The organism is Marinobacter alexandrii (assembly GCA_039984955.1).
In the GTDB taxonomy this organism is placed as follows: domain Bacteria; phylum Bacteroidota; class Bacteroidia; order Cytophagales; family Cyclobacteriaceae; genus Ekhidna.
This window is the reverse complement of sequence record JBDWTN010000005.1, coordinates 1-230686: the sequence shown is the minus strand read 5'-3', so window position 1 is coordinate 230686 and position 230686 is coordinate 1. Positions and strand designations below refer to the sequence as shown.

Here is a 230686-nt window from a genome sequence, read left to right as displayed (position 1 = left end):
AACGATTGCATGCTGATCGGCATGTACAGCAGTATAGTCGTCCTGACCACTCCAGTTGGTCATTTGAACCCAGGTAGTTCCTCCGTCAGTAGTTCTGAGAAGATCAATTCCACCGATATAAACGACATCTTCATCATTAGGATCTACAGCAAGAGTTAGATCATACCACGCTTGATTTCGCGTGAAGTCATTTGATAATGCGGCACAGTTTTGATCACACCAGTCAGGAGTAGATAAGGTGGACCAGGAGGTGCCACCATTAGTAGACCGCATGATTTTCTTGATTGTATTATCATCTTCTTGAACTAGTGCATAGATATACTCGGAGTTACTTGGCGCTGTAGCTAGCTCAATTCTTTGCTCGTCTGCAGCAGAAGTATAGATTTCACTGGCTCCCCATGTCGCACCATCATCTGTAGATTTCCAGATACTATTGTTCTGAAAAATACCGAAACTAGCATAAAGGTCTCCATCAGCTCCAATTTCAATATCGGAGGCCCATTGATTTTGACCAGCCAGTCCTGTCAATACTTTTGTCCAGGTAGTGCCACCATCATCAGAGCGCATGATGCCTCCTCGAATGGCAAAGTTCCCGCCCCTTGTTGCTGCTAATACAGCACCAGAAGAAGTAACAACTATCTTGTTGACATAAAGAAAGTTACAATCACCAGAACCTGCACAGGTAGAGAAATTAGTGGTTATTGTACTGGTCAGCTGTGTCCAGTTGTCACCACCATCAGTACTTTTCCAGATGCCATTTCCTTGCACTGCATCTACATTGAAAAATCCTTCGCCTGTACCAAAATACATGGTAGTGGTACTTGTTGGATCATATGCGATTGTCGTAATGGCCATGTTTTCAAAGAAATCATTCACAGAACTCCAGTTGGGATTAACCTTGGTAATGTCAGTCGTCTTCCATAGCCCTCCAGATATACTGGCAGCCCAAATGGTATTATTAGTGACATCATTTGGATCAACTAGTATTGTTCTGGTACGACCTCCCAGGTTATTTGGCCCTCTTTCTTTCCACGATACACCTGGAATCGCATCTAATAGCATTTCACCACTTTGCTGCGACTTCATTTGTTGCTTCAGTTCGTATGCTTCATACAACCTGTTCCTTGGCACGATTCCAAGTGCGGGATCCTTGGTACGCTCAAATTCTTGTTGAATGGCCAGGTCCATCCGTGTACGTTTATCTAACTCTTTGAATTCAGCATTTTTTACAGCAAGAGAATTGATTGATGAAGGCTGTAAATAGTAGATAAGTAGAAAACCAGAAATAAGGGTGAGGAGGATTGATAGAACAATCCTTTTTGACATTGACTTCATAACTAGGCTGGTTTATATTATGAGTTACTCAATAGATACTCAAATCATCTTTAAAAATACTGATTTTGGAGATGTTAATACATTAATCGAAGAAAGTTTATTCGTATTCTAAGAAGTATTGTCCGATTCAGTAATAGGTAGGACGCTGATTAAATCAAGAAAGATTCACTTATGATTTAATGATTTTTTCTATTAGTTAGAAGGTTATGCCTTCTTTACAAATTCCGACTTGAGTGCCATAGAACCAAATCCATCAATCTTACAATCAATGTTGTGATCGCTATCTGTGAGGCGAATATTTTTCACTTTGGTGCCAGCTTTGACAGGCTTGGGGGCACCCTTGACTGGTAAATCCTTCACCACCACGACAGAGTCACCATCCTTCAGTACATTTCCATTGGCATCCTTGATCACCGTTTCTTCAATCTCATCTTCCTCAGGATTCCACTCATGACCACACTCAGGACACATGAGTAAATTATCAGTAGGGTAGGCGTATGGCGATTTACAGTTGGGGCAAGGAGGTATTTTCGACATGGGACAAAGGTAGCCAACTAGAATAAAGTGAATCACTTACGGTTCTTGCAAAAAGAAAAATAGATAACAGTCTTAAAATTGAGCATATAGATTCTAGACATAAAAAAACCACTTCAACATTTGTCAAAGTGGTCTCTGATTTAACTACCTAAAGTAAGTTTTAACCTAATATACTTGAGAGATAGTTATAGTTATCGTCAGACTATTCGTTGATATTCAACACAAAGTCAAGATCAATATCTGAATCTCCTGTTAGGGAAGTGGATGTAGCTGTTTTCTGAGGGGTACCTCCTTCTTCAAGTGGTGGTTGATGTTTTAGAATAACAGTGAATGTTGAGCCTGAAGCTGCAGCACCTGTTTCCCAAGAAGTCAACAAACCCAGAGGTAAAGTCCCATCATCATCACCATAATTCATTTCATCATTTCTACTAGAAGCACCTATATTTCCATCACCAGTCGGACTAGTGAAGACATCAGATGTAAAACCGAAAAAGAACATATGTTCGTCATCTTCTCCTTGAATTTCAGCCGTAACATTTTGTTCTTCGACCTCATCAGTTAAAGTATTTAGCAGCGCAATGGAAAGATCATAAGCAGTATTAGCTGCCAAATTTATTTCTGTCTGTTCCGCTTCAATTGGTCCTTCTTCTCCATCTATATCAAACCAAGTTGCTACAACAGGAGTACCACCACCATCAGGTGTGAAGGTAAGTGTTACAGATGTGATTTCTTCTTCCTCATTCTCCGCTGCAGGTGCGTCATCATCACTACAGCTAGATAATAAAACAACACTTCCTAAAAGTGCTACGCTCATTAGATTGTTAAGTCTATTCTTCATTTTGTTAATTGATTAATGCAATACTATTGCAAGTATAATAAGGAATATTATAAATGCAACAGTGTTGTAAGAACTAAAATGAATAACTTATGTGAGCGGTCAAATTAATGCCCGGATCATCTGCATAGTATCTGAGGAAATCCGTATACCTACGGTAGGAAGTATTTAGAAGATTTTGACCTCTTATAGCAAATTGCAAATTTTTCTTCTTGTATTCAATACTACCATTCAAAAGAAAGAAACCATTAGGAGCTTGCACCAAATCAAATATTTCATCTTGTTCAAAAGGTATTTCTTGAGCATCGATAATTTGATCAGGTGTAATGACAGGAGGTTCATTGAATTGCCTTGCTGTCCATTCAGGATTTATTTTAAAGCTGAAATTTCTGTATTTCCTGACGAATTCTATTTGCACATTCAAAGGAGGGATGCCGACAAAAGATCCATCATTATTTAGGTCTTCAGCATAAACATAAGAAGCCTTTATTCCTGTTTGAAAAAATTCACTCCAATACTTCTTAATATCTAGATCAATTCCGGAATAGAAAGCATCTGTTTGGTCAAATATGAAATAGGGTAATGTCCCCCTTCTCGAACCTCTTAAACCGAAAGGTCTTGAGAAGAAATAGTTACGGATGTAATTGACATATGGCGTTACCTCCAAATCGAATGATTCTGTCCTTAATTCTACAGAACTAATCCATTTCAGGCCTTGCTCATTTTTAATGGAACGATCTTCTTCAGTTAAGACACGGTCAAATTCAATTTCATTGGCACTTGTGAATTCATGTCTCCAAATACCATATTGAAGTATGTTTTGATGTCTTCCAAAACTATAGAGTTCCCCAATATTTGGTGGTCTCCAGGCCGTTCCAATATTTGTTCTAACAGAAATGATTTTGCTTAGCTGTTTTACCATTCCAATGGTAAAACTGAAGTTTTGATAGTTTTGATTGTTTCTAAAAATGTTTTGAAAAAGATCTCTTCCCCTTACATCCTGGTTCATGAAATCATATCGGATTCCTGCCTCATATACCGTATTTCCAACGGTATATGATTCAATCCCAAATATTCCTATATTATAAGTGTTGTAATTGGGGATGAAAGGAGTAGTTCCTGTTCCAAAAATGTTGTCATTGTTTTGTGTGAACAATTGGATTCCATATGTGCCTGACCAAACACCTTCGCTGGGATGATCCCAATCTATGTCTAACGAGTGAGAGATAAGTTTTAAATCAATTGATGGCTGTGAATTTAAGTTTCCGCGCCTTACATCAAATTCTTTTCTTAGGTTATTCTGAAAAGCATATTGAATATCAAACTGTTGCTTGCCTAAGAAAAGCGATGCTTTTAGGCGTATCAGATCATGTTTAACCTCCTGTTTTGGATTATTGATGTCGTATGAAAAAGGAAAAGTCTCATTAGGTATTTCGGCTTGAAAAGCAAATAGTAAGTCTTCAAAGTTTCCATTTACAGAACCTCTTAGTATTCCAAGCTCCTGATTAAACCTACTAGCGTAAATGTTTATGTCTATGATTGGAAAATGGAATTTTCCCGCCAGTGAGAATCCTAACTCTCGTTTCCCTGTGTTTGTTAACTGATAGTTTGGTGCACTTAAATCACCTTGTCTTATTCCAGAGATAGAAGCTCGCCAAGCAGCTCTTTCAAAACCTTGTGTCAGACTTAACTCTCCGTTGTAAGCACGCCCATTGGTTTGAAAACCTCCATTTACTTCACCACTCAGTTTAGTATTGTAAGTAGGGGATGGGGCATCAAATAGAATCACTCCACCGAGTGCTTCAGAACCATACCTGACAGTAGATGCTCCTTTAACCAGTTGAATTCTATCAACTTGCGTAGGGTCTATCTCAGGGCCATGTTCCGTTCCCCAAGCTTGATAGGCATGTCTTACACCATTGTTGATGATTAAAACTCTATTGGAATGCAAGCCATGAACGATAGGCTTGGAAATGTTCTGGCCGGTTTTAAGCAAACTCACACCTGAGGTTTGAGCAAAGATTTCTCCTGCTGATTGGCCAGCTGCATCAAGAACATCTAACTGAATTTCTTTAGAACTGAGTGTTTTAAGGTCATGGACATTCAACTTTTCTTCTACAACAACACTTTCTAGCAGTGTTTCATCTGCAGCCATATAAATGATCGGATCAGCATGATGAAAATCATGATGGTGTACGACAGTCTTGTAACCTAGAAAACGAACTTCCAGATCCACTTCATCATCACATATATTTTCGATAATAAAATCCCCATTTTCACCTGCAACAGCACCCTTTGAAGAATCTAAAACTTTAATGGTGGCAAAAGGTAAAGGCTCCTTGGAGTCTATATCTAAGATTTTACCTTCTATAGTTCTGGTACATGGATTTGTTTGTGCAAATGCAAACACTCCAATGAGATAAAAAAAAGTAAGCAGAATGATCCTCATAGTTTACGCACATTTAGCGCAAACGCCATCTACAATCATGTTTACGGCACCTATCTGATATCCAATAGGAACAGTCACCTTAGGAACTTCCTTGTCATCCAGACATTCAATTTGACCGCAGGTATTGCATTTAAAATGGATATGATTATGATCATGATGTTCCGGAGAACATGTTTCATGGCAGAGGCCATAGGTGGCAACTCCAGTAGCATTAGGAATTTTATGAAGAATACCTGAATCTAAAAAGCTATTCAATGTGCGATAAAGAGTCACTCTGTCGTATTGAGTGAACTTATTTTCTAAGCTTCCTTGAGAAAGCGCACTCTTCTCATCGAGAAAGTACTGCACTACATCCAGCCTGCAATCTGTAATTCGAAGATTATGATTTTTTAAAATGGATTTTAGGTTATCCTTTGACATATCGCAAATATAGTTTATGCAACTCATTTGCATTTACTAAATAAACACTTTCCTACCTTTGCAGGTTTAATAGAAGGATATGGATAATAAAAATTCAAATAAAGAGAAGGTTAATTACTTTGATTTCAGTGAGGTTTTGACCTACTTCTTTCGAAAGAAGGACCCTAATCGTCCAAAAAGCTTCAATCTGAAAGCAATGCATACCATCAATAAGATCTCAATGCTGATGTTTTTGGGAGCAGTGATCGTGATGATTGTGAGAGCTATTTCCAGAGCTTAGAGATATTAATTCTTTTATTCAGAAAACATCTAACAATTATACCAGATGATCAATTTGGTATATTTTAGGAAAATGAAACATCTCCTCACTTTACTATTTGTTTTGTCTGTCTTAGGTATATCAGCTCAAGAGTCTGGTCCAATAGTGACCGATCGACCGACACAATCTGCAGCATCAAACGTGGTTCCAAAAGGGTCTGCTCTTATTGAGTACGGCTTTATTCACGAAAGCGTGGGAGATGTAACAAACATTACTTTCGCTAATTTTTTGGCTAGGGTGGGATTGTTGGATGGTCTGGAGTTTAGAATAACACAGAATTATCTACAAGTAAAGGACGATGCTTCTGATTTTGACGTTAGTGGATTGTCACCAATAACTCTTGGAACGAAAGTTCATTTGATAGAAGAGCGAGGGGCAATTCCTCAAGTTAGTATTATAGGACAGGTAACATTTGCTAACGGGAATGAGGCCTTTAAGCCAAGTCAAAGTATTCCCGAAGTGCGTCTAAGTTTTTCTAATTCTTTAACTGAGTCTCTCTCATTAGGATACAATATTGGAATGACTTTCCCTGAAGAAAGTACTCAAACATTATATACACTCGTTTTAGGCTATTCTTTTGCTCCAGGTTGGACAGTCTTTGCTGAACCTTATGGCTTCTTTTACGATGGAGAATCAGATCAACGATTCAATACTGGATTGATTTACCTCTGCAGTGATAAAGTTCAGTTTGATATATCTGGAGGATTTGGACTTTCAGATATATCACCGGATTCTTTTATTGGTTTCGGAGCAGCAATTGGATTCTAATTTCTTGCAAGATTCCAACTAATTCCTAAGTAAAATTCCCTTCCGTGTATGGGGGCATAGGCATACGCTGTATCGAAGCTATCGCTAAACCCAAAATTAGCATTTGGATCATTGGTCCCAACAACTGGAGACCATGGTTGCTTATAATCAAATATATTCTGCAAGCCTCCGTATATAGACCACCCCTTATTCAAATTCTTTGAAACCTGAAGGTTGTGAATACCAAATGTAGGAGAAGAAGTGGGTCTTGATGAAAGCATTGGATTGCTATTTTCATCTAAATCAAATACTACAGGAAGTGCCATGGGCCCAGTCAAACGAGCTGTATATCCTAGTGTCATCTTTGCAGACTTGATAGTATAGTTTGCAGTTAAAATACCTGTCCATTGCGGTGCAAACTCAATATCCTTGGTTTCGTCATTCTCTGTTTCAGTAACCTCTTGTAGATTCAATCCAATATTGAACGCTAGAGGAAATGACATTTCCTGTTGGATGTTAATTCCGATTCCTCTACTGATAGCAAAACCATCCGTATTTGAATAAGTGATTTGGCCTTCCGTTTCATAATCAGGAGTAATTTTATTGGTGAAATACGTATAAAATGCGTCCACGTCTATCATGCCCTGACTAGCTCCTATGGTGTACACATGATTCGCATTGAGAGAGAAGTTGTAGGATTCTTCTGGTTGTAGCTCTTCTTCAATAATGACTTCTCGTTGACCAGTCACAAAGGCATGATCTTCAGTAAAAAGATTGACAATTCGGAATCCTGTTCCAAAGTTGGATCGAAGTGTAGTCCATTCACTTGGCTTAAATTTCAAGTTTAGCCTCGGTGCAGCAATCACTCCATGATCGGAGTAATGATCTAGCCTAACTCCAGATAAGGCTGTGAATTTTTTAGAGATCTCCCACTCATCTTGAACAAACAAGCCAGGTATGTATTGATCATCAGGTTGGTTAGTGCCATTATTCTCTGTCGCCACAGTATTGTCATCATAGCTTTGATAGCGAGAGGTGATACCAGTTGTCAAATCATGATTACTCAGTGGCTTATTCCAGATGAAATTGGTGAAAGCGATATCCTGTGAAGCTTTGTAGTAATCGGCACCATAGTAGCTATCCTGATCATGTGTACTGAATGAATAGTCAATTTTAATATTTTCTGATAACGCCAATTCGTAAGTTCCAAAAAGCTCAAAGCGATTGGTGTAGATACTTTCTCCGTAAATTTCATCACTTCCACGGAGGGTTCGATAATTGCGATCTTTTAAGAAATCTTCCACACCGTTTCTTCGGTCTTCATAATAGTACTTCCCAGAAATGGTAAACCGTTTTCCGGAAGCTCGATTGATGTTCCACTTGGTGAACAAAGAAATACGGTCCAAGTTGATATTATCCCCAAACCCATCTTCATTTTCATCATCAAAATCGTTTATATAGGCATAATTCAATCCAATGTAACCGGAAGATTTTCCAATCATGGGCGCCAAAGAAAAATTCCCAAAGGACTCACCATGAGAGGTGCCCATGGCATCTGCGGAGAACCTTGGCTGAGAAGAAGGATCTTTGGTAATGATGTTGATTACACCAGCAACGGCCTCTGATCCATACAAGGTAGAACTAGGTCCTTTAATTACTTCAAATCGGTCGATAATCATGCTGGGAATTCCATTCAATCCATAGACTGAAGCCAGATTACCATAAATAGGAGAGCCATCCATCAGAATGGCCGTGTATGGACCAGGCAAGCCATTGATTGAGATGCTATTTGTAAAGCAAACACCACATGCAGTCACTTCCTGTACGCCGTTAACGAGGGAGATACCTTCAACAATACTTGTAGCAGCAGTTGGAATATAGGTGCTTAAGTGTTTGGCTGTCACTACTTCGACCTTTACAGGAGATTGTGAAACAAACGTGGGGTTCATAGTTCCCGTAACGATTACTTCATCCATGGCTAACGTGCTTTCTTCAAGTTCTATGTTGATATTCTCAGATGTGGGAACTGTGATTGATCTTTTTGAAATTTTAAAACCTACTGAACGTACCTCTAATTGATAATCTCCACTAGGTATATCTGTTATTTTAAAGCTACCATCAACCAATGTGATTGTTCCGTATTCTGTGTTTAGTAATCTGACAGTTGCTCCCGGAAACCCTTCATCATCTGAAGTTATTTTTCCTGAAATAGAATGCTGTCCTATGAGAAAAGTTGGGGTGAACAGAAAAGAAAATAGTAGATACTTCATATCACCACTTTAATGATGTGATTATGCAAAACTAAATATTAGGCTTAACATATCAAAAATTTAGATTAGTCTAAAAATAATTGATTATAATTATTTTAATAAAATGGTAGATCATCAAATACCGCTCTACATAAAATCATTAACTTCATATCATGAACATCGAAGAATTCAGAGATTACTGCTTAACAAAGCCAGGAACTACCGAAGAGACTCCCTTTGGCCCTGATACGCTTGTATTCAAAGTGATGGGGAAGGTTTATGCGATTACCGGCATTGATATATTTGATTTCATCAACTTGAAGTGCGATCCTGAGTACGCTATAGAGCTAAGGGAAAAATACGATGGATCAATAAGGCCGGGCTATCACATGAATAAGAAGCAATGGAACTCTGTAGATACGGATGGTAGTGTGCCCGACGACCTAATGAAATCCTTGATCAATCATAGTTATGATTTGATTGTAGAGAAACTCACCTTAAAAGTCAAAGAAGAGTTAGGTAAGCTTAGCTGACTTAAGTCTTATGCCATAGATAGATCACTGACGGCATAAATCTTAAGGTTTTTGCTTTTGCCCTTCAGTTGAATATCCCCCATCAGTTCGTACTCACTATCTGTGATTTCGCTTAAGGCGTTTTCTAAATTTTCAGAGATTAATACTTTTCTATTGAATTCATTGCAACAAGCCTGAATTCTTGCAGCGGTATTTAACACATCTCCGTGGTAGGCAATTTCTCTTTTTATTTCTCCGACTTCAGCTACCATTACTCGACCCATTTCAAGGCCTGCTTTGAATTGAGGTACTACCCCAAATTTGGACTCATAATAGTTTCTTTTGCTCTCAAGTAAGTCTCGATATTTGAAGTAAAACCGAATGCAGTTTAGATCTTTTAAGCCTTCTTCAATAGACCAACTCAACACGATCTCATCACCTACATATTGATAGATATGCGCTTTGTGCTCTATGACAAGATCAGAAACATCATAAAAGCAACTTTGGATCAATCGGCTGTATTTATGATGGCCAAGCTGTTCTGCAATGGTAGTTGAGCTCTTTAAATCCAAAAACATGAATATTCTGTGCTCCTCTTTTGGGTGGTAAAATTCACCTCTTAGCATCTTCCACAAATTACCTGGACCAAACTTTTTATCAACTTCCTTAAAAAAATCAATGAGGAACCCAACGATAAAAATGTAAACAATCAAAAGTATCATCTGCCTAGAAAAAACAAACTCTTGATAAAGCTCCCAATCAAAATCAATTTGGGTAATCTTTGAAAAGGCCCTAAATCCAAATGTGACTAACAAGAAAATGGAAATCAACGAGCTAACGGAACCAATAATTATTGTCTTGCCAAAGGAGACTCTTTTGTAAATATATTTTTCAAAAAAAAACTGAAGCGATCCAAAAATAAGTCCAGCCATTAACCCCAGGGCCAAATGAAACCTGATTTGTTGAGTAAAGGTGAGTGGTTCAAGTCCTCCAGGACGAATGATCTCTTGCCCAAACTCTCTCATGAGTGTCCAGAATACAATAGCAGGAGTCCAAAATATAAACTGACGTATAAGTGACTTTATATAGTTGGATTTGATAGATAGATTCAAGCTGATAGTAGGTAAGGTATTACGTGTTTATCATAACAAACGCAATTTCAAACATTTAGGATTAACGACAGGTAATAATATTCTAGAGCCTTATTTGAGGGATAAAATTGTAAAGTTTTTACATACAGATGAAATCACTCACTATCTTTCTGTCATGAGTTACGAAGTGAAAAATCAAGAATCCGATACAAAAGGGTCATACTATGTAGAAATTGATGGTAAAAGAGTGGCTGAAATGACCTACTCTGTAGCCGGAACAGATAGGATCATTATAGATCACACAGACGTGAGTGATGAATATCGTGGTTCAGGAATGGGAGAGAAACTAGTGATAAAAGCAGTTGAAGATGCAAGAAAAAAAGGAATTAGTATTGTGCCTCTTTGCCCATTTGCCAGATCTGTCTTTAGTAAACATGAAGAGTTGAGGGACGTCTTATGATTCCTAAGCGACTTTGAAACCATACTATGTTTAAGTAGTAACTAAATTGAACAGATAAATAAAACCATGACGGAATCTATAAACTCTCCATTACTCCAAGACAACCCTTCTTTGTATAGTTTCTTTCCACTTTTTTATATGGCGTGGGCTGATGCTATTCTTCTTCCTTCTGAGATTTCGTCAATTGATTCTTATATCAAAAAGCAGGTTTGGCTTTCAGAAAAAGAAAATGTCTTTCTCAGATCATTTCTGAATCCAATGAATCCTCCAAGTCCTAAAGAACTTAAGACCTGGAAACAGAAAATCAATGAATTAGAACTCGAATTAAATGATAGCTTAGTTGATATTGGCATTAAGCTTTCGAAATTAAAAGGTACAGATATAAGTTCTGAACTTAAGAATTCATTGAAAGAGATTGAAGAAATACTGGGGATTGTATCTGATGAATCATCTTACCATCTTCAATCGAAGAAACCGAAGACCTTAATTGAAGGTCTGAAAACAAACCCGTCTTTTGAAGTCGATAAAATGACTCATATTTTAGATGGAGATAATCATGAGATCATTGAGCGGGTAAAGAAAGTTCTGGCAGATCCAACTTTTAATTATCTGGAAACGAATGATCTCCCTACATACCGTGAAAAAGTATTCACTTGGTGCAAGCTTTTAGCAGATCAAGGTTTTGGATCAATGGCTTTTCCTGAAGAATTTGGAGGAGAAGGTAATATGAAAAAATACTTTGCTATCATGGAAACACTTTCATATCATGATTTAAGCACGGTAATTAAATTCGGTGTACAATTTGGACTATGGGGGATGAGTGTGTTTTTTCTTGGTACGAAGAAACATCATAAAAAGTACTTAAAAGCTATTGGTTCTATGGCTCTGCCTGGCTGTTTTGCAATGACAGAAACAGGACACGGGTCGAATGTAAAAGGACTTGAGACCACAGCTACTTACCATCATGAAAAGAGGTCTTTCACTATTCATACACCTAATCATAAGGCAGGCAAAGAGTATATAGGAAACGCGGCACTACATGGTCAGATGGCTACCGTTTTTGCAAAGTTAATCATTGATGGGACTGACTATGGAGTGAATGCATTCATTGTGCCATTGAGAGAGGAATCATCCAAATTCGTAGAAGGAGTGAAAATTGAAGATTGTGGAAGAAAGATGGGCTTGAATGGAGTAGATAATGGACGGATATGGTTTGATCAAGTCGAAATACCATATGATAGTATGCTAGATAGATATGCCAGCATAGATGAAGATGGACAATTTCAAAGCCCGATAGCCAGTGATAATCGTCGTTTTTTTACAATGCTGGGGACATTGGTAGGGGGTAGAATAGGGATTCCACGTTCGGGGCTAAGTGCTTCAAAATCCGGATTGACAATTGCAATTAAACATGGAGATAGACGGAGACAATTTGGCCCTGAAAATGGAAGCGAAGTACCTGTATTGAACTATCGATCCCATCAAAGGAGATTAATGCCCTTACTCGCAAACAGCTATGCTTCCCATTTTGCTTTGCAATATGTGACCAATCGATTTCTCAATCGGAAGGAAGAAGAAATGCAAGAGATCGAAGCAATGGCTGCAGGATTAAAAGCCTGGTCAACCTGGAACACGACACATACACTTCAGGAATGCAGAGAAGCTTGTGGCGGAAAAGGATATCTTTCTGAGAATCGAATTGATCGTTTGAAGAACGATACAGATGTGTATACCACATTCGAAGGTGACAATACAGTATTGATGCAGTTAGTTGCCAAAGGAAGGTTGTCTGAGTTCAAAAAAGAATTCAGTTACATCAATTTCTTTGGGATGCTTAATTATGTAGCAGAAAAAGCTAAAACTGGGATTACAGAAATGAATCCAATCATTGTAAGAAATACGGACGCTGAGCATTTACTTGATTCGGATTTTCACCTGAGTGCTTTTGAGTATCGAGAAAAAGACATATTAACTTCGGCTGCTAAACGCTTTAAAAAGCATCTGGACTTGGGGATGGACTCATTTGATGCATTCAATCAAACACAATTTCATATGGTTAATGTTGGATATGCGTACGTTGAGCGACTTATACTCGAAAAATTCATAGAACAGGTTGATCAAACTTCTGATGAAGATTGCAAAAACACATTGAATAGACTTTGTCAGCTTTTTGCATTGAGTCAGATAGAAAAAAATAAAGGATGGTACCTCGAGCATGATTACATGTCTGGCACCAAAACAAAGGCCATTAGAAAGATGATCAATCAGCTATGTTGGGAAGTAAGGCAAGATGCTGTTGCTTTAGTTGATGCATTCAATATTCCTGATAACTGCTTAAGTGCACCTATAGCTTTGGATTGATTCTCATAAAATAAGTACCTTGCATGAAATCCCTAATCATGCGTTTTTTATTCATTTTTACCCTATATATTTTAGCTTCTTGCGCTACGAAAAAATCAGATCCTATGACAAATGAAGGATTCATCCATTTGGCTTTGGGTGACTCTTACACAATTGGAGAAGCCGTAAATGTAGATGAGCGCTGGCCAGTTCAGTTAGCTAAACGATTAAGGAAAGACTCTATCAAAATCGATCCTGTAATTGTCGCAACAACAGGCTGGACAACCGATGAGCTTAAATCAGGAATCGTGAAAGCTGATGTTGAAGGTACCTATGATATCGTCTCCTTACTTATTGGAGTCAATAATCAATACAGAGGATATCCTGCTGATGAGTATGAAAGAGAGTTTAAAGATCTATTGGATCAGGCAATTAAGTTAGCTGGAGGTAATCCACATAATGTTTTTGTGATTTCAATTCCAGATTATGGAGTGACACCATTTGCAAAAAAGAAATTGCTTGATGCCGAAAAAATTTCTCGTGAATTAGATAGCTTCAATGCGATAGCTGAAAAGATCACTACACTAAGAGATGTGAAATATATTAACATAACTGTTGGGTCACGAAAAGCCAAAGATGATCCATCATTGATCGCTTCTGACGGGCTACATCCTTCAGGTAAAATGTACGAAATGTGGATTGATCAGATGTATGATCATGTGTTTAACAATCTTTCATCCAGATAAATCTACTAAAAGTTCAATTTCGTCGTTCATTTACCATGATATGAGAAATTACACCTATTTTTGATCCAAATCCCTGCTTGTCACAATCATCTCTATGAAGAGACTGTTCGTCGTTTTGTGTTATGCCTCACTAATGTCTTGTCAAGACAGAGTGATATGTCCTGCCTTTCAGAGTACCTACATACTTGATGATTCCACAAGAAATGCATATTTCTCATACGTCTGGCAGTTAGACGAAAATACGCGAACTCAATTTTTAGCTAAGCAAAGAGGAGAGAGTCCATCAGTAGAAGATACATTAGGCGTTACCGTAGCACAAGGATTAGTAGAGCAACCAAAGACTGATTATTATGCCTATGCAGGAGAGAAAGTGGTTCCATGGAGAGTTCAAAAGCGAACGAAGTATGGAATTATTAAAAACACACCGTATCCAATTAAAAAATATCAGATGCGTACCGCCCCAATGGAGAATGTTCTAGGACCGGAACCTGTCTCCAATGACTTTGTGGCGTCCGACTTTGCAGACTCCCTTGGTGTAGATTCTTTATCTGTCGCTATGGATTCTTTATCTTCAGATTCCTTAGCTACCCAGCCTGTAGCTGCTAAAGAAGAAACCAAATATCTTTATGGATATGATCCCAGCGATAATTTCAATGTAGAACAAGAGTATTACAATAAATACTATTCGTATTTATTCATTGATAACCGTCCTAAACCTCAGCCAGCACCCTTAGATACATTAGGAGGACAGGTTCTTCCAGATTCTTTACAAACTACAAAAGAGCCATTTTTCAAACGCCTTTTCAAAAAGAAAAAGAAGCCCGAAATGCCTCCTGTTGAAGAAACCCCTGAGGAGGCCCCTGCTCCAGAGGAAGCAACAACTGAAGAAGAGAGCGAAGAAGAAAATGGAGGAGGCTAATCCATTAGTTTCTGTCATTCTTCCTTTTTACAATGCTTCATTTTTAGAAGCAGCTATTCAAAGCATACTCAATCAAACATTTAGGGATTTTGAATTGATTTTGATTGATAATGAATCAACGGATGATTCTCTTACAGTAGCCCAAGCATACTGCTCTCATGCCAATGTGAGGCTTATTCAAGAACCTAAAAGAGGAGTTGTTTATGCTGCAAATGCAGGCATAGAACAATGCAAAGGAGAGTTTATCGCGAGGATGGATGCAGATGATATTTCATATTCGAGTCGATTGGAGCATCAGTTGAACAAATTCAAGTCACGGCCACACCTCGATGTTGTTTCAGGACTGATATCATATAAAGGAGATGCTAAAAATGAAGGATTCAAGTATTATGTTTCTTGGCTCAACACCATTCAATCCGAAAAGGACATTTCGCTAAATCAATTCGTTGAATTTCCATTGGCAAACCCTTCAATAATGTTTAGAAAAGAGGTATTCACAAAATACGGAATATACTCAAATGGCTCTTTTCCTGAAGATTACGAACTATTTCTTCGTTTTCAAGAAAATAGTGTGTTAATGGAGAAAGTAGATCATTTAGTACTTGAATGGAGGGATAGTGATACTAGGCTTACTCGTACCAATCCTATTTACAGACCAGACGCTTTTTTCAGTATTAAGGCGAAATATTTAGCAAAATGGTTGAAGAAAAATAATGTTCATCATCCCGAAATAATTGTTTGGGGTGCCGGAAGGTTATCTAGAAGAAGAAGTGACCTTTTACTATCTGAAGGAATCGTCATTTCTGATTACATAGATGTAAAGAAACAACCTGGTATTCTTCATTTTAGTAACATTCCAACACCTGATAAATGCTTCATTGTTTCTTACGTTTCTAATAGAGGCGCTAGAGATGAAATACGAGCCTTTCTTAATGAGCAAGGCTATGTAGAGGGAAAGAACTACATACTTGCTGCATAATAAATCTAAAAATTTTAGTATTTAATTTTTTTTACTAAATTTAAGATCAAATTAGATTGATATGGAAATAGCAAGGAATCTGATATTTGATGATTATTATAAGCTTAGAATTACTTCTAAGAAGCTGAAGTCTGGTAGATATCAAGTAAAGTTTTTTGCTACTGTGAAGGGTAATAAGCAATTGTATGGCTATGTTTTGGTAGAGGCTGAAGAAACTTTAAAAGCTGTCATTGGCAGGATTAGAAGAAGACTTCAAGAATTAGAACAGGCTGTATCACACAAGAATCTTCACTTATGCAATATCAATCAAACATCTCATCCTAATAACTTGATGATTTTTAGATAATGGCATCAATACCAAATAACATAAAGTACATGCGTAAGAAGAAGGGTTACACGCAAGAAACCTTCGCAAATGCATTAGATATTAATCGACCATCAGTAGGTGCATATGAAGAGGGTCGGGCAGATCCTCGTTTAACGACTCTTTCCAAGATGGCGAGATTGTTTGATGTCTCTGTAGATGAATTAATTAATGAAGACCTTACGAATGAGAATAGGGTGCCAAAGCAAAATGTCAAAGTTCTTGCGGTTACGGTCGACGAAAATGCAGATGAAGAATATATACAGTTGGTTCCGACGAAGGCAGCAGCAGGTTACACAAATGGATATGCAGATCCGGAATACTTGACAGACCTTCCAAGGTTTCATTTACCGGTCCTTCCAAAAGGAGGCACCTATCGCGCATTCGAAATATCCGGTGACTCAATGCTTCCATTGCTTTCTGGCAGTATCGTCATAGGAAAATACATAGAGCAACTTAATGAAATAAAGAACGGCAATACATACGTGCTAGTCACTCAATCTGAAGGAGTAGTATATAAGAGAGTCTTTAATTATGTAGAAGAAAAAGGGAAACTGTTTTTGGTTTCTGACAACAAGTCTTTTAGTGCCTATGAACTTGATCCTTCAGAGGTGGTAGAAATTTGGGAAGCTAAAGCATATATATCCGTTGAATTTCCGGACCCCAACTCTTCCAATGATTTATCCATGGACCAATTGATGGATGCAATTGGAAATCTCAAAAAAGATGTAGAACAATTAAAGAAGCATTCCTGAATTAATGGCTAATCCATAAGTTTCAAACTAACTTTGACTCTTTGAATGAGAAGAGTTGTCTTTATTACATTATTAACCTTTTTTGGATGTTCCAGATCTCAGGACGACAGGATTGTTGTGCCTAAGCTACATGCTGGGTTTTATGCAAAAGCATTGAACCAAATCAATGATAAGTTAGATGCAGACCCAAAAAATGAATTACTGGTAGATCAGAAACTTTTCTATTGTGAGCAATTAGATTGGCCAGCAACCTGCATTTCAGCTTTAGAAAAGTATAAAGATCAGCATGGAATGACAAACCAGTTAGTTGATCAATACATCGCTTATTATATCCGTCAAGATGAAAATCAACTTTTGATTGAAGTGATGGATCAATGGAATAATGAGTATGATCTAAAGAAAAAGTACAACTATATTTATATCAATGGTTTAACGCGACTAGGCAAAACCGGAAGAGCGACAGTTGAGTTGCGTAACTATCTAATAGATCATCATTCACTTGAAGATCTTGTTTTTGCTTCAGAGCAATATTTAATAATGAATGATACGCTAATGTCTGCATACAATTTATCTAAAGTGAGAAAGTTAGATATTGATCATGAATTGATGTGGGAATATGGCAACATCCTTTTTAAGCTCAATTATCCTAATAAAGCAATTGAAGTATTGGATGATTTTACTATAAAGAATAAGACGAACAGCAAGAAGCAATTGGCATATGCTAAAATGTTGAATGCGGTAGGTCGTAAGAACCATGCAAGAGGCATTATAAAGCCCTTTGTTCACAATAAAGATTCTATCGCATACTTACTTTCAGATTGGTACAGGGATGATCTCTTGTGGGATTCGGCAACCTTCGTTTTGAAGCAGGTAATAAACAAGGATTCATCTAATAATCAAGCATTTTGGAAGCTAGGTAGGCTGTATGAAGATAGAGGGTGGCTTTTGACTGCATTACCATACTTCGAACATTTAAAAGAAAAGAATCCTAGAGATACTTTAGCCGAACAAAGAATTATCCTTATAGAGCGAAAAATTGCATATTTGCAGCGCTTAAAATTTGAGGAAAATAAAATTCCTACAATAGAATTAGAACCTAAAACAATTAGAAATTAATGAGTGATCAAATCACCATTACATTGCCTGATGGATCAAAACGATCCTATGATAAAGGCGCTACAGCTTTGGATGTGGCCATGAGCATTAGTGAAGGATTAGCTCGTAATGTACTAGCAGCAAAAGTCAATGGAGAGGTGCGCGATTCCTTCAGATCTATAGAGGAGGACGCTGAGCTTCAATTGCTGACGTGGAATGATGATGAAGGTAAATCTACGATGTGGCATTCTTCAGCCCATCTTTTGGCAGAAGCATTAGAAGCTCTATATCCTGGGATTAAACTAGGAATAGGACCTCCAATTGAAAATGGATTTTATTATGATATCGATTTTGGAGACATTGAATTTGATGCTGACAATCTTGAAGCTATAGAGCATAAAATGCTCGAACTTGCTAGAGAGAAGAATTCGTTTACCCGTAAAGAAGTATCTAAAGCGGATGCGATAGCTTATTATAAGGAAAAGGGTGACGAATATAAACTTGAGTTAATTGATGGCTTGGAAGATGGTCAGATTACATTCTATAATCAGGGCAACTTCACTGACCTTTGCCGTGGGCCACATATTCCAAATACGGGATATATAAAAGCTGTAAAAATTCTTAGTGTAGCAGGAGCCTATTGGAGAGGAGATGAAAAAAGAAAACAATTAACCAGACTGTACGCAATCTCTTTCCCTAAGCAAAAGGAACTCAAAGAGCACCTTGAGCTTTTGGAGCAAGCCAAACTCAGAGATCATCGCAAAATAGGTAAGGAATTGGAGCTTTTTACCTTTTCTGAAAAAGTAGGGAAAGGGCTCCCATTATGGTTGCCAAAGGGAGCCGTATTGCGTGAGCGTTTGGAGAGTTTCATGCGTAAAGCTCAATTGAAAGCAGGCTATGATCAGGTAGTTTCTCCGCATATCGGAAGCAAAGAGCTTTATGTGACTTCAGGACATTATGCGAAGTATGGAGAAGATTCTTTTCAGCCAATAAAGACACCTGCTGAAGATGAAGAGTTTTTACTCAAGCCGATGAACTGTCCTCATCATTGCGAAATATACAAATCAAAGCCAAGGTCATACAAGGATCTTCCCATTCGCTATGCAGAATTCGGAACAGTTTACAGATATGAGCAAAGTGGAGAACTTCATGGACTTACACGTGTTAGAGGGTTTACTCAAGACGATGCTCATATTTTTTGTCGTCAGGATCAGGTAAAAGAGGAATTCGCCAAAGTAATTGACTTGGTATTGTATGTTTTTGGAGCCTTGGGCTTTGGTGACTTCACCGCACAAGTTTCTTTGAGAGATCCCGAAAACCCTGATAAGTATATTGGTAAAGATGATGACTGGGAGAGAGCAGAAAGAGAGATTCAGGAGGTAGCTGATGAAAAAGGACTTTCGACAGTAGTAGAGCATGGTGAAGCAGCCTTCTATGGACCGAAGCTTGATTTCATGGTAAAAGATGCTTTAGGAAGAAAGTGGCAACTAGGTACCATCCAAGTTGATTACAGTTTGCCTAACCGGTTTGAGCTTGAATATGTTGGCAGTGATAACCAAAAGCATCGACCTGTCATGATTCATCGTGCACCCTTTGGGTCTATGGAACGATTCATTGCAATCTTGATTGAAAACTGTGCTGGAGACTTTCCGTTATGGTTAGCTCCCGAGCAAATTGCCATTCTTCCCATTTCTGAAAAGTATCATGATTATGCAAAGCAGATATATCAAGATATGCAAGAGCATGATATTCGAGGGTTTGTGGATGAACGTGATGAGAAAATAGGAAAGAAAATAAGAGATGCTGAAGTGAAGAAGATTCCATACATGTTAATTGTAGGGGAAAAAGAGACTGCAGAAGGGGCTGTATCAGTTAGACAGCATGGAGAAGGAGATATCGGATCGATGAAAAAAGAAGAATTTGTTCAACTTTTCAATAATAAAGTGTCCGAACTTATCAAATGAGTTTTTATAAGAGCAAATAATCACGATATTTGCGTTTTGTTTTTAATGTTCAACTTAAACAAAGGAGTACAATCGCTAAACTAAGAAGAAGAGGCCCTTCCAGAATCAGAAAAGAAGAGCCTTACAAGGTAAATGACAAGATCACTGCACGCCAGGTAAGAGTGGTTGGAGAAAACGTGAAGGTTGATGTTTACCCTACAGAACAGGCCATTAAAATTGCTCAAGAGCAAAATTTGGATTTGGTAGAAATTTCACCAAATGCTGACCCGCCCGTTTGCAAAGTGATTGATTATTCTAAGTTCAAATACGAACAGAAGAAGAAGCAAAAGGAAATTAAGGCCAAAGCCCAAAAAACTGTCATAAAGGAAATACGGTTTGGTCCTAATACGGATGATCATGATTTCAATTTTAAATTGAATCATGCAATCAAATTTTTGAAGGAAGGAGCTAAAGTAAAAGCGTATGTTCATTTCTACGGAAGAACAATCGTTTTTAAGGACAGAGGAGAAATTTTGCTACTGAAGTTTGCGCAAGCACTTGAGGAGTATGGTAAGGTGGAGCAGCTTCCTAAAATGGAGGGTAAGCGAATGATCTTGTTTATGGCTCCTAAGCAATTGAAGAAATAAATTAAATTAGAATAAGTAGAAATGCCGAAACTTAAAACAAACTCTAGTGCTAAAAAGCGATTTAAGCTTACAGGTACTGGGAAACTTAAAAGAAAGCATGCATTCAAAAATCACATCTTGACAAAGAAGGAGACGAAGCAAAAGCGAAATCTTCGATACATGTCAGTTGTGGATAAGGCGGATGAGCCAAACATCAAACGTCTTTTGAATCTGTAATTTCAATTAAGTAGATCCGTCAGGTGGCGGATGGTTAAATGTAAAACCCGGTTATTGGTTGAAAGATACAGACGATAAAATGTCAGTACACCAATCGCCAAAACAAAACAAAAATGAGATCAGTAAATCATGTAGCTTCAAGAGCTCGTCGGAAGAAGATGATGAAGCACGCCAAAGGATACTTTGGTAGAAGAAAAAATGTTTGGACAGTGTCCAAGAACGCTATTGAAAAAGGATGGCAATATGCTTATCGTGATAGAAAAGCAAAGAAAAGAGAATTTAGAGCTCTTTGGATTCAACGTATCAATGCTGGAGCAAGAGAGCACGGAATGTCTTACTCTGTATTCATGGGTAAATTGAGTGCAGCAGGTATAGAAATCAACAGAAAGGCGCTTGCTGACTTAGCAATGAATGAGCCTAAAGCTTTCAAAGCTGTCGTTGATGCTGTGAAGAAGTAAGAAATTTCTTAGATAATATTGAACCCTAGCAAAAAATTGTTAGGGTTTTTTTATGCTCTTTCAATAATACTTATTGATTTAAACCTCTAGTTTATTGTTTTCAGGCCGGTAATTGAATATCAAAAACGAGTAGGAGTAAACAATAAAAAAGCCTGACTATAAAAATCATCAGGCTTAGGCTTATCCTTTGTATCTTAAAACTATCTAACGACCAACCTCTTAATAGATGAAAGCTCCGGACCACTTACTCGGATGAGATACATCCCAGACTTAAGGCTACTTACATCGAAGGTATGCTCAGTCGTTCCTCCTTCATATTGTACTGATTTCAATATGGTTCCACTAAGAGTTACTAGTTCGATACGAGTAGCTGCACCTGAATTTAATTTTACCGTTGCATGATCAGTAGATGGGTTAGGATAAACGCTTACGGATATATCTTCAAAAGCCCCAACGCTTACACGCTTGATTTCAGAGTATTCAAATGCTCCATCAAAATCTACTTGCTTCAGTCGATAGAAATTGAATCCAGCGTTTAAATCTCTATGTGTAAATGCATAATCAGAAACTGAACTCACCGTACCATTTCCTTCAACCTCACCAACCTTTAAAAAGTCTATTCCATCATTGGAGTATTCTATATCAAAGTGATCATTGTTTATTTCTTGGGCAGTAACCCATTCCAGAACGGCATTTCTTTCATCCAAAGACACTTTGAAACTTATCAGTTCAACAGGAAGTGGTGAGACAGAATTGTACAGGTAATCTGGCACATTAGCAAACTGTCCACTCTGTCCTTCGGTAAAATCATTGAAGTAATTTCCATCGCCATTTGTATCCTCAGAGATTGTAGGGTTTCCATCATTATCATCATCATCATCTCTGAAATTTGACAATCCGTCACCATCTGCATTGGGTAGTGCAGCACCAATACCACCTTGATCAGGATCAAAAGCATCCAAAATGCCGTCACCGTCAAGATCAATGTTTCCTTCATTGGTATCCAGGATCAAGTCGTTATCATCGTCCCAAGATGGTGTTCCATCAAAGTTAGAATCATGACCTTCAAATAGATCCCCCAATCCTGGGTTTCCGGCACTATCTCCGTCAGAATCCAAATCAAGGTAATCAGGATTTGCATCACCATCTGTATTTAAAATAACTAGGGGAGTGCCACCATTATCTGGATCAACTGTGTCATTTAGTCCATCTCCATCTGTATCAACGAAGTTGTCCAATATCCCGTCTCTATTATTGTCAACGCCATTGTTTTCTGCGGCATCTGTAATACCATCATTATCTGAATCCCTATCTAAGAAATCAGGGAGACCATCATCATAGCCCGTTCCATTGTCTGAGTCTGGATTCGACAATGCTACACCACCATCATCCGTATCAACATCATTAGCGTGACCATCTCCATCCGTATCATTCGCATTGATGTATGACCAAAGGTATGCACCTTCAGACGTCATGTTTGCTGGCAATGAACCTCCGTTAGCTTCTATTGCATCTGGAATACCATCGTTATCTGAATCTAAATCCTGATGATTTGGTACGCCATCTAAATCCTGATCAAAATTATCATTGATACCATCGGAATTTATGTCGGTAAACCCAGCAAAGTCATTATCTTGAAAATTCAATATTCCATCTCCATCCGCATCTGCAGAAGGGTCTGTTCCATTACCTTCTTCCATATCTGTCAATCCATCATTATCACTATCATTATCAGCAGAATCCTGAACTCCATCATTGTCGGAATCATCTGCACAACTATTAAATGTTAAGGCATCTACATATGGTACACCAGAAACAAAAGAGAATCGAATATACCTTGCTCCACCAGCAGGGACTGTGTAATCGTTAGTTTCAAAACCTGTTCTTTGGGTTATATTAGAAAAGGTAACATCGCCCGAGAAAGTAACATTATCGGTTGAAGCAGAAACTGTTTGAGCAGATGCAGCCTCATTTGCACTCATCACAATAGAAATGTTAGAACCTGCTGCTACAGTTTCTCCAAGGTCAAGAGTATAATTTTGACCGGCTCCATCCATAAATGCCAGGGTGAAGCGATTATCACCACTTCCTGCATAGTCGGGAGCTCCAATTGCAGATCCTGTTCTGGATCCTCCATTGTTTGTAGCTACAGCAAAGGCATTGGCAGTACCATTGTTTGTCTTACCTGGTCCACAAGTGTTACCATTTGATTCTAGGTAATCAGGTGTTCCATTAGCTGGGCTAGTGTCCACACTTTCATCAGATGTAGGCCTCCCGTCACCATCATCATCACTATCTCTCCAGTCAGACTCACTATCACTGTCCGTATTTTGAAGTACAACAGGTGTTGCATCAAAGTCGTCATCAATTCCATTATCATTTAAGTCAGCACCAGAAGGAGTATTATCAGCCACCCCATCAGCATTGTTATCATTGGCTTCAATTAGATCGGAAATGCCATCATTATCACTGTCATCATCCTGAAAGTCAGGTGTACCATCTCCGTCATGATCATTACCAATGATTGGAATACCTGTAACTCCTCCACAATTTGCACCAGTACAATCACCATCGAACGAGTCATCTATTCCGTCTCCGTCAGTGTCCACTCCAGATGGAGTTCCTATGTAACCAGCAGTAGACTGTCCCTCTCTAAGATCAAAGACGCCATCTCCATCTGAGTCTCCATCTCTATAATCTGGATTTCCGTCACCATCAGAATCTGTGAATAGATCAGGAATGCCATTTGCATTTGTATCTATTCCTACAGACTCTATCGAGTCTGGAATACCGTCACCATCACCATCAGCATCTTCAAAATCACTTAGCCCATCACCATCAAAATCATTATTAGGAAGAGGAGTGCCACTTGTGACAGCCCCATCTGTATTATCAATATCGTCAACCAACCCATCTCCATCTATATCATTAGCAGCAGCATAAGTGGTAGGATATTGTCCATTTTCATTCATATTGGCAGGCAATACTCCGTCATTTGCTTCTATCGCATTTGGAATACCATCACCATCAATATCTAAGTCGTATCTATCTACAATGCCATCTCCATCCGTATCTACTACATCAGACTGTTGTGAGTCTGGAACTCCATCATTGTTGTCATCTAAGTCTGTTGCATTATCTACTCCGTCTCCATCAGGATCATTGGTAAAAAATAGGTAATCTGGAGTAGGAGACCCGCCTTGTGTAAAATCGTCAGCAAAGTTTCCATTGGAATTAAAATCTTCGGCAGAGGTTGCTACTCCATCTCCATCATCATCAATATCTCTAAAATCAACTGTGAGATCTGTGTCTGTATCTTGATTAGGAGCAGTGATGCCAGTGATAGATCCACATGGCGCACAATCAGCATCATAGGCGTCATCGAGACCATCATTGTCAGTATCAGTCCCTGAAGCTAGTTGATCAGCTACACCATCTGCGTTTGTGTCTCTACTTTCAACACTATCGGATATGCCATCATCGTCAGAATCTGTATCTCGATAGTCCGCATTGCTATCGCTATCCGTATTGACAGGAACAATAGCCACTCCTGTTACACCTCCGCATGGAGCACAATCAGTGTCATAAGAATCATCAATCCCATCTCCATCAGTATCTACATTCGAAAGAGCTATATACCCAGCGATCGATTGAGCCTCAACGTCATCCGTAATTCCATCTTCATCGGTATCTATATCCAGGTAGTCAGGAAGTGAATCTCCATCTGTATTTCTTGCGAATTTCCCAATACTACCGTTTAGGAGTGTTGTCCCAAAAAGATCTGGATCAAATGCGTCATGAAGACCATCATTAGTAGCATCTACAAAATTGTCAATTTGACCATTACCATCGGTATCCTCACCACCAGCTTCTACCAGGTCCATAATTCCATCATTGTCACTATCCAAATCTCTAAAATCATTTGCTGTGTCACCATCCGTGTTTGGATTAGTAAATGCAGTGCCTCCGGTAGATGTGTCTACATCATTAACGATTCCGTCTCCATCAGAGTCGTTTGCTAGAGCATATGATGGGGGGTATGCTCCGTCTTCATCCATATTAGCTGGAAGAAATCCTCCATTAGCTTCGATAGCATCAGGTATGCCATCATTATCTGTGTCTTTATCTATGTGATCTGGTACACCATCTAAATCTAAATCTCTTCGGTCATCAATTCCATCCGCATTGGTGTCTGTAAAACCAGCAAAGTCTGTGTCGAGATAGTCAGGAATCTTATCTCCATCAGTATCAAGTGAAGGATCTACACCACCACCTTCTATAATATCCGGAATACCATTGTTGTTGTCATCAGGATCATTAATATCAAGTACTTCATCGTAATCATGGTCAATACCACACCAGGTAAAATCATTGATACCTATTTTTTGAAATCCATCAGGAACAATGTGATCTGCATATTTGATGACTAAAGAATCGACTGTTTGGTTTAGACAGATTCTGACATTCGCTAAATACTCATCATCTTCTGAGATTGTTCTACCCACAATAAAGTTGTTGTCTTTAAGGATGTTGGAACTGCCATTGATGATATTATCACTATCCAAAACAACCAAATCTCCATCTCTGAAAATATTGACAGCCATTGAATCGAGCCAGTTGCCAGCACCAAAGTCAATATCAAGTAGGTCGAAGCAGAAGCCTTCTAAAGGACGGTCAAATTTGATAGACAATTCGGAGAAATTTGTATTGGTAGCTAGCGTTTGACCAACAAGAACATAATTCTCTCCATGAATATCATTATCTATTTCATAATTAACTGCAGATCCTGAAGGATCAGTGAAGTCAAATGTGATGTTTGAGGCTTCTACGGTGAAAACAGGCCCTGGCGTATCTCCAACAGTAAAATCTTCAAAATCTAATATAGACCCATCTTCACATGCTGAAATATAATCAGGGATCCCGTCACCATTAGTATCAGGTATTTCAGCAGACGTAAGTATGCCATCTCCATCATCATCTGTATCTCTATAATCTGGTGTTGTATCGTCATCCACAAGATTCGCAGCTACTATAGCTGCAGAACCTGTCAAGTTTCCTACTTCATAGATTCCATTAACGATATCCAGATTATCGTCTATCCCGTCTCCATCCGCATCAGTTCCAGCTAGGGCTAAATCTGCAACTCCATTAAAATCAATGTCATTCCCCTCAATCAAATCGCTAACACCATCATTATCCGAGTCATTATCTAAATAATCCCTTTGATCTATCCCATCGGTATTAGCCGGTAAACCTCCTGAGGTTGGTAAGTTTTCAATTGAATCTAAGATCCCGTCATCATCAGAATCCAGGTCTAAGGCATCTGGTGCGCCATCTAAGTCACTATCGAAGTTATCGTCTGTATTATCTCCATTTGCATCTACTCTTCCTGCAAAGTCAGCATCGTAAACGTTAGGAATTCCATCAGAATCTGCATCTCCTGGAGTGTATCCTTCCACTGTGTTAAGTATTCCATCACCATCAGAGTCTGTTTCAGCATCATCTTTAATACCGTCATTGTCAAAGTCCTGAGAACAATAATCAAAATCGCCAATTCCAAAAAACTGACCATTGGTGCCGGCATTGCTATCGTAAATAATTTCTAATCGCTGAATTGCTCCGGGAAAACAAATGATAACATTCGATCTTGGATTATTTCCAAAAAATGTAGGAGAGGCACCAATTCCCTCAAAAACATTTGCGCCATTGTACTGAATTCTATCACCCTGATCCGATAAATTTCCTGCAACAAGCGTTATAAGAACATTATTATGATCATATGCATTGACAGTTACAAAATCGGCACTTCCTTCACCGGTATCTATATCCAATAATTGGAAGCAGAAGTCGTAAAGCAGATCTCCGCTAAAATCAATAACATATGTATTTATCTCATTATCGCCTTGAGCGATACCCCAAACGGTGTTGAATACTCCAAAAGCTGTAGGAAGTTCTGCGAATGCACCTACGTCATTAAAAGTGATTCCGCCAGATCCGGAAACTGAATAGGCAAAATCCACTGTTTTGTCCGTGTACGTATTGCCAGTAGGCGTGCCAGTATGATCATCCCAGTCAAAATCTGCTCGGGCAGCACAATTGTCTTGAGCATATAGGTAGACTGAAGCAAAAATGAACGCTATTAAAAATGCAAAGAATGACTTTACGATCTTGATCATGGGCTTTAAGTAATTTCAGTTGACTGGTTAACTATTTATATAAGTACGTAATCAAATTCACTAACAGATTGCATACCGATACAATAATCTCAATTACAAAATTATCTAAGCCATTTGGTCCTCTGAGGTAATTTCGATGAACGAGTCCTCTCAGCAGTCTTCAAGCATTATTTTACGATAAACCGAAATTTGGAATATGATTTTATGATCATTTTCGAGGTATTAGGTCATATTTTAAAGACTAGAACTCAAAGTTGAAGCGCTATAAAAATCAACAAAAATCCATTTTTTAAGCTGATAAATTCGATCATTAAAGAGGAATGTTCTAGGAATATTTTGAATAATAAGACTCCATTAATGCCCTTTTTACTATGATTTTTAAACTGAATTTTCCACGACATTTCGACTAATGGGTTGATTATTACATACATTATCAAATGACAATATATTATCTTTGAATCATTAACCGTCATTTTAAATCTTAGAGGATGAGAAGCAATAGTTTGAAGAGAAATCTTTTTTTACTGTCTTTGTTGACTGCAGTTACTTTTTTTGAAACAAAAGGTCAAGATTGTAACTGTGTAGCCTCCGCTACGGATCTAACTGTCACAAGTGGCCAAACAGTCGTTGTAAATGCCTATTATTCAGGAAGTGCTAATGCTGTGGCTGGAAGTACTAGTATTACCATTGGGGCAAAAAGAACAATTCCAGGAGCTTTTATAGACAATGCAGGTACGATAGCAAGTGGAGATCTTTTAATGATCATTCAAATGCAAGGGGCTGAAATAGACCCTACTATTTCAGATATTACGGTAACCTTCGTAGCAGGAGCAGACGACTACACCACTTCTGATTATGGGGATGGCCCTGGGGGGTTGGATCACGAAGGGTTTGTAGATAACGGAAATTACATCGCCGGTCAATATGAATTTGTGATGGCAACAAATGCTATCGGAGCTGGGGGAGGTACACTTACAATCGAAGATCCTTTAACTAATTCATACATAGCAAACACAACTCCTATTGCTACAATAGGAAAAAGATCTTTTCAGGTAATCAAAGTAGGTAATTACAATGATTTGACGGTTGACACAGGAGGAGAAATCACAACGGTTCCTTGGAATGGAGAGACTGGAGGCATTATTAGCATAGATGCTTTGGGTACAATGAACTTAAATGGAACAATAGATGCAGATTTTGCCGGCTTTAGAGGGGGACACCTGGACTTATCAGGAGGAGATAATTCTGACCCAGATAATGGATTCCGAGGTGAAGGTATTGCAGGTTCTCCTACCCAAGTTTTTGGGTATAACGATGATTTTACGACGATAGCTGGTAATACTGGATTAGCTCAAGGGTATCCGGGAGGAACTGAAAATATAGATTGTGATATTGACTTTAATGGCAATGTATTTAATAATATTAATATTGTTTGGACTGCAGATAGAGGACAAGGTGCAGCAGGTAACGCCGGTGGTGGAGGCTTACTCAACAATGGTGGTGGTGGTGGAAGTAATGGTAGTGGTGGTGGAAATGGCGCCAACGAAGGTACCATAAGCTCTGGTGGAGGTGCCGTTATTGATCTAGAAAATGGAAATCGACTCATTCTTGGTGGAGGCGGAGGGTCCGGTGGTCAGACTGATGTGTTGAACGATGGGTTTCCTGAAGATGTAAATAGTGGTAGACCTGGTGCTGGTTCAGTGCTTATACGGGCAGGTGTACTTGAGAGTACAGGAGCGACTGGAGTAATCAATGCGAATGGCGATGATGGGAATACCTTTGCCGCAGCAAACCAAGTGGCTGATGACGATGGTTCCGCGGGAGGCGGAGGAGCAGGAGGAACAGTAATTGTTATTACCAGTTCTGAAGATATTTCTGACTTAACCATAAACTCTACAGGAGGTGATGGTGCCGGTCTTACTGGTGTTCAGGTTTTTGCATCTCCCGATGGAGGAGGTGGAGGTGGAAGCGGAGGAAACGTGATGTTGGTCCGTAGAGGAGGTGAGTTCACAGCTACCCCTACAATTGATGTAACTGGAGGTGCTCTGGGTGCTACGCAAGGTACACCGGATGATACCTCAACAGGAGGAGATGGAGCTGTTACGTTACTTACTACACCGCCAGTTGCAAGCCTGGATTGCCCTTTGATTGCCACCGCTCCAGCAGCACCAGGAGGTGTTGATAATGCGATTATATGGTTCAATCCTGAGCAAAATGTCACATATAATGGCAGTAATCAAGTAAGTGCTTGGAACGATTTTAGCGCAAGTAATTTTACAGCTACTACAACGGCTGTTACCGGTATTACCGGTACTACACCAGACTATATTGCGGGATCTTTTACAGATACTGAAACAAGTTCCAATCCTAATTTTAATTTCAACTCTTCTATTTCTTTTAATGAAGGAGCTGATAACGATGACTATTTGGCTTTTACTGCTTTCAATAATTTAAGTACAGGAGAGATAACCTCATTTTCCGTTGTGAATTTCCCTGCTGCTAGTCCAAATGATCAGACTATTTACTCCTATCTTCCCAATGACAGTCAGGATGATGAACTAGATTTGGGCATTACAAATGATGGTGGTTCTGACGGAATTAGGAAGCGTGTACTAGATAATTCAATAGATCGTACAGGGGATTTAAGAAATGATGAGACCCGAATTATAGCGACAGATTATGATAACGTAGATGCAAACATTTATTTAAACAATGGATCGGGAACAAACGCAGCTTTAGTAGCCGGAACGCTTGATGTAGCAGGGACCTTTGTGATAGGACAAGACCTAGATGACTTTACTACACCTGCTTTCGATAATACAAGAGAACTTCGAGGGCAGATTGGAGAGGTTATTTACTTTAGTAGAATCCTCACAGATACAGAAAGACAAAAAGTATCCTCCTATTTAGGAATTAAATATGGCATTACCATAGATCAAACGACCGATCAAGACTATCTGAATTCAGTAGCTGATCCAATTTATCCGGTTGTTACGGAAACGGCCAGTTATGCAGCCTTTGATAATGATATAGCCGGTATTGGAAGAGATGATGGATCTGGACTAAGTCAGCTAAGATCAAAAAGTATCAACACAGATGCCATTCTTACCGGAAGTCGAGCGGAAGGATTTGCTATTGATCGACAGTTTTTGGTTTGGGGTAATAACGATGGTGGGACAACATTCAATACCACAGAGATTAGTACAGGGATAACAAATCGTATACAGCGAGAATGGAGAGTAGCCACAACCAATTCTCCTGATCCCGTAGATTTTTCGTTTGATTTAAGCGGGACCACCAGTACCCCTGCAGTTTCGGATAATGTTGCTCTGATCATAGATGACGATGGCGATTTCAGCAATGGATTTTTACGTACAATTTCTGCAAATACCTGGGATGGATCTACAGCTACATTCGAGAATGTAGTTTTAAATGACGATGAGGTAATGACTGTAGCTACAGTGCCTTCCACTCCTGGAGGAGCTCCTGATCTAGAACTATGGTTAAAAGCCGATGCAGGAACGACAGGCACAAACCCAGTAACAGTTTGGACGGATCAGAGTGGAAATAGCAATGGAGCTACGGCAGTAGCCAACGGTCCTGAATTACAAACAAATGTTATCAATTTTAATCCAGCTTTAGATTTTGATGATACAAATACCGAGTCTTTAAGAGGCGCTAATGGTGGGGCAAATACACCAAGTTATTACATTGTTTTTCAGCCTGATGATCAAATAACAGATGCTTCTGGAGGACAAGCTCCTTTCGGATTTGATACGCCAAGTGCAAATGACAACTTTGGAGGTTTAGTACTCGGATCGGTAACAGGTGCATTTGCAGGTGAAGTTATTACCCATGTTGTTGGTGGTTCTGGAGCTAGATATAGAACCGGAGTATCAGGAATTACACTTGGAGCTGGAGTTCCACTGCTAGTTGCAGTGAGAGATAATGCTCCAACTGCAACCATATCTGATATTTTCTTAGGAGGTACAGATGTAGATAACTTACTGGACGCAACAATTATTACTGAGCTAGATGAAAATTATGATATAGGAAGATCTAATACAGGTAATGCTTTTAGTGTAAATCAGTTTGACGGAAAAGTTGCAGAACTTCTTACATACAATAGCCAGACAAGTGATACAGACCACCAAAAGATTCAATCTTATTTGGCTGTTAAATATGGAATTACACTCGATGGAAGTGAGGCAGACTATATTGCTTCTGATGGCGATTTTATCTATGAAACGGTTGTGGTACCTGCTGACTATAATAATGATATAGCAGGGATAGGAAGAGATGACATTAGCGAATTGGATCAGAGAAAATCGCTTAGTATAAATACGGGAGCTATCGTAACCATGGCGGTTACAGATAATGGAGGAACATTTGCAAGTCCTAATGCTTTTACAAACAATCTTTCTTATTTGGCTTGGGGTAATGATAACGATGATGATGGTACGATTGAAGATGTAACCACTGAGGTGCCTTCTAATATTGTTACTAGGTTAGACAGGGAATGGAGGGTTCAAGAAAAGGGAACTGTTGGGAATGCTACTCTTGAATTTGATATCAGTGGAGTTACTGCTAATGGAGGTGGGGACTTTACGGGAAGAACAGCTACTAGCTTTTTATTAATGGTTGATGATGGAGGAGATTTTAGCAATGGTATTTCAAGAAGCATAGCTGCCACAGCTTATGATGCAGTAAATGAAATTGTCACATTTGATGTGGATTTCGAGGATGGAGATATCTTCTCTTTAGCAACATCACTTGTAGCACCTTCGCCTGGAGGAGTTTCAACAAGCTTGCAATTATGGTTAAAAGCGAATGTGGGAGTTACCGGATCAGCCCCAATTACTGCCTGGACTGATCAATCGGGTAATGGGAATGATGCAACTGCAAGCGGAGACCCTCAATTGACAAGCGAGGGACTTAATTTTAATAATACAATAACATTGGACGGGACAGGAGATGAATTGATAACCGCGCTAAGTATCAATGAATCAGTTTCTCCGGATCTTGCAGTGATTGCAGTTTATGTTCCGCGTATAGACAATGCAGGCGCTGTATGGGGAGAAGATGATGGAGGTTTTGATAGATTCTTAAGTGATGTCACAACAGATGGCTGTACCGATGCAGTATCTAACGGTACGGATTGTAGTGATAATAACATTACAGACCTATTTGTAACAGGCTCTCCAAGTTTAACATCAGTCGTTTTTGATGAAGGTGCTGCAGCTGGTTCGACCGTATTTGTTAACGGCACAAGCCAGACTACATTTACATCGAATCATGGAACTGAAGCTTCTGATAATTTCACTATAGGAGGAATTGGTTCAAGTGCGTCACTTTTTGATGGAGATATTGCAGAGGTAATTGTATATGATCAATTACTTTCTACTGGTACAGATCGTGCGCAAATCGAATCTTATCTAGCAACCAAGTATGGTATTACGTTAAACAATGGTGACTTTGATTATGTCAGTGCCGTAGGAACAGTCTTTTTCCCTGGAAACTCTGATGCTGATTTCGCTTCGTTTAGAACAGATGTGGCTGGAATTGGAAGAGATGATAATGCAAATTATGAGCAGTTATCATCTGGATCAGTAAACACTACAGCAATTCTTTCTGTAACTAAGAATGAAGTGTTTGATGGAAGTGATCAGTATATAATGTGGGCACATAATGGTTCAGTTGTCGGTTCATCTGGAGCGACTGATTTTCCTTCCGGTACTGAAAGTAGATTAGACCGAGAATGGAGAATTAAACTGACTAGCTCACCTAGTGGAACGATAGATATGACATTTGATCTGTCCGAGGCAACAGTTGATCAAGCGTCTGATTTGAGATTACTCGTTGATTCTGATGGCGATTTTAGCAATGCTACAGTACTGAGTCCGGCTGTGTCACAGAATGGAAGTAACTATACTTTTTCATCAGTCGATATTTCAAATTTTTCTAACAAAGACTTCTTTACCCTTGCAACAATCGATAGAGCCAGTACACCTCTTCCTCTGGATTTCTTATCATTTGTTGTAGAAGAGAGTGGAGGCAATTCTTTACTTAGCTGGACAACTACAAATGAAGTAAGTGTTGATCGTTTTGAAATCGAACGAAGTGGAAATGGAATTGATTTCGAAACAATTGGCCAGTTTAAGGCAAATAATATATCCGACGCAATTAATTCATACGAATTTTCTGATAATAATCCATTGAATCAGATCAATTACTATAGAATAAAGCAAGTAGATTTTGATGGAGTCTTTGAGTATACAAGAATCGAATTTGTAATTATTACGAATGATGCATGGGAGGTTAGTGTTTACCCTAATCCTACGACCAACTCTTTAAATATTGCAACGACTTTACCTACATCTGGTAGAATGAAAGTCATAGACATGTCTGGTAAGATCATCATGGATTATCCTGCAGTTAATGATCGAATTAATACATTGAATGTGTCTAGCTTGGTTAAAGGTATTTATCATTTGGAGTTTGATTCAATCTTAGGAATCCAACGAGTGAGGTTTATAAAGAATTAAGACAAGACAGAAATAAAACAAAAAAGCAAGATGCAAGTCTTGCTTTTTTTGTTTGTGATCATTCTAATAAAAACGAAATTATGTCTAGAAGATTGATTTTATCAATCCAAATAAAAAACCCAGCAAATTTACATTTACTGGGTTTTCACTTTAAGCGGTCCGGACGGGACTCGAACCCGCGACCTCCTGCGTGACAGGCAGGCATTCTAACCAGCTGAACTACCGGACCGTGCTGTAAAGCGTTGCAAAAGTAAGAGCTTATATTTTTCTAAACAATAGCTAAATGGTTATTTTCTTAAGAATATTTTAAATCTGTTTAATGCTTTCACAGTAAGTTTGTTATTGCAAACTCAATCTTATGCTATTAGACTTTGAAAAACAGATTTTTGAACTAGAATCTAAACTTACTGACATGAAGGATCTGGCGAAAACCAGTGATGTTGATGTGTCTGATGCAGTAAGTCAACTAGAGAAGAAAATATTGAAATTAAAGAAAGAGACGTTCAGTAACCTAACCAGATGGCAAAGAGTCCAGCTGTCTCGTCATCCGGAGAGACCTTACACGCTTGATTATATATATGAGATCACCAATGACTTTATTGAGTTACACGGGGATAGAACGGTAAAAGATGATAAAGCGATGGTCGGAGGGTTTGGCACGCTAGGAGACCAATCGGTTATGTTTATCGGCCAGCAAAAAGGAAGATCTACAAAACAACGCCAAATGCGAAATTTTGGCATGGCCAATCCTGAAGGATATAGAAAAGCTTTGCGACTGATGAAGATGGCTGAAAAGTTCAATAAGCCTGTTGTTACACTAATTGATACTCCTGGGGCTTTTCCTGGGCTAGAAGCTGAAGAACGTGGGCAAGGTGAAGCCATTGCGAGAAACCTCAAAGAGATGGCTGTATTAAAAGTTCCAGTGATCTGTATTATAATAGGAGAGGGAGCTTCTGGAGGAGCTCTAGGTATAGCCATTGGAGACAAAGTATTTATGATGGAGAATACCTGGTATTCAGTAATATCACCTGAATCCTGTTCTTCAATCCTATGGAGAAGTTGGGATTACAAAGAACAAGCAGCCGAAGCTCTTAAATTGACAGCTGATGATATGCTTAAAAACAAATTGATTGATGGAATCATTAAAGAACCGCTTGGTGGAGCACACAATGATTTATCTGCAGCATCGAAAGAACTGAAAAAGATAATCCTAAAAGAGCTTAAAGAACTTTCAGCGAAAAAACCTGATGAAAGAATCAAAGAACGTATAGAGAAATTCTCTGCTATGGGTTCGTATAGTTAATATGAAAAAGATCAACTGGGCTGATCACCTAATGGGCTTTTTCTCCGTTATTCTGGGAGTTTCATTGGCATTTATTATTTCCAATGAATCGGAAAGAGCTAAGGAGAAAAAGGATTTTCAGCTCAATGTTGTAGCCATTCTTGAAGAGGTAGAATCAGATATACACACTTTTGAGTCCTATCAGATTCCAGACAACAAGGAGAAACTGGCACTCATGCAAGAGGCTATTCAATTGTTGACATTGAAAAAGGGAGGAGATAGCTTAAGTGAAAAAATGGCTGTCTTTTTTGATATTAACAATTATGCTCCAACAAATATTACAATCAACAGTCTTATATCATCAGGAAAACTTGATTTGATAAGTGATTTCGAACTCAAAAAAAAGATATTATCCTACCAGAATTCTTCAGAAGAATTAGTAGCACAAGGAGATTTTCAAGTATCTTTTTTAATGGATCAGGTAATTCCATGGTTTGTAAGTAAAAGTGAGTATTTCACTGGAGAAAAAAGCATTGGTGAACAAGGCGGGGATGAAAATTCTGATGCTATCATGATTTTTTCACTGTATACTGCGTTTATTCAAAGTAAGGTTAGCAAGTATGAAGCTGCCTTAGAGGATGCTAAAGAACTTGAAAGTATGTTGAGAAAATACCAATTGGATAAATAGTATTTATGATAAGCGCAATACTAGGAGGTTTATACAAATTGTCTGGATGGAAGGTCGATGGAAGTAAACCATCTGATGTTAAGAAATATGTCATCATCGTAGCTCCTCATACAAGTAATTGGGACTTTTTTGTTGGGTGGGGGGCGAGAAATGTAATCGGCTTTAAACCCAACTTCCTTGCTAAGCGTGAACTTTTCAAAATACCCTTAATAGGTTGGTTCTTATCGTTTATAGGAGGTGTGCCTGTTGACAGAAGAAGCAAGAAGAAAAGTACCCAGTTGGTTCAGCAGGTTGTAGATCTTTTCAACGAACGAGAAGAATTCATTATGACCATAACACCGGAAGGAACCAGAAGCCATGCTCCGCGGTGGAAGACTGGTTTCTACCGGATAGCAAATGAAGCCAATGTTCCTATTGTTAAAATTGGGTTTGATTACGCAACTAAAACAGTATTCGTAGATAAACCATTTTATACTAAGGGTGATATGAATAAAGAAATTGAAGAAATAAAAGATTATTTCCGACAATTCAAAGGGAAGAATCCTGAAAACGGAGTGACTTAAAGTATTTAGCAAATAAAAAAGGCTTCCATTTGGAAGCCTTTTTTATTTCATTTTCAACGATCTATTTCGTCTCTGCCTTTTTGCGAGTGGTTCTTCTTTTTGGTTTTACTTCCTCTTCAATGACGTCTTCTACATCAGAAAGAATCCTTCCGCAGTGCTCACAAACTATAATTTTCTTCTTTTCTCTTATTTCTGCTTGCTTCTGAGGAGGTACAACATTGAAACATCCGCCACAAGCTCCTCTTTTAACAGGAACAACAGCTAGACCATTTCTCATATTTATTCTTACCTTATCGTAAGATTTAATGAGTCTGTCATCAACATTTTTAGCGGCTTTTGTTCGATCTTTCTCCATCTTCTGCTCATCAGCTTCAGACTCCTTCACAATATTATCAAGCTCCTCTTTCTTGCTTTTGAGATCCTTTTCTCTCTCACTTAGAGTAGATTTTGTTTCTCCTATCTCTTCCTTTTTAGAATCGATTTTTTCGTGAGCCTCTTTGATTCGTTTTTCAAGAATTTGAATCTCAAGCTGTTGCAATTCAACCTCCTTAGTAATCGCATCATATTCACGATTATTTCGAACATTCATCTGCTGCTCTTCATACTTTTTAATCAGCTTTTCAGCATCTTTTATAGCAGTCTTGTTAGCAGATATTGCTTCTTCTAAATCTTTTTGATCTTGATCTTGCTTATCAATTCTGGTTTGGTATCCGGCTATTTCATCTTCCAGATCCTGAACCTCCTCAGGGAGTGCTCCCCTAATTTTCTTTATTTCGTCAATTTTTGAGTCTAACGCTTGAAGTTTTTCTAAAGCCTCTAGCTTTTTAGCTACTGTATTTTCCATTCAGTTTTCTATAGATATTTGATCGGGTTCGTGTCTACCTTCGACAAACAGAACGCAAACTTAGTGAAATTTTTAGTTAAAGCATCCTGTAGTAACTCTTTAGTGAATACCTCACTTTCATAGTGACCAATGTCAGCAATAATTATCTGATTATTCGCTTCAAAAAAGTCATGGTATTTGAAGTCTGCAGTAATCAATATGTCTGCTTGCTTAGAAATAGCTTGATCTAATAAAAAGCTTCCCGATCCCCCACAAATTGCTACTTTCTTGATTTTACCCTTGACAGTCTTCGTATGACGGATGGTATTTAAATTCATAGCAGATTTCAATTCCAATAGAAACTGTTCTGGATTTACCTCCCTGTCCAATTCGCCTATCATACCTGATCCAACTTCTTGATTCAGATTATTCAAAACATTGATATAATGCGCTACCTCTTCATATGGATGGCTACTTTTAGCTGCAGACAAAACACTATTCAACTTATGGTTTGGTACGATTACTTCGATTCTGGTTTCTTCTGTTTGTTCATTCATGCCCTGTGTACCTATTGTGGGGTTGCTCGCTTCATTCCCACGGTAGGTTCCAGTCCCATCAATCTGAAAGCTACAATGATCATAATTCCCAATCATACCAGCTCCAGCGGTATACATTGCCGCTAGAACATCCTCTTTATTATCTTTTGGAACGAAAACCGTAAGCTTGGATAGTGTGTTCTTTTTGGGGGATAAAATGGACAGATTAGTGAGTCCTATTTTTTCTCCTATTTTTCTATTCACCCCCGTGTGAACATTGTCTAGATTAGTATGGATAGCATAGATAGCTATATCATTCTTTATTGCTTTCCTTATACATTTATCAATCCAATGTGAGTTTCCGATACGCTTGATTCCCTTAAATATGAATGGGTGATGAGCAATAATGAGATTTGATTGAGAATTAATAGCCTCATCAACAACTTCTTCTGTCACATCAAGTGTAATAAGAGCTTGATTAACTGTATCATTCTTTTCGCCGAGCAATAGACCGGAGTTATCATAATTTTCTTGAAGTGAGGGGTGAGCCCAAGAATCTAGAAATTCAGTAATATCTTTTATCTGCATAAAATTCTTTATTCGCACTCTACAATTATAGTTTATCCTAGATGGATTTTTGATTTCACCTTAAGCAAATAACAATGAAATGGAATGCTTTTTGTAAATGTCTGCAAAATGCATTCAATCCATCCAAACCAATCATTAGATTTGTGCGTGCGTCAAATTTTATCACTAGTAGCAGTTTGTTTTCTTATAAACCTTTCAGCCCAGATTGTAGATGATTCTACCAAGCAGGTTTATGGACCAAGTACAACTGAGTATACGTTTCAAAATAATCTCCTTAATAATATTGATCTCTATCAAAAAGTAGATACTTCAATCTATCTTTTCGAAAGGCAATCCTTTGTAAATCGATCTGGAAGGAAATATCAAAATCTGGGAAACTTAGGAACAGCTTTATTTCCGATATTCTATACTCCACAGAAAATGTTTGGAAGGACATCAGGATTTAATGCTTATGATCAGTATGCTTTCCAACCATCTGAGATCAAATATTATGATACTAAATCCCCATTTATAGAGTTATTTGTGCTATTGGGTGGGGGCAACCGAAACATCGTAGATATTGGCTTTTCCAGAAATGTAAATGAAAACTGGAACCTTGGCTTTGATGTTCGTAAGATTACTGCAAACAAGCAACTAGCACCAACAAATCAAACAGATCGGCAAGTTTTAGGAACTTCTTTCGTCGCTTATACCCATTATAAGCATTCAACAGCTCCTTATCAAATGACCGCTAACTACTCCAGTATGAGCCACAAGGTGGCTGAGGTAGGAGGTGCACGACCAACTTCGGAAAACTTAAGAAGTGATTTTTTTCTTTTTAACAATTCTCTCGTCCGATTAGAAGAGGCACAAAGTGTTGTAAAGACTTCTAGATGGCATCTTTACCAGGATTATCAAATCGCAGAGCAATTTCAGCTGTATCACACCTTTGACTATCGGAAAGAAACGAATATCTATCAGGATGTTGCTGATGGATCAGCAGCTGATGGATATAATCCGTACTTAGATTTTTATGATGAATTTCTATTAGGAACTGACTCGACAAATGAGAGAGCGGTGTTTACGTCTTTATCTAATGAGGCAGGAATAAAAGGGGATCTTTCGTCAGTATTCTATCGGTTTTATGCTCGTTTGCGCTCCATTGACTGGCAATACCTTCTTTACGATCCAAGAGAAGCAACAGTTGAAAAATACCTAGGAGCATATGCTCGATTTAATTGGAAGGAAAAATTTAAAATCTCTACCAATGCTGAATATTTAGGAGGAGGAGAATATCAATTTGGAGGTAATCTATCCAGCGATTTTATTGATATTAGTTACAATTCCATGAAATTTAATGTTCCCTTTATCTATACAGACTACTTTGGAAATCATCACGAATGGCACAATTCGTTTGACCCGGTCTTCACCAATAAATTAGAAGGAACAATAAAATTGAATTTTAATTCTTTCGAATTGAGGCCTAAAGCAAGTTTTACAGCCTACAATAATTTTGTGTATTTCGATGAGGAAATAAACCCACAACAATCCAGTGATGGTGTTCTTATCTCTTCGTTTGGCGGAGATTTTAACCTTCGATTATACAATGATAAAAAGGAGGGATGGCATCTTGAAAATGAAATTATAGCAACTAATATTTCTGGAGGTTCATCTGATTTTATTAGAATTCCTGACCTTTATTTCAATGGACGTTATTTTTGGAGAGGAAATTGGTTTAAAGACCTTGTACCTGTAGAATTTGGAATAGATGCACACGCACGTTCTTCTTATTTAGGTAATGCATATGCTCCTGAGATTCAGCAATTTTATCTTCAAAATGATCAAGAGATATTCGGATATATGGCTACCGACCTTTTCTTGAATATGAAGATTGATAAATTCTTTTTTATGCTGAAGTGGACTCATTTTAATGAGCCAAGAAATGATGGATACTTTGTTACTCCAAATTACCCTGGCCAGCAGAAAGTAATTGATTTAGCTATTAGATGGATGTTTTTTGACTAATGAATCCTGCTAAAACGACTTTAGGACTTGAGTTACCCACAGACCCAAGATGGGTAAACATTGCTGAAAAAAATATTGAGGATATCTTGGTTGATCATGCCTATTGTGAGCAAAAAGCTGCTTCCTCTTGTATTTCACTTATCATCATGTTTCCTGAACGCGAAAAACTTGTGGATGTACTTACACCAGTAGTGGCTGAGGAGTGGGCACATTTTGAGTTGGTAATTTCACATTTGAAGAAGCGAGGATTTGGCCTGGGGAAGCCCAGAAAAGATGAATATGTCTCTCGATTGAATGGAATTATAAAGAAGGGAGGTGCCAGAGAAGAACAATTAGTTGAACGGCTATTGATGAATGCGCTAATAGAAGCTAGAAGCTGTGAACGATTTAAACTACTTTGGAAAAACCTGGACGATCAGGAGCTTCAACGATTTTACTATGATTTAATGATTTCTGAAGCTGGTCATTATCACAATTTTATTGATTTGGCTAAAGAATATATGGACGAAGAGAGGGTTGAGAAGCGTTGGAAAGAATTCCTCACCGGAGAAGCAGACATCATGAGAGATCTTGTGCCACGTCCAGATCGAATGCACTAGAAGAAATACTTATTCTTATCTGTGGGTTGATTTTAATGATTTCTGCTATCAATTCATTTTCTTCTGTAAGAGATATAGGTATATCGTCATTTGGTCATAGTACTTGTTTCTGAGTAATATCGTTTCACTAGGTCTTTTGTTTCTTCTTTTTTGCTGCTGGAAATAGAATGTTATTTAATATCAATCGATACCCAGCAGAATTTGGATGTAAGTTTAGATCAGTAGGGGGTTCATTGACAAAATGTTGATAATCTTCCGGATCATGCCCACCATAAAACGTCCAAAATCCTCGTCCCATTATTCCATGAATATACTTCGCTTCATTGATACTTGGCGTTTGCCCCATCACGATTACATCTCCTTTGACCAGTTGCTTTTTGAAACCAGTAGTTTGCCCCATAAAGCCATGGATGATCTGCTGATGATTCTGAGTTAGCATAGTTGGTATTGGATCCCATTTTGCGGAGAATTCAAATAAAGTGAAGTAATCATTCCTCTCAATCAAGCCTCGCTCATTTGCTTGATTATCTATGTTGGAGTACTCATAACGCATTGGGTCTCGCTCAATAGTGAAATTTTCAAATGCCATAGTCTTAGAGAAGTCAAGCTTCGATTGCGCTCGTGGATCAGCTGGGTCTCCGTCATAGATATTTTCTACAATATCCAATCCCTCGGCAGCAAGAGCAATGTCGTATGTATCCGTAGCTGAACACATGGCAAACAAAAATCCTCCGCTAGCTACGTAAGATTTAATTCGTTGGACAGTAGCTAACTTAAGTTGTGAAACTTTACTAAATCCATGCTTTTTAGCAGATTCCTCATATTCACGCTGTTGCTGTTGATACCAGGGAAAGTGATGATATGCTCTATAAAATTTGCCATACTGTCCGGTAAAGTCCTCATGGTGTAAATGAAGCCAATCATACTTGGGAAGTTCGTCACCCATGATTTCGTCATCAAAGATTACATCATAAGGTATTTCAGCGTACGTCAGTACCAATGTAACAGCATCGTCCCAGGGCTGCTTACTTTTTGGAGAATAGACCGCAATTTTTGGAAATTTCTCAAGTTTCATCACATCCATGTTGGAAGATGGACTAGCAATCAGATTGAGAACATCATTGGCCTCCGCATCTGAAATGACTTGATAAGAAACTCCTCTTATAATGCATTCATTTTCAAAGGCTTGCAGATGTTTAATCATAAAACTTCCACCCTTATAATTAAGCATCCAATCAACTTCCACTTCTTTTTCAAGAATCCAATAAGCTATTCCATAAGCTTTCAGGTGATTAGACTGACCCTCATCCATTGGGATAAGGATATATGCCGCCTGACTGGATATAAATACATTTAAGAAAATTAGTAACAATATTCCCCGCATATGCATCACTTTTGTATATACAACGTTAATCAAAATCATGTGTTTTACTAAAGCCAAACGATGAACATTCGCGAAAACATTAAAGAAGGAATTAAATCCATTAAGGCTAATAAGCTTAGAACATTCCTGACTGCAGCCATTATTTCCATTGGTATCACATCTTTGGTTGGTATTTTAACTGCCATAGATGGAATTCAGAATTCAATTAATAATAGCTTCTCTAGTCTTGGCGCAAACACATTTGATATTGAAGATAAGCGGAGAGATAGAGGATCTTCAGATGGAAAAAAGGCGAAGAGGTATCCTAAGGTCACTTATAATGAACTATTAACTTTCAAAGAGAAGTATGAAGGACCTGGAGTTGTCTCAATATATACGGTAATTACAGGGCAAGCTGAAGTGAAGTATGAATCGAAGGTTACTAACCCAAATCAAATTGTTAGGGGTGGGGATGAAAATTACCTCACAGTAGATGGATATGATGTAGATCAAGGTCGGCCATTCTCAGCCAATGAAAGCTTAAATGGTAGTTATGTGGCTCTTGTTGGGAGTGATGTAATCGATGAACTGTTTGATGACAATGAGAGTCCTGTGGGTAAGAAAATTAGCTTGATGGGGAATAAGTTCAGAATTGTGGGGACAATTGCAGAACAGGGAGGAGCAAGTGGTAATTCGAATATAGACAGGACCATAATTATTCCGATGCAAACGGCTAGGATAATAGCACCAGAAAGAAATTTTGGATATGAAATAGCAGTTTCTGTTACTGATCCTACGCAGATGGAAAATGCGATGGGAATCGCCCGCGGTTTAATGCGAGCGATTCGTCAAGATAGACTTGGAGATGAAGATTCATTTGAACTCTCCGCTAGTAAATCGCTTGCTGAGCGTATGGGAGAAATCACGGGCTACCTTAGAGCAGGTGGATTTACAATAGGTTTCGTTACTCTTATAGGAGCTTCAATTGGCTTGATGAATATCATGCTTGTTTCTGTTACAGAGAGGACAAGAGAGATTGGGGTTCGAAAAGCTTTGGGTGCCACACCATTAAAAATTCGTCAGCAGTTCTTAATTGAAGCAATTGTAATCTGTCAAATGGGGGGTATAGGAGGTATTGTACTGGGAATGACCATAGGAAACCTGACATCATCATTGATATTTAATTCCGGTTTTGTAGTTCCATGGCTATGGATGTTCATCGCAGTACTAATTGGTGTTGCAGTAGGATTAATATCTGGTTATATCCCAGCCTACAAAGCGTCTAAGCTTGACCCTATCGACTCATTGAGGTTTGAATAATTAGAATAAAAGCTTCTAGAGAGCGATACTTACTCCAAAATAAGGCATCACGTATTTTGTAGCTTGGAATTCACCTTCTGCTGTTGGGGTAAATAACCAGTAGTAATCTACACCTGTTGCCAAGAATTTATTCATGTGGTAGATAAAGCGCATTTTGGCTAATGAGCGTTCGTCGAAACTGAACGCATCTCCTAAATCATCCAGATCTCCTTTTACATAATTCCCATGAAATGAAAATTTATCAGCTAATCTTTCCATATCTGCAGATAATTCTACGAACGCAGGTGATGCAACTGAAATATCATCTGGTATCATCAAGCTACCACCAAGAGAGACCTTCTTCAATACATGGCCTCTTAGTGATCCATAAATACCATTTTTCCCTTCTGTAGTGATCAAAGAAGCGATTCTGGCATCTTTATTTATTTCATATGTCGCATTGAAGAACTGAGGAATATAATGGTCTGAGTTGTTGAGTCGTTCGATACGTATATCTGTGCTAAAAACATCTGCGATAAAATGCATTCTGAAGTTCATTCCCACAGATACTCCTGAACCTGTTTTAAAATCATTTTCACCAAAAGCATTCGCTAGTTGAGTCAAGGTATCACTCTCAATATTTAGCCTAGAATAAGAAGCAAACATGTCAATCTGTATAAAAGGGGAGCTTAACAACGTTAGGCCCATATCTATTCCTAATCCCTTTGCTCCAGATTTTGTGAACGTATAAGTCGTGCTGGTAGAATCACTGGTAATGATATCCGTCTGATCCTTATCTACGATGTATGAGGCTCCCACTTCAAGTGTATTGATAATCTTCAATGGGAATGCAGAAAGAGGTCTGATATATGGTCGTGCACCAAAAAGATTGAATGATTGAGGGTTCAAGTCGCTATATAATAATTCCAGGCCTACAAATCGATCGTAATTAAAATCAGCATGAATCCCGACTTTGCGTTTTTCGTAACTGGTAGAATTAGTATAGTTATTCATTAACCCTCCATAGCCAAGCATTAAACCTGAAATTTCTCCTGCCTTTACATACACAGGATCCTTTTTTTGAGCTCCATACCTTATGTATCTGAATAACCTAGCAACACCGACACCATCTTCGAATATTTCCGTGCGTATAGACTTGTCGTCCAACCCATAGAGAATTGGAACATTCAGTCCGACACCAACCTTCCCAAGTTTAAACTCAGGAGATAACACCAATCCTACATAATCTTTTCCATCGATCTGTGTGTAAGTCATTCCTCCATTTATACTGCCATTATCGTTTGGGAGCACCATTGGTTCTCTGAAATCACTGATGGAAGGACGCTCTACTCGTTCCCTTTTAGGTTTAGGCTTTTCTATTGTTTCCTTGTTTTCTAAGGAATCAATCTTGCTGACAATAGTGGAATCTGGTTTTAGTGTATCAGATGAAACTAGTAATGCTTGTTGTTTAAGACTATCCAGAAGCAAACTATCAGATGGAATTTGTAATGAATCTATTTTGACTATTTGATCTTTTTTCTTTCGCTTCTTTTTTTTCTTTTTTGCCGTTTCTTCCCATAAATAAGAATAATCAGAATACTCACTGGAAGTTTCTTGAGAATAGCCAGAAAAGGCTAATGAAAATAAGATTAATGAGAATGTAGCTAGCTTAATGTTCATAGTCTTTAATAGTCGATGACTACTGTGTAGTCATTGATAATGAAAAAAGCCCCTAAAAAGGGGCTGAATTATTTCAAATAGACTTTTTCTTTTTTATTGTATTTGTTCCGATAAGAAAGTCGAAAACCATTTTTCCCCCACTTCTTGATCTTATATACATAAGGAATCCTTCTTCTTTCTTCAGTGAAAGAATCATATGTTAGGATTAAATCCTTGCCATTCAGACTCCAGTCTCCACCTAGCTTTGCATAGTTATTTCTATCGTGATAGAATTTACGGTCTATCCGAATGGTAAATGTTTCTCCAATTTCGAAATAAGGACGCCTGCTTTTAACATCCATTACATTCCACTTTTGCTTTGATTGAAGTAATTCTTCAATTTTAGAAAGCTTCTGTGCTTGAGTTGCAGTAACTAAACACAGAAAAAATAATATTGAGTATAGATTTTTCATGTCGATAATTATTTTAAGTTGGGACTTTGAATATGCAAGTTGATGGGTTTGAATAGAAAGTTCAAATGACCTTATCTTGCCGTTTTCATAGTCACAGAGTTTTTTGTGATTATGTTTTCAAATATGATGCCTCAATTTTAAAACCTATTTTTTTTCTTATTCATGAATCTACAAGAAAGAATTATTAATTCAATTAGAGATGTACCTGATTTTCCAAAACCAGGAATTGTTTTTAAAGATATTACACCACTTCTGAAAGATGTTAGCCTCAGCTCAGATATTACAAAAGCCCTAGCTGACTATTGGAGTAGGATAGACATTGATGCAATAGTTGGAATCGAATCACGTGGATTCATTTGGGGGAATTCCCTTGCACAAAAATTGGGAATCCCATTTATTCCTATTCGAAAGAAAGGAAAACTGCCAGCAGATACCTTTTCTTATAAGTATGATCTAGAGTATGGATCCGCTGAGATGGAAATACATCGCGATGGTATCCTCCAAAATCAAAAAGTGTTAGTTCATGATGACTTGCTTGCTACCGGGGGAACAGCAATGGCGGCCGCAGAGTTGATCAAGGTATCTGGTGGAGAAGTGGCGGGATTTTCCTTTTTAGTTGAATTAGGCTTTTTAAAAGGCGTTAATTCCCTTAAGCCTTACGATTGCGATGTGCATTCCTTAATAACCTACTGAGGCTCACGGAGCATTACCTGGACTAAGTTTGCTCTTCCTATTGCGTTAAATCTTACCGAAAGGAATTTGATTGTCTTCTGATCTCCACAACTATTTGGAGGAGTTAGACGATAATGAAAAAATTTCTGATTTCTATTATAGAGCTCATGTTCCTCAGCTTTGCCTAATAAACTCTCCACTTCATTCTGAGTCCCTTTCAATAGAATGTCTTGTTTTTCTATTATCAAACTAGCTACATCCAGCCGATATGTGCTGCAATCTTCTTTGGAATTGATCCATAGCTCTTCGTCAAAACCTTCCATAGATAACCTATCATAACAGGAAGATGTTAAGAGTAAAGTGAATAGAACGTAAAGAATATTCTTCATTTTTTAAATCTTGTAATTATGTAACAGCATGCGAAAATAGCTCCGGAAACAGTCACCATAGCACCTGCAATTGATCCATCTAAAATATAGCTTAACCAATAGCCTAAGAAAGAACTAAAAACTCCAAAAACGGAACTTAGTATTAACATAGACTTCAATTGGTTTGTTACTAAATAAGCTGAAGCTGCGGGAGTAATTAAGAGAGCAACAACCAAGATCGCTCCCACTGATTCAAAAGAAGCGACTGTTGTAAGTGAAACCAGACTCATTAAAGCATAATGCCATTTAGATGTGGATATACCTATAGCAGTAGCAAAAGACGAGTCAAATGTTGTAATGAATAGTTCCTTATAGAATAAGAAGATAAAAAGAAGAATAAGAATTAGTACTACCGTGAGGATTATGACGGCCTTCGGCGCAATAGGATTACCAGAGTTTGTATAGATAAGATCTATTGGCACATAGGCGATTTCACCATGAAGAATACAGTCTTGATCTATATGGGCATTGCCCGCATAATAGGTTACGAGTATAACACCTAAAGCAAACAGCCAGGTAAATGTTACACCAATGGAGGCATCAGCTTGTAATTTTCCTTTCTGGTGAAAGAACTCAATCAAGAAGGTGGTCAGTATTCCTAGAATTCCTGCACCTAATAGCATCCAGACTGACTGCATGCTTCCGGCAATGAAGAAAGCGATAACAATTCCCGGTAATACTGAGTGTGAAATAGCATCACCTACCATTGACATTTTTCTTAAAACGAGAAACGTGCCAAGCATGGAGCAGCTAACTGCAACTAAGGAACCTGTCAATATAATCCAGAAAGCATCCATTATTTTGGTATCTCGGAAGAGTGGGGGTCTGAAGTAGGATACTCTAGTAGCTTCTCTAGTCGTGCTTCAAGTTCCGGAGTTATTACATGCTCTATAGTGTCAGCATCCTCATGAACGTGATCAGGAGCAATTCGTAAATATTTGGTTAGGTAAAGTTCCCAAAGCCTGTGAAGTCTTGTTATCCGTTTGCCTTTTTCAAAACCTTCTTTAGTCAACAACCAGTTTTGGCTTGTTTTCTTAACATACCCATGTGTTTTTAACTTTCTTAAGCCCTTAACTAATTGAGCTGAAGAGAAATTTCTAATAAGTCGAATATCATCTACTGCTACGACACTGTAATGTTCGCCGCTATTCTCCCCAATCCTGTAAAATGCTTTTAATAGATTCTCTTCCAGTAGTTGTCTTCGAATGGAAAACCTTCTCCATTGCCTTACCACGATCCCTTTTCTTGGAGCGAAGAAAAAAGAGAATAACGCGATTATTGATAAGATCATAACCATCCATGGTCCGGTAGGCATAGAAGGAGCACTGTATGAAATGTAGGCTCCACTAACTCCTGAAAAAGCTCCAAATACGGAGGCTAGTAAAATCATTTTGGATAACCTGTTTGTCCAAAACCTAGCTGCAGCTGCAGGAGTAATAAGCATAGCTGCCATTAAAACAACACCTACAGCTTGTATGCCAGTTACAACAGCTAAAACCGTGACAGATGTCAAAACCATTTCCAATTTCTTAATAGGAAGTCCAATTACACGCGCAAAATTTGGATCAAAACTGATGAGTTTAAATTCTTTATAGAATGCAAAAACTGTGATTAATACGATAAAAGCAATAATGCTGAATGCAACTAAATCTTTACCTACAAGTGCAGCTGCTTTGCCAAAAAGAAATGTATCCAGACCACTTTGTGAAGCATTACCGGAATGCTGTATGTACGTCATCAACAAAATACCAATGCCAAAGAATACAGAGAGGGATAGGCCTGTAGCTGCGTCTTCTTTAATTTTTGTGTTTTGAATAATTGCATCCATTACAATAATCGATATCCAACCGGAGATAAATGCTCCAATAATTAGTAGGAATGGATCTTTACTTCCTGAGATCATGAAAGAGATACAAATTCCGGGTAGAACTGCATGAGAGATCACATCTCCCACAAGGGATTTTTTCTTTATGAATGTAAAACAACCCACTACGGCTGAACTAATAGAAAGCAGAACTGCACCGAATACTACGTATTTGATGTTTGGATATTTGAAAGAAAAGAATTCAATTAAGGTTTCCATTATTGCTTTTCTCTCGCTTGAAATTCCCCTTTTTGGACGAGCTCTCCAACTTCTGTTAAAAGGGTTAGCTTTCCACCATACGTTTCTTCCAGAAGTTGCGGGCTAAACACTTCCTTGGTGGGTCCTGACGCAACTAAGCGAAGATTTAGAAGGATAACCCAATCAAAATAAGTTTCTACAGATTGTAAATCATGGTGAACAACTATGATAGTCTTACTTTCCCTTGAGAGCTCTTGAAGTATTTTAAAGATAGCTTTTTCTGTTGCCGCATCTACTCCAGCAAATGGTTCATCTAAAAAATAGATGTCGGCATTTTGAGTTAGAGCCCTTGCCAGAAATACACGTTGTTGTTGACCGCCTGAGAGCTGGGATATTTGACGCTTATGGTATTTGTCCATACCGACCAGTTCCAAAGCTTTCATTGCAGCTTCCTTATCTGCTTTTCTCGGATTTCTGAATAACCCAAGTTTTGAATATCTTCCCATTAATACTACATCGAGTACAGATGCTGGAAAGTCCCAATCCACAGATTCTCTTTGTGGAACATAACTTACTTGCTTTCTTACTTCTTTTAGAGATTGATCAAAAAGTTTTACGTATCCAGAGTTCATGTCCACTAGATCCATTACAGCCTTAATAAGCGTTGATTTACCTGCTCCATTAGGACCGATGATACCACAAAGAGCACCTTTAGGTACAGATAAGTCAATACCCCATAGGACTGGTTTTTTATCATAACTTACCGTGAGATCATGGATCTCAAGTGCCGGATTTTCAACTTGTTTTACAAAGCTATTAGACATTGACTTTTAGTTTTTGGATAAGCGCGTTTAGTCTCTTCCTCAATGTGATTAACTCATTATTAATTTCATTGTAATCAGGCTTACTAATTAGGTCTATTTCGCTGCTGAAATAGAGCAAATACTCAACCTCTGCAGCAGATCCCATAGCTATTTCGCAGAATCGTTTGAACTCTAATTGACCACTCCTTCCGCAACCTTCCGCAATATTTGTTGGAATTGAAAGAGCACTTCTTCTAAGTTGACTTGTAATACCAAACTTTTCTTCGTTAGGAAAACTTTTAGATATATGATAGCACTTCAAAGCTATTTGATGTGCTTCCTGCCATACCTCTAGATTTCTAAAATCTCTCATATTCCAATGGCCAAATTACCAATTGCTAGAAGCTATTTCAAAGCCTCCACAATTGTTTCAATATTTTTTTTAAACATCCCAATGTAGGTTCCTTCTTCTGTGCCAAATTCACCCATTGCATCAGAATATAGATACCCACCAATCCTTATATCATGCCCTCTTTCTCTGCATCCTGTCACAACGGCATTGATGGACTTCTCAGACACACTAGTTTCAACAAAAATTGCTTTTATGTTATTGTCAATAATCAAGTCTGTAATCTGAGCAATGTCTTTTAAACCAAAATCGGCTACAGTAGAAATACCCTGAAGCGCTTCTACTTGAATGTTGTAGGCATCTCCAAAATAGACAAAGGCATCATGAGCAGTGACAAGAATCCGCTGATCTTTGGGGATTTCTTTGAGTCTTTGTATTACATATTCTTCAAGGCTATCTAGTTGAAGTAAATACTCAGTAGTGTTCTTTTGGTAGAATGCTTGATTGGTAGAATCTAAGCTGACTAAGGATTTGCTAATAGATTTAACAGCATACTTCCATCTGTTAATATCAAACCAGACATGAGGATCATATGCATCCTTATATCCAATAGCAGATTTAAGCATATGCTTTGGGATTGACTCAGCAGCTGCTACAACTAGTTTCTGCCTACCCAACTTCGCCAAGATTTCACTCATTTTGCCTTCCAGAAGAATTCCATTATAAACAACTAGATCTGCCTTATTAAATTTTGATAAATCTCCTTGTGTAGCTTTATAAAGGTGGGGGTCAACTCCTGGGCCCATAATTGCTTCCGCAGTAACCTTGTCTTTTGCAATATTGATGACAGCATCATATAGCATTCCTGTTGTGGCTACTACATGAGGAGTGCTAGTTGTCTGCTCATTTTTCGTAGAACAACCGAAACCAAAAAGAGCTATGCATATTGAAAAAGTAGCAATATTTTTCATTTCTTTTCTATTATGGTGATCATCAAGTTATTCGCGACTGTTTGAGATAGAAACTGTCTTTCATTATCATCGATGGTAATAGATAAAGACCCATCAAAATCCATACGCTCAAGAACATGAACTTTAGATCCAATTTTAAGTCCTAATGAATCAAGATGCTGAAGTAGCGATGCGTTATCATTGTTTACGGCGACTAAAATACCCATTGTGTTTACATCTACTTCTGATATGCATGCTCTTATAGTCTTGGTCATTATTCCGTCGGCGTTCGGAATAGGATCACCATGAGGATCCATAGTTGGATGTCCTAAAAATTGATCAAGACGTTCGATTAGTGCAGGTGATTTTATATGCTCAAGCTGCTCTGCGATCTCGTGAACCTCATCCCACTTGAATTCCAGTTTATCAACAAGAAAGACCTCCCATAGCCTATGTTTCCGTACAATAGTCAATGCGATCTTCTTGCCTTGAGGTAAAAGTTTTGCTCCTTTATATTTTTGATATCCGATGAGTTTTTTCTGTGAAAGCCTTTTCACCATGTCGTTTGCTGAAGCTGGTGTGGTATTCATGCTTTCAGCAAGCGCGTTTGTGTTTACATTTTCATTCCCACCATCAGAAAGGTGATAGATTGCTTTCAAATAGTTTTCTTCAGTAAAACTCAGTTTAGAAACCATGTGACAAAGCTAATTAATATTTAGATTAATCTAAATATTAATTTAGAAGTACTTATTTTAAAATAATTAAAGCGCTAATAATCAAGCTATTTAACCACTTTTATTAAATGATCAAGTGATGATGTTAGTTTAAGTGATTCATACTCCCATGTTGCGCTCTCCGGATAAAGTCCAGTAAACAATTCATCCTTTTTAGATAATGATTTTAAAATTTCTTGTGCATTAATTGTGGTATAATTCACAGGAATTGCGCCTCCCAATTCTTCACCTTTGCTCATCCAATTGGTATTTTCTGAAACTAAATAAGGTAGCCTATATCTGGAGTATTCATAAAGTTTAGTCGGTACTTTATTACGATTGACAGTATTTGTTTCATAACCAATTACTCCAAGATTTGCTTTTGAAATAGCATCAAGAATTTCAGGATAAGGTATTGGACTATAGGAGATGGTTAATAGAATATTAGAGTGATTCTTTTGCTGCTCCAAAAGCCATTTCTTTATATCAATACTATGAACTTGTCCAATAATATGAATTAATGTTTCTGGTTCTACTTTTTGAATAGCAAGAAATACATTGATTGCATTCTTTATCCCTCCATATGTAGAAATTGTCCCAGAAAAAATCAGATTTGTTTGATTCCAATTCCTGCTGGATTCTGCAGTGGATATAGCTTTGTTTTCTAAGATTACATTCTTATTTCTAACAAAATACAGTTCTTCATCGTAGCACTTTTCTGCCAGCCAAAATTCATTGATAAACTTCTTTGATAGATTTTCCTTAAAGCGAATAATTTCCGCATAAATCGTTTTTATGATTGATCGACTCAAATGCTTAAGATTACTCGAATAGTTTTCTTGCACATCATAAACCACTTTGCAACGAGTTAAGACTCTTGCAATTAATGCTGTGACGATTAACTCATGTGTCGTAATGATTAGCAAAGAAGGTCTAATTGACAGAATTTTGAATAAAATTTTAGGTCTGATAAAAAGTCTTACTAACCAATTTGTTCGTGTTAATAGATGAGGATGTAAATAAATTCCTGGGGTATCTATTTCTTTTTTCGTGCTATTTCCTATGATATTAACTTCATATTTATTTGTTTTCGCCATTGATTGAGAAAACTTCCAAAAAGCCCGTACATCGTCTACAGGTTTAAGTACGGAAGCTATCACAATCTTTTTCTTCATATAACTGTAAATATTGAATATTAGATGGAATTAAAAAACCTCATAGAGGAAGCTTGGAAAGATAGATCTCTGGTAAATAAGAAAGATGTCTCTGTTGCGATTAAAACAGTCATTGAAGATTTAGATAACGGCAAGCGTAGAATTGCGGAACCTGATGATGATGATTGGAAAGTAAATGAATGGCTCAAAAAAGCAGTAATCCTTTATTTTCCATTAATGAAAATGCAATTAATTGAAGTTGGCCCATTTCAATTTCATGATAAGATTAAACTTAAGTCTGGATATGATCAGCTTGGAGTGAGGGTAGTACCGCATGCCATAGCCAGATACGGTGCGTTTATTCAAAAAAATACAATTCTGATGCCTTCATATGTCAATATTGGAGCTTATGTTGATGAAGGGACAATGGTCGACACTTGGGCTACAGTAGGAAGTTGTGCTCAGATCGGCAAAAATGTACATTTAAGTGGAGGAGTTGGGATAGGAGGGGTATTAGAGCCTGTTCAGGCAGCTCCTGTAGTCATTGAGGATAATGCTTTTATAGGATCCAGATGCATCGTTGTTGAAGGGGTACGAGTAGGTAAAGAAGCTGTTTTAGGTGCTAATGTGGTATTAACAGCAAGTTCTAAAATTATTGATGTAACTGGAGCTGAGCCAAAAGAATACAAGGGATACGTTCCTCCTAGATCTGTAGTAATTCCCGGAACCATACCTAAAAAATTCCCTGCTGGTGAATTTCAAGTCCCATGTGCCTTAATCATCGGGACGAGAAAGGAAAGTACCGATAAAAAGACTTCATTGAACGAAGCTTTAAGAGAAAACAACGTCTCAGTTTAATACTGGCATCTAAGTTGCAATGATGAGAAGTGTACCAACATTGAAGATCATGAAGACTTTCACATTGATATTACTAGGGCTATTCACAAGTGCTCAAACAATGGTTGATAGTAGGCCAGTGAGCAACGGTGAAGAATTACAGTTTAAATTATCGTACGGATGGTTTACAATTGGTAGAGGCACATTCAAGATCTCCGATGAAAATGTAATTAAAGATGGCAAAGAATGCATTGAAATAAATGTAGCAGGAAGAACAGCCGGTTTAGTAGGAGTTTTTTCAAAAGTCGATGATAAGTGGGGAGCAGTTGTCGATAAAAATACCTTTATGCCATATTATTCATATAGGGATCTTTCAGAAGGAGATCAAGATTTAAAAGAGAAATCGTATTTTGATTACGATTCAATGCGTGTGCGCGTAGAAAGTTCTTCGATTTCAAAACCAACTACCAGACCAATAAAGTACTTTGATATTGAAAAAGACAATGTTTTAGATATGATGGGAGGTCTTATGTATGCACGAAGTGTTGACTTCAAGTCCCTGGAAAAAGGTGATACAATAAGATTGGATGCTTTTTTTGATGAAAAATTCTATGATTTTGAAATGATCTATCACGGTATTGAAAAAGTTAAAACTAAGGTTGGTAAAATCTACTGCTTTAAGATTGTTCCTATCATGCAAAAGAATAATGTATTTAAAGGAGATAACGCTGTAACATTCTGGATTTCAGCGGATGCCAATCGACTTCCTTTAAAAGTAAAAGCAAATATGAACTTTGGGACAGCTTATTGCGAGCTTACTTCGTATAAAAATGTTAAAAGCGGGATTGATTCCCAATAATCCGCCTACTTTTGCCGACTTTATCTAATTATATGAAATACTTCGTAGTAACATTTATCTTGCTGTCAGTGGCTAGTTGTAAGAATGAAGCCTCCATAAATGGAGATGACCTTTTCGACAATGAAAAATATGCTGATGCTATTCAAGCCTATACTTCTTATCTAGAAACACATCCTGACAATGTGAAAAGTCTTTATAATAGAGGTAGATCTTACGAGGAAATAGGACAAGTGCAAAAAGCTGTTTCTGATTTTGAAAAGATCGTAGAATTAGACCCGAAGAATATTTCTGCTTACCTCAGTTTAGCCAAGATTTCATATAATAAACATGAATATAACAAGGTATTGATCCATACTGGGAATGCAATTGATCTAAATGAAAACTCAGCTCAGGCGCATTTTTTTGCTGGAAGAGCTGAGCATCAACTAGGGTATCTAGATCAAGCTGTTGAATCATATAATAATGCAATAAGAATAAATCGTGATTTTGGAGAAGCGTACCTCTACAGGGGTGCAGTTAAGGTAGGAAAAGACCAAATGAAATCTGCATGTGAAGATTTCAAATTTGCCAAATCGTTGAATATCCCTGAAGCAGCAAAAGCAATTAAAGATTATTGTAAGTAATGATTATAGGATAAATCCTGTAATCAAATAGCAAATGACTGCCAATCCTCCAGTAAAAAGTGCATATGGCAATTGAGTTCTGACATGATCTATGTGATCACATCCAGATGCTACTGAGGCAATCAATGTTGTATCAGAAATAGGAGAGCAGTGATCTCCAAAAACCCCTCCTCCGAGTATAGCGGCAATGACAAGGTGCAGGTTAGCATCTACAGCAAAAGATAGAGGAACTCCAATGGAAATCATGATTGCAAAGGTTCCCCATGATGTGCCCGTTGCAAAGGCAATGAAACTACTAATAATAAAAATTAACGCTGGAGCAATTTCTGGAATTAACCAGGAAGATGTTACTCTGGATACATAGATACCAGTCCCCAGCTCATTGCATAAGTTTCCTATGGCGAAGGCTAATACCATCAATACTGCCATAATCACCATATCATTCATTCCTTTGAAAGACTGATCAATAAAGGTTTTTATTGTAAGCATTTTTTGAAATCCGTACATTACAGCAGCAGTGAGAAACCCGCTAAAACATGCATTTAGTACTGCTTCAGAACCAGAACCGGTACCAATACTGTTCCAAACTTTATCAAAAAAATCACCTTCAAACGCACCATCCCAACCACCATAAATAAGAAACAAAGGCATAGTAAGAACCATTACAGCTATCGGAATTACCATATTGAGGGGAGAAGAGGTTCTTTCTGAACCGGGATCTTCTTGCCTTATTTCAGGGGCCTTCCTTTCAGCTATTTTCTTCATTTCTCCATATTCTTTACCAGAAAGCGAAAGCCAGAATACAAAGACTAATGTCAATATGGCATAAAAGTTAAAAGGAATAGAATAAACCAGTGTTTTGAAAGGATCAATATTTGGAAATGCTAATAATAATCCCATTACGTAAGCTCCCCATGCATTCAAAGGAAACAAAACACATGACGGAGCTGAACTTGAATCTGCGAGGTAAGCTAATTTTTCTCTGGGCAATTTATGCTTATCAAAAAGAGGTCTGAAAATAGTACCTACAGTGAGAATGGAGATATTAGATTCTACAAAGATTAGAAACCCTGTCAGGGCCGAAGCAGCTTGAATTTTACCCTTGAAGTTTTTTTGCCCCGATAGTCTTTTTTGAACCCAGTTGATAAATCCATTTATACCTCCCGAATATTTAATTAGTTGTATCAGTGCACCAATGATTAAGGTCAAGATAATGGTTCTTGTATTCCCTTTGCTTTGAAAGACTTCAACAAATGCCCCAATAGTTGCTAAGGATCCCTCCAAGATATTTCCTTGCTGAATAATTAAATAGCCAACAAGTATTCCTAGTGAAAGAGAAAAAACGACTTGTTTAGTCTTTATAGCTAGTCCAATTGCCAATAGGGGTGGTATCAAAGACCAAAATCCATAGTCTGTCATTATTTTTTCTTTTTCTTTACAACAATTTTCAAGGCTTCATCTTGCTGACTTGATAGTGCATTATAAGGATATGATGTGAAAGTATAGGCCACTGCTTTTTCGATGGCTCGAGTAGCTTTTTTTTCCTTTCTTTCCTGTTTTAGATCATAGCTGCCTTGCCAAACTAATTTCTTTTTTTGATCGAAGAGCTCCAATAAGAGAACTGATTCGTAGATCGTTCTGCTGGAAAACTGATTTCTTGAAAAATACGGACTTGTCTGATTACTAGATTCTACTCTTGTGGAAGAGGAAATTTCATATCTTAAAGTAAGATCAGGGGAAACACTGGATTTTTGGTAGTTACGTTTCGACATTTGATTATGAATATTCTCCTTGATTTGATCAAGTAGCAAAGTGCTTTCTGGAGTGACGTTTTTCGATTCCAGTTTAGCACTTACAAGCCGGTATGTTTCAAAATTCTTGAAATCAGCTTTAGAATTGACGTACGAAACTATTTTAGGACTACAAGCACCTACGGCTAGGAGAATTAAAAACCACTTTTTCATCGAAGGCTAAATTATCAATTTACCCCGACTATAAATTGAGAGTTCTAGAATATGTGTGAGCTTTATTAAGGGAAGATAAAATTTTATCAACTAGGCGTACAGTCTCTTCGGTAAATTCATACAATACTTCGAATCGGTCACTATTTTGACTGTTTCTAGTGATTGATTTGTAATCCCCATAAAAACCAGACTCATAAAATCTTGAATCGGGATTGAACCATATGAGCTTTGTATTTGACATCATTGGGTAATTCTCATACAAAGATTGAAGATTTGAATATGAAAACTATTTCTTCGATTAATTCTATTAACGAAATATTTTAGGGGGTTATTACGTATACTCATCGAAATAATTGATACTTTTCATTGTTATAGCATCATGTTTGAAGAGACAAAGACAAATTTTTGAAAATGATAAAGCGAGAGCTTTCCTTTACTCTTACTATAATGATTGCCTATCTGACTTTTTCTCAGGTTGCAACAAAAGCTGAAACCAATCTCGCAGGTGTTTATCAAGGTAATACACTCTTCATCCAAAATCCATTAGATCAATCAGATCGCAAATTTTGTATTGAAAGTATATATATCAATGAAGAACTGCTTAATATAAATTATAAGCTGAGTGCCATTAAAATTGATTTTAAGGAATATGATTTGTTCACGCCTGTGAAAATCCGTGTTGTTCATAGGGATACATTGTGTACTCCGACTATAATCAATCCGGAGGCTATATTATTCCATACTATTTTTCGATTTACTTCTGTTTCATTAACAGACAGTGCTTTAGTCTGGTCAACTAAAGGAGAAACTGGAATGGGGGAGTTTGAAGTTGAGAAATTGATGAATGGAGTGTGGGTAGATCAAGAAGTCCAAGAAGCATCAGGTTTGTATAAGGTTGCTAATTATACGCACTTTCCCAATTTAGAAGAAGGAGCAAACCAGTACAGAATCAAATATAACTTCCCAAGAGGCAGCAGAACTAGATACTTGTATTCATGGGAAGTGGATTTTGATCACTACCCAGAACCCGTTGACTTCAAGCCAAAATCAGCTAAAACACGATTGTACTTGTCCAGATCTACACATTATGAGATTTATGATGCAGGGAGTAAGCTAGTATTGGAGGGTCAAGGAATAGAAATAGATGTTACTGTCCTTAGACAAGGACAGTATGTTATCTACTTCAATGGAAAAGACCCGGGTACTTTTATAAAAGAATAATTAACCTAGAAGATCTATTCCAAAGAAGTTATTCAACACTACCATTACAAATAAGATCGCTAATAATACCGGACATAAGTAGGAGATGCAAAAGTTAAGAATCTTCTTAATGATGCTTTCATTGAATCCTTCATAACCCTGAGAGATCTCTGCAGCGAGGTTCTCCTTCTTCCAAATATATGCAGCGAATGTAACTATCAAGAATCCGCCAAACATGAGGAGTACATCAGTGATGTAACCAACCAAAGTCATGAAATCTGACGATCCACCAGGCAGAGAGAAAGCAGTCGAAAAGAATTCACTATACCCATTGCCAATAAGAGATGGGATTCCTATAATGAATATAATCACGGACATAATGACCACAGCTCTGGTTCTTCTTACTTTATATTCGTCAACTACATATGAAACAGGGACTTCTAGTAAGGATACTGTTGAGGTAAGTGCAGCGAATGAAAGTAAGAGAAAGAAGAAACCACCAACTATAACACCGAGTGTGGAGCCTAATGTTTCAAAGACTCCTGGTAGCGTCACAAAAATCAAACCAGCACCGCCTTGTACATTACTCATTTCACCACCGAGGTTATATGCAACTAATGGAAACATCATTAGACCAGCTATAAAAGCTATTCCTACATCAAAAAGGGTAATTAAAGCTGATGAACTAACTATATTCTCCTTTTTGGAAAGATAAGAACCGTATGTTATGAGTGCACCCATGCCTAGTGAAAGAGAGAAAAATGCTTGTCTTAGAGCTCCACCTATTGTGTTAATATTGGTCAATTTAGAAAGGTCTGGAACTAGATAGTATTTCACACCTTCCATAGCGTTCGGAAGAGTAAATGAATAAATAACTAGCGACAATATCATTATTATCAATGTGGGCATCAAAATACGGGCTAATCTCTCTATGCCTCCAGAGACTCCTTTTGAAACAAAAAAAGCTGTGGTAAGCATGAAAATAATAGCATAACCTCCGACTTTTACAATATCTGAAGTAAAAGCTCCAAATGATTCTCCAACTCCGAAATTCCCCATGATCATTTCTAAGAAATAGCCAAATGCCCAGCCAGCAACAACATTATAAAAAGATAGAATGAGGACCCCACAAAGTATTCCAAACTTTCCAATGATGTTCCACCTTTTGAATCCTAGAGAATTGAAAGCACCAATGGGGTTTTTCTCTGTTTTTCTGCCAATAGCAACCTCAGTCACCATCACAGGAAAGCAAAGAATAAATGCGAAAATCAAATAAATCAATACGAATGCGGCACCACCACCGTCGGCCACCTCAAAAGGAAATTTCCAAATATTTCCTAGACCAACTGCTGATCCAGCTGCTGCTAAAATAAATCCTAGTCTGCTGGAAAAGTTTCCGCGTGCACTCATATATACTATATTTTGATTTGGGTTAAAACGTCAAATATAGCAAAAGGAGGGTAGCCTCAAAGGGCAATTTTATAACTGGTTAAATCAAATCTTCTTCGTCGACTTCAACCTTGTAGGGATAGTTGAATAAATGATTCTCTTTTATGGATTCAGCTACTCTGTTTGGAACCATTTCTTCCCAACCATCTTGGTCTGTCTCGATCAATTCAAGTACATGATCAGATATGATATGTAGGTTTTCAGTTTTAGCGTCAGGAATACTCAAAACCTTATGATTTTCAACAAAATAATGGAAGAGGCTTTGTAAATGCCGATCAGGTGAAAAGTCATTTCCTGTCTTGATTTCTCCCGATTTTGAATCAAGGATAGGGTATATGAAGAGTTTTACATTACTCCCAAATAACCTAGCGAAAGATTCAAGTATTCCGCCATCCAGGTTTTTATAATATTTTTCATCAAAAATCTGAGTGAGGTTATTGAATCCTATGATCATACCAAGCATCTTATCTTTGATATACTGGGATAGGTATCCGGCAAGCTTGTAATGTTCTTGATAATTGGAAATCATTACATTTTGACCTAGAGAACAAAGTAGATCTACTCTGTCTAGGTAATCCTGCTCATCTAATTCGCCTTCTAGCGTCAAATCCTTAAGCGTAATTTCAACTACAGGTACAATATCCTCTGAATGACCCAATTTCTTTTTGAATGAACGCATTCCGGTAATCATCATGTCCACATTGACATGTGTGACCGGGCGAAATCTACCTCTAAGGACGATGGCGTTTTTACGATAAAGGATGTCAGAAGGAAGTCTCACTTCTTTATCTGGCCCAAACATTGCCACCTTGGTCAAGCCATTCTTAACCAGCTTTAATGTCATTAGACGATTATCAACATGGTGGAAGTCCGGACCTGAAATACTAAACATATCAATCTCCAAACGATCCTTTCTCACATTATCTACGAGAGAGTCTATGATTTCCTCAGGAGTATTATATGTGTAGCAAGAGTGGATCAGGTTAACACCAACAATTCCCAAGACCTGTTGCTGCCATTCTGCATCTCTATCCTTCAAGGATACATGAATAATACACTCATTGGGTTCAGATTGAGAGTGTCGCTGAAAACGCAACCCCATCCAACCATGACCAACATTACTTCTATCGTAATTAATCGTTTCAACGGTATTGGCAAAAGCGAAAAAAGTAGTTTTTTTAGATCTTTGAGTTAGTCTTTGATCTAAAAGAGAATACTCACGATCGAGCATTCTGTGAAGCTTTTCCTTGGAAACATACCGATCACATTTACCATAGATTGCATCACTAAATGTCATGTCGTATGCAGACATAGTTTTTGCAATGGTGCCAGATGCAGCTCCTGCTTTAAAGAAATATGATGCTACTTCTTGTCCTCCACCGATTTCAGCAACTGTGCCATAAATCCTTGTATCAAGATTAAGCTGTAACGCTTTCTCTTTTGTGGTTAATTTCTTGTTGAATTCTTCCATTATGGATGCAATTGCTGCAGATGCAAAGCTATTTTGAATTATACCCAAAACAAACTTGTATACAAAAAAACCGACTTTAAGTCGGTTTTGTTTTTTACGTAAATGAGTAGGCCTTAGTTGTATAGTGAATAAGGGAATTTGTTTTCCTTAATCATTACATCGGCTACAGATTGTCTTAGTTCTTTTGTATTGATGGGATCCATTTTGGTAAATCGTTTCATTCCCATCAACATCACTCTTAATTCATCTCCTTCAGCAAAACAAGCGACAGCTTCATCTCCTGAATTTTTGATTTTAGTCAGTGCTTCGTTCAAATAAAGTGTTGCCATATTTTGATAAAGCTTACTTCCTTCTTCGCCGTAAACACCTATAAGTTTTTCAGTTCTTAGTATAGTCGATTCGGCAACATATACCTCTATAAGCATATCGGCAAGATTTAGCAATACCTCTTGCTCATGATCCAACTTAGGGCCAAACTTTTCTGCTGCTTTTCCAGCAGCCATTAATACAGCTTTCTTTAAGTTTTTTATTACTTCTTTCTCTTTTGCTAAAGGTGTAGATAGGTCTGGAGATTCAAATGATGGAACACCAGTAAGTTCTTTACCAACGGCCATTGCAGGTCCAAGCAAATCAATCTCTCCTTTCATAGCCTTTTTAAACATCATACCTACCAGAAGCATTCTATTTATTTCATTAGTTCCTTCATAGATACGTGTAATCCTAGCGTCTCTATAAGCTCTGGCCATAGGTGCTTCCTCCGAAAAACCCATGCCACCATATACTTGTACACCTTCGTCTACACAAAAATCTAGGACTTCCGATCCGTGAATTTTGATGATCGCGCACTCAATAGCGTACTGCTCAACGCCTTTCATCTTAGCATCACTTTGACTAAGGCCATCACTCTCAAGCTTAGCTATTAAATCTTCGATGTTTTGTCCTGCTCTATAAGAAGCGGATTCAGTGGCATAAGTCTTAGTAGCCATTTTAGCAAGTTTTTGCTTAATAGCACCAAAACTGGAGATTGAAACACCGAATTGCTTTCTTTCATTGGCATATGCTGTAGATTTTGTGGCTACATCTTTGCAGCCGTTAATACACCCAGCTCCCAGTTTGATACGTCCTACATTAAGAACATTCACTGCTATTTTAAATCCATTTTCCCTTTCAGAGAGTAAATTTTCAACAGGAACTTTAAGGTCATTGAAAAATACCTGACGAGTGGAAGAGCCTTTGATACCAAGCTTTTTCTCTTCATCGTTCATAGTGATTCCATCCCATGTTCTTTCTGCGATGAAAGCTGACAGTTTTTTGTCGTCATCAATTTTCGCGAAAATGATTAATAGATCAGCAAAACCTGCATTGGAGATCCACATTTTTTGGCCGGTGATCAGATAATGCTTTCCATCATCCGATAGCTTTGCTTTCGTTTTTCCTGAATTAGCATCAGATCCGGCATCAGGTTCCGTTAAGCAGTAGCATGCTTTCCACTCACCACTTGCAAGCTTAGGAAGGTACTGACTCTTTTGATCTTCAGTTCCATAATAGAGGATTGGAAGTGTACCTATGCCTGTATGAGCACCATAAGCTGTAGAAAATGATCCTGCAACTGCCATTATATCGGCGATCAACATACCTGTATTAAAGCTCATTCCTAAGCCCCCGTATTCTTCAGGAATATTAACTCCTAATAAGCCTAGTTCCCCGGCTTTATCCATCAGACCTGACATTACACCTTCTTCCATGCTTTCAATACGATCGGTGATGGGGTTGATCTCCATATCAATAAAGTCCTGAGTGGCTGCCGCCATCATTTTCTGTTCTTCAGAAAACTCTTCAGGTATAAAGACATCTTGAGAGTTTGTCTCTTTTACCAAGAATTCTCCACCTTTTACCGATACTGATTCGACTACTGATTCCATTTTATAATATTGTTTCTGATTCTTTTAAATTTAAAATACTCTGCATGCATAACAAATATACGTGTATTTACTCTGCATGCATAACAAATTAGAAATATTTTTGATTCTTTCATTGGCTATTATTGCCTTATCTAAAGAAATCAACAATTCAGGCAACAGAATTAACAGTTGAGTAACGTCAAATTGATATTGGTGTACATATGATTGCATTTTTGAGAAAAAGTTAATTGATGAAAAAAATCATTCTAAGCATATTGATCATTGCGATATCGCAACTGACTTTTTCACAGGAGAACTGTGAGCTAGTCGTCAAAGTGGAAAACATTAAAAAAATCCAGGGGTCTTTAAAAATTGCTGTTTACGATCATCATGATCATTTTCTGAGCAAGGAGATTTTTGGTGATGATAAGCTTATAAAATCCGATAGCGTACAATTTTCTTTTAAAGGACTAGGAGAGGGCACGTATGCTGTATCGATTTTTCATGATGTAAACGATAATGGAAAACTCGATTCAAATTTTATGGGGATTCCATCAGAGCCCTATGCATTTTCCAACAATGCTAAAGGAATGTTCGGACCTCCAAGTTTTGAAGATTGCCAATTCGAAATTAAGGATGGATTGCAGAAAATAGTGATATCACTATGAGCAAGTACGCGAGATACCACCTTATTGGCACAGTCCTTATTTTCTTTTTGGGCGGAATCGTAAACATGACTGTTTTCTGCCCGAATTGTCTAAAAGAGCCATTTTTCCTTTCTCGAAATTTTAATATTAGTTTTTGCTACAGTGGAGCGGCATGGGCCGCATATTGGAAGGGGAGTGAGTTCTTAGTTGAGTTATGGGATAAACATATTCCTTGGATAGTAGCTCCGTTAAAACGATTTTTCGTAAGCCTGGTTTCCATCACTATTTATGTATTTCTGGTAGTATGGGCTCTTGATATATATTTTGATTTGGTGTTTTTTGAAAAATCATTTTCGGAAGTCTTTGAAGATTCAAACTCTTCATTTACGACTTCACTAATGATTACTCTGGGTATAAATGTTTTCATGCATGGGAGAGGTTTTTTGATTTCCTGGAGACAAGCTTCGATTGATGTGGAAAAACTGAAGACTGAACAGGTATCTACCCAATATGAAAGCCTTAAAAATCAAGTAAATCCTCATTTTCTATTTAACTCATTTAATGCACTAAGCTCTTTGGTTTATGAGGATCAGGATAAGGCAGTTGAATTTATCAGAAAGTTGTCTAATGTCTACAGATATGTTCTGGAGTGCAAAGATGAAGAAGTGGTTGAACTTAGTAAGGAAATGGATTTCGCTAAAAATTTTATTTTTCTACAAAAAATACGGTTTGGTGACAATCTGAGTTTTGACATAAACACATCAAATCCAAGCGCATATGTGCCTCCGCTCGCAATTCAAATACTCATTGAGAATGCAGTAAAACACAATGTTGTAAGTGAGCAGTACCCCCTTAATGTGAAATTGGATATAGATGATGAGTACTGTACAATAACCAATAACTTAAAAGAAAAGAAAACAAAAGATTCGACAGGAATAGGTCTGGATAATTTGATCTCCAGGTATCGATATTTGACAGATAAGGAAGTCAAAGTTGAAAAGACAGAGAATACATTTGTTGTGAAATTGCCATTGCTTAAAATTGAAAAATGAAATACATAATTATAGAGGACGAACAGCTAGCTGCTAAGCGATTAAGGTCTTTGATAGAGGGAATTCGTACAAATTATGAGTTTGTTGCAAAGTTTGATTCAATTGAATCAGCAACTATTTCATTACCTGCTTTAAAGTATGATATTCTATTCATGGACATTCAGCTAGCTGACGGTATTTCATTTGATATCTTCGATCAAATTCGTATCAATAAGCCCATCATATTTACCACAGCGTATGACGAGTTTGCTTTAAAAGCATTTAAAACTAATAGTGTGGATTACCTACTCAAACCAATTGGGGATGAAGATCTTAGAACAGCGATCGTGAAGTTTGAAACCAATTTTGCTCAAAAGGAAGAGAAATCAAGTGAAAATCCAGATATTGATAAACTGATAAAATCACTTCAACCATCTGGAAAAGAGCGATTTGTGGTGAAAGTAGGAGATCATCTCAAAACTGTCGATACAGCAGATATTCAATTGGTATACAGTCAGGATAAAGCAACTTATCTTTTTACAAACAAAGGGAAGAGATTTCTAGTTGACTATACTTTGGATAAAACAGAAGAGTTATTAAGTCAATCTGAATTCTATCGAATATCGAGAAAGTTTATTGTTAGCATAAATTATATCAAGGATATTATTGCGTTTACGAACTCAAGATTGGAAATAGTAGTTGAATCATTTGATGAAGAACAAATCATAGTAGCAAGAGAAAGAGTTGGTGAGTTCAAAGAGTGGCTAGATCGATAATTTAACCCATTGATTAAAATCATATCTGTATTACCACGTTTCTTAATTACTTTTGAAGGATAGAAATTTACAATTAGCGTATGTCAGTAGCAATGATGAGCCGAAAGGTTGTCAGATTTAAAAACAATTTACACGAAGAATTTAACAAGACATTAAACCAACGTGTCAATCAATACTTCAAGAATTCTAAATATGGTAGGTATGCGAATATGGAGATGGTTATCAAATCCATCTTTATGTTTAGTCTATACTTAGTGCCTTATTTTATGTTTCTTTTTGGTGTAGTTCAGAACTTATGGATATTCTATTTAATGGCTTTTTTAATGGGATTAGGAAAAGCAGGAATAGGTCTTTCTGTTATGCATGATGCGAATCATGGAGCTTATTCAAGAAAAAAATGGATTAATAGTGTTGTTGGATATTCATTGAATTTGGTTGGAGCCAATGCTACCAACTGGAAAATTCAACATAACGTTAAGCATCACACATATACCAATGTTTCTGGTATGGATGAGGACATATCTCCAAAAGGAGGCATGTTAAGATTTGATCCAAATTCACCTGTCAAAGCCCATCATAAATGGCAATATATATATGCATGGTTTCTTTACGGACTTATGACGATGAGCTGGATCATTGTAAAAGACTTCAGCCAATTGGCAGAATACACCAAAGATGGAATGCTGAAGAAACAGACAAAAAGTGTGACTAGAGCATGGGCTTGGTTAATACTTACAAAAGTTTTTTACTACTCATATATCCTTGCCTTACCTATTCTTTTTTCTTCATTGCCTTGGTACCATATTGTACTTGGTTTCTTTTTAATGCATTATGTAGCTGGTTTCATCTTAGCTATCATTTTTCAACCAGCTCATGTTATGGAAGATCATTCCTTTGAGAACGTTGAAAATACAGATGTTGTAGAAGAAAATTGGGCAGTTCATCAATTGAAAACGACCTGCAATTTTGCACAAAGAAATAAGGTGCTTTCATGGTTTGCTGGCGGTCTTAACTATCAGGTAGAGCATCATTTGTTCCCCAATATTTGTCATGTGCACTACAAGCAAATTTCTAAGATTGTTAAGAAAACAGCTGAAGAATATAACGTTCCATATAAGTCTCATCCAACATTTATGTCTGCTCTTGTTTCGCATGGAAAAATGCTTTATTCATTAGGTAGATAGATCACAAAGCCTTTAAAGGAGAAAGGAGCTGTACATTGTGTGTAGCTCCTTTTTTATGACTTGAAGTTAACTACTTGATGTGCCGCTTTTAAAAAACTAACATGTTTTGGTTAGAAAAAATACCCTAAAAATGGTATTGATATTGATGTATTTGACTTTCATCTTAGCCAAATACAATTGACACTGCTACATGAACAAGAATATCGAATCACACCAATTGAATAATTCTAGATCTTCTTCAGCTAAGAAGCTAACTAGAGTATTGGTAGAATTAGCTGAAGCACAGTTACAGTCAGCTGAGAATAAAGATGTTATTTCTGAACATGGCCTTAAAAAACTCAGGAGTAGATTAGTATAAAGCCCAATTGCTAAATTGGGCCTTTAAATTGAGTTTTAGTATCAACCCGGAAAACCTTCACTTTCCATTATTTCCTTTATTTGGTCTGCATGACGTTGTGTATGTCCCGATATGAACATGATTCCTTGATATGAATCGATTAGCCCAAAAGGAAATTGTATGTAATGATTTCTAAGATCCATATCTGTTGATTTCACAAACTTCATATTTTCCTTTCGTCTTTCTTTAAAGGTTTTGATTGTACTGGAAAAACCTCCAAAGCTGTTTGTGGGCTCAAACTCTTTTCTTGTTTTTACTTTTTGTTCACGGCTCGTAATTATTCCAATTAGTTGATTGTCACTCATAGCTACCTCCGCTCTTTTAGAAGGGTCTGCTTGCTCTTTTAGGCTCATTTTCACCATTCCCATAAGGTTCTCTTCTGAGATAGCAATGTGCTCCATACAGTTTGCAATAGACCATGATTCTTCATTTACTTTGAAGTTAAGTTGATCTTCGTTTAGTCCTCCAACAAGAGACATCAAGTTAGATTGAGAATCTTTTAAATGGCTCAATGCTTTCTTTCTCTCTTCTTTGGAAATTGTTGTTTGTGAGATTGCAATGGTTACTAGTAAAAAACCAAGTAGACTTAATGATAATTTTTTCATAATAGTATGTGTTAATGTTTAGTTCAAAGACGAACCAACCAATTTATACTGGACATATTATTGATTCAGTCCTACTAAATACCCAATTGAGAAGTTTGATTGAGTGTCAAAGATGTATGAGTAAGTAGGTTCTAAATGCAAGGCATTATAAATCACTTTACCTGCCTTAAGTTTCTCATTGTCAGAAGTGTATAAATCAGGAGATTTTAATACATGGTATCTTTCGCTCGAATTTTCAATATCAACTTTGGCCATCTCATAAATTATACCTCCTAGCATGAAGCATAGATTTCTTTTTCTTTTAGGTATTTCAAGAATGGCATCCCTTACTTGTCTAAATACAGTTGTGTCTTGGATGTCATTTAGGAAGTATTTAGAACCGTGGGTTTCAATGCTAAGAGTATCTTGGTTTTCAACCCAAGAAAATTTTGTGTTACCAGACCCAATGTCAACGAGAAAAGACTCTTCTAAAAATTCTTTTGGGATGGTAGCGGCCATAGCTAATTGAGCCTCTTTTTCAAGACTTACCGAGACTAATGGGAGATTATTTTTAGTCATCTTTGTTTCCAAACCTGTTATGTCTTCCGTCTTGACTACACTTGAACTAACTATTAGGTAAATGTTTTCAAGCTCAACACCATAATCTATGATTTCAGTTTGAAAACTTATGATGTTGCTTATTACTTCTTTCGAAGTATTAGCTCCGTAGATAATATTACTCCTACCATAATTTGATTTTTTCAATTCCCACCTTCCATTATCATCGATGTTGACGATAAAATAGTTGAGTCCCAAAGAGCCCAATTCAATAACTGCTTTTAATTGACCATTTACGGGTTTTTGAGGTTGATAGTCAAAAGATTTCTTTACTTCTTTGGCAAGAGGTAATGAACTTTTATTTTCTGACTTTTTCGACTCAGGATTACACCCAATAATCGAAAGAGAAATGAAACACATAAAGGCAAATAGTTTCATCTTGCTATTCTAATTAGGTTAAGCTAATTCTCGTAAATCTACAGGAACTACCTTAGAAACACCTTGTTCCTGCATGGTTACTCCGTAAATCACATCTGTACTAGCCATTGTGCGCTTATTATGCGTTACAATGATAAACTGAGATTCTTTTGAAAACTTTCTAATAATCTCGTTGAATTTATCAATGTTAGCATCATCCAAAGGTGCATCAACTTCATCAAAAATGCAGAAGGGTGCGGGCTTAATCAGATAAATGGAAAACAGAAGTGAGGTTGCTGTGAGTGTTTTTTCTCCCCCAGAAAGTTGATTGATCGTCAATGGTCTTTTTCCTTTAGGTTTCGCTATAATATCAATGGTACTTTCTAGAGGTTGATCAGGATTTGTAAGGATTAAATCACAATCATCTTCCTCGGTGAAAAGTGTTCTAAATACTTTGATGAAGTTGTCTTTGATATTCTGAAAAGCTTCCATGAATGTCTCTTTTGCTACTTCGTCTATTTCACTAATTGTAGTTAGAAGCGATTCCTTGGCTTTTAGGAGGTCTTCTTTTTGATCAATAATAAAGGTATGTCGTTCTTTTATTTCTTCAAAAGCCTCCATGGCCATTGGGTTGATAGGACCAATATTATCAAGTCTATTTCTCAGTTTCTCTACCTTCGTCTTTAGCTCTTCTTCGGTAAACTTTTTGTAGTCTTCAATATTTTCTTCTTTAACATCTTCCAAGCTAATATTGAATTCTACTGAAAGCCTGTCCTTTACTGAATTTAAGCCAATCTTCGCATCATTTAGCTTATTCTGCCATTCCATTAAAGCGTGATCTATTCCTTCACGCTTACGCTGAGTTTCGCGTAGATTTTTCTCTTCTTCATCGATCAAGCCTCTGGCTTCATAGTATTCTTTTTCAGCCTCATTTACTCCACCTTCCAGCGATTTCTTTTCTTCATACATAGCGATGAGTTCATCGTCGCTGGCCGTACTTTTCTTGACTAGTTCATTGAGGTTTGAACCTGCTGAATCAAGTTCTTCTTTGTTTTTTTCTATTCTACCCAGAGACGCTTCATACGACTCTTCTTTAAAAGAAATTTCCTGTAGAATGCTGTGAAGTTTATTTTGTCTCTGGTGAAAAACTACGTTTTCTTCATTATAGACTACCGACTTTACATCAAGCGCTTCTTGAAGCGAGATTGCTTCTTCTTTCTTTGCCTCCAAACTATTTTCCAGGTCGGACAGATCACTTTGTTCTTTCTCAGCTTTTGGTCTTAAGATTTCCAGCGCTTTTTCCAGTTCGATTATTTGTTGCTGGATATCTTCTCTGCGATTCTTGTTAGAAGTAAGGAGTTCTATAAACTGCTCTTGTTTAGTTTTTACAGATACTTCAATTTCTTTAATTCTTGAGAGCTCGTCTTTCACCTCTTCAAGGATAGAAGTTTTGGAAGACAACTTTAATTCCTCCAATTGAGATTTAAATCTATTGGATGCTTGTTCAGTAGCTGATTGTTGCTTTTTTAAGTCTTTTATTTCTGTCTCAAGCTTTTCAAGGTTCTTAGCTCTACCAATTCGTTTACCTTCAAAAAGGCCAATAGAACCGCCTGATATGCTATAACGTCTGAAAGTGATCTTGCCCTCTTTATCTAGAAGGATAACTTTTTCACTTTCGGGAGCAGAGGGGTTTGTGGTGATGAAAACATTCCAAAGTAAATGTTTTATAAGGCTTTCATATTTTTCATCGAATTCAATAACGTCCAATGCAGGTAGGCTTCCTTTGGGAACGTCAATGCTTTCAGAACTGTAATTATCAAGGTAGCTTAGAATGAAAAAATGAGCCTTTCCTCGAGTAGATTCACTTAAAAGATTCACTGCATTGAGCGCATCATCTTTTGAATCCACGATGTAATAATTCATATAGGGCTCCAAGAAATTTTCTATTGAAACACGATATTCCTCAGGACAACTTATAATGTCAGAGAGGAGTGGGGCATCCTTCCACTGAGAATTCTTTTTCAAGAATTTAATCGCTTCAGGAAATCCTTCTAAATTATCTACCAGGGATTTGGTAAGGCTAAACTCATTTTGTTTAGCATCCAGGGTACGATTAATTTTTGTTAACTCTTCTCTTTTTTTACTTATCGTTTCTTCAACACTTTCAATTTGATCTTTGAGACTTTCTTCAGCGCTTTTTAGTTGATCATAATTTTCCTGTTTTCCACCTCTTTCTTGTTCAATTTCTGCAAGTCGATTTTTGAATTCCTCAAGATTGGCACTCTTCTCACTAGAATCTTCACTTGTTTTACTCAGCTCACTCATCATAGATCGAAGCTGAATATCCTTAATTTCAATGTCCTTATTTATCTGGAATTGATTATCCTTCTTTTCTGAGAAATATTGATTAAGCGAGCTAAGTTTTTCTTGAGCCTCTGTTGTAAGTTCTTTTTGAGACTCATAGTCTGCTTTAAATTTCTCTACTTTGGAAAGAAGCTCCGTTACTTCTTTTTCAGCATCTTTTGCTTCTGACCTCAACCCTTCTAAAGAAACAGCTGCTCTTTCGCTACTCTGTTTATCATGGCTTATTTGTTCTTTTAAAGTCTCTATTTTATCGTTTAAAAACTTCTGGCGTTCATTTTTAATCTTTTTATCAGACTCGTACTGTCTAATACTACTTACATGCTCATTTAACGTTTTTTGACGTGAGGAGAGAAGTTTCTCTTTATTAATTAGCTCTGATTTAGCCTTCTCAATTGCCGCTTCTTTTTCACTGACTAGGGTGTTTAGTGACGTTCTTTTATCGTTTTCCTCCTGAATCTGTTGTTGAATAGTATCAAAGTTCTCTTGCTGGTTATTCATCGCCTTCTTTGCTAAGGCTATACTTGAGTTCTTGTATTCATCTTTAAGCTCGTAGTATCTCTTAGCTTGACCGGCTTGACGTTCTAACGACTTAAGATTTTTTTCTATTTCAAATAGTAAATCCTCAACTCTTTCGAGATCAGCATCTGTATCGCCTAACTTTTTAAGCGTTTCTTTTTTTCGAACTTTGAATTTTGATATTCCAGCTGCTTCTTCAAAAAGTGATCTTCTTGAGTTATCCTTATCATTTAGAATATCATCAACCATTTTTAGTTCGATGATAGCATAGCTATTTGTTGCAATTCCTGTATCTAAAAAGAGATTGGTTATATCCTTAAGTCTACATGTAACACCATTCAATAAATATTCACTTTCACCGGAGCGGTAATACCTTCTGGTAATTGTTATCTGCGAATACTCTGTCGGAATCAGATTCTTAGTATTGTCAAATGTCAGTGAAACTTCGGCTAGCTGGGTTGCTTTTCTTGCTTTGGTTCCATTGAAAATTACATTCTCCATTTTGTCAGATCTCAGCACTCTTGATCTTTGCTCACCAAGTACCCATCTGATTGAATCAACTACATTTGATTTTCCGCACCCATTGGGGCCAACAATGCCTGTTATGCCTTCATCAAAATTGATAACAACACGGTCAGCAAAACTCTTAAAACCCTTTATTTCTAACTTCGTTAACTGCATGCAAGAGAAATCGATAAATAATGGTGAAGCCGACAAAAATATAAGATTCAGGCCCAACTCGTTAATTCATCAGGTAATTTGTTTACCCTATTTATCCACCATTTTTCCCCAGTGCCTAGCATTTGATGAATAGATGAAAAATTCATGTAATTATTTGAAAGATTTATCGAATGATAGAGGAGTATTTCAAATGTTCGTTGCATTATTGTAAAATAGCTTATTGCTATTCGTAGAATAACATAACATTTTGATAAAAGTCACTTATTTTTATTTGACTTAGGCAGCAGCAAGTAAACCAATATGACAAAGCCAACCATTCTGTACGTAGATGATGATCAGTTCAATATCACTTTATTTGAATTTACATTTAAGAACGAATTTGAAATTCTTAATGCTACTTCAGGTACAGAAGCATTAGACCTTATTAAAGGACATGATGAAATTGCAGCTGTGGTAAGTGACGTGAGAATGCCTGAAATGGATGGTATTCAATTTATTACCAAGGTGAAAGAAACACGTGAGAATCTACCCTGCTTTTTATTGACAGGGTATGGTGGGGCTCAAGAAGTAGTGGATGCAATAGATCAGAACCTTATTGTGGGTTATTTCAGTAAGCCTTTTGATAAGGAGAACATCATTACTACGCTGAAGTCGACTATCAACGATTAGTTTAGGCACTTTTATCCTTTCTTCTTTCTAACTTAGCTATATGGATGATTTTAATTTCTGGTGGTATATCATAGCAGCTGTTATTTACTTCTTCACTCGTAAAAAGAAGAAAAAGGATCAACCTAACTCAAGGCCTGGTTCTGAAAAAAATCCTCCATCAACTCAGCCAAAATCATTTGAAGATTTATTAAAAGAAATAACTGAAGGTCGTTCTGTTGAAGATGAAGAGGATCTAATCATAAAACAAGAGCCTGTTGTTATAGAGGATACTCAAGAAGCGGAAAGTATTAGCTTAGAAGGAGAAAGAAGATCTTTTGCTGATGCTGAAAGTAGAAAGGTCTACGAGGATTCGATTAAAATGGCAGAAGGAGCTGACTTAACTTTTGAAAGAGACGAGCATTTTGCTACTTCTAGTCTTTTTAAAGGTTCAAAAGATGGAGAGGAAGAGGAGTGGTCAATTGCTGATGAAATTCGAGATGGACTTAATTCGTCCGAAGCTAAAAAAGCAGTAATCTACAGCGAAATACTTACCAGAAAATATTAGCTTTCTTTTAGCTTAAAGGCATGGGGGAGTAAATCATCAGATTGATAAATACTGAAATCGCCACCTTCACAATAGCTCCTTATTTCCGGATTTCCAAACTCGTTAATTACTTGTCGGCAAGCTCCACATGGTGGAGTTGGGGTAGGTGTGGGAGTAAATACTATGATCTTGTCAATCTCAATCGTTCCTTCTGCATTTATCGCGTTAGATATTGCATTTCGTTCCGCGCAGGTAGTTAGTCCATATGAAGCGTTTTCCACATTACAACCGGTGTAAATATTTCCAGTAGAGGTAATTAGCACACAACCAACTTTGAATTTGCTGTAGGGTGCATAGGCATTTGCAGAAGCTTTAATTGCCTTTTCCTTCAATTCTTCTAATGACATTCTCAACATTAATCAATTTACCAGAATAGATTACAAAAATTCCTTTTTTAAAACTTGTTTAATGCTAATTTTAGTGGAATGAAACACTTACCGATTATCACACTTTTCTTATTTGCATGGGGTTGTACCTCAGGAGTCAAGCAAAATATTGTTGATGCGAATGATTTAGAAGTATTGACTGACATACAAAAGACTCAATGGGTCAAAGCATATTTGGAACAAGATACGGTTTTGCTTGACAAACTACTTCATGAGCATTTTCAGCTGATCGATGATAATGGAGATCGCTATACAAAGCAAGATGAATTGAGCTATGTTGGAAAGTATGGGCCTTCATACAACTCATTAGAATTTCAAATTCTTGAGGTAGATATCGTTGAGATTGGTTCTGCTGTAGTACTTGCTAAAGGAACAATGAAGGGTTTAGAGGGGGATGAGGCATATATTACAACCTATACATCTAGTACATCATTTGTTAAAATAGATAAACAGTGGAAAGCTCTGAATAGTCATGTTAGCGGTGTGAAGGAAGAAAGGTTCCCAATGGCTCCTTCTGATTAATACTGTAGCGTTAAGAGTAAATTTATTTTTCCTAATCTCTTGATTAAATTGTTATTACCTAATCACGACAAGTAGCATGTTTGATCCAGAAAATCTCGACGTTAATTCTCAAATGATCCTTGAATATTTATTGAAAGAGAAAGACCTAAGTGTTTTTTGTAAAGATGTCAACTCAAGATTTTTTAATTGCAATAATTCTTTTTTAAGAGATTGTGGAGTTGAGTCTTTGACACAATTGATTGGGAAGACAGATTATGATCTTTCATGGACAAAAGAGGAAGCCGCTTCTTTTCGTCTGGCTGATATAGAGGTTATCTCCAACGATATTTTTAAAATTGGAATAGTAGAGGAACAGACCGATTCTAGTATGAAAAAAAGATGGATTGAGACTTGTAAGTTTCCTCTAAAGGGAGAGCACGGTAAGGTAGTTGGATTAATAGGTTTTTATACGGAACGATTTTATTAATCACTATTCTTGTTAATCCACTATTTCTTAAGCATAAAAAAAGCCATAAATGAATTATGGCTTTTTTATATATCGAGGTTTCTTATCTGTTTTTTAGATCTGTGTAATCTCTCTCGTTTTTTCCAATGTAGACTTGTCTAGGACGACCGATAGGCTCTGCCATCTCACGCATCTCTTTCCACTGAGCAATCCATCCTGGAAGCCTTCCTAGTGCAAACATTACAGTAAACATATCGGTAGGAATACCTAAAGCCCGGTAAATAATACCTGAGTAGAAGTCCACATTTGGATATAGCTTTCTTTCAACGAAATAGTCATCTCGTAGTGCTTCTTCCTCAAGACCTTTTGCTATGTCTAATATTGGATCTACAACTCCAAGTTTTTCTAATACATCGTCCGCGGCTTTTTTAATAATCTTAGCTCTTGGATCAAAGTTCTTGTATACTCTGTGACCAAATCCCATCAACCTGAAAGGATCATCCTTATCTTTTGCCTTAGCCATCCATTTTTTAGTGTCTCCGCCATCAGCTTTGATGTTTTCCAGCATTTCTATGACGGCCTGATTGGCACCACCATGCAGTGGCCCCCAAAGTGCATTGATACCGGCAGAAATTGAAGCCCAAAGGCTTGCTTGACTGGAGCCCACAATTCTTACAGTAGAAGCTGAGCAGTTTTGCTCGTGATCAGCATGAAGAATTAGCAGTTTGTCAAGTGCTTTAGCAACAACTGGATCTACTTCATAATCATCAGCAGGTAGAGCAAACATCATATTGAGGAAGTTTCCACAATAATCCTTTTTGTTATTAGGATAGATTACAGGATGACCTACTTTTTTCTTATATGCCCAAGCAGCAAACGTTGGCATTTTGGCAAGTAGTCGAATGATTCCTAACTCTGTCTCTTCTTTTGATCTATTCGGATCGAGGCTATTCGGATAAAAAGCAGTTTGTGCAGTGATCAATGAGGAAAGTACTCCCATTGGATGGGCAGCAGAGGGGAAGCCATCCAAGATCTTTTTAATATCCTCATTAACCAAAGTGTGATGTGTAATATCACCAGCAAAATTATCTAATGTCGCTTTGGAAGGTAGGTCACCATAAATCAACAAATAGGCAACTTCGAGGAATGTAGAGTTATCGGCCAACTGCTCTATTGGATACCCACGATATCTTAAGATTCCTTTCTCTCCATCAAGGAATGTAATGGCACTTTCACAAGAACCAGTATTCTTAAAACCTCTATCTAAAGTAATTACACCAGATTGACCTCTGAAAGCGCTGATATCAATCGCTTTTTCCTGTTCCGTACCTTCAGTTACAGGAAGCTCATAAGTCTGTCCATCAATGATAATTTGGGCCGTTTTTGACATGCTTTTAATTCTTGTTTGCTGATTTTAAAATTTCCACGAAAATAACGATTTAAATCCAGATTTTGAAGGTTTAGTTACCATTCAAAATCAAAGGAAGTCCATCATCTCCGCCACCAATTACAATAACTTTTGAATTAGGGGAATTAGCAATTTCCATTGTTGCTTCAATTCCTCTCATTCTTAATAACTCAGGAGTCAAGCTACTGTTTATAATTTTATTTGCTGTAGCCTCACCTTCAGCCGCGATTCGTTTTCTTTCGGCTTCACTTTTTTCTTTATCTAACCTGAATTGGTAGGCAAGTGCCTCTTGTTCTTGTTTCAATTTATTTTCAATAGCAGTTTTGATTTGCTCAGGAAGTTTAATTGATCTGATAAGCAAGCTTTTCATCTCAACTTCATTTCCAGCAGCTCCCAATACGACCCGAGTTTCTTCTTTTATGGATGCCTCTACTTCTGGTCTTTTGGTTGAATAAATTTCCTCTGCGGTGTAACGACCCATCACTTGACGCACGGTAGATCTTGCCTCTGGTATAACCAGACGTTGAATATAGTCTCCTCTGAAATTCTCCTGAATAGTACCTATGGCATCATACTTAGGATGGAATCGGATGGTAATATCCACACTAATACTCAAGCCATTCTTGTCCAATACGTCCATTGTCTCTTCAATCTTACTTTCAGAAACTTCATACTTATAAATATCATTCCAAGGTGCTTTCATGTGCCAACCAGGACCAATGATATTTTCTTTTTCAAGTGTTCCACTCAAAGCTTTGAATAGTACGGCTCTTTCTGACGCTTCTATTCTATAAAAAATACGATTAAACGCTGAAATTAATACAATGAAAGCAATGATCCCGATAATCACAAACGGGAGGTATCTTCTATTATCCATATCTTCTTTTTAGGATTGGTTAAAACACAAATGTAACGCCCTAAACCTGCATGTGGTTCAGTCTTTTGGTTTGAGTACGATTTTATCTGAAGAATTCTTTATTAGACTATGATTCATAATCATTTTTCTAAACTGACCATTTGCATACATCTTAGCCTGGTCTGCATAATATGGGCTAAAATAATTGCCCGATTGGCCCGTAGGCAGAATGCTCCAGCTATTGTTTCTAATATTTGAGAAATCTACAATCCTCCGAGTTGAAGGGCCGAAAAGGATTGTTTGCTCTGAGCCTTCATCATAGGTGTAACCTAGATTGTTAAGCACTTCATTTGCCCCAGAAATTGAAAAGTCACCCACATTTAAAAAAGATAATACATCTCCTGTTGCATGTTTATGTTTCAGTTTGTGAGCATCTCCCCATTTCCATTGAGTAAAATCTTGCCCCCAAAAGCTGGATAAATCTTTAATGGTTTGTTCAAAAGCTACTTGTATGATTTCAGTTCTGCTTTCAATCTGCTCTGTACTCACATCATCCCACCATTTTGATGAATTATTTTTTATCAGAAGCTCAGCTGATACTTTGTAGGTATGCGTTTTCTTATACATAGGCCATAGTTCTTCCCCAATCTCATCTTTCTTAGCTGCTTTTAGTATTTCATTGACCCATCTTTGAAAGATTAGCGGTCTAAAATCATCTTTGTGAAAGGTGAATCTCCACTTCAAAAGTTCTCTTAGTAAATCACCTCTTTCTGTATCCTTAATGGCTTGAAGCAGTATTCCTTTAATAGCTTCTTGCATCATGGATTTATCATCCAAAAGCATCCCTTGAATTTCTTTGACATCAATCTCTGAAGACTGATCAAGGATTTCTTTAATTCGCTCTCCTCGATCATCTGGTAAATAATAGCCGGAATAGGCAATGCCATTAACTGAGTCTGGTTGATTATTCGCACTATGAACATATCCCCATGTAGGATTAATGGCATGAGGGTTTTCGGTAAAAGAATACGCGCTATCCGGGTCATCCAAACCAGAAGACCCGTCATAAAAGGTCTTACTTGTTTGTTCATCTCGTCGTTTTATTAGTTTACCTACTGCCCACCAAGCTACATTTCCACTTGAGTCTCCATACATAATGTTCAATCCAGGACCATGAATAATAGATGAGGCATCTTCTACTTGATCAATGCTACGAGCAGTTACTAGTCCATAGGTAGCTTCGACCATATAGTTTGAGTGGTTAGAGGTTACCCAATACATAGTCACTAAATCATCCAATGGATCTTCTTTTATGATATCTGAGACAACTGGTCCATGTGTTGTAGACCGAATGGAAAAAGTAATTGGCTCTTCGTCTTTTACTTTGATGACTTCTTCATATGTGTTGATTTCTTTCCATTGATCTTTGTGTCGATACATCATTGAATCATCTGGATGAATTTCTTCAACGTAAAAATCCATATCATCATTTTCAAACATGGTAATTCCGATTGCCTGACTTTCTGAATGCATGAGTAGGGGAAAAGGCGCTCCTGGAATATGATAGCCATAATATTCGTTCTCTGAAGAGATAAGGTGCGCTTCGTACCACACTGATGGCTGGGAGAAGGCAATATGAGGATCATTGGAAAGAATGACTTCTCCGCTTTTAGTCTTACTTCCTGATAGGACCCAGCTATTACTTCCTATAAACTCCGGAACATTAAATTTTTCAAGCATAGCTATGGTGTTTTTAGCGTGCTTGCTGTAGCGATCATCATGTGAACGAAGGACGGATTCTCCTTCATAGTGATAAATGTTCAGGTCATTCAAGTAGCTAGAGTCTAGTTTGCTGGATAGTTCTGTGAGAACAGGATCAGTGATGTAAGCATTTGAGAAGCTGAAAGACATGTAGGTTAGCGTTTCAAATACATTTTGAATCTCGAAAGGATCTATGTCCAAACCTAGAATGATGTATTCGAGTGGTTTTGGATTATTTCCGATGTAGTTATTGATACCTTCTATATAGGCTTTTACTAATGGTAAGCTTTGATGGTTTCTTTTAATATAGGTTTCTGCAGATTCTTTTGAGTATCGACTCAATCCCATGGTTCTGAGGAACTTGTCGGTTTCTATCATATCAGACCCAAAGAGTTCGGATAGTCGACCACTACCTACATGCCTTAGTAAGTCCATTTGCCAGAGCCTTTCTTTGGCATGAATGTATCCAAGGGATCTATAAGCATCTGATTCATTTTGAGCATAGATATGTGGAATACCATATTCTGTGAAAAATACTTCCGTATCTTTTGTTAAACCAGCAAGGGAATTCTCTCCACTGTAAGAAGGAGTGAGGCTTGATTTTATGTAAAAAACATATGATACGATACCAATGACGGCAAGGAGTAGAATAGCGCCGATTATCTTAATAATTTTCATTGACTGAATTTTGAAGCAAAATGAAAAAGCCATCTCAAATTGAGATGGCTTTTGTGTTACTCTTTTATTTCCTCGTAATCCTTGAAAGGAGAGGTGTCTAAATCCTCAACCGCTGACCTAAACTCAGGCCAATTTTCGGTATAGTATCCATTTACCGTTTTCATAGCTTCTGCTAGATCCTCTTCAAATTTTTTGATCAATTTGTTCTCAGTTATACCAGGTGAATGGAGAGCATTAGCAGTGTATCTTCTAGCTCCAAAATATGAATTATTCACACTATTTGGAGTTCCTCTAGTGATCCCTTGTCTATCGTCTTCCTCACCTAAGAATATATTTAACATACTATTAAGTGTGTCAATTGTAGACTTGCAAAGTTCAAGTTGCTCTTTGTACCCCTCTTTGTCTTTCTTCTTTAAATCACCCTGGACACCCTGGACTATTTTCAAACTCTCTTTAAGCCTATCTACTGCCTGTACACCGGTTGAGTATTTAGACTCTAAGTTTTTCATCGCATCATACTGAGCTTTGATTGCTGCATTAGACATTTCGATTCTTGGATCGTACTTGACTCGAACCTCTGTTGAATCTTTTTGATCCCCAAAAGTGAAGCGTACTTTATATATTCCTGGAAGAACAGTAACTCCACCAGGTTCTCTATTTCCACTTCTGTCTCTGCGACTCATGAAATTTGTTCCTTTCTCATTCATGTACCAGAAAGTTCTATGGAGACCATTCTCTTTAGGAGCTTTCGATTTCAACGTTCTAATGAGTTCTGAACCATCAAACACTTCAATAGTGAGTGAATCATATGACACTTTCTCTTCTTCATCACTTTCGTCTTTCATCGGCTCCTCCTTCTTCTTACCCTTCTTACTTTTTTTAGTATCATCCATCTCCTCTTTCTTTTCGTCTTCAGGTCTGTTGATGGAATAAGAAAGCATTGATCCATAAGGTCTATTTTCTCCATTATAGAGAGCATCACCACCAAATCTTGAGCCCTTTGGCTGTTGGTTTGAGGCTGCATAAGCAACTGGAGCAGAATAAACCTTTAGTGTTTTGTTAAGAGTAGATATACCCTCTTTGGCAATTTCTCTTAAAGGCCTGATATCATCCATTACCCATATGGCGCGACCAAAAGTTCCAATAACCAAATCATGTTCTTCAGGATGGATAACCAAATCGTACGCATTCGTAGTAGGAAAACCTTCGGTCCATTTTGTCCAGTTACTTCCTGCATCAACAGATACATAAAGACCATCATCTGTTCCTAAAAAGAGTAGTCTAGACTCTTCTGGATCTTCTACGATTGATAATGCATAACTCACAACATCGTTACCGTCAACAATTCTTTCCCAGGTTTGTCCATAATCTCTTGTTCTGTATGCATATGGAGTATAGTTAAACCTTCGATAATCATTAGCAACCAGTAATGCTTCTCCTGCATTCTTATTGGATGCTTTTATTTGAGTGATCCATGTACCACTAGGAAGCCCTGGAAGGTTACCACCAACATTTGTCCAACTATCACCTCCATTTCTTGAGATTTGTACATTTCCATCATCGGTACCAACCCATAACAAATCAGAGTTTAACGACGATGTTTCAATTACAATTACAGTACAATAGTTTTCAGCACCTGTTGCGTCCATTGTTAAACCACCGCTTTCTCCTTGCTTCTGCTTTTCGGGATCATTGGTTGTCAAGTCAGGAGAAATAACCTCCCAATTTTGACCTCCATCGGTGCTTTTATGTACAAATTGACTTCCAAAGTAGACAGTAGAAGGGCTTTGAGGATCTCTCGCCATACCAACATTCCAGTTGAAACGAAGCTCGTCATCTCCATCTGGATATGTAGGCCTTACGGTTTCATTGTAGCCAGTTTTACGATCATAAATGGAAGCAAAACCTTGCTGAGAAGTTGATATACCATACCTGCTATTGGTAGGATCTGGTAAAACATCAAATCCATCTCCAAAAGATATCTCTTGCCAATAGTGATTTCTAATACCTTGTGCTTTCCAAACATATGCAGGTCCAGCCCAAGAGCCATTATCTTGCATTCCACCATATACATTGTATGGAGTTTCATTGTCTACATTTATATGATAGAATTGTCCTACGGGTAGGTTTTCTACAAACCTCCAAGTCTGTCCTCTATCTCTAGTGATATTTAATCCTCCATCGTTTCCATCCATCATGAAATTTGGATCGTATGGATGAATATACCAGGCGTGATGATCGGGGTGAATTCCATTATTCGCTCCATATGCTGGCATTAGCTGAGAAAATGATTTACCTCCGTCCACTGAAACGTTCACATACGTGAATATGCTATATACTCTGTTCTCATTAACTGGATCTACATAAATCTCTGAGTAATAAAATGGTCTATTCCCAATATCACTTTTATCATTAATTTTTCTCCACTTAAAACCACCGTCATCTGAGCGATACAGTGCATTCTTTTTAGATTCGACCAACGCATATATCACATTTGGCATTGATGGTGCAATAGCTAGACCAATTCGACCCAAGTCCCCTTTTGGTAAGCCGTCCTCATCTGTTCGCTGCTCCCAAGTATCTCCACCATCGTGAGTTATGAAGATACCTGAACCAGGACCTCCCGAATTAAAAAACCAAGGATCACGTTTGTGTTCCCACATTGCAGCTATTAATTTATTAGGATTTTCAGGATCCATTATTAGATCTGCAGCTCCCGTTCTGATATTGTTAAATAAAATACGACTCCAGGTTTTACCACCATCAGTAGTTCTATAAACACCCCGTTCTTCATGCTCTCCCCAAGGAGAGCCAATCGCCGCTACATAAACAGTGTTTGGATCGTTCGGGTGGATAATGATTCGATGAATATGTCGGGTTTTTGCCAGGCCCATTTTTTGCCAGTTCTTACCTCCATCTAAAGTTCGATAGATTCCATCGCCACCATTGAGTGAGTTTCTAGGGTTTCCTTCGCCCGTTCCAACCCACACAACAGATGGATTAGATTGCTGTATCGTTACTGCTCCAATGGATGCTGTTGTCTGATCATTGAATATAGGTTCCCAATCAATTCCTCCGCTGGTAGACTTCCATACTCCACCAGATGCAGATCCAACATACATTACATCAGGTTGATCAGCAACTACATCAATTGAAGTGATTCTGCCAGACATACCAGCTGGGCCGATACTCCTAGGAGCCATGTTTTTTAGTGCTTCCATATCAAGCTTTTGTGCCAATGACACGGAGCTTACAACAAGAAGCATAGTGAGTAATTTGTACTTCATATCTTTTAGGTTTCTGTTTTTATAGATTCAGTAATTTAAAAAGGATCATGCAGAAGGAAAGTCTGAAATTGATGAGTGGTAGATTCATCATATAAATTACTCGAAACAACACGAGTTGATCGTCGTTAATGATATACAGTGCGATACCTGATTATTATACTTTTAGTTTCTCTAACCACAATCTCTTATGCACAAGATCAACCGCAGGGCTATATTCTTAAGAGTATTTATTTCGGGGGAGGTAGCTATTATATAGATGAATATCAATTGGAGGAGTTAAAGCACCTGATTGATTCAGTTTCGGATATTCGTGATTATACCATTACAATTCATAGTCATACTGATAATATTGGTGGAGCAGAATACAACGAATGGTTGTCTGAGATGCGTGGTGATGCAGTTATCCAACGACTGCTATTTTTTGATTTTAAATCAAATCAAATAGAAAAAAGAGATTTCGGACAATTCAATCCAGTGTTTAACAATGATACATGGGAGGGGAGGCGTAAAAATCGGAGAGTTGATATCATTTTTTGGCCCGTAGTTATGTGATTAATTCTTGGGAGGATTTATCATAATATGAGCTCTGTGAGTTCCTGGGTTCATAATCCATGGAGCTCCGGGAGCTGGAGGACTTAGTGGCATACCTGTACTTTCTTCAGTTGCGTAGGGTATATAGATAACATATCTGGTATATAGATTATCAATTTCCCCCGTTTCTGTATTTGGTTCTCCTGTGCTAACATATAAAGTAGCTTTATCAGGCATTTCTAAATTACCTGCTTTAACTTCTTCTTCACGTTTGTCAAATACCTCTTTCGCATTTAAACCTTGTGCTTTTAGTTCTCTTCCTCTAGCCATGAATGGTTCTAAATTTTTGTGATAAGCAGCCACACTAAAACCATCTTTGGAAGGATCGTCGCTGATGCAGATAAAATCGTTCGTTCCTTCTCGGAGAATTATCATATCTCCATTTGCATTAAACCCAATTACAGTAGCGTTTTCTCGTTGATGTTCAGGGGCAGCAAGTACTGCGGTGCTTAGTTGATATTCCTTGTTTGGGATTTCTTGTCCGGTGCAACTCAAAAGAAGTACGAATAACAATGAGAGAAGTGTTAGATTTTTCATGACATTTGATTTTTGAATCTTAATAAAGTTAGTCGTTTCCTACATTAATTCAATTATTTTGCGATTATGATAGAACAATCACCAATGGAGCGATCACTGGGTCAAATAAAATTGATCCTTGCTGTTTTCTTAGGAATTGCCCTTTTGTACCTAATGCGCGAATTATCTAATCTATTTGTGCCTCTGTTTTTTGCTCTATTTTTTGCTGTTTTATTTCAGCCATTGGTTCATCTGTTCATGAGGTTTCTTTCTCTGAATATTAGTATAGCCCTGACTACCGTGGTTACCATGACAATCTTCTTCTTCATAGGTTTTGGCCTTTTCAATGTGGTTCAAGCCCTAGTGGAAAATAGTGAAGTTATTTTAGATAGTATTTCGACAGATTTAAGACCTTTTATTAATGATTATACCTCATACATAGGCGTAACTTTTAGAGAAGGAGAATTGAGAGATGCTGTAGCTGAATTGCTACAATCAGGATCTTTCTGGTCGGCATCAGGTTCGTTTATTTCAAGCTTAAGCGGTATATCAGCATCACTGCTACTGACGATACTATACTTTGCCGGGCTGCTGGGTGCTATTACTCAGTTTGATAAAACAATCTCATACATAATTGGAGATTCTCGAAATAAAGAAAAAACGCTAGTGACTTTTAATCGCATTAAAGACTCTATTAGCTCTTACATTAAAGTAAAAACCTTTGTAAGTCTTATCACAGGTTTAGCTACTGGTCTGATGTGCTGGTTTTTTGGTATTGAATACTCCTTGCTCTGGGGCTTTCTTGCTTTCGTCTTAAACTATATCCCTTACATAGGATCTTTAATTGCGATTGTTCCTCCTTTGGTTTTGACTATTATTGATAGTAGTAGTGTGTCTCAGGTACTCGTTGTTTTCGTCTGTTTAGAAGGCATCCAATTAGTTATGGGGAATGTAATTGAGCCCAAGTGGATGGGAGATACTTTTTCCATTAACACCGTATCAGTTCTTTTCGGATTTGTTTTTTGGGCATTTATGTGGGGAACAGCCGGGATGTTACTAGCCGTCCCATTAACCTTTATGTGTAAGGTGGCCTTGGAAAATATGAGTCAGGCACAAGTTTTTGTAAGACTTATGGATAAGAAAGGATTGAATAAGAGTAGCTAGTTTACTTTAATCAAATAGTAATTCTTCTTGCCTTTCTGTGCTAGTAAATACTTATCCTGAAGGAGTTTATAATCTACCTGTTGATCAGGTACTTCTACCTTAGTTTTGTTGATACTTACTCCACCACCTTGAATCATTTTTCTTGCTTCACCCTTGGACTTGAAGATTATGTTTTTGGTTGTCTCACTCAAGAATGTTGTAACATCATTGCCAAGTTCATTTTTATTGACTTCTGTTTGAGGTACTCCTTCAAAGACCTGTAAAAGTGTATTTTCATCTAAACTTTCCAGATCCGCGGTGGTAGACTTTCCAAACAAAATCGAACTAGCTTTTATGGCAATATCTAAATCCTTTTTTGAATGCACACGCTCTGTCAATTCTTCGGCGAGTGTTCTTTGAAGTAATCTTTGATGAGGAGCTTCTTGATGCTCAGTTATTAAAGACTCAATTTCCTGACGCCCATTTAGACTAAATATTTTGATATATTTTTCAACATCCTCATCAGAGGAGTTTATCCAATATTGATAGAACTTGTATGGCGATGTTTTTTCTGGGTCAAGCCAAATATTTCCTCCTTCAGATTTCCCAAATTTAGATCCATCCGCTTTTGTTATTAAGGGAGTGGTCATTGCGTAAGCTTCCCCTTGCTCTTTTCTTCTTATTAATTCTGTACCGGTTACAATATTCCCCCATTGATCTGATCCGCCCAATTGAAGTTTGGCTTTCTTGTGTTTCCATAGATAATAGAAATCATAACCTTGGACTAACTGATAGGAGAATTCTGTAAATGAGAGACCTGTTTCAAGTCTAGACTTCACAGAATCTTTAGACATCATATAATTAACGGTTATATGCTTGCCTACATCTCTTATAAACTCAAGAAAGCCGAACTCTTTGAACCAGTCATAATTGTTGACCACTTCAGCAGAGTTTTCGCCTTCAAACGAAAGGAATCGTTCAAGCTGTTTTTGTACACACTCTAGGTTATGATTTAATATTTCTTCATCTAGCAAGTTTCTCTCAGAAGATTTTCCAGAAGGATCTCCAACCATTCCGGTGGCCCCACCGACAAGGGCCATTGGCTTATGTCCACATTTTTGGAAATGCACCAATGTCATGATTTGAACCATGTTGCCAATATGTAAAGAATCCGCTGTTGGATCAAAGCCAATATAAGCGACAGTCATGCCTTTATTTAGCTCTTCTTGTGTACCTGGCATGATATCATGGACCATTCCTCGCCACTTCAACTCTTCAACAAAATCTTTCATGAAATAATATTAAAAATCAGGTCGCAAAAATAGGTGGGATATGTCTTACGTTCAACTTATTATTTGCTTTACATTCGATGACTAAAGATTTATACTGAAAGTAGGTATCTTAACTCTCTCTAGCAGTATACTAACCTTACTTAACTAAGCAATGAGATATATTTTTTATAAAATCATCGCAGTGATTTTAATCATTGAGATTTTGTTTTTCTTTTTTTGGAAGCCTGGCCTTTGGACTCTATTAATAGTATTTCCTGTCTCAATCATCGGGATTACTGATGTATTTAGTAGAAAAAAGGCTATCCGAAGAAACTTCCCCGTATTCGGAAACCTTCGGTATCTATTTGAAAGTATTCGCCCGGAGATCATGCAATACTTTGTTGAGACTGATACAGAGGGTCGCCCGATTAACAGAATATATCGTTCGCTAGTCTATCGTAGAGCAAAAAAGGTAAATGATACGACTCCCTTCGGTACTCAAGAAGTAGTTTATCGTTCAGGGTATGAATGGTTAGGTCATTCTATGTATGCATTGGACCACAAAGATCTCGATCACAGTCAACGTGTGACAGTAGGAGGACCAGATTGTAAGCAACCATATGAAGCTGCATTGCTAAATATTTCTGCAATGAGTTATGGTTCATTGAGTCAAAATGCTATTCTCGCACTGAATCGTGGGGCTAAAGAGGGGCACTTTTTCCATAACACAGGAGAAGGAGCCATTAGCCCATTTCACTTAAGGCATGGAGGTGACCTGTGTTGGCAAATAGGAACAGGTTATTTCGGATGCAGGGATGTAAATGGAAATTTTGACCCTGAAGCCTTTGCAGAAAAAGCCAAATTACCTAGTGTCAAACTGATTGACATCAAACTATCGCAAGGTGCTAAACCTGGTCATGGAGGCATTCTTCCTGCATCGAAAAATACGAAAGAAATAGCTAAAATAAGAGGCGTGAAACCTCATACCATGGTTTTTTCACCGCCCACCCATTCTGCTTTTAGTGGAGAAATTGGGTTATTGGAGTTTGTCAAGCGGTTGCGTGATTTATCTGGAGGAAAGCCCATTGGATTTAAGTTGTGCGTTGGCTCAAAAGATGAATTTATAAGTCTTTGCGAAGCAATGATTTCCACAGGAATAAAACCCGACTTTATCACAATAGATGGAGGAGAAGGAGGAACTGGAGCAGCACCTGTGGAATTTTCAAATTCATTAGGGGCTCCACTACGTGACGGACTCTCTTTCGTTCATGATACATTGAGAGGGTTTGATTTACGTAAGGACATAAAACTTGTAGCCTCTGGTAAAATAATTTCCTCTTTCCATATGGTAAGGGCGATGGCTCTCGGCGCTGATTTATGCAATTCTGCAAGAGCAATGATGTTGGCCCTTGGTTGTATTCAAGCACTGCAATGTAACTCCAATTCTTGTCCAACAGGAGTTGCTACTCAGAACAAGATGTTGATGCGAGGGCTTGATCCCAATGATAAAGCCGAACGTGTGGCAAACTTCCAAGAAGAAACCGTAAAGGCTTTTTATGAATTAATAGGGGCAGCAGGCATGAGGTCACCAGCAGAAATCAGAAGAGCTCATATTAATCGTAGGATATCTTTATCAGAAGTTAGATCTTACGAAGATTTGTATCCTTCTTTCGAAGAAGGATCTTTATTAAAAAACAAAAAAGCAATATAGATTATGAATATAGCAGTACTCTCCCGAAATCCTAAATTGTATTCAACTAGTAGACTATTAGAAGCTGGTGAGGCCAGAGGCCATGTAATGAGAGTTCTGGACCATTCCAGATGTAATATTGAAATAGAAAAAAAGAAACCGAAAATTTATCATAAGGGAGAGAATATAACGGAGCTTCATGCTATTATACCTCGTATTGGGGCATCTGTGACCTTTTACGGTACAGCTGTGGTTCGTCAATTTGAAATGATGAACGTATTCTCGACTACTGAATCCGTTGCTCTTGTAAGATCAAGAGATAAATTGAGGAGTTTGCAGATACTTTCGAGATCGGGATTGGGGCTTCCTAAGACTGTTTTCACCAACTATTCTAAAGATGTTACGACTCCAATAAATGCCGTAGGAGGAGCGCCGTGTGTTATTAAACTGCTGGAAGGAACACAAGGACTGGGAGTAGTATTAGCAGAAACACAGAAAGCGGCAGAGTCAGTGCTAGAAGCTTTTAATGGGCTTCAAGCAAGAGTTATTGTACAGGAATTTATTAAAGAAGCAGGTGGTGCAGATGTACGAGTATTTGTCATTGGAGATAGAGTTGTAGGAGCTATGAAGAGGCAAGGGAAGGAAGGAGAATTCCGTTCCAATTTGCATCGAGGAGGTACTGCAGAGATCATTGAATTGTCTGATGCAGAAGAGCGCGCTGCTTTAAAGGCTGCTAAAGCTATGGGACTTGGTGTTGCAGGAGTCGATTTACTTCAATCATCAAAAGGACCACTTATTCTTGAAGTTAATTCATCGCCGGGCTTAGAAGGAATAGAAGCAGCTACTGGAAAAAATATTGCAGGAGAGATCATAAAATACATCGAGCGCAACACTGATTACGATGAATGAGCAAATACATAAATAACTATAAATCAATAACTTAAAATACTTTACTTGGATTAAAAGTTAAAGATTTTTAATTTACTGGCTAAATCAGTAAATTGATACATATGAGGGCTATCTGGAAAGGTCATATTCGATTTTCAATGGTAACAATCCCAATAAGGATATATAATGCCATAGATACTGCCCAAAAGGTTCAATTCAATTTACTCTCGAAAGAGACTAACAATCCTGTTAAATACGAAAAACGAGATAAAGTTACTGGTGATGTTTTGCGTCAGGAAGATATCGTAAAAGGATATCAATATGAGCCAGGTCAGTTTGTGATAGTAGAGTCTGATGATTTTGAAAAAGTCAAGTTAAAAAGCACAAAAGTCATTGAGATAGAGGGATTTGTGGATGTTAATGAAATTCATGAAACACTGTATGATTCACCTTACTTTGCTGGGCCTGATGGAGATGTGGCAAGTAAAACGTATGCTCTATTAAGTCAAGCCCTAAGAGAATCAGGTAAAGTAGGTGTTGGAAAAGTTGTCTTGCGAGATCGAGAGAGTATGGTTTTATTAACGTCTCATGATCGTGGAATTATGATCCATAAACTTCGCTACCCAAGTGAAGTAAGAAATATCAAAGATGTTCCTAATTTGAGAATTGAGGAAGATGCAGATGAGGAGCAGTTGAAACTTGCCAATATGCTGATCAAGTCTATGACCAAGAAATTCAAGAAAATAGAGCTTGAGGATACGTATAATGACGCATTGAGAGAAATGATTGATAGCAAGATTAAGGGTAATGAAGTTGTATCATTCGTAGAAGAAGAACCCGAAGTAGTTGATATCATGACAGCTTTGAAGGCAAGCATAGATGAAGCCAAAAAGTCTAAAAAGCCAATGAAGAAAGTTGATAAAAGCGATAAAGTAGAAGAGAAAGAAGTGAAGCGAAAAGCAAGCTAAGAGAATGACAAAAGTTGTCCAATTTCCGGTTAATCCTCCAGAAAAATTAGGTCCCAAGAAGGCACGAAGGAGGAGAAAGCCTAATCTTGAAGATTATGGGCAGTTAAATATGTTTGATCAGCTTCCTGATAATACACCTTTACTTTCATTACCAAAAGCCGGGTCCTTCTTTGAAGAGGCATTGAGTCTTGATGAAAATAACAATCCTGAGGCTGAAAAATATTATCTATTGGCTATTGAAAATGGGCAGTCAATAGAAGATGCATATTGCAATCTTGGAATTCTTAAATCAAGTCAAGGAGATTTAAGTAAAGCCATTGATTATCTTACTCTATGTCTAAAGAAGAACCCAAGGCATTTTGAGGCTCATTATAATTTGGGTAATGTCTACTCAGACTTAGGTAATCTAGAATTAGCAAAAGTGCATTATGAACTTTCCACTCAAATCGAAACAGAGTATCCAAATAGCTATTACAACCTTGGTTTGGTTCTGATTTCTCTTAGGAGATACGATGAGGCCATCCTAAGTATTAATAAATATGTTGAGTTAGCTCCAAGTAGTGAACATCATACAGCAACCGAACTTATTAAAACATTAAACTCCATAGCCAAATGACAAAAGACAAGCATCCTGTACTAAACGAACATTTCGAACGCTTGAAGGAGTTGATGCCTGAAGTCTATGCTAAACACTTTCGAGAGGAACGTGAGACTAAAAATCAAAAACTTTTCAGAATGCTGAAGCATTCATTAGGAGTGATAGAAGCAGTTTACCTTCAGAATTCTGATAATTTTTCTCTTTCTAAGGCTGAGGAATATGGCAAAATAATTGAAGAATTGAAAGAACTGGGTTATTCTTATTCTGGCCAGCCCGAGTTGTTGAATATGGCTGCTAAATTCATGATTATGAAAGCCAAGAAGCCTATGGAAAAAGCAAAAGGCTCATTTCAAATGCAAGATCATGATAAGAAGGCGATGTAAATAGTAGTTAGTTTGAAGCCAACTTCTTTTTTTTCTTCGTAAATAGCTATAAAATCACTTGCAAGTGTTTATTAGCATAATCATTCCTACGTTAAATGAGGAACAGCAAATTGGCTCTCTCCTCAAATTTTTATCTAACCATCCGGATAAAAATGAATTTGAAGTCATCATTGTCGATGGTGGAAGTACAGATAAAACGCGAACGCTCGTATCACAATTTCCAGTAAAGGTCGAATCATCAAAAGAGTGCTCCAGAGCTTGTCAGATGAATTTGGGAGCTAAACATGCAAAAGGAAACATCCTGTATTTTGTGCATGCTGATGTTCAACTTGTAGATAGTTTTGTCTATGATATCAAAGAATCCGTCAACCAGGGTTATGGAAGTGGTTGTTACAGATTCAAATTTGATAACCCCCCAAACCCTCTTCTTCATGTTAATGGCTTCTTTACACGTTTTCCTTTTAAGTGGTGTAGAGGTGGAGATCAAACACTCTTTGTTACGAAAGAATGTTTTGAGAAGCTAGGAGGTTTTGATGAAGAGTATGTTATCATGGAGGACTATGACTTTCTGGATAGGATGGAAGAGGTCTCTGTTTCCTTCAAGATAATCCCTAAAAGCGTAAAGGTTTCCGCGCGCAAATACGAGAATAATTCATATTTTAAAGTCCAAAAAGCCAATTATAAAGCGATGAAGATGTATAAAAGTGGAGAGATGCCAGCTGAAATTAAGAAGTTCTACAAACTAGAACTGTTATAAGGACATTTCCGATAGCTAGTAGTTTAGATGATACAAAAAGATAGCAATGAGTAATATTTCGGAAGATCAGATAGAAGAATGGTTAAAGAAGTTGGAGCGCGAAAGTTGGCAACTTGAGCTTCTAGTATCTGCTTTTACCATTTTCTTACTTATCGGGGCAAATTCTGCCTTTCGTGAGTTCCTTTATGGATTAAATTTTAAATACAATTTATCAACTGGAGCCCTGAGTATTTTCAGCATTTTCTTAATTATCATTAAGAACTCCATTCAAGCATTGGCCATTTCTCTGATCATTCATTTGATGTTGCGTGGGTTCTGGATCGGCACAATTGGCCTACGCTCTGTTCAGGCTACAGTAGATTTTGAAAAACTCAACTACAATAAGTTTTTCACAGAAAAACTTAAAAAAAATGGCGTAATAAGTCTCGATAAAATGGTCGTGCAATTGGATGAAATTTGCAGTGTCATTTTTGCTTTTTCTTTCTTAATCATCTCTGTTTTGATCGCATTTGGGATGTACTTGGTTGGGCTTGGAGTCATGGGTTTTATATTTTCTCAATTAGTTGTAATTTCTCCTGATGCCATTTCCAGTATTGTGTTAATTGTTTCGATAGTAGTTGCTGTCAGCTACATGGTCATGGGATTTATTTATATGATTGATTACTTGACTCTTGGTTTTTTTAAGCGTATAAAGTGGTTTGCTAGAATATATTATCCCTTTTACCGTCTCTTCAATTTCATTACGTTATCGAGGCTGAGTAAAAGCATTTATTATTATTTAATAAGCAAATTTTCAAAAGGGAAGATTCGATTGGTATTTTCTCTTCTAGGAGGAGTCGTATTACTCATGCTCTTAGTAGAGTTTGATCAGCATCAATACTTTCCCGATTCACAGAGTAAGTTTGTTGTTCAAACGAATGCATATGATGATACAAGGCCTGAAAAAGAATATGTTTCTGATGTTAGCATTCCGTCAAAGTTTATAAACGAACCATTCTTTCCTCTTTTTTTAAGATATAATCCTTCGGATAATTCAGTCATTCAATCAAGTTGTCCTGATTTTGTGCCTCTCAAAGATGATGGTTTAAATTCCAGGTTGGGAATTGGTACCAATAATGGGGGTTTTCAGATTACCAATAAGGATTATTCAGGTGAAGATTTTGAGCAATTACTCTCTTGTCATGCATCTATTTATCAAATAGCCATTAACGACTCGATTTATAGTGACCTGAAATTCAGGTTCTACATACATCCGCATAAAGACCAAAAAGGTCTTATTACGGTCATTCCTACTGTGGCTTTTAACAAAGGCGAGAATGTCCTAGCTATAAAAAAGGTTGAAATTGATACCTTAGAATCATCTACATTTAGTGACTTTGTACAGATACCCTTTTGGTTTAAAGACTAAAGATTGGTCCGTATCCAATTGATAGATTCTGTTGCAAGCAGAAGTAATATTTCTTCTTTTGTCTTTCCACTTCTTTTGGGGACATGGAAAGAATGATCAGCATCTTCTATGACTCTTATCTCAGCTTTGTGCAGACTTTTCATCACTTCTTTCATAAGGTCAAGGTTTGCTAGCTTGTCTTTTGACCCTTGCAAGAATAGTTGCGGAAGCGTGATTTCGCATAAATGCTGTGCACGATCTTTTGAATCCTTACCAGGAGCATGAAGTGGAAACCCAAAATAAATGATACCCTTTACTCTTTCGAAGTTATGCTCTGCAAGTAGGTGAGAAGCCATTCTACCTCCATATGATTTACCAGAGACAACTATTGGCATTTCCGGATACATTGTTAAGATATGTTCGATGACAATATTCCATGTTTCTATATTGGATTTTGGAGAGCCTGGTGACTTTCTCCCTTGTTCCATATATGGGAAATTAAACCGGACAACTGTAATTCCTTCATTGGAGATTAGTTGTGCAATTTCTTTCATGAAGAAGTGATGCATTCCAGCACCAGCACCATGAGCTACAATCAATATACTTGATGCTTTCGGTGATTCATCCATCTCAATAGTGATTTTTCCAAGTTTATCATTGAGGTATAACTCCATTACACAATCAGTTTATTCATTTACTTAGCACATTGATTTCATGCATTACATCGAATTCAAAAAAGCTAAAATCATCTTCTAATAAAGAGATTGTTTAGCTTAAAACATCAGTTTGTTACTAATAAATTATCATTTATCTCATAATTATCACCTGAATTATTCAGGCTAAATTTAGCCGATGGAATTAACAGTACTTGGCTGTGGTGATGCATTTGGGAATGCGGGAAGAAATAACACTGCTTTTCTCATATCAGAAGGAGAGGAGCACGTACTAATGGATTGTGGGGCAAGTACGCTTATCAGGTTAAAGCATGAAAAAGTGGACCTTGAAAAAATATCCACGATTATTATTACTCACTTCCACGGAGACCATTTTGGAGGTATTCCCTTTTTGCTAATCTGCTGTTTATTTGAACAACGAAGAAAGAAACCTCTCAAAATTATAGGGCCAAGAGGTGTAAGAGATCAAGTTTACAAATTACAGGAAGCTATGTATCCTGGAACAGCGGAGCAGCTTAAAGAGTTAGACTTGACATTCCATGAGTATGCACAAGATGAACCTGTAGATTTGGATGATAAATTGCTTCGCGTATGGGAAGTAGATCACAGTCCCGTCTCAGTTCCTCATGCGATAAGATTGGAATGGAGGAATAAAAAAATTGCTTTTTCAGGAGATACTTCCTGGACAGAGAATCTCATTCCTTTAGCGAAAGGTGCAGATGTTTTTATTTGTGAATGTAATTTTATTGAAAAAGTAAGTTTTGGGCATTTGAGCTACCACGAACTATTGGAAAAAAGAGCACTACTCAATTGCAAACAACTTTGGTTGAGTCATATGGCTCAAGAGGTCATAGAAGCTGAAAATTTTGAATTAAATCGACTTTATGATGGAAAACGAATGGAATTTTAATGACAAATAGATATCTGTGGTTTATCCCACCAATCGCAGTTGCGATTGGAATCTTCTTACTTTCTACATTCTTATCCTTTCCAGTTCAAGTAGAAGGGGTTAGTTACCTAGATAAAATTGAGCACTGCTTTGCTTATCTGGTTTTGACAATTGGTTTTCTGATTGCATTCAAGAAAGCGCAACTTCTAAATCATAGAATTGCTCTTGCAATTTTAATAAGCGCAAGTACCTATGGCTTCTCGCTTGAGCTTGCGCAGTATATATTTTTTCCAAATCGCTTCTTTGAATGGATTGATGCTTGTGCTAACGTGCTTGGGTCTTTAATCGGTTTTGGTCTGTTTAAATTGATTTTTCGTGGCTAAAAGAAAACTATATTTCATTATACATAAGCCATTTAAAGTGCTTAGCCAATTCTCTAATGAAGGACAGAACATAGGATTAGGTTCAATCTTTAAGGATATACCCAAAGATGTGTATCCAGTAGGAAGGCTAGACTTAGATAGCGAAGGGTTGCTTATTTTAACTAATGATAAATCACTTAATAATAGGCTTCTGAATCCTAAGAATGAACATGTCAGAACATATGTTGTCGAGGTAGATGGTACACCAGATCAACAAGCTATTGCGATGCTTGAAAAAGGAATTGAAATCAATGTAAACGGGAAAAAACATAACACCAAACCTGCAAAGGTGGAAGTTTTTACACCAAAGGTTGAAGAAAGAAATCCTCCGGTAAACTATAAAAAACATCCACTCAGGACTTGGCTTCAGATTAGTTTAACTGAAGGTAAAAATAGGCAGGTAAGAAAGATGACAGCAAAAGTTGGACATCCAACATTGAGGCTAATACGAGTGGCTGTTGAAGATTTAGATTTATCACCTTTGAAGTCCGGAGAAATATCGCAGATTAGTGAAAAAGTACTTTACAAGAAACTAAACCTTCTTCAATCGCCAGTCAAGTGAATACTTTCCACTGCCGAGAAGATATATGGCAACAAATCCAAAGAAGTACAATAACGGAAACTCCTGCTTTCCCCAAGGATCTTGTGCATGAATGATAAAAGCCGCTACAAGCATCGTAATTGTGGGAGGTATTGTGGCCAGTCTTGTTTTAAAACCTATAATCAGAAGAATAGGGCATAGAAACTCGCCAATTACAGCCAGAAATAAGCTTAGACCTTCACCAATACCAATGGGATTGGCAAAAGACATATCTCCATTAATCAATCGATTGAACTTACCCCATCCATGACCGAGCATCATACTGCTGAAACTTAACCGAAGAATAAGGGATGCCAGATGAGGATGCAACATTAGTTATTCGTTGATTTTTTCAATTTCCGGGCTCTCTTATATACTCTAGGAGAGCTGATGATTATCTGGAATGTATCCCAGAGGCGCACCCATGAATTAGGCCTTCCTTCATCTTTATTTCTAGATTCAAAGAATCTAATAATCTTTTTGAGCGTGTTGTCTAAGAGAGATAGGTATAAAACAATTGTCATAAACCAGATGAAGGCAATGTTGAAATAAAACGTAGGCACTTTCCAATTCCCCAAAACCTTGAAAGGAGCATAGAAGTGAGCTCTACCAATAGCGGAATAAGGATGCATAAATATGGGATCTTTCTTTTGAATGAGTTGATCCTCACCGCGATAGACCATGTCCAGATGCGCTCTATTCATCAATAGGTCAGCTAAAAATTCGTTATGATACTTCTTTTCTAATATGATAAACCCATCACGACCTAAGTCACTGACAACACTATCGTAAAGCTGATCTCTATTTTTTTGTGATTCCAGGTACCCATTGGCGAAGTGATCTCGAGCGTATAACAAGTAGTTATGAAGTCTATCTGAAATGGATCGACTGAAATATTCAGGATTTAGTTGATCCACGTAAGAAAAAGCTCGTAAACCATGAATTTCGCTTAAACTCTTGACCTCATTTTTTAAGATCCTAAACGATTGTTCCTTTGATTCCCAGTTGGAAGTGTCTCGCATAACTTCTTTATTGATGCTCACCATTTCTGGTACCATAAAAGACCTGTAAACTGAGTTTCTACTTATTTCTTTATTGACTTCAAAGAAATACCTCTCATAATCGTTATAACGAAATTGAGCGACTGCCAGTGCTTCATACGCCCAACGAGAAGCCATCATGTCACCTACAATTGGTACATTTTTTTGGTTATTTATAGAGTGGTGGAGCTCATCAAATTTTATCATGGCGCCCCCTAATAAAAGCTGTGGGACTAGAATAAACGGAATGAGAATGTAAATATTGATAACAGAATTTAGTGCCGATGAAATATTTAGCCCTACCAAATTGGCAAAACAAGAAATGGAAAATAGTACCGCCCAATAGTAAAGTGTCATTCCGTGAATCTCAAGTATATAATTTCCAATAAGGACGAATGACAATGTTTGTATAGCTGAAAGAACAAATAAGAAGACAATCTTAGAGTTTATATAACTCATCCTCGAGAGGTTCAGAAATGACTCACGTTCCAGTATTTGTCGGTCCTTGTAAATCTCTTGAGCACTCACAGTTAGGCCCATGAATAAGGAAACTACGATGGACATAAAAAGATATACTGGGAGGTTAATATTTTCAGAAAAAGCATACACTTTTTCTGGTGAATATTTTGAGAAGTAACCTAGAATAAAAGCTAAGAGTGGAGCTTCAAGTACATTAATTAGAATGTATTGCTTGTTGGAAATCTTAGATAAAAGATTTCTCTGGCTAAATATTTTGAATTGATGCCAGCTGTCAGGAATTCGAAAATTAGTAGGTGGGAGTACCGAATCGTACTTCAGGCGAACAAGTTTCGGTTGAATGTTTTCTTTATACTTAGAATACCAAATAGATGGGTTTACCCGTCTTTTCTTGGTGGACCTTCCTCGCTCATCAATCTCTCTGGCCTCAATTATTTGTAAGATCTGTTCAGGTATCACATTTCCACACCTAGGACATTCGCTTTCGGCCGCATTTACTTGTGTATTCATCGTCTTGAAATACACTACAGCATCAATAGGATTTCCATTGTAGATTGGATACCCCCCTCTATCCATTATCCACAGCTTATCAAATAACTTGAAAATCTCAGACGAAGGTTGATGAATAATAGCAACGACTAATTTTCCTTTTCGGGTCAAATCCTTAAGCAACATCATCATCTTTTCAGAATCCATTGAGGATAATCCGGAAGTAGGCTCGTCTACAAATAACACAGAAGGCTCACGCATGAGCTCTAGTGCAATATTCAGACGTTTTCTTTGACCTCCTGAAATAGTTTTGTTAAGGGGATCTCCGACTTTTAAATCTTTAATATCCTCGAGATCTAGATCGTCAAGAACTTTAAGAACTGTTCGTTCAATTAGATCTTCAGAAAAATCACTAAAGCATGTCTTAGCATTGAAGTATAGGTTTTGAAATACAGTGAGTTCTTCAAATAAGAGGTCATCCTGCGGCACATAGCCAATTACCCCTTCAGTACTTGCTTGTTCCAGAGAGAATCCATTGATATGAATTCGTCCACCATCTAAATGGAGCTTTCCATTCAGAATATTCATTAGAGTGGTCTTACCAGTGCCACTTCCTCCCATGATTCCAATGAGTCTTCCAGAATCTTCAGAGAAAGAGAAAGCCTTTAGCCCATTACTGCTATTTTTAAACTTAAACTCTATCTTATCTCCAGCTAAGACTACTCGAGTACTGGTCTCATCTTGGATAAATTTCTTAGTGACTTCAGATTCATAAATGGATGAAATATTTGGTCCTTTAATGATGGATCCCGGTTTCAAGATGTATGATTTGGAAGGGATGATTTTGACACCTTCAAGAAAAAGGTTTAATGGACCATCATATCGAAAAACAAAAGTGTCAACACTTTTTAAATAAAGGACGGTAATCTTCCCGAAGAGATTCTGAACAAACAAATGCCTAATTTGATTTTCTTTCTTCTTTTTCCGAATGATCCAAGCCATTTCTTCTGGCCATTCGGTCTGTTTATTGTCAACAATTAATATTCGGTCCTTATTTATTTCCCCCTCATCATGTTTAAGGATGAAGTTTTTAAGATTAATTACGTCTTCTTGATCAAGATTAAAGTTTAAAGCTACCAAAGCAGCAAACTCTTCTTCCTTTGCCGTAACTTTTTCATCTGCCCTGATGAGCTCCATCAATTGCATGAATACAATGAGTCTCTCTGATCGAAGTAACTCCTTGTTAAGCTGATTACAAATTTTAGCTATCTGAAGAATACTAGTACTATCAATATTAATTTCTTCATCACTCTTTGCAGTGGGCTGATCTTTGTAAAAGTTCAAATAATCATAAAAGAGCTTGATATACTCCGTAGTGAGCGTTTCATTATTGAGTGTTTTTTGAAGATAGGGTCTGATAACCAGCTCTCCTGAATCCACAGCATCTGTATCCTCCTTTGCGCTTTCAATGATGGCAAGTAGGTGAACTAGTGCATTTATTATGGATTCGGTCATAGTTTGGATTAAATATAAAAAAAGCCTCAACTAAATGGTTGAGGCTTCCAAATATTGTTAAAAAAGATTAGCCAACTATCTCATCTCGAATAATTTTAACATTATTTGAAATGTCATCAAACTGTCCGGAAGTCATCTCCACTCCCTCGCCAAGCTGATCATAAGTAAGACTAATAAATCGTAAACTTGGAAGCATACGCTTTACATTTTCATCATCTTGGAAGTTATCCATTAATTCAAGAAGCTTAGTAACCTGAGATTTCTGATTGGCAAGTACAGCCATCAATTCTCCTCTATTTTCACTCATCTTAACCAATTCGCAGGTGATGTGTAGTCCCTCTACAACGCTTCCTGCTACTACCAAAATTGAAGTCTTTTCTTCTCCATTTTGATTGAGGTAGTTGTATGTATCATAGAATGACTCAGTCACTATGAAAATAAGTGAATCAATGTTATCCATGTTATTCTCGATTCTTTGAGCCATGGAAGAATTAAAAGCAGAAGTGATGTTTAAATCATCAATTAGCTTTTTGGAAACATCTAAATAATCTATTGTCTCCTGTGTTTTATCAAAGGTTGCCGCATAGCTAAGGTCGGCACCATAAACCCCCAAATTCACTGCTTTCTGCCATGTGGCAACATATTGATCTACTTTAGTTGGATCATTTACAATATTCTCAGAGTATGATGTATTTGCATTACCAAGCATTTGCGATACCTCGAACGCAGTTGGCAAGGGATATGTGAATTCTTTCTCAACGAAATCTTCAATTTCTTCTTTCTTTTCGGCAGTAGACTCTCCAGAAGAGCTTGATCCACTACTACATGAGATTAAGAAGAATGCGGAGACTAAAAATAAAAGGGTTATAAAATTCTTTTTCATGTGTATTGTCTGTTTTTCAATCGCCACATGGAATTCGCCTGATACTATTCATTCACCAAATAAATGGTGATTGTTTAATCATGCTCATTTCATGAGATTGGTTTGTTTATCATCAATTCAAATTCAAGATTAATCTATTAATTACTTTCTTCAAACACTTATTGCGGCTATTTCCCGTATGCTCACTATTTAAGCCCAAATTTTGAAGTGTGCCATGCTCTTTCGTGTAAATAATAGAAAATCATTTTCAAAATGCTTTCTACCAAAGCTATGCCAGTAGCTTTTTCCATAGCCTGTGGATCTTCTTTGAAAATAAATAATGCAATAACAAAAGTGGTGATAGAAGCGGTGATTCGCCAAGTGATAGTTTTAATAAAATGTCGGATTTTACTTTTAAGTTTTATCGTGTTGATAAACCATATTCTTTCATGATAATAATACAAAATCATTTTAATAGATGTTTCAATCAACGCTACCCATGAAGCCTTCTCAGTGGCATTTGGATCTTCTCTGAAAAAAAATATTGTCAAAATGAATGTTGTACTCGTGGCTATCAGCCTCCAAGTAATCGTTTTAGCGATATGTCTTTTTCTACTGTTCATCTATTCGTTAAATCGATTCAAAAATACATGCTGAACGCGCTAGTTCTCTTCCGAATTTCAATTTTATCTTTTCGATTAGTCCATGAAGATAATTGACTATACATATTGGTGTTCTAATTCGTTCCAGTAGCTTTGCGATTCATTTTTAAAATATGCTCTTTGAATAATTTCCAAAAACTTGGACTCTCAGAATCTATAGCGAAAGTCCTTGACCAAATGGGGTTTACGACCCCCACTCCAGTACAAGAAAAAGCCATTCCAATATTACTTACTGAAGATCCTACAGATTTTATTGGTTTGGCTCAAACGGGAACAGGTAAAACTGCAGCTTTCGGGCTCCCTCTCATTGATTTAATCGATTCCAACAGCAATAGCACTCAGGCATTGGTAATGGCTCCTACACGTGAGCTCGGGCAACAGACTGCAAAGCAATTAAAAGATTTCTCAAAAAGTAACAAAAACTTAAATGTTGAGGTAGTCTACGGAGGAGCTGCAATAGTAAATCAAATTAAGGCCCTCAGGAGACCAACTCAAATCGTTGTTGCTACACCAGGAAGACTTTTAGACCTTATTAAAAGAAAGGCGATAAAGCTTGATCAGGTCAGGTATGTTGTACTAGATGAAGCTGATGAGATGCTAAACATGGGCTTTCAGGAGCCTATAGATGAAATATTATCGCACACCAAAGAAGAAAGAGTTACATGGCTTTTTTCGGCTACTATGCCCCCTGAGATTAGAAGGATTGTGAAAAATTATATGTCACAGCCTAAGGAGGTGGCAATCAACTCAGGTGAAAAGAGTAACAAAGATATTTCTCACAAATACGTAACAACCAAGGTTAAAAACAAAATCCCAGCTTTGCGTCGTTTCATGGATAAGCAACCAGAGATGCGAGGAATCATGTTTTGCAGAACCAAGAGAGAGACTCAAGAAATTGCTGATGAACTTGGCAATATGGGGTATGGAGTAGAAGCGCTGCACGGAGATTTATCGCAATCTCAAAGAGATGCAGTTATGAAGCGTTTTAAAACTCGCTCTATGCAGTTATTGATTGCAACAGATGTTGCAGCAAGAGGGATAGATGTCAATGACCTGACTCATGTGATTCATCATACCTTGCCAGATCAATTAGAGAGCTACACACACAGAAGTGGTCGAACAGGGAGAGCCGGTAATAAAGGAGTATCATTGGCTTTTATAAACCCTAGAGAATCACGAAAAATCTCGGAACTTGAAAGAAAAATAAACGTCAAGTTTGAACGAATAGAAGTACCAAGTATTGATGAAATGCAAGCTTCCCGAGTGTCAAATTGGGCGGAGCAACTTTTAGCTCTTGAAATCAAATCTGATGTTGACTCTCTCTACGAGGAAGTAAAAAGCAAGTTTGAAGAGCTCAGTAAAGAAGACATACTTAAAAAATTGATTGGGACTCATCTTGAAGCTACTTCATCTCAAGCAGGAGAAGAGGCCAATTTAAATGAAACGGCTGGTGGATCACCTGAGCGAAGAGATAACAGTCAGTTCAGAAAGTATTTCATCAATGTTGGTTCCGTTGACGGATTTATAAAAGGAGACATGCTTCATTTACTGTCTGACTTATCAGGAGTAGATAAAAAGTTTTTTGGAACGATAAGAATCTTGAATAACCGTTCTTATTTTGAAGTAGATAGAGGGTATGATCAGGGGTTTAGTGAAAAGTTTGAAGGAGTAGAATTAGAAGGGAGAAACGTAAGAGTAAATCCTGATAACGAATCCAGAAGTGATGAAAGAAAATCCAATAATCAATACAAGAAGAAATCCAAATTCAATCGATCAAGTGGTGGTAGTGGTGGTAGACGAAACGGATCTGGCCCTTCTAAAAGAAGAAGAAGATAATCATTTTGTCTAATTTTAAGGTAAAAAACAGGTATCTGGTTATCTGTTAATTTTTAATACTAAATTTAATACATGTCAAATTCGCAGAATAAATTCATAAAAAGTCAAAAAGAAAAACGTAAGCAGCAAAAAAAGAAGGAAAAAGAAGAGAGAAAGAAGGAGCGTCAGGAGAATAATGCTAAAGGCGGAGAGCTATCAGATATGATTGCTTATGTGGATGAGTTTGGAAATATTGTTGATGAAAAGCCTGAAGAAACTCCAGTAGATAAGGAAAAAAAGAAAAAAGATCAAGCTGGTAACTAATCATTTTGCTCATATACAGTTAAGGGAAAATCAATCAAATTTAATCTCTTAGATATACCATTTTTACATCTCACTGCATATTAATGGCTCTAGGTAAAAATCTTAAAAAAACAGAACAAGATGTAGCATCTACATCTGAAGAAAAGGAGAGTGCGTCAAACGCCACTGATCACTCCAATGTACAAATTGTTGAAAATTCTTCTGATGAAAAATCCGAAGTAAAACAGTTTTGTGTTTTCAAGTCAGGAGCAGAGAAATATGCCATTCCTATACATTTTGTAAAGGAAGTAGTGAAAATACCACCAATTGCGCCTGTTCCTCAAATGCCGAAGTACATTATTGGGATGTCTAATATTCGTGGAAATATTTATGGGGTTTTAGACATTAAAATATTCTTTAATAATGAATCAAGTAAAATAGATGGTACCAACTATTTACTTGTTATAGAGCATGAGGAATTCAAAATGGCTATCATTATTCCTGAGGTACCCGACACCTTATTAATTGCTGAGGACATGATCGAACAGCTGTCTGCTTCTGGAATTAAATCTGTAACAGGCCGGAAGTATTTGAAGGGTATTATAAGAAAAGATAATCAAATGATTATTCTATTTGATGTACTCGGAATGATTACGGGAAGTAAGTTTGCAGAAATTTCAGCCTAAGCTCTTGCATTTATAATTTTTAGTATGCTTAAAAATTTCACGATACGACGGAAAATGATGCTGTTTATTCTTGGAATAACAGTCGTTATTTATGTCGTTACACTTGGCTACATTAGCTACAACCTTCGAAGCAATGCTATTACAGAAGCGCAAAAATTAGCAGACTCGTATGCGCAGATAAAAGCTGATGACATCAAAAATATTATAGATGAAGATCTCGCGGTAGCCAGAGTTATGGCTAAAGCTGTTGAAGATCACACCTTCCTTCCTGAAGAACAACGAAAAAACTCAAGAAAGAAATTTTTAGATAAAATCTTGCTACTCTACCCGAAGTATGACGCAACTTGGATGAGTTTAGAGTATAGGTTTATTGATCCCGAATGGAATAAAAATTACGGCAGAGAGCGTTTTAACTCATACTTGGAAAATAATCAGGTGAAGTCTTCTACAGAGTTGGCACAAATGGACGGCAGCAAAGGCAGTTCGATCTATGAAGCCTTTAGGTCCGACAATAGCCTCAAGGAAATGCTTAGTGAACCTTATTGGTATAAAGATTATAACTATGATTCTAATACATCAGATTCACTCTTAGGTATTTCTCCGACAGTGCGAATGGAAGTTAATGGAGAATTCGCCGGTTTAATTGGATCAGATATGTCCGTAAATGACTTCCAAAGTGTTTCGGAAGTTGATTTTTATGATAAAGCCTACGCTTTGCTAGTGTCTCATGGCGGAGTGATTACGGCACACAAAGAGCCAGCTTTTTTTAACCTACCAATAGATACACTGGGCGTCATTAAAAATAGTTCTTATGATATTCTATCTAAAGTTCAAGCAGGTGAGAATTTTTCATATAGAATATATGACGATTCGTTAGAAGAAGAGGTTTACGTTTCGTTCGCAAGCATTCCAATAGGTAAATCAAACGATCGGTGGTCCGCGGTTTTTGTTGTCCCAGTTTCAGAAATTACAGCAGCTTTCAATGCTACATTGATTCAAACAATTATAATTGGATTAATTGGGTTAGTTCTTCTTACAGTTATAGTGTGGAATATGGCCAATCGCATTACTACTTCGCTCGACCACTCGAATACTATCTTGAAAGACCTGGCACGTGGAAATTTAGATACATCCAAAAAACTTACCTATGTATCAAAAGACGAATTAGGAGAGATCGCTCAATCTGTTAATTTGCTTATGGAAGAGTTGAACAAGAAGGTTGAATTTTCTAGAAAAATTGGTGAAGGTGACTTAAATGCTGATTTTGAGATTGCTGGTGAAAATGATGTCTTAGGAGCCTCTCTGATTATGATGAGAACAAATCTTCGTGGCGTAATTGATGAAACAAATGAAGTTGTTAAACAAGCTGGAGGAGATGGTGATTTGAGTTCTCGCATGAATCCTGATAACAAATCGGGAGCGTGGAAAGAGTTGAGTCAATCTGTAAACAACCTTCTTAGTTCTATTTCTGAGCCATTTGGTATAGTCAATAGAATCATCAATGCTATGGCTGAAGGAGACCTTACAGTAAGGTATAATGAAGACGCAAAAGGAGATATTCTAAACCTTGCTGATAACCTAAACAAAGCACTTGATAGTATGAATGAGCTACTAGATGGTGTAGTTAAAAATGTAAATGTCATTGGTGACTCATCGATGGAAATGCTTTCTGCAAGCGAAGAAATGAACAGCAATACTGGAGAAATAGCTTCGGCCATTGCAGAGATGAGTAGCGGAGCTCAAAATCAAGTCAGTAAGGTTGACGAATCGTCTAACCTGATAGAAAGTATACAACGTGCCGCAGCGATTATGAGTGGCCAAGCGGAAGAAATAAACGCGGCTGCACACAATGTGTCCAAGAGTTCGGAAAACGGACTTAAAATGGTCAATAAAGTGGGCTTTAGTATGAAGGATATTAAAGCCTTTGCGAACGATACAAATCAATCAATACAAGTCCTTACAGAGCGTTCAAAAGAAATCACACGAGTATTGGGCATCATTACTGATATAGCTGCACAAACGAATCTATTGGCCTTGAATGCAGCAATAGAAGCAGCACAAGCTGGTGATGCAGGAAGAGGTTTTGCCGTTGTGGCTGAAGAGATTAGAAAACTTGCAGAGGACTCACGGTCATCAGCAAGGGAAATTGAAACACTTATTCGGGATGTCCAAAATGACACAGCTTCAGCTGCTAAAGTCATTGAAGTAATGAGTGAGAGTATTCTTGGAGGTGAGAGTGCCTCTAATGACGCTTCAGATGCTTTCAAAGAAATTGCAACATCTTCCAGTCAAAACCTTGAAGTTTCTAAGCAAATACTTGATGCTACCGATGAACAGATGAATAGTATCAGAAATGTCGTAAGTATCACAGAAGGAATTGTAGTGATTGCAGAAGAAACAGCTGCCGGAACCGAGCAAGTAGCAAGCTCAGCTACTGAGTTATCAGCAGGCATGGAAAACTATACCCAGAAATCAGAAGAGGTCACAGAGATCTCACGTACCTTACGTGAAAAGGTGAATACCTTTAGACTCACTGACAACTCCGGCAACTAGTATTTCTAAAGTACTATTTAGGCTAACAGCATATCAATACCTTCTTTTAGTGAAAAATCGTCGCTTAGGATAGAGAGCAAGTCGCTTTCGTCAATGAAATAGCACCTGCCATTTTAGACTCGCATATTGTATTTATCAATCTCAAAAGAGAGGATTACACGCAAAGTAGAAAAATCCATCTCGATGTGAAAGAGGGGTTCAGCTAAAGGCGTATCACACTCATCGAAACATTTAGCACTTGATTTTTTATCTCCTTAATGTTGCGTTATTATCATATGATAACAATAAATGATGTATTTGCAATAATAAAAATGTGCTATAATATGAAACTTAAAATACTACCTACTAAAGCTCTTTCAATCACACTCATAAGCATCTTTAGCATTGGTTTTGTCTTTGCGCAGGATGACGATGATATCTATAATTTAAGTTTAGAAGATCTCTTGAACATGGATGTAATAAGCGCATCCAAAGTATCTGAAAAACAAACGGATGCTCCTGGTATTATTCAGGTAATTACTTCAGAAGAAATCGAAAGATTTGGTGCACTCAATTTGGCTGAAGTACTTGACCGTGTAACGGGAGCAATGAATGTGAGTTCAAATCTATATCCACAGAATGTCTTCTCGGTTCGTGGTGATCTGTCCTCCGAATTTGACACACATCAATTACTACTCATTAATGGAAGACCAATGAGAGAAACTGTTTATGGTGGATTTAATTCTCCCATCTATCTTTCATTTCCAATCAATATCATTGATAAAATTGAAGTGATAAGAGGTCCTGGATCAGTACTCTATGGATCAAATGCTTATACAGGAGTCGTGAATATTATTACTAAGAAAGAAAGTGAAACATCAGGCTCAGCTCAATTCACTGCAGGTTCTTTTGGAACAACAGATATCTCTGGAGATGTGACTTATGTAAATGAAGACTTAAGTGTAACTGCAGCATTCAAAAATTATACTGAAGATGGTTGGAATTTTGAAGCAACGGATATTCTAGGAACTACAGCATCTACAGACTATTCGGAAGAAAATCAGTCTTTTGCCTTATTAAGTAACTATAAGAATTTCACTTTCAATGCCGTACATATGACAAGTGAGCAGAGGACTTTTGGAATTGTTTTGCCAGTTTGGTCCAATGGATTACTTAAATCAAGAAGGGAAACATATGATTTAGGTTATGAGCATGAGTGGAATGAGAAAATTTCTTCTAACGTAAATGTAACGCACAATAGATTTGGTCTTGAATATAAAACTGTTAACGGAACCACATTTGATTTATCTGACGATGGTTCTAAAGATTGGCTATTTGAGGTGTCTAACTATTACAAGCCGATGAAGGGACTTAATGTTTTATTTGGAGGTACCTATTATCGACAAGCTGGAGAAATGGAAATACAGCCGGGGGTCTTCTTAATCCCCGAATATAATAAAACATGGTACAGCGCCTATACACAGATAGATTATCGCATAATTGATAATGTGAAGTTAATAGCTGGTGGTCAGTTCAATAGCATAGAAGGATTAGATAACGACTTTGTTCCACGATTAGGATTGGTTTATAATATTACGGATAATATAGGAGTAAAAGGGCTCTGGGGTCAATCATTCAGAGCACCTTATGCGGTAGAGAATACTACAAATTTGCCGGGTAGATCAGTGGGAAATCCAGATTTGAATGCTGAAAAATTAACGAATCTGGATTTCCAATTATTTTATACTGGTTCGAAAATCGAGGTTTATGCTACGTATTTCAATTACACCTCTGATGAATTGATCTCTCAAGTGCAGCAAAATCCTGGAACAGCTGACCAAACAACCACTTTTGTGAATTTCAGTGAGGGACTTAAAGGCTCTGGTTTTTCCATTGAAACCAAGTACATCCCAAATGAAAAAATCCTTGTTACAGGATCGTACTCACATCAAAAAAACGAAGTGGAATTTGGAGGGATAACTATAGAAGATTTCACTACAGCTCCAAATGACCTACTGAAAATAGGTGTAAGCTACCAAACAACTGACAAAGGATTTACTATAGGACTTTTTAACAGTTATATTTCTGCATTTAACACTGGTAAGTCAGAACTGGTAACAACTGCTGATGTAAATGGTAGCCTATCAAGTATAAACCTTCTTACAGCTAACATCTCATTTAATATTCCTAAGCTTTTAAATCTGGATATAAAACAAGATGCAATTCTTAGCTTCTATGCAACTAATGTGCTTGATCAAGAAGTAAACTACGCTGACTTTACCACTGGTTTGATAAACTCAATTCCAGGACGAGCGGGGGCAGCATACTATGGATCTTTGAAGGTTAGATTTTAACATAACTACTGATAGACATGAGTATAAAGCGAAATTTTTCTCGTAAAATCATTCCTCTAATTGCGCTGGGCCTTTTCCTTCATTCGGGAATGGCTTTGGCGCAAAGTATAAATCCTAAATTTCAAGCTGTATTTATTAACGGTGTGGCAAGAAAGTTTGTTTGGAGTAGTGCTAACTCTGACTTCAATATTTTGATCGTTGGAAATGATAAGCCCTTAGAAAATGAATTGAAAAAGTTAGCTGCTGACAGACGGATAAACGGGAAATCTGTTAAAGTCAAAATGGTTAGCGAGATTTCAGGTTCGTTGATAGAAGATATTGTTTTTGTAAGCAAGAAAGGAAAAGATAAGCTTGGTTCAGTTATCAATTCTGCGAGTGACGACTCGATTATCATGAGCGCATTTGATGGAGCATTGAATTCAGGTTCTCATGTGAATTTCTTTTTAAGTGGAAATAAAATATCGTTCAACTTGAATCAAACGGCTGTAAACAAAACAAAAGTTGGTGTAACAGAAGATTTGATAAAATTGGCATCTTCAGTAAAGTAGCGGATAATCAGATAGTGCAACAGTGCAAAAAGGCTACTTCACATAGTAAATAATTCACTTCATCGAACAAATTGGAATTAGTTAAACCTAAGTCTTAATCTTGTTTTAATTATCAATTGATAATATCAATTAGTTATTTTACAAATAACTAATTGACTTAATAAATAACCATTAATTACAATGTCGAGAATTTCAAAGAGGCTTTTTGTCTCAATAACCACAATTCTATTTTGTCACTTTATATATGCTCAAGATGATTTTGACGCTACTGTAGAAGAAGACAAAGAAAAAACTGCTACAGGCGGTTTTGGAGCAGATCTAGCGAAGAATATTAGCTTCGTTAATTTCAATGGATACATTACCAATGAATTTTTTGCAACGCAAAGTGATGATAATTCCACATTTGATAATCACTATTTCAACGTATTCATATCTTCTCAACTGACGGATAGAATTTTTATTGAAGGACAACTGGAGTACGAGCACGGTGGTCAAGATATTGACGTTCGATATGCGTATGCAGATTACAAAGTATCAGATGCTTTTGTGATACGATCAGGAAAGTTCCTAGTACCAGCAGGTCAATTCAATGAATATTTATATCCGGAATACCTTTCTAAAACTATAAGTAGAGCATGGGTAAATCGTGAGATTTCGCCTTCAGCGTGGGCTGAGGTTGGTGTTCAGGTGAGAGGTCGATTATCTTCTTTAGGATCAGCCACACCTTTTTATTCCGTATATGTTGTAAACGGTTTAAGTGGGGAATCAGGAGATGGTATCCGAAACTTAAGAGGCAATGCCAGAGATAGCAAAGGGAGCGGTAATGAGAATAAAGGATTTGGAGGAGCCTTTGGTGTAGATATAGGGGATGACATTACGCTTTCAACCAACTATTATACAGGAAAGTATACAGCTGATAACGAGTTGAATCTCTCTATTATTGGCGCTTCGTTCTATATGGATAAAGAAAAATTTAGCATATGGGGTGAATACCACATGGCTAAACAAGAAGCATACCTAGATGCCACTGATGCAACTCTTGGATCAGCAGATCTGAACAAAAGTGGATTCTTTGTTCAGGGAGGATACATGATCACAGATAAATTAGAGCCAATCGTAAGATACGATGCAATTAAATTGGATGGAGCTCCTGAAGGAGATAGATCAAGGATCACCTTTGGTGCTAACTATTATTTAGCCAAAACAGCTGTTGTTAAAGTCAATTATGAATTGATAAGCGATGATGGTATAGATGAGGATGATAATGTATTTGGAGTACAATTATCAGTTGGATTTTAATATCGAATGATGCAAAGAATAATACTAAGTATTACCATTCTACTGATTTCAAGCTTAGGAGTTAAACTTTCAGCTCAGATAGGTAAGTTTCAAGCACTCTATCTATTGAATTTCACAAAGAACATTGAATGGTCGGAAAATAATGTTACCATTGGAGTGGTAGGAAATTCCAAGGCTTTAATTGAGTTAGAATCACTTGTAGAGAAGTATCCCAATTTGTCTTTGAGAAAAATTTCAGCGAGCGAATCAGTCGATCAATGCCAAATGATTTTTTTGCCTACATCGCAATCAAGAAATATTAGTCTGATACAAGATAAGATAGGAAATAAACCAATTGTGCTTGTGTCAGAGGATGAATCAATGATTGATAAAGGAGCCGAAATTGCCTTCTACATGGAAGGTAATAAGCTGAAATTCCTGATAAATAAATCAGCGGTTGAGGAGTCTGGAGTTTCCGTTGGAGAAAAGCTTTTTTCCGTCGGAAAAGTTGTGAACTAGATTACGACACAATAATTTATTAAAGATAAATCGAAGCAATCTTTTGACTGATTGCTTCGATTTTAGCAACTTGTAAGAGTTAACTACAAAACAATTAATAGCCATTATGACAGGTGTATTTGTTTCACTTTTCGGAAGATTCAACATTGCAAAAAAAATAGCCTTAGGTAGTGTGATAGTTATATCTCTAGTCACTATCAGCGGCATTTATAGCCTGGTTACTCTGAAGTCAACCAGAAGTATAGACAACCTGATGACCAAGGAATACTATCCACTGATCAGTAATTTGAAGGATTTTGAAGACCTCATCGTTAAAACGAATAGTCTATCCACCAATTGGATGTACTTACCTAATCCAGAGGATAAAAAGGTATTAATTGATATTCAGAAAAATATTTACCCACAATTAAAAATTGATATCCAAGGCATTATTGACTCTTGGAAACCTGAGAATAAAGATAGTATTCTACAACTTCTAACGGCTTATGATAAGGTCATTCCACATATTGAAAATCTACAAAATAGTCTCAATTCAGATGAAGCATATCAAGATGACTTTTTGTTATTCGACCTGATTCCTATGTTAGATGATGAGATTTCCATTCCACTTAAGGCTCTGAATGAAAAGACCATTAGTGAAAGACAGCAACTTGAAGTTCAATCAGAGAAGCTATTAGCATCAAAATTTGAATCTTTTGATGGAGTTGAGTCAGTCATTATTAGTATGACTGTGTTAGCAATTTTGATAGGAATACTGACTACCTATTTATCCACCAGATCCATTGTAACCCCCGTAAGAAAGGTTAATGAACTCATTAAAGACCTGAGCAAAGGCGAAATACCTTCATTCGAAGCAAAGGAAACCAAAGATGAGGTAGGGGATATGACCAAATCTATGAAAATCCTGTGTGCTGGACTTGAAAATACCGCAAAGTTCGCGAATGAAATAAGACAAGGAAACTTAATGGTGGATCATCAACTATTGAGTGAAAATGACATCTTAGGAAAATCTCTTACAGCGATGAGAGATAACCTACGAAATGTGATTGATGAGACCAACTCTGTTGTTCTATTGGTTGCCGAGGAAGGTAATTTGTCGCAGAAACTATCATTAGAAAATAAAGAAGGAGCTTGGAGAGATATTAGTGACTCAATTAATCAACTTTTCGAATCTATTGCTCGCCCTCTACATCCAATGAATGAAGTGCTCGAATCAGTTGCGGCAGGAGATTTATCCGTTCGTGTTGAAGCAGATTTAAAAGGTGATTTTAAGAAACTTACAGAGAATTTGAACTTTGCCTTATCCAACCTGAATTCATTCTTATCCGATATAAGAAGTAACGCGAATATCATTGACGAGTCTACCACAGAGATGCTCTCCAATGGAGAAGAGATGTCAACCAGCACAGGTGAAATTGCAAGTGCCATATCTCAAATGAGTCATGGCGCCCAGTCACAGGTTCAAAAAGTAGATGAATCATCCCAGTTAGTAGAGAATATCCTTCGTAGTTCGCAGGAAATGGCCTCCAGATCAGAAGAGATCAACATGGCGGCTAAGAATGGTGTGTCAAATAGTGAGAAAGGAACTCAAATAATCAATAACGTATCATCAAGTATTGGTGAAATTAAGGGAGTCTCTACATCTACAAATGAGTCTATGCAAGTTTTGCTTCAGCGGTCAAGTGAAATAGCTCGTGTATTAGGGGTGATCACTGATATCGCATCACAAACCAATCTACTGGCACTTAATGCTGCCATAGAAGCTGCACAAGCTGGGGATGCCGGTCGTGGTTTTGCAGTGGTAGCTGAGGAGATACGCAAATTGGCTGAGGACTCTAGAAACTCTGCAAAGGAAATTGAATCACTGATTACTGACGTAAATGATGATACGAAGAAAACAGCTCAGATGATGGAGACGATGAGTCAGAGTGTAGAAAAAGGAGTAGATGCATCAAGAGAAGCATCGGTGGTATTTGAAGAAATGGCTAGTTCTTCAAGTCAAACATTAAACCATTCTGAAGATATTTTAAATTCATCAAACACACAGTCTGACAAGATCAAAGACGTGGTAAATATCACAGAATCGATCGTGGTTATTGCAGAGCAGACTTCAGCCGGAACAGAGGAAGTGGCATCCTCAGCTACCGAGTTATCAGCAGGGATGACCAACTACATCCAAAAATCTAAGACACTAAATGATATTTCACTAAAACTGAAGGAAGGGTTGAGTAAGTTCAAGCTGAATTCAGGAGACGATTAAGGGTAATCTTTAATCAAGCTAGCTTTTTACTGGAATGAATATTCTCACAGAATAGAGCCACTCTGGAATACTTCAAAACGCTCTATGAACCGGAAAATATATTATAATAAAATTGAACTTGTTGTTTGAACAACTACCCCTTTTTATCTCTTCAAAAACACCCACTTCAAACGACTGATTTATCAATTGGTCGAACTAATTAGTTCAAGTTAAGCTAACCCATTACCATTGCAATATTAATCAGATGATAATATTATTTAGTTATCTGCAAATTTTATTAAAATAGTCATTTTAGCTAGATTTAATTGCGAATTAATCTCACATACTAATGCGTTTTTATGGGATAGCTTAGCATTATCAAGTGATAATAAAGTAACCAAAAATTAAGCTTATGAAGAGTACCTCACGATTTGAAATTCCGATTTAGAATAACCTAATAGAACTCTCTCACATAAAATAGAGTGTCGATTAGATTCAATACTGTTTTAGCTCAGTCAGCTCATGGATTTGTACAGACTTTGAAGATGTCTCACAAATACTAAACTATTATTACTATGAGAAAAAAAGGAATATTTTTTATAATTAATGAAAGGAGGTCCAAAGGAAAATTGCTCTTGATCTCTTCATTCTTTCTGGCTTTTGCTGGGTTGCATAATTCAGCGCAGGCACAAATAGAAGAAAAAGTAAGAATTAATGGTTATTCAAGTTTTGAATATGAATACCGTCTCTCTGATGAGGGCAATAGTGATCCTAATGGTTCCTTCGATGCTGATCTTTTCGATATCGTTCTTAATGTGGATATAAGCTCCAGATTAAGGTTTGCTACAGATATTACCTGGGAACACGGAACAGCCACTGAAGAAGGAATTGGAAATGCAGCTGTAGAGTATGCATTCCCAGAGTATACTATAAGAAACTGGTTGAAGGTAAGAGTCGGAAAAATGTTTTTACCATTTGGAATTTATAATGAAATTCATACGGCAAAACCTGCCTTTTTGGCCGTTAAAGAACCATTAAGTACGAATAAGCCAGATAAGTTTGGAGCGGATGAAAGATTTTATCCAAGATGGGCCACAGGAATATCAGTGCTAGGTAATTTTTCAGTTAATACTATCAATTTTGAATACAATGTTCAAGTGAGCAATGGATATCAGGAAAACACCAATCCTTTTGAGGAAGATGATAATACACAAAAGGCTATTGCTGCTAGACTTTTAATGCAACCAATACCTGGCTTGAAAGTAGGATTTTCAACGTATTCAGACAGAATTACAGAATTGGATGATACAACTGGCGAGGATACTGGTGAAAGAACTAAGCTTAGTAGTTTTAGCACTCATGCAGAATACAGTGTAGGTGATTTTGGATTAGAATTTGAATACATCACAGGAAAGACTGATCCATCTGATCCTACTGATTTGAAAAAAGATGCTTTTGAGGGCATGTTATATTATACCTTGAAAGATAGGTTTACACCATATTTTAGATATGAATACTTAGATCCAGATAAGGATGTAGAGGATGATACAGCAAACATGTTGAGCTTCGGTTTAAACACGCTTGTAGATAAAAACTACTTCCTTAAGCTTCAGTATAACCGAATTAGTTCTGGTGAAGCAAATGCAAGGTTTAATGCTGTTGATTTTTCAGAATTTCAAGCAGCAGTGGTACTTGGTTTCTAATCATAAAAACAATTAAAATGAAATATTCAATAAAAACTATATCAATATTTTTGATTTTAATCGTGATTTCTGTGATTAAATCAAATGCTCAGGAAGGATACGTTGCAATTGCAAATTCTAGTGTAGTCGAAGGATCATTATCGAAGAGTGAGTTAAGAAGAATTTACTTTGGTTTTACCACGCAGTGGAAAAACTTTGAAAAGGTAAAGCCAGCTTACCAGGTATTAGAATATCCGAATTTTTGGGAAGCTATCTCAACATCTGAAAGTAAGTTTAAGAGTTTTTGGACTAAGCGAGTTTTTTCTGGTAACGGAGTTGCTCCACGTGATTTTGATGACTCCAAATCATTGATAGACTATGTCAATAATACGAAAGGTGCTATTGGAATAATTCCTGTTTCAATAAAATCATCTATCGGTCCTGAATGTAAAGTCATCTCAATCCAATAAACTATGAAAAACGTTTTTCCAAAGATTAAGCTAGGTGTTGGTCGAAGAATTGCCTTTGGTTATGCGTTAATCATAGTGCTTACCTCTATAGGTGGTTTTTATGGAGTTTTTATTCTTCAAAAAAGCAGATCGATTGATAGAGAAGTGACTGAGTATTATCTGCCTTTGGTAGATAAACTAGAAAAGTTAAACCTGGTTATTAATTCATCTGAGAAGCTGATAAATAACTGGGTTTTCTCACCCGATATGGATGAAAAGGAAGAATTAAAGAAAATCCATCAAGTAGGATTTTCTTCAATCCAGAGCGACATTTTGGCAATTCAGGAAATACGTGAAAACGAACTTCTCGATGACAGTCTTCAAATACAACTTGATCTTATTAACGAAAGCATTGGTTATCAGAAGCAGATAATGACGATGCTAAATAGTTATAAGGACTATGACAATGATTCTATTGTTTTTGCAGCTCTGCCAATTCTGGAGGAGGAGATAACTCCTGTTCTCACTAGTGTTAGTGGTTGGATAAACAAGAAAGTCCAGGTGTTGCAAGTAAGATCCAATGACTTGATTCAGGAAAAATATCAGTCATTCAGTTCGGTTCAAACTGTAATCATGTCACTCACGCTTATTTCAATACTTTTAGGTGTGTTTTGGTCAATTTTTGCAACCAGATCTATTTTGAAGCCAATAAAAAGACTCAGTAATTTAATTTCAAAAATGGCGAGAGGTGAACTGCCAGAATGGGATTTGACTACTTCCTCCGACGAGATAGGGGACATGACAAGGCAGCTTCAAGAACTTAGAAACGGACTAGAAAGAACTACCTCTTTTGCACTAAAAATTAGAAATGGGAATCTTGGGACAGATTACGAACTCTTGAGTAACGATGATACATTAGGTAAATCATTAATTTCGATGAGAGATAATTTGAAAAAGGTAATCAATGAGACCAATGAAGTTGTAAAGCAGGTAATCGATCAGGGCAAATTGGATAGCCAGCTGAACCTTGAAGATAAAGAGGGCGCTTGGGCAGAGTTAAGTGGTTCAATAAATGATTTATTCGATTCAATTTCGATACCTATTAAGTCAATCGAGAAAATATTGACCTCAATGGCTCAAGGAGATCTTAGTCCTAGGTATACTGAAAATTCAAAAGGTGAAATAAAAAATCTTACGGATAGCTTGAATCTGGCTTTACAAAACCTCGGTGACCTATTGAATGAAATATTAAATAATGCCATCGTTATCGATGAATCGACATCTGAAATGCTCTCGAACGGAGAAGAGATGTCAACCAGTACAGGTGAAATAGCAAGTGCTATCTCTCAAATGAGTCATGGTGCTCAATCGCAGGTTCAAAAAGTAGATGAATCATCACAGTTGGTAGAGAATATCCTTCGCAGTTCACAAGAAATGGCATCCCGGTCCGAAGAAATTAATATTGCAGCCAAAAACGGTGTATCTAATAGTGAGAAAGGAACTCAAATAATCAGCAATGTGACATCAAGTATTGATGAGATAAAAGGAGTTTCTTTATCAACAAATGAATCAATGCAGGTTCTACTCCAGCGATCAAGCGAAATCGAACGTGTATTAGGAGTAATAACAGACATTGCATCCCAAACAAATTTACTAGCGCTTAATGCCGCTATCGAAGCGGCACAGGCAGGAGATGCAGGCAGAGGGTTTGCAGTTGTGGCTGAAGAAATACGTAAATTGGCCGAGGATTCAAGGAGTTCAGCGAAGGAGATCGAGTCATTGATTTCTGCCGTAAGCGGAGATACCCAAAAGACAGCTCAAATGATGGAATCAATGAGCCAAAGTGTGCAAAAGGGGGTGGAAGCCTCCAAAGAAGCCTCTATTGTATTTGAGGAAATGGCTTCCTCATCCGGTCAAACATTAAATCATTCTGAAGACATATTGAATTCCTCGAACATCCAGTCTGAGAAGATCAAAGATGTGGTAAATATTACTGAATCCATTGTCGTAATTGCAGAACAAACTTCGGCAGGAACAGAGGAAGTTGCATCCTCATCTACAGAGTTATCCGCCGGAATGACTAACTACATCCAAAAATCTAAGACACTAAACGATATTTCACTAAAATTGAAGGAAGGATTGAGTAAGTTCAAGCTTTCTTAGAGTTCGTAGTAAATGACAACAATTTCTATAGTCAATCAAAAAGGGGGAACTGGTAAAACAACCACGTCCATTAACTTGGGAAGTGCGCTCACCAAACTTGGCCAAAAAGTGCTGATTTTGGATATGGATTCTCAGGGAAACCTGGGTTACAGCGTCGGGCTTGATGATGGAGAGACCATTTCTGATGTGTTTGAGGGGAACGCCCAAATTCAAGATATAATTCAAGATCGTGAGGGGATGGATATTATTCCTTCTGATATGCGTTTGGTAGATATAGAGTTGTCATTAATTGAAATGGACGATCGTCACAAAGTCCTTGATTCATATCTAAGTAAGATCTCAAAAAAATATGACTATGTATTGATAGATTGTCCACCCTCTTTGTCTATTTTGGCAGTTAACGCACTTTATGCATCTGACAAGGTCATTGTTCCTATGCTTTTAGAAGTGCTCAGCTTACAAGGGCTGGATCAAATAATTCAAACCATTCAAAAAATCAATTCATCTTATAAAAAGAAATTGGAAGTTTTAGGCATTTTGCCAGTGATGGTAGACAAACGCAGAAAATTATCTGAAGAAGTTACGGATTATATTAAAGAGAATTACGATCTCAAAATCTTTGAATCCATGATACGAAATAATGTGAAGGCGTCAGAAGCACCTTCGTTTGGGCAAAGTGTTATTGCTTATGCTCCAAATTCAAACAGTGGCAAGGACTATATGTCTTTTGCAGAAGAAGTAATAAGATTAAATTAAGATTGATATGGCCCTAGGTAAAAATCTTAAAAGAAAAAAGCTCATTGAAGATGATAAACCATCTGTTAAGCCTAAAACAGCTAAGAAAAAAGTAGTAGCAAAGAAAAAGGAATTAATAAAAAAGCCTAAGGCTACAGTAAAAAAGCCGGCAACTAAAAAAGTTAGCTCTTCAAAAACTTCAGTCAAAAAAACTCCAGTTAAAAAGAAAATAGTTAGGAGTCCTAAAGTCCCAATACCAAAGTCAGAACCTGAGAAAGAGTCAGTACAAGTTGGATTACCTATCTATATCGCACAAGAGTTGTATGCTTTAAAAACTCAACTCAGAGAAAGATACAAGCATGAGCTATTAGAATTGAAAGGCAAGATGATTCAGTTTGTTGTTTTTGAAGTGGGAGGAGAATCATATGCCATAGACATTGAAGTTATCAAAGAGGTTGTACCCATGCCTCCCTTATCCAAAACACCCAATACACCAGATCACATAAACGGTATTGCCAATATTAGGGGGAATACTTATACTGTGTTTAATCTCGCCAAAAAGTTTAAGGTTTCGGGTGATGAGGTAGCTAAATTCTTACTAGTCTTATCGGATAATGATACAGCTGCAAGTTTGATGATAAGTACTCTACCGGTAACGGTTAAGATAAATGGAGATCAAATATCTGGCTCTATGCAAATGATAGAAGCAGCATCTTTAGATGTTTCTTATATCAAAGGAATCATTCAGCATGAAGAAAAACTACTATACTATTTAGATGTCATTGAACTTCTAAAAAATGATAAAGCAATTGTTGTTCCGGACAAACTCTCAAAAGAATAATGAGTAAAAAACTTCAAATACTGATAGTTGATGACTCAGCCTTTATGCGGCTTTTGATTTCTGATCTTGTGTCCGAGGACCAAGACATAGAGGTGGTAGGCACAGCAAATGATGGACTTGAAGCTACAAACAAAACAATCTCACTTCAACCGGATGTTGTGATCTTAGATTTAAACATGGGTGACTATGATGGCCTATATGCTGTCAAATCAATCATGAAAGAACGTCCAACACCCATTCTTATTCTCAGTTCTGTCGGGAACACAGACCTCCAACCTGTTTTTGAGGCGTTAAAAAGCGGGGCTGTTGATTATATGAATAAGCCCAATAGAAACAAATCTAAAATGCGTGAGATAAGTAAAGAACTTATCCAGAAGGTAAAGAGTGTATCTAGGGCTAAACCTCGCAAGATTGCGGAACCTACGATAGCTAAACCAGTTCAGTTATCTAAGAAAAATAGTAAATATGACTTGATAGCCATTGGCGCATCAACAGGTGGCCCCACCGCCATTGAGCGGGTAATCACTATGCTTCCGGCAGACTTTAATATTCCTGTTATTATTTGTCAGCATATGCCGCAGGCATTTATTCCACCTTTTGTTCAAAGACTAAATGCACTTACAGAATTGAATGTAGTTGCTGCAACAGAAGGAGATCAGCCAATGCCTGGTCGTGTAATGTTTTGCCCAGGTCACTCAAATTTGATTTTTCGAGCATCTAAAAAAACAGGAGTAATTGATTTTACAGACGAGAAGTACAAAGAATATAATAATCCATCCATCAATGCAATGATGCTTAGCGCAGCTGAAGTATACAAAAAGCGAATGGTTGGTGTCATATTGACCGGCATGGGAAAGGATGGAGTAGAAGGGTTGAAAGCAATTAAATTAGCAGGTGGATTTACAATTGCTCAAGACAAAGAAAGTAGTGTAATATACGGAATGCCAAAAGCTGCTCATGAAGCAGGAGCGGTTGATATTACATTAGATATTAAAGAAATTGGAAAGTATTTAGTCAAAAGCTTATAGTGAAATCCAAGGAAGAAGAATATCAACAGTTATTTCTAACTGAAGCCCTCGAAAATTTCGAGGAGCTAAACAAATTATTTGTTGATCTAGAAAAAGACCATTCCAACAAGAAGATAATTGCAAATATCTTCCGAATCGTACATACCCTAAAGGGAAATGCCATGGGCATGGGCTATGAAAAAATAGCCGATCTCTCCCACGTGGTTGAAGATGTTTTTGGGGCGATAAAGAATGGTGAAGTTTCTCTAGACAAAGAATTAGTTGACAGTCTCTTTAGAGCGAATGATAAATTAGGCGGGTTAATCAACGCAATTACTTCTGGAGATCGAGTAAGTTATCTCGGAATAAAAACTAAGCTTGCCGTATATTTAAAAAATGCCAGGGAGGATCAGCCATCCGAAAAACCTGAATTAGAAGAAACTCAAAACGATTCGACAGAAGAAGATTCGCAGGATGAATCTGGTAATACGACAATTGCTTTTGCTGATGTTGTTCAAATTCCCGTAAAAAAGATGGATGAACTCCTCAATATGGTGGGAGAGTTAGTCATTGAGAGAGATAGACTTATATCACTATTTGGTTCTGAGGGAAAGAGTACGTTAGAATTCGAACGAATAAAACGAATTTCCTCTAATCTCCACTACGGTGTGATGAATGTTCGTATGGTCCAAATGGGCTTTCTATTCAATAAATTTCATAGAGTCTTAAGAGATGCTGCCTCTACGGAGCAAAAAGAAGTAGAGCTTATTTTAAAAGGTACTGAAGTTGAAATAGATCGCAATATTCTGAAAATAATCAGCGACTCATTAATTCATTTGGTTAGAAATGCGGTTTCTCATGGAATTGAGAATGCTGAAGAAAGAAAAGATTCTGGAAAGGACCCAAAAGCGAGTGTCACACTAGATGCCAAGCTTGAAAAAGACAATGTCGTTCTCACGATTTCCGATGACGGAAGGGGTATAGATGTCTTTAAGATTAAAGAGAAAATAATCAAGCAAAAGATGGTATCAGAAGAAGTTGCGGAAAAATTAAGCGACAATGAGGTCATCAGGTACATTTTTGAGCCAGGCTTCTCCAGTGCAGATAAAGTAACTGAAATATCAGGACGTGGAGTTGGAATGGATGTGGTGAAAAAAGCTGTGGAGTCTATTGGAGGACAAGTCTTGGTAGATACAGAGCTCGGTTTAGGAACATCTATTAATCTATTGCTCCCCTCATCTCTTGCTTTGAAAGGAGCATTGCTGTTCGACATAAAAGATCAAGAATATGCGATACCATTGACTTACATTGATTCAGTTACTTACCTCAAGAAAGCAGATTGTCATCTCATTGGTGATAGTTTGATGGTCAATTACAATGATGAATCAATTCCTATAATCTCACTTGAAGGACTTTTATCTGTAACAGATTTTGTGTCAATGAGTCAATACGACGTAAGTCAAAAATTTGTCAAAGAAATCTCCGATGATGAAGAAATGAATGTAATAGTTGCTAGTCACTCTGGAAGAAAGATGGGATTAATAGTAGATAAACTTCATAGACAAAAAGAGATAATCGAGAAAAAGCTACCTAAACCACTAGATGTCAGCGCCTTGTTAAGCGGATCCACCATATTAGGTTCTGGAAAAGTATGTCCAGTGCTTGATATTTCCTCCATTATGGATTTGCTATTTCAGTCAACCACTAAAACACAAAAGTCATAGCTACTATAACAACCGATATGATAAGTGATGAAGAGCTGACAGCTCTGATGCAAGCCATTAATAATAGGTACGGGCTTGACTTCACGAATTACGAAAGCACTTCGTTGAAACGAGGGATTATTCGCCTGATGCTGAAGCATAACATGGAGTCTATCATCGAATTATGGTCTCTGGTTTTAAAGGATAATGAATTCTTCCTTGGTGCAATTGACGATCTTCTGGTAAATCTCACTGAATTATTTAGGAATCCTGATGTATGGATTAATCTTAGAGATAAAGTCATTCCCCTATTAGCTTCAAAATCGTTAAACATTTGGCATGCCGGATGTTCAACTGGAGAAGAGGTGTATACAATGAATATCGTTCTAGAGACACTAAACCTTCTTAATAGATCAAGTCTTACAGCTACTGATCTCAGTACAAAAGCCCTCAATAAGGCCAAGAATGGAGACTATTCATTGATCACATTAAAACAATATTTGGTTCCTTTCTTGAAATTTTTCCCCGATAGGAAAATGGAAGACTACTTTGATTTCAAGGATAAACACGCCACTATAAAATCAAAATACAGTACTAATGTGACTTTCAAAAAGCACAACCTTGTAATGGATCCAATGAATCAAAAATTTGACATTATTTTCTGCCGGAATGTAATGATCTATTTTGATGAGAAATTGAAGAATAGTGTATTGAATTTATTACATAGTTCTTTGAAAGAGGGAGGGTATCTTATCATAGGATACTATGATATTATGCCCGAGCATGGGAAGACACTATTTGGGATATATGATGTGAAGACAAGGATATATAGAAAATTATCACCAGTAAATAAATAACTTTAGATATGCGGATACTTATAGTTGATGATTCCACATATATACGATCCAGTTTAAAAACACTCCTTGAACAACATGGATATAATGTTGTAGGAGAAGCTAAAAATGGTGAGATGGCAATTGATCTCACCATGGAATTAAAGCCTGATGTGATAACATTGGATAATATTCTTCCAGATATGACAGGCCTGGATGTTTTAAAAACGATAAATACAAATGACTTTGATTTATATGTAATAATGATCAGTGCGGTAGGTCAGCAATCAGCAATTGTTGAAGCCAAGGAAAATGGCGCAAAACACTACCTAGTTAAACCATTCGATAATTCTGAATTGTTGAGTATCTTAAAAGAACTCGATGAAGAAACCTAATTGTTCGGCTAATGCCCTTAAAAGATTAACAATAAAGCACTAGATTAACCAAAGAACCACAAAACCATATTTGAGAAGAAAATGATTGCAGATTTAAACGAAAATGAACTAAAAGTAGCTACCAAATTGATTTTTGATGGCCTATCCATGGCAAAGTCATCAATGGAGCAAATTCTTCAGAGTCCAATCAGTATTGAGCAGATTGACTACTTGAGTGCAGAATTAGACACGAATCGATTTGGTGACCCCAACCAAGATGTTCATTTGATTAAAACCGAGCTAATGGGTGAGCTTAAGGGAACAAGTCACCTGATATTTTCAGAAAAAGAAGTATCAAAGCTTTATGAAGCTTGTTTACCTGAAAAAATCGCAAAAGATGATTCGAATGAAAGCACAATTATGAAACTCGGTTTTCTAACCGAAATTGATAATATGGTATCTGCAGCTGTCATAACAGAATTTTCAAATTTTTTAGATGCTGAAATTTATGGAAATGTTCCATCACTTAAAGTATTGAAGGCAACTGAATTAAATGAGTTTATAACAAAAGAATCAAGTGAATTCGAATCAATTATTCACTTTAAAGCTGTTTTTCATGGAAAAGAGCTTGATATTTGCCCGGACTTTATTTGGGTATTTCACAATAAATTTGTGGATAAAATAAAAAAATTAGTTTAAGTACACATTATCACCCAATCAGCATTATTACGTCAATTATTAATTAACAAAAGTGATAAAACTTAGAAAATGAGCAAGACAGTTTTAGTAGTCGATGATTCTATATATATGAGATCATTAATCAAGTCTGCAATGGAAGGTGCAGGATTTGAAGTAGTCGGAGAAGCCCAAAATGGCGAGAGCGCAATTGATTTAGCTGTACAACTACAGCCAGATCTAATAACGCTTGATAACATCCTTCCAGATATGATGGGTTTTGAAATACTTAAGGTATTGAAAGACGAAGAGGTGCCATCAAAAGTGATAATGGTAAGTGCAGTAGGTCAACAGACTGTAGTTAACAAAGGGTTGTCACTAGGGGCTTCAGAATACATTGTAAAACCATTCACAGAAGAGGATTTACTCAAAGTAGTTGAAAAAGTACTTGCATAAAACTATATGCAATTTTCATGATTAAAAGACTAACCAACTTACCCATACGCCAAAAATTTGCGGTGATAATTATCCCATTGATAGTTATCATATTGGCATTTGATTACCTTCAAGTGAGGTATCATTATCTCGATTTTTCCGATAGTCAAAGGCTGAATAAAGCCATTATTGTTGGAATTGAAATTAATCATGTAGTACATGAGTTTCAGAAGGAACGAAGCATTTCCTCTGGTTTTTTAGCAAATCAGGGTGAAAGCTTTGGTGTGAAACTAAGACAGCAGCGGCTAAAAACAGATAGTACGCTTCAGAAATACTACTCAGAGATAGCAACTAGTGATCTTGATGAGTTAGTTCAACTACATCGATCCGATTTAGACGAGCTCAATGCTTATTTTGATAAGATTTCTACGCTAAGAAAAAGTATAGACGAACACAGAATTTCTTCTGAAGAATCAATAAGCAGGTTCTCTGAGATTAATGACGTGGGTTTAAATACGGTTATAAAACTTATCGACGAAACCAGAGACAAAGAGGTTGCACAACAAATTCATGCAATTATTTACTTCCTAAAGTCGAAAGAGTATGCAAGTATTGAGCGGGCAATTGGAACTCAAGCTTTTTCTCACAATCACATTGATTTCGACTTATACAATCGCTTTACAACGCTTGTGGCAAAGCAAAATTCATATTTGGATGCATTTGAGATCATCACAAATCGAGAATCACTTGCCTATTATGATCAGATCGTAAGAGGAAATGAAGTTAAAGAAGTAGAGCGAATGCGAGAAGTTGTATTTGCGAATGATACACTTACTGAGGATCCTGATCACTGGTATGAAGTGAGCACCACAAAAATCAATTTACTTAAGCGAGTGGAAGACTACATGTCTGACGAAATACAAACTCAGACGGAAGAGATCTCTAAAAATTCGGTTCGTAACTTCTGGACCTTCTTAATATTGGATGTGACAATAGGTATCATTGCCTTTTGGCTAATGACAACACTTGTCACCAATCTATTAAAGAACGTAAGTATCCTCGAAGCTTTTACCAAAAGGATATCTGCAGGTGATTTATCCAAAAAGGTAGTTATCCCTACTAAAGACGAACTAGGTCAGTATGCAAACACATTCAATCGGATGGTTTTTGAGATTCGTAAATCTCAATTTGAATTAAGAAAGCAAAGAGACAAGGCCAAATTTCTATATAAAAATATCTATGGAGTATCGATGGTTGTATTTGAAAATATACAACAAGGTATATTCCTACTTGACAAGGAATTTAAGATTTCAAAATTTCACTCAAAAGCAATGAAAGAGATCTTCAGCAATGAACGAATTGCAGGGGAAAATTTCTCGAATTTTATGCGCCCACTCATCTTACCAAGAGAACTGGAGGCATTGGAAATGTTTATGAGACATCTTTTCAATGAGGATATGGATGAAGAGGTTGTCAATCAACTAAATCCTATTGATCAGGTTAAAATTCACACAGAACAAGATGGTATAGTTTCAACCAAATATATCAGAGTGGAATTTACCCGAATCTTTAGAAAAGAGAAGATTCAAAACATCATGGTATCTGTTTCTGATGAAACAGAATCTATCCTTCTTCAGCAACATTTGAATGAAGCTGAGAAGAAAAAACAACAAGAAACGGAAAGAGTACTTAGTATTCTTAAAATTGATCCTTCCATTCTTAGAGGGTTCTTGCACAACTCTCGTAAAATGCTTAAGAGTATTTCAGAGCGGTATGAGAAGAATGATAATGACGAATATTCTGACCTATTAAGTTTTACATTTGATACTATTCATAATCTGAAAGGAAATGCTGTAGTAATAGGAATGGAGTTGATGTCAGATAAATTCCATTCAATAGAAGATGCGATTACTGCACTTCAAGCTAAGAACGTTCGTGGTAAAGATTTCTTAGCAATCTTATACGAGGTAGATGAAGCTGATAGAATGATTGGTGAGATATCTGATATGCTATATAAGATTATCAATATCTACAAAAAATTCCCGGCAGAAGGAGATTCAGTGTCAAATATCATGGTCATTGATACACTGGAGCGTGGAGCAGAGCTAATTGCCAAGGAGCTAGGCAAGTCAGTTAATTTGACTTTTGATAACATTAAAAATGTGACCTTACCGGAAGTGTATATTGAGCCATTCAAGGATATGATGATCCAGCTTATTCGTAACTCAGTTGTACATGGAATAGAATCTCCTGATTCACGAATGAATGCTGGCAAAGCAATGATGGGAGAGTTGTTAATTGAATTATCAAGCATTGATGAAGAAATTTTCATAAGGTATAGGGATGATGGTCATGGACTTGACATGGATCTCATTAAAACACGAGCAATGGACAATGGAATTGTGACTGAGATGGACTTAAAGAAGATGGAGGAAGCTGAGATAGTAGATCTAATTTTTGACGAAGGATTTTCAACCGCTTATAAATCTGATGAACATGCTGGTAGAGGTCAAGGAATGCATCTGGTAAAATCTATTATTAGAGACATAAGTGGAGCTTACGATATTCAGTCAGTACCGGGGAAATCATTTGAAATGACCATTAAGTTGCCAATCATCAAAGGAGAGGAGACAGAAGAATGAAAAAGAGATTGTTAATCGTTGATGATTCTTCAGTTATGCGTAGAACGATTGAGAAAAATCTAGCTGACTATGATTTGGAGATAATTGGACAAGCTGCGAATGGATTGGAGGCCGTTCAAATGGTGATGGATAAAAAACCAGATGTTGTAACTTTAGATATTACAATGCCTGAAATGGATGGCATTGCATGTCTGGGAGAAATCATGAAAATTAATCCAGAGACTAAAGTAATGATCATTACAGCATTAGCTGATAAGCTCACCGGACTAATTGCGTTGGATAAGGGAGCAAGGGGATTTATGTATAAACCAGTAAATGCAAACGACTTGTCCAAAGCATTTGATAAATTATTGAAAAGGGATGGAGAGTAGGAAAGAAGAGTTTGAAGCTACCTGCAATTTGTTTATCAACTCTGTAAGCAATTATTTTAAGCACCTTACTGAAATCGACTCAGACATGAAGGTACCATACTTGAAAGAGTCTGATGGGTTAGTCCTGAAAGACTTTACGGGTATGATAGGAATTTCTGGAAGTAGGCAAGGTTTTGTTTATATCTCTGCAAATAGAGAGATGTTTGCCGATCTAATTAATATGTTTATTGGCATTGAAGATCCCTCAGAAGAAGACATACTAGATATGGCTGGGGAAATTTCTAACGTAGTAGCAGGTAATGTCCGCGCAAACTTGGGAGCTAACTTTATGATTTCTGTGCCTACAGTTTTTGAGGGGATGCCTACAGAATTGCAAATACCGGAAAACGTCACCATGTATGTAATCCCAATAAAGTGGAATAATCATGAAGCTTTTGTTGTATTAGGTTTAGATTGAGCTTAGATATAAATGAGAGATCAAAAACCTAAGAAGGTAAGTAACGAGTCGAAGTGGATCATCAATTTTGATAAAATTGAAGACAGCACAAGACGGAATTACTTTTCCGTATTACCGGAAGAGCAACGTCTCATGGAGTATTTCTCTGAAGCATTCGTTATCAACAAACCTAAGGGAAGTGTAGGAGGGGATGGTTTTTGGCTTCATGGTCATGATGACGATGTATACTTGGCCCTATTTACTTGTATTGGTGAAGGTCATTTAGCAAGCATGATGATTAGAATCTACATGAATGCTTTGAAGAAGATGGTTGAAGGCTATTCCATAGATTTCACAGGATCCATCTTACAGTTTTTGCACCGAGAAGTGCAAGCTCGATTCAAGGATAAAAACAATATTCTATTAAATACAAATGCCAATGTTGGCATTGTAAAACTCAATACCAAAACAAAAGCGATGGAATTTGCAGGAGCTAATATGAATTTGCTCCAGGTCCATAGAAGAGGTATTAAAGTAATTCAAGGCGAAGAAATTCAAGTAGGAGAAACAAGAGAAAATAGGCATAGCTATAGTTCTATTGCCCTTGAAGACACAACGGATTCCAATTTCTATCTATGCAGTACCGGTGTTTTCAATCTTATTGGAGGATCTGAGTTTAAAAAGCTATCCATAAATCAGCTAGGTGAATTCTTACGTGATAAACGTAAATCACCGATGGTTGATCAAAAGAACCTGACATTGCGGCACCTAACAGACTGGACCGGGGTTAATCGTCAAAATGACGATATAATGGTCATTGGCTTTAAAGCCTAAGCTTTTTCTAATACAGCTTTTTTCTTCTCAAGAAATTCATCGTAGGTGCTAAGGGTATCTGTATAACCATCAGGACGGAGTTCAAGTACTCTATTTGCGATAGTCTGCGTAAATGTATGATCATGAGATGTGAACAAAATTGTACCTGGGAAATCTTTTAAGGAATTATTTAACGCAGTAATAGATTCAAGATCAAGGTGATTCGTTGGTTCATCCAGGATTAACAGGTTGGCTTCTTGCAACATCATTCTGGATAACATACATCTTACTTTTTCTCCTCCAGAAAGCACGTTACATTTCTTCAATGTTTCTTGTCCAGAAAACAGCATCTTACCCAGAAAACCTCGGATGTAAACCTCGTCTTTCTCACCTTCAGAATATTGCCTCAACCAATCAATCAAATTTTCGTCCGACTTGAAATACGCAGAATTTTCATTTGGCAAATGAGCTTTGGTGATGGTTTGGCCAAACTTGAAAGTACCTGAAGTAGCATTTTGCTCCTCCATTAAAATTTCAAAAAATGATGTCACTGCTAAACTATCGTCACTCACTACAGCTATCTTATCACCTTTATTAACAAATAGGTCAAGGTCTTTAAATAAATGTGCTCCATTAAGTTCTTTAGTCAATCCTTGAGTCTCTAAAATTTGATCTCCAGCAGTTCGCTGTTGAGTAAAAATAATAGCAGGATATTTCCTATTAGATGGTTGTATCTCATCTACATTGATTTTATCCAGAAGTTTCTTTCTACTTGTTGCCTGCTTCGATTTTGCAGCATTTGCGCTGAAACGAGCAATAAATTCCTGCAATTCCTTCTTCTTTTCTTCAGCCTTTTTATTAGCACTAGAACGTTGGCTAAGAGCAAGTTGACTTGATTCGTACCAGAAAGTATAATTTCCGGTGAAGAGTTTAATTTGTCCAAAATCAATATCAGCAATATGAGTACAAACAGTATCCAAGAAGTGACGATCGTGAGATACAACAATCAATGTATTATTGAACTCAAGTAAGTAATCCTCCAACCATGAAATAGTTTGGATATCCAAGTCGTTAGTAGGCTCATCCAGAATCAATATATCAGGATTTCCAAATAAAGCTTGAGCCAGAAGGACTCTAACTTTCTCTGTTCCATTTAGATCTTTTACCAATTTATAATGATCTGCCTCTATAATACCCAAGCCGCTTAGAAGAGCTGCGGCATCAGACTCTGCATTCCACCCATCCATATCAGCAAATTTTGCTTCTAGTTCGGACGCTCTATTTCCATCTTCTTCAGAAAAGTCAGGTTTTGCATAAATAGCGTCTTTCTCTTTCATGATATTCCACAGCTCTTTGTAGCCCATCATCACTGCATCCAAGACAGAAACTTCATCATACTCATGATGATTCTGCTTAAGTACCGCCATTCTTTTGCCAGGCTCTATATTTACAGAACCTGAATTAGGATTGATCTCATCAGAAAGAATCTTAAGGAAGGTAGATTTACCAGCGCCATTTGCACCTATTATGCCGTAGCAATTGCCCGAAGTGAAATTGATATTAACCTCATCAAACAAGATTCTTTTGCCGTACTGTAAGGATATATTCTCTGTAGAAATCATAGACTTAATTGGATTGAACCGCGAATTTACGAATTCTAGTTACTAGAATGAAGTATTCTTCTTAATCTTGTTTATTGTTAACTTATAAAAGTAATAGCATACCCATGTCTAGTTAACATCATGCTCATAATTTGTTACACTGAAACAGCCTGTGATAATAAGCTCAAAAACTTAATTATGATCGTTACAATCTTCAACAAAAGTGAATGAACTACCAGAAATAGATGAGTAAAATTCCAAGTAAGGATCATGTACTTGATGCACGTAGAATAATGCGTGCAATTCTTTTAGCCTTTCTTTTAGGCGTCTCTGCTGTATTAGTTTCTTCTTTCATTGCAAATAGATTTGTCAAAGAACAGGCATTAGTAAGAACCGAATTAGATAATATTCTTGGTGATTGTAATAAGCAAAGGCTTCTCAGTCAATTTTTATCAAAAAACGTTTTCCTTCTGGATAATACTAAATCCATTAAAGATCAGAATTTAGTCAAACTCAGGCTAGATACTGCCCTGGAGTTATTCCACAAGACACATTATGAAATAGAAGCTGCCAACCTTCGCTTGAAAAACCTGGGACTTCAGATAAAAACCATTGATAGCTTATATGCACAACTAGAACCCTCTTTATCAGCATTGATTAAAAGTAGCTATGGAATTCAAGAAGAAGGAAACTTTAACACATTTCGCTTATCCATTATCAAACATGATGAACTATTTCTTCCACTCACAAGCGAACTTATAAACGAATATCAGTCCATTGCAAATGTGATCAATGAGCGCTTAAACACAAGGATACAGTTTCAGTATTGGCTTATCGGAGGAACTGTTATACTAGCAGCGACTCTCGTGTTTCTGTTTACTTTTCAACTTGTTAGTTCGAAGATTAAAAGCTACAAAGACGCATTTGAACCTATTGAAGAAGCTAAGAAGACTTATGAAAACCTTTTAGAAAGCACCCAAGAAATTATTTACGAATTGGATGCTAAAGGCAGATACACTTATTTGAATCAAGCCTTAGAGGACCTCTTAGGCTATTCCTTATCTGAATTGAAAGGAAAGAAATGGTACGACTATGTGCCTCCACGTCACAAAAAAAATATTCTTCTTTTTTTAGACGAGAAGATTCAAAACAAAGAAAAATCAGCTTACTATGAATTTCCAATCCTTGGGAAACAGGGGACTGAAATTTGGATTGGACATAGCATAGATTTTACGTATGATAAAGTAGGAGAAGTTATTAAGATATATAATATTGGAAGAGACATTAGAAATGAGCGTGAAAACTCTTTAAAAGAGGAAAAGTATAAGAATGGCCTCAGGCTTTTAAATGAACTTAACTCCAGACCCAACGAAGAGTTAGCCAAGAAACTTAGCGATGGTCTACAATTGTGCCTAGATTTTCTTGGTTTAGAAACGGGTGTAGTTAGTCACATTTGGATGGACCAGTATCAAGTAATCGCTTCATATCCTCAAAGGAAGAAAGAGGAATACAGCAAGAAATTTAAATTAGCTGATACTTATTGCGACATCACTTTGGCCCAAAAGGAAAAGCTCTTTAATGAGTCGAATATGAGTCAATCAATGTTCAAGGATTATCCCAGTTACAAACGCCAGAAAATCGAATCTTATATCGGTGCTGCATATAGGGTAGATGGAAAGGTATTTGGAACTATCAATTTCTCGAGTGTTTCTGCTCGAAGGACTAAATTTTCACAATATGAAATCGATTTTATCTCATTGGTATCAAAATGGGTTGGAAACCTAGTGGAAATTGAAGAAACAAAAAGTAGAACTAAAGAAGAACAACACTTACTGAAGACATTTGTGTCCAATGCGCCTGCGGCGATAGCTATGTTTGATAAACATATGATTTATATCTCAGCAAGCAAGCGCTGGTATGAAGATCAAAACCTACAAGAAGACATTATTGGTAAGTCTCATTATAAAGTATTTCCTGAAATAAAGAATGAATGGAAAGAAATGCATAAGCGAGCATTGCAAGGGGAGATCATCAAACCTGGGATAGAAAAATTCGAAAGGACTGATGGTTCCATACAGTGGCTTCAAGGAGAGATTCATCCATGGTATACATCAAAAGAAAAGATTGGTGGCATAATCATTTTCAGCAACGATATTACGGATATAAAACGACAAGAAGTTGAGTTAAGAACAGCTAAAGAAGAAGCAGAAAAGGCAGGCAATATTAAGGAGCAGTTTCTTTCTACTATGAGCCACGAAATTAGAACTCCTTTGAACGCAATTATTGGAACTACACACCTTCTTGAATTAGAGCATCCTGAACTTGCTAATAACAGTCGTTTAAAGATGTTAAAGTTTGGGAGTAACAACCTCCTCACTCTTATCAATGATATTCTGGATTTTCAAAAAATTGAATCTGGGAATCTGGAGATAATAGAAGAAGATGTCAATGTTCATGAGTTAGTAGATAATATAATTGAAATATGGAAAGCAGTCCCCCGAAATGAACAGGTATCTCTGAAAAAATCATATTCAAATAAACTTAGAGATTACTATGTATGCGATGGAGTTAGACTTACCCAAGTCCTCAATAATCTTATCAGCAATGCAGTGAAATTTACAGAAGAAGGAGAAGTCGAACTAGATATTTGTCTATCTGAAAACGGGTTTGTTCAATTTACAGTAAAAGATACGGGAATAGGTATACCCTCGGATAAGATTGATTTAATCTTTGAAAGCTTCAAGCAAATAAATAGCCAACAAATACTTAAGACTGGAGGAACTGGTCTCGGACTATCTATCTCGAAACGGCTAGTGGAACTTATGGGAGGACAGCTTCAAGTAACATCAAAAGTTGGTACCGGAACAAGCTTTTACTTCACAATTCCATTAGGTTTATCTCAAGCCAAAGCAACCAAGAAAAGTATTGAGAATACAGCTAATCAAGCTATAGATCTAACTATTCTTTTGGTGGAGGATAATCAAGCAAATCAGGAAATTGCAAAAGGATTTTTGAGTAGATGGGGAATAAAAGTAGATGTTGCAAACAATGGGGAAGAGGCCGTTAAGAAAATTACAAGTATGAACTACGATTTGGTTCTGATGGATGTTAGAATGCCTGTGATGGATGGCTATGAAGCTACGAAATGTATCAGATCAATGGATGACTCATATTTCAAAAAAGTACCAATTATTGCGTTAACAGCAAGTACGTTGGTAGAGTCAAGAATTCGAATGGAAAGCTGTGGAATGACGGAAATAGTTTCAAAACCTTTTGATCCGAATGAGCTCTTTGAAAAAGTAAATCGGCTTGGTAATGTCAATTTGCAAAAACTTAATCAACACGTTTCTAAAGAACCAAATAGTACTATAGATCTAACCAAATTCACGTTTCTAAATGAGGTTCTTGCTGGTGATATTGAGCAAATTATGACTGTTTTAAAGATGACTGTAGAATCTCTGGAAAATAATTTACTTGAATTAAATGAATTATTTGATTCAAAGGATAGAGATAAGGCCCATGATACGCTTCATAAGATGAAGTCTAGTCTGGCCAATGTCGACTTAAAAGATTTGGCTGCCCAAATTCCAAATTATAAGGCAGATAATTTTTGGAAAGAATTGAACCCATTTCTAAAGCTTGTAGACATAGAGTTAAAAAAAGTCAAATCATTTCTTTAGCACCTTATCTTTGCTTTGTTCATGCGAAGAGGAATATTCTTAATTATTGTTATGCTGGTGGGCGGATGTATTGCTGTCAAAAAGATAGATGCGTCTGAAAATCTTAAATCGCTAAAAATAAGCTTTAAGGATTGTGGAGAAGATTTAAGCTACGATTATATCAAGCTAGATGTGCCTAAGAATTATGACCTGACAAAAGTTAGAGATGATTATGGTTTCTGTGAGTATCAATTCAACTATCAAGACAACTCAACTCTCTATGTTTCCTCAAATAGCTATTCGGGTTCCAAATTAAACTATAAGAATAGGCTTAGAATTGGGGTTGAATCATACTCAAAGAATAGAACTAAATATGACAGCATCGTAAATGGTGGAATACAACAAAATGAAAAGTTTTGGAAGGAAGCTATTTATGGACGCTATACAATCGGTTATGTGGACATCATTAAACCAGAAGCGTTCGAAATGGCTATGCGATCAGTAAAAATCATCAATGACTAGCTATATCTGGTATTGGATATGTATAAGGTTTGCCATCAGCTATTAGCGCATGTCCGCTCGTTACTTCTATTCTGAAGTCTCTATTGAGTTCCTTCCTTATCATATTCTCATGAAATAGTGCACGAACTTCTCGAGCGCTCATCGCAATCCCACCAACCAACATTAGCCTATCATCCAAAAGCCCAAAATTTGCATCATAGGCATGGGCAAGCTCATGCGCTAAGGCAAGCATCCCTTGCTTAGATTGCCACCTAATCTCTGCTCCGCTACCAATTCGATCAAAAGGAGCATAATCAACCATGTGGCTTCTAGAGTCTATGACCTGGAATGCATAGGCATTGTTATTTAACACACCCAATTTGTCGTTGGGGAGGGGAAATAAAGTATAACTATCTATGCTATTTACGATAGAGATGACGAACCTATTTTCTGATTTTTGAAGTGTTTGAATGATGTTTTCAGCATATGCTGACCTCTTTTCCAAAATATTTAGTGACTTCAACGCAAGTTTCAATTTTTTTCCAAGACTCTTTGCCTTGACCTGTTCATCCAACCCATCATTTCTTTGGTAGAGTTCATGATTTCTATATAAATAGAATTTATTGAGGTATTTTATCCATATTCCAGTCTCTTTTTCTTTTGAATCACATGAATACGTAGATGCTCTTAAAAGTTGCGCATTGGAACCCAAAGGGCTTGTATTAGTGTAGATGTCGGATTGAAGTGAGCTTTCATTCAAATGGTCAATTGCAGTAAGTTGAATATGTTTTCCTGAATAAATCGAGTCCAGCATAATATCCATTTGACCATAAATTGGCAGATGGATAAATAATGATGTAAGAAAAAGCATCCAGCTAAATATTCTAGCAAAAGCCATACAATAGTCCTTGAGTAGTGTTTGAGTCTATTAAGAATACGAGTTAAATCTAGCTATGGCTGACTTAAACCTTTGAAATTCAGTTTATTGTAAAAAAGAACACGTCAATTCATTTTAATAGTGGACGTGAAATCCTAGGCGCTGTGCATTAATCATCTTTTCTATTTAAATTTATTCTTCATAAAGTGTGAATAAGCTATATGGAATAATATTCTTATTCTTAGGAAAAATAATCTTGATAAGCTCATGTTTAACAAGGATTTTAGCCTGATTGAGTCTAAGAAAACGAAGTTTCTTAACAATAATTAATTTACAATGTATAAGAGCCGCATAAAAAGAATTGTTATGACAGAACAACTCAAAAAAATCGCCAAATTAATAAGTATGTTATGTCTTGTAGCATTTGTATTTAGTGCATGTGAAGATGCGAGTGTAGACATTTATGATAATGTAGAACTCAAGGATGAAGAAACGACGGATGAGGGTAAAGATGTAAAAGCTTCTCCAAAAACAAAGGTATTGGATCAAAGCTGATTTGCTCATTCATTAAAATTTAGTCAACTAGTATACTTATGATGACAATACTCACTAAAAACTTAAAGCATTTCATTGGCGTTCTTCTTTTCGCCTCATTTGTTTTTATTTCCTGCAATCACGATTCTTCTTTGGAGGTCACTAGTCCAAAGATAAATGCCAATCTAGATGAGATGCTATTAGAATCTCTGGATTTAATGGAAGAAAGTCCAGCATCAGCACTAACTCAACTTGACGACATTATTAAAAGAGCCGATGCGATCCATTCAAAGTATTACTCTGGAAAAGCTAAATGGTATAAAGCATACATCTATGATGATGTTTTAGAGGATGTAGCATTGGCTTACAATCAATACTATGATGCACTCGAAGATATCTTGCAGACCAATGATGTATCATTGAAGATGAGTATTTACAATAACTTAGGTATTCTTTATCGAATGTATGAGCAGTATGATGCTGCAATCTCCAATTATGAAGAGGCCATTAAATTCGAAAATGAGTTATCCAAGAAACAACTTTCAGATCTTTATTATAATTACGGTAGATCTCTTAAGATGAAAGGTGGAGAGGCAGCATTTCTCCAAGCGGAACAGGCGTTCACTCAGTCATTGAAGCTTGCAGAGGAAATAGATCACCAAGAGAATATCGCTCTTGTATATAATGAGATTGGGTCGATGTATAAAAAGTTAGATAATCATGAGGTGGCACGATTATCTTATTCTAAGATAATCCAAACCTTTGGAGACAACTCAGAAATGAATCAATTTGTGGGGTTAGCATATCATAATTTAGGTGATTCATACATGACTGAAGGAAAATTGGAAGAAGCTGAAAAAGCTTTTAATAAAGCTTTGGAATTCAAAACAGTAAGCAGTTCTATTTTTATTACAAAATATGATCTTGGCACCATTCTAATGAAGTCTGGCCAATCCGAAAAAGCCATAGCTACTTGGAAAGATGCTTTGACAGAGAGTCACAACAAGAACAGCTTAGAACATATAAAAATCTATTCGGACCTGACAAAGGTATTGAGCTCAGAAAATCAAGTGAAAGAAGCACTAACTTATTCTGAGATTTATACTGATAATGTGAAAAACATATTAGCTCAAGGAGAGAAGTATAAAATTTTAAATGAACGTATACTTTTCGCAAATGTGGTGAGTGAATATGATGAGTTTAATAAACCAGTACCACTCTTTTCTAGGCCTTTGGTTATTCTAGCTTTAATCCTAGGGTTTGGTGCATTAATCTACTCAATAGTATTTATTTACTATAGATCTAAGTCGAAGAAAAAAGTATCAGAAGTTGTTTCTAAAATTCAAACAGATTTTTTGGATATCAAAGTTGATTAGTCTTGTTCTCACCAATGATTTGGGCGAGATTATCTTGCATGACGTAAAACTCAGTCAGTTTTTTATTGAATGATAGGAAAATAGCTTTTAGATCATCAAATAATTTTTGACGGTCTATCGCATTCAATTCATCTTTCTCCAGTCTTTTTAATTTATCTCCAAACAATGTAGTAAATCGGTCTAAGTCACTGCGTTTTATTTGATATTCCGTACTTACCTCGTTTAGTAAGCTTTCAAGTTTGACTTCTGTGTTAAGCTCGATTTTGAATTCCTCGTAATTAGATTCTGTAAGTTCTTTTGTTATGAATAAGTGCAGATTAATCTTGAACGTAGATGCGATAACTCGAAGCACTTCAGGTTTCGGTATCACATTGTGTTCATACTTATTGATATTATGTGTGGGCACATCTATCATATCGCCAAATTCACTTTGACTCTTAATGTTTTTCAGTTTTCTGAGAGCTCGTATGTTTTTGTTGATTAAGTCCAATTGAAGAGTTTAGGCATAATATTAATTATAATAAGAATATTTTTCTTACTATTTGTAAAGAATATTTTCATATATAGCTATTAATCAATTACTTAACCAAAAGACCTTTTACCGAAGAAAAAAATGACTGATTCAAATAAATCTACCCTTTCTTTACTAAGAATTCTCACGTACTAAGTTAATTCAGTCAGATTAATTAGTCATTTAAGAACAAGCTATGGATGCACCGCATAAACGCGGTGCATTTTTTATTTAAGACAACACAAGTTCATTCCTTAATTCTATCAACCCTCTCTACTTATTCAAAAATGCAAAATACCCTTTAATGGGTATTGCATATGGATGATAACTAGTTCAACTTTATAAAGCAACTTATTCATGTTATGAATTCCTCTAAATCATAAAATATGAAAATTAACTCAAGACACTACCTATTCATTCTGCTTGCATTAATTGCTTTAAGCGGAACCGCACAAATTACACCTCAAAGCAAAGCAATGGCAGTCCATTATATTGATGTAGGCCAAGCCGATGCATCACTTCTAGAGTTTCCTTGTGGCGCTATTTTGATTGATGCTGGGGTTGCCAATAATGAAAGAATTGAACAGCTGACTACTTACCTTGACGCTTTTTTTGAACGACGTAGTGATTTGAACAAAACATTAGATTTAGTGATTGTAACGCATTGTCATGTTGATCATAACCGAGCTCTGCAGTCTATTGCAAATAGATTCACGATAAAAAACTATATAGACAATGGATTGAAAAAAGGGTCCGGAAAGAAGAACCAGAAGTGGATGCAACAAGAGTATCAATCCATTCATTCCACGTATAGCTTTGAGGCAATCACTGCTGGAGGTAATGCAAGTGGACTAACGAATGATAGCATAGATCCGATAAACTGTAATGGAATAGATCCTAAAATAAGGTTGCTCTCAGGTTCATTTGAGAATCGACCACCTGGTTGGTCTAATACTGACTTTGAGAAAAATGGCAATAATCACAGCATCGTCATTAAGGTAGAATATGGAGAATCTTCATTCTTATTTACTGGTGACTTAGATTTTGAAGGAATTGAGACTATGTTAAAGCATTATTCAGCTTTTGACAACCCACAACCAAATAATATGGTTGACATTGATGTTTATCAAGTAGGGCATCATGGAGCCAAAAATGGCACAAATGAAGAACTGATGAATGCGATGACACCTATGCATTCTGTGATCTCCGTGGGACAATGGACAAATACAACTAGCTGGACTGCTAGTCAATATGGTCATCCACACGAAAATGCCATTAATTTTTTATTGAATGGAACAACAGAAACTCGTGCCATCTCTGTCAAAGAATGGGTAGGATTAAAAGGGGAGAGTAGGGGAAGTAAGAATGTGCCCTATGATCGTTTCGAAGAACGGCTAATAGATAAATCTATCTATGCTACTGGTTGGGATGGTACAATCATCATTACCGTAGATGATCACAAAAATTATGCAATAGATTATTAACTAAAACAATTGAAGTAAGACTATTGAGCCCTTAACGATCTGAGTTTAGATCATGGTATCTATGCACTCTTTTGATACTGGTCTTTAGGATGATATTCTATGAACTTAAAAGGAAGATCTAACAAGTCGCTGTAGTCCTCACCAGCTTCATACATATCTTCATCATCTTCATCATAGTACCAACGAACCATCACTTCTTTCCCTTTGTCTTTTAAAGCCTTTATCTCTTTCAAAAGGTCATATATACACTTGGAAGAGCTCGTATTAAAATATTCCATCTTAATTCTTACATCCATCTTTTCCGCACTTATCTTAGTTGATAATGTGCTTCTTAAAGATTCGTAAAACTGAAGTGCGTTCTCTGGGCTTGACCTTCCGTAAAGCTTAAAAACGCCTTTTGACGGATCAAGTAAAACAGCTGGTGTATTTCTGGTAGGGTAAATTTTTATTGGTTCCATTTGATATCTTACTTCAAGCATAAATAGAATAAAAATTTCGGAGAACTGCATGTTCTTTTAGTCGAGATGTCAGATAAGTTCGTTTAGTGGTTTATCTCACTTGACAAATATTTTTGAGTAGGTGTTTAAAAAAGATAGCGGATAAAAGAATGATGATTCAACTAATCTAGGTTTCAACTTCAAATCGATCTGTCACATCTTTAAATGTACAAATCACATGCTTTATAGATCCACTTAAAAGTATAGGGTGGGCATTTACCTCTAACCAAACCTTATCATTCAATAAAGGTCTGGAAACTCCCATAATTACTCCAAGTTTCGGTTTGTAGTTAGTAATTACATCAATAATAGGGAAATCATAAGTTTCAAACTTGCGTCCATCTTCGTGGGTCACTTTCCAATATGCATCCATGGCCGTGTTACCCATAAACTGCTCTTTGGAAAGTCCTAATAATTCAAAGGCCGCCTTGTTGCATTCTAAGGGTATAGCGTTTGCATTATATATACCAACACCTACGGCAAGATTCTCAACTAATTTATGATAGGTTTCTTTATCCTCTTGATAGGTTCTATCTAATTCGGATATGTCTAGATGAGTATTCATTCAATGAAAGTTCTACATAAAGATAGAAACATCTTAATGCAACTGACTATTGAACGATAGAATGGCTAAATGGATCTATTAGTTAAGCTTTAGATGATGAATATGCTCATCTATGAGATCAATCCGCTCAGTAACGTTAGATACATACTTAGTGAGTTCCTTTTCAAGCTTTTCGATTTCCTTGTAATAGTCTGAACCGCTATGTTTCGTATATTTTTCTTCGATTTCTGTGAAGGTCTCACATTCTTTTCCAAGAAAATTTTTAAAATTTGGGGTGGTGTAATCTGTTTCAACGGTTAAAATATCTTTCAATGTAGCTATTGCCTCACGATCTTTTACATTTTCATATTTCTTGCTCACAATGCTATACAAAAGGGTATCGTAGTGATGAATCTTGTCTAGCAAACCGATTGTTTTTTCCCGATATACTTCTGATGTGCAGTAATACTTCATTCCCGAATATTTTTCCAATGCCGCTGCTTGCTTGTCCCATTTCACCGTTAAGTCATCGATAATAGAAACAATATCTTCATTTTGAGCTGAGGCAAAGAGAGTGCATGCCAGGAGATTAAATGCAATTAGGTATTTCATCGGCTAGTATGATTGTTGGTTAATCTGTTACTAAAAGTACATACCACAATCAGATCATCAAAGTAGCTTGTCAATGATTCGACAAACTGCCCTAAAAATCATTTTAATGTTAAGCTTTGAACTTAATACTTAATATTATCTGTGAATTTGAATTCAATATCTAATAAAACATAAGTAGCTATATGATTTCTATTTCTATAATATTTAAGCTGATAAACCCAGTAAAATCTAGACGGCAATATGAAAGCCTGTTTGAGGATCAAATTTATAGCTACATAGATCCAACACAAGCTTTTTAATGCTAAGTTTTCTTTGAGTTAACCTCTTTCCACATTTCGTTGCACAAATCGCTAACAATATCAAATCGACAAGCATACTCAATTGCTTTTTCCCATTCTTTCCCCAGAATAATTACTTGACCATTCTCTTTTTTTATATCTAACATCATCAACTTACCGTCTGCACTAACCTTAATAAAACCGCTTAAATCTTTCATTGTACAATATTATCAATTGATAATATACAAAGTGTATTTCAACTATCAATTATAAATCGAGCAAATACAGATTGCAAGCGATGAAATACATTTTTAAGTACTCAAGAACTACGAAAGAGTAAAAAAATAGTACGTGAATTTTATCATATGATACAATAAGCTCTTTATGAAAATAAGATGCATTGTGTCCTGAAAAATATTGTAGCTGGAATGGTATTTTTATCTAATTAAGTAAATTGTCGAATAAAATCTCTAATTTTGCAACAGTCAAAAAAGAATTGATTTAATAATTAAGTAAATACGCTGTTCCTAACAGTAGGTAGTATCCGTTTAAGTAGTAATTTCCATTAAGAATTTCCTCCCAACGTTTCAACTCAATTTGATTTAATGAAAATTAAAATCAAACGTCTTTCCTTCATTATTGAAGCACTCAATGGATATCTGAATTTGTCTTCAACAAAAAAATAGTGTCCATCGTAAAAAGTATAAATAATATAATTAAAAAAAAATGCCAGAAGGAACAGTAAAATTTTTCAACAGTGAAAAAGGTTTTGGATTTATCACGCCAAGTGATTCAAGCAAAGATATTTTCGTACACACTAGCGGATTAATCCATGAGATCATGGAAAACGATAAAGTTGCTTACGAAGTAGAAGAAGGTAAAAAAGGTTTGAACGCCGTAAACGTTGAGCGCATAGATTAAGATCTAAGCAGTTCACAATTATTAAAAGACAATTTAATTAAAATACAATGCAAGAAGGAACAGTAAAATTTTTCAACAGTGAAAAGGGTTTTGGATTTATAACTCCAAGCGACTCTAGTGACGATATTTTCGTACATGTAAATGGTCTGATAGATGAAATCAGAGAAAATGACAAAGTACAATTCGAGACAGAACAAGGAAGAAAAGGCTTAAATGCTGTGAACGTAGAGGTTTTGAACTAATCGAAATTACACACCTATTTTTTGGTGAAAGGTGGATTTACTATTTGTGAATCCACTTTTTTTTGTACTCCACTTTCAGAAAAAATGATTTTGTCATATTAGCTATTATTAAAGAGGATTAACTACTCAGTGAAAACTGAAGATATGATGAACAATCATATCTTCATTATCTGTAAATGTTTCAAAAGATTGACTGAAACGAAGGTGTTTGAAGGGTACATAAGGATTCAGATATCAACTAGAGGGCAACTGCTAGCACTTTCTCTAGATACTCATCACTAAGAGATCGGAATTGACCAAAGGTATAATTGTTTATCGTTGCGTTGCTGGATGAGAAGTAGTTACTTATCGCATCATACATTTCAGCTTTACTCAGCACTCCATCTTTGTTTACATCGAGCTGTTTAAAAGCAAAGATGATGTTCGCTCTATTTAAACCTAAGATTCGATATAGAGATTCAAACTCATCAAAATCGATGACCCCATCCTTATTTTGATCAAATAGATCAAATAGAAACCTTACAGCAGAAACAGAGAACCAGCGTATAAAATACGATTCCCTATCCGTCTCATTATTTCGTTTGATGATTTCAACCCATTCCAATATATTGATTTTCCGACCCTTGCCGTTGGTTGCCTCAATAAGAAGCCTGTCAAAATTTTTAAGCGTGACATATCTCAGGTGATTTGTCTCAGACTCACTAAATAGTCCGGGTTTGGCACTAACCAATCTGTTAATGATTTCACTCATATCAGCTGGTTCTAATACACCATCACGATTCACATCTAGTGCATAGAAAAAGAAAACCCACTTTTTGATTGTATCCTTGAGTTGCACGTATTTTAGATTCTAATGTCTAAACTATCAAAGTATAAGGACAATGAAGCTATATGCCGTCAAATGCATGTTGATACCTAGTCTCTTTATCCTATTCTTTGTTTGATCCAACTAAAAAGGTCAGTTTTGATTTAACATGGCAGAGCTGCATAATCAAATACTTAAGATAACTGAGGCTAAAGCTATTATTCGCACAGAGTCTGTTCAAACACTATGGAGTGGTTATGGAGAGATAAAACGATATTATCTAGAAGGAGGAAAGTATCCTAATGTTATCGTCAAACATATTCAATTGTCAGATACTGATATACATCCCAAAGGATGGAATACTTCATTATCACACCATCGAAAGCTAAAGTCTTATCAGGTGGAAAGGAAATGGTATCAACAGTATGCAAACCAAACGAATATACATTGCAGAGTTCCGCAGAGCTATTATGCTGTGGAAGAGGGGACGGATCTATTACTGGTCATGGAAGATTTGGATTCGGTTGGTTTTAATATCAGGCTCCATCATGAAGAAGTTGCTTTAAAAGATGCAAAAAATTGCCTTTCATGGCTGGCTCATTTTCATGCAAGGTTCATGGGAGATACAGGTGATGGGCTATGGCCAATTGGCACTTATTGGCACTTGAATACACGACCAGATGAATTAGAAAGGATGGAAAATATTTCGCTTAAAAAAGCGGCTAATGGCATAGATCAGCAACTCAATAATTCAACGTATCAAACATTGGTTCATGGAGACGCTAAGCTTGCTAACTTTTGCTTTAATAAAAATGGGACAGTTGCTGCAGTCGATTTTCAATATGTTGGAAGAGGATGTGGGATAAAGGATGTTGTCTATTTTATTAGCAGTTGTTTTGATGAAGAAGCGTGTGAGAAATATGAGCCCGAACTTCTCAATCATTACTTTAAGCAACTTGAAATAGCATTAAATAAAATAGTTGATTATCAATCAGTTAAAGAAGAATGGAGTATGCTGTATCGTTATGCTTGGGCAGATTTTTATCGCTTTCTGGACGGCTGGAGTCCTGGCCATTGGAAAATGCATAGCTATAGTGAAAGAATGACTCAAGAAGTGTTGGAGGAATTGAAAATCGTATGACTTTTACAGAAGAGGATCTATTCATACTATCCAAGGTGGCTAAGGAAGCAGCTATTGCTGCTGGTGAATACATCCAGTCACAATTGAACAGTCATCTTGATAAGAAGCATAAGATAGGAATCGACTCTTTAGCTTCACAAATAGTGACTCAAGTAGATTTAAAATCGCAGGAAATTATCCTTGATCATTTACAGGAAAGCATCACGAAATATGATCTAGGACTACTAACTGAAGAGGCGCCAGATGATGAATCTAGAACCATAAAGTCCTATTTCTGGTGTGTCGATCCAATGGATGGTACTCTACCTTTTATAGAAGGAAAATCCGGGTATGCTGTCTCGATTGCTCTTATTGAGAAAGGCGGTAATCCCTTAATTGGAGTGGTTTATATTCCTGACATACAGGAATGTTATTCATCTGTGAAGGGAAAAGGTGTGCGATTAAATAATGAATTATTTCAATATACTGAGGTGAATGCAAATGATATTATTCATATATATATGGATAGAAGCCTATGTGTTGAGTCATACTTTGAACGGGTAAAGTCTGAGTTGAATCAATGGATGATACAGAAGAAACTTGGCCAGATTGAATATCATGTTGGATTCGGTGCTGTTAGAAATGCATTAGGTGTGATGAACTCAGGTATGGGCTGTTATTTCAAATTCCCTAAGAAGCAGAATGGAGGTGGCAGTATCTGGGACTATGCCGCTACACGTTTGTTTTTCGAGGAGTTAGGGTTATTTGTTTCAAATGTATCTGGCAACCCAATTGATCTTAATAATCCTAATACCACATTTATGAACGAAATGGGTGTCGTTTATGCGAATGATGAAGGATTATCTGAATTCGTTGTAGAAATGGGTGTGAAAGTAGCTGAATCTACCTAAATCAGATACAGTGTTGCTACTGGCTCTCTTTGTTATTGGGAATTAGTTCCGTTATCTTAAACATAACCAATCTAATCATTTGTAATGCTTAAGATAAATTATAAAAACCCTGATCTTACTATTTGGATAAACAATGGAAAAAAATTCAGGATGTTGGTTGGAGTGAACGGCATGTTACTTCCATTAATGTTATGGCTATTCTTATACATTGATTCTGGGCAGACGGAAGTTTTGGTTTCAATTAGTCATTACTACTTCACAAGAGCTAATAGTATATTCATAGGAATCATGAGTGCCATTTCCGTTTTTCTTATTGTTTATAAGGGAGAAGAAACCCAAGATTTTCTAATATCTGTAGGTTCCGGATTGGCTGCTATTTGTGTCATACTTTTTCCAACAGATAATCTCATGGGATATGCTTGTGACGAACCGTGCAGCCATATCATTACAAATGTTAATCCTAGCAGTGTTAGGGTGGGGTTTCACTATATATCGGCTGCTATTTTTCTTCTGGGCCTGGCTTATATGTCTGGATTTTTGTTTGTTAAATCAGATAAACAGAAAAATTCGAGAGGTAAGAAAAAGGTCATTAGAAATAGAATATATCGGATATGTTCAGGAATTATGTTTTTAGCAATAGGTGTTATTTTCTTTCTCGGTTTTCTAAAATGGATGCCAGCACAACTGTATGATGATTTGAAAATAACCTACTGGATGGAAGTACTCGCAGTTGAAAGTTTCGGTATTTCCTGGCTTGTGAAAGGAGAAGCAATCTTTGGAGATTAGTGAGGATGGAAAATTCGGTAATGAGACAGAAAAAGGTGTCCTTAAATTTCAGAAAACTACTTTGATGACAAGGGCCATTCCTTAGTGTCAGATGGTATAGTTGGATCTTCTAAAATACGTAGGGATACGTAGCGCAAACACTATTTATTGATTCTAAAAATACCTAAGCTAAGATTGGTGACCTGACACAGATGTATCAAGCCACCTAAGAAACACTACCACCTAGTGTTTTTTCACTAGTTTGGTTTGATACACCATTTTTCCAGATCTATCATTGACCATAAGGATGTACGTTCCTTTTTTCAATGAACTGATATCAATGTTCTTACTTTCTCCTTTTGTAGTTAAGATTTTTGATCCTGAAAAGGAATATATGATTGCCGTATGTTCTTTCTGTAATCCAGCTATGGATATTCGATCGCTAGCTGGGTTCGGGTAAATCGTTAATATTCTAGTTTCTTCCTCAGGAGTTGATAAAGTATCAGCTATTTGCTTGGTAGCAGCACGTGCGCTAAAAGGGCTAGGTGGGACAAGCCCTCCCTGAAACTCATAAGCTCCTAAGTCTACGTTGGTTCCATAAGGTCGGGGATTCCCTGCAATATCGGTATCAATCTGAGAAGCATTGTTATCGCCAGTATCTATAGCTGGCGAGGGATTTGTCAATGTCAGGCCATCATCCACTGTTCCAAAAATATTATCTGTTCCAATGGGGTTGGATGCATCAAAGAAAAGTGGATCTGCATCCAGGTTTCCTCCATTGTCAGTACCAAAGCTACTGTCCCACATGCTGCTTCCACCACTGCCTTGGATAAGGCTATTGGTAAATATTGACATACCACTGCCGTGTAGCTCAGGTCCGGAAGTTGAGGCAACATTCCCCCAAATAATGGTGTTAGTAACAGTCGGTAATGACCCATTTTCGCTGACCATGCCTCCACCGTAGATAGACATGTTGTCGGTAAGCACGTCGTTGATGAGCGACGGATTAGATACCAGAGTGTTGTAGATACCTCCTCCAGCAAGGCTGGCTCTATTCCCAACAAAAACGGCGTTCACTAAACTTGGATGAGAAGATGAATTATACATACCTCCTCCAATTTCAGCTTCATTTTTACTAATGAAAAGATTGATCATATCACTGTCTGGTGCAACAGTATTGTAAGCCAGTTCATTATATATGCCTCCACCAGAATCGGCGCTATTAGCGGTGATGATTATATTACTAAATGTTGGGGATGAATTCCAATTATATATTCCTCCCCCAAACATTTTGTAAAAGAATTGCGAGCTATATACTATGGAGCCATTTGCATCAGCATTTCCACCGGAGATAGTGAACCCATCAATAACAGTCTCATATGTCAGATTAAAATTGATCAATACATGATAGGTATTCTCTTCATTATCGGTAATACTCAAAGTGCTACCAGAACCAGAGACCAGATCGTTCTGTGCTATATCGCCACTCAGAATAGTAGGATTATTATGCACATCTCGTTCATCAAGTTTCACCTCATTGCCGGCAAATCCACCATAAATCAACAGGTCTTTATCAAGATGAAAGGACTTATCCCTATCATCAATGCTTGACATATCTGGAGATTCAGTGGGCATATAAACACCTTCTGCTACCCATATTCTATCACCGATTGTAGCTGTGTCCAACGCAGGCTGAAGGTCAGTGAAAGCATTCTCCCATGAGGTGCCATTGTTTGAACCGACAGCATTGGGTTTTACATACCAAATCCTTCCTTGAAATTCATAGGCTCCCATGTCTGCGCTACTTCCATAGACTCTAGGGTTGCCCAATATATCTTCTGCATTCACTCCGGAATTCGTCCCGGAATTAATAGCCGGAGATGTTTTCAAAAGAGTCAATCCATCATCGGATGTTCTTGGGATACCATCTGGACCATTGGGTTCGGATGAATCAATGAAATATGGTCTTTCATCCAAATTGTTTCCTAGATCTTGACCCAGACTACTATCCCAATTGTTGCTTCCACCACTTCCTTCAATAATAGAGTATGAAAAACTGGGATCAGATCCGTTTATGTTATAAATACTTGCTGTTGAGGAGTAAGAGCTATTTTCCCATATAATACAGTTTTTAAAAACAGGAGACAATAGTGTGTTGTTATATATGCTGCTACCATGGAAACCGGCTGTATTCATAGTGAACGTAGAATTGACAATCGTTGGGTAAACAGCATTAACATTGTACATAGCCGCTCCGTAGTATGAGAAATTGCCTACGAATGTCGAGTTATATATTTGAGGGGCACAATTGCTATTATTAGACATTCCTCCTCCATTGTGTTGCGCACGATTACCAATAAATGATGTAGATGAAATGATAGGGAAGGAAGATTGATGATTGAGCATTCCTGCGGCATTCGAAGCATAGTTTCTTGTAAAAGTGACATTGCTTATACTAGGTGATGAACTTCTATTGAGTAAGCCTCCACCGTGAAGCCCTTTGTTTTCTTCAAAAATTATGTTTGTCATACTAGGGGAGGAGTCACGGTTGATCATTCCTCCTCCCATCGACCTCATAAATAATATGCCACTGAAGGTTATCGATCCTCCAGTGCCATGAGCATGTCCAGACTTAATTGTAAAACCATCAATGATGGCATGGCTCGATAATTTAGCTGTAATCATGACATGATAAGCGTTTTCTCCGTTATCGGAGATTTGTAATGACTCTCCCATCCCATAAGTCGCATCATCGTCATTAAAATCCCCACTGAGTATGGTCAGATTACTTTGAAAATCACGTTGATCCAGCTGTGTTTCTGTTCCTGTAAACCCTCCATACAACCTAATGTCCTTATCAAGATGAAAAGACTTGTCTCTAGTATCCGTGGAGGTTTGATTGGGTGATTCTGTTGGCAGATAGGTGCCTTGGGCCACCCATACTTCATCTCCTGGCTGAGCTTCATCCAGAGCGGGTTGAAGATCGGTAAAGGCGTTGGTCCAAGAAGAACCATCCTTCAAACCAGTGGTGGCATTTACATCTACATAATACGTATTTTGAGCTGTTGTCGAAAAAGCAACTATCAAATAGAATAATAGTGGGATAATAGATCGATTCATAATGAGTTTTTAGTGAGTTAGAAAAGCTGATTGATAACTGAATTGCAGTGCAAGGTAGTTGCATGACTATCCTGAGAGAATACGTGATGATGGCATAAAATACGTAGGGTTACGTATGAATTAGCGCTTTGTGAACTCAGCTATTTGAATAAAAATGCTGCTTACCTTTCGTTAAAAGAGACAGATGAAATGTTGCTATGAAAATTGGGTTTACTGTTCAAATAGAGAGGATAAGTTCTTTATGTTCTTTAGCCCAAACTACTAAAGCATCTCCTTGATGTGGTAGGTCTAATTTGTTGATGATATTGGAGCGATGCTTTTCTACCGTTCTATTAGAAATACTTAAAGATTCTCCTATTTCTTTTGACGTTTTTCCGGAAGCTACCATCCTCACAATCGTACGTTCAGAAGGAGATAAAAACTTCATTTTTTCAATTTCAGGGGCAATCTCATTGGTTAGAATTTCGTTGAACGATTTACTGAAATAAGACTCTCCTTTGCTTACTTTTTGGATACAATTATGCAGTTCAATAAAGGGTTCATCTTTTAAGATATATCCTGAAATATTAAGCTTTTGTGCCTTGAGAACAAAGCTCTTTTCCTTAAAAGAGGTTAGGATGATGAATTTGGTATTGGGACTTTCTTCCTGACATTTTTGTATGATTTCGAACCCAGAAAGTAGAGGTAATTCTATGTCCAATATTGCAATTGAAGGCTTTAAATCGATGATTCGGTCTAACGCCTGAGCACCATTTTCAGCTTCAGCCACCACATTGTAATCATAACTTTTCAACTCATCAATCAGCCCTTTAAGTAGTATAGGGTGATCATCAACGACAACAATGGTTAAATTTTGAATCATTTATATGGGCAATTTAGCAATGATAGTCGTGCCTTTTCCAACGATACTTTGAATGGATAATGTTCCTTTCATGATTCGAATGCGTTCTGACATGGTTTTCATACCGAGACTCTTCATTTGTAATTCCGAGACATCTTTAAAGCCGCATCCATTGTCCTTTATCAAAGTTTTAATTGCACTTTCTCTTAAGCTAACACTTACTTCTAGCGTCGTGGCTTTTGCATGCTTGATTACATTGCTGACAGACTCTTGAATGAATCGATAGAAATTGAGCGTTTTCTCTTCGTCCATTTCATGATCTATATTGTCAATATTCACTAAAAAAAATATGCTGGTTTCTTCATCTAATTCATAGAGTAGCTGTTCAATACTTTCTGATAAACCCAATTGCCTCAAAGAGGAAGGGTACAGAGCTCTTGAAATGTCTCTGGCTTCTTCTAACGCTGCATTTGCTAATGAAGAAAGTTCATTTTGATTTTCATTTTGTGCTTTTTTCTTGATTAGTGTAAGCTGTTGTCCAATGCTGTCGTGAAGTTCCTTAGCAATACGGGTGCGTTCTTCTTCTTGAGCTTCGATAAGACCTGCAGAAAATTTCTCTTGAGATTTCTTTTGCTTCTTGAAATTACTTCTGGAACGGACCACCAAGATAAAAGCGAACAAAACGATCAATCCAGTAGAGCCGAACAAAATCCATTGGTCTTTGATTTTATCCGTTGCGGCTAGTAATGCAATATCACTTTCCTGTTTTTTAATTATCAGGTCTCTTTTCTCTGTTTCGTGACTTGTCTCCATATTGAGAAGCGCACTGGCTTCTTCATCTCTAAATAGTGTTTCTTTATCTACTGTATATAAATGAAGATAACGATAAGCCATTTTAAAGTTTTCCAATTTGAAATACAGGTTTGATAGTTCCAAGATAGCATCCAGATAAAATGGGCTTGATTTCCTATGTGCTTTTTGATTCAAAGACTCTTCAATCAAAGCAATAGCTTCTTTCAGATTTCCTCTTTTCTTTTTGATTAGACCAAGCTTGAAAATTCCCGCCTGAATGGATCCAGCATTTTGTACTCTCTTGGCTAGAGAAATAGATAGAGAGGTATATTTCTCAGCTATATCCATTTCATTTCTTTTGCTATGCCACTCAGCAAAATTTAAAAATGGATGCATTAGCAATACGGAATCATTGATTTGAATGGCTAAATCATTCGCACTATCTAAATATGCTTTTGCAAGAGCTTGTGAGGTTTGCGCTGTATCATGCATATAGGTCTCAGAAAGGTTGCCATAGTTTGTTACTTTTCCTCTTAGATCATTGGTTTTTGAAAAATAATCTTGCGAGAGCATCCAATACTTTCTTGCTGTAGAAAACTGATTTCTATCGAAGTACGCACCACCAATGGATCGATAAACCTTGCCTACTTTACTCCATTTTTCGTTATCCTTGAAATTTCTTAACGCTCTCATCAGATAACTTCCTTCTTCTGGCCTTTGTGTCATTAGACCATACGCAATATGATGGTAAATCTCATAGCAGAGTTCCGCTACTTCAAGCGAATCTGTTGATAGCGATAAGTTTTTTTTTAAGCTATCTAATCGACTTGTTTCTTGAGCTAATTGATCATGTGAATTCCCTAGTGAAGGAAAAATGGAGGTAATAAGGAGAATGCCGATCGAAAAGAGTCGTTTCATGGTTATCGATCTTGTGGAGAATGATGTTGTTAAATTAATGCTAATTTCAAGATAAAATATAATTATACTAACACTAGTAGCCCCTGTTATACCGAAGCAAACAAATTGAAATTATGGGATATTATTCTAGTCAAAACTAAAACACTACTTCCATAGTGTATCTATTTAGATAAAAGTGATGTATGGATTGGGTACGAATACTATTAGGTGCCCTTAGATTGTCAATGTTCAAATCAATGTGTCATTTTTAAACGGAAGAATCAGGAGAATCGTAACAATTTTCATCCCATTTTCATTGAAAAGATAAAGGTGATACCATTGTTTTCAAATTTATATAAATAGCATTCAAAGACCGATATCATTCACTCAGCTACCATTCGTATTTATTGAACGAATAATCAATAATGATAAGCATCAAGTGGTTTAATTATGCGTTCATATATCATACAGATACTCATAAATAAAAATGATAAAATATGAATGAAAATCGATTAAGACAGCTGAAATTGATGGTGGGACAAATTATTCTAATCCACCTTTCGTCCGGAACTTCAATATGTGGTGCTTACCGCGGCAACTACGACGATCAAAACCTCGAGTTCGATTTCGAGAATCACCGGAGCAATGAAATTGAAAAAGTTAGATTAACGGAAATAGGATCTCTGATTACCTGATAGTCAATACTAAAGTTGAGTTAAAGAGGCATTTGGGATATGAGTGAAGGGCTAGTTTTTACTGGGAAATAGAGCTGGCGATATTTCCGAATATGGATAATATCGCCAAGCCTATTAGTCTGATAAACGGTTTTGTATATGAAAAGTAGGAAATTAAATTCCTTATATACCTTGGTATATATCGACTTTTATTGAATTGCTTTTAATATGTAGTTAGGTATCATTTCATTAGGAGGTGTTGATTTTCCATAAATTGCATATGAGTTATAGTTACCTCCAGTAAATACTGTAATCATATCTAATTCTGGCCAAATGCTTATCTTTTGCCCACCATTTCCTGTAGCCAAATAAGAATTATATTGTTTGCCATCAACTATAAAATATTTATGCTTCCATAAGTAACCAAAACTTCTTTCTTCTCCACTAAATGTTTTATCTACCCACTCTTTGGAAATAATTTGTTTTCCATCCCACTTTCCATCATCCATATACATTTTGGCCAATCGCATTAAATCTCTTGGCGTAATATACATTTGATTAAATGTTGCTTTACTATTAGGGTTTGGTTCAAAAGTCCAATCATAATTAGTTATTCCCATAGGTTCAAAGAAATAATTCTTAGCAAACACTTCAATTTTTTCATTTGTTGTTAGTTCTACCAAACGACCGATCGTAGTTGAACAGCCAGTACAATAGGATGAAACTTCTCCAGGCTCTGCTATCATTGGTAAGTCAAGCGTAAATTTTACCCAATCTTGGCTTTCCATCATAATCGATTCGTTTCCTTCGCTTTTGGGGTTACTATCTTCACAGTCCATCCCGTGTCGATAGGTTAATAAATCTTCAATCGTAATTTCTTTTTTTCTTTCATCCATATTTTTAATGTCTTCATATTCAGTATTAAAAAATGGAATTAATTTTTCTTTTTCGCTTTTAATAAAACCTTTGTCAATGGCAATTCCAAAGATTCCACCTATAAAACATTTGCTGGCAGACCTTAATTGATGTGGTTTGTCTTTATCATAACCGTAGAAATATTCTTCGAGCACTAGCTCACTATTTTTATAGATAAGTATACTATGCACATCCGGGTATTCACCTTTAATAGTTTCCTTAACCATATTCAGAATTGGTTCTGGATTCTTAAATGCATCTTCTAAGGCTCCAGCTTTGAGTCCATCATTTACTTCTTCAGGTTGCTTGTATCTATAATTGTCCGGATTATGAAAAAGAGCTCTTCTTGGAAACATTTCCATTTTTTGAAACTCTTTACTAATCAAATTAAATTTTTCTCCGCCAGCTTTATAGCCTGAGATGTTATTGTCTTTATTCCTTTGAAAAACTACCGGGCTATTTTGAATATTGACAAAACTATCTAGCTTAATGTGTTTTAATGGATATTTTGCATTATCTATAACCGCGTAAAGGGTAGTGTCCATTTCAGAAGCAACAATATCTAGGGTAGTTTCATTGATGTATTCATACTTCCCTTCATAATCAAGAAGTTTTTCATATGGAGATTTTTCTTTTTGTGATGAACATCCAATTAAGAATGGAATTAAAAAAAGTATTTTTTTCATTTTTTTGGTTCTCTTTAAAGAAGTGATTTTGATAGTATTATTACTGTTTCCAACTTGGGGATAACTACTTAATTACAATTCTACCATATTGGTATAACTCTCCTGTACCATTCCTAACATAATAGTATAAGTATATACCATTTTTCAAATTCTGCAATTGAGACGTAATATTTCTTAAGTTCTTAGAGTGAAGAACTCTTTGTCCAAGCTGATTATGGATTACTACTTCATCTTGTTCTATTTCTATTCCACGAAATAAGTCTAATGAGTAGTTACGATCAAACATGTAATTCACAACCCGCGACTCGTTTCCTTTTGATCCTAAACTATCTATCAGGTCATTCCCATCGCTTGAAAAAGATGAGCCTGCTAAATTTGTCTCCTCCATACTATTAAATAGCCAAGCATAAATTGATGTAGGGCTTGCAGGGTCAAAAGCGGAAATCAACGACTGATTATGGCTTTCACCTATGTAATTCACAAAGGAAGTCTCTCCAGTAGCTGTATTCGCAGCTATATCGTTGTAAAGATTCAAAACATTCGTATATGAATGTTCTTCGTCGGCATCTGAATGTCCAATTAGGATTTTAGGGTTCAGTAAACCAATATTTTGTGAGATATTAGGTAAAGTGCTTGCACGAGCTCCTACAATACCAATACCGGCATACCTGTTAGGATTATTTTCCGGATCAAGTACACGAGCATAAATAGCCGACGCTCCTTCATCAAAACCTGTTATGTAGATTCCTTCTTCATTATAATCTTTTTCTATTTGATCATAAAGAGCATTTACCTTCCCTCTAAAGAAGCCACTACCTGCTGCTGTTTGTGGAGTGATGACAATAAAACATTGATTAACGCCATCGACATCAAAGCAAAAGTTTTTACCCTCTTGAGTAATGTGATATAAAGGGCCTTCATTGTAAACAAGGCCCAAGCTATAACCCTCCACATCTTCCGAAGGAAGATAAATGAGAACCGGATAAGTCAATGCCGGATCATAACCCTGAGGTAGGTATTCAACATAAGGGACAGACTTTTTATCTGTGATTTTCTCGGTAATTTGCCCTATCAAAGATTCAGATTGGATAGTCACGGTCATGGTATCGGTATCCATTAGCCCATCCGAATCAATCACCTTAAAGGAAAATTCAAAAAAGCCTGCTTGTAAACCGGTTAATGTCAAAGAACTAGAGGTTGCTCCGAATAAAGTAAGAGATGGGCCACTAATTTGCGTCCAGGCATAACCAGCTATTGAACCATCAAGATCATCACCCATCCCGGATATTATCAATGAATCTTGTGGTAAAGTGATTTCAATATCCGAACCTGCATCTGCTACTGGAGGTAATAGTATCACACTATTATCTCCAAACAACCATTCGTAAATGGATCCATTATTTGTTGGATCAAAAGCAGTTTGGAGAGACTGCTCGTGATTAGCTCCTTGATAGCTAGCAAAAAGTGTATCCGAAGTAGTCATAGTAGACCTTATTCCATTGTAATAATCGAGTGCTTCGGTGGATGAACGATCATCGTCATTGGTTCCATGGCCGATAAGTATCTTCAGGTCTAACAAGCCAATGTTCTGAGCTGAATTAGTCGTGGTAGCAGGCTTAGCACCTACCACAGCTACACCCGCATATCGATTGACACTATTTTCAGGGTCTAGCAATCGTGAGTAAATGGCTGTGCCGCCTTCATCAAAACCAGTCAGGTAAACACGGCCAGGTCTATTATAGTCACTTAGTATTTGATCATAAATAGCATTCACCTTCCCTCGAAAAAAGCCGCTTCCAGCTTCCACCTGAGGAGAGATGACTATGAAGCACTCTTGGTTCCCATCAATAGTGAAGCAAAAGTCTTTCTTCTCCTGAGTGATGTGATACATCGGGCCTTCTTGCTTAATCATGTCTAGATTATCGCCGGCAACATCTTTGGAATGAAAATATATCAATACAGGATATTCAGCAGATGAGTCATAAGAAGGAGGGAGGTATTCCAGGTAGCGTACATTTTTTTTATCTGTTACTTTCTCATTTACTTGTCCTAATAAAGCATCTGATTCTGACAACACGATTACCTCCATCGTATCAGCATCCATTAATCCGTGTTCGTCAGTTACTTCAAAAGCAAAAGAGAAGCTCCCAGCTGTTAAGTTGGAAACAGTCAAATCTTCAGAATCAGTTCCTGATAAAGTAGCTGCGGTACCAGCGACTTGTCTCCATTCAAAGGTTACAGGACCACCATCAGGATCATTACCAGCACCTACAAGAACAATAGAATCTTGTGGTAACGAGATAGTAACATCAGTACCCGCATTAGCTATTGGAGGCTGATTTATAGTAGAATCTGATGAGTCGCCAAGCGTATGGCTTAAGAGCCATTCATAAACATTAAGACCATTCTGAATATCAGTTGGCGAAAAGGCTCGTTGTGGAGTGCCATTATGACTTAAACCATCATAGGCAACAAACTGGAGGTCTGCTGTAGGCACAGGGTCTACGCAGTTTTTGATTCTGTTAAACGAAGCTTCCCCACCAGGAAATTTCACTCTACTTTGATCATCTCTACTGTGGTATGCTCTGACATTGATTTTCCTTGCAGAAACTCTGCATCCTTGTTCATCCGTGCTAATGCCATTTGCTGCGACAGGAACGATGGCTGCTAGCTCGTGATTATACTTACTATCTGTAGTGCTTGCATACTTGTATACCCCAATGCCGCCCAAGCTATGTCCTGCCAGATATATGCGATCGGTATCTACTCGGTACTTGGTAATCGCAAAATCTATTACAGCATTGACAACTCCTGCTCCCCAGCTACCAACCGATTTACTTAATTGAGGTGAAATAACAATGAAGCATTTCTCCACGCCATCTACATCATAGCATAGATCTAGGTTGTCTTCAATAAAATTTGGTATTCCCAAGTGAGCTGTTTTATATAACTCAGTATTTCCATTGCCTCTTTCACCTTGCCCATGTAAAAAGACGATCAAAGGAAGCTCCTCATTGTGATCCTCATAGTTTGCTGGTAAGTATTCTAAATATCCACTAGCGTTTGCATTCGGTAGAGAATCTGGCTTAGCAGTTTGGACAATAATATCATCGTTAGAAGTGATGGAAGATCGTGGTATTTGTGAGTATCCACTGAAAGCAAGTGAGATTAAAAACAGAATAAGTAGATGTTTCATGACATAGCGTTTTAAAATTTTAATAATTTGATTCTTTGGTTGAAATAGTTTAATCCATACAAGCTCATATTTGGTACAATGAGAAGATTGAATAATCCGCAAAAAGTGAAAATATTTTTAAAAAATCGACCGTTTGTATACAGCCGTACCTGTTTTAATGGAGAATCTCATGCAGAAATTGGAGCTCAGATTACCGTATGTTTCCTCTTAAAAGCTAATAACAAGTGGCCTATTTAGGCTCACCTCTTCTTCTTATATAAGGTTAAAAACAGAACTAAAATTATTGCGACTAAACCTAGCGTAATACGATTATTAGATCTACGGCTGTAGATAGAGGAATCATTACCAATCTGAACCAATGATGCCCAATAATATGGATTAGCTGAAAGGTTGTCGGATGTAGATAAATAAGTAAGTTTCGCTTCTCTTAATGCTTCAGATTTAGGTTTTCCATTAGTAATGTTCATGTAGAAGCTGGTCATTAAAGTAGGAGTGATATTATCGGAAAGCTCCCACTGACTTATTATAAGGCTTTTAGCTCCTGCGTAAGCGAAAGCTCTACCCATACTCATTATACCTTCGCCATTGGCGAGTTTTCCTGTGCCAGTGTTACATGCACTCAGAACTACTAAATCGGCGTTCAATTCAGTATTGTACAATTCAAATGCATGTAAATTATTATCTTCTATACTGTCTTTGCTCTGCGAGAAAAGAAGTTTCGAGTTCATTGGGTTTTCGTTATCAATCTCTCCGTGCAGAGCTAAATGCAGAATGCCAAAATCTTTGGCTTTCATCTTAAAATTTTTCTCGCTCGCAAATGAACCATAGAAGTATTCTCCATCTATGATCTCCGAAATTGATCGTATTTCCTGCCTTGTTCCCGGCAAATCCTTTTTTGAAATATCTCGAAATTGCATGGAGCTTCCGGTATTTACATCTTGGGAATTATTATATGAGAATGCCAGACAAGCGCTATTTGAACTCAATGACTTATTGTCAACTGTCAATAAATTAATAGAGTTTACATAATTAATCGTGTGGGTTTTAATTAGATATTTGCATAAACTGAAATCCTTTTTTTTAGTTTTTTCTGTTAATAATAAGTCGAAGTTGAGATACCAAAGAGTTCCATCTGGGACAATAGTTAACTTTGGCTTTAATATTTTCAAAGGAGCTATCAACTTATCATGAAATTCAATTGCCAATGAGCTATAGGTATTAAAATCATTGACTTTCAGGCTTTTATATAAATTCTCAATTTTGAGAGTCAAGCTATCAATTTTTGATAATCGCTCTACCTCAAACTGGTTCTGAGTGATTTTGAAGGCAAAAATTGCGCTATCGCCAATAAAGTACTCAACAATAGTAGTATTATGATCCAATTCTTGTTGGACCTCAAGTACAGTTACTTGCTCAGTATGGTATTTTAGTTCATAGTATTTAGGAAATTCTTTTTCGAGACTAGTGGTCAGCTTTTCTTTTTCGCGCTTGATTCTAAATATTTTTTCTCTTATCTGGACTAGGGTTATTGTATCATAACCATCTTCTTTCATTATCTCAAACAACTCCTTTGATTTGTAGAAAGCCAAATCAATTTTCAGCTCTCTTTCTTTGGAAAGTAGGCTATCAGGAATATTTAGAAATTTCTGCCCATTCAATCTTGATATCTGCTCATACAAAATACTTGCCTTATTCTCTTCTACGAAAGCAAAGGCCGCATGTAGATATTTTTGATCCTGTGTTTCAAAATAATGATTTACTGTAGTTTCGACTGCCTTCTTTAGTGTTGTACGGGCTAGTTCAGTTTGTACCACTTGATCGGATTCAACTAATTGTTTTCTTCTGAGATCATTCGTTAGCTTGCTAAACAATTTGTATGTCTCAATAGAGAAGTTTTTGTTTTTGAGTCCATTCATTAATGTCATTGCTTCAGCCTTTAAGGACAAAGACCTTAGTAAATGAATTGGACTGTAATAATCTTTTAGTTTTGGGTTCTCATAAATATTTGAATAAGAAGTAAAAGTTGAATCATTGGCAGCAATAGCTTTCTGAATATATTCTATACCTTTTTTAATATCTTTTTTCCTGATGAAGATATCGCCAAGGCTATTGTATGATTCAGATACATATGGGCTTGAGTCGCCGAAAGTTTCTTTTCTGATTTTTAATGCTTTCAAGGAAAAACTCAAGGCTAGATCGTACTCTCTTTTTTGTAAATAGATTTCACTTAAATTATTGTAAGTATCTGCTAATAGTGGATCATTTTCGCTCAATTTTTCCTGACGGATTTTGAGTGCGGCTTCTTCGTATTCTATGGCAAGTCGATAATGGCCAAGTTCCTTATGGATAATTCCAAGGTTGTTGAAATAGACGGCAGAATTGAGGTTTTTTTCATTAAAAATTTCTTCATTAAGTGAAAGAGCTTTTTCAAAATAATTCAATGCAAGATTAAGATCACCTCTTTGCCAATGGGTGAGGCCAATATTATTAATAGAATAAAGTATGTAGGGGTGTTTTTGGCCAACTTTTTCTTTGAATATGGTAAGTGCTCGTTGAAAATGCTCAGAAGCAAGTTCATAACTACCTGTTTGGAGAAACACCATGCCTAAATTGTTGTAACCACCTGCTGTGTAAAGATGATCATCGCCGAATAATTCATTTTGAATATCAAACGCTTTTTGAAAAGCTTCCATAGCAGATATACTATTTCCTTTGGTACTTAAGACGAGACCTTTAGCTGTATATGAAAAGGATAAATATAAAAGTCCGTTCTCAGTGCTTTTTTGAATCTCAATTGCTTTATCGTAAAACTCGATACCTTTTTCAAGGTCGGATTCGCCGTAGACTTTGATATTCCCCATAACGCAATAAGCATAGGCTTCACCCAGATTATTTATGCCTAATGTCTGTATACTTTCAGAAACAATTTTCTTCGCTAACTCCCAAGCCTCATCATACTTTCTCATCTTTCTGAAACTACGGGCTGCTTTACCTATACTTAAAAAATGATCTTCCCAGCGAGCTGCTTGTTTATATTCTTTTGCTGCGAGGTTAAACCAGAACAATGAACTATCATATTTGGCTTGCGTGAGAAATGAATCTGCCTTTGCGAAATATGAATGAGCTTTTAAAGTATCTGCTTCCTGAGAGAAAACGCTGAAATTGATAAAAAAAAGAAGAGTGGACAGGAGTACTGTTTTCATATAGCTGAATTATGAAATCAAGATACAACCAATAAATAACGGTTTGATTGGTTCACCTATCTGATTTTGTTTTAATGAAAACGATCAGGAAAGAATTTGAAATTGAATGATTGAAAAAACAGATTCCCCAAATATGAGAATCTGTTTTAACTGGCAATACTACTCGCATAAATATTCTGCTATAACTGTAAAATCCTTGCTGCAAGAATTTACCCCATTTGTCAATAAGGATACTGTAAAAGAACCAGAAGTCCACAGTTTTCTTTGTGGAATAACAGAAATTGACTGTTGTTGGGGATTGGTGTTTACTGCTATATATGCATCACCAGACACACTCCATGAATAACTACTGGAAGGAGGTGCTGTTAGGTGATAAACACCGGAACAGTACCCATCATCTGGGTTAGTTTGGGTAATATAACATCCCAATAGCCTAATACCTGCTTCATCTTCCAAAACGGGTTGTATCTCTTCTTGAGAATCACAAGCAACAAAAGTGAGAATTATTGCAAAAAGGGAATAAGAAAATAGCTTTTTCATAGCTTCGTAAAAATTAGTTGTGCTTACTCTTTTAAGGTTTTTCAGCTTACACCTGTAACCCTTAGAGTATTTTTTGTCGAAAACGTAATCACTATCATGTTCTTTTTTTCTATCCCCAGATATAATTATGCCATTATATGAAATACGATTTGTTTTAAACTTGCAGTTAAAGTTTACCGATGAAAGGAGAATCTTTTAAAAATGAGGAGATCGTTCAGATTATTCAAAACGGTAATAAACATGAAAAGAGCAGAGTTCTGGCCTATCTGTATAAGCTTCATTATCCAAAAATTAGCAAATACATCCGTAACAACCGTGGAGATGAAGCTGAGGCAAAAGACGTATTTCAAGATGGTTTACTCGTTCTCTATAATCAGATAGAGGATGGGAAATTTGAAGGCAGGTCGTCGGTGGGTACGTATTTATTTACGATTGTTAAAAACTTCTGGAGAGCTGAGTGTAAGAGAAAGCAGAAGGTTTTGAACATTCCAATTGAAGAAAATCATTTGATGGAAAATCAAACCATTGAAGATCTATTTTCATCACAAGAAGATGTGAGGAAATTGGATATGCTTTTTGGCAAACTAGGAAAAGGATGCAAGGATCTGCTTACATCCTTCTTTTATCATGAACAAAAAGTCTCTGAGATAAAAGAAAAGCTTTCGCTCGGCAGTGACCAGGCTGTGAGAACGAAAAAATTCAGGTGTCTACAGAAGCTTACAGCTATCTTTAAGGAAAGTAAAATCACAAAAGATCAGTTTTCGATAGAGTATTGATGGACATCTCAGACGAAGAAATAGTAAAATATCTTTCGAAAGAAATGACTCGCGATGAGAGGCAATCTTTTGAAGAAAACAGTCGTCAAAATGAAGCATTAGCCAATAGAATAGCCGAATACAAAAAATCTATAAGAGCAGTAAGGAATTCTGGAATTCGAAATGAAATGGACGAAATCCATTCTGATATGACCTACTCGAAAAAAAGAAATAGATATGTTTTATCAGGAATTGCAGCGTCTATTTTGATTCTTATGACTATATATATTCTGTTCTGGAATAAACCCTCTCCAGATAAACTTTACACTATCTATTTCGAACCTTACCCCAATCTTGAATTAGTGATTAGAGGAGAGGAGGATCCAGTTCAATTAGCTTTAAATCAATACAGTTTAGGCAACTATCCAGAGACTATTCACCTGCTATCTTCCATTGAAGATGATTTCAAAGCTTCTTTTTATCTAGCTATCTCCTATATGATGGTGGATGATCATACATCAGCAATTCAGATTTTTGAAACTTTCCCTGAATCCAGTATTTACGAACAACAAATAAATTGGTATATTGGACTTACCTACCTAAAGCAACAGCAATTTGCCGGGGCAATTAGCTCTTTTGAAAAAATTCAAGCAGATGAATATAAGTATAAAGAAGCACGAGAAATACTTGATGTTGTTAGAAAATAAATATCTGTTTTAAAATTCAAATAAGCTTTTTAAATGTTTGTCACAAACTGTGAACTCTTCATTGACGCGTTTACTCAAAACGTGCACCAAAAGAGGATGGAAATTCAGGCCTTAAACTCATACCTTAGCTGATGAGAAACTAACTACTATTCATGGACGAGAATGAAAAAGAAGCCCTTTCAGAAGTGGGGAAAGTAGCGCTAGCTAAAACAGCAAAAAGACCGAAGAAGAAGAAAAGGAGGTTCATTTGGATTTTGGTACTTATTCTCGTTTTTGGTGGTGGGTCTTGGTTAGTTCTCAAATTTGTAAGTCCAAATAGCGGAGGGCCTAGGTTAAACCCCTTGAACCTTGTTCCATCGGACGCATTCTTCATATTGGAAACAGAAGAGCCTTACAGCGTGTGGAGCAAACTAGCCGAAACGCAAATTTGGAAAACACTCTCCAAAGATGAAGATTGGAAAGCCTATGGCAGCCTAATGGAAGAAATTGAAGGCACATTATCCTCTTTCAATAGCATCCTGGACATTATAGATGATCGTTCGATCTTCATTTCAGGACATCTTTATCATCGAGGAAGCTACGACTATCTTTTCGTGTTTGATATGGAAGGAGTGGGGGTCTTAAGATCCTGGTTAAGCTCCAGCGACAATTTGACGAAACGTACATTTCAAGGGTTTACCATTTATGAAAAACTTGAGCGTGACTCAAAACAGACACTCTATTTCACTTTCATAGATAATTACTTTGTAGGATCTTATACACATAAACTGGTAGAGCAATCAATAGCAGGTCATCAGGAAGCTAAACTCACCAGATCATTTGACTTTATTGAAGTTCAAAAAAAGACCATAGGAGAAGGGGTAGTCAGACTATTTCTTAATTATGAAACACTCTATCCGTATTTAGTTTCCAGCTTAGGTACTGAGTATACCGAAGTAATGAAAGAGAATTTACCACTCTTTCACAGTGGATTTTTCTTTGATGTAGAAGAATCAATATTACTACTTGAAGGGTACTCTAACTATAACGATACACTTGCTACCTATCTAAAAATATTTGAAACATCCGGTACAGGTGGAGTAGATATCGCTAAAGTACTTCCAGCCAACACTTCCATTTATTTCAGTTTAGGATTTGATCGATTTAGTGAATTTTATGATGTATTGGACAAGCAACTGCGAGAAGACCCACTTTATGGGGAAGAATATGCTCTATACACTAAAAAAACAGAGAAATTTTTAAATATCGACCTGAAGGAAGATGTTGCTTCCTGGATCGATGATGAAGTAGCCGTAGTACAAATTGAGCCAGAGGACAATTCATCTAAAATCGCCTTGATCATTAAGGCAAAAGATGATGATCTGGCAAAAGAAAAGATGAATTTTCTAAGCAAGCAGGTCAGAAAGAAAACACCAGTAAAATTTAAAACAGTCAACTACAAAGGCTATGAAATCAATTTCATGTCTGTGAAAGGCTTCTTCAACCTCCTTCTTGGAAAGCTCTTTAATTACTTTGACCGGCCTTACTATACCGTCATTAATCAATATGTGATTTTTTCAAATGAACCCAAGGTCCTTAGGCAATTCATTGACTCCTATCTATCTGAAAACACGCTCAATCAAAGTATATCCTATCAGAGCTTTATGAGACAACTAGGTGAAAAACATAGTGCTTTACTGTACTTGCAACTTCCTGAATTGGTCAATGCAGATGTTGGTGGCATGTTGGATGAGGCGACCATAAAACTTCTACAAAAGAGAAGGAACGTAATTCAAGATTTTCCGCAAATTGCCTTTAGCATGTATCCTTCAGGTGATGTTTATCAGACCAGAGCATTAATTTCTATTGATAACATGCTGTTTCCAGAACTAAGAGAAACAGAGTTCACGGTAGTTGCTGACACTATCAATTATGATTCCTTATTGATAGAAGTGACAGAAGAGCAAATAGATATCACTGCCATTGATATCGAACTAGAAGACTTGGCTGCTAAAAGCCAGACAGATGAGTACGACAATGGACTCCCGAAATATGAAGTAAGCATTAAAAATGGTCAGAAACACGGTAATTATTTCGAGTATTTTCCCACCGGTGAATTAAAGATTAAAGGAAAGTACAAAAATGACCTGATGGCGGGTACCTGGAAGTACTATGATGAGCAAGGAAACCTTGTCAAGAGGGAGAGGTATCGGGATGGGGAGTTAGTAGATTAGTACTGGAGTCACGTATAGCTATAGAGAGAGAAGTGGCAATGCATGTGGGGTAGAGTACCACTATCCCCTTTTTAATTACCTTTAACCTTGAACATCAATTAAGCTAAATGAACAATCAGTCGAACCGAGGTAACAAAACTTTACTAATTATTTTGGTTATTATTTTGTTAATAGGGAGTGCTCTAGGGATATGGTATTGGGGCATTTATAAGCCAGAACAAGAAGCAAAGGAAAAAGCACGTCTCGAGCAAGTTGCAAAGCAGGAGGCAGAGCAAAAAAGAAAAGAACAAGAAGCACAGAAAAAAATCAACTACGACGAGTTGATAGAAAATGCAGATACAGAATTCGAACAAGAGAATTGGGAAACTGCCTATTCTCTTTACTCTGATGCATCATCCCTTTTTCCAAATCAACAATATCCGCAAGATCAGTTGGCATTAGTCAACGCTGAATTGGATGAAAAAGCAGCATTAGAGGCGAAAAGAGCAGCCGGAATAGTCGAAACAGTTTCATCACTTACTGGACGTTTCTACATTATCATATCTAGTAGTGTTGATGGTGATTTAGCCATGGATTATGCCAGTAAATTGTCTAAAGAAGGAAATAATGTGAAGATCATAGAACCTGATGCGACGACTAATAAGCTATTTCATCGTGTCTCCGTTGGTGATTATGATACTTGGGACCAAGCCGTGAATGCTTCCACATCATTCACAAACTACGGAAGTGAAATTTGGGTGTTGAAGTATTAGTCCTTTACTTGAGATTTATCTTACAATGATTGTTCTTCAATTGGAGTTCAGTTTGGACATTTGTTAAATCAATTTTTAAATGGTGAAGGCAAATTTCACCATTCTTATAGGGTAAGGCTGATGAGTTTGATAAACCATAAAGATAAAGGGTAGCTTTAAAAGCCACCCTTTATCATCTTTTAATCACTGTGATTTAGCACTTCTAAAAGTCAGGGATTTATTCTTTAAGTACTTTTAGTAGTCGAGAACTCTGCTCTGTTTTGATATGAATTAAATACAATCCTTTTGGTGCATCGAAGTTTACATCCAAATAGTCCAACTCTTTAGAGTAAGTGGATTTAAATACTTGACCCTGAACATTCGTAATGGTTACATCTGTTACGGATTTAACCTGTTTAGAGGGAGGTAAAATCACAGATATTTGACCTTTTGTAGTATTTGGATACACCACCCAATCTTCAGTCAGAAGTGTCTCCGCTGTTTCCATTCTAGCTTGTGCAAAGGTTTCTGCATCTATTTCTTCCGGTGCGGTTGTAAAAGTGGATGTAAATGTTGTGGTAATTGGGTTGCCAATCCAATCCGTTAACCCTCCAGTAGGCACTACAATTTCATATGTTGTTTCAGGGAAGAGAGGCTCATCCGGTGTAAAGTTTACGGTTGAAAACTGATGGCTGTATTTCCCAGAGATAGCGGCTCCACCCATTGGCCTGACAATCAATGTAGAAGAATTCACTGTTCGTAGGTCTACATTATCAGTAAAAGTGAGTCCGATTCGAGAGGTCACAGCTCGATCAAGTTGGCCATCGCTCGGGATTATCATATTCACCTCTGGTCCTTTCAGATCCATTTCAGCTTGATGGACGATGAACCCACTTCCGGAACCTTTATCATTTCCTACAAATACGAGATTACCCATCGGCGTAACCTGACCATGATCCGCTTGTCCAGTCACATTGAGACTTGCCTTACCCACTTCCTGTATGGCATTTAAGTTCGTGGCATCTACTTTGTAGATTTCATTCAGACACCCTTGAAATATAAAGTTGTCTTGACTAGCAGAATATAACTGATCAATCTTTTCCCCGAAGTTAAATGAGGTTCTTGTCGCATTTACTGATGGATCCGAAAAACTATACACATCAAAAGCATTGAACTTCCTGCTACTATGTCGATTGGAAGTAATGATTCTGTTTCCATTAACAGAAATAGAATAAAGCTGTTTTGTCCCTCCATCTTTAATAAGTATTGGATCGGTTGGATCAGAGATATCAAATAGGTCATACCCTGTCCTTCCATTATTGGCCCCAGTTACCAATAGATTCCCAATAGCGAAAATGGATCCTACATTGCCCTGATTAGTTACATTTTTCACTAATACAGGATTGGTGATATCAGAAGCATCCACGACATCAAAACCACCGTCACCTTTCCCAATATAGATATAAGGAGCTTGCCAGAAGAGTGACCATGCTGAACCATAGTCGTCATGTGAATATCCATCCATACAGAATCGCTTGACCTGAATAGGATTGAGAACGTCAGTCAGGTCCCAAATCTGTATTCCGCACCCATCTTGTAAGGCAATGTAATTTTTATGTTGACCGATGGCATGTGCTTCCCTAAAGGACTGTGTTCGCTGATCATATACCCTATTTACAAGAACGGGATCTCTTGGGTCAGAGACGTCCCATACCAGAATACCACCAGGAGGCTGACCACTGTCAGGAGCAAATGTGGTCACGAGATATCCATTGTGCATAACAGCAACATTGGAACCAAATCCTGTTGCATCTGTATAGTTCCAGATATTTGAAAAGACTTCATCTGGTGCGTAGGTGAAGTTTCCGAGTCCCGGTCCTGAGTTAATCTCTACTTTAACAAGTTTCCATTGCTGACTAGGTTGTCCACCATTTCCTTCCTGCACTACGAGACCGTCATTTTCTGTATCTCCATTCATCACCGCAAGCGTTTTTCCACTATGTCTGACAAACAATTCAGCATTTCCTCCATTCAGTAATCTTACACCCCAGATTTGGTGGTCTTCATCATTCAATACTCCGAGAGAAACCCTAGCATCATCATTCAAGTCGCCATCAGCAATCTGTAGATATTCTCCGTTTTCCTCAGAGACTATGGACACATATCCATTTCCGAGTGTTTCGAATGTCCAATGCTGTGTATCCAGTTCCTCGTAATCCAACTGCACAATATCACCCTCCGAAAGAGTCATGGACTTCCCAGAGTGTAATGCAGTGAGTTGAAATGTACCTTCAGGAGCTACACCAGAATTCATTGGCGAAATATTCCATAAATGAGCGTTAGCATCCGGATCGTATGGAGATTGAACCAGTGTGCTTCCTTCACTTGTAGAAGATTGATTGTCTATTACCAGATTACTAAATCTGTTCATTAATTGGAAACTACCACTTGCGTCTATACAAATGGACCATTGCTGACTTGGTGTATTTACAGCATCGTCCACTTCTTGCATAACTGGTGAACCCTGCAAAATGGAATTGTTTGCACTTAAAACCTTCTGACTTTCATTATTCCGTATTTTAAAGTATCCATTACCCAAAGAAGTAATTTCCCATTGCTGATAATTATTCAAAAATGCATTTTCTGCACGTTGACTGATTTCATCGTTTGGCTTACTTGCATCAATCGCTTTTCCGTTTAGGTGACTCAGAAGCATGTAAGTATCAGTAGGTACACCTTCGCAATCAGATGTTACTTTAAAAGACAGTGTTTCTTGAGAAGCAGGGCAAAAAGTAGCATCGCCAGCTTGCTGTGCCGCTAGTATCACTGTTCCTGACAGTCCATTTAACCTAACCAGATTGCCATCTATCGTTGCTGGTCCTGCCAGTACATGATAAGATACCGGAAGACCCGATGTGGAAGTAGCCGATACAGCAAACGAAACATCCTCAATTGTATGATCGCTGATAGGATCCCATATGATACTTTGCGTATTACATCCTCCTATGTCATCAATCTGATTAAGAAAGATTATGAGATCATCCATTTCTTCTTCTGACAGGGATTGGGTGTCGCCATGCAAGCTGTTCGCATTTTTTGCGGTCAATACATCTGCTAATGTAGCAGCTGATCCATCGTGCAAGTAAGGGGCCGATTCCCATAGTCCTTTTAGTGTTGGGGTTGCAAATCCTGTCAATGGTTGTCCAATTCGTTTACCGGAAGTAGGAGATATGGTTCCAACATCATGAAATTGGCCAGTTGACCTATCAGAATAATCTGATCCTGAATGGCAAGTACCACAGCTCAGGCTCTCAAAGATTGCTCTACCATTCAGTGCCTGTGCTGTATATGTCCCATCTGCATTTTTGTACGGACTAGGGCTTACTTCAGCAAGTGAATTTACATAAGCTACTAATGCGTCCAAATCTTCACTTCTACCAGCTTTGGGAGCCCCCAGGGGATCTTGTGTAGCCTCAAAATCCACATCAGTCATGAAGCCCTGACCTGAGAAACCACCTCTGATGTCATTTTCAAAGTCGTGTATTTCGTCAAAATTTCCTGTCCAGTGCACATTTCCAATCCCGTTTCCACGACGGCCTCTAAGCGAAACTGTGTTTCTAAATCCCTCACCTCGATCGGTAAAGTCCCAAACACGATCATCACTACCACCATCCAGGTGACACGATGCGCAACTGATATATCCATTGGAGGTCATCCGTTTATCCTCCGCATTGTAAAAAATTTGTTTTCCGCGAAGAACTTGTGGAGTTAACCGTTCATTGGAAACGGTAGAAACAGTGGCCAGAATAGGAGGCTGGGTTTGAAAATTTCCTTGTACGATCGATTCTGTATCATAAATACGTACTGTACGAGACATAAAGTTTTGCACAAACAATTTGCTTCCATCTTCATTTAAGACAAGCCCTTGTGGTGCCAGACCTGTATCATCAATGTCTAAAACGGATGTATTGCTTGCCACATCAATTACCTGCACCCGATTATTTCCTTGTAAAGCCAAAAAAGCAAGGTTCCCAAGGGGGCTGAAAGTTACGGCAAAGGCCATTTCCGAATCATTTACATCCAGTCGATTTTCAAAAACATCTTTATCTGTAGTCAAATCAACTTGTGAAACAATCGTCCGTACAGTAGACTCAAAGGTTAGGGGTTGTCCATCCCTAAATCCCCCTCGGGAAACGTTATCCTTTTTGGACGGAACCCATAAATCTTTTCCAGTAGGAGAGATGGTAAGAGAAGAGACGTAATTAGGAACTCCACGACCTTGAAAATTGGTATCAAAAGTATCATCGTAGAGGAGTTCAATAACCTGACTCACCGTCATGTTGTCGGGATCTACCTCTATGACTTCACCACGGTCTTCCGGGGAGATAAAGCGACTGACAAAAAGACGTTGGCCGTCGGAACTGACAGCTATTCCACGAGGAGTAGGTCCTACAGCTACTTCTGCCAAGAGTTGTTGAGTAGCAGGCTCTATTTTTAATAATTTGCCTATGCCTGAAAGTGTGACAAAAGCGTAATCTCCTTGTGGATCAAAGCAAACGCCATACGGCTTACTTCCATATGGCAAATCGATAGTCGTCAATAAACTCCCACTCGGATCAACAATGGCTATTGAGGCATCATCTTCGTTAGCAACCCACGCCTGACCATTGGCATGAACAGCTATTGTCCTGGGATGAATACCTGTCGGTGTTTCGAATAATTTGGTATTGGATACAGCATCTATACCCGTCACAGAATTATTATCTGCATTTACAGCCCAAACAATTTCCCGTTCATGATCTATAGCGATAGTAGAGCTATGCGTAGGGTCTCTTTCTTCTACTGCTTCCGTAATGGCCTGTATAACAGATACAGGAATTTCTTCTCCCTGAAGCCTTGCGAAAACGGTGAACGTTCCGGCAGACTGATATACATGAGTAGTCGAATTACCAGCAATAAAATTGCTCAACCCTGTGCCATCACCAAAGTCCCAGGCAATTACTGCTTCTGTATCATCCGTGGCACATTGCAATGTGAATGTGACTTCAGTCCCAACGAGCGCAGGAGCATTCTGCTCAATACCACATGATTGCGGCCATCCTGCTATCAATTTATTAGTGGTACTATTTTCTATTGTTGATACTTCAGATTCACCAGCAACATTAAACGAGAATACCCTGTAGTAGAATGTAGTGGAAGCAGGCAATTCCATATCCTCGTAACTATTCGCATTGGCTTCCAGAAGGGCAATTTCTTCAAAGTCTGATGTTGGTAATTGTGACCGTTCTATTTTAAAACCTTCTTCATTGTCTGCATTATCTGCCCAGTACAATTGAATGCTATTGGATGAATTGGCTGTGGCTATTAGATTACTTGGGGAGGCTGGTATCGACTGAGATGTCTGAGCTTGAAAGGTTTGTTTCTCTGATGCTCCATCTGCATTGAATGCTGACAATTTGTAAAAATATGTTGTGTTTGCACCCAGATCTGTATCCTCATAGGTTATAACATCAGCACCCAGTTCAGCAACCTCTACAAAACCGGAGGTTGCATTGGTGGATCGCTCTATCTTAAATCCTTCTTCATTATCCGCATTATCTGTCCATGACAATTGGATACCATTGGATGATGCTGTGGCCATAAAATTACTTGGGGAAGTTGGAGCCATTGGCGTTGGTTCTGAATCGAGTGCATGAATGATAACGTTATCCCATCGGCTCGTTGTTGTTTTATTTCTATGATGAGAATACGAAACTAAACCGACATGAATTTCTTGACTCATTTCGATCAACTGGCTACCCAATTCAGTCCAGTTTTCTCCATCTATTGAATAATAGGAGGTGAAGGTACTCCCTGATCTTTTCATCCTGAGCCAGACCGGGAAAGTACTGGGAATTTCATCTGTACGAGAAAAAACAGAAGACTCTGACCTGTTTTGGAAGTATACAAATTTACGAGACCTGGCACCTGTCATAGCATAAGCAGAAGTATTCTCTAGCGATTCCCGCATCATGAGACCCACTCTATTCCAATGAGCTTTTTGCATGGGTTGTAATCTGGCAATTATTTCACCATCGCCTTGTAATTGCTGAAAAAGGAAATGGAAACTACCAGAAGATGCGGTCACATAGCCATTTCCGGTTACTTGAAATTCTTCATCTGTAATTGAACTAGACCCTGTCAATGTGGGGCTTCCAATATCTTGACTTTGCCAGTCACCTAATTGTGCATGCAATATACTTGGTGCTATGTTTAAGAATAGCAATAAAATTAAGATACGATTACAGTTGGCTTGCCTGAAAAGCTTGTTCCAAAACATTAATTTTTTGAGGTAGGTCTTCATGGATTGTTTAATAGGTTAGTCTTTTTGCATTCAAAAGGGCTTTATTTTTCCATTGGTAAAAATTTTATCCCTCATAACTGCTTAGAATCATTATTGAATTTGGGCTATTTGATATAAAAAATTTCATATTCTATATCACTTTTCTCATATGTATAGTATTTGTAGGGGTACAAAGCACATCTTTATCAAGCTCGTCATGAAATATGTATTTGCATGAGAATTGATTTAGCACTGTTTAGCTGTGGTTAGGCTCCATTGTAGTTTGGGCTTAGTCCCTAAAAATATTTTCTAGTAACACCTTCCTGTTAAAGCGTGATGTTCCATGATGACTCTTTTGTCATGTTTCGAAAATGAGGAAGAAAGTAAAGGATAGAAAATGTGCAAAGTTTCTTAGAAAAAGGCAATCCAATCTTTAACGATAAATTATGTCGCCTCAACGGAAATATTGCATATACTAACGATTAAGGACGTTTATGAGACGGAAAACTTGTTAACTATGCAATCTAGGTAAGAGTCAAACAGACTGAAAAAGCCTATTCATAACATCATCAGAAAGAGTATAAATAGTTCAATGATAAAGACTCATTATGTAAGATTAAACTCGTTGACAACAGCATTTTTTAACTAAAAAATTAACTAATAATGGAAGTAAGAACAAAAGAGTATGATCATAAGATAATAGATTCAAACATATCTTATTTTAGGTTTTTCTCGGAATCTACACAAGAAGATTATCAAGAAGCTTTAGGGGATTGTGTGCGAACCTTATCAATGGATTCAGTCACTAAATTGATTATTGTCAACGACGTAAAAGGGGACTGGAATAAAGCCATTGAAGGGATTTGGAAAGAGACTGGAAGACTGTCAGAAACATATGGAATAAAAAAATGGGGCGTTGTGGTTCCGAATTCTGCAATCCGAGAAATGTCATTGAAAAGAGTAGTTAAAGCAGGAGGTTATGATACTAATACTGCTTACGATTTCTTTTTTAGTCAAGACCTTGAAGAAGTAATGCAGTGGATCAAGAAAGATTAATGCGAAATTCGACATTAAATCAAATATCTAATAGCACTATTAGAGATTTTCTATTTTATAAACAAGTTGCTGGAATTATCTGAAAGATCATTGATAAAATCACAGCATAATATCCTGCGAGAGAATGGGATAATTTAAGGCAGAACTCTACACTACCTCTATTTCTTAACCTTCTTTTTCAAGTAGTTAACCACTTCTTTATAATTGCTATTTTCATGGTTGCTAAGTTTTAGTTTCTTGCCATTAGCCAGTTGCATAGACAGCTGTCGGTACTCACTGCTTTTACGTTTGATAATGTCCTCTTGCCAACTTTCGATCTCCGCGATTTTATGTTTGCTCTCTGAGCCAATGAGATATCGGTATGTAAGTTTATTATTACCAATTGTAATTGTCATCGCCGAAGAGTAGCTTTTTACAGTCACCAATATTCCAATTACTAGCACTGTAGGAGCCAAGATTAGCTTAATCCAAAAGTAGGAGGTAGGGTTCTGTATCAATCCTGCAAACAACCATATGGCCGCCGCTAGGATTCCTACGAGGAACAAACCTACAGCTAGTATTGAACTTGATTTGGGCTTAGAATTTATCATTTGAATTCAAAGATATGATCATATCCAATTGGAGTGCAAATAAACTCAATGATCTTGTGCTAGGAGGTTTGTCATACTTATTTATAGCGTTGTGGACAATTTTAGATAAACAGCAAGGATGTAAGAAGAGCAAAAGAGTGCTATTTCTTCTTGATTTATAACAATTAATTCTCAGTTATACCCTACCGTCATTTGATATACCCCCATAGAGGTATTGATATACTCTTGCCTTCTATTGAAATTGCTTTTAGAAAATATTATTAATAACGATGAAAAAGCAACTCACTTTACTCACAATCATCTTAACTAACATCACTTACACTTATTCGCAAGAACGAGTCAGCGAAAATGCAGCAATAGCCGAACTCAAAGCTCGAATTGATAAGCTTGAAAAAGTCAAAAACAAGCGTAAAACAATTGGAAATGAAGAAGTTTTTCAGAAATTTCCAAAAGTGAAATTTGATTTTAATAGGCCTGATAAGATAACCATTCCGAAAAAAATTAAGCAAGGAGAATTTTATCAAATAGAAGTTACTGGCATCAACAAAAACCAATACAGATTGATAGTCCAAAGTAGTGACACTGTCTACAGTACTCCGCTGAGTTTTCCAACATTTGGCACAATAGATTTGAGTACGTTGACTAGCCTTGTTAGTAGTCTTCCTGTGAACATAAGTTCTGCTGAAGACACTCTAGAAATAGAAAAAACATTGGAAAAGACGGCTCTCATGGGTTTTAATAAAGGTATTAGTTTAAAAGCCCATTTCAATGCTATTAATATTGAAATGGATCCCCTAATTAAGAATCTACTCAATGAAATTGAAAGGCAAAAAGCCGCAGATGACATAAGAAAACTCATTGAAACAAAAATTACCACTGTCAAAGCACATACCTCTAAATTTGAAGTAGATCTTAAAATCAGCAAAGAAGCAATCGAAAACAAAAAATACGATTATGCAACATATAGAATACTGAGACAAACTGGAGAGGATGCTAAAAAATATGAACCCAATGTAAAAAATGAGTTAGAAGCCTTCGCAGAATATCGAAGTACGCTTAATGAGTTAAAAACTAGTGTTGACATTTCCACCAAATCTTTTAATGAATTTTTAAGCGAAGGAAAAATAATAGTTTTCTTGGCTGATCCTAAGAACCTTGATTTGAAGGTAAATGTAGAGAAAGCCAAAAAAGCACTTTCTGAAGCTTCTTCCAAAACAAGCAAGGTAACCTCTATGATAAGTGCCGATAAGGTAGAGCAGCAACTAAAATCAATGATAAATATCTATCCGCATGACTCTTACATTTCTTTACCTATCCAATTAAATGGTGAGCATGCTAATGTCAATATAAGGTTTATCCCTAAAGATTCTACTTCAGCTCTACAGCCGTACTCTCTTTCTACAATTAGGTTTCCCAAAAGAAAATGGTATTGGTCTGTTGGCCCTTCCATTTATTATGCTAACCTTTCAAATGAAAGGTTAGGCACAGAAACCATCACCGTGAATGATACCATTCAGCGATTCACTGTCTTTAAGGAAGCTGATTTAGCAAATGAAATTGGTGCCGCTGTGCTTCTTCGCGCTGGATATAAAATATTCGATTCCGGGTTAGGTATTCATGCCTCAGTGGGAACAGGACTTTCTTTGGGTGATGAGGTACTTCCAAGGATGCTTTACGGAATAGGATTCACTTTCGGTCAAACTCATAGCCTCTCTATTGATATTGGAGGTATTTCAGGCTATGTGAGAAAAGTAAGCCAAAACGCAAATTATAGTCGGGAATACGTTGAAAAACCTTCTTTGATCGTAAACGATTTACAGACAAGGTTTTTCTTTGGAGTAGGTTATGCATTCAGATTCTAGAATTCTACCTTATACCAATTATTAGTCTATGTGTTGAGTTAATATAGCTTTGATTCTCGGGTTTGAGATCAATAGTGAGTGAGTTTAGATTTTCATGCCAAGATACGATTTCATAAACCGTATGCAGCTTGACATGTTTGGCTATAAGTAGGCTAAAGGAGGACAAATGTGTGCGATTCGTAGAGCATTACAATTAATTCTTAGTTATATCCTACCGTCATTTGAAATTACCCTAAAGTGGGTATTGCATACGGTATCACAAATAGCTTATCTTTTCTTAAAGAACCACCTAGCTTGCTTATGGACTCTCAAAAAGCACTATCGCAATCTTTTAACCAAACCCTTTTAGGCTTAATTATTGGGTGGGGAGGGTTTTCAACAATTATTCCCAATATTCTTGGAGCAACAGGAGAAATTATTGATTTGGGAAGCTTTAGATCACTCAGGATTTCTTCCATAATCTTCTTTCTATTTCCTACTCTAATTTTTGTTTCCTATTGGTGGGTACGAGGAGCAGCCTTCTATCAAAAATATTTGCTGCTTAACTCAAAAGAAAGAGGTGCAGAAGTAAAAGCTAAAAACGAAAAAATTGACTCAGAAAAAATTCAATTGCGAAATTACTATTTCCCTAACTATAGAATTTTATTCATCGCATGGCTTTGTTTGCTTATTAGTCCAATTGTATTATTTGTACACAACGAATTTTTTCTTTACGGATGTCCCTCTGGACTCAATAGAATTGCCATTACCATATACTATTATACATTTTTAGGTTCAGCTACTTTACTCATACAGTGTGGCGTCTGGTGGAAAATCAGTAAAAAAAATAAAGACCCAAGGCTTATTAAAGCTCATATATTGGTTTTTAGCTTACATCTAATGTTTGGTGTTTGCATAGCTGCCTTCATTGAGCCTTGGATGATCTATCAAAATAATTACTTATGGCATATTGCCATTGGATTTTTGATCTACTTATCTGTCGCATTGATATGTTATTACAAATCATCTATTAATAAGGAAGTACCCATTTTCAGGAGGTTAGCTGTTTGCATTTTAGTCTTGGCTTTCATCATCGGGAATTTTCCTATGGTCAACTATGAATATCTGTGGTCCATTATTCTGAGTATAATCTCGTTAGTAAGTGTTATTATTTACCTACTACTTCGCTGGAAGGAAACAAGTGATAAGAAAGGTCTTGTGAGTCTATTAATAGGACTGGTTTTGGTCCTAGCAATTTTGGGATCTTCTCAATACTATGTTGTGAGGAAAGTGGCTGCAAAAGCCAATTATAATTATTATTTGAGTAGAGAAAAAGCTCACAAAAAAGTAACAAGCAAAAAACTATATCCTTTCTACTATTTGTTAAATGACAACCTATTAAATGGAAAAAAAGAGGCCAAATACATAAGTATTAATGGCATTGGACCTGTAATTGCGAGTAACACCGTAACTAAATTAGGCTATGAAATTGCTTCCAAGATTGAAAGTAAAAGTCATGAACTCTCAAGTTATTTGAATGGAAGAATCTCTAATCCAGCTTATGCCACTATTGAGGTGAAAAACAATCAAGGACAAAATGTGAGTATCAGGTTAGACAAATTACTAAGTAAAGGTGATTCCAATGATGTACAAAATGTTTTTTATAAGCGATATACCAATAATGCCATTACATCTGTATCTCAAACTGAGATAAACAATTTCTACGATAAAGTGCATCATTATATTGAAGACAAATTTGTAAAGCCGCATTTAGAATTCATTCCTACCAGTCAGTTAAAGCTATATCAGAAATTTTTTCATCCTATTAATTATTATACTGAGACGCTAAAACACTATCGAGAAGAATTGAATTCTGCAAAGAAAGCCCAAACGTATCTCAATGAATTTAGGAATATAGATAGCATCCAATACATCAATAAAGAACTAGTGCATAAGCTCAATAAAATTAGAAACAAGCTGAACAATGAGTTGCTAAAAGTCACCGAGTGGAATTCAGCTTTATATGCTTCGGTTCATGATACCATGAGACAGGATACCGTCAATCAGGATATTTTATTGAATTATATGTTGGGAAAAAACAAAGCAGGAGCAAAAATAGCAGAGCCAAAAATTAAGTTCTTTACTGCGTTAAAACAGCAGCAATACAGAGAACGTTTTGAACGAGCACAAATAATATTTAGATCGTATTTAGAAGACAGTCAACGTATAGGTCTCTTTGCATTCATTTATACCTTCGCTGTATTAATAATGCTTTATTGGATCCATAGGATTCATAGTTCATCTGATGAAAACCAAGAAAAGCAATCAGAAGAAGAACTACCTGGAGGTTATTTGAATATCAGCCTCATCGTATTTGTGGTACTAGTCGTGCATATTGCCCGACCAATAAAGCCGGAAAACATTAATCCAGAAAACCCTTATTGGATGATGGACATTGCCAATTGGTACAAGAAGAATCCGGTACAGGAGCTATTTAAGGATGATGAAACTCCAAACTCCAACGTCAACATTACAAATCAAATGGATAAGTTGGTTGAGGAAATGAAAGCATCTAATAAGAAACTACTTCAAGGGATTAATAACAGTAATTCAGCTCTCAAAGATGCTAATGCTAGACTAGAAAATATTGAAGGTAAACAGTAATGAAATTTTTCACAAACATACTATGCCTTCTTCTAATAACTTTTGGTTATAGTCAATTAAAAAAAGATTGTTTACTGATCTGTAATGATATTAATAGCGTTACAGATAATTATAATAAAAATAGGAAAAGTCTTACTCGATTAGAAACAGTGATTGCTCGATTTGATAAGAGGTTATTTGGAAAGAAAAATTCAGAAATTCTCCGGGACTATAGAACATCTGCGCATACCTACTATGTTTTAAAAATGATGTTGGATACTACTAAAAACCCATGTATTCAAAAGGTGCATGAATTTAAAAAGGTGGAAAAGTTTGAGTTGGATACTTTCCCATCTAAAATTCTTACTTATGAGCCAAAACTTCCTAAATCAAAGGTGGATCAGCTTGGACAGTTTTTATCAGATTTATCAGCAAGAGCTCATTTGATTGACACTATAAATTATATGAATGACCAAAAGTCTTATGAAGCTCTGATAGAGCTGGTTAATAACACGAATGCTTTACGTAAAGAAAGTCAGCAAAGCTGGCTTAACCTCATGTGTCAGTTTTACCTCCAAGATAAAATGAGATTAGAAATGGCCAAGAATGAAATGGAGCAACACTATAGAAGAGCCATTCTTAAATTCAGCAAACAGTAAAGTAGCTGTTAAAAAATTCAAAGACCAGGATCTGTAAGGTTTTAAACCCACTTCTCCTTTAGATCTTTATATTTAGTTCTTCCTACGGGAATGGACACTCCGTTTTTAAGCTCGGCCATGTATTTGCTTCCGGATGCTACAATAATTTCCCTGATCTCAGACATCTTCACTAAGTACGATTTGTGGATACGCTCAAAAGAATGAGACAGAAGCTGTTCCAACTTTTCCAGTGATTTATCATGCAGTTCCTTTTTTCCATCTGCCAGGAAGAGTTCAGTATACGCGCCGGCACCTTTTACATAAAGCAAATTTTCAATAGGGATTAGCTGTATTCTGCTTCTTTTCTTGATTGCCAGAACCTTAAGCTGGTCGTTTCCTGTTTTCTCTTTTGCAATGGCCCGATTAAAAGCCTGCTCGAGACGATCTCTGTTGAAAGGTTTGGGTACAAAATCCAAAACCCCATATTCAAAAGCAGCAATTGCCTGGTCTTTGTAGGCAGAAATAACAATGGTGTGAAACGATTCGGAAACCGCTGTAGTGAGCAGGTCAAAACCATCTTCCCCGTTAAGATTTAAATCCAGGAGAACGAGATCCAATGAGTTGTTTTCAATGAATGCTAATGCCTCATTAAGCGTGTTAATATGGGTCAGCGACTGCAGTGCATAGCCCAGAATATCACGCGTCATTCGCTCAATCCGTTTAGCAATTCTTGATTCATCTTCTACGATTAAAATCTTCATTTCCTTAGGAGTAGATTTTTAATGTGTTTTTCCAACCGTGATCTGTCGGCTCGGAGGTAAGGTCCCATTTCGAATGATAACTTTCTGTCAGACGAGCTTTTATGTATTTCAGCCCTGTACCTTCTTCTTTGGTATTTGTTTCATGTCCTGTACGAGCAGCAAATGTTAGAAAAGTGTAACACTTGTACTGACTATTAGATTCAAAAACCAGCTTGAATTTGATACTGTTATCTGCCATGTGCATGCTATGCGTAATGCCGTTTTCTAACAACGTGTGAAGAATCGCTGGAGGTATTTTTTCCTCAGGGTCTATGCCTTCTTCTTCCCATGAATAAGCTATTTCTTTTCGATATTCCATAATTTCCAGGTGTGAACGGCAGAGTGCTATTTCCTGTGCGATAGGTATCAATGTTTGGTCTTCTATCTGATTAAAAAGATCAAATTCTTTGGCCAGTGCTTCTATAAACAGAGCCCCTTTTTTAGGTGCTTCTTCTACCCAATCAATCAAGGAGGTCAGGGTGTTCATAAGAAAATGCGGTTGAATATTCTTTTTTAACAATTCCAGACGCAGGCGGGTGGATTGAATCAACGAATTCTCATAAGCCAATCGCTGTTCTTTGATATTAAGTGTTAATAGATACAGCATACCTAACAGAATAAGTCCCAACCCAGTGTATAAACTAACCACAAATCCAGAGGCAAGAAATACCACAACCGACAAAAGTAAGGTCACAAGAACAAGGCGCGCTCCCCTTACATTTTTATAAGCTCCATAAGATACCATTCCAAAGGAAAAACACCACATACTCAGCACCATACCAACTGTTTTCCAATCAAAAGCATGCTCATTTATAAGCCATATGAAAATGAGCACCACAGCATATAGAATTAATGACAATCCGCGCCTTGGATAAGGAAATTGTATTGAGAAGTAATAAGGAATCAAAAATGAAATACCCAACAAAAACGAATTAATGATTTGTAATCTTATGACATGCACACTGTAATGTATAGGGACGTAATCTTTGCTAAATACGGTTAGAACGAGACCAACAATGAGGAAGCAGCAAGCACTAAAAATAAGTGTGGGATATTCTTTTCTATTGTTTAGGAATAGAAAAAGAAAATAGATGGATATAATAAGAAAAGCTCCTGCGAAGACGTGCATGTAGGAAGTTTTGATGAGCTGATCGGTGAACAAATCCTCATAATCCGCGATCTCTAGTTCATATTGTCCTACATGATCCGGAAAATAGTAATTACTCAATCGTAAGGCCAGCATGTGCGCTCCTTCTGTTGCCAGATGCGTAGGAATGCTGTACGTAACCCACAATTCGCCCTCAGGAGGAAGTTCTGCCTCTTGTCCCGGATTTCCATTTTTTCCAATCAAAACTCCATCCCAAAATATTTCATATTCTCCGTAGGGATCTATCTGAAGTACGTAGGACTGAAACTCCTCTGGGGCTCTTAGAATATCAATCCTGGTTCTGGACCAGAAAATCTGACCTTCTGGAATGAGTTTTATCCTTCGTTCCCAATTGCTATGATTCCAGACCTTCTTCGCCCAGGTTGGCTGGTCACCTACCTTGAATACCGTACGATATTCTTTGAAAATTGCAGGCTCCTGAGTGCAGGAAGTTGCCAGCAGTATGACGCAAAGGAAAAGGAAACAAGATGAGGATCTCCGATCCATTATGAGATGGTTTTGACTGTAAAGTAAGTTGATAAATCTGTCTTTTGGGAGTAGGAGAGAGCAGTTCGTTCATGCATAGAGCAGTTGACAAGTTAAAGGGCGATTATACACAACCTTCCATAGATGTTTGAGGTAGAACCTTCAAAAATCAAAACATACTATGAATATTTCTTTAACTGAGCCTCTGAAAGAAGTGATCAAAAATGCCAGGGGAGTTAAGCTTATGATGATGCTACTTGTAGCCAATTTGATAGCGCTAAACACAAACTTTGCTCAAGAAAAGACAGAAAGCGATCTAGATGAACCAGCAGTTACCTTAGGCAAAATATCTTCACTTCAGTCTAAAGTGTTAGGCAAAACAATTCCACTATCAATCCATTTACCTGAGAACTACGATAATTCCAGAAAAACCTACCCTGTGCTGTATATGTTGGGTTCAGATTACCAAGCCCGGTTCGCCATGTTAGCTTCTACACTAGACTACATGGGCGAAGGACAAATTCCCGAGATGGTACTTATAGGAATAGATTTACCCGAAGGAAACAGTATTTTGTTGCCAACAAGGGAAAACCAGGACACAACAATTCCGGATGGTTATATTGACTTCTTTGAGACAGAGCTGATACCGTACGTTGATAATACCTACCGTACTGTCCCATTCAGAGTCCTTTTTGGCGGTTCTAACAGTGGATTTTTCACTGTTTACACGCTACTCAGCAACCCCCTTCTGTTTAATAGCTATTTAGCAAGTAGCCCATCCCTTATGATTATACCGGAAGTGCTTCAGCAAAAAATAAAATCAGGTCCATTACAAACACTTTCGGAAAACAGATCTCTACACATCATTTATAGCGATGATGAGGGGTTAACAGAAATAGTCCCCGAATTCTCTCGGGTCATAGAGGAACATAAACCGGAGAGTTTTACCTATAAAGTGGATGAATTGGTGAACCAGGGCCATGTGCCAGCAATGGATTTCACACAGTATCTGCTAACGCTATTTCCTGACTTCAATCCCTACGAAAAATTGGACTCCCTGGATAAAGTAATACAACATTTCGAAGTGCTATCAAAACGATACGGATATGAAATCCAGCCACCTATATCAGTCTTAATGGACCTTGGTTTTGACATGATAATAAGTAAGAATTTAGTTGTCGCAGAAGAAATATATCAATATTCCTTACAAGTGTATCCTGAAGGTAAGCTATTATATGTCGGAATGGGCGTTGTACGAAGAAATCAAGGTCAACTTGAAAATGCTAGGCTCATGTTCGAAAAAGCATTGACAATTGACCCTGATTTTTCACTTGCTAAAAGGTGGCTACAAAGACTCGAGAAATGAAATCCGACTATACTCATCAGACCTATCGGGTGAGCACAGAGTTATTCACAGGTTAAGGCCTGATGGTTTATGATTACCCGAAGCATAAAACCGGTCTGAGCAGACAGGTTTCATATTAGCCTTTGAAAACAAATACTATACTCATGAAAATTACAATACTATTGACATTGATCGCTGCTTTATCACTCAATACTGCCTTTGCGCAAGGTAGCGTTCGAAATAGTGCACCAGAAGCCACAGTCGTTGAAGCCGCACTCTCATTCAGGGATATTCCTTACCTCCAGGAAGCCTTTATTGATACCGCACCCACTGATAGAAAAGACGGTATTCCCGTAGGTGAATTAGGCATAGATGTTGGCAATAAGGCAATGATTCTTAAGCTTGCACAGGAGATTGCCGACAGCAAACATGGTAATTTCGACAGCTACCTTATTGCACATAGGGGCAAGCTCATTTTTGAATCCTATTACAGAAGAGGACGCATCAATCTGCCACACGCGCAGGCCTCAGCCACCAAAGCCTACACCAGCCTGGCACTTGGACGTGCCATCCAATTGGGGTATTTGTCTATGACTGATCTGGATAAACCGTTGATCAACTTTCTCAAAGAGCTGGAGCTCACAAAACTTGTAAAGGGCACAGAAAGAATCACCCTGCATCAGGCATTAACGATGCGTTCCGGTATCCGCTTAAGTCAGGAGCAGAGGGAGCAATTGGAAAAAAAACCGACTAAGATAAAAGGCCAGGCGCAAGTTCAGGCTTTTCTCGCACATAGTGCGCCTATTACCTCAGAGTCTCAGAGTTTTAAATATCAATTCGACCCAATGTTGGTGATGCAAGTCATTGAAGCAGTGGTACCTGGGTCGGCCAAAGACTTTATTAAAAATGAACTCCTCGAAAAAATGGGTATCACCAACTATGGCTGGGAGACTGACGTTAGCGGTCTGCCAAAATCAGGAAGTCGTTCGAGCATGACATCACGGGATATGCTCAAATGGGGTACCCTGGCCATCAACAAAGGCAAATGGAACGGTGAGCAGCTGGTACCAGAAGCCTTTATTGGAAGAGCGACCAGTAAAATCGTCGATCAAAGTGATGAATATGACGACTCTGCCAATGGTGTCTCTGGTACAGCATACGGCTATTTTTGGTGGCAGGCGGATTTGTCCATAAGCGGTAAAAGCTACTTAAGCAAAGCAGCAAGAGGCGGCAGTGGACAAAATATCATTGTAATCGAAGCGCTTGATCTTGTTATTGTGACCACAACCCATCGTCCTGTTGATGACGTCACATCAGTCACAGCAACAAGGGTTCTACCAGCCTTTATTGAAAATTCTATTCCAACTATGAGTGGAAAAAGTGATAGCCAAGATAAAATTCCAGTCCTCGAAGGCCCATATCTTGGCCAAAAATCGCCGGGATTAACCCCTGAAGTTTTTGCCCTTGGTATTCTTTCTAGAAAGCATCGTGACGGGGGCATTTCCTTCACTCCCGACATGAAAGAATTCTATTTTTCTAGGAAAAACCTAGCCACTGGAAAATGGTGGTTAGTAGGTTTTAGATCAGAAAATAATCGATGGACTGAGTCTGTGGTGGGGCCTAGGGTGGGTCGTCCGACCCTTTCCCCAGATGGCAATGTTATGCATTTGGGCAACAAATATATGGAGCGCACTGAGGCCGGCTGGTCAGATATAAAAAGCCTTGGACCCATGTTTGAGCGAGAAGATTGGGGTATTATGCGTCTGTCTTCTTCCGCAAAGGGCACCTATGTATTTGACGATTATAAAAGTAATGACGTTCTCCGCATCTCGAGAATCAAGGATGGCAAGCGTGAAGCACCAGAACTTCTGGGCAAGGAGATTAACGCAGGCAAATGGACAGCCCACCCCTTCATCGCACCAGATGAGTCTTATATAATATGGGACAGTGAAAAAGACAGTGGGTACGGTGATAAAGATCTGTATATCAGTTTTCAGCAGCAAGACGGTTCATGGGGTGCTGCCATTAACATGGGAAAAAAAATAAATACAAGTGGGGGTGACAGTTCGGGATTCGTAACGCCAGATGGAAAATATTTTTTCTTCGATAGATGGACAGGAACTGAAGGGAATCGAAAGGTAGCTGTCTACTGGGTGGATGCTCAGGTGATTGAGAACCTCAGGCCTAAAAAGTAATCAGTAAAAACAAAACTATGAAAAACAGTATCTCAGTCCTCTTCCTCCTCATTATTTTCCAATCCTGTACAGAAAAATCCAATGAGGATACTACAGCTGATTTAATTAAAAAGGTAGAAACTGGTCTCACCACTTGGGTACACATAGCGGGTGATTCCACATGGTCTATAGAAGATCGCATGAAACACTATGGCATTCCAGGTGTAAGCATTGCAGTGATACATAACCGAGAAATTGCGTGGACAAAAGCTTATGGTGTGATGGATAAGGAAAGTCAAACCCCAGTAACCATACAAACACTTTTCCAGGCAGCAGCAACCAGCATGCCGGTAACGGCCTATGGAGCACTACGTCTTGTAGAACAAAATAAACTGGACTTGGATGAAAATATTAACAGCTATTTAACATCCTGGAAAGTACCAGAAAATGAATTTACCAGGGAAAAGAAAGTAACCATAAGAAATCTTTTAAATCATTCGGCAGGAATACATCCTCGTGGAACGGGATCATATAGTATAGATGCAAAAATTCCAACACTTGTAGAGATATTAAACGGAACTCCTCCAGCCTCAAACGAGCCAATTTCCGTAAATAAAGAGCCTGACGAAAGTGTTCGTTTTGCCTACGCTAGCTATGTGCCCATTCAGCAAATGATGCTGGATGTTGAGGGGGGAACATTCCCAGAGATCATGCATGAATACGTGTTGAAACCATTAGAAATGAACAACAGTACGTTTGATCAAACCCTTACACCCGAGCAATTATCGAAGGTTGCAACAGCTTATTTACAAGATGGTTCCATGGTAAAAGGTGGAAGAAATATTCAGCCGGCAATGGCTTCAGGTGGATTATGGACAACTGCCGAGGACTATGCAAAATTCATAACCCATGTACAGCAATCAAAAGATCTGACAGAATTAATGGGTACACCATATGGCGTGCGTGATTCCGGTTGGTCATTTACACTCGGGTTAGGGTTTCAACTTTTAAATAGAAATGATGAAGTCTACTTCAGGCATCACGGATGGAATACAGGTTTTTATGCTGAGATAGCGGCTCATAGAGACAAAGGCTATGGTGTGGTGGTGTTAACAAATTCCACTTTTCCCGAATTTAATGCTGAAGTAATGCGCGCTGTAGCCTTGGCGTATGATTGGGATAATTATGTTCCTGTACATCAAAAGATAGAAATTGAACAGTCGTCTGTAGATGAAATTACCGGGAGGTACCAATCTGACGACATGATTGTGGAAGTCTATCAAAAGAACAATCAACTGTTTTACAAAGACATACTTGATGAACAGGGGGTAGAACTAGTCAAAGTATCGGATAGCCTTTTCGCACGAAGAAATTCCAGTCGATTTATTCAGTTTAAACCGGATTCTGAAAATGGAGGAATCAATTTACAGCATCTCAACCGAAACGATGGAACAATAATTTCAACCCTAGTCAAGGTCGCAAGTGATAAGAAAAATCCAGTAGAATTCCTACTTGAAGGTGATTTTGAAAACGCGCTGATAGCCTATAAGAATTTGAAGGAGCTAGACCCTGCTCATCCGATGGTTACTGAATACTATATAGATGATATTGGTTATGATTTTTACCACGCCGATAGAATGACATTGTCATTAAACACTTTCAAAGTGAATATGGCGCTCTATCCTGATAGCTACAAGGTATACGATAGTTATGCAGAAGCCTGCATGAAAGCTGGGGAGATTGATCAGGCCATTGCAAACTACACTAAATCACTTCAGTTGAATCCTCAAAATAATCGAGCAAGGCATGAACTTAAGGAACTACAAAAAAGCGAATAGAAATCCTGCAATTGACCATAACAGATAACAACAACAACTAGTATGCTTAAAAATTATATAAAGGTCGCTTTCAGAAATCTTCTAAGACAATCTGGCTACACCGCCCTTAATATTACTGGACTTACGGTGGGGATAGCCTCTAGCTTAATAATCCTACTGTATATTTTTCACGAAACGAGTTTTGATCAGCAGCATACCAAAGGAGATCGGATCTATCGTCTATCAACACAATTTACTGAGCCTGATGGTGTATTTAGGTGGTCGAACATGACAAGTAGAGCCGCATTTACAGTTAAAAACGAAAACCCAGAGGTAGTACAGGCCGCTCGAATGAGTGGAATAGGTGGTCAAGGGGGTATGCGACTTGAGTTCAATCAGGTGGATTACTTTCAAGACAATGTCTATGCTGCTGACTCTACGCTTTTTGAATTGTTTGATTACGAATTTGTAGCTGGAAATCCTGAGACAGCTTTGGAGGCGCCCAATTCGATTGTCATCAATCAGTCAATGGCAGAGAAAATATTCAAAAATGAAAACCCAATCGGTCAAATAATTAGAAGCGGTGGAAACAGGGAAATGTCCCTGCAGGTTACAGGCGTTTATAAAGACATGTCTCACGCTTCTCATCTGCTCGCTGAGGCGTTGGTGTCCTGGAAAACAATCTTCCCTGATGGAGATACGTTCTGGGGACGATGGGGTGTCTTTTCCTACGTGCTAGTCAGTGAAGGGGTCACTCAAGAAGCACTACAAGTGAAGCTTGATTCAACTGTTGCTAAATATATAGCTCCCATCTTCGACCCGGTCAACATCAAGGTTAAAATGGTACCAATGCCACTAAAGAGTATCCATTTAACTTCAGATTTTGAAAATGAACCAGTGCCTGTTGGGAACATTCAGTATGTTCAAATATTTGCTGCGATAGCCATTTTCCTCATCATTATTGCCAGTATCAACTACATGAATCTGGCCACAGCACGATCCGTCAAGCGATCCATGGAAGTTGGTTTGAGAAAAGTAATGGGTGCCCAAAGAGGTGGTTTAATAGGTCAATTTTTGACTGAATCAATTTTAATCACCCTCATCTCCCTAATTCTTAGTCTGATTGTCATAATAGTCGCGGTTCCCGCAATAAACAGCATGGTAGGTACTCATTTGGTTATTCAGGAATTACTTAATACCCAAGTGATAGTAGCGGTCATCGGTATTGTATTTGTCACAGGATTCATGGGCGGTTGCTATCCAGCTTTCTTTTTGTCTTCGTTTCAGCCAGCCGCTGTACTCAAAGGCGGGGGAGTAAAGTCCGGCGGTAAATTATTGAGGAAGGTTTTGGTAACGATACAGTTTTCCATTTCCATCTTCATGCTCATAGGGACTTTGGTGATTTATACTCAAATGCAATTTATCAGGGGAAAAGATTTAGGCTTTGATAAAGAGCAGATGATGCAAATAAACTTTAGAAGTAACTCAGATGCTGAGAAATGGAATGTCCTTAAAAATGAATTAGCTCAAAATGCTAATATAGACGGAACAGCAACTGCAAGCTCTACTCCTGGAAATGGTTACCCTAATAACGTGCTTCAAATCGAAACGGAAGAGGGGCCAATGGACAACATTGCATTTGGTAATTATCGAGTTGACTATGACTTCTTTTCTACCATCGGTGTTGCGGTAGTTCAGGGAAGAAATTTCTCATTGGATTATGCATCTGATTCTTCTCAAGCCGTAATGGTGAACGAGGCTACAGTTAGAAGAATGAACTGGACGAACCCAATTGGTAAAAAGATCAGGGTGACGAGAAATGACTCAATACCTTCCGCTCGTGTCGTAGGTGTTGTAAAAGACTTCCATCAAGAATCACTTTACGATCCAATCACTGCCCTGGTTTTCATTCCAAGTCATATCAATCATTCCGCCATTGTTAAGATCACCGGAGACATTAAACCGACCATTGATTTTATTGAAAATGCCTGGAAAAAAACCTACCCTACCACGGTATTTGAGTATGTATTTGTTGACGAACAGTTCATGGAGCATTACGAAGCGGATCAAATCCGTGGGCAGTTGTTTTTGGGTTTTTCTGTCATGACCATACTGATTGCTTGCTTAGGTCTATTGGGTCTGGCTTCCTATACCGCAGAGCAACGCGCCAAGGAAATTAGCATTAGAAAAGTGCTTGGTGCCAATACACAAGGCCTAATTAATCTTCTGGTCAAAGACTTTGTGATTCTGATTGTCATCGCTGCAATACCCGCGTCCTTCTTTGCCTATTTTTCAATGATGGGTTGGCTGGAAAGTTTCCAATTCCATATAACTCCAGGGTTTACCATATTTTCAACCGTATTGCTGGGTACAATTATTATAACGGTGCTCACTACTGGTTATCATGCGCGTAAAGCCGCCACAGCCAACCCTGCCCAGAAGCTGAGGAGTGAATAGGGAAGCCATAGATCAGGTAATCAGTGAATAACTAAGACAAAAAATGATAAAAACAGCCATATCAACCATAGTATTAGGTCTCGTATCAATTACCGTTTCGTTTGCTCAAAATAACGGGGTAAAAGATGACTCACTAAAGGCATATGAAATGCCGAGAACACAAGTCATTACCATCAATAATTCTGAAACAAAAGCACAAGATGTGCTTTACGTAAAACTGCCAGAAGGATATGCAGAAAACAGCGACATGGTGTACCCTGTGCTGTATTTTACTCACCCGGTGCAGCACATAGAAATACTATCTGCTGCCTCTGAAACGCTGATCGAAGACGTTATTTTAGTCGGGGTTACCTTTCAAAAAGGAATGACATTTCGGACGGTGGACAGCTATATGAATTTTATCCGAAACGATGTGTTTAAGACCATAGAAAACAGTTACCGAGCTGATGCTGATAGACGTACCTATTTTGGATATTCCTCTGGTGCTTTAGTTGGTGCTTACATATTATCGAAACACCCCAATGCCTTTAAAAACTTCATTCTTGGCAGCCCAGCTCTTGGAGGTGACTCCACAGTCACGCAGCAAATTTATGAATTTGGGTCCACGGCTAATGGACAGAAAGAACTGAACGCAAATGTTTTTGTATCCTATGGCGAATCGGAAAAGGAGGTGGACAAGCAGCATTTCGAAGAATTTATTACCCTACTTAAAAACCTCAAGGATGAGAGTTTAACCTTTAAGCATATTGTGGTGGAGGGTGACCATCGAACATCATTTCCGATGACTGCAATCCAGGGCGTCACTTGGTTAGCAGACTTGATAAAAGATAGTGATCCACCAACTACTGAAAGTCCCTATTTTGGACAAAAGCCACCAGGCTTAATTCCAGAAGTTTTTGCTCCAGATATCGTTTCAATTGATGGCAGGTTTGAAGGCGCCATATCGTTCACTCCTGATTTAGATGAACTATATCTAGGAGCGAATGATGAAAATGAGGAAACACACATCTACCATTCAAAGCTCGTTGATACGCAATGGACGCCCCTGGAAAGAATCAATTTTACCAAAGAAGAAGCAGATGAAGAATTACATCCATTCGTTAGCCCGGACGGTGAACGGATCTTTTTCACTGTGCTTGATTCGGGTGCCGGCCCTGAAATTTGGTACGTCAACCGTTTAGTAAATGGCTGGAGCGAGGCTATAAAGCTTGATTCACCCATCAATGATGATCCGGTGTTTTATCCCAATCATGCGAAAAACGGCAACCTCTATTATTTCAATTTGGCAAAAATGAAGACGTATGTTGCCATCAACCAAAACGGTGAATTTCCTGAAGTAGAGGAAGTAGACATTGCATTCGGCAATCACGCGTTCATTTCCCCATCGCAGGACTACCTAGTGATGACCGCCCGAACCAAAGTAGAAGGTAGGACGGATAATGATGTTTTTGTCTGTTTCAAGGAATCAAACGGATCATGGGCAGACGCCATTAACCTGGGAAGTGCGGTCAACTCTGGGTTAAATGAAAAAAGTCCGAGTATCTCTCCGGATGGCAAATATTTGTTTTTTGGCAGAGCCGAACGGGAGGGGAAGATCGGTCTATCAAATATCCATTGGGTGAGCACAGAAATCATTGAGCAAGTGAGACCTACTGATTGATGATCAACCAAAGCATAAAAACCATTTTCACATGAAGGTTACACGACTATTTACATTGATGGGCATTTTATCGCTGCATACGGTCTTTGCCCAGGAATACGATCAAAACGCTTTTGGTGCACGACTTGCTGGTGCATACCTCGGACAAAAGCCACCTGGCTTAACTGCTGAAGTATTTGCCCCTGGCATGGTTTCCACGGAGCTGTATGAGCTTTTCAGTGCCTTTACACCTGACATGAAGGAGTTCTATTTTGTGCGATACGATGAGGACGATAAGCCAAGTATGATCGTCTATAAATATGAGGATAACCAATGGAACGAGTCAATAACTGGCCCCAGAGTGGGAGAGCCCTTTATCTCCAATGATGGTAAGATTATGCACTTGGGAAGGAAGTACATGGAGCGGACGGATACAGGGTGGTCAGAACTCAAAAGTCTTGACTCACCTTTCAAAGACATGCGTATCATGCGCCTGACTACTTCATCAAAAGGCACGTACTATTTTGACGAAGCAAAAGAGGAAATACCGATCCGCTACTCACGATTGGTAAACGGCAAGCGAGAAGCACCGCAAACGTTGAACCTTGATCTGGGAATATTTAATGCCCACCCCTTCATTGCTCCAGATGAGTCTTGGTTGATCTGGGATGACCAAAGAGCAGAAGGCTATGGAAATGCCGATATCTACATCACATACAAACAGCAGGATGGTTCATGGGGACCAGCCATTAACCTGGGCGACAGGATCAACTCAGCTGAATCAGACTCTTATGCCACTATTACGCCTGACGGCAAATACATGCTCTTCAACAGGAAGATAGACGAGAATAATGTAGATATCTACTGGGTGGATGCGAGCTTCATTGAAACATTAAGACCTAAATAGAAAAAGAAAATTGGCAGTCCTTCGCTGAGAGCTGATGATATTCCTGATCTCGTAGATCTAAATGCGAAGGCAGCTAACGAACTGGAGGCCAACGTTTTTATTTCTTATGGATCACTGGAAAAGGAGTCTGGAGGCATTTCCTATGACAGCAGTACGTAGTATTATTTGGTTATCAAACGTAACCAAAGATTAACTACGACGAACTATTAATCATTTTAAAAAATTCATCCCTAATGTTTTTGCTGATTACGACTTTTTCTTCACCAAGCTTAATGGTGTTGCCTTCAATGCTGTCTATGTAATCAATATTCACAATGTGTGATCGATGGACTCTAAAAAAATTGACAGGAAGCATTTGTGCGAGTTTACTCATAGACTGCAAGGACATGATTTTGCGTCCATCCTTTGTAAGAATTTTCACATAAGGCCCATCGCCGTTAATGACAATTATATCCTGAAATGTGACTTTAATGATTTTATTATCTGCCTTGATAAATAGCTTGTCATCTTGTGGCAAAGAGCTTATGCTCGAGCGATGCTCGACTTTTGGATCTTTTAAGGAAATAACTTTAGCGACAGCCTTATAAAATCGGTCGAAATCTATAGGCTTTAATAAATAATCCACCACATCCAGTTCATAGCTCTGAACAGCATATTCAGAGTAGGCGGTGGTGAGAATGGTAGCAGGCCTGTTCGGCAAAATTTTCAGAAAATCAAGTCCGGTAAGATCAGGCATTTGAATGTCGAGAAACAGTATATCTATACTATCCTCTTTAATATGATTGAGTGCCTGAAGTGCAGAACTGCATGTAGCTACCAATTCCAACTCAGGTACTTTACTCACGTATTCCGAGAGAATTTTTCGTGCAATATTTTCATCATCAACAATGAGACACTTCATTTTCATAAGGTCATCTTTAGGTTCAATTGATACACATGATCTTCGCTGATAATATCAATTTCATGTTTCCCAGGATAATTAGCTTCAAGGAGTTTTAAGGAATTAGTGAGTCCTATTCCTTTATGGTCCAATTGAGTTTTCTGAACTTCTTTGATTGTATTTTCAGTTCGAAAATTGAGTTCATTATTTTCTACTTCCAAACTGATTTTGATCCAACCTTGCGGATTGCTCTCCAGGTCGGAGTGTTTGAAACAGTTTTCAATAAAGTTAATTAAGATCATTGGTGCGATCATTTGATCATTCTTTATTCCAGCATGATACAGATCTACATTGATTGGATTTTCATGTTTTAGTAACTGAATACTTAAATAGTGTTCGATCAGCTCCTTTTCTTTCGATAAACGTACCACAGGCTGGTCACAATCATACAGTAAATAGCGAAGCAACTTGGATAGTTTTGAGATCATTTCAGCTGCCCGCTCATCTCTCAGATATGCGAGTCCATAAATGTTATTGAGTGTATTGAAAAGAAAATGTGGGCTAATCTGGCTTTTTAATAATTTCAGTTCAGCCTCTACTTTTTGTGCTTTATGCTCAATTTTTAATAATGCATTCTTATAATAAACCCGAGCCACCCGCATACTGACTCTATAAAATATCCCCAGAAAGACCATCAAAACCCATAAAATTATCCTGACTGATTTAGGAGCGTATTGTTCTTTTACTTGCTCCAATCCGAGGATATCGGTCATAAGAGTATGTGCATAAATACCAATGATGAATAGGACGATACTAGCACTCAGCAATAGACCAATTTTCCGATCTATTTTTCCTTCTCCTGCAAGATATTTTGGGAATAGTTTATATCCGAAGATCCAAATAATAAGAGTGCCAAAAATAACATAAGTGACCAGGTAGTATAGGGTAACTGTTATACTCCTCTCATAAGTAAGTACCAAGCCAATAGCAGCATGCATACCAAACCATAGAAGGTAAGGACCCACCTTGAGAAATCGCTCCGTCTTTGATAATGCCTGACTCATCATTGCAAGAATATACTCAGATTCATATAAAAAATTATCAAATGAATGAAGTGACGATTTTGTCGCATAAATGATTGATTTTCATAATTGAAAGGCTTTAATCGTCGTAATGGTCATTTGGTTCATGAATATTGGCAATTCGTAAATCTTTTTTCATGCTGGCTGATAGTCGAAATAATTTCGCCTAGAAATCAAAACACAACGGCATGAAAAACTTCATCATTCTTTTGGGAATAGCCATATGTATCATATCAAATCACCTTGCCGCTCAAAATAAACAGGATCTGATCATCGGAGTTTGGGATACCCGTGATGCACAAATAGAAATCTATAAAATAGATAATAAGTACAAAGGAATCCCTATTGACTCGAAAGGTGAAAAACATCCCGAAAGACAGATACTTAACCTTGAATACAAAAAAGACAAATGGGTAGGAAAGATATATTCAAGAAAAAGAGACAAAACCCTCGATGTAGCATGTGAGGTGGAAGGAGACAAGTTACTTCTTGAGGTGAGTGCTGGTTTCGTATCCCGAGACCTTGAGTGGACCCGGGCTAAATAATCCAACCTCATTATCTCAGAATGAGGTTTCCAACAAATTTTACCTTGCTATTTAGTATGGTGATCACACTTTTAGTGAGCAGTTCACCTACTATAGGACAGGACCTTCAACTAGGGGGGATCAGCGTCACCAGATTCCCGAGTGCCAAAGTGAAAGACTCACCACTAAACCGGGAAATTGAGGTGAATGAATACAATTTCTTTCTCAACGTTCCCAAGAAGCTTAAAAATGAGAAAACCATTTTAATCAATGGTCTGCAGTACCGACTGGTGACATCATTCGCAGATAATGATATTATGTTAGGTATTGATGGACAAAACCTTCATTTGGTTGGTTACCGATTAACTATTCTACATAAACTCAAGCATGACTGGGCTGCCTTGCTTAATGTCAATCCGGTGCTATCATCTACCTTCAATACCCAAATAGAAGGAGACGATTTTCTATTCAATGGATCCTTACTATTCGTCAAGAAAAAATCTGATCGATTTTCATATGGAGGAGGGGTGGTTTTCACATCCAGATTTGGTGATCCCATTTTGCTTCCTATTCTTCAACTGACTTTCACATCCCAAAAGGGAAAATTTCAAGTGCTCTTGCCACGCAGGATCACCTATGATCATTACTACAAAAGATTTACGATAGGATTAAAAGCGGAGGTCGATGGCTCGTTGTACAATGTCAATTATTCAAGAACAAGTCCGCTTGATGAGTTGCAGCCGGTAAATAAAATAGCCTATACCCGGGTTGTATTCGGGCCTAACATAAGTTATCGGGTAGGAAAGGTAATTCAACTAAAAGCTTCAGGAGGCATAACCGTAGGGCAAAGCATGGAGCTTCAGAGCGAACTGTTTGAGGATGAAAAATATCAAGTTGATAATGGATCATTCTTACAATTTGGAATTTCGATCGTGCCGCCAAAAAAGACAAATGACTTATAAAATGATTAAACACATAATTCTTACAGCAATCATTGCTATACCAAATTTACTCAACGGTCAATCGTTGAGTGACCTTTACAAAAAAGTAAGTCCAAGCGTGGTTGTTATTCAAACTGAAGAAGGGGTAGAAGACTTGGATGGCCATGTTAACTATCAAGGATCTCAAGGATCTGGCGTGCTCATTTCCAGTCAGGGTGAGATTCTCACAGCAGCTCATGTTGTAAACAATGCTGAGCATATTACTGTGATCTTTCATGATGGAAAGAAGTTTCCCGCAAAGGTAGTTCGACTGGCTACCGTAGCTGATGTAGCACTCATTAAACTAGTCTATTTCGAAAATCATTATCCAGCCGCTGAATTGGGGGATTCAGACCTTGTGGATATTGGGGATGATGTATTTGTAATTGGCGCGCCCTTTGGACTGAAGCACTCGCTTTCTCGAGGCATAATCAGCGGAAAAGGCGTAGAAAAGACGCGAATGGAGGGATTTACGTTTGCAGAATTTTTCCAAACAGATGCAGCTATTAATCATGGCAATTCCGGAGGGCCCATGTTCAATATGAATGGAGAGGTTATCGGTCTTGTCAGCTCGATCATTAGCGAGTCCGGTGGTTTTGACGGAATAGGTTTTTCTGCCACGATCAATGTGACTAAACAGTTGGTTATAGACAGTGATAAAAGAAGGTGGACAGGGATCAATGGCGTTCTTGTTGATCGGGAATTGGCCAAATTATTAAATGTTCCCCAACCAGGCGGTATACTCATTCAAAGTGTAGTGCCATTGTCTCCCGCATTCATGGCTGATTTAAAAGGCGGGAATGTGCCATTTAACAACGGTGACGAAGAAATCATTATAGGAGGAGACATCATTTTAGAGGTAAACGATATACCCATTGTTTCCGAGGAAAATATCATCGCGTTTTTTAAATCCATTTTCTTAATGAGCGAAGAGGAGAGAAACACCTTCAAACTAAAAACTTTGAGAGCTGGAAAAATGCAGGAAGTGATGTTGAGATTTCCGACTGAACAGTAGGCTATTGCTACGATCAATTTTATGAACCTTATAACTAAAGAACTTATGAAAAAAATATTCACTTTTTTAGCGATCATTCCTCACTTGCTACTGGCGCAAGAGACGACAGGTCTATGGAAAGATATAAGCTCAACCAGCGCTCGGATCGCAGATATCTGGCAAGAAATACCTTCAACTAAAAAACAACTTAATAAAGATGTACTAAATAGTATTTTAGGAAAAGTCAAGACTCATAGTAAAGCAACTATAACTATTCCTACGCCTGAAGGTTCAGACAGTTATTTTGAAATTATGGAATCGAGTGTACTGGCTCCAAAACTTCAAGCAAAATACCCCAACATTAGAACTTATAAAGGAATCAATGAAAAAGGAGAAAAAATAAGATTAAATATTGGGGTTAATGGATTTCGTGCGACTGTATTTAGTGATGAAGGTGCCTATGGAATAAATCCAGAAAGCACGAATAGCGATATTTATGTTAGTTACCGTTGGGCTGATTATAACCATGTAAATGATGTTACATCAGCATTAGGTTGTAGTGCAGAGGGTAAAACAGAAACTGAAATAGTAGATCAATTATCTGCAAGAACTACATCTGCAGATTTTACACCTAGAAGAACTGGAGATTTTCATACTAAACTTCGTATGGCAATTATTCCAGATTTAAATTATGTTGATCATTTTGGAGGCACGGTTGAGGGAGCATTAACTGGAATTGCCACTACTGTTAATACGGTAAACGAAATTTACGAAAGAGATGCCAGCATTTCATTTGAACTGATTGAAAATCTCGATGAGATCATCTACACTAAAAGAAGTGAATATGAAAATGAAGAGCATTACGAAATCATCAACACTGCTAATATAGATCCTCTGACTGCTTTGTTAAATGAACTTATTGGCGTTGAAAATTATGATATAGGCCATCATTTTTTGAAGGATAGGGCAGGAGGAATTGCGGCGGTATCATCTGTGTGTAAAGATAATGACAAAGCTTTAGGACAAAGTGGTAGTAACAATGGTCCTGAGGGGTATTATTTTGATGTGTCAATATTCGCTCATGAAATAGGGCATCAATTAGGTGCACTTCATACATATGCAGCGAGTTGTGGTCGAAGACATACTCCTGATGATGCATACGAAATAGGAAGTGGTGCTACTATCATGGGCTATGATTTTGGTTGTGCAGGCTACAACTATGCAGTATTTCCAGTTTTGGATTATCTTCATGTCAGGTCTATTGAAAAAGTAATTGGAACTATTGAAAATAATTGCGGTGAATCAATAGCCACTGGAAATATACCGCCAACGGTTAGCATTTCCGAAAGTGGTTTTACCATACCAATTAATACCCCTTTTATTTTGGAAGCAGATGGAAATGATGCAGACGGTGATGCTATAACTTACTGTTGGGAGCAGTACGATAGAGCGACCAAGATAGAAAATGTTAGATATGCTGCGATAGGTGAAGATGGTGAAGTATTTGAAACAGTTGAAGAATATCAAACCTATTCAGAGCAGTATTTAACTGACCTTGAAAACGAGTTTATTGAACAAGGGTTTACTATAGAACAGTATGGCTCTATATTAAGTGGTATTGCTGCTACTCAACAAAACAATATTGAACGATTTTGGGAAGGAGATGGTCCTTTGTTTAGAAGTTTCAACCCAACCGAAAACAATAAAAGATATTTCCCTGAACTTTCAAAAGTTATAGACGGCACAGCTGATAACTTATCTTTTGAAGTGATGCCGCATAAAACACGTGACTTGAATTTCGTTGTTACCGTACGAGATAATAGTATACTAGGAGCAGGTATCGCTAGTGATATCGTATCATTTTCTTCTTCGGATCAGGCAGGTCCTTTTGTGGTGACTACTCAGTTTTCTGATCCATCATATAATGGACTTAGTAATGTAACGCTTCAGTGGGATGTAGCCAATACAGACAAGGCTCCCGTTAATTGTCAAGCGGTCGATATCTTCTATTCTTCTGACGAAGGTGAGAGCTTTGATGTTCTACTTGTGGAGGGTACTCCGAATGATGGTGAAGCAACGATAAAATTGCCAAACCTTGCCACATCAAAAGCACGTATTATGGTAAAAGCTTCAAACAATGTGTTTTTCAATGTCAACGATCGTAATTTCAGAATTAATCCATCAGAAGTAGACAGCCCGGAATCTCCAGCAACATTGGCTGGAACACTAAGTAATATGACCATAGAACTTTCATGGGGTCATAGTGGAGATCTGGAGGATGGATTCATTATTGAAAGAAAATCGGAGACTAATAATGATTTCGAGGAGATCGGTCGTGTACCTCTTAACACAACTGAATACGAAGATGTGACTGCCAATATTAATGAAACCAATGAATACAGAGTAGCCGCTTTTAATGCAACAGGAAACTCAGCCTATTCCAATACTATCTCTATTGAAGCAATACCCCTGGGTTCTTCATTAGACCTGCAGAAAGAACTAGATTTAGTTGTCTACCCCAATCCAACAGGTCACACACTTTATGTAACGGTGCAAAAAGATGTAAAGGTATATTTAACGGATCTTAGCGGTCGAAAAGTCACACCAAAACAACAGGGACGTTATTTCGAATTAGATATGAACGACTTACAAAAAGGTCTGTATCTGTTGCTGGTTCAGTATGATGATCAAGTCATTTCGTATAGCGTTATAAATAACTAAAACTACTTTTTAAGACAAGATGCCGAAAAGAGAGTGTCGCGCAGTGGACGCTCTCTGAGGCTTTTGTTTGAAACTTGAATTATTAGAGCTAGTTGCCTGAAAGGGCAAGCGCTGTGCAATGAAGTACATTATATAGAGGTGTGAACTTAAACAGAAGAGTAAGTTAATCTATGATTATTTCAGTTTTCAAGACTTCTATGGAGGAAAAGGATTTATTAGACATAGAAGTAATGTTTGGTAATATCGATGATATAATTAGGTGGAGTACCGACTTAGAAGATTGCGACAAAATACTTAAAGTAGAGAGTCATAAATATATTGCTGATGAGGTCATTGACTCTCTATCTAAGTATGGGTATTGGGTTGAAGAATTGGAGGATTTTATACCTGCTTAAACCAGAGCTTTATTATACAGCTCTGCGCCAGCCTGCCACCAGGCAGGTTCGGTTCGAGGGCAGGAATTAATAGTTTAGGACCAGACGGACAGCCAAGACCTTTTTATCATTAGCACTTCATTTCTGGTACAAACGAGTAGTCTTTTGACATTTTTGGAAGAGTAGAGGTGGATTGAATGTCAAATTTATACGAACAATTAACCCTGGATTCATACAATAAGTTGAAATTATACTAGTAAATTTTAATAAAAACTTCAATTAGTATAAAATATAATTCTTATATTTACTTCAATTAGTAGTAAATGAAATGAAGAAGACTAAACTAGGGGAGTTTCAAGAGTTGATTTTGCTCACAGTGATTGTCTTACAACATGAAGCTTATGGTAATGAAATTCAACGAGAATTAGAGCAACGTCTCAATGAACGATTAAGCGTAGGAGCTATCCAAACTGCCTTAAAAAGAATGGAAGAAAAGGGCTTCCTCACCTCAGAATGGGGAGAAGCTTCAAAGAAAAGAGGGGGCAAGAGAAAGCGTATCTACTCAGCTACCTCATACGCTCATCAGGTATTGAGTGAATTAAAAGATATCCGTACTCAATTGTGGGACTCTATGCCTAAACTCGGTATTAGTAAAGCTCAATGAGAAATTCAGATAAAATATCACCTCCTGGCTGGCCTGTAAGTATGGTTCGTTGGTTGATTCACCGCGAATTCCTTGAAGAAATTGAAGGAGACCTTGAAGAACGCTTTCGGGATAATGTAGATGCATTTGGTTCTACAAAAGCCAGACTTTTCTACGTTTTTGATACAGTAAAACTGCTGAGGCCCGCCTTGATGAAAAAGGGAAAACATCATCGATCATATAACCAATTTGATATGTTTAAACACAACATCATCATTTCTTTGCGAAATTATAAGCGCTATAAGAGCACATTTCTCATCAACCTCATTGGTCTCACGTGTGGTTTGGCAAGTGCCTTATTGATCTTCTTGTGGGTCAATGACGAATTGAATATGGATCAATTCAACGAAGCGGATAGCTATAGGCATCATCAGGTTTTGGTAAACAGTGATATTCCATCCGGAGTGATTACCAGTGAATTGACACCTACACCGCTACCGGAAGCGATGGAGAAAGAGCTGCCTGAAGTAGCCTACGCTTTTCCTGTGCTGGAACACCCGTATTATCAAGGAGTACTTTCATTTGATAATGAGTATGTAAGGGCGTTTCCCCAGTTTGTAGGTGATGGTTATCTGAATGTATTCGAATGCGATTTCATGGCGGGAGATAAACAACAAGCGTTCGCTGATAAAAACAATATTGTCATTTCTGCAAGGCTTGCAGATGTACTGTTTGGAAACACCAATGATGCCATTGGCAAGACCGTCCAATTTAAAGGACAACATTTTTTTGATGGATCATATATCGTTTCCGGTGTATTTGATAAAAGAACTAATGCATCATTTACCTATGATTTCCTCTTTAGTTTTGATCAATTTTTAGCTGGACGTCCTGAAGTAAATAATTGGACAAATGGTGGAACACAGACACATTTGGTTCTGCATAAGGATGTAGATCTTGTTGCTTTCAATGAGAAAATAAGGGATTTCTTAAAAACAAAACTGAAGCATACAAGGCAAACTTTACTTACTCAACCGTACGCTGACAAATATCTCTATGGTCAATATGAAAGTGGACATCCGGTACCGGGGCGATTGATTTATTTGCGCATATTTTCGCTCATCGCGCTATTCATTCTTCTCATCGCTTGTATCAATTACATGAATTTATCCACGGCACAAGCTTCCAGAAGAATCAAAGAAATAGGGGTGAAGAAAGCCATGGGAGTTCAGCGAAAGGAGTTGATGTATCAATACTTCGGAGAATCAATCATAATCTCTTTTTTGTCGCTGATTATAGCCATAGGAGTGGTCCTTTTGTTGCTATCCTCATTCAATGAGGTCACGGGTAAAGAACTCTCCGCTGTTGATATTTTCAGTTCAGGTATTCCTGTTTTGTCCATTGCGTTCTTCACTGGATTCATTTCAGGAATTTACCCTGGTCTGTATCTTTCAAACTTCAATCCGGTTCCTGCGCTTAAAGGGAAAATACAATCCGGAATGGGAGGTCTCTGGGTGCGTAAAGGTTTGGTCGTGTTTCAATTTACCATTTCTGTGGCCCTCGTTGTTTCGATGGTTGTGATTTATATGCAAATTCAATTTGTTAATAAAGTCAATTTAGGGTACGATCAGGAACAGTTGATTTCATTCCGATTAGAGGGCAAGATGAGCAGTGAATTTGGCACGTTTATGAATGAAGCCAAAAATATACCCGGAATCAAAGAGGTATCCTACATGTGGGGAAACCTGGGGCGCAGGCTAAGTGGTGGTTCCAACGTGCAGTGGAAAGATCAGGATCCCGCAGACAGAAGTGTAGAGTTTCACTTTATAGAAGGAGGGTATGAAATGGCTAAAATGATGGGAGTTGAGTTGATCGAAGGACGTTTTCTTTCCACGGATTTTCCATCCGACAGTTCAGCCATCGTCATCAATGAAACAACTGCAAAATTGATGGGCCATGAAGACCCGCTAGGTCAAAAATTATGGAGAGGAGAGATGCTTACCATAGTCGGAGTAGTGAAGGATTTTCATTTTCAGGGTATGCATGAAAGAATCCAGCCCTTCTACTTTACAATCTCATCCAAGGGTGAAAATTTCATAGTGAAAATTGAATCTGAAAACAGAATAGAAACCATCTCAAGACTGGAAGAATTGTATGCTTCATTTAACCCTGGCTATCCGTTCGATTTCAGGTTCATTGATGACAACTACCAAAAATTATATGAAGAGGAAGAGCGGATTGCTACGTTATCCAAATATTTTTCTTTCATAGCTATTACCATTTCCTGTCTGGGGCTCTTAGCACTGACAGCTTTTCATTCACAAACAAGGTTTAAGGAAATTGCCATTAGAAAAGTCTTGGGATCAAGTAGTCTTCAAATAGCTCAACTTTTGTCCCGTGATTTTATAGCTCTCGTAATTATTGCCATACTGATCGCCTTACCATTAGGATATTACTTGATGAAAATTTGGTTGGATGGTTTCGCTTATCGCATTGCCTTAAGACCGATCTATTTTGTTTTTGCCGGCTTCCTGATACTTTTCGTTGCGTGGGTTACGATCATCTCTCAAACAGCAAAGTCGGCTAAAGTTGATGTTAATGAGGCTTTGAAGGTAGAATGACTTAATAACCAGTTCAGTAGGTCTTCGGCCAACTGGCATTAAATAATAGCCCTGTTATCGGTCTGAGTAGTATCCTGCATTATGACTAGGCGTCCACCGTTAATAATAGCCTTGCCTGCGGCAGGCAGATTGGGTTCAGGGGTGGGATTAATAGTTTAGGGAAGCCCTGTAACATCAATTAAAAACGATTACATCATTTCTTGGTATATATATAAGAGCACTCTTTTGACATTTTTAAGTAGGAAGGCAAGTGGGAATGGCAAATGTGTGCGGGATTATTAGTATAATATGATTACTTAGCAAAACATACCAACGTTGTTTAATAATTAATTAAAGGTAGGTATTTGAAATGAAGACACATTGTTCCACCTTTCAAGACGTCAGCTAAATTTTGGCAATGTGTTATGTAGGTTATTACCGAACGCTTCTATTCCATTTCATACCATAGATTTATTACAATAAGTAGTTTTTTCAAAATCGCTGATATTGATAGAAATAATCGGAGTAGCAGGGAACATTAATTTCAATTCAGTAATAATTTTTTCAGAAAGATTTCTTTTTTGAGAAATAGTTCGTCCTTCCATAATATTAGCGAAAATATGAATAAAATCATCTTTAGTATTTCCGATATTATAATATTCAAAAGCATTAATCCTTACCTTAATATCTCCGCTATCAAAAAGCTCAGTTGATTCTGCTGTATCATATACTTTCTGAATAATTTCTTTAGGGGATTTTATTTTTACGATATTTTCAGAGCAGTCAATTACAAAATGTGGCATGAATTATTTTTTATTCTAAATGTTGTGAAAGATCGAGCTATAAGAAGTCTGGAGAACCATGTTTAGTATATACAATTACTTTCATTAACGTTCCCTGGTTTATTATTCAAAGCAAAATCAATAATATGTTCAACATGTATCTTAGCAGTATCAAAAACAGGAAAATTAAAATCGTCTTGCTCTATGAGTAATGGGATTTCCGTGCAACCTAGCACAATACCTTCAGCACCACGGCTAATTAAATTTTTGGCATATTGAATGAATTTCTTTTTTGAATCTGATGTAATAATTCCTTTGCCCAACTCATTTTTAACAATATGTTGTATCTCCGCTATGTCTTTTTGACTTTCTGGAATGAGTACTTGTATGTCGTATTCATTGAGTTTATCATGGTAGAAATTCATTTCCATAGTAAATTGCGTTCCTAATAATCCGACTTGTTTCAAACCAGATTTCTGGATTTCACATGCTGTTGCTTTAACAATATGAATGATTGGAATATCAATTTCCTTCTGAATGGTATCAGCGAATAAATGCGCAGTATTAGCACATAATACTATGGCGTCAACTCCAGTTCATTCAATCGTTTTACAGGCCTTTAAAATGAGATCAAATGAGTTGACCCATTCTTTCCTTTGGATATCTCCAAAGTTTAAAGAATAGATCACACATTCAGCAGCATCAAATCCGCCTAATTTTTGATTTATTCCTTCATTAATATATTTGTAATAATCTAAGGTAGACGTCCAACTGATGCCTCCTACTAATCCAATTTTTTTCATATATATTGTCTTTAGACACTTTGATAGTACTATATTTTTTCGTAGCTATCAATGGTTAAATCGGAAATTACATCTCCTGAGTGTTTTATGTTCTGGGGTTCAAAGAGCATCATCCAGACTTCTTCCTTTGCAACAGGTCTATGTTCGACTCCTTTAGGAACAACAATCATTTCTCCAGGACCTACTTCTGTTTTTTTGTCTCTAAATTCCATAATCATTGTGCCTTTTATGATAAAAAAAAGCTCCTCCTCCTCTTTGTGATCATGCCAAACAAATTCACCTTTTATTTTTGAGATTTTTACCTGCTGTCCATTTAGTTCAGCTATAACTCTTGGTTTCCAATGATCATTTATCAAATCTAATTTGTCTTGTATGTTGATTGTTTTCATAAGTACTTTTTTAGTGTATTGGGCTGTTGAACGTGCTTATTTTCTTTAAAAGGTCAAAATAAGAAAATATAGGATTAAGCCATTATTAGCCATTATTGCAAACATCGAGAAATGATAAATTCAGTGCAGTTCGTATTATTAATAAGAAGGCTGCTACTTCAATGATCATGAAGAATATGTCATCCATATCTGCTGAAGGTAAAGTGCTAAATAGTATAAGCATAGTGACCACACTAGCAATGATGTTGGCCCACTTGTTTACTCTATCCACAAGAACCCGTGATAGTAGTACCATTATGATGGGTATTTCTGCGAGAAATCCACCAAATAACATGAGCTCCTCGGTGATTTTCACACCGTTAACCACTCCAGTCATCATCTCTTCCAAAAAACCAGGGTGACCAAATTGATGAAGATCTCTAAAGATCATATTGAGCAGGATAAATACCCATAAGGTGGATAGGAGGATTTGCGGGCTTATCTTTTGATTAAAAATCATTTTCTTGAAGTTTGAGTTACTAAAATATTCTGCGAGTTCCTCTTTCTGATGTCCTCTAAACCGTCTCTCAGGAACTTGATCACCATAGGTTCAACTAAAGATCGTGGCATGTTTTTAGGGTCAAATTGCACTGTTGTTACGGCTACAGTGGAACCACTAGGAGTGGGAGAGAAGGTCCATGAACCTCTGAAGGTCTCTACTCTATTTAATTTTTTCGAGGGTTCAATAAATCTTTCATTCCAAGCCTCACGCCATTTGACATCTTTAGCGCCACTGTCATGATTGAAATACACATATCTGACACTCATCTCGGTATCTTTCAATGGATACGGCTCATTATGAACAACATAAGTGACTAGACTGTCCCCGGACTCATGAACTATTTCATACGTTGGATACTTTTTGCTCTTTGAACCTTCAGCTAATTCATGAATGTCTCGCTTAAACCATATGAAACAAGAATCAGGGGTGGATGCCACATTACCTTCAATTTTATATTCAATGAAACTGGTTCCTGCTAATTTTCGGGAATAGGCTTTCCACGAAGGATTGTCACCTTTTTCAACTTTTACAAGCGTCCATCCCTCATTTTCGTCAGTTGATGAGTTAATTCGCTTATAACCTGCGCAGCTAACGAGTAAGGAGGTGACAATAGTCATAAAGCAAATTCGCATTGATACTTTGGCAGGTTTTCTTTTGTTCTGATTTTTTCGTGCGGTCATATCCAACTAATTTTTTTACAAAGTTGGATGGCAGCACATTGCTATGCATTCACTTAAGTTTATAGATGATCATTACACTTAAATAAAGCAAAGGGTAATGTGGAAGTTTACTTTATGGAGGGGTTCTCTTAAGTGCTTACCGAACCATTGGAGTTTCGTTTTTCTTTATGAAAAACACGTTTGCGAATCCTACTCAAAGACTGTGGCTGCATGCCCAGATAACTTGCTATTTGGTGATGAGCAACACGATTGAATAGGGAAGGGCAGGTCTCCATTAAATGCATATAGCGTTCCTCGGGTGAAGAGGTAACAAACTTCGTCCATTCTGCTTTTGCCCTCTTGAGTTCCTCTAAAGCAAATGCGGGCATTACTTCGACGATACGAGGGAGTAGTTCGAGTAGCCTTTTTTCAAAGTTCTTATCACTTATAGTTAGTACACAATCTTCGAGACATTCCAGAAAGTGATTAGAAGGGTCTCCTGTGCCATCATACGTATGAGGAGTGATCTTATCACCCTCAATGAAAAAGCCTGTAGTTTTTTCTTCACCGTTAGTGATGGTATATTCTCTGACACAACCCTCCAGCACAGTAAAGCAGCGCTTTGGAACCTGACCCTGTCTTAGTAATATGGTGCCTTTCTCAGGTTCTTCAATGATAGTTTCTTCAACAATTACGTTTTTTTCCTCCTGTGTTAATATCGTGATCTGGTTAATGAAAGCCCTTACCTTATCTCTAATATCCATCCTTTCTTATTTAGATGTTCCAATCATTCAGAAGGTAGGCAAATAATTCAATTTTTAACTTAAGTGAATGACTTTGATGCTTCGTTGATCAATTTTTGTTCTCTAAAAGAATAAAATGAAAACGATATTAATAAGCTGTATGCTTCTGATTTCAGGGATTGATAATCACACCAAGCCAATAAGAACAACCTTAATGGATTACATTCAATGGACCACTTCAGGTCAGACTCATACTTCTTCTAAAATATTTAGTGATAGTATTGATTTTGCATATCAAGTTGCCCCAGAAAAAATAATTACCGGATCTTTTCCTGATTATAGATCTAAAATAGAAAGTGGTGCAGAGACGATTTCTCGCACAATCAATATTAAAACTATACATGTTACTGACATGACTGCCCAAGCTATTCTTACCGATTGTTCGGCGGAGCACCATTTTTCTCTCATTCATCACTTGAGTTTAGTCAGCGATGGAGATTCATGGAGCATTGAATCAATTCGTATTACCACCGCAGATTAATTTATCGTACTTTGCAGATTCAGAAACAGAATCAATAATTTGAGGGTTTTAACCTCAAAATGGAAGTAAAATCTTTAGAACTTCTTGTTGACGATTATCGATTCAAAGACCAACTTGTAGAGTGCCATTCAGTCGATTTTGTGAGAATGGAAAACTGATAACATGATTAAAAAAATAGGTTTATCACTTCTTATCTGCATGGCTTCAGCTTTGGCAATTATTCTAATTGGCATTTGGTGGCCGTTAGAAAATATTGAACCACCCTCTATACCTAAGTCGATCCTTATTCAATCGGTTAATATCGTCGATGTAGACTCTGGGAAAATACTTTCAGATAGAAGCGTATGGATAAAAGATAACCGAATTGTCAAAATTGATTCGGGAATGGCTACAATAGCTTCAGCAGAATTGACTATTAATGGAAAGGGTAAGTACTTAATCCCCGGGCTGTGGGACATGCATACACACTCAAGTAAACTATCTCCATGGATTCATCATCCGCTTCTTATTGCCAATGGCGTAACATCTATTCGAGATATGTCAGGTCACCTAGGAAGAGATGATTCTTACTGGGCAGGGACGTCTGATCGAACGTATTGGAACAATCAAATGGAACTGGGGAATATTGTTAGTCCAAGGTATCCACTTCATAGTAGCTATCAAATAAATGGCAAGAATTCTGTCCCTGATGGTTATCCTGAATTTTTTAAAATGGAAAGAACAAGTGATGTCCATGAATTACTAAAGTTCTATAGAAAAGAAGGTTCTGATTTTATCAAGGTCTATTCCGAAATTGACCCATTGGTATATAGAGATTTGGCAATGATAGCACCTGAATATGATATATATGTAGCTGGTCATAAGCCATTGGGTGTACCCTTGCATGATGCGGTTATTAATGGCCAAAGGAGCTTTGAACATGCAAGGATATTTCTTTTCGAATGTTATCCATTGGCATCAGACCTTGTAAGCAGTCCTGATCCGGTGAATACATACAGGCAGCATAAACCTAAGATGATAGCCGAGTTTGACACCTTAAAAGCTATTACATTAATGAGATTGATGGCAGAATATCAGGCTCATTGGGTTCCTACGCTCCAGACTTTAAAAAGTAGTGCATTATCAGATGATTCGATTTTTCTAGCCAATGAACATGTAAGGTTTATACCTCGTATGCAAAAGAAACTGTGGTGGAATCCGGATATGAATAATGCTTCTCGCTATAATATGTCCAATGAAGGAAATGGGATAAATAAAAGACTTCTAGAACTTTCAAAATACCTGGTTGGAGTAGCTCAAAAGGAAGGTGTGCCCATCATGGCTGGTACAGACCTCACTGACTCCTATACGTTTCCTGGGATTTCTCTACATGATGAGTTAGAAGAGTTGGTGAATTGTGGTTTATCACCGTTAGAGGCACTTCGGAGTGCAACTATAATACCATCAAAATTTTCAGGCTATACTGATCTCGGAACAGTAGATGAAAACATGTTAGCAGATATCATTTTATTGACTGCCAATCCTTTAAAAGATATAAGTAATACCCAATCAATAGAGGCGGTGATTCTGAATGGCAGCTACTATTCAAATGAATCGCTTAACGAGTTGAAAATGCAATCAGAAGACATAATTTCATCTTGGCATCTTAATGTAAAATATTTATATAAACTGCTATCAAGTCCATTGTTTAGAAAGCAATTAGCTGACTGAATGCTTGAAGAATTGGGTTTGGGGCATAGCCATATTGATGAGGGAACGTCCAGCTTTATTATCGACCTCCATCGATAAGTCCTAAAGTTTGTTTCTTATGTTATATTTCTCAGAATTCTGCCCATAAATCAATGACTTTCCATAATCCTAAATTCCATTACTTTTAAGGGCAAGATTAAAACATTGCACTTTAGGGTTCTGGACTATATCCTAGGAAAGTTCACTGCCCAACCTAGACCTAATGAAAACCATCAAAGCACAACCTGAATCTGAGGGTGATTTAGAAAAAGTATGTCAAAGATGTCTTGAAAAAACACATTTTTCTCATACTCTAAAGCGCAAATTTCATCATCCACGTCTAAAAAACCTTAATAGAATTGAGGTACACAAATCACGTACCCATCAAGGGTTTCTTGAGCGGATCGGGCTATTTTTAGTAGAGCTATACAACGGATGGTTACGCTTTTATAAGAAGGTGCACAATAGAATATTTCCTCGTCGAAATAAAATCTATGGAGATCCCAATCCCGATCATTTGGTGACCGGCCATCTTACGTTTGGTAGTCGGGTGGCTGATGCAGATTCTCCCATTTTCAACATGCATCTGGAACTATGGGCTAGAACTTTCTGGGGAGGCTATAGAAAGCTTAGCCAGGGAAAGTCGAATCGCGAAGGAAAATTCAGCCTTCCTTATGATTTGTTTTACGTCCATAGGTTCTACATCGCAAAGGTTTGGTTAACTGTCTACCAAACTGGCCATGAACATTTTGCGAAAAATGGTCAACATTCGCCTGAATATACCGAGTTCAAACGTGTGCCGATAAGCAAGGGAGATTTGGTTGGCATTGACTATAGCTGTCGTCAGGTTCAACTTTTCTATTGGGAATACCGGAAAGATACGCCCTTACCAAGGGTCGTTATCAAGGATCATGACAAAGATGCACCAGATAAATATTCTCCTGGTTTTAATGAAGCCATTGAAAAAACCTTTGTTCCAATTGAACTGATCAAACTCAAGCACCTGAAGATGATTCGAATGAACCAGGGACTGACATATCAGCAAATAGTAGCCGATTACCCAGAAAATTTAACCGTTTGCATGGAGAAAAAGCTGCCTGGAAGTACAAGGGGAGATGACTGGTTTGGCCAGCGAATGATGAATGGAATGTATGCGTGTGATTTCGATCGTGACCCTAAGAACCCTGATCTTTATTGGGTTCATCATCATTGGGGGTCATATGAAAAGAGGTATCACTATTATGCTATTCCAGATGTTGACATGTGGTTTGAACTCAAGGAAGATGGGCTACCAAAGCCCGTCAAGATTACCCTTACAGGCCCATTAACAGCAGAAGAAAAGAATGAAAAGCAAAAGAGAACTTTTACTCCTGCTGATGGAGAAAAGTGGTTGGCAGCCAAACGGATTTGTCGTGTAAGTGCAGGTCTAAATGCTGAGCTCTCACATCATTTCGCCGGAACCCATATAAATTCAGAACAGTACGCTATTGCATGTTTTAGAAATTTAAGACTGAATCCAATCTCTGGATTGCTTAAATCCTTCTTGCGCTCGGTCGTATTAGTAAACCATACGGCTGACCGTATTTTAGTAGGTAATGGATACATCACCTCAGCCTGTGCCCTTACTCCAAAAGGAATAGATCAGGTAGTGTATAATACAATGGGGACTTTGGATTGGAAAGGCTATCGACCCATGCAACCGATTAGTGAAGCACATACCTATGCCAAAGCTTCTAATCTATTCTGGGATATTGTCTATGACTTTGTCTCCAACTTCATTAATGATCCTGCTAACCGAAAACAAATTTTGGAACATTGGTTTGAAGTTTATTGCTTCTCCGAAGATTTAGTTAATCATAGTGTGCCATTCTTCCTTTGCAATTACCTGCAAAATGCTTTGCTTGATGGCAAAGGAAAGCTAAAAAGTAGGGGTGCCTCGGACTGGTACAACCAAGATCATAGGATGGATTTGAATGACGATAGACCAGAAGTTGACGGAATCAAGAAAGCCGTTTCAAGAATTACTGATAAATCCGAGGGTCATGAAGTGACTGATGAAGACCTAGACCTGCTCAAACAAGCATGTACTTATATGATTTACCAGGCCACTTTCGGACATACCTGGTCCAACTCGAAACAGTACGATGATATTGGAGAAGTACTCTACTGTAGCCTGGGGGTTCGGTTCGGAGATGGAACGGATGGTGTGATGGGTCCAGAGTCAGATTATTCTATAGCTCCAGACCTTACACGTTCAACGCAAATGATGTGGTGGAGTAATATGCTATCGCATACCGGATATGGATTTATCATTGCCGATGAAGACAAGGATGTTCCCCCTGATTTGAGAAAAAGGCTAGAAGAACAGCGACAAGCGTTTGCCGATCTCGATTTAGATATAGACATTATCCAATCCCGAACCAATATTTGAAGCTAGAAGAGATGAAACCAAACCGAACACCAATTTTCAAATCACTTGGTACTTCCGTTCATCGGTTCTTTGGGATAATGTTCCTTTGGATCTACACCAAGGCATTTACATGGGCATTAACCATCTTTGGTAGCATCCTAGCGCGAACAAAGATGTCCCATAATAATGGGATTGCTGCGGTCGGGTCCATACGATTTGTCGATAACCCGGGCTTCCCTTTGCATCCGTTTTTTGAGCCTGGAAAAACGCTTCCATGTCGGGTAAGACATGCTGCCGCATCTTTTATGGATGATGCCATGCGTGTGGTTAGAAGTATGTCCATAAAGATGGCAGATACGTCCAAAAAAAGCCCTATGGATATCGAGTTGAATACAGGTGAAACAGCCCTTTTCTGGTCGATTGCAAGCTTCTTTCGGTTTGCCAAATACAAGAAGACCCGATTTGGGATGCAGTATGAGGACTATTATCGAAAATATCCAACGGGGGTTGAAGGTGCGCATGTAGGAATGAGAAGAGATCCAACCTCATTTTCTAACCTAAGATATCATACGCAAACACCTTTTTTATATAAAGCCGAAGACAATGTACTACGCTACATCAAGTATCGTACGATTCCAGCTGAAGATGTACCTGAATCAGGTCTATTGGATGCATACGATATGATGATTCCTACGGAGAATCAGCGCATTTTGCCAGGAGAGACACTTGTTAGAAATTACCTTAAGGAAGAATATGTGGAAAGGCTCAGGACTGGCCCAATAAAATATAAACTTCAAGTTCAGCTTCATGAAGCGTCTGATGACGATGATGCAGAAATTTTTAACTGCTGCAAAAAATGGGATGAAGCATCTCATCCTTGGATGGATCTAGCAGAGATCACTATGAATAAGCCCCTTGATTGGGCTGAAAGCACCCGGATGATCTTTACGATGAAGAACCTGCCTAAAGGTCTTGGTATCATTCCATCATATTCCATTTATGATTATAATTCATTAAATTTTCTGCGTAGACACTCAGATTTGGCGAGAAACGCGCGCGTGTGGGCTATAAAGCTATTTGGGATGCCTCCGGAGATTCCTGATAATGATGTACGGAATTCTAATTCCAGTTAACTAAATGATGAAAGAGGAACTACTGTACGAAAGTAAAAGCTCTAAGGTCTTTCTAACAGATGACAAAGGCCTGAAAACCCGGGTTATTACGAAGATTCTTAATCAGGAGTTCCCTTCTCCAGAGATTATCAATAAATTTTATAACGAATTTGATCTCACACATAAGCTATCAATAGAAGGAGTACGTCGAAGCTTTGAGCGACGAAAGGTGAACAATCGTCACGCGATTGTGCTGCAATATATTCCGGGCAAAACCATCAGGGAAAGAGTGGATGGAGAGGTGTTCAGTATTCCTGATTTTCTCAAATATGCTATTGAAATAGCGAGAATCTTATCCGAGGTACACGACGCTAAAATCATCCATAAAGATATCAATAGCCACAACCTCATTATTGACGAAGAAAGTGGAAAGGCGCATCTTCTTGACTTTGGTATTTCTACAAAACTGAACCTTAAAGAACAAAACCTTGAGAACCCGGAAAAGTTGGAAGGTTCACTCATGTACATTTCTCCAGAGCAGACCGGCAGAATGAATCGCAAGGTTGACTACCGTACCGATCTGTATTCTCTGGGCATTACTTTTTACGAAATGCTGACGGGGAAATTGCCGTTTCAATACATAGATGCCATGGAAATGGTACACGCACACATCGCCAGCCAGCCTCCTTCCATTTCATCCCATAGAGAAGATATTCCTGAAGTGCTACAGCTGATCGTTGACAAGTTAGTGGCTAAAAATGCAGAGGATCGTTACCAGTCAGCTAGAGGGCTGATGAAGGATCTGGATCAGTGTTTGAAAACCTGGAATGAGGCAGGAGGTATTCAAGATTTTGAGTTGTGCCAGCATGATTTTTCAGGAGATTTTCAGCTACCTCAGAAACTCTACGGAAGGGAAAAAGAACTAACCCTTTTAATGGATGCTTTTAGTCGGGTATCTGAGGGCGAGTTAGAGACGGTGCTAGTGGGAGGATACTCAGGTACGGGTAAATCCGTATTGGTACATGAGACGCATCGTCCAATCACGACTAAAAGGGGCTACTTTATCGAGGGTAAATTTGACCAGTTTCAACGATCGAAACCATACTTTGCTTTTGTGCAGGCGTTTACCAGTTTCGTTTCCATATTACTTACAGAAAATAAAACCCGCCTGGAACCTCTAAGACAGCAAATCAAAAATGCTGTTGGTGACGAAGGCAAAGTACTGGTAGAACTGATCCCAAATCTAGAGCTTTTGATAGGACCGCAACCCAGCATCCCCAAGCTGGGCGGTTTAGAATCGCAAAACCGATTGAATTATTTGTTCAGCTCCTTTATTAAGGCCATATCCACTGCTGATCATCCCGTCGTTTTTTTCATCGATGATTTACAATGGGCAGACAGTGCTTCTTTGTCTTTGTTGAATGCACTGATGTCCAACAAGGAACTTAGCTATTTGATGTGTATTTGTGCCTATCGTGACAATGAGGTGAGTCCGGATCATCCTTTTATGATTACGGTGAAAGATATTCGCGAAAAAGGAGGGAAGATCAGTGAAATAAACATAGGGAATCTGAGAAAATCAAATGTTCAACAACTGATTTCCGATGCTACGGATCTTCCTCTTGATTCAACCGTTTCTCTTTCAGACCTGGTCTTTGAAAAGACCCATGGTAATGCATTTTTCGTCACTCAATTCCTTAAGAAACTCGCAGAAGAATCACTATTGTATTTTGATCAACAGGAAAGGAAGTGGAAATGGGACATACAACAGATCAATGACCACAATATCACGGATAATGTAGTCGAATTGCTAGCAGGAAAGATTGTCTTTCTACCAGAAGAAACTCAGGAATTTTTAAAGGTCGCCGCGTGTATCGGCAACAAATTTGATGTAGAGACACTTAAAGCAAGTCGTGGTGAAAATGCTGACTCAAAGATTTCCTACGAAGAGATTGATCCTGCGATAGAAGCGTTACAAACGGCACTTGCAGAAGGATATATTACGCCAACAGAGCATGAATTTCGCTTCATTCATGACCGGATACAACAGGCCGTTTATTCATTAATACCAGATAAAGATAAAAGTGCTTTTCACTACAGAATTGGATCCCTTTTATGGAAAAAAGCATCTACAGAACAGCTGGAAAGCCAACTTTTTGAGATTGTTAATCAACTGAATCAAGGACTAGAGTTGATTGATTTCGACGAAGAAAAGGAATTGATTGCAGATTTGAATCTTCGTGCAGGGTTAAAAGCCAGAGATTCCTCCGCCTTTCAGCCATCCTTTAAGTATTTTGAGACGGGTATTGGATTATTAAAATCTAATCACTGGGAGTCTCAATATGAGCTTAGCCTTGGGCTCTACACAGAAGCTGCCGAGTCAGCCTACAATATGGGAGAATTCGAGCCCATGGAAGAGAAATTGAACGCTGTATTGGACAACAGGAAAGAGCTCATGGATGGGGTTCGGCCCTATTCCATACGGATCAATGCTTTGAAGGCCCAAAATAAACTCCAGGAGGCTATTGATACCGGTCTGGAAGTGCTGGAACAACTGGGAGTGAAATTCCCTAAAAAAGGACCTCTTCCACTGGTCATGGTTGATTTGGTCAGAACCAAGGTGAAGCTGATGGGAAAGAGGCATGAGCACATCTTAGGAACGAAAGAGATGACCAATCCCTACAAAGCAGCTGCTCTTAGAATTCTCAATGACATTGCTTCACCTGTTTATTGGGCCAGGCCGGCCATTCTGCCTTTCATCATTTTCCGGATGGTCAGGCTTTCATTAAAATATGGCGTGACGGAGATATCAGCTTTCGGTTTTGCAACCTACGGATTACTCATGTGCGGAGTATTGGGAGATATGAGTGGAGGGTACCGTTTTGGTCAGATCGGGTTGGCTTTACTGGAACGATTTGAAGCTAAGAGGTGGCTATCGCAGATTTACACACCTATCTATGCATTGATCAATCATTGGAGTGAACATGTTCATCAATCGCTCGAACCTTTCTTATATTCTTATAAAGTAGGTTTTGAAACAGGTGCCATCGAGTATGCATGTATTAATGTCAATATTTATTGCAATCACATCTACCTGGGAGGCAAGCCGCTCGCTAATTCTGAAAAAGAAATGAGGCTATTTAGCGAGCAGATGTTGAAATACAAGCAGAAGACTAATTACCATTACAACGAAATATACCGACAGGCTGCACTCAATCTTCTTGATCGTTCTAAAAACCCAACAGTACTATCAGGAGAAGCCTACAATGAGGTAGAGATGGCACCTATTCATGAATCAGAGAAAGATCGTGCTGCTACGTTCCTGATACATATCAACAATTTGATGCTTAACTATCTTTTTCATGACTATGATAAAGCGCTGGAGCATGCAAAGCTTACAAGACCTTTATTGGATGCGGTTTTGGCAAAATATGATGTGGCAATCTTCTGGTTTTATGAAGGCTTAGTAAGCTTGGCTGTAGCACGAGAGGTGAGTGGTAAAAAAAGGAGTTCATTGATTCGCCGGGCGAAGAAAAATATTGCACAATTCAGAAAATGGGCGAAATTCAACCCTGTTAGCCACCAACATAAATTGGATTTACTCCTTGCGGAGATGGCTTCATTAAAAGGAAGCGATGACAAGGCCCGTAAGCATTTTGATCTGGCCATAAAGGGAGCGGAGAGTGGTGAGTTTCTCAATGAGGAAGCCCTTTCATTAGAAAGAGCTGGGTTTTACTACTTATCCACTGGCCAAGATTTCATGGCGGAAAATTACCTGCGCAAAGCCTATCAGACCTATAAGGAATGGGGTGCTATTGCCAAGATGCAGGACTTGAAAAAACGTTTCCCTAAAATTTTGATAGGTTTTGAAAAAGAGGGTTCGATCGCTACTACTAAAACATCAAAGAGTAGTGGTAATTATACAGAGAGTTCTTCACTAGACCTGGAATCTTTAATGAAAGCTGCTCAAGCGATTTCAGGAGAAGTGGTATTGGAGCAATTATTGAAAACCCTTTTAAGCATCAGCATGGAAAATGCGGGCGCGGAATCCGGTTGCATCTTGCTTAAGATGGGAGACCAGTGGTTCATCAGGAGTTCAAAATTTACTAATAGAGAATTTCAGTCTGACAATGATAAGATCATCCCTCTTCATGAAAATAAAAGAGTTCCGGAAAGCTTGGTGCAATACATTCAAAACACGAATCAAAGCCTGGTTTTGGATGACATTTCTGAGGACCCGAGATTCATTTCAGATCCTGCAGTTAAGGAAAACAAGCTAAAATCGGTCTTATGCCTTCCAATGCTCAATAAAGGAAATCCGGAAGGAATTCTTTACCTGGAGAATAATTTACAGGAATCTGTTTTCACAGAAAATCGAGTACGTTTTCTTGAATTACTATCTGGGCAAATCGCCGTGTCAATGGAGAATGCCTACTTATATGAAAATTTGGAAAATAGAATCGAGGAAAGAACATCTGAATTAAAAACATCATTAGAAGATTTAAAGTCCACCCAAGAGGAGCTTAGAAAAGAACACGACAAGCTGGATGTTGCTAATAAGACAAAAACAAAGTTTTTTTCGATCATCTCGCATGATCTCAGAGGCCCAATAGCCAATTTAATGGGCTTAAATGAATTGATTAAATATCATTTAATTGAAACCTACGATGTAAAAGATGATAAGCAATTAGATAAAATATCTGGATACGTTAAGGATTCAACCGATCAGGTGGTCTCTCTCCTTGATAACTTATTAAGCTGGGCCTCAAAAGAGGAAGGGGTTATGCCTTTCAACCCTGCATTGCTCAATGTAAAAGCATGCCTCGATGAGAACATATCATTAATGATGCCTCAAGCTCAATCAAAGTCTATCGCCTTGCAGGTACAATGTGATGAATCCATAGAAGCCTATTTAGATAAGAATAGTTTCATGACCATTTTAAGAAACTTATCTAGTAATGCTATCAAATTCACAACTGAAAATGGGAGTGTGAATTTTTCTGCAGAGGTTGAAAGAAAAGAACTTGTACTCACAGTCTCAGACACAGGGGTAGGAATAGAAAAAGATGAAATGGCTAAGATTTTCGAACTAAGAGATGATAAAGTAAGACCAGGGACGAAAGGTGAAAAAGGCACAGGATTAGGCTTGAATTTAGTTTATGATTTCGTGAAGGTTAATGAAGGAAATATCACAGTAGAGAGTGAAGTAGGAAAAGGTACTGTTTTCAAGATGAATTTTCCATTGAGTTAACCCCGTGCTTCATCACTTTAATTCTTAGTACCCACAAACATTTTTTTGTCATTTTGGACTGCAGATAAGGCATTGTTAATAACAAATGCTTGAATGCATTTACCTTGCGACTTCTAAGTAATTGCCAATACCTATTTTCTAACTATTTTCACACAATGAGTTACGACATTTCCTATTCTACCAAAAATGCCAAACTGTATGCTAAGCGCTATGGAAACACAGATATGTGGGAGGAGGCGCTAGAAGAAAGCATTCCTTACTACCATGTTTCCGGATTGGATGAACCATATCTCCCAGTGATACTGAACGAGGATCCTGAAAATGTGAATTTTCTACATTGGCCGTTTATGCCATTTGAGTTTGCCCCGAAGATCAATGGCAAGCCGATGAAAACCCTTCATGCAAGAAATGATAGAATTTTTACAGAGAAAAGTATTTATCGAGGTGCTGCAGAATCCAGAAGATGCCTGGTGATGCTGGATGGTTTTTTTGATCATTATCAGAAAGATGATCAGACATTCCCCTACTATATCCAGATGAAAACCAAAGAACCTTTTATGGTTGCCGGATTGTGGCAAACATTTACCAATCCATTGGACGAAGTTGAAACCAACACAGTAACATTGATCACTGGGCCAGCAAATAAGGAAGTGGCCTGGATCCGTAATGAAACACCTTACACACCTGAATCCAGGATGATGTTTATCGTGGATAAAAAAGACGATGAAACCTGGCTGCATGGAAGTTCAGAGGAAGCCAAAGCCTTGATCAAACCATTTCCGGACGGACAGCTCGACTATTACCCATGTCAGCCACTTAAGACAGTCAAGAGGTTGCATCGGTTTTATTTAGGAAATGTACCCTCTTTGCTTGAGAAAAAACGCTACAAGGAATTGGACTAATTCAACGAGGCAGGTAATGTCCTGCGCTATTTTAAGATGGCCCTGCCTGCCGCAGGCAGGTTGGGTTCTGGGTAGGGATTAATAAGTTGGCGGAGGGTTTAGTGCTTGGATATAGTCATATCAATTTAGTGTGGGAGTGGAGCACTCTTTTACTCATACGCGCAAGCATACCGCAGAATCCTTCGTGAATCTCACTATGTTCGATTTGACATTTTTGGCAGGAGGGAGAGAATGGCAAATGTGCGGTTATCTTGAAAAGCCTTTGTATGAATTTTTCTTTAGGTTTTCAATATCAGCTAAATCTTTCTCCATTTGCTAATAGGACTGAATGCTAGGAAGCTACTTTCTTGATCTTACTAAGTGATTGAGTCGCCCTTTTTTGACGTAGTTTCTCCTTTTGAGTTAGAGGTCTCTCTACTCGGTCATTCTTTAATAGCTTAGCGTAAGCTCTAATGCAAGAATGTAGTCATACAAATTTATTGTAGGAGTGGAGCACTCTTTTGAAGCTTTGGTAGAGTGGGGGAATAAGGGGGCTGAAAAAAGTGTGCGAGCTAGGATTCTAATTCAGGATTGAGAAATGATGTTTATTTAAGTGCCTGAATTATAGTCTAAGATCTATTTTGGTTACACTAGTTCTGATACTCTATTTTAAGAATTTTCCACACAAAATCACCCATTTTGGTTTTAACTATAGCTTCATCTCCAACAGTTTTATCAAGAAGGGCTTTAGCCATTGGGGAGTCCATAGATATATAATCTTTATTACCGATGAGTTCTTCGTAACCTACAATTCGAAATCGGTTTTGAAGACCTTTCTCTTCGTTTTTAATTTCTACCCATGCACCAAACATAACTTTGCCTTCTTGGCTAGGGTGGTAATTAATCACTTTTAAGTCGTCAACACACTTACACAGATATCGAATGCGATTATCAATTTCTCGAAGACGTTTTTTGTTGTAATGGTAATCGGCATTTTCTGAACGATCTCCCAAACTTGCAGCCCATGAAACCTTAGCGGTAACGTCTGGACGTTCAACTCGGCTAAGGTGATCATGTTCATCCCTTAATTTTTGTAAGCCTTCGGCAGTAATCATTTGCGAGCGTTTGATTTTTGGTAGAGTTGATTCTGGGATTTTTCGCCTCATAAGTAGATCTTATTTTGAAAACTTTCGCAAAATAATATAATGAATATCATTATATAATCTAAATGTTTGAAATACATCAAACAGCTTCAAAAGCACATTATCTTATTTTGTTACCGAAACGTCGGACCGATAATGGCCTGCGTTATGTTAAGATAGCTTCGGTTCTGGGCAGGACATTAAATAGTTAGGGTTTGGCCTTTTCGTCCTTTTATGCACTCACCTTATTTCTTGGTAGACACGAGCACTCTTTTGTCATTTTTGGTAGGAGGGGAGGTTGTGGGAATGACAAATGTGTGCGGAAGACCAGGATCAATTCTCAATTAAGACATCATCAAAATTTGATTCATTTACATTAGGGTATATTTCTCTTCTTAATACAAAATTTTCATTCGTATAATGGTTAATAGCTTGCATCAACAAAAAAACATCTCCTTGTTTGATAATATCTGTAGCTACTGTGTCAGTTCTATTAGTTTGTTCCAAATCCCAAACCAAAGTATTTTCATCACCCTCACAATCTAGGTTGTTGATTGTGAGATTATTCTCATTTAGAAGACCAGTTAGATTGAATGAGAAGAATGCTATATCATCAGGATCTATTGTATAAACTTTCCTTTTACTACCAATACGTTTAAAGTGTTCGCCAACATGGAAATAACCCAAATTATAAATTGAGTCAGAAGGCATATTAGTACTAGATATTTCCTTGCTTATTAAAAATGGATGGTTATTTATTAGAAATGGAGGATTATTAGATGTTTCACAATCAAAGACTTGAACATAAAACGCCTGAAGCTTTAGGGGAACTCTATTCTGGTTTTTAATCCTAATGTTGTAAACCAACTTGTCTTCACCATTAGCAGAGTTGTCAAATTCTAAACTACGAGATGTTCGACCAAGTATAGGTGTTGGTTCTTTTTCAATTGATAGAAGTGGCCTTAACCATTTCTTTTTTTTTTATAAAATTGAAAATCTAGTCTTTGTTTACTGAACTCAAGTATTCCTTTGTGATATTCTCCTTTTATTGGTTCTGAAACATTAGGATCATCAATAATTGACTTGTACAGACATATAATTTGACGAAAAGCAAGCTCTTGTTCCCAAAATTCGTCGGACACAGTAGAGCTGATCTCTACGTTTTGATTCAAAGTTTGAGAAAGTTTGGATGCAAACTCGACTTTTGCATTAAGATCTTCAAGGCTCTTTATTTTGGTTAGGTCAATAGATGCAGCTGCCGAAAAATCTTTAATCAACTCGGAAGCAGCCTTAGCATCATTTTTATACTCCTTTCCAACTAATTTTGGCACATCATTACAATTGTCCTGTACTGGGCCATTTATTGAAGGATTTGATGTCCTTTTGCAAGCCATTCCAATCAACAGTAATAGTACAAATAGTATTTTTTGATTCATGATAAAGGGTTAGTCTACTAGATACTTATGTAGATGAGATAGATTAATTGTATAGAAGTTAACTAAATAAGGTTCATTATTTAAATTCAACGGAAGTAATTACAGGGAATTATTACATATTTCTAACAAAATCTAAGAAAAATACTAAAATACGATTTAATTGTCCTTTGCCTTGAGGAATCACCATACCGCGGTGAGGGATGTAGGCCAGGAGGGGAGGGAGATGTGTGTGGAAGATTGGGTGGATTATATTATTAATAGATCAAAAAGGAAGAACTTGAAGTATGGATCTAATAGTTGACAGTGAATTCAACGTTGAAGGGGATAGATATATAAACTTCGATGAAAATCTATTTTTGGAATTGGACAAGATTTGTAAGGTTTTAAAGAAACAGATATCCACTGATAGCAAGAGGATTCTTGTTTCAGAACTAAGGCAAGAAAAGATGTCAAGACCTTATGTGCGTGAAAGGTTAAAAAGCATTACTGATTTAGAATTTAACAGCTATCTAGGCAATGCAAGGAAGCCAGTCAATAATGATTATTCAGGGATATATTTATTTGGTTCTTGTGAAGAAAATATGATAATACCCGTTTATGTTGGTATTTCAAGAAATATTGTTCGAAGACTTGGAAAGCATTTTTGGGCTACAGGAAGCAATTCTGCCTCATGGATGTACAGGATTGCAAAAAAATACAATCAAGCAAATAGGGAGAACCACAAGTCTCATATCGAGAAATTACAGGAAGACTTGACTGGGAGAATTTATGTAACCATCTACCCACTTGCAGAGCCATACAAATTACATATTGCAGAAGCGTATATAGCAAGTAAGCTTAAAACCTATTGGAATACCTTCAAAACTCATTGATCAATTCGAGCACTCTTAGTCATTTTGGGGTGTGCGTTGATTTGTGGGAATGACAAAGTGTGCGCTTCAGATAACCAACAATTTTCATCTACAAGCAGAGACGTAGCACTCTTTTGACACTTCTTCCGAGGGAGGAATACTTTACCGAACTGAGGGATGAAGGCTTTAGAGATGGAAAGTGACAAATGTGTGCGGAATACTAAAATAAATTAAACAATTGTGGTCGCGTTAGGGATCGAAGCAAAGTACCATGTACTGCGTAGAGCCCGACCCGCAGGGTAACGTCCAATCATCTTTTTTGAGAAAGCAGTTTTATAGCTATGAGAAGAATATTTCACAAAGACCTACAACTAAAATAGAATATCTGGCAAAAGGTCTTTTAGAATCTAGACCAAGCCAAATTAAATTTTGTTAGTAAGAAAGGTTAGGTTTTTTTTAAACCAGACGGACAAGCATCGCCCGCCTAAAAGAGTCGCAAGCGAGGCAATAATTTCGGATGATATGGATGTTAGGAATTCCACTTAGAGTTTAAAGTTACAAAATATTCCCCTATTGGTTCGCCTCTTATAAATAAACACATCTATAATCCTTCTTGAAATAAATATATAAATCCTACATTTATATTTCGAAAATCGAAAGAATGATGACCCGATTAGGAGAATATCTTACGAAGAAGTCTGTTAACAGAGCAATGGTATCTAGGCGTACTGGAATTAGTCAGTCTCGTTTGAGTCAACTGAGTTCAAACGAAGGAACTCAACTGCGCGCGGATGAACTTTTTCTAATAGCCTTGGCTATTGACATAGACCCAGGAGAAATGTTCAGAGACATCTTCCGAAATTTAAAATTGGAAAACGACTGATTGTATGGGAGAACAAGAGATAAGACAATTGTTGACCAAGACGATTTCAGAAGAGCCAAATAATTACTCAAAGGTTATTGAACTATCATCGTTACTCGCCCAGTTCGACAAGGATAATGTTCGCTTTTCTGTGGACGCAGGAGTAATTGACAGGCTAGGCAGAGAACTTGTTGGAAAGAAAGAAACCGCAGTATCAGAGTTAGTAAAAAATGCATACGATGCAGATGCCAAACAAGTAAAGCTCACTTTTATCAATTCTGACAATGAAGGCGGCACGCTAGAAATTACGGATGATGGCATTGGAATGTCGAGAGAAGAATTGATCAATGGTTTCATGAAAATTTCTTCTACCGACAAAGTGCATAATCCAACATCACCAACTTATAAGAGGAATAGGGCAGGACGTAAGGGTATTGGAAGATTTGCTGTTCAGAGACTTGGTAAAAAATTGACAATAATATCACAAAGCGCAAATTCTGAAAGTGCAGTCAAAATAACCATCGACTGGAGTAGGTATAAAGGAGACCAAGATCTTTTAACTATTAATAATCACATAGAAGATTTACCAAAAATTCAAAAGCCTGGTACAACTTTAGTTATTGAAGGCTTAAGAGACAAGTGGACTACTGCTAGTATTGAACGTGTTTACAGATATGTCTCGGGTTTAATACAGCCTTTTCCTTTATCTAAGGAAAGAATACAGGATGAAGAAAAAAGAAATACTTCAACTAGTGATCCAGGTTTTAAAGCAAACTTGTTTAAAATAGAACAGGACAATATCATTCCGATTGCTGACGAACAAAGTATGATTTATGATTATGCTATTGCAGAATTTGAAGGTTATGTCGATAATGAAGGTTACAGTTTCCTATCAATAAAAAGTAAACGACTTGGAATTGATGATTTAGTTGAGCTTGGTGCTTCAAAGGATAAACCTAATTCTGCTTACGCACACTTAAAAAAAGTAAACTTCAAAGCATATTATTTTCTTTACACAACAGAATATATTCCATCACAACAACGTGCGAGATTGATTGAATTAGCACAGCATTCTGGTGGAATCAGGTTATATAGAAATGGGTTTCGGGTTTCTCCATATGGTGAATTTGGAGATGATTGGTTGGAGTTAGATGAATCCGTTAAAAAAAGAACCTTTCTCCCACAGCATAGTAATTCAAATTTCTTTGGATTTGTCGAGGTGCATGATCCCGATGGCAATCAATTTCAAGAAACTTCAAGCAGGGAGGGCTTATTAGATACTAATAGCTTTAGTGAACTACTAAATTTCGCATATCGAGGATTAACTACTGGAATTGTGAGGATAGCCAGTGCCAGAGATATTAAAGTAACTACAAATCAGAAGGACTGGGAACGGAAATATGAAAAGCCAGTAAAGAAACTTAAAGAGCTTAAGGATGAACTAGAAAAAGAAAGTGAGGCTAAAACAATTGATTCTTATTCAACCAAAAGCAAGGATGAAATTACGCATGAATTGATTGATAGGACGGATAAGATAAAAAGAACAGTAGAGGCAATTGACCAAGTTATTATTGAGCAAGAATTAGAGGATAGCTTGCAATTCAAAGAAACAGCTATACTTCGTGTGTTGGCCAGTTTAGGGTTATCAATTGGAATATTTACACATGAGATTAGACATTATTTGGCAACTATTCATGCTTCCACAAAACTCCTTTCAAAGAAATTTCCTGATGACGAGGCTTATCAAGAAAAAATTCAAAGATTGTATGATAATGTCAAGATACTTAGGACCTACACTTCATATTTCGATAAGGCAATTTCTGAGAATATAACCAGAGAGCTAATTCCACAAGAGATACCGGTACTTGTTCATAGGTTTTTCAAAGTCATCTCTCTAGATACTGGGATTAACAAAACTGAAATCCTCCCTCTTGAAGTACAAGGTTCTGATTTGTATACGATACCAATGCACTCATCGGAGTGGGCGACCATATTATACAATCTTTATACAAATTCCTTAAAAGCCATAAAACGTGCTGAAACTAAAAAAGGAAAAATTATGATAAGGGTCGGCAGACAGGATGAGAAGATATATCTCGAATTTCATGATAATGGAGATGGTATTTCATCAGAAAATCACCACAAAATTTTTGATGCATTTTTTACAACATCTACAGCTGCAGCCCACTTTGCCGATGAGCAAGATGATGTTCTTGGTACGGGGCTTGGGCTCAAAATAGTTAAGGATATTTTGGATGCGTACAATGGAGATATTTATGTGTCAGATCCTGATGAAGGTTTTAGCACTTGTATCAGAATCGAAATACCAGAGGCTACTGACAATGATTTAGAAGACATATAGTTATGAAATATCTTTATTTAGACGATGAACAAGAACAACAAACACGAGATTTTGTAGAACTATTGGAACATGAGGTTGAAGGGTTAGAAATTATTCCCGACACACCAAAATCTTTTGGAGATGAAATTAAACGGTTAAAAAAGGGTGATTATGATGGATTGATATTGGATTTGAGATTGGACGAAAAGTCAGAAGCAGAGTATCGTGCTTTTACATTGGCGCAAGAATTAAGAACAAGAGCGACTGAAGGTAAAATGAACGATATACCAATGGTTCTCGTATCGACTGATCCAAAACTCAAGAAATCCTATATAAAGGATTCAACAGGACATGACCTTTTTGATAGGAAATATTTAAAAGGTGAGGGTCTTGTTGATCAATCTGCTGAAGTTGCGAAAGAGCTAGTTTCGTTAGCAAAAGGATATGGACTCATTAATGAAATAAAGACGAAAAAGGGAGGAGCAGGAGCACAGTTACAAAGATTTTTTTTACTTAGTGATGAAGGAAATAACAAGTTAGATGTCAGGCTGAAGAATCACTTTGGTGAGGTAGAAGGTCGGATGCCAACTCATGAGTACGCAAGGTTTATAATGACAGAGTTAATTGAAACAAATGGCCCACTTGTGGATGTAGGTGTTCTTGCAGCAAGGTTGGGAGTTGATATGAACTCAAATGGATTTGACGCTTTAAAAATAAAGTTTGAGAAATTCAAGTACAAAGGGCCATTTGGAGATAAATGGGAAAGATGGTGGTGGCATCTAATCGAATCATGGTGGAATGAAAAAACTAAAAGTAATCTACCATTTCTAGAAGCTTCAGAAAGGGTAGAGATTTTGGAAAGGATTACAAAAGTAGAAGACTTATCTGTTGCTCAACCACTTGAACCAGGATATAGCTCTAAATTTTGGACAATCTGTCGGCTTTACAAAAAACCTCTAGATCCGTTTGATGGAATTTTAGTTGAAATGAAAAAAGAACCATTAGCATGGCAAGAGAGCTTATATATGTCTATAAAAGCAGCCTTATCAATTGAAAGTAAAGCTGAACGAATTTTTCCTCATCAACTAGAAAAGGATAAGGTGAAAGCATTAGCTAAAAGTAAATGAACAAAGCTGCGAAAAAAAAATATAAGCAATCAAATGCTGATTCAATAAGAAGACTTGGAAAATTGCTTTATGATTCTGGAGTAATCGGGGATAAGAAAAAGTTTGAAGATGCCTATAATCAATGTCTAAATGGGCCAATACCAGAGATTGCTGGAGTAAATATTGATTATTCAAAATGCTGGGGATATAGTCTTTCAAATGTTATTGTATCGATACCTATTGATTTAAAAGGCAATACAGTTTTACCTGATGGCGCTAAGGTTTCATCGATTTCAGTCTCGTCCACAGTAATTGGAAATTATGTAAGAGAGGACTATTGTTCTGACCCTTTTTCTCACCTTGAGTTTAATATCATACTTAAAGGTGAAGACATTAACGGGGCTGAAATGGTAGCATCATGGCACTTAGACAGACATTTAGTTAGTAAAAAAGATCCAATTAACGCACATCCAATATATCATTTTCAATATGGGGGAAAGAATCTAAAACTTCCCAATTCAAATTATGGCAGCCATCTTGTTGTTGATTCTCCAAGAATAATGCACCTCCCATTGGACACAGTATTGGGATTTGATTTCATATTAACGAACTTTTTAGGTGAGAAAAGTAGTGACCTAAGAAGAAGAAATAGACCATATGTCGCTCTAGTTCAAACTTTCCAAAAAGCTATTTGGAGGCCTTACATCCATAGCATTGCACGGCATTGGGATCCATATGAACCCGAAAAATTTGAGTGGGATAACGTGGCAATTTGCCCACAAATTGTATAATAATGCTCTGCTATGCATAAATCAGTTTATGACTACTTGAAAAAACACTCTAAGCATACCGACAGGGTTGATCGGTTGATTGTATCGGCATTTTTAACTTTCAATAATCTTAAACCACAAAATAATCAACTTCTTAGGTCATATAATATTGAGATTAGCCATTCAGATGAGCAGTCTTACTTGGATCAGTTTATTGAGTCTATAAAGAAAGATCGCCAAAACTTAGTAATTGAGGACTTGATTGAACTCTTTGAATTTGTAATTTCCCCATCTGACAAGGACGTAAATGGAGCAGTTTATACTCCAGTCAACATAAGGACTCATATTGTCAGTGAAACTCTATCACAACTCTCAAATCAAAATGTAGATATAAGAACTGCTTCTTATGGAGATATTTCATGCGGGTGTGGGGGATTTTTCTACACTCTGACTGAAATATTGAAACTGAAAACAGAAAAGACATGCGCTGAAATATTTAGGGATAACATTTTTGGCTTGGACATAGAAGAGTATAGTATTAAAAGAACCAAGTTGCTACTCTCAATTTTAGCCCTTCTTCATGGAGAGGATGAAACTGAATATGAGTGGAATTTATTCGTAGGAGATGCGCTTAAATTCAATTGGATCGAGAGCTGCGAAAAAATCAGAAGAAAAGATGGCTTTCAAGCTATACTAGGCAACCCTCCATATGTTGGTGCAGTAAAACTCGATTCGAAAACAAAGGAAGAATTAAAAAAGTGGGAAGTGTCCAAAATAGGAAAAGCAGATTTGTACATTCCTTTTTTCCAAATAGGTTTAGAACTCCTCGTTGATAAAGGAGTGCTTGGTTTTATCTCGGTAAATTCTTTCTACAAAAGCTTGAACGGAGTTGGTCTAAGAAAATACGTTTCGAATTACGGTTATGATTTCCAAATCGTAGATTTTGGAGGGGAACAGATATTTAAGGGAAGGACTACTTATACATGCATTTGCCTAATTCAGAAGCTTGATAGCAATAAAGTGAATTATGCTAAGGTAAAAAGCCGAGACTTGGCCAGATTAGTAAAAAGACATTTTATAACTATCGATTACCGAGAGTTAGATGATCATAAAGGTTGGCTTCTCGATGAAGCTAAAATTGCTGCACTTGTTCGAAAGATAGAAGCTACTGGAAAACCTTTGAGCGATTGCTTTGATATACGAAACGGCTTTGCAACTCTCAGAAACAATATTTATCTAATAGATCCTATCAAGGAAGACCTTAAGAATTATTTTGTAGTTATAGATAATAAGGAATTCCACATAGAAAAGAAAGTTTGTAAACCAGCGATCAAACCAAACATTCTTAAGACTGAAAATGATATTAAAGAAAAGCTTGAACATATCATATTTCCATATCATTTAAAAACACATCAAAATTCACTTTTCAATCAGAATAAAAAACATGAACTAAGCCTGTTTGAAGAGGACTATTTTAGGGAAAACTTTCCTGGAGCTTATGAATATCTGAAGTATCACAAAGTTGAGTTAGCAAAAAGAGATAATGGAAATAAGATATACCAAAGGTGGTTTGCATATGGAAGAAATCAAGGATTAACGTTTACTGGGAAAAAGCTCTTGTTTCCATATATTTCAGATCACCCATATTTCGTTTTCACAGACAATGAAGAACTTCTTTTCTACAACGGATTTGCGGTTATATCCCATGACGAAAGAGAGCTTAGGTTTATTCAAAAAGTGCTTAATTCAAGGTTGTTTTGGTTTTACTTGTCACATGTAAGCAGACCCTACGAAAACAACTATTATTCCATGGGGAAGCGATATTTAGCTCGGTTTGGAGTGTATCAATTCTCTGAAATTGAAAAAGATGAAGTAATCGCTCTTAAAAGTCAAGAAAAAATTGATGTCTATTTAGAGAGTAAGTATGAGATATCACTGCCTAATAATTACTTAAAGAACCTCGAAAAGGGAAGAAGGACTAGTTCTTAAAACACCAAAGGATCTTATTCTAATTTTAGACAGAATATTTGTGAAGTAGCTCGCATATAAGCTGATCTTTTTGAATTTCATCATCACTACAAACTGAATGTAAAAATGCTTGATTTTTCTCGTTCGATTTCATGATATTATTCTGAAACCAGATAAATGTATCAAGTTGTCTGGTAGATAATTGACTGACCATTTTTTCTAAAAAAGACTCTGATTTTGATGTGAGTAATTCTGTGTATTTACCAAATAGTCCAATAAACACATCCGATATCTGAATGAATTTATTATCAGTTGAGTCAATAAAGTGATATGAATTAATTTGTCTATCTCCATCCAATATTTCGCATTCTGTAAGCATTTTTTCCATTGTATCCTCCTTGTCAAAAAAATGGATTGAATTGGTAAACATGTAGAGTGGATATAAAAAGAATTGGAAGAAGTCCGGGAGCAAAACAAAATCTGTTTCATCCATAATAAATGGCAGGGAATCATTTCTAGTAGATTTCTTTAAAATCTGCTTTAAAGAAGTTAATCCAATATGAAATTCAAATTCATCTTCATATTCATTGAAGATATCGGTCAATTCCTCAATAAAGCTTCTGACCATTCCTGCCTTAATATTTGGGTATTGATATCGGAAAAAGAGTTGAACCACTTTCTCCTTTTCTTTCATTACAACTTTGTATAAGGTGTTTTTAAGCATTCGGATAAATCCTGATCCAAGCTCGAGTACTTCTTCCGAGTTTGAGACAGCAGAGTCAACAATGTCAACCAATGAATAGTAAAGGAGGTTTATGTTGCTATAGTGGATGTATAAATCACTGTAGTAAAGCCATTTAAGAAAGTAATTGAGCCTATCATATTTCAGGCAGTTAACAAAATCTCCTTTTGCCAGATGCTTCAATTTTAATTCGTTGGAAGACTTTTGAAGATTTAACCCATTAAATAAAGTACTCGTATCAATTTTCGTGGATTCGACTCCTTCCAATAAGACCCCCCCAATAACAAAATTTGTGTCATTGGTTACATTGAACCCATCATGTTTCAGGTAAAATCTTCTTATATTATTGGTTTCATCGTAAAAGAAAGTATAAGGCTTATCTAAATCTTTGAGACCATTCAAAATGATTCCAGTTTCTCTAAGCATTTTACAATCAACTGTTTTTTTCATAACACCACTTGGATGAGTATTAATATGATATGGTCAAGTCTGCGTCCATTATCTAAGTTAGATCAACTTGCAGAGACCATTATGAAAACGGGTTTTATTCTGTCTGAAAATCATCATGTCATTCAGAGTTACCTAAATCACAATGGAGCTCATTTCAAGATAATCAATCGAGTAGGGGAGTCAGAGTATGATATACTATGCAGACAGATCAATATCGAGAAAACAAACTATGCTTTTGTCTCGAAATCTGATCTTGAACGTGGTTTGAGAAATGATCTTTGGATTGGTTTAGTTCTGTTTGTCGATGGTCAGAAACCAACCAAGTATTTATTCCCAAGTTCGGTCTGGAATGAACCTAATCAGTTATTCACAGACTCAGCAGTCAAGAACCCTGAGTACGGGATCAATTTGAATCAGCGTACCATGAAGGATTTTGTTGAAAGGTATGCTTTTGAAAAGATTATAAAAGGAATATAGAATGTTTAAGAAAGGAGATATTTTGGAAGCTGATAAAAGGAAGTTTCATCAAGGAAGACATATGATTTTGATTTGGGGAGAATACAGAAATGAATATGACTTTGAGGGTTTAATGCTAACTCATTCTGATAGGTATCCAGACAATGTACTACTTGATAAAACACATGTTTCTAATGATCATGAATTTCGTTGGGAGAATACTCACTTTGTCAATCAACTATTCATTAAGCTATCAGACTGGGGTCCATTTGAAAAAGTTGGAGAAATAACCGAAAGTGGTATGAGTTTCATTGAAGAAAAACTCACGAACACTGAAGCTACCTATTACATGGATTACATTAAACATTATGTTAAGTAGAATTATTCTACTCCTAGGTGGGCGGCAAGACAGAATAGCGCGCCATGCGCTGGCTTGAGGGCGGAAGCTTTATTCTGTCTAGATTTTTTGTTTACTTTTTTATCAATGAAAAAAGTAAAAGCCCAGCGGCTTGAGCGATTAAGCGAACACAGATGAAAGGAATAACAAATCGTGAGCTGTTCGTCATTTATCCTTCGTTCCTAGCCGGCCGCAAACTCAGGATGACATTCCTTGTTGGCCTGTAAAGCTTTAACGAGATTCTCACGTCCTTATCAGCCGTTGGCTTGATAAATCCTCAGAATGACGGCAAGGGTTGGATGAAGCGCTGCAAACAAAGCGATGGACTGCAAGTGTTATACAGCCAAGTCCTAATCGCCGTGAGTAGCGTATTTAAAATCAAACTGAACAATTCCCCGAATAACGAAATTTTGAACGATACACGTTGGCTGGAGAACTTTTGCTTTGGGCTGGTAATTCCGCCAGAGCGGAAAAGAGCGTTGGGAAACTATTAATTGGCGTGTCTTGTCCTGAAATAGGTTTACACAATTTATTGTAAATCAAATGAATTATTTCAAGAATGGAAACACACGACGTGGTAGTGAGATAAGTTTATCAGAGCGCCAGGATATCATTAAAGAATACCTTACCGGTAGCTTCACCAAGCAGGAAATTTGGATGAAGTATACGGGCCAATTGGAAGAACACGGTCAGCTTTTGAGATGGATGCGGATGTATGGGTAT

At 37.4% G+C, this 230686-nt stretch carries 191 protein-coding genes and 1 tRNA gene (1 of these 192 cut by a window edge); 118 read left to right on the top strand and 74 right to left on the bottom strand.

Going from position 1 to position 230686, the window contains the following annotated elements:
- The 5 genes from ABJQ32_01840 to ABJQ32_01820 form a co-directional block, all read right to left on the bottom strand.
- Positions 1 to 1326: the 5' end (the start) of a LamG-like jellyroll fold domain-containing protein gene (locus tag ABJQ32_01840; GenBank protein ID MEP5288359.1), read on the bottom strand. It extends 3522 nt beyond the left edge of the window; only the first 1326 of its 4848 coding nucleotides appear in the window; its start codon is at positions 1324 to 1326; the stop codon falls past the left edge of the window.
- Between the two features lie 213 nt (positions 1327 to 1539).
- Entirely contained in the window at positions 1540 to 1872 is a 333-nt protein-coding gene (locus tag ABJQ32_01835) for a zinc ribbon domain-containing protein YjdM (protein ID MEP5288358.1), read from the bottom strand.
- Positions 1873 to 2074: 202 nt separating this feature from the next.
- The gene (locus tag ABJQ32_01830; protein MEP5288357.1) at positions 2075 to 2710 is read right to left on the bottom strand and encodes a hypothetical protein; all 636 of its coding nucleotides are present in this window, start codon (positions 2708 to 2710) and stop codon (positions 2075 to 2077) included.
- Between the two features lie 73 nt (positions 2711 to 2783).
- A complete protein-coding gene (locus ABJQ32_01825; GenBank protein MEP5288356.1) occupies positions 2784 to 5156 on the bottom strand; it encodes a TonB-dependent receptor in 2373 nt (790 codons plus the stop codon).
- A gap of 3 nt (positions 5157 to 5159) precedes the next feature.
- Positions 5160 to 5576 (bottom strand): transcriptional repressor, encoded by a 417-nt coding sequence (locus ABJQ32_01820; protein MEP5288355.1) that lies wholly within the window; start codon positions 5574 to 5576, stop codon positions 5160 to 5162.
- A gap of 79 nt (positions 5577 to 5655) precedes the next feature.
- Between ABJQ32_01820 and ABJQ32_01815 the strand changes: the two genes are divergently transcribed.
- Both ABJQ32_01815 and ABJQ32_01810 read left to right on the top strand, forming a co-directional pair.
- Complete coding sequence (locus ABJQ32_01815; GenBank protein ID MEP5288354.1) at positions 5656 to 5856, top strand: DUF6728 family protein; 201 nt, start codon at positions 5656 to 5658, stop codon at positions 5854 to 5856.
- A gap of 72 nt (positions 5857 to 5928) precedes the next feature.
- Positions 5929 to 6663 carry a transporter gene (locus ABJQ32_01810; protein MEP5288353.1) on the top strand — a complete coding sequence of 245 codons (735 nt, stop codon included), beginning with the start codon at positions 5929 to 5931 and terminating at the stop codon, positions 6661 to 6663.
- Here ABJQ32_01810 and ABJQ32_01805 read toward each other — a convergent pair.
- Complete coding sequence (locus ABJQ32_01805; GenBank protein MEP5288352.1) at positions 6660 to 8912, bottom strand: TonB-dependent receptor; 2253 nt, start codon at positions 8910 to 8912, stop codon at positions 6660 to 6662. The genes ABJQ32_01810 and ABJQ32_01805 overlap by 4 nt on opposite strands.
- A 152-nt stretch (positions 8913 to 9064) precedes the next feature.
- Here ABJQ32_01805 and ABJQ32_01800 point away from each other — a divergent pair, with 152 nt between their 5' ends.
- Positions 9065 to 9424, top strand: coding sequence for an MmcQ/YjbR family DNA-binding protein (locus ABJQ32_01800; GenBank protein ID MEP5288351.1), 360 nt, complete (start codon positions 9065 to 9067; stop codon positions 9422 to 9424).
- 8 nt (positions 9425 to 9432) lie between these two features.
- On the opposite strand, the gene ABJQ32_01795 is transcribed toward ABJQ32_01800, so the two are convergent.
- Positions 9433 to 10515 carry an adenylate/guanylate cyclase domain-containing protein gene (locus ABJQ32_01795; protein MEP5288350.1) on the bottom strand — a complete coding sequence of 361 codons (1083 nt, stop codon included), beginning with the start codon at positions 10513 to 10515 and terminating at the stop codon, positions 9433 to 9435.
- Between ABJQ32_01795 and ABJQ32_01790 the strand changes: the two genes are divergently transcribed.
- The 12 genes from ABJQ32_01790 to rplT all read left to right on the top strand — a co-directional run bounded on the left by ABJQ32_01790 (position 10499) and on the right by rplT (position 21416).
- Positions 10499 to 10954 (top strand): GNAT family N-acetyltransferase, encoded by a 456-nt coding sequence (locus ABJQ32_01790; protein ID MEP5288349.1) that lies wholly within the window; start codon positions 10499 to 10501, stop codon positions 10952 to 10954. The two genes, ABJQ32_01795 and ABJQ32_01790, sit on opposite strands and share 17 nt — an antisense overlap.
- Before the next feature lie 66 nt (positions 10955 to 11020).
- Entirely contained in the window at positions 11021 to 13315 is a 2295-nt protein-coding gene (locus ABJQ32_01785) for an acyl-CoA dehydrogenase (protein ID MEP5288348.1), read from the top strand.
- A 104-nt stretch (positions 13316 to 13419) separates the two neighbouring features.
- On the top strand, positions 13420 to 14040 hold the full coding sequence (locus ABJQ32_01780; protein MEP5288347.1) for an SGNH/GDSL hydrolase family protein: 621 nt from the start codon (positions 13420 to 13422) through the stop codon (positions 14038 to 14040).
- 94 nt (positions 14041 to 14134) lie between these two features.
- On the top strand, positions 14135 to 14959 hold the full coding sequence (locus ABJQ32_01775) for a hypothetical protein (GenBank protein MEP5288346.1): 825 nt from the start codon (positions 14135 to 14137) through the stop codon (positions 14957 to 14959).
- Positions 14877 to 15938 carry a glycosyltransferase gene (locus ABJQ32_01770; protein ID MEP5288345.1) on the top strand — a complete coding sequence of 354 codons (1062 nt, stop codon included), beginning with the start codon at positions 14877 to 14879 and terminating at the stop codon, positions 15936 to 15938. Before ABJQ32_01775 ends, ABJQ32_01770 begins: the two co-directional genes overlap by 83 nt.
- 61 nt (positions 15939 to 15999) lie before the next feature.
- On the top strand, positions 16000 to 16284 hold the full coding sequence (locus ABJQ32_01765; GenBank protein MEP5288344.1) for a hypothetical protein: 285 nt from the start codon (positions 16000 to 16002) through the stop codon (positions 16282 to 16284).
- Between the two features lie 29 nt (positions 16285 to 16313).
- On the top strand, positions 16314 to 17057 hold the full coding sequence (locus ABJQ32_01760; protein MEP5288343.1) for a LexA family transcriptional regulator: 744 nt from the start codon (positions 16314 to 16316) through the stop codon (positions 17055 to 17057).
- A 45-nt stretch (positions 17058 to 17102) separates the two neighbouring features.
- The gene (locus tag ABJQ32_01755; protein ID MEP5288342.1) at positions 17103 to 18173 is read left to right on the top strand and encodes a hypothetical protein; all 1071 of its coding nucleotides are present in this window, start codon (positions 17103 to 17105) and stop codon (positions 18171 to 18173) included.
- A complete protein-coding gene (gene thrS / locus ABJQ32_01750; protein ID MEP5288341.1) occupies positions 18173 to 20116 on the top strand; it encodes a threonine--tRNA ligase in 1944 nt (647 codons plus the stop codon). Before ABJQ32_01755 ends, thrS begins: the two co-directional genes overlap by 1 nt.
- A 29-nt stretch (positions 20117 to 20145) precedes the next feature.
- The gene (gene infC / locus ABJQ32_01745) at positions 20146 to 20742 is read left to right on the top strand and encodes a translation initiation factor IF-3 (GenBank protein MEP5288340.1); all 597 of its coding nucleotides are present in this window, start codon (positions 20146 to 20148) and stop codon (positions 20740 to 20742) included.
- A 21-nt stretch (positions 20743 to 20763) separates the two neighbouring features.
- The gene (gene rpmI, locus ABJQ32_01740) at positions 20764 to 20958 is read left to right on the top strand and encodes a 50S ribosomal protein L35 (GenBank protein MEP5288339.1); all 195 of its coding nucleotides are present in this window, start codon (positions 20764 to 20766) and stop codon (positions 20956 to 20958) included.
- A gap of 113 nt (positions 20959 to 21071) precedes the next feature.
- Positions 21072 to 21416: a 50S ribosomal protein L20 gene (rplT, locus tag ABJQ32_01735; protein MEP5288338.1), complete on the top strand. Its 345-nt coding sequence runs from the start codon at positions 21072 to 21074 to the stop codon at positions 21414 to 21416.
- 200 nt (positions 21417 to 21616) lie between these two features.
- Here rplT and ABJQ32_01730 read toward each other — a convergent pair whose 3' ends face one another.
- Positions 21617 to 27592 (bottom strand): T9SS type A sorting domain-containing protein, encoded by a 5976-nt coding sequence (locus ABJQ32_01730; GenBank protein MEP5288337.1) that lies wholly within the window; start codon positions 27590 to 27592, stop codon positions 21617 to 21619.
- Between the two features lie 488 nt (positions 27593 to 28080).
- On the opposite strand from ABJQ32_01730, the gene ABJQ32_01725 reads away from it, so the two are divergent.
- Entirely contained in the window at positions 28081 to 34137 is a 6057-nt protein-coding gene (locus ABJQ32_01725) for a T9SS type A sorting domain-containing protein (GenBank protein MEP5288336.1), read from the top strand.
- Positions 34138 to 34292: 155 nt separating this feature from the next.
- Here ABJQ32_01725 and ABJQ32_01720 read toward each other — a convergent pair.
- A tRNA-Asp gene (locus tag ABJQ32_01720) sits at positions 34293 to 34366 on the bottom strand.
- A 129-nt stretch (positions 34367 to 34495) separates the two neighbouring features.
- On the opposite strand from ABJQ32_01720, the gene ABJQ32_01715 reads away from it, so the two are divergent.
- From ABJQ32_01715 to ABJQ32_01705, 3 genes are read left to right on the top strand one after another with little or no spacing between them, the layout of a single operon-like run.
- Positions 34496 to 35440 carry an acetyl-CoA carboxylase carboxyltransferase subunit alpha gene (locus ABJQ32_01715; protein ID MEP5288335.1) on the top strand — a complete coding sequence of 315 codons (945 nt, stop codon included), beginning with the start codon at positions 34496 to 34498 and terminating at the stop codon, positions 35438 to 35440.
- Position 35441: 1 nt separating this feature from the next.
- A complete protein-coding gene (locus ABJQ32_01710; GenBank protein ID MEP5288334.1) occupies positions 35442 to 36107 on the top strand; it encodes a hypothetical protein in 666 nt (221 codons plus the stop codon).
- A gap of 5 nt (positions 36108 to 36112) precedes the next feature.
- Positions 36113 to 36670 carry a 1-acyl-sn-glycerol-3-phosphate acyltransferase gene (locus ABJQ32_01705; GenBank protein ID MEP5288333.1) on the top strand — a complete coding sequence of 186 codons (558 nt, stop codon included), beginning with the start codon at positions 36113 to 36115 and terminating at the stop codon, positions 36668 to 36670.
- A gap of 61 nt (positions 36671 to 36731) precedes the next feature.
- Here the strand turns inward: ABJQ32_01705 and ABJQ32_01700 are convergent, their stop codons facing one another.
- On the bottom strand, positions 36732 to 37514 hold the full coding sequence (locus tag ABJQ32_01700; protein MEP5288332.1) for a C4-type zinc ribbon domain-containing protein: 783 nt from the start codon (positions 37512 to 37514) through the stop codon (positions 36732 to 36734).
- A gap of 8 nt (positions 37515 to 37522) precedes the next feature.
- A complete protein-coding gene (locus ABJQ32_01695; protein ID MEP5288331.1) occupies positions 37523 to 38617 on the bottom strand; it encodes a Nif3-like dinuclear metal center hexameric protein in 1095 nt (364 codons plus the stop codon).
- A gap of 108 nt (positions 38618 to 38725) precedes the next feature.
- Between ABJQ32_01695 and ABJQ32_01690 the strand changes: the two genes are divergently transcribed.
- Together ABJQ32_01690 and ABJQ32_01685 are read left to right on the top strand one after the other, a co-directional pair.
- On the top strand, positions 38726 to 40621 hold the full coding sequence (locus ABJQ32_01690) for a putative porin (GenBank protein ID MEP5288330.1): 1896 nt from the start codon (positions 38726 to 38728) through the stop codon (positions 40619 to 40621).
- Complete coding sequence (locus ABJQ32_01685) at positions 40621 to 41220, top strand: tRNA-(ms[2]io[6]A)-hydroxylase (GenBank protein ID MEP5288329.1); 600 nt, start codon at positions 40621 to 40623, stop codon at positions 41218 to 41220. The genes ABJQ32_01690 and ABJQ32_01685 overlap by 1 nt, the downstream gene beginning before the upstream one ends.
- A gap of 127 nt (positions 41221 to 41347) precedes the next feature.
- Here ABJQ32_01685 and ABJQ32_01680 read toward each other — a convergent pair whose 3' ends face one another.
- Positions 41348 to 42643, bottom strand: coding sequence for a hypothetical protein (locus ABJQ32_01680; GenBank protein ID MEP5288328.1), 1296 nt, complete (start codon positions 42641 to 42643; stop codon positions 41348 to 41350).
- Between the two features lie 21 nt (positions 42644 to 42664).
- Between ABJQ32_01680 and ABJQ32_01675 the strand changes: the two genes are divergently transcribed.
- Positions 42665 to 43903 carry an ABC transporter permease gene (locus ABJQ32_01675; protein MEP5288327.1) on the top strand — a complete coding sequence of 413 codons (1239 nt, stop codon included), beginning with the start codon at positions 42665 to 42667 and terminating at the stop codon, positions 43901 to 43903.
- A 15-nt stretch (positions 43904 to 43918) separates the two neighbouring features.
- On the opposite strand, the gene ABJQ32_01670 is transcribed toward ABJQ32_01675, so the two are convergent.
- Together ABJQ32_01670 and ABJQ32_01665 are read right to left on the bottom strand one after the other, a co-directional pair.
- Positions 43919 to 45562, bottom strand: a complete 1644-nt coding sequence (locus ABJQ32_01670; GenBank protein MEP5288326.1) for a hypothetical protein — start codon at positions 45560 to 45562, stop codon at positions 43919 to 43921.
- Positions 45563 to 45630: 68 nt separating this feature from the next.
- Positions 45631 to 46014 carry a hypothetical protein gene (locus ABJQ32_01665; GenBank protein ID MEP5288325.1) on the bottom strand — a complete coding sequence of 128 codons (384 nt, stop codon included), beginning with the start codon at positions 46012 to 46014 and terminating at the stop codon, positions 45631 to 45633.
- A 162-nt stretch (positions 46015 to 46176) separates the two neighbouring features.
- Here ABJQ32_01665 and ABJQ32_01660 point away from each other — a divergent pair, with 162 nt between their 5' ends.
- Positions 46177 to 46707 (top strand): adenine phosphoribosyltransferase, encoded by a 531-nt coding sequence (locus ABJQ32_01660; protein ID MEP5288324.1) that lies wholly within the window; start codon positions 46177 to 46179, stop codon positions 46705 to 46707.
- Here the strand turns inward: ABJQ32_01660 and ABJQ32_01655 are convergent.
- The 8 genes from ABJQ32_01655 to ABJQ32_01620 all read right to left on the bottom strand — a co-directional run bounded on the left by ABJQ32_01655 (position 46701) and on the right by ABJQ32_01620 (position 53166).
- Positions 46701 to 47075 (bottom strand): hypothetical protein, encoded by a 375-nt coding sequence (locus ABJQ32_01655; GenBank protein ID MEP5288323.1) that lies wholly within the window; start codon positions 47073 to 47075, stop codon positions 46701 to 46703. The genes ABJQ32_01660 and ABJQ32_01655 overlap by 7 nt on opposite strands.
- Positions 47072 to 47911 carry a metal ABC transporter permease gene (locus ABJQ32_01650; GenBank protein ID MEP5288322.1) on the bottom strand — a complete coding sequence of 280 codons (840 nt, stop codon included), beginning with the start codon at positions 47909 to 47911 and terminating at the stop codon, positions 47072 to 47074. Before ABJQ32_01650 ends, ABJQ32_01655 begins: the two co-directional genes overlap by 4 nt.
- Positions 47911 to 49197: an iron chelate uptake ABC transporter family permease subunit gene (locus ABJQ32_01645; protein ID MEP5288321.1), complete on the bottom strand. Its 1287-nt coding sequence runs from the start codon at positions 49195 to 49197 to the stop codon at positions 47911 to 47913. The genes ABJQ32_01650 and ABJQ32_01645 overlap by 1 nt, the downstream gene beginning before the upstream one ends.
- Positions 49197 to 50000 carry a metal ABC transporter ATP-binding protein gene (locus tag ABJQ32_01640; GenBank protein ID MEP5288320.1) on the bottom strand — a complete coding sequence of 268 codons (804 nt, stop codon included), beginning with the start codon at positions 49998 to 50000 and terminating at the stop codon, positions 49197 to 49199. The genes ABJQ32_01645 and ABJQ32_01640 overlap by 1 nt, the downstream gene beginning before the upstream one ends.
- The gene (locus ABJQ32_01635) at positions 49993 to 50352 is read right to left on the bottom strand and encodes a four helix bundle protein (GenBank protein MEP5288319.1); all 360 of its coding nucleotides are present in this window, start codon (positions 50350 to 50352) and stop codon (positions 49993 to 49995) included. The genes ABJQ32_01640 and ABJQ32_01635 overlap by 8 nt, the downstream gene beginning before the upstream one ends.
- Positions 50353 to 50384: 32 nt before the next feature.
- Complete coding sequence (locus ABJQ32_01630) at positions 50385 to 51299, bottom strand: zinc ABC transporter substrate-binding protein (GenBank protein ID MEP5288318.1); 915 nt, start codon at positions 51297 to 51299, stop codon at positions 50385 to 50387.
- On the bottom strand, positions 51296 to 51973 hold the full coding sequence (locus ABJQ32_01625) for a metal-dependent transcriptional regulator (GenBank protein MEP5288317.1): 678 nt from the start codon (positions 51971 to 51973) through the stop codon (positions 51296 to 51298). The genes ABJQ32_01630 and ABJQ32_01625 overlap by 4 nt, the downstream gene beginning before the upstream one ends.
- Before the next feature lie 86 nt (positions 51974 to 52059).
- Entirely contained in the window at positions 52060 to 53166 is a 1107-nt protein-coding gene (locus ABJQ32_01620; GenBank protein MEP5288316.1) for a hypothetical protein, read from the bottom strand.
- A gap of 24 nt (positions 53167 to 53190) precedes the next feature.
- On the opposite strand from ABJQ32_01620, the gene ABJQ32_01615 reads away from it, so the two are divergent.
- The 3 genes from ABJQ32_01615 to ABJQ32_01605 are packed head-to-tail and all read left to right on the top strand — an operon-like array spanning position 53191 to position 55464.
- Entirely contained in the window at positions 53191 to 54003 is an 813-nt protein-coding gene (locus tag ABJQ32_01615) for a 2,3,4,5-tetrahydropyridine-2,6-dicarboxylate N-succinyltransferase (protein MEP5288315.1), read from the top strand.
- Between the two features lie 49 nt (positions 54004 to 54052).
- Positions 54053 to 54841: a DUF3108 domain-containing protein gene (locus ABJQ32_01610; GenBank protein MEP5288314.1), complete on the top strand. Its 789-nt coding sequence runs from the start codon at positions 54053 to 54055 to the stop codon at positions 54839 to 54841.
- Positions 54842 to 54873: 32 nt separating this feature from the next.
- Positions 54874 to 55464, top strand: coding sequence for a tetratricopeptide repeat protein (locus ABJQ32_01605; GenBank protein ID MEP5288313.1), 591 nt, complete (start codon positions 54874 to 54876; stop codon positions 55462 to 55464).
- Between the two features lie 3 nt (positions 55465 to 55467).
- Here the strand turns inward: ABJQ32_01605 and ABJQ32_01600 are convergent, their stop codons facing one another.
- Positions 55468 to 56883 carry a Na+/H+ antiporter NhaC family protein gene (locus ABJQ32_01600; GenBank protein MEP5288312.1) on the bottom strand — a complete coding sequence of 472 codons (1416 nt, stop codon included), beginning with the start codon at positions 56881 to 56883 and terminating at the stop codon, positions 55468 to 55470.
- Positions 56883 to 57428, bottom strand: coding sequence for a DUF4136 domain-containing protein (locus ABJQ32_01595; protein ID MEP5288311.1), 546 nt, complete (start codon positions 57426 to 57428; stop codon positions 56883 to 56885). Before ABJQ32_01595 ends, ABJQ32_01600 begins: the two co-directional genes overlap by 1 nt.
- 411 nt (positions 57429 to 57839) lie before the next feature.
- Between ABJQ32_01595 and ABJQ32_01590 the strand changes: the two genes are divergently transcribed.
- A complete protein-coding gene (locus ABJQ32_01590) occupies positions 57840 to 58649 on the top strand; it encodes a hypothetical protein (protein MEP5288310.1) in 810 nt (269 codons plus the stop codon).
- On the opposite strand, the gene ABJQ32_01585 is transcribed toward ABJQ32_01590, so the two are convergent.
- The 3 genes from ABJQ32_01585 to ABJQ32_01575 all read right to left on the bottom strand — a co-directional run bounded on the left by ABJQ32_01585 (position 58650) and on the right by ABJQ32_01575 (position 63470).
- On the bottom strand, positions 58650 to 60038 hold the full coding sequence (locus tag ABJQ32_01585; protein MEP5288309.1) for a sodium-dependent transporter: 1389 nt from the start codon (positions 60036 to 60038) through the stop codon (positions 58650 to 58652).
- Between the two features lie 79 nt (positions 60039 to 60117).
- Positions 60118 to 61548 carry a hypothetical protein gene (locus tag ABJQ32_01580; protein ID MEP5288308.1) on the bottom strand — a complete coding sequence of 477 codons (1431 nt, stop codon included), beginning with the start codon at positions 61546 to 61548 and terminating at the stop codon, positions 60118 to 60120.
- A 113-nt stretch (positions 61549 to 61661) separates the two neighbouring features.
- Positions 61662 to 63470, bottom strand: a complete 1809-nt coding sequence (locus tag ABJQ32_01575) for an acyl-CoA dehydrogenase family protein (protein MEP5288307.1) — start codon at positions 63468 to 63470, stop codon at positions 61662 to 61664.
- 230 nt (positions 63471 to 63700) lie between these two features.
- Here ABJQ32_01575 and ABJQ32_01570 point away from each other — a divergent pair, with 230 nt between their 5' ends.
- The 5 genes from ABJQ32_01570 to ABJQ32_01550 all read left to right on the top strand — a co-directional run bounded on the left by ABJQ32_01570 (position 63701) and on the right by ABJQ32_01550 (position 67445).
- Positions 63701 to 64117, top strand: a complete 417-nt coding sequence (locus tag ABJQ32_01570; GenBank protein ID MEP5288306.1) for a DUF2141 domain-containing protein — start codon at positions 63701 to 63703, stop codon at positions 64115 to 64117.
- A complete protein-coding gene (locus tag ABJQ32_01565; protein MEP5288305.1) occupies positions 64114 to 65148 on the top strand; it encodes a histidine kinase in 1035 nt (344 codons plus the stop codon). Before ABJQ32_01570 ends, ABJQ32_01565 begins: the two co-directional genes overlap by 4 nt.
- Positions 65145 to 65903: a LytTR family DNA-binding domain-containing protein gene (locus ABJQ32_01560; GenBank protein ID MEP5288304.1), complete on the top strand. Its 759-nt coding sequence runs from the start codon at positions 65145 to 65147 to the stop codon at positions 65901 to 65903. Before ABJQ32_01565 ends, ABJQ32_01560 begins: the two co-directional genes overlap by 4 nt.
- 80 nt (positions 65904 to 65983) lie before the next feature.
- Entirely contained in the window at positions 65984 to 67087 is a 1104-nt protein-coding gene (locus ABJQ32_01555; GenBank protein MEP5288303.1) for an acyl-CoA desaturase, read from the top strand.
- Between the two features lie 190 nt (positions 67088 to 67277).
- A complete protein-coding gene (locus tag ABJQ32_01550; protein MEP5288302.1) occupies positions 67278 to 67445 on the top strand; it encodes a hypothetical protein in 168 nt (55 codons plus the stop codon).
- Positions 67446 to 67486: 41 nt separating this feature from the next.
- Here the strand turns inward: ABJQ32_01550 and ABJQ32_01545 are convergent, their stop codons facing one another.
- From ABJQ32_01545 to smc, 3 genes are read right to left on the bottom strand one after another with little or no spacing between them, the layout of a single operon-like run.
- Positions 67487 to 68089 carry a DinB family protein gene (locus ABJQ32_01545; protein MEP5288301.1) on the bottom strand — a complete coding sequence of 201 codons (603 nt, stop codon included), beginning with the start codon at positions 68087 to 68089 and terminating at the stop codon, positions 67487 to 67489.
- 57 nt (positions 68090 to 68146) lie between these two features.
- Positions 68147 to 69064 (bottom strand): hypothetical protein, encoded by a 918-nt coding sequence (locus ABJQ32_01540; GenBank protein ID MEP5288300.1) that lies wholly within the window; start codon positions 69062 to 69064, stop codon positions 68147 to 68149.
- 18 nt (positions 69065 to 69082) lie between these two features.
- On the bottom strand, positions 69083 to 72604 hold the full coding sequence (gene smc, locus ABJQ32_01535; GenBank protein MEP5288299.1) for a chromosome segregation protein SMC: 3522 nt from the start codon (positions 72602 to 72604) through the stop codon (positions 69083 to 69085).
- 300 nt (positions 72605 to 72904) lie between these two features.
- On the opposite strand from smc, the gene ABJQ32_01530 reads away from it, so the two are divergent.
- Complete coding sequence (locus tag ABJQ32_01530; GenBank protein MEP5288298.1) at positions 72905 to 73273, top strand: response regulator; 369 nt, start codon at positions 72905 to 72907, stop codon at positions 73271 to 73273.
- Between the two features lie 40 nt (positions 73274 to 73313).
- Positions 73314 to 73817 carry a hypothetical protein gene (locus tag ABJQ32_01525; GenBank protein MEP5288297.1) on the top strand — a complete coding sequence of 168 codons (504 nt, stop codon included), beginning with the start codon at positions 73314 to 73316 and terminating at the stop codon, positions 73815 to 73817.
- On the opposite strand, the gene ABJQ32_01520 is transcribed toward ABJQ32_01525, so the two are convergent.
- Positions 73814 to 74203 carry a cytidine deaminase gene (locus ABJQ32_01520; protein ID MEP5288296.1) on the bottom strand — a complete coding sequence of 130 codons (390 nt, stop codon included), beginning with the start codon at positions 74201 to 74203 and terminating at the stop codon, positions 73814 to 73816. The genes ABJQ32_01525 and ABJQ32_01520 overlap by 4 nt on opposite strands.
- Before the next feature lie 78 nt (positions 74204 to 74281).
- On the opposite strand from ABJQ32_01520, the gene ABJQ32_01515 reads away from it, so the two are divergent.
- Both ABJQ32_01515 and ABJQ32_01510 read left to right on the top strand, forming a co-directional pair.
- Positions 74282 to 74764 (top strand): nuclear transport factor 2 family protein, encoded by a 483-nt coding sequence (locus ABJQ32_01515; GenBank protein ID MEP5288295.1) that lies wholly within the window; start codon positions 74282 to 74284, stop codon positions 74762 to 74764.
- Positions 74765 to 74840: 76 nt separating this feature from the next.
- Entirely contained in the window at positions 74841 to 75230 is a 390-nt protein-coding gene (locus ABJQ32_01510; protein MEP5288294.1) for a PAS domain-containing protein, read from the top strand.
- 82 nt (positions 75231 to 75312) lie between these two features.
- Here the strand turns inward: ABJQ32_01510 and ABJQ32_01505 are convergent, their stop codons facing one another.
- From ABJQ32_01505 to ABJQ32_01490, 4 genes are all read right to left on the bottom strand, one after another.
- Complete coding sequence (locus ABJQ32_01505) at positions 75313 to 76599, bottom strand: citrate synthase (protein MEP5288293.1); 1287 nt, start codon at positions 76597 to 76599, stop codon at positions 75313 to 75315.
- A gap of 70 nt (positions 76600 to 76669) precedes the next feature.
- A complete protein-coding gene (locus ABJQ32_01500) occupies positions 76670 to 77494 on the bottom strand; it encodes a prohibitin family protein (protein MEP5288292.1) in 825 nt (274 codons plus the stop codon).
- A gap of 57 nt (positions 77495 to 77551) precedes the next feature.
- On the bottom strand, positions 77552 to 79912 hold the full coding sequence (locus tag ABJQ32_01495; GenBank protein ID MEP5288291.1) for a penicillin acylase family protein: 2361 nt from the start codon (positions 79910 to 79912) through the stop codon (positions 77552 to 77554).
- A gap of 56 nt (positions 79913 to 79968) precedes the next feature.
- Positions 79969 to 83199 carry a hypothetical protein gene (locus ABJQ32_01490; protein ID MEP5288290.1) on the bottom strand — a complete coding sequence of 1077 codons (3231 nt, stop codon included), beginning with the start codon at positions 83197 to 83199 and terminating at the stop codon, positions 79969 to 79971.
- Between the two features lie 138 nt (positions 83200 to 83337).
- Between ABJQ32_01490 and ABJQ32_01485 the strand changes: the two genes are divergently transcribed.
- Positions 83338 to 83751 (top strand): OmpA family protein, encoded by a 414-nt coding sequence (locus ABJQ32_01485; protein MEP5288289.1) that lies wholly within the window; start codon positions 83338 to 83340, stop codon positions 83749 to 83751.
- Here ABJQ32_01485 and ABJQ32_01480 read toward each other — a convergent pair whose 3' ends face one another.
- Positions 83752 to 84327 carry a hypothetical protein gene (locus tag ABJQ32_01480; protein MEP5288288.1) on the bottom strand — a complete coding sequence of 192 codons (576 nt, stop codon included), beginning with the start codon at positions 84325 to 84327 and terminating at the stop codon, positions 83752 to 83754.
- A gap of 84 nt (positions 84328 to 84411) precedes the next feature.
- On the opposite strand from ABJQ32_01480, the gene ABJQ32_01475 reads away from it, so the two are divergent.
- Positions 84412 to 85470 (top strand): AI-2E family transporter, encoded by a 1059-nt coding sequence (locus tag ABJQ32_01475; protein MEP5288287.1) that lies wholly within the window; start codon positions 84412 to 84414, stop codon positions 85468 to 85470.
- On the opposite strand, the gene tyrS is transcribed toward ABJQ32_01475, so the two are convergent.
- Complete coding sequence (gene tyrS / locus ABJQ32_01470; protein MEP5288286.1) at positions 85467 to 86741, bottom strand: tyrosine--tRNA ligase; 1275 nt, start codon at positions 86739 to 86741, stop codon at positions 85467 to 85469. The two genes, ABJQ32_01475 and tyrS, sit on opposite strands and share 4 nt — an antisense overlap.
- Positions 86742 to 86892: 151 nt before the next feature.
- Here tyrS and ABJQ32_01465 point away from each other — a divergent pair, with 151 nt between their 5' ends.
- The 7 genes from ABJQ32_01465 (at position 86893) to ABJQ32_01435 (ending at position 93412) form a co-directional block, all read left to right on the top strand.
- Entirely contained in the window at positions 86893 to 88431 is a 1539-nt protein-coding gene (locus ABJQ32_01465; GenBank protein ID MEP5288285.1) for an FMN-binding glutamate synthase family protein, read from the top strand.
- A gap of 3 nt (positions 88432 to 88434) precedes the next feature.
- Positions 88435 to 89319 carry a 30S ribosomal protein S6--L-glutamate ligase gene (rimK, locus tag ABJQ32_01460; GenBank protein MEP5288284.1) on the top strand — a complete coding sequence of 295 codons (885 nt, stop codon included), beginning with the start codon at positions 88435 to 88437 and terminating at the stop codon, positions 89317 to 89319.
- 101 nt (positions 89320 to 89420) lie between these two features.
- The gene (locus ABJQ32_01455) at positions 89421 to 90266 is read left to right on the top strand and encodes a Ku protein (GenBank protein MEP5288283.1); all 846 of its coding nucleotides are present in this window, start codon (positions 89421 to 89423) and stop codon (positions 90264 to 90266) included.
- 4 nt (positions 90267 to 90270) lie between these two features.
- Entirely contained in the window at positions 90271 to 90882 is a 612-nt protein-coding gene (locus tag ABJQ32_01450; protein ID MEP5288282.1) for a tetratricopeptide repeat protein, read from the top strand.
- Entirely contained in the window at positions 90879 to 91247 is a 369-nt protein-coding gene (locus ABJQ32_01445; GenBank protein ID MEP5288281.1) for a hypothetical protein, read from the top strand. The genes ABJQ32_01450 and ABJQ32_01445 overlap by 4 nt, the downstream gene beginning before the upstream one ends.
- Before the next feature lie 64 nt (positions 91248 to 91311).
- Positions 91312 to 92004 carry a TIGR04283 family arsenosugar biosynthesis glycosyltransferase gene (locus ABJQ32_01440; GenBank protein MEP5288280.1) on the top strand — a complete coding sequence of 231 codons (693 nt, stop codon included), beginning with the start codon at positions 91312 to 91314 and terminating at the stop codon, positions 92002 to 92004.
- 46 nt (positions 92005 to 92050) lie between these two features.
- Entirely contained in the window at positions 92051 to 93412 is a 1362-nt protein-coding gene (locus tag ABJQ32_01435) for a hypothetical protein (GenBank protein ID MEP5288279.1), read from the top strand.
- Here the strand turns inward: ABJQ32_01435 and ABJQ32_01430 are convergent.
- A complete protein-coding gene (locus ABJQ32_01430) occupies positions 93409 to 94065 on the bottom strand; it encodes an alpha/beta fold hydrolase (GenBank protein ID MEP5288278.1) in 657 nt (218 codons plus the stop codon). The genes ABJQ32_01435 and ABJQ32_01430 overlap by 4 nt on opposite strands.
- A 178-nt stretch (positions 94066 to 94243) precedes the next feature.
- Between ABJQ32_01430 and ABJQ32_01425 the strand changes: the two genes are divergently transcribed.
- From ABJQ32_01425 to ABJQ32_01415, 3 genes are read left to right on the top strand one after another with little or no spacing between them, the layout of a single operon-like run.
- On the top strand, positions 94244 to 94975 hold the full coding sequence (locus ABJQ32_01425) for an MBL fold metallo-hydrolase (protein ID MEP5288277.1): 732 nt from the start codon (positions 94244 to 94246) through the stop codon (positions 94973 to 94975).
- Positions 94975 to 95337 carry a VanZ family protein gene (locus ABJQ32_01420; GenBank protein ID MEP5288276.1) on the top strand — a complete coding sequence of 121 codons (363 nt, stop codon included), beginning with the start codon at positions 94975 to 94977 and terminating at the stop codon, positions 95335 to 95337. Before ABJQ32_01425 ends, ABJQ32_01420 begins: the two co-directional genes overlap by 1 nt.
- The gene (locus tag ABJQ32_01415; protein MEP5288275.1) at positions 95330 to 95938 is read left to right on the top strand and encodes a pseudouridine synthase; all 609 of its coding nucleotides are present in this window, start codon (positions 95330 to 95332) and stop codon (positions 95936 to 95938) included. Before ABJQ32_01420 ends, ABJQ32_01415 begins: the two co-directional genes overlap by 8 nt.
- Here the strand turns inward: ABJQ32_01415 and ABJQ32_01410 are convergent.
- From ABJQ32_01410 to ABJQ32_01395, 4 genes are all read right to left on the bottom strand, one after another.
- The gene (locus ABJQ32_01410; protein MEP5288274.1) at positions 95909 to 96289 is read right to left on the bottom strand and encodes a DoxX family protein; all 381 of its coding nucleotides are present in this window, start codon (positions 96287 to 96289) and stop codon (positions 95909 to 95911) included. The genes ABJQ32_01415 and ABJQ32_01410 overlap by 30 nt on opposite strands.
- Entirely contained in the window at positions 96289 to 99477 is a 3189-nt protein-coding gene (locus tag ABJQ32_01405; protein ID MEP5288273.1) for an ATP-binding cassette domain-containing protein, read from the bottom strand. The genes ABJQ32_01410 and ABJQ32_01405 overlap by 1 nt, the downstream gene beginning before the upstream one ends.
- Positions 99478 to 99544: 67 nt before the next feature.
- Entirely contained in the window at positions 99545 to 100360 is an 816-nt protein-coding gene (locus ABJQ32_01400) for a hypothetical protein (GenBank protein ID MEP5288272.1), read from the bottom strand.
- Positions 100361 to 100545: 185 nt separating this feature from the next.
- On the bottom strand, positions 100546 to 100962 hold the full coding sequence (locus ABJQ32_01395) for a DUF2061 domain-containing protein (protein MEP5288271.1): 417 nt from the start codon (positions 100960 to 100962) through the stop codon (positions 100546 to 100548).
- Between the two features lie 159 nt (positions 100963 to 101121).
- Here ABJQ32_01395 and ABJQ32_01390 point away from each other — a divergent pair, with 159 nt between their 5' ends.
- From ABJQ32_01390 to ABJQ32_01275, 24 genes are all read left to right on the top strand, one after another.
- Positions 101122 to 102837, top strand: coding sequence for a DEAD/DEAH box helicase (locus ABJQ32_01390; protein ID MEP5288270.1), 1716 nt, complete (start codon positions 101122 to 101124; stop codon positions 102835 to 102837).
- Between the two features lie 72 nt (positions 102838 to 102909).
- Positions 102910 to 103140 carry a hypothetical protein gene (locus tag ABJQ32_01385; protein ID MEP5288269.1) on the top strand — a complete coding sequence of 77 codons (231 nt, stop codon included), beginning with the start codon at positions 102910 to 102912 and terminating at the stop codon, positions 103138 to 103140.
- 83 nt (positions 103141 to 103223) lie between these two features.
- Entirely contained in the window at positions 103224 to 103805 is a 582-nt protein-coding gene (locus ABJQ32_01380; protein ID MEP5288268.1) for a chemotaxis protein CheW, read from the top strand.
- A gap of 24 nt (positions 103806 to 103829) precedes the next feature.
- Positions 103830 to 106358, top strand: a complete 2529-nt coding sequence (locus tag ABJQ32_01375) for a methyl-accepting chemotaxis protein (protein ID MEP5288267.1) — start codon at positions 103830 to 103832, stop codon at positions 106356 to 106358.
- Positions 106359 to 106681: 323 nt separating this feature from the next.
- On the top strand, positions 106682 to 108691 hold the full coding sequence (locus tag ABJQ32_01370) for a TonB-dependent receptor (GenBank protein MEP5288266.1): 2010 nt from the start codon (positions 106682 to 106684) through the stop codon (positions 108689 to 108691).
- Positions 108692 to 108708: 17 nt separating this feature from the next.
- A complete protein-coding gene (locus tag ABJQ32_01365; protein MEP5288265.1) occupies positions 108709 to 109239 on the top strand; it encodes a YfiR family protein in 531 nt (176 codons plus the stop codon).
- Positions 109240 to 109419: 180 nt separating this feature from the next.
- Positions 109420 to 110538 (top strand): porin, encoded by a 1119-nt coding sequence (locus ABJQ32_01360; GenBank protein ID MEP5288264.1) that lies wholly within the window; start codon positions 109420 to 109422, stop codon positions 110536 to 110538.
- Positions 110539 to 110547: 9 nt separating this feature from the next.
- Positions 110548 to 111036, top strand: a complete 489-nt coding sequence (locus tag ABJQ32_01355; protein ID MEP5288263.1) for a YfiR family protein — start codon at positions 110548 to 110550, stop codon at positions 111034 to 111036.
- Between the two features lie 106 nt (positions 111037 to 111142).
- The gene (locus ABJQ32_01350; protein MEP5288262.1) at positions 111143 to 113296 is read left to right on the top strand and encodes a methyl-accepting chemotaxis protein; all 2154 of its coding nucleotides are present in this window, start codon (positions 111143 to 111145) and stop codon (positions 113294 to 113296) included.
- Between the two features lie 554 nt (positions 113297 to 113850).
- Positions 113851 to 114978, top strand: a complete 1128-nt coding sequence (locus ABJQ32_01345) for an outer membrane beta-barrel protein (protein ID MEP5288261.1) — start codon at positions 113851 to 113853, stop codon at positions 114976 to 114978.
- 17 nt (positions 114979 to 114995) lie between these two features.
- Positions 114996 to 115427 carry a hypothetical protein gene (locus ABJQ32_01340; protein MEP5288260.1) on the top strand — a complete coding sequence of 144 codons (432 nt, stop codon included), beginning with the start codon at positions 114996 to 114998 and terminating at the stop codon, positions 115425 to 115427.
- Positions 115428 to 115430: 3 nt separating this feature from the next.
- Positions 115431 to 117569, top strand: a complete 2139-nt coding sequence (locus ABJQ32_01335; protein MEP5288259.1) for a methyl-accepting chemotaxis protein — start codon at positions 115431 to 115433, stop codon at positions 117567 to 117569.
- A gap of 12 nt (positions 117570 to 117581) precedes the next feature.
- Complete coding sequence (locus ABJQ32_01330) at positions 117582 to 118325, top strand: ParA family protein (protein ID MEP5288258.1); 744 nt, start codon at positions 117582 to 117584, stop codon at positions 118323 to 118325.
- Between the two features lie 7 nt (positions 118326 to 118332).
- A complete protein-coding gene (locus ABJQ32_01325; protein ID MEP5288257.1) occupies positions 118333 to 119145 on the top strand; it encodes a chemotaxis protein CheW in 813 nt (270 codons plus the stop codon).
- Positions 119145 to 120173 carry a chemotaxis-specific protein-glutamate methyltransferase CheB gene (gene cheB, locus ABJQ32_01320; GenBank protein MEP5288256.1) on the top strand — a complete coding sequence of 343 codons (1029 nt, stop codon included), beginning with the start codon at positions 119145 to 119147 and terminating at the stop codon, positions 120171 to 120173. The genes ABJQ32_01325 and cheB overlap by 1 nt, the downstream gene beginning before the upstream one ends.
- Positions 120173 to 121876 (top strand): chemotaxis protein CheW, encoded by a 1704-nt coding sequence (locus ABJQ32_01315; protein MEP5288255.1) that lies wholly within the window; start codon positions 120173 to 120175, stop codon positions 121874 to 121876. The genes cheB and ABJQ32_01315 overlap by 1 nt, the downstream gene beginning before the upstream one ends.
- 17 nt (positions 121877 to 121893) lie before the next feature.
- Positions 121894 to 122712 (top strand): protein-glutamate O-methyltransferase CheR, encoded by an 819-nt coding sequence (locus tag ABJQ32_01310; protein ID MEP5288254.1) that lies wholly within the window; start codon positions 121894 to 121896, stop codon positions 122710 to 122712.
- A gap of 8 nt (positions 122713 to 122720) precedes the next feature.
- On the top strand, positions 122721 to 123083 hold the full coding sequence (locus tag ABJQ32_01305; GenBank protein ID MEP5288253.1) for a response regulator: 363 nt from the start codon (positions 122721 to 122723) through the stop codon (positions 123081 to 123083).
- 81 nt (positions 123084 to 123164) lie between these two features.
- Positions 123165 to 123761, top strand: a complete 597-nt coding sequence (locus ABJQ32_01300) for a hypothetical protein (GenBank protein ID MEP5288252.1) — start codon at positions 123165 to 123167, stop codon at positions 123759 to 123761.
- Between the two features lie 69 nt (positions 123762 to 123830).
- Positions 123831 to 124193 carry a response regulator gene (locus ABJQ32_01295; GenBank protein ID MEP5288251.1) on the top strand — a complete coding sequence of 121 codons (363 nt, stop codon included), beginning with the start codon at positions 123831 to 123833 and terminating at the stop codon, positions 124191 to 124193.
- 17 nt (positions 124194 to 124210) lie between these two features.
- Complete coding sequence (locus tag ABJQ32_01290) at positions 124211 to 126814, top strand: nitrate- and nitrite sensing domain-containing protein (GenBank protein MEP5288250.1); 2604 nt, start codon at positions 124211 to 124213, stop codon at positions 126812 to 126814.
- Positions 126811 to 127185 (top strand): response regulator, encoded by a 375-nt coding sequence (locus ABJQ32_01285; protein MEP5288249.1) that lies wholly within the window; start codon positions 126811 to 126813, stop codon positions 127183 to 127185. Before ABJQ32_01290 ends, ABJQ32_01285 begins: the two co-directional genes overlap by 4 nt.
- Positions 127186 to 127270: 85 nt before the next feature.
- Complete coding sequence (locus ABJQ32_01280; protein ID MEP5288248.1) at positions 127271 to 127642, top strand: chemotaxis protein CheX; 372 nt, start codon at positions 127271 to 127273, stop codon at positions 127640 to 127642.
- Positions 127643 to 127654: 12 nt separating this feature from the next.
- Positions 127655 to 128455 (top strand): hypothetical protein, encoded by an 801-nt coding sequence (locus ABJQ32_01275; protein MEP5288247.1) that lies wholly within the window; start codon positions 127655 to 127657, stop codon positions 128453 to 128455.
- Here ABJQ32_01275 and ABJQ32_01270 read toward each other — a convergent pair.
- Positions 128452 to 130056, bottom strand: a complete 1605-nt coding sequence (locus ABJQ32_01270; protein ID MEP5288246.1) for an ATP-binding cassette domain-containing protein — start codon at positions 130054 to 130056, stop codon at positions 128452 to 128454. The two genes, ABJQ32_01275 and ABJQ32_01270, sit on opposite strands and share 4 nt — an antisense overlap.
- A 224-nt stretch (positions 130057 to 130280) precedes the next feature.
- Between ABJQ32_01270 and ABJQ32_01265 the strand changes: the two genes are divergently transcribed.
- Together ABJQ32_01265 and ABJQ32_01260 are read left to right on the top strand one after the other, a co-directional pair.
- Positions 130281 to 133715, top strand: coding sequence for an ATP-binding protein (locus tag ABJQ32_01265; protein MEP5288245.1), 3435 nt, complete (start codon positions 130281 to 130283; stop codon positions 133713 to 133715).
- Positions 133716 to 133736: 21 nt separating this feature from the next.
- The gene (locus tag ABJQ32_01260) at positions 133737 to 134216 is read left to right on the top strand and encodes a hypothetical protein (protein MEP5288244.1); all 480 of its coding nucleotides are present in this window, start codon (positions 133737 to 133739) and stop codon (positions 134214 to 134216) included.
- On the opposite strand, the gene ABJQ32_01255 is transcribed toward ABJQ32_01260, so the two are convergent.
- Positions 134206 to 135009: a hypothetical protein gene (locus ABJQ32_01255; protein MEP5288243.1), complete on the bottom strand. Its 804-nt coding sequence runs from the start codon at positions 135007 to 135009 to the stop codon at positions 134206 to 134208. The two genes, ABJQ32_01260 and ABJQ32_01255, sit on opposite strands and share 11 nt — an antisense overlap.
- Positions 135010 to 135438: 429 nt before the next feature.
- Between ABJQ32_01255 and ABJQ32_01250 the strand changes: the two genes are divergently transcribed.
- A complete protein-coding gene (locus ABJQ32_01250) occupies positions 135439 to 135627 on the top strand; it encodes a hypothetical protein (GenBank protein ID MEP5288242.1) in 189 nt (62 codons plus the stop codon).
- Between the two features lie 38 nt (positions 135628 to 135665).
- Positions 135666 to 136982 carry a tetratricopeptide repeat protein gene (locus tag ABJQ32_01245; protein ID MEP5288241.1) on the top strand — a complete coding sequence of 439 codons (1317 nt, stop codon included), beginning with the start codon at positions 135666 to 135668 and terminating at the stop codon, positions 136980 to 136982.
- On the opposite strand, the gene ABJQ32_01240 is transcribed toward ABJQ32_01245, so the two are convergent.
- On the bottom strand, positions 136969 to 137472 hold the full coding sequence (locus ABJQ32_01240) for a helix-turn-helix transcriptional regulator (protein MEP5288240.1): 504 nt from the start codon (positions 137470 to 137472) through the stop codon (positions 136969 to 136971). The genes ABJQ32_01245 and ABJQ32_01240 overlap by 14 nt on opposite strands.
- 407 nt (positions 137473 to 137879) lie before the next feature.
- On the opposite strand from ABJQ32_01240, the gene ABJQ32_01235 reads away from it, so the two are divergent.
- A complete protein-coding gene (locus tag ABJQ32_01235) occupies positions 137880 to 138977 on the top strand; it encodes an MBL fold metallo-hydrolase (protein MEP5288239.1) in 1098 nt (365 codons plus the stop codon).
- Positions 138978 to 139036: 59 nt separating this feature from the next.
- Here ABJQ32_01235 and ABJQ32_01230 read toward each other — a convergent pair whose 3' ends face one another.
- The 4 genes from ABJQ32_01230 to ABJQ32_01215 form a co-directional block, all read right to left on the bottom strand.
- The gene (locus ABJQ32_01230) at positions 139037 to 139435 is read right to left on the bottom strand and encodes a DUF1987 domain-containing protein (GenBank protein ID MEP5288238.1); all 399 of its coding nucleotides are present in this window, start codon (positions 139433 to 139435) and stop codon (positions 139037 to 139039) included.
- A gap of 166 nt (positions 139436 to 139601) precedes the next feature.
- The gene (locus ABJQ32_01225) at positions 139602 to 140039 is read right to left on the bottom strand and encodes a PAS domain-containing protein (protein ID MEP5288237.1); all 438 of its coding nucleotides are present in this window, start codon (positions 140037 to 140039) and stop codon (positions 139602 to 139604) included.
- A 78-nt stretch (positions 140040 to 140117) separates the two neighbouring features.
- Positions 140118 to 140630 (bottom strand): hypothetical protein, encoded by a 513-nt coding sequence (locus ABJQ32_01220; protein MEP5288236.1) that lies wholly within the window; start codon positions 140628 to 140630, stop codon positions 140118 to 140120.
- 301 nt (positions 140631 to 140931) lie between these two features.
- Positions 140932 to 141126, bottom strand: coding sequence for a hypothetical protein (locus tag ABJQ32_01215; GenBank protein MEP5288235.1), 195 nt, complete (start codon positions 141124 to 141126; stop codon positions 140932 to 140934).
- A 508-nt stretch (positions 141127 to 141634) separates the two neighbouring features.
- On the opposite strand from ABJQ32_01215, the gene ABJQ32_01210 reads away from it, so the two are divergent.
- Entirely contained in the window at positions 141635 to 141829 is a 195-nt protein-coding gene (locus ABJQ32_01210) for a cold-shock protein (GenBank protein MEP5288234.1), read from the top strand.
- Between the two features lie 47 nt (positions 141830 to 141876).
- Positions 141877 to 142071 carry a cold-shock protein gene (locus tag ABJQ32_01205; GenBank protein MEP5288233.1) on the top strand — a complete coding sequence of 65 codons (195 nt, stop codon included), beginning with the start codon at positions 141877 to 141879 and terminating at the stop codon, positions 142069 to 142071.
- 238 nt (positions 142072 to 142309) lie between these two features.
- Here ABJQ32_01205 and ABJQ32_01200 read toward each other — a convergent pair whose 3' ends face one another.
- The gene (locus ABJQ32_01200) at positions 142310 to 142909 is read right to left on the bottom strand and encodes an EF-hand domain-containing protein (protein MEP5288232.1); all 600 of its coding nucleotides are present in this window, start codon (positions 142907 to 142909) and stop codon (positions 142310 to 142312) included.
- Positions 142910 to 143045: 136 nt separating this feature from the next.
- Here ABJQ32_01200 and ABJQ32_01195 point away from each other — a divergent pair, with 136 nt between their 5' ends.
- The 3 genes from ABJQ32_01195 (at position 143046) to ABJQ32_01185 (ending at position 145693) form a co-directional block, all read left to right on the top strand.
- Positions 143046 to 144017 carry a phosphotransferase gene (locus tag ABJQ32_01195; GenBank protein MEP5288231.1) on the top strand — a complete coding sequence of 324 codons (972 nt, stop codon included), beginning with the start codon at positions 143046 to 143048 and terminating at the stop codon, positions 144015 to 144017.
- Complete coding sequence (locus ABJQ32_01190) at positions 144014 to 144907, top strand: inositol monophosphatase family protein (protein ID MEP5288230.1); 894 nt, start codon at positions 144014 to 144016, stop codon at positions 144905 to 144907. The genes ABJQ32_01195 and ABJQ32_01190 overlap by 4 nt, the downstream gene beginning before the upstream one ends.
- Before the next feature lie 84 nt (positions 144908 to 144991).
- On the top strand, positions 144992 to 145693 hold the full coding sequence (locus tag ABJQ32_01185; protein MEP5288229.1) for a hypothetical protein: 702 nt from the start codon (positions 144992 to 144994) through the stop codon (positions 145691 to 145693).
- Positions 145694 to 145915: 222 nt separating this feature from the next.
- Here the strand turns inward: ABJQ32_01185 and ABJQ32_01180 are convergent, their stop codons facing one another.
- From ABJQ32_01180 to ABJQ32_01150, 7 genes are all read right to left on the bottom strand, one after another.
- Complete coding sequence (locus ABJQ32_01180) at positions 145916 to 148792, bottom strand: T9SS type A sorting domain-containing protein (protein ID MEP5288228.1); 2877 nt, start codon at positions 148790 to 148792, stop codon at positions 145916 to 145918.
- A 217-nt stretch (positions 148793 to 149009) separates the two neighbouring features.
- Positions 149010 to 149654 carry a response regulator transcription factor gene (locus tag ABJQ32_01175; GenBank protein ID MEP5288227.1) on the bottom strand — a complete coding sequence of 215 codons (645 nt, stop codon included), beginning with the start codon at positions 149652 to 149654 and terminating at the stop codon, positions 149010 to 149012.
- On the bottom strand, positions 149655 to 151343 hold the full coding sequence (locus ABJQ32_01170) for a sensor histidine kinase (GenBank protein ID MEP5288226.1): 1689 nt from the start codon (positions 151341 to 151343) through the stop codon (positions 149655 to 149657). It abuts the gene before it with no gap.
- An 862-nt stretch (positions 151344 to 152205) separates the two neighbouring features.
- Positions 152206 to 153597, bottom strand: coding sequence for a serine hydrolase (locus ABJQ32_01165; protein MEP5288225.1), 1392 nt, complete (start codon positions 153595 to 153597; stop codon positions 152206 to 152208).
- 64 nt (positions 153598 to 153661) lie between these two features.
- The gene (locus tag ABJQ32_01160) at positions 153662 to 156793 is read right to left on the bottom strand and encodes a hypothetical protein (protein ID MEP5288224.1); all 3132 of its coding nucleotides are present in this window, start codon (positions 156791 to 156793) and stop codon (positions 153662 to 153664) included.
- Positions 156794 to 157032: 239 nt separating this feature from the next.
- Complete coding sequence (locus ABJQ32_01155) at positions 157033 to 159996, bottom strand: CHAT domain-containing tetratricopeptide repeat protein (protein MEP5288223.1); 2964 nt, start codon at positions 159994 to 159996, stop codon at positions 157033 to 157035.
- A gap of 159 nt (positions 159997 to 160155) precedes the next feature.
- Entirely contained in the window at positions 160156 to 160536 is a 381-nt protein-coding gene (locus ABJQ32_01150; protein ID MEP5288222.1) for a hypothetical protein, read from the bottom strand.
- 179 nt (positions 160537 to 160715) lie between these two features.
- Between ABJQ32_01150 and ABJQ32_01145 the strand changes: the two genes are divergently transcribed.
- The 4 genes from ABJQ32_01145 (at position 160716) to ABJQ32_01130 (ending at position 164963) form a co-directional block, all read left to right on the top strand.
- The gene (locus tag ABJQ32_01145; protein ID MEP5288221.1) at positions 160716 to 161312 is read left to right on the top strand and encodes a sigma-70 family RNA polymerase sigma factor; all 597 of its coding nucleotides are present in this window, start codon (positions 160716 to 160718) and stop codon (positions 161310 to 161312) included.
- Positions 161312 to 161998 (top strand): hypothetical protein, encoded by a 687-nt coding sequence (locus ABJQ32_01140; GenBank protein MEP5288220.1) that lies wholly within the window; start codon positions 161312 to 161314, stop codon positions 161996 to 161998. The genes ABJQ32_01145 and ABJQ32_01140 overlap by 1 nt, the downstream gene beginning before the upstream one ends.
- Positions 161999 to 162150: 152 nt before the next feature.
- Positions 162151 to 164211 carry a DUF3352 domain-containing protein gene (locus tag ABJQ32_01135; protein ID MEP5288219.1) on the top strand — a complete coding sequence of 687 codons (2061 nt, stop codon included), beginning with the start codon at positions 162151 to 162153 and terminating at the stop codon, positions 164209 to 164211.
- 107 nt (positions 164212 to 164318) lie between these two features.
- Positions 164319 to 164963: an SPOR domain-containing protein gene (locus ABJQ32_01130; GenBank protein ID MEP5288218.1), complete on the top strand. Its 645-nt coding sequence runs from the start codon at positions 164319 to 164321 to the stop codon at positions 164961 to 164963.
- A gap of 217 nt (positions 164964 to 165180) precedes the next feature.
- Here the strand turns inward: ABJQ32_01130 and ABJQ32_01125 are convergent, their stop codons facing one another.
- Complete coding sequence (locus tag ABJQ32_01125; protein MEP5288217.1) at positions 165181 to 171285, bottom strand: RICIN domain-containing protein; 6105 nt, start codon at positions 171283 to 171285, stop codon at positions 165181 to 165183.
- Positions 171286 to 171927: 642 nt separating this feature from the next.
- Here ABJQ32_01125 and ABJQ32_01120 point away from each other — a divergent pair.
- Positions 171928 to 172320, top strand: a complete 393-nt coding sequence (locus tag ABJQ32_01120) for a hypothetical protein (GenBank protein MEP5288216.1) — start codon at positions 171928 to 171930, stop codon at positions 172318 to 172320.
- A 158-nt stretch (positions 172321 to 172478) separates the two neighbouring features.
- Here ABJQ32_01120 and ABJQ32_01115 read toward each other — a convergent pair whose 3' ends face one another.
- Positions 172479 to 172910, bottom strand: coding sequence for a hypothetical protein (locus ABJQ32_01115; protein ID MEP5288215.1), 432 nt, complete (start codon positions 172908 to 172910; stop codon positions 172479 to 172481).
- 269 nt (positions 172911 to 173179) lie between these two features.
- Between ABJQ32_01115 and ABJQ32_01110 the strand changes: the two genes are divergently transcribed.
- The 3 genes from ABJQ32_01110 to ABJQ32_01100 all read left to right on the top strand — a co-directional run bounded on the left by ABJQ32_01110 (position 173180) and on the right by ABJQ32_01100 (position 178053).
- On the top strand, positions 173180 to 174772 hold the full coding sequence (locus ABJQ32_01110; GenBank protein ID MEP5288214.1) for a hypothetical protein: 1593 nt from the start codon (positions 173180 to 173182) through the stop codon (positions 174770 to 174772).
- 300 nt (positions 174773 to 175072) lie between these two features.
- Positions 175073 to 177415 (top strand): hypothetical protein, encoded by a 2343-nt coding sequence (locus ABJQ32_01105; GenBank protein MEP5288213.1) that lies wholly within the window; start codon positions 175073 to 175075, stop codon positions 177413 to 177415.
- The gene (locus ABJQ32_01100; GenBank protein ID MEP5288212.1) at positions 177415 to 178053 is read left to right on the top strand and encodes a hypothetical protein; all 639 of its coding nucleotides are present in this window, start codon (positions 177415 to 177417) and stop codon (positions 178051 to 178053) included. Before ABJQ32_01105 ends, ABJQ32_01100 begins: the two co-directional genes overlap by 1 nt.
- Before the next feature lie 41 nt (positions 178054 to 178094).
- Here ABJQ32_01100 and ABJQ32_01095 read toward each other — a convergent pair whose 3' ends face one another.
- Positions 178095 to 178793, bottom strand: coding sequence for a LytTR family DNA-binding domain-containing protein (locus ABJQ32_01095; protein MEP5288211.1), 699 nt, complete (start codon positions 178791 to 178793; stop codon positions 178095 to 178097).
- Positions 178794 to 178797: 4 nt separating this feature from the next.
- A complete protein-coding gene (locus ABJQ32_01090; protein MEP5288210.1) occupies positions 178798 to 180486 on the bottom strand; it encodes a histidine kinase in 1689 nt (562 codons plus the stop codon).
- A 160-nt stretch (positions 180487 to 180646) separates the two neighbouring features.
- Here ABJQ32_01090 and ABJQ32_01085 point away from each other — a divergent pair, with 160 nt between their 5' ends.
- From ABJQ32_01085 to ABJQ32_01060, 6 genes are all read left to right on the top strand, one after another.
- On the top strand, positions 180647 to 181831 hold the full coding sequence (locus ABJQ32_01085) for an alpha/beta hydrolase-fold protein (GenBank protein ID MEP5288209.1): 1185 nt from the start codon (positions 180647 to 180649) through the stop codon (positions 181829 to 181831).
- 143 nt (positions 181832 to 181974) lie between these two features.
- Positions 181975 to 184005 carry a serine hydrolase gene (locus ABJQ32_01080; protein ID MEP5288208.1) on the top strand — a complete coding sequence of 677 codons (2031 nt, stop codon included), beginning with the start codon at positions 181975 to 181977 and terminating at the stop codon, positions 184003 to 184005.
- 17 nt (positions 184006 to 184022) lie between these two features.
- Positions 184023 to 185822 (top strand): serine hydrolase, encoded by a 1800-nt coding sequence (locus ABJQ32_01075; GenBank protein MEP5288207.1) that lies wholly within the window; start codon positions 184023 to 184025, stop codon positions 185820 to 185822.
- Positions 185823 to 185864: 42 nt separating this feature from the next.
- Entirely contained in the window at positions 185865 to 188258 is a 2394-nt protein-coding gene (locus tag ABJQ32_01070) for an ABC transporter permease (GenBank protein MEP5288206.1), read from the top strand.
- Positions 188259 to 188301: 43 nt separating this feature from the next.
- Positions 188302 to 189918 carry an alpha/beta hydrolase-fold protein gene (locus tag ABJQ32_01065; GenBank protein ID MEP5288205.1) on the top strand — a complete coding sequence of 539 codons (1617 nt, stop codon included), beginning with the start codon at positions 188302 to 188304 and terminating at the stop codon, positions 189916 to 189918.
- 31 nt (positions 189919 to 189949) lie between these two features.
- Positions 189950 to 190804: a hypothetical protein gene (locus ABJQ32_01060; protein MEP5288204.1), complete on the top strand. Its 855-nt coding sequence runs from the start codon at positions 189950 to 189952 to the stop codon at positions 190802 to 190804.
- 193 nt (positions 190805 to 190997) lie between these two features.
- Here ABJQ32_01060 and ABJQ32_01055 read toward each other — a convergent pair whose 3' ends face one another.
- Both ABJQ32_01055 and ABJQ32_01050 read right to left on the bottom strand, forming a co-directional pair.
- On the bottom strand, positions 190998 to 191711 hold the full coding sequence (locus tag ABJQ32_01055; protein ID MEP5288203.1) for a response regulator transcription factor: 714 nt from the start codon (positions 191709 to 191711) through the stop codon (positions 190998 to 191000).
- The gene (locus tag ABJQ32_01050; protein MEP5288202.1) at positions 191708 to 192748 is read right to left on the bottom strand and encodes a sensor histidine kinase; all 1041 of its coding nucleotides are present in this window, start codon (positions 192746 to 192748) and stop codon (positions 191708 to 191710) included. Before ABJQ32_01050 ends, ABJQ32_01055 begins: the two co-directional genes overlap by 4 nt.
- A 206-nt stretch (positions 192749 to 192954) precedes the next feature.
- Between ABJQ32_01050 and ABJQ32_01045 the strand changes: the two genes are divergently transcribed.
- The 7 genes from ABJQ32_01045 to ABJQ32_01015 all read left to right on the top strand — a co-directional run bounded on the left by ABJQ32_01045 (position 192955) and on the right by ABJQ32_01015 (position 201623).
- Positions 192955 to 193311: a hypothetical protein gene (locus ABJQ32_01045; GenBank protein ID MEP5288201.1), complete on the top strand. Its 357-nt coding sequence runs from the start codon at positions 192955 to 192957 to the stop codon at positions 193309 to 193311.
- 20 nt (positions 193312 to 193331) lie between these two features.
- Positions 193332 to 194252, top strand: coding sequence for a DUF6268 family outer membrane beta-barrel protein (locus ABJQ32_01040; protein MEP5288200.1), 921 nt, complete (start codon positions 193332 to 193334; stop codon positions 194250 to 194252).
- Position 194253: 1 nt separating this feature from the next.
- Positions 194254 to 195285, top strand: coding sequence for a trypsin-like peptidase domain-containing protein (locus tag ABJQ32_01035; GenBank protein MEP5288199.1), 1032 nt, complete (start codon positions 194254 to 194256; stop codon positions 195283 to 195285).
- A 45-nt stretch (positions 195286 to 195330) separates the two neighbouring features.
- Positions 195331 to 197985, top strand: coding sequence for a reprolysin-like metallopeptidase (locus ABJQ32_01030; GenBank protein MEP5288198.1), 2655 nt, complete (start codon positions 195331 to 195333; stop codon positions 197983 to 197985).
- Between the two features lie 170 nt (positions 197986 to 198155).
- Complete coding sequence (locus ABJQ32_01025; GenBank protein MEP5288197.1) at positions 198156 to 198380, top strand: hypothetical protein; 225 nt, start codon at positions 198156 to 198158, stop codon at positions 198378 to 198380.
- A gap of 307 nt (positions 198381 to 198687) precedes the next feature.
- On the top strand, positions 198688 to 199023 hold the full coding sequence (locus tag ABJQ32_01020; GenBank protein ID MEP5288196.1) for a helix-turn-helix transcriptional regulator: 336 nt from the start codon (positions 198688 to 198690) through the stop codon (positions 199021 to 199023).
- The gene (locus ABJQ32_01015; GenBank protein MEP5288195.1) at positions 199020 to 201623 is read left to right on the top strand and encodes an ABC transporter permease; all 2604 of its coding nucleotides are present in this window, start codon (positions 199020 to 199022) and stop codon (positions 201621 to 201623) included. The genes ABJQ32_01020 and ABJQ32_01015 overlap by 4 nt, the downstream gene beginning before the upstream one ends.
- Positions 201624 to 202060: 437 nt before the next feature.
- On the opposite strand, the gene ABJQ32_01010 is transcribed toward ABJQ32_01015, so the two are convergent.
- The 7 genes from ABJQ32_01010 to ABJQ32_00980 all read right to left on the bottom strand — a co-directional run bounded on the left by ABJQ32_01010 (position 202061) and on the right by ABJQ32_00980 (position 205540).
- Entirely contained in the window at positions 202061 to 202405 is a 345-nt protein-coding gene (locus tag ABJQ32_01010) for a 5-carboxymethyl-2-hydroxymuconate Delta-isomerase (GenBank protein ID MEP5288194.1), read from the bottom strand.
- A 62-nt stretch (positions 202406 to 202467) separates the two neighbouring features.
- The gene (locus tag ABJQ32_01005; GenBank protein ID MEP5288193.1) at positions 202468 to 202965 is read right to left on the bottom strand and encodes an amino acid racemase; all 498 of its coding nucleotides are present in this window, start codon (positions 202963 to 202965) and stop codon (positions 202468 to 202470) included.
- 15 nt (positions 202966 to 202980) lie between these two features.
- Complete coding sequence (locus tag ABJQ32_01000) at positions 202981 to 203187, bottom strand: hypothetical protein (GenBank protein MEP5288192.1); 207 nt, start codon at positions 203185 to 203187, stop codon at positions 202981 to 202983.
- Between the two features lie 29 nt (positions 203188 to 203216).
- Entirely contained in the window at positions 203217 to 203576 is a 360-nt protein-coding gene (locus ABJQ32_00995) for a cupin domain-containing protein (GenBank protein ID MEP5288191.1), read from the bottom strand.
- Between the two features lie 85 nt (positions 203577 to 203661).
- On the bottom strand, positions 203662 to 204075 hold the full coding sequence (locus ABJQ32_00990) for a DUF6326 family protein (GenBank protein ID MEP5288190.1): 414 nt from the start codon (positions 204073 to 204075) through the stop codon (positions 203662 to 203664).
- The gene (locus ABJQ32_00985; protein ID MEP5288189.1) at positions 204072 to 204797 is read right to left on the bottom strand and encodes a hypothetical protein; all 726 of its coding nucleotides are present in this window, start codon (positions 204795 to 204797) and stop codon (positions 204072 to 204074) included. Before ABJQ32_00985 ends, ABJQ32_00990 begins: the two co-directional genes overlap by 4 nt.
- A gap of 128 nt (positions 204798 to 204925) precedes the next feature.
- Positions 204926 to 205540, bottom strand: a complete 615-nt coding sequence (locus ABJQ32_00980) for a Crp/Fnr family transcriptional regulator (protein MEP5288188.1) — start codon at positions 205538 to 205540, stop codon at positions 204926 to 204928.
- Between the two features lie 115 nt (positions 205541 to 205655).
- Here ABJQ32_00980 and ABJQ32_00975 point away from each other — a divergent pair, with 115 nt between their 5' ends.
- The 6 genes from ABJQ32_00975 to ABJQ32_00950 all read left to right on the top strand — a co-directional run bounded on the left by ABJQ32_00975 (position 205656) and on the right by ABJQ32_00950 (position 217463).
- The gene (locus ABJQ32_00975) at positions 205656 to 206060 is read left to right on the top strand and encodes a nuclear transport factor 2 family protein (GenBank protein ID MEP5288187.1); all 405 of its coding nucleotides are present in this window, start codon (positions 205656 to 205658) and stop codon (positions 206058 to 206060) included.
- Positions 206061 to 206222: 162 nt separating this feature from the next.
- Positions 206223 to 207770 (top strand): amidohydrolase family protein, encoded by a 1548-nt coding sequence (locus ABJQ32_00970; protein ID MEP5288186.1) that lies wholly within the window; start codon positions 206223 to 206225, stop codon positions 207768 to 207770.
- A 241-nt stretch (positions 207771 to 208011) separates the two neighbouring features.
- Entirely contained in the window at positions 208012 to 210219 is a 2208-nt protein-coding gene (locus tag ABJQ32_00965; GenBank protein ID MEP5288185.1) for a lipoxygenase family protein, read from the top strand.
- 11 nt (positions 210220 to 210230) lie between these two features.
- Entirely contained in the window at positions 210231 to 211331 is a 1101-nt protein-coding gene (locus ABJQ32_00960; protein MEP5288184.1) for a hypothetical protein, read from the top strand.
- Positions 211332 to 211338: 7 nt separating this feature from the next.
- Positions 211339 to 216561 (top strand): ATP-binding sensor histidine kinase, encoded by a 5223-nt coding sequence (locus ABJQ32_00955; protein ID MEP5288183.1) that lies wholly within the window; start codon positions 211339 to 211341, stop codon positions 216559 to 216561.
- 155 nt (positions 216562 to 216716) lie between these two features.
- Entirely contained in the window at positions 216717 to 217463 is a 747-nt protein-coding gene (locus ABJQ32_00950; GenBank protein MEP5288182.1) for an SOS response-associated peptidase family protein, read from the top strand.
- 629 nt (positions 217464 to 218092) lie between these two features.
- Here ABJQ32_00950 and greB read toward each other — a convergent pair.
- The 3 genes from greB to ABJQ32_00935 form a co-directional block, all read right to left on the bottom strand.
- Positions 218093 to 218608 (bottom strand): transcription elongation factor GreB, encoded by a 516-nt coding sequence (greB, locus tag ABJQ32_00945; protein MEP5288181.1) that lies wholly within the window; start codon positions 218606 to 218608, stop codon positions 218093 to 218095.
- 309 nt (positions 218609 to 218917) lie between these two features.
- The gene (locus tag ABJQ32_00940) at positions 218918 to 219451 is read right to left on the bottom strand and encodes a hypothetical protein (GenBank protein MEP5288180.1); all 534 of its coding nucleotides are present in this window, start codon (positions 219449 to 219451) and stop codon (positions 218918 to 218920) included.
- Between the two features lie 95 nt (positions 219452 to 219546).
- On the bottom strand, positions 219547 to 220020 hold the full coding sequence (locus tag ABJQ32_00935) for a hypothetical protein (protein MEP5288179.1): 474 nt from the start codon (positions 220018 to 220020) through the stop codon (positions 219547 to 219549).
- Between the two features lie 284 nt (positions 220021 to 220304).
- Here ABJQ32_00935 and ABJQ32_00930 point away from each other — a divergent pair, with 284 nt between their 5' ends.
- The 6 genes from ABJQ32_00930 (at position 220305) to ABJQ32_00905 (ending at position 227939) form a co-directional block, all read left to right on the top strand.
- Positions 220305 to 220892: a hypothetical protein gene (locus tag ABJQ32_00930; GenBank protein ID MEP5288178.1), complete on the top strand. Its 588-nt coding sequence runs from the start codon at positions 220305 to 220307 to the stop codon at positions 220890 to 220892.
- Positions 220893 to 221532: 640 nt separating this feature from the next.
- Entirely contained in the window at positions 221533 to 221754 is a 222-nt protein-coding gene (locus tag ABJQ32_00925; GenBank protein ID MEP5288177.1) for a helix-turn-helix domain-containing protein, read from the top strand.
- A gap of 4 nt (positions 221755 to 221758) precedes the next feature.
- Positions 221759 to 224095, top strand: coding sequence for a sensor histidine kinase (locus tag ABJQ32_00920; GenBank protein ID MEP5288176.1), 2337 nt, complete (start codon positions 221759 to 221761; stop codon positions 224093 to 224095).
- 2 nt (positions 224096 to 224097) lie between these two features.
- Positions 224098 to 225201 carry a hypothetical protein gene (locus ABJQ32_00915; protein MEP5288175.1) on the top strand — a complete coding sequence of 368 codons (1104 nt, stop codon included), beginning with the start codon at positions 224098 to 224100 and terminating at the stop codon, positions 225199 to 225201.
- The gene (locus ABJQ32_00910; GenBank protein MEP5288174.1) at positions 225198 to 225971 is read left to right on the top strand and encodes a hypothetical protein; all 774 of its coding nucleotides are present in this window, start codon (positions 225198 to 225200) and stop codon (positions 225969 to 225971) included. Before ABJQ32_00915 ends, ABJQ32_00910 begins: the two co-directional genes overlap by 4 nt.
- Positions 225972 to 225983: 12 nt before the next feature.
- Entirely contained in the window at positions 225984 to 227939 is a 1956-nt protein-coding gene (locus ABJQ32_00905) for a DNA methyltransferase (protein MEP5288173.1), read from the top strand.
- 25 nt (positions 227940 to 227964) lie between these two features.
- On the opposite strand, the gene ABJQ32_00900 is transcribed toward ABJQ32_00905, so the two are convergent.
- Positions 227965 to 229110 carry a DUF3800 domain-containing protein gene (locus ABJQ32_00900; protein ID MEP5288172.1) on the bottom strand — a complete coding sequence of 382 codons (1146 nt, stop codon included), beginning with the start codon at positions 229108 to 229110 and terminating at the stop codon, positions 227965 to 227967.
- Positions 229111 to 229122: 12 nt separating this feature from the next.
- Between ABJQ32_00900 and ABJQ32_00895 the strand changes: the two genes are divergently transcribed.
- The 3 genes from ABJQ32_00895 to ABJQ32_00885 all read left to right on the top strand — a co-directional run.
- Complete coding sequence (locus ABJQ32_00895; protein MEP5288171.1) at positions 229123 to 229587, top strand: hypothetical protein; 465 nt, start codon at positions 229123 to 229125, stop codon at positions 229585 to 229587.
- A 1-nt stretch (position 229588) separates the two neighbouring features.
- Positions 229589 to 229945 (top strand): hypothetical protein, encoded by a 357-nt coding sequence (locus tag ABJQ32_00890; GenBank protein MEP5288170.1) that lies wholly within the window; start codon positions 229589 to 229591, stop codon positions 229943 to 229945.
- Positions 229946 to 230506: 561 nt separating this feature from the next.
- Positions 230507 to 230686, top strand: a 180-nt coding sequence (locus ABJQ32_00885) for a hypothetical protein (protein MEP5288169.1), incomplete at its 3' end; no start/stop codon positions are given.

Excerpts from the sequence above, each read along its gene's own strand:
- ABJQ32_01135 (MEP5288219.1), top strand. The coding sequence starts at position 162,151 with ATGGACGAGAATGAAAAAGAAGCCCTTTCAGAAGTGGGGAAAGTAGCG.
- ABJQ32_01120 (MEP5288216.1), top strand. The coding sequence starts at position 171,928 with ATGGAAGTAAGAACAAAAGAGTATGATCATAAGATAATAGATTCAAAC.
- rplT (MEP5288338.1), top strand. The coding sequence starts at position 21,072 with ATGAGATCAGTAAATCATGTAGCTTCAAGAGCTCGTCGGAAGAAGATG.
- ABJQ32_01340 (MEP5288260.1), top strand. The coding sequence starts at position 114,996 with ATGAAATATTCAATAAAAACTATATCAATATTTTTGATTTTAATCGTG.
- ABJQ32_01500 (MEP5288292.1), bottom strand. The coding sequence starts at position 77,494 with ATGGATAATAGAAGATACCTCCCGTTTGTGATTATCGGGATCATTGCT.
- ABJQ32_01145 (MEP5288221.1), top strand. The coding sequence starts at position 160,716 with ATGAAAGGAGAATCTTTTAAAAATGAGGAGATCGTTCAGATTATTCAA.
- ABJQ32_01585 (MEP5288309.1), bottom strand. The coding sequence starts at position 60,038 with ATGAGTGCACGCGGAAACTTTTCCAGCAGACTAGGATTTATTTTAGCA.
- ABJQ32_01645 (MEP5288321.1), bottom strand. The coding sequence starts at position 49,197 with ATGGAAACCTTAATTGAATTCTTTTCTTTCAAATATCCAAACATCAAA.
- ABJQ32_01570 (MEP5288306.1), top strand. The coding sequence starts at position 63,701 with ATGAAAAAAATCATTCTAAGCATATTGATCATTGCGATATCGCAACTG.
- ABJQ32_01450 (MEP5288282.1), top strand. The coding sequence starts at position 90,271 with ATGACAAAAGTTGTCCAATTTCCGGTTAATCCTCCAGAAAAATTAGGT.
- ABJQ32_01285 (MEP5288249.1), top strand. The coding sequence starts at position 126,811 with ATGAAAAAGAGATTGTTAATCGTTGATGATTCTTCAGTTATGCGTAGA.
- ABJQ32_00900 (MEP5288172.1), bottom strand. The coding sequence starts at position 229,110 with ATGAAAAAAACAGTTGATTGTAAAATGCTTAGAGAAACTGGAATCATT.
- ABJQ32_01015 (MEP5288195.1), top strand. The coding sequence starts at position 199,020 with ATGAGAAATTCAGATAAAATATCACCTCCTGGCTGGCCTGTAAGTATG.
- ABJQ32_00935 (MEP5288179.1), bottom strand. The coding sequence starts at position 220,020 with ATGAATCAAAAAATACTATTTGTACTATTACTGTTGATTGGAATGGCT.
- ABJQ32_01010 (MEP5288194.1), bottom strand. The coding sequence starts at position 202,405 with ATGCCACATTTTGTAATTGACTGCTCTGAAAATATCGTAAAAATAAAA.
- ABJQ32_01670 (MEP5288326.1), bottom strand. The coding sequence starts at position 45,562 with ATGAACATTAAGCTAGCTACATTCTCATTAATCTTATTTTCATTAGCC.
- ABJQ32_01620 (MEP5288316.1), bottom strand. The coding sequence starts at position 53,166 with ATGAAGAAAAAGATTGTGATAGCTTCCGTACTTAAACCTGTAGACGAT.
- ABJQ32_01300 (MEP5288252.1), top strand. The coding sequence starts at position 123,165 with ATGATTGCAGATTTAAACGAAAATGAACTAAAAGTAGCTACCAAATTG.
- ABJQ32_01805 (MEP5288352.1), bottom strand. The coding sequence starts at position 8,912 with ATGAAGTATCTACTATTTTCTTTTCTGTTCACCCCAACTTTTCTCATA.
- ABJQ32_01530 (MEP5288298.1), top strand. The coding sequence starts at position 72,905 with ATGACAAAGCCAACCATTCTGTACGTAGATGATGATCAGTTCAATATC.
- ABJQ32_01085 (MEP5288209.1), top strand. The coding sequence starts at position 180,647 with ATGAATATTTCTTTAACTGAGCCTCTGAAAGAAGTGATCAAAAATGCC.
- ABJQ32_01020 (MEP5288196.1), top strand. The coding sequence starts at position 198,688 with ATGAAGAAGACTAAACTAGGGGAGTTTCAAGAGTTGATTTTGCTCACA.
- ABJQ32_01600 (MEP5288312.1), bottom strand. The coding sequence starts at position 56,883 with ATGACAGACTATGGATTTTGGTCTTTGATACCACCCCTATTGGCAATT.
- ABJQ32_01250 (MEP5288242.1), top strand. The coding sequence starts at position 135,439 with ATGACAGAACAACTCAAAAAAATCGCCAAATTAATAAGTATGTTATGT.
- ABJQ32_01290 (MEP5288250.1), top strand. The coding sequence starts at position 124,211 with ATGATTAAAAGACTAACCAACTTACCCATACGCCAAAAATTTGCGGTG.
- ABJQ32_01560 (MEP5288304.1), top strand. The coding sequence starts at position 65,145 with ATGAAATACATAATTATAGAGGACGAACAGCTAGCTGCTAAGCGATTA.
- ABJQ32_01700 (MEP5288332.1), bottom strand. The coding sequence starts at position 37,514 with ATGGAAAATACAGTAGCTAAAAAGCTAGAGGCTTTAGAAAAACTTCAA.
- ABJQ32_01130 (MEP5288218.1), top strand. The coding sequence starts at position 164,319 with ATGAACAATCAGTCGAACCGAGGTAACAAAACTTTACTAATTATTTTG.
- ABJQ32_01430 (MEP5288278.1), bottom strand. The coding sequence starts at position 94,065 with ATGGAGTTATACCTCAATGATAAACTTGGAAAAATCACTATTGAGATG.
- ABJQ32_01640 (MEP5288320.1), bottom strand. The coding sequence starts at position 50,000 with ATGTCTAATAGCTTTGTAAAACAAGTTGAAAATCCGGCACTTGAGATC.
- ABJQ32_01080 (MEP5288208.1), top strand. The coding sequence starts at position 181,975 with ATGAAAATTACAATACTATTGACATTGATCGCTGCTTTATCACTCAAT.
- ABJQ32_01065 (MEP5288205.1), top strand. The coding sequence starts at position 188,302 with ATGATAAAAACAGCCATATCAACCATAGTATTAGGTCTCGTATCAATT.
- ABJQ32_01595 (MEP5288311.1), bottom strand. The coding sequence starts at position 57,428 with ATGAAAAAGTGGTTTTTAATTCTCCTAGCCGTAGGTGCTTGTAGTCCT.
- ABJQ32_01435 (MEP5288279.1), top strand. The coding sequence starts at position 92,051 with ATGAGTAATATTTCGGAAGATCAGATAGAAGAATGGTTAAAGAAGTTG.
- ABJQ32_01355 (MEP5288263.1), top strand. The coding sequence starts at position 110,548 with ATGCAAAGAATAATACTAAGTATTACCATTCTACTGATTTCAAGCTTA.
- ABJQ32_01185 (MEP5288229.1), top strand. The coding sequence starts at position 144,992 with ATGCTTAAGATAAATTATAAAAACCCTGATCTTACTATTTGGATAAAC.
- ABJQ32_01520 (MEP5288296.1), bottom strand. The coding sequence starts at position 74,203 with ATGTCATTAGAAGAATTGAAGGAAAAGGCAATTAAAGCTTCTGCAAAT.
- ABJQ32_00985 (MEP5288189.1), bottom strand. The coding sequence starts at position 204,797 with ATGACCGCACGAAAAAATCAGAACAAAAGAAAACCTGCCAAAGTATCA.
- ABJQ32_01305 (MEP5288253.1), top strand. The coding sequence starts at position 122,721 with ATGCGGATACTTATAGTTGATGATTCCACATATATACGATCCAGTTTA.
- ABJQ32_00960 (MEP5288184.1), top strand. The coding sequence starts at position 210,231 with ATGAAACCAAACCGAACACCAATTTTCAAATCACTTGGTACTTCCGTT.
- ABJQ32_00915 (MEP5288175.1), top strand. The coding sequence starts at position 224,098 with ATGAAATATCTTTATTTAGACGATGAACAAGAACAACAAACACGAGAT.
- ABJQ32_01150 (MEP5288222.1), bottom strand. The coding sequence starts at position 160,536 with ATGAAAAAGCTATTTTCTTATTCCCTTTTTGCAATAATTCTCACTTTT.
- ABJQ32_01220 (MEP5288236.1), bottom strand. The coding sequence starts at position 140,630 with ATGAAATACCTAATTGCATTTAATCTCCTGGCATGCACTCTCTTTGCC.
- ABJQ32_01260 (MEP5288244.1), top strand. The coding sequence starts at position 133,737 with ATGCGAAGAGGAATATTCTTAATTATTGTTATGCTGGTGGGCGGATGT.
- ABJQ32_01025 (MEP5288197.1), top strand. The coding sequence starts at position 198,156 with ATGATTATTTCAGTTTTCAAGACTTCTATGGAGGAAAAGGATTTATTA.
- ABJQ32_01370 (MEP5288266.1), top strand. The coding sequence starts at position 106,682 with ATGAAACTTAAAATACTACCTACTAAAGCTCTTTCAATCACACTCATA.
- ABJQ32_01365 (MEP5288265.1), top strand. The coding sequence starts at position 108,709 with ATGAGTATAAAGCGAAATTTTTCTCGTAAAATCATTCCTCTAATTGCG.
- ABJQ32_01565 (MEP5288305.1), top strand. The coding sequence starts at position 64,114 with ATGAGCAAGTACGCGAGATACCACCTTATTGGCACAGTCCTTATTTTC.
- ABJQ32_01445 (MEP5288281.1), top strand. The coding sequence starts at position 90,879 with ATGACAAAAGACAAGCATCCTGTACTAAACGAACATTTCGAACGCTTG.
- ABJQ32_01125 (MEP5288217.1), bottom strand. The coding sequence starts at position 171,285 with ATGAAGACCTACCTCAAAAAATTAATGTTTTGGAACAAGCTTTTCAGG.
- ABJQ32_01590 (MEP5288310.1), top strand. The coding sequence starts at position 57,840 with ATGATAAAGCGAGAGCTTTCCTTTACTCTTACTATAATGATTGCCTAT.
- ABJQ32_01780 (MEP5288347.1), top strand. The coding sequence starts at position 13,420 with ATGACAAATGAAGGATTCATCCATTTGGCTTTGGGTGACTCTTACACA.
- ABJQ32_00890 (MEP5288170.1), top strand. The coding sequence starts at position 229,589 with ATGTTTAAGAAAGGAGATATTTTGGAAGCTGATAAAAGGAAGTTTCAT.
- ABJQ32_00910 (MEP5288174.1), top strand. The coding sequence starts at position 225,198 with ATGAACAAAGCTGCGAAAAAAAAATATAAGCAATCAAATGCTGATTCA.
- ABJQ32_00970 (MEP5288186.1), top strand. The coding sequence starts at position 206,223 with ATGATTAAAAAAATAGGTTTATCACTTCTTATCTGCATGGCTTCAGCT.
- ABJQ32_01215 (MEP5288235.1), bottom strand. The coding sequence starts at position 141,126 with ATGAAAGATTTAAGCGGTTTTATTAAGGTTAGTGCAGACGGTAAGTTG.
- ABJQ32_01465 (MEP5288285.1), top strand. The coding sequence starts at position 86,893 with ATGAGATATATTTTTTATAAAATCATCGCAGTGATTTTAATCATTGAG.
- ABJQ32_01810 (MEP5288353.1), top strand. The coding sequence starts at position 5,929 with ATGAAACATCTCCTCACTTTACTATTTGTTTTGTCTGTCTTAGGTATA.
- ABJQ32_00975 (MEP5288187.1), top strand. The coding sequence starts at position 205,656 with ATGAAAACGATATTAATAAGCTGTATGCTTCTGATTTCAGGGATTGAT.
- ABJQ32_01335 (MEP5288259.1), top strand. The coding sequence starts at position 115,431 with ATGAAAAACGTTTTTCCAAAGATTAAGCTAGGTGTTGGTCGAAGAATT.
- ABJQ32_01325 (MEP5288257.1), top strand. The coding sequence starts at position 118,333 with ATGGCCCTAGGTAAAAATCTTAAAAGAAAAAAGCTCATTGAAGATGAT.
- ABJQ32_01835 (MEP5288358.1), bottom strand. The coding sequence starts at position 1,872 with ATGTCGAAAATACCTCCTTGCCCCAACTGTAAATCGCCATACGCCTAC.
- ABJQ32_01690 (MEP5288330.1), top strand. The coding sequence starts at position 38,726 with ATGCATTCAATCCATCCAAACCAATCATTAGATTTGTGCGTGCGTCAA.
- ABJQ32_01030 (MEP5288198.1), top strand. The coding sequence starts at position 195,331 with ATGAAAAAAATATTCACTTTTTTAGCGATCATTCCTCACTTGCTACTG.
- ABJQ32_01610 (MEP5288314.1), top strand. The coding sequence starts at position 54,053 with ATGAAGACTTTCACATTGATATTACTAGGGCTATTCACAAGTGCTCAA.
- ABJQ32_01055 (MEP5288203.1), bottom strand. The coding sequence starts at position 191,711 with ATGAAAATGAAGTGTCTCATTGTTGATGATGAAAATATTGCACGAAAA.
- ABJQ32_01040 (MEP5288200.1), top strand. The coding sequence starts at position 193,332 with ATGAGGTTTCCAACAAATTTTACCTTGCTATTTAGTATGGTGATCACA.
- ABJQ32_01000 (MEP5288192.1), bottom strand. The coding sequence starts at position 203,187 with ATGAAAAAAATTGGATTAGTAGGAGGCATCAGTTGGACGTCTACCTTA.
- tyrS (MEP5288286.1), bottom strand. The coding sequence starts at position 86,741 with ATGAAAGATTTTGTTGAAGAGTTGAAGTGGCGAGGAATGGTCCATGAT.
- ABJQ32_01685 (MEP5288329.1), top strand. The coding sequence starts at position 40,621 with ATGAATCCTGCTAAAACGACTTTAGGACTTGAGTTACCCACAGACCCA.
- ABJQ32_01345 (MEP5288261.1), top strand. The coding sequence starts at position 113,851 with ATGAGAAAAAAAGGAATATTTTTTATAATTAATGAAAGGAGGTCCAAA.
- ABJQ32_01045 (MEP5288201.1), top strand. The coding sequence starts at position 192,955 with ATGAAAAACTTCATCATTCTTTTGGGAATAGCCATATGTATCATATCA.
- ABJQ32_01160 (MEP5288224.1), bottom strand. The coding sequence starts at position 156,793 with ATGAAACATCTACTTATTCTGTTTTTAATCTCACTTGCTTTCAGTGGA.
- ABJQ32_01400 (MEP5288272.1), bottom strand. The coding sequence starts at position 100,360 with ATGAAAAAGAATTTTATAACCCTTTTATTTTTAGTCTCCGCATTCTTC.
- ABJQ32_01555 (MEP5288303.1), top strand. The coding sequence starts at position 65,984 with ATGTCAGTAGCAATGATGAGCCGAAAGGTTGTCAGATTTAAAAACAAT.
- ABJQ32_00895 (MEP5288171.1), top strand. The coding sequence starts at position 229,123 with ATGAGTATTAATATGATATGGTCAAGTCTGCGTCCATTATCTAAGTTA.
- ABJQ32_01475 (MEP5288287.1), top strand. The coding sequence starts at position 84,412 with ATGGAGCGATCACTGGGTCAAATAAAATTGATCCTTGCTGTTTTCTTA.
- ABJQ32_01800 (MEP5288351.1), top strand. The coding sequence starts at position 9,065 with ATGAACATCGAAGAATTCAGAGATTACTGCTTAACAAAGCCAGGAACT.
- ABJQ32_01705 (MEP5288333.1), top strand. The coding sequence starts at position 36,113 with ATGATAAGCGCAATACTAGGAGGTTTATACAAATTGTCTGGATGGAAG.
- ABJQ32_00995 (MEP5288191.1), bottom strand. The coding sequence starts at position 203,576 with ATGAAAACAATCAACATACAAGACAAATTAGATTTGATAAATGATCAT.
- ABJQ32_01715 (MEP5288335.1), top strand. The coding sequence starts at position 34,496 with ATGCTATTAGACTTTGAAAAACAGATTTTTGAACTAGAATCTAAACTT.
- ABJQ32_01550 (MEP5288302.1), top strand. The coding sequence starts at position 67,278 with ATGAACAAGAATATCGAATCACACCAATTGAATAATTCTAGATCTTCT.
- ABJQ32_01155 (MEP5288223.1), bottom strand. The coding sequence starts at position 159,996 with ATGAAAACAGTACTCCTGTCCACTCTTCTTTTTTTTATCAATTTCAGC.
- ABJQ32_01625 (MEP5288317.1), bottom strand. The coding sequence starts at position 51,973 with ATGGTTTCTAAACTGAGTTTTACTGAAGAAAACTATTTGAAAGCAATC.
- ABJQ32_01235 (MEP5288239.1), top strand. The coding sequence starts at position 137,880 with ATGAAAATTAACTCAAGACACTACCTATTCATTCTGCTTGCATTAATT.
- ABJQ32_01540 (MEP5288300.1), bottom strand. The coding sequence starts at position 69,064 with ATGAAACTATTTGCCTTTATGTGTTTCATTTCTCTTTCGATTATTGGG.
- ABJQ32_01205 (MEP5288233.1), top strand. The coding sequence starts at position 141,877 with ATGCAAGAAGGAACAGTAAAATTTTTCAACAGTGAAAAGGGTTTTGGA.
- ABJQ32_00905 (MEP5288173.1), top strand. The coding sequence starts at position 225,984 with ATGCATAAATCAGTTTATGACTACTTGAAAAAACACTCTAAGCATACC.
- ABJQ32_01180 (MEP5288228.1), bottom strand. The coding sequence starts at position 148,792 with ATGAATCGATCTATTATCCCACTATTATTCTATTTGATAGTTGCTTTT.
- ABJQ32_01170 (MEP5288226.1), bottom strand. The coding sequence starts at position 151,343 with ATGAAACGACTCTTTTCGATCGGCATTCTCCTTATTACCTCCATTTTT.
- ABJQ32_01545 (MEP5288301.1), bottom strand. The coding sequence starts at position 68,089 with ATGAAAAAATTATCATTAAGTCTACTTGGTTTTTTACTAGTAACCATT.
- ABJQ32_01360 (MEP5288264.1), top strand. The coding sequence starts at position 109,420 with ATGTCGAGAATTTCAAAGAGGCTTTTTGTCTCAATAACCACAATTCTA.
- ABJQ32_01110 (MEP5288214.1), top strand. The coding sequence starts at position 173,180 with ATGAAAAAGCAACTCACTTTACTCACAATCATCTTAACTAACATCACT.
- ABJQ32_01090 (MEP5288210.1), bottom strand. The coding sequence starts at position 180,486 with ATGGATCGGAGATCCTCATCTTGTTTCCTTTTCCTTTGCGTCATACTG.
- ABJQ32_01265 (MEP5288245.1), top strand. The coding sequence starts at position 130,281 with ATGAGTAAAATTCCAAGTAAGGATCATGTACTTGATGCACGTAGAATA.
- ABJQ32_01515 (MEP5288295.1), top strand. The coding sequence starts at position 74,282 with ATGAAACACTTACCGATTATCACACTTTTCTTATTTGCATGGGGTTGT.
- ABJQ32_01060 (MEP5288204.1), top strand. The coding sequence starts at position 189,950 with ATGAAGGTTACACGACTATTTACATTGATGGGCATTTTATCGCTGCAT.
- ABJQ32_01420 (MEP5288276.1), top strand. The coding sequence starts at position 94,975 with ATGACAAATAGATATCTGTGGTTTATCCCACCAATCGCAGTTGCGATT.
- ABJQ32_01495 (MEP5288291.1), bottom strand. The coding sequence starts at position 79,912 with ATGAAAATTATTAAGATAATCGGCGCTATTCTACTCCTTGCCGTCATT.
- ABJQ32_01075 (MEP5288207.1), top strand. The coding sequence starts at position 184,023 with ATGAAAAACAGTATCTCAGTCCTCTTCCTCCTCATTATTTTCCAATCC.
- thrS (MEP5288341.1), top strand. The coding sequence starts at position 18,173 with ATGAGTGATCAAATCACCATTACATTGCCTGATGGATCAAAACGATCC.
- ABJQ32_01710 (MEP5288334.1), top strand. The coding sequence starts at position 35,442 with ATGAAAAAGATCAACTGGGCTGATCACCTAATGGGCTTTTTCTCCGTT.
- ABJQ32_01070 (MEP5288206.1), top strand. The coding sequence starts at position 185,865 with ATGCTTAAAAATTATATAAAGGTCGCTTTCAGAAATCTTCTAAGACAA.
- ABJQ32_01785 (MEP5288348.1), top strand. The coding sequence starts at position 11,021 with ATGACGGAATCTATAAACTCTCCATTACTCCAAGACAACCCTTCTTTG.
- ABJQ32_01655 (MEP5288323.1), bottom strand. The coding sequence starts at position 47,075 with ATGAAGAATATTCTTTACGTTCTATTCACTTTACTCTTAACATCTTCC.
- ABJQ32_01175 (MEP5288227.1), bottom strand. The coding sequence starts at position 149,654 with ATGATTCAAAATTTAACCATTGTTGTCGTTGATGATCACCCTATACTA.
- ABJQ32_00980 (MEP5288188.1), bottom strand. The coding sequence starts at position 205,540 with ATGGATATTAGAGATAAGGTAAGGGCTTTCATTAACCAGATCACGATA.
- ABJQ32_01425 (MEP5288277.1), top strand. The coding sequence starts at position 94,244 with ATGGAATTAACAGTACTTGGCTGTGGTGATGCATTTGGGAATGCGGGA.
- ABJQ32_01635 (MEP5288319.1), bottom strand. The coding sequence starts at position 50,352 with ATGAGAGATTTTAGAAATCTAGAGGTATGGCAGGAAGCACATCAAATA.
- ABJQ32_01350 (MEP5288262.1), top strand. The coding sequence starts at position 111,143 with ATGACAGGTGTATTTGTTTCACTTTTCGGAAGATTCAACATTGCAAAA.
- ABJQ32_01825 (MEP5288356.1), bottom strand. The coding sequence starts at position 5,156 with ATGAGGATCATTCTGCTTACTTTTTTTTATCTCATTGGAGTGTTTGCA.
- ABJQ32_01245 (MEP5288241.1), top strand. The coding sequence starts at position 135,666 with ATGATGACAATACTCACTAAAAACTTAAAGCATTTCATTGGCGTTCTT.
- ABJQ32_01615 (MEP5288315.1), top strand. The coding sequence starts at position 53,191 with ATGGAATTAAAAAACCTCATAGAGGAAGCTTGGAAAGATAGATCTCTG.
- ABJQ32_01255 (MEP5288243.1), bottom strand. The coding sequence starts at position 135,009 with ATGCTGGACTCGATTTATTCAGGAAAACATATTCAACTTACTGCAATT.
- ABJQ32_01050 (MEP5288202.1), bottom strand. The coding sequence starts at position 192,748 with ATGAGTCAGGCATTATCAAAGACGGAGCGATTTCTCAAGGTGGGTCCT.
- ABJQ32_01510 (MEP5288294.1), top strand. The coding sequence starts at position 74,841 with ATGTTTGATCCAGAAAATCTCGACGTTAATTCTCAAATGATCCTTGAA.
- ABJQ32_01760 (MEP5288343.1), top strand. The coding sequence starts at position 16,314 with ATGCGTAAGAAGAAGGGTTACACGCAAGAAACCTTCGCAAATGCATTA.
- ABJQ32_01490 (MEP5288290.1), bottom strand. The coding sequence starts at position 83,199 with ATGAAGTACAAATTACTCACTATGCTTCTTGTTGTAAGCTCCGTGTCA.
- ABJQ32_01680 (MEP5288328.1), bottom strand. The coding sequence starts at position 42,643 with ATGATTTTGATTAACGTTGTATATACAAAAGTGATGCATATGCGGGGA.
- ABJQ32_01695 (MEP5288331.1), bottom strand. The coding sequence starts at position 38,617 with ATGCAGATAAAAGATATTACTGAATTTCTAGATTCTTGGGCTCACCCC.
- ABJQ32_01330 (MEP5288258.1), top strand. The coding sequence starts at position 117,582 with ATGACAACAATTTCTATAGTCAATCAAAAAGGGGGAACTGGTAAAACA.
- ABJQ32_01035 (MEP5288199.1), top strand. The coding sequence starts at position 194,254 with ATGATTAAACACATAATTCTTACAGCAATCATTGCTATACCAAATTTA.
- ABJQ32_01575 (MEP5288307.1), bottom strand. The coding sequence starts at position 63,470 with ATGGAATCAGTAGTCGAATCAGTATCGGTAAAAGGTGGAGAATTCTTG.
- ABJQ32_01630 (MEP5288318.1), bottom strand. The coding sequence starts at position 51,299 with ATGAAAAATATTGCTACTTTTTCAATATGCATAGCTCTTTTTGGTTTC.
- ABJQ32_01650 (MEP5288322.1), bottom strand. The coding sequence starts at position 47,911 with ATGGATGCTTTCTGGATTATATTGACAGGTTCCTTAGTTGCAGTTAGC.
- rpmI (MEP5288339.1), top strand. The coding sequence starts at position 20,764 with ATGCCGAAACTTAAAACAAACTCTAGTGCTAAAAAGCGATTTAAGCTT.
- ABJQ32_01295 (MEP5288251.1), top strand. The coding sequence starts at position 123,831 with ATGAGCAAGACAGTTTTAGTAGTCGATGATTCTATATATATGAGATCA.
- ABJQ32_01100 (MEP5288212.1), top strand. The coding sequence starts at position 177,415 with ATGAAATTTTTCACAAACATACTATGCCTTCTTCTAATAACTTTTGGT.
- ABJQ32_01580 (MEP5288308.1), bottom strand. The coding sequence starts at position 61,548 with ATGGAAGAATTCAACAAGAAATTAACCACAAAAGAGAAAGCGTTACAG.
- ABJQ32_01395 (MEP5288271.1), bottom strand. The coding sequence starts at position 100,962 with ATGAACAGTAGAAAAAGACATATCGCTAAAACGATTACTTGGAGGCTG.
- ABJQ32_01605 (MEP5288313.1), top strand. The coding sequence starts at position 54,874 with ATGAAATACTTCGTAGTAACATTTATCTTGCTGTCAGTGGCTAGTTGT.
- ABJQ32_01115 (MEP5288215.1), bottom strand. The coding sequence starts at position 172,910 with ATGATAAATTCTAAGCCCAAATCAAGTTCAATACTAGCTGTAGGTTTG.
- ABJQ32_01675 (MEP5288327.1), top strand. The coding sequence starts at position 42,665 with ATGAACATTCGCGAAAACATTAAAGAAGGAATTAAATCCATTAAGGCT.
- ABJQ32_01275 (MEP5288247.1), top strand. The coding sequence starts at position 127,655 with ATGAGAGATCAAAAACCTAAGAAGGTAAGTAACGAGTCGAAGTGGATC.
- ABJQ32_01815 (MEP5288354.1), top strand. The coding sequence starts at position 5,656 with ATGGATAATAAAAATTCAAATAAAGAGAAGGTTAATTACTTTGATTTC.
- ABJQ32_01195 (MEP5288231.1), top strand. The coding sequence starts at position 143,046 with ATGGCAGAGCTGCATAATCAAATACTTAAGATAACTGAGGCTAAAGCT.
- cheB (MEP5288256.1), top strand. The coding sequence starts at position 119,145 with ATGAGTAAAAAACTTCAAATACTGATAGTTGATGACTCAGCCTTTATG.
- ABJQ32_01665 (MEP5288325.1), bottom strand. The coding sequence starts at position 46,014 with ATGAAAAATCTATACTCAATATTATTTTTTCTGTGTTTAGTTACTGCA.
- ABJQ32_01505 (MEP5288293.1), bottom strand. The coding sequence starts at position 76,599 with ATGTCAAAAACGGCCCAAATTATCATTGATGGACAGACTTATGAGCTT.
- ABJQ32_01775 (MEP5288346.1), top strand. The coding sequence starts at position 14,135 with ATGAAGAGACTGTTCGTCGTTTTGTGTTATGCCTCACTAATGTCTTGT.
- ABJQ32_01280 (MEP5288248.1), top strand. The coding sequence starts at position 127,271 with ATGAAGGTACCATACTTGAAAGAGTCTGATGGGTTAGTCCTGAAAGAC.
- ABJQ32_01820 (MEP5288355.1), bottom strand. The coding sequence starts at position 5,576 with ATGTCAAAGGATAACCTAAAATCCATTTTAAAAAATCATAATCTTCGA.
- ABJQ32_01755 (MEP5288342.1), top strand. The coding sequence starts at position 17,103 with ATGAGAAGAGTTGTCTTTATTACATTATTAACCTTTTTTGGATGTTCC.
- ABJQ32_01375 (MEP5288267.1), top strand. The coding sequence starts at position 103,830 with ATGCTTAAAAATTTCACGATACGACGGAAAATGATGCTGTTTATTCTT.
- greB (MEP5288181.1), bottom strand. The coding sequence starts at position 218,608 with ATGAGGCGAAAAATCCCAGAATCAACTCTACCAAAAATCAAACGCTCG.
- ABJQ32_01455 (MEP5288283.1), top strand. The coding sequence starts at position 89,421 with ATGAGGGCTATCTGGAAAGGTCATATTCGATTTTCAATGGTAACAATC.
- ABJQ32_01765 (MEP5288344.1), top strand. The coding sequence starts at position 16,000 with ATGGAAATAGCAAGGAATCTGATATTTGATGATTATTATAAGCTTAGA.
- ABJQ32_01270 (MEP5288246.1), bottom strand. The coding sequence starts at position 130,056 with ATGATTTCTACAGAGAATATATCCTTACAGTACGGCAAAAGAATCTTG.
- ABJQ32_01210 (MEP5288234.1), top strand. The coding sequence starts at position 141,635 with ATGCCAGAAGGAACAGTAAAATTTTTCAACAGTGAAAAAGGTTTTGGA.
- ABJQ32_01385 (MEP5288269.1), top strand. The coding sequence starts at position 102,910 with ATGTCAAATTCGCAGAATAAATTCATAAAAAGTCAAAAAGAAAAACGT.
- ABJQ32_00990 (MEP5288190.1), bottom strand. The coding sequence starts at position 204,075 with ATGATTTTTAATCAAAAGATAAGCCCGCAAATCCTCCTATCCACCTTA.
- ABJQ32_01190 (MEP5288230.1), top strand. The coding sequence starts at position 144,014 with ATGACTTTTACAGAAGAGGATCTATTCATACTATCCAAGGTGGCTAAG.
- ABJQ32_01105 (MEP5288213.1), top strand. The coding sequence starts at position 175,073 with ATGGACTCTCAAAAAGCACTATCGCAATCTTTTAACCAAACCCTTTTA.
- ABJQ32_01165 (MEP5288225.1), bottom strand. The coding sequence starts at position 153,597 with ATGAAAAAAATACTTTTTTTAATTCCATTCTTAATTGGATGTTCATCA.
- ABJQ32_00930 (MEP5288178.1), top strand. The coding sequence starts at position 220,305 with ATGGATCTAATAGTTGACAGTGAATTCAACGTTGAAGGGGATAGATAT.
- ABJQ32_01405 (MEP5288273.1), bottom strand. The coding sequence starts at position 99,477 with ATGACCGAATCCATAATAAATGCACTAGTTCACCTACTTGCCATCATT.
- smc (MEP5288299.1), bottom strand. The coding sequence starts at position 72,604 with ATGCAGTTAACGAAGTTAGAAATAAAGGGTTTTAAGAGTTTTGCTGAC.
- ABJQ32_01830 (MEP5288357.1), bottom strand. The coding sequence starts at position 2,710 with ATGAAGAATAGACTTAACAATCTAATGAGCGTAGCACTTTTAGGAAGT.
- ABJQ32_01410 (MEP5288274.1), bottom strand. The coding sequence starts at position 96,289 with ATGTTGCATCCTCATCTGGCATCCCTTATTCTTCGGTTAAGTTTCAGC.
- ABJQ32_00965 (MEP5288185.1), top strand. The coding sequence starts at position 208,012 with ATGAAAACCATCAAAGCACAACCTGAATCTGAGGGTGATTTAGAAAAA.
- ABJQ32_01095 (MEP5288211.1), bottom strand. The coding sequence starts at position 178,793 with ATGAAGATTTTAATCGTAGAAGATGAATCAAGAATTGCTAAACGGATT.
- ABJQ32_01140 (MEP5288220.1), top strand. The coding sequence starts at position 161,312 with ATGGACATCTCAGACGAAGAAATAGTAAAATATCTTTCGAAAGAAATG.
- ABJQ32_01660 (MEP5288324.1), top strand. The coding sequence starts at position 46,177 with ATGAATCTACAAGAAAGAATTATTAATTCAATTAGAGATGTACCTGAT.
- ABJQ32_01225 (MEP5288237.1), bottom strand. The coding sequence starts at position 140,039 with ATGAATACTCATCTAGACATATCCGAATTAGATAGAACCTATCAAGAG.
- ABJQ32_00955 (MEP5288183.1), top strand. The coding sequence starts at position 211,339 with ATGAAAGAGGAACTACTGTACGAAAGTAAAAGCTCTAAGGTCTTTCTA.
- ABJQ32_01230 (MEP5288238.1), bottom strand. The coding sequence starts at position 139,435 with ATGGAACCAATAAAAATTTACCCTACCAGAAATACACCAGCTGTTTTA.
- ABJQ32_01380 (MEP5288268.1), top strand. The coding sequence starts at position 103,224 with ATGGCTCTAGGTAAAAATCTTAAAAAAACAGAACAAGATGTAGCATCT.
- ABJQ32_01480 (MEP5288288.1), bottom strand. The coding sequence starts at position 84,327 with ATGAAAAATCTAACACTTCTCTCATTGTTATTCGTACTTCTTTTGAGT.
- ABJQ32_00925 (MEP5288177.1), top strand. The coding sequence starts at position 221,533 with ATGATGACCCGATTAGGAGAATATCTTACGAAGAAGTCTGTTAACAGA.
- ABJQ32_01525 (MEP5288297.1), top strand. The coding sequence starts at position 73,314 with ATGGATGATTTTAATTTCTGGTGGTATATCATAGCAGCTGTTATTTAC.
- ABJQ32_00950 (MEP5288182.1), top strand. The coding sequence starts at position 216,717 with ATGAGTTACGACATTTCCTATTCTACCAAAAATGCCAAACTGTATGCT.
- ABJQ32_01310 (MEP5288254.1), top strand. The coding sequence starts at position 121,894 with ATGATAAGTGATGAAGAGCTGACAGCTCTGATGCAAGCCATTAATAAT.
- ABJQ32_01730 (MEP5288337.1), bottom strand. The coding sequence starts at position 27,592 with ATGATCAAGATCGTAAAGTCATTCTTTGCATTTTTAATAGCGTTCATT.
- ABJQ32_01725 (MEP5288336.1), top strand. The coding sequence starts at position 28,081 with ATGAGAAGCAATAGTTTGAAGAGAAATCTTTTTTTACTGTCTTTGTTG.
- ABJQ32_00920 (MEP5288176.1), top strand. The coding sequence starts at position 221,759 with ATGGGAGAACAAGAGATAAGACAATTGTTGACCAAGACGATTTCAGAA.
- rimK (MEP5288284.1), top strand. The coding sequence starts at position 88,435 with ATGAATATAGCAGTACTCTCCCGAAATCCTAAATTGTATTCAACTAGT.